The sequence below is a fragment of the Psychrobacter sp. PL15 genome, assembly GCF_035984995.1.
Classification (GTDB): Bacteria; Pseudomonadota; Gammaproteobacteria; order Pseudomonadales; family Moraxellaceae; genus Psychrobacter.
In genome coordinates this window covers 173014-366428 of sequence record NZ_JAXCIB010000003.1, presented here as the reverse complement: position 1 = coordinate 366428, position 193415 = coordinate 173014, and the positions used below count along the sequence as shown (strand labels likewise).

Below are 193415 nucleotides of genomic sequence, written 5' to 3'. Positions count from 1 at the left end.
ATAATGTTTTCTCTAATTAAGGTAAGCTATTTAGCTTATCTCGTTTAGCGAGCTGACTAGTATATCATGTTGAAATAACCTGTCAAGCCTTTGTTTTAATTCGTTTCAGTAGGTTAGCTTGGTAGTTATTAAGTAATGAATTACTCTTAAACTTGCTAGCTTCCCTTGCTGAGGGGCGTATTATAGACACTTTTAATGTGGTGTCAAGAAGTTATTTTAAATTATTTGTATTTAGTTGCTAATGACCTTATATAATGACCCTGCATAAGGTTACTTATAAAGCTTACACACACTTGTATATAGAGATGATAATATTAAATTATTTGCTAGCTTTAGTCAATCTAACAGCTTGCTTATGATTATACTCCACACCATAGTTTTTCACTAATTCGTCCAACTATCTATCTATCTATCTATCTATCTATCTATCTATCTATCTCTACATAATATACAAAATCTGGCTAATATAAAAGACATAGTATTATTTTTTCGCCTATACGACTACTACTCACCACACAGGCCTCTACAGGCCTTTATTAGGTAGCGGAATATAATGGCACGGTTAACTCAAGCGTTATTTAACTCACTTATTATATAATTAATGTCTTATCAACATTAACTCTCGCCTTCTCCTGTCCCAGTTCTCCACTTTGGATAAGGTCTCCCCTTACTATCTAGTGTTTGTAGACAGTATTTGCTATAATGTCTGCTTTTATAGCATGACTTACCGACGCTGTCAGTTAACTGTATTTAAAGGGCAAACTGTCGTGTCTGATACTATGATAATGGTTCATAGTTGAGACAAGTGATTAACGATATTAGTTAAGCAACCTTAATGCATGCTATTAAGTCACAACATGCCGCAATGAGTGGTTATAACTTATGTAGTCTTACGGTCATATGATTGATGGTTGCAATCATCACTGCCAACAGACTCAAAACAGGTGAACAGATTATGGTAGCGATTACTTTACCCGATGGTAGCGTAAAAAACTTTGAAGGCAACACCTCTGTTATGGAAGTGGCGCAAAGCATTGGGGCAGGTCTTGCTAAAGCGACGGTTGCTGGGCGTGTAAATGGTCAGCTGGTTGATGCTTATGATCCTATCATTGCCGATGCTAAGGTCGAAATCGTTACTGCAAAAGATGAGGATGGGGTCGATATTATTCGTCACTCCTGCGCGCATTTACTCGGTCATGCAGTCAAGCAGCTGTATCCTGATGTAAAAATGGTCATCGGGCCAGTGATTGATGATGGTTTTTACTATGATATCTTTAGTGAAACACCGTTTACACCTGAGCACATGGAAAAAATTGAAAAACGCATGATGGAACTGATTAAGCAGGACTATGATGTTATTAAGAAAATGACCCCACGCGATGAAGTGATTGAGATATTCAAAGCACGCGGCGAAGATTATAAGCTCAAACTTATTAATGATATGCCAGGCGAAGATGCTTTTGGCTTATATCATCATCAAGAATACGTTGATATGTGCCGTGGCCCGCACGTTCCTAACACTCGTTTTTTGAAAGTCTTTAAATTAACTAAAATGAGCGGTGCTTATTGGCGTGGCGATGCTAAAAATGAGCAGCTGCAACGTATTTACGGCACAGCTTGGGCAGATAAAAAACAGCTAAAGGCTTATATCCAACGTATTGAAGAAGCCGAAAAGCGTGATCACCGTAAAATCGGCAAAGCGTTAAACCTATTCCATATGCAAGAGCAGGCGCCAGGAATGGTGTTCTGGCATCCAAACGGCTGGACCATTTATCAAGTACTTGAGCAGTATATGCGTAAAGTACAAAATGATAATGGCTATGAAGAAATTAAAACGCCGCAAATTGTTGATCGTAGCTTGTGGGAACGTTCTGGTCACTGGGGTAACTATGCGACCAATATGTTCACCACTTCTAGCGAAAGCCGTGATTATGCGGTGAAGCCAATGAACTGCCCTTGTCACGTACAGGTATTTAACCAAGGTTTAAAATCTTATCGGGATCTGCCACTCCGCATGGCTGAATTTGGCTCATGTCATCGTAACGAACCGTCAGGCTCATTGCATGGCTTGATGCGGGTACGTGGTTTTACTCAAGATGATGCCCATATCTTTTGTACCCAAGCGCAAATTCAGCAGGAAGTGGCAGACTTTATTCAGCTGACGCTGGATGTCTATGATGATTTTGGTTTTAAAGACATCATTATGAAGCTATCTACTCGTCCAGAGAAGCGCGTTGGTAGTGAAGAAGCGTGGGATTTTGCCGAAAAAGCGTTGGCTGAGGCCCTTGATAATTCAGGTCTGGACTGGGAATATTTACCTGGCGAAGGTGCCTTTTATGGTCCTAAAATTGAATTCAGTCTAAAAGATTGCTTAGGCCGTGTTTGGCAGTGCGGTACTATTCAGGTCGATCCTAATATGCCTGAGCGCCTTGATGCCGAATTTGTCAACGAACATGGCGAGCGTGAAGTACCGATTATGTTACACCGCGCCATTCTAGGCTCATTTGAGCGCTTTATTGGTATGCTTATCGAACATTATGCAGGTTGGATGCCAGTTTGGTTGGCGCCGCAACAGGTAGTGGTGATGAATATCACTGATAAACAAGCCGAAAGCTGCGAAAATGTGGTTAAAGAGTTGAAAAATGCAGGTCTACGCGCCATTAGTGACTTGCGTAACGAAAAAATTGGATTTAAGATACGAGAGAAAACACTAGAACGTATTCCCTATATGCTAGTATTAGGGGATAAAGAAGTTGAATCAGGCACCGTCAACGTCCGAACCCGCGAAGGTGAAAACCTAGGCGTGATGAGTGCTGCTGAATTTATTACATTAGTACAGACAGCTGTCGCCGAAAAAGGCCGACAGAACCCAAAAACAGATCAGGAGTAATACCTATTAAACAGTCAAACCGTTTGAACATCAACGAAGATATCAACGTTAAAGAAGTCCGTCTAGTTAAAGAAGACGGCGAGCAGATGGGTGTGGTCGATATTGATACCGCGATGAAAACGGCACGTGAGGACAATCTAGATTTAGTTGAGCTAGTCCCTGATGCCAAGCCACCAGTATGTAAAATCATGGATTATAAACATTTCCTCTATGATCAAAAGCAAAAGGCTAAAGAAGCTAAGAAGAACCAAAAGCAAACTCAGCTCAAAGAGATGAAACTACGTCCTAGTACTGAAGAAGCCGATTATCAGGTTAAACTGAAGAAAATCGTTAGTTTCCTAGAAGACCAAGACAAGGTTAAAATCAGCATCCGTTTCCGTGGTCGCGAGATGGCACACCAAGATATCGGTCGTAAACAACTCGATCGTATTATCGAAGATACTGCTGATATCTCAAACGTCGAACAATACCCAAAAATGGAAGGTCGACAAATGGGTATGCTGTTAGGGCCTACGAAGAAAAAATAGGAAGATGCTCAGCTTTAGATGCCGGAATAACGTGTTTATATTTTTTAGCCATCAATATGCTGCGGGATATTGATGGTTTTTTGCTATTTGGCATGTACTTAGGGTTTTTGATCACTTTTTACCACTAAATAGCTTTGGTCTGGCACTACTTTACAAAACCAATCTTCATTCGCACTTAAGAACGCGGTAATCTTAACGCTTGGTTACGATGTATTAACTATAATAATTAAAATAAAACAGCTGTAGTGTATCTAAGCTATATATAACTATAGTTCAGGTCACCATATAAGGTTATCACTGGATAAGGTTAAGGCCGCTACCTAAAAACATATTTTCCCTGACCATCGTTAATTATAGGAAACTTTATGCAAGAGTTGACCCCACCAAATAACGCTAATGTCCCAGGCATTTCATTAACACCCCCTTCAGCAGTTAAAGAAGTACAAAAGAGTGAGGCGGATCAGATGGTCACGTTGGATGAAAGCCAAATTCCAGAGCTTGATGCCAAAGTCGATGCTTTCGTCGATCATGTGATTAGTAACTCTGTACACAGCCCTGAATTTAAACAGAACGTCGAATCTATTCATAACTTAGGTAATAAAGAAATTCGTGAATCTGCACAAGTTTCTAACCGGATGCTAGAGCTACCTGCAAAAAGCCTGAATGACAGCTTATTCGATAACTCACCCATTGCTAAGTCGTTAACAGAGCTGCGTGGCATTGTCGAAGATTTGGACCCCAGTAAAAAAGAGCTGACTAGCTCACGCAAACTGTTTGGTTTAATTCCTTTTGGCAATAAAGTACAAGATTATTTCCGCCAATACGAATCAGCACAATCACATATCAATGCAGTAGTAACCAGTCTATATAATGGTAAAGATGAGCTGCTCAAAGACAATGCGATGATTGAGCAAGAAAAAATAAACATGTGGGACTTGATGCAGTCTATTCGTCAATACGTTTATGTTGGCAAAAAAATCGATGAGCAGTTAGAGCAAAAAATCTACGCGATTGAAGCCACTGATCCGGAAAAAGCGCGTATTATTAAAGAAGAGATGCTGTTCTATGTACGCCAAAAAAACACTGATTTCTTGACTCAGTTGGCAGTGAATGTACAGGGTTATTTAGCACTTGATACCATTCGAAAAAATAACTTAGAGCTGATCAAGGGAGTAGATCGTGCCACTACTACTACGGTCTCAGCATTACGTACTGCGGTAATCGTTGCTCAAGCAATGACCAACCAAAAGCTAGTGCTTGACCAAATTACAGCGTTAAATAAAACCACCAGTAGTTTGATTGAGTCTACCTCTGCCATGCTTAAGCGCCAGTCAGGTGAGATTCATGAGCAAGCAACCAGTAGTACTATCGAGCTTGATAAATTACAAAACGCCTTTAATAATGTTTATGACACCATGGATATGATTAGTAATTATAAAGTTGAAGCACTAGAGAACATGAAACAAACGGTTAATACCTTAACCACAGAAGTAGATAAAGCGCAAAAATATTTAGACAAATCGAATCAGACTACCGTGCTTGAAGTGTCAAAAGAATTGGACAGTAAGAAGATAACAGATAACTCTGATTCTAGTAATGTTGATATTTAGAGTACCTTAACAGCAGTGACTGATTGAACAATAGTGCCAGATGCTAGCGGATACCTATGAGTCCATTGATGCAAGATATTGCTGCGGCATTGGTGTCAAGCCACGTTGTTCGTGTTAAGATAGTCCCCATTAATAATTTTAAAAAACAGATACGGTACTTTATGAGTTGGAATGATCCAAACGCCTCGGCTGAAGCCCAAAAATATGACAATCCTATCCCTAGTCGTGCGCTGATATTGAGCACGATTACCGAGCAAGGTGAACTCACGCATCAGCAGCTAGCAAAAGCTTTTAACATCGATGACCCTGATCAATTTGATGCTTTAGGCAATCGCCTTAAAGCCATGGTCCGTGACGGTCAGATCAACCGCGATGGGCGTCCTTATCGCTATCGCACAGTGACCCAGCACGATATCGTTAACGGTACCGTGTCCGCTCACCCTAAAGGTTTTGGCTTTGTATTGTTAAGTGATATGCCTGATTTATTCTTGCATGAGAAACAAATGCGCTGGGTATTTAATGGCGATAAAGTCGATGCTATTGGCACGTCTACCGACAACCGTGGACGTACTGAAGGGCGTATTGTCGATGTCACTGAGCGTCATCAGAACCATTTTATTGGCACGCTTGCTAAAGACGAAGACGGTTATTGTGTCGAGCTTAGTAGTCCGAACAATCATCAGCCGATTACGGTTACTGAGGACAATGTACAAGCCCTTGGTGCTAAGCAAGGCTCTCCTGTTAAAGTAGATGTGATTGACTGGCCAAATCAACACGAATTTGCCACTGGTAAAATCACTGAAGTACTCTCTGATGAAAACGATCGTGAGCTTATCATTGAGACTACTTTACTCAACTACGATATTCCTTCTGAGTTTAGCGCAGCCGCACTTAAACAAGCCAGTGACTATCGCGAGCCTAGCAAAAAAGACTTAAAAGGTCGTACCGATTTACGTGAGTTACCGCTAGTTACTATCGATGGTGCGGATGCACGTGACTTTGATGATGCGGTATTCGCCGAAAAGCGCAGTGGTGGCAACTATCGCGTATTGGTTGCTATTGCAGATGTTAGCTATTATGTCACACCGAACTCGCCACTTGATCTAGATGCTTATGAACGTGGTACGTCAGTATACTTCCCGCATCGCGTGATTCCAATGTTACCTGAAGTGCTGTCGAACGGTCTGTGTTCACTGAACCCAGAGGTTGACCGTCTATGTATGGTAGCGGATATCAAAGTATCGCGTGCAGGCAAGGTCACCGGTTATGAATTCTATCCAGGGGTTATGCATTCACAAGCGCGTCTGACCTATGATCAAGTGAATACTTATTTTGCTGATCCAGAAGATGACAGTATTCCTAAGTCGTTAACAGAAAATAAAGCGGTTAAGAAGTCTGTCGATACTTTGCATCAACTATATGACCTACTCCTCAAAAAGCGTGAAGAGCGTCATGCGATGGAGTTTGAGACCGTTGAGACTTATATCCAATTCAACGAAAAAGGTGGTATTGCGGCCATCTTACCGCGTACTCGTGGCGATGCGCATAAACTTATCGAAGAGTGTATGCTACTCGCCAATACCTGTGCGGCCAATTTTGCGCTAAAAAATGAACTGCCCGTGTTGTATCGTAACCATGATAAACCTGATGGCGAAAAGTCGATGCGTATTCATGAATATGCAAAAAACTTTGGCTTAAGCTTCCCAGAAGAAAACCCAACGCAAGCAGATTATCAGCGTATTATTGAAGCAACTAAAGACCGTCCTGATGCGATTAGCGTGCATAGTATGCTGCTACGCTCAATGATGCAGGCTAATTACGCGCCTGACAACATCGGTCACTTTGGCCTAGCCTATGACGAGTACAGTCACTTTACCTCGCCGATTCGCCGTTATCCTGACTTGATGTTACACCGTGCACTCAAAGCCAAGGTCACTAACAGCAAACAGCCAGAGATGGAGTTCTCTCTTGAAGGCGCTGGAACGCAAACGTCAGACACAGAGCGCCGCGCTGAAAAAGCCTCTCGTTTTGTAGAGTCTTGGCTCAAGTGTCATTACATGAAAGATCACGTCGGCGAAGAGTTCGATGGTGTGGTTACTTCTGTGACTAACTTTGGGCTGTTCGTGACCCTAAAAGACTTATATATTGATGGTCTGGTGCATATTTCTAACGTTGGTGATGATTTCTTTGTTTATGACGAAAAGCAGCAACAGCTTATTGGTAAAGACAAAGGCACATTGTTTGGGCTTGGTGATGCGGTACGAGTAAAAGTTGCTGGAGTCAATATGGACTTGCTACAGATCGACTTTGATTTGAAAGCTAAGCTACAAGCGAGCCAGATGAACCAAACCGAAGCGAGCCCAGCTAAGAAAAAACGGCGTCGTAGTAATAGCAACGGTAATAGCAAAAAAGACTAATGCCATTTGCATAATAGATACTTATAAAAAAGGCTAACGTTATCGTTAGCCTTTTTTATGCCTTTAACTTTATAATAGTCTGCACAATCATATTGTAAACAACGCGAGACTTCATCGTTCATAGACTCTCAAAGTTACCTGTTTGCCTTCTCTTTAACAAGGGGTATTCTCTAATAGGTAACTCTCTGTAATATAGTTAAAATACCTTAAAAACGCTAGGGTACTGCTGGTATAAGCTTTTTGCAGCCTCTGTCTGCGTAGGCACAGCAAGCAAGAAAAACTTATACCAGCAGTAGGTTATGTATCGATATTACTTTTCATTGACTATAGGTAACTCTCCATAATAGTTGATTCTCTCTAATATTTGAGACTATCACTTCCAAGATTACGCTTGGATACCAAGCTCTATGCTACATTTTTCGTGCCTACTTATATAAAAAAACTATTTTCATTCCATAAGACGGCTATTCTTGTGGGCTATTTTTATCTAATAAATCAGTCTCATCAGAACTTTCAGCAATTTCTTGTTCTACTTTTTCCATCAGTTTCTTATCAGGACGAGCGCTGAGCACATCATCAGCATCATGTCCTTGCAAGATATATTTAGCACGTGCTTTAGCCTGTTTTTTATCTCTATCATCAACTGTGTTCTCATTACCAGGTATATCATCTGTCTGTGCAGACGTGACGGTAATTTCAGGGTCAGCCTTACCCCTATTGTTAGCATTTTGCATGTGCTCAAGTGCTTCTTCTAATTTATGATTAAAACGTAGCCGATAAATGGGTTCAGGTAAGCTAAAACCTTCATTCTCTAGAGCATGCTTAGTTTCGCGGATAGCAATACTACGGGCTTTTAAAAAGTCGGTTGCTGATTGGTTGACCCATACTTGAAACTCAAGAAGAATATTAGAATCACCAACCTCGGTAATAATGGCAATGGCTTTAGGCTTAACCAATACAAAGTCTAAGGTACATATAGCATCAATCCCAACCTTAATGGCGGCAAGCGGATCATCGTTAGCATCAACGCCCAGCTCAAAGGTAAAACGGCGTTCAGGGTTTTTAGTATAGTTTAGGATGGTACTTTTAAAAACTTCAGCGTTAGGAATACGTAGCTGATTACCATCTAGAGTCATCAAGATGGTCGCCCGCGAAGTAAGGCGCACCACGATTCCTTCTTTACCATTAATGACTATTTGGTCACGAGCACGAAATGGCTGACGAATACTCAACATCAATGACGCAATGTAGTTTTCAATCGTGTCTTTTACCGCAAAACCGACGGCTATACCAATCACCCCTGCACCACCGAGCAGCGTTCCTAGTATGGTCTCTGCCCCCACTAGGCTTAAGGCTAATATCAAACCAAAGATAATAAAAATAACCTTGACGGTTTGCGATAACAGCTCAGCAACGAATGGATTAGGCGTCAGGCGTTGCCACATCTTTTGCCGATTGGACAGCCAGGTACCAAACCAAGTGATGATACCAAAAATCACAATGCCCACCACTAGCAATGGCAACGCTTTAATCAAGGTTTTACTTTGATTTTTGAGGCCTTGATATACGGTCGTGACGTTGTCTTGCACGTCTAGAGTGCGGTTGATTTTATCTTCTACCGTCACCACATCAGTTAGACGGTTAGTTAAATTAATAGCCTGCTGGGCTTTTTTTTCGTTAGGGGTTTCACCCGTTAAAGTAACAACACCTTGAGTGACGCTAACATTAACAGCTTGCAGACCTTCAATTTCAGAAAAAATACCACTGATACGTTGACGAATATCATTGTCTTTTAGCAGTTTAGGTGTGGTTTCAATTCGGGCATTATTGGTGCTCTCACCACCGATACTAGGTGGCGGCGCAATTGGCGCAGGGGTTGCTGGTAACGCACTGCTGTCTGAAACACTGTTAGTAGCAGAGTTGCTATTAGAATAGTCAGCAGTGGTATTTTCAGCAGAACTGTTAGCAGTGTTAGGCGGCGTGATGGACTCAGCCATTGCTTCAAGACTGCTAATATCTGAGACCCTAGTTTCGACTGCCTCGTTGTCATCAGCAGCATAGACAGGTAAAATGCACGTGATGCTTAATAGCAACAGCTGACCCCATACTAGCAGACTTCTGCGTATAGAGTAGCAATCAAGATAAGCGGCCATAAGTGTCCTTTATGGTGATCTATTCATACTATAAACGTAGAGAATGTTACCGATAGATTGTTTAAGGCTTTTTACTGTCCAAGTAGGTCTGCGCCTCGCCCAAGTCTAGTGTGCCTTCATAGATAGCACGACCAGTGATGATACCTTCGATACAGTCGCCATAAGGCTTAAGTAATTTAATATCTTGCATATCAGTTACACCACCAGAAGCAATAACCGGTAAACCACCTTCACGTGCCAAATTGACCGTTTGCTCAACATTAACACCTTGCATCATGCCATCACGAGCGATGTCAGTATAGACAATTGAAGATACACCCACATCGGCAAAGCGCTTGGCTAACTCTGTCGCTTTAGTATCGGTAACATTCGCCCAGCCGTGAGTAGCAACCATGCCATCTTTGGCATCAATGCCAACAATAATATGCCCAGCGAATTCGCGGCAAGCTTCAGCAACAAACTCAGGATCCTCGACCGCCTTGGTGCCGATGATAATATAAGTCAGACCAGCAGTGATATACTGCTCAATAGTATGCAAGTTACGAACGCCACCGCCAAGCTGAATGGGTAATTTAGGAAAGGCTTTAGCAATATCATGAACCACGCGCTTATGTACTGGTACGCCATCAAAAGCGCCATTTAAATCGACCAAGTGTAAGCGCCTTGCCCCTTCTTTTACCCAACGCGCCGCTATGGCTACTGGGTCATCAGAAAACACCGTGTCGTCTTCCATACGACCTTGTTTTAAGCGGACACATTTACCATCTTTTAGATCAATAGCAGGAATAATTACAGGCACAGCACACATATAGCGCTCCTTATAAAACGTGACATCAAAAATAACATCAAAAATAAAACAATAATTGAAAAACACCACTCAAAAAATGATTTAGAGAATAAAAGTAGATAAATAATAGATTTAAATATTACCTAGAATAAAATACTGACGATTGTAAAATAAGATACTCATGACTGTAAGTTTTGACATCGACAATCAGCGCTAATATTAAGCAATATTCAATTACTAACTGGCAATTTTAGGTTAATTTAGCGTATAATCCTAGGCAAATTTACATTTGTTTCTGTTTAAAAAAAGCCTGGCATCTACTCCTTGGTATCTACTCATAATATAAATGTTTTACATCGAGCAATAGATACTTTAGTGACGCGTACTACTTTGTGCGCAGCCAGAATAACGCAATAAAATGAGGCACAGTCAGTCATGATGTTACGTAATATTGGCGATATTGACAGTCACTTTAGTAAATGGCCCAATTAACGATTTCAATATGCAACGTTTAAAACGCTATCATAGGTTATTAAATGCAGGTTAGATACCTTTTCATAAGGTATCACCAAGTCGTCCACCCCTAGATAATTAACAGATTGGTTAGCAAGGTTTGCGTCAGTCACTTCACTAGGTTATCTTTTGACCAGTTTGTCATTGAATGATAAACCTTGGTCTTACAAGTTTTAAAATTTTAACAAACGTATATAAAACTGTCTATTACTTAATAGCAATCACTTTTAGCGACTAGCTTCAAGGGTTCTCTTAAGTTTGATAGATTTAATATACACCTTGGTAGCCAGTCGCCACTTTGGTCATTCGAATAAGACATTAACGTGTTGTTAAGGAGTCTAAGGTCAGCGTTAATACTCTTACTTGCAGTTATGATAAGCGTTATTTTTAAAGGTCTTTACCAGTTCCCTGTTATAAGGAATGGCTGGTTAAAGGTTCTTATAATGCCAATATCTATACTGCCGATGTGCCAAACAGGACGTCTGGTATCGTTTCAGACTATGGACTAAGTTTTCGCTTATGATTACCATCAAGAAAGGTTTGGATTTGCCCATCACTGGTGAACCCTCACGCGAGATATCTGAGCACAGACCTGCACGTGTGGCACTGGTTGCTTACGATTATGTAGGCATGAAGCCTACTATGAACGTCAAAGAAGGTGACATCGTAGCAAAGGGTCAGCCCGTTTTTGAAGATAAAAAACGAGCCGGAGTTATTTACACGGCTCCTGCTGCTGGCAAGGTCGTCGCTCTCAACCGCGGCGAACGTCGGGTGTTTGAAAGTCTTGTGATTCAGGTTGATCCCAACGGTGAAGAAATAGAATTTCAGAGCTATGACTCCCGGCAGCTTGCTGACTTAGATTCTAAAATCGTTGAAACCCAACTACTTGCCTCTGGCGAGTGGACGGCGTTTCGCACGCGTCCTTTTAGCCGCTCTCCTGATATCGGTGCCCGTCCGCATGCCATTTTTGTCACTGCTATGGATACCAACCCATTAGCATTTGACCCTATGCTGCTGATTACTGAACAGTTTCAAGCGTTCAATGACGGAATATCAGTATTGTCGACCCTCAGCCCAAAAACCTTTGTCTGCCATCATGGCGATGCTCAGCTGACGCCAGCGCCAAAAACGGCTGCTAATAACACTACTGAATATCATAGCTTTTCTGGTAAGCATCCAGCGGGCCTTGCTGGCACGCATATTCACTTTTTGCATCCTATTGCTCGCGGTGTGAGCGTCTGGACAATTGGCTATCAAGACGTGATTGCTATCGGCAAGCTATTTACCACCGGTCGTTTGTATACTCGTCGTTTGCTGAGCTTAGCAGGTCCTGCGGTCAAAGACCCACACCTTATCGCCACCGAACGCGGTGCTGATGTGACCGCTTTGACCAAAGGTCAGCTGGTCAATGGCGATAACCGTATTATCTCAGGCTCTGTGCTCTCTGGTCGTAAACTGTTTCCCAATATCTCATATCTTGGCCGCTTTCATGACCAGATCAGCGTATTAACTGAAGGTCATGAGCGTCCTGCATTCCATTTCTTACGCGCAGGCAAAAACCGTTTTTCTCAATTACCAATTTATATTTCGCATTTCTTTCGTAAGAAAAAATACGCTTTTACTACCACAACTAATGGCTCGCCGCGCGCGATGGTGCCGATTGGGGTTTATGAAAATATTATGCCGCAAGACTATCTGCCTACGCAATTACTACGCGCACTGATCATCGAAGACATTATCACTGCGGTTGATTTAGGGGTCCTTGAATTGGATGAAGAAGATTTAGCACTATGCACTTTCGTTTCTCCTGGCAAGTATGAATACAGTGATATTTTGCGTGATAACTTAACGCGCATTGAATTGGAGGGCTAACCACGATGAAATTTTTCCACAACATGTTCGATCGTATGGAGCCGTCCTTCACTAAGGGTGGCAAGCACGAAAAGTATTATGCTATCTTTGAGATGTTCGATACTTTTTTGCGTCAACCAAGCTCAACCACTTTTACTTCGTCACACGTACGCGATGGTATTGACCTTAAGCGTATTATGATTACCGTATGGATGTGCACTTTCCCAGCGATGTTCTGGGGCATGTACAACGTTGGTCATCAAGCACTGACAGCAGTGGAACGACTTGGGCTACAACCTGATAGCTGGCGTACTGTTATTACTAGCATGGTAGGCTATAACCCAGAAAATATCTGGGCCTGCTTTGTCTATGGCGCGATGCAATTTTTACCGATTTATATCGTCACCTTTGTGGTCGGTATCACTTGTGAGATTATATTTGCTGTGGTTCGTGGCCATGAGGTAAACGAAGGTTTCTTTGTCACTTCAGTACTCTATGCACTGATCATGCCACCAGATATTCCATTATGGCAAGTCGCCTTGGGTATTATCTTTGGGGTAGTCGTTGCTAAAGAAGTATTCGGCGGTACAGGCAAGAACTTCCTCAACCCTGCGCTATCGGGTCGTGCATTCTTATATTTTGCCTATCCAGCTTATATGTCAGGCGATTCAGTATGGACCGCAGTCGACGGCTTTTCAGGGGCCACACCTCTTGGCCTAGCAGCGATTGGGGTCACTCCAGAAAAATTCATAAATGTGTATGGTAACGCCATCACTTGGGGCGATGCTTTTTTAGGCAATATCCAAGGAAGTATTGGTGAAGTATCAACGCTGGCCATTCTACTTGGCGCTGTCGTTCTACTTTCAATGCGTATTGCCTCATGGCGAATCATATCAGGCTGCGTGATTGGTCTTATTGCCACCTCATCTATCTTTAATATGATTGGCTCTGAAACCAATTCAATGATGAATATGCCCTTCTACTGGCACTTAGTTATTGGTGGTTTTGCCTTCGGTGCCGTATTTATGGCAACCGACCCTGTGTCAGCCGCACATACCAATAAAGGCCGCTGGGCCTATGGTATTTTGATTGGCTTTATGACCGTATTGATTCGGGTAATCAACCCAGCATTTCCAGAAGGCATCATGCTCGCTATTCTTTTTGCCAACTTATTTGCCCCACTGTTTGACTACTTTGTGACCCAAGCAAATATCAAACGCCAAACTGCACGGAGGGTTCGTTATGTCGAAGCCCAAAAGTAATAACAAGAAAACTATCAGCGTGGCGTTAACGCTATGCTTGGTGTGTTCAGTATTGGTTTCAGCAGCAGCCGTCGGTCTAAAACCGTCGCAAGTCGAGAATGCTCGGTTGGATCGCAATAAGAATATCTTGGTCGCTGCTGGTATGTTTGACTCGGCTTCTGATACCAATGAAGATGTCGCTGAGCGTTTTAAAGACTTCGATATCAAAATTGTTAACTTAAACAAAGGCAATTACTTAGATGATGAGGCCTTGGAGGCTGTTGGTATTGCCGATCGTAATACTTATGACATCAGTCAAGCAACTAAAAATCAGGCCCTAAGCGAAGATTTAGGGGATAACGACCCTGCCAGTATTGGTCGCAAGCCTAAATACGCTAAAGTCTATGTAAAAAACGACGATGCCGGTAAACCTGAAATGGTGGTACTGCCAATCCAAGGTTACGGCCTGTGGGGTACTATCTATGGTTTCTTGACCCTTGAAGGCGATATGAACACCATCAAAGGTATTAGCTTTTATGAGCATAAAGAAACCCCAGGCTTAGGGGCTCGTATAGAAGAGCCTAAATGGCGTGCAATGTGGACGGGTATCCATTCTTATGATGAGAGTGGCGAGGTTGCCACAGGTGTGTCTACTTCAGGTTCAAAAGAAAACTGGGTCGATGGAATTAGTGGTGCAACGCTAACCAGCCGCGGTGTCAGCAACATGATTCAGTTTTGGTTAGGTGAGCAAGGTTACAAGCCTTATTTAGATCAAGTGCGTGAAGAAACCGGTCAGACCATTGACAATACTAACGCACGAGCAAAGCCAGTCTCTTACAAAAAGCTAGGTCAAAATCCAACTCCACACCTAGCTCAACAACAGACGCACCCCGTAACCGAGCTGGCATCAATAGCACCAGTAGTACACGGCAAGGAGGCTTAACGTGGCTGATACAAAAAGTATTTTAGTTTCCCCTATTTTTGATAACAACCCGATTGGCTTGCAAATATTAGGTATTTGTTCGGCACTGGCCGTGACTACTACCGTCGCTAATGCGATGGTTATGAGTGTGGCGTTGACCTTAGTAACCGCATTTTCAAGCTTCTTTATCTCGATTATCCGTAAACAAATTCCATCAAGCATCCGTATTATCGTACAGATGACTATTATTGCCTCCTTGGTTATCTTAGTCGATCAGGTATTAAAAGCCGTCGCTTATGATGTCAGTAAGGGACTGTCGGTATTCGTAGGCTTGATTATCACTAACTGTATCGTGATGGGTCGTGCAGAAGCGTTTGCGATGAGCAACCCACCGGTACCCAGCTTTTTAGATGGCATTGGTAACGGTTTAGGCTACTCTGCCGTATTATTATTTGTGGCCACTATTCGTGAAATATTAGGCTCAGGCAGCTGGTTTGGCTTTACATTATTACAAACGACTACTGATGGCGGCTGGTATGTACCCAATGGCTTATTATTATTGCCACCGTCAGCGTTCTTTATTATTTCCTTATTTATCGTCATTGTGCGTATTTGGAAGCCGGAACAGGTGGAAGATGCGGAGTTCGTAATGAAGCCGCAGTCTAGAGGCATGGCACAAGGAGGCGGTCACTAATGGGACATTATGTTAGTTTATTTATAACCTCGGTCTTTATCGAAAATATGGCATTGGCCTATTTCTTAGGCATGTGTACCTTTTTGGCGGTATCGAAAAAAGTTTCCACTGCTATCGGTCTTGGTGTGGCAGTCATTTTTGTTATGGCGCTCACCGTACCGCTGAACAACCTATTGTTTCAGTTCATCCTCAAGGATGGCGCATTAGCATGGGCAGGTTTCCCTGATATCAATTTGAGCTTTTTAGGCTTGCTCAGTTATATCGGTCTTATCGCTGCTGTAGTGCAGATTCTAGAGATGTTCCTCGACAAGTTTGTCCCAAGTCTGTACAACGCGCTTGGGGTATTCTTGCCACTGATTACGGTCAACTGTGCCATTTTAGGTGGTGTGCTATTTATGGTTGAGCGCGACTATAACTTTAGTGAATCCGTGGTGTATGGTGTTGGTGCTGGCTTTGGTTGGGCACTTGCCATTACCGTTTTAGCGGGTATTCGTGAAAAACTCAAGTACTCAGACATTCCAGCGCCGCTGCGAGGTCTTGGTATTACCTTTATTACGGTTGGTCTCATGTCACTGGGCTTTATGTCTTTCGGTGGCATGACAATTTAAGACATTGTGCTTAAAACCATACTTAGGTATTTGACCTATTTAATTCATTTATTAGGTAGCGGTTCGGGGACAAGCATTGTTGCCTATCCCCTCATCCCTACCCCATAGATTAAGGATACATATCATGGATTATGCTACGGCGATTGGTGGCGTTGCTATGTTTACCTTGATCATCATGGGCTTGGTTGCCATTATTTTGGCGGCGCGCTCAAGACTGGTCAGTTCAGGCGATGTTACCATTCATATCAATGAGAACCCCGACAATGACGTAGTGACGCCAGCAGGCGGTAAACTACTCCAAACTCTTGCTGGTGAAGGTATATTTTTATCTTCAGCCTGTGGTGGTGGTGGTACGTGTGCGCAATGTCGCTGCCGTGTCATAGAAGGTGGTGGGTCTATTTTACCCACAGAAGAAGGCTACTTTACTCAAGGTGAGATTCGCAATCATATGCGCCTCGCTTGTCAGGTCGCTGTTAAGCAAGACATGCAGATTGAGATTGATCCTGAATTCTTTGATGTACAAAAATGGGAATGTGAGGTTGTCTCTAACGATAACGTAGCGACCTTTATTAAAGAATTGATACTTAAGATTCCAGAAGGCGAAGAAGTGAAATTTCGCGCGGGTGGCTACGTACAGTTAGAAGCGCCACCGCATGAGGTACATTACAAAGACTTTGATATTGATGAAGAGTATAAAGAGGATTGGGAAAAATTCGGCATCTTTAATTACGTCTCAAAAGTTGATGAGCCGGTCATTCGTGCCTATTCAATGGCCAATTATCCAGACGAACGCGGCTTAATTAAGTTTAATATTCGTATTGCTAGTCCGCCACCACGTGGCCCTGATGGTATTCCACCAGGTAAAATGTCTTCGTGGACGTTTAGCTTAAAACCTGGTGATAAAGTGACGGTATCTGGTCCTTATGGTGAGTTCTTCGCTAAAGAGACTGAAGCTGAGATGATCTTTGTGGGTGGTGGTGCCGGTATGGCCCCCATGCGCTCGCACATTTTCGATCAACTTAAACGCTTAAACACAGATCGTAAAATTACTTTTTGGTACGGTGCACGTTCTATTCGCGAGATGTTCTACGTGGAAGATTATGACCAGCTGCAAGAAAAATTCTCTAACTTCAAATGGCATGTGGCCTTGTCTGATCCACTACCAGAAGACAACTGGGATGGCTATACTGGCTTTATCCATAATGTCTTGTTGGAAGAGTATCTAAAAGATCATCCAAATCCAGAAGACTGTGAATATTACATGTGTGGGCCGCCAATGATGAATGCGGCAGTAATCGACATGTTGCACAGCATGGGTGTGGAAGACGAGAATATCGCGCTAGATGACTTTGGTGGTTAGACAAACACCATATGCTTATGACACCATATGCTTATGACACCATACACTTATGACACCATACGCTTATGACACCATACGCTTATGAATAGTTATCCAATCAAGAGTCTCAATTGAGGCTCTTTTTTTGTGTCTCTGATTTAAATCTATAGTTAAAATACCTTAAAAACGCGACGGTACTGCTGGTATAAGATTTTTGTAGCCTCTGTCTGCGTAGGCACAGCAAGCAAGAAAAACGTATGCCAGCAGTAGGTTATATATCGATATTACTTTTCATTGACTATAGCTTTGAATTTTGATATTACAAATCTAAATAGTAAGTTGATTGCCCTCTCTTATACTATGAATGATCTATTACCTTAAGGAAGGACTCTTATGAAAGTAAAATATAAAAACTTGACCATTTGGATAACGGGTGCCTCAAGCGGTATTGGTGAAGCCCTAGCGGTGGAACTTGCCGGACGAGGTGCAAGAATTATTCTCAGCGGTCGTAACAGTGAAAAACTAGAAGCGGTCAAAAAACGCTGCAAACAGTCAAAAAAACATATCGTAATCCCTTTTGATATCAGTGACGTCGATCAAACAAAACAAGCCTATTACTCTGCAAAAGAACAAGCAACACATATTGATTGGCTGATTAATAATGCTGGCGTCAGTCAACGCTCGTTAATTATGGAAACAACCGAGGAAGTTGAGCGTCAATTAATGGAGATTGATTACTTTGCGCAAACTCGTCTGACAAGATTGGTGTTGCCAGATATGATTGCTCAAGGACAAGGCAAAGTGGTGATGGTATCCAGTATAGCCGGCCTGATCGGTACCCAATACCGCGGAGGATATGGGGCAGCCAAAGCCGCTATTCACATGTGGGCAGACAGTCTGCGGGCTGAATTGCACCATCAAGGGATAGAAGTGGCGAATATCTTCCCAGGGTTCATCCAAACCAATGTCTCTATCAATGCCTTAACTGGCGATGGTACAGCGCAAGGTACTATGGATGACGCTACCAATAAGGGCTTAACCGCCAAAGAATTTGCTAAGCAAGCCAGCAAAGCATTAATTAAAGGCGAGGAATATATTGTTATCGCGGGTCAAAAAGAAAAACTGGCAATGAGAGTCAATCGATTATCGCCACCCAAGCTTTATAAACTGATCCGTGAGTCTCAAGTTAAATAGCCAACTTAAATAACTACCTTGAACAACTGAGTTAAATAATTAAGCAAAATAATAGAAACACAAAATTTGCCTTTCGTTTATTGTGTTTAGTAGAGTTAAGGGGTGTAAAATGGATAGAATGCATTTGCAATCCCACTCATTCCTTACTCTTATTTGTGATACTTATGCCAAATTTAACGCAGTTCTCCCCCTCTCCTATACTCAATAGCGCCGTTAGTAATAAAACTATCTTTGGCGCGCTTGGTGTTGCCAGTCTTTTGAGCCTCAGCGCTTGTCAGCAGACGCCTGATTACAACTATCTGAGTGGCGAAACCATGGGTACTAGCTATCATATCAGTTATCAATTACCTGAAAATACAGATGAAGCAGACATTCAAACTGCCATTGATGAACGCCTACAACAAATCAATGACAGTATGTCTACCTATCAAGATGACTCGACCATCTCAAAATTCAATCAGTTAAAAAAAGAGACGCCGATAATCATTGATGCTGACTTTAGTCGTGTGCTTAAGGTCTCGCGTCAAGTCTACGAGCAGTCCGGAGGTGCCTTTGACCCCACAGTAATGCCACTTGTTGATACCTGGGGTTTTGGCAGCACTATGACCGTTGAGCGTTTGCAGAGCCCACCCAGCGCTAGTGAAATAGCGCAAGCGCTTGCCCTAGTAGATTTTGAAGGTGTGGTACAAAAAGATCAGAGTATTCATAAAACCAAAGACGGTATCGGTCTTGATTTTTCGGCAGTCGCTAAAGGCTATGGCGTCGATGTGATTGCTGATGTCCTCAAAGACCGCTATCAAATTCGCAACTATATGGTTGAGATTGGTGGAGAAGTTGCAACATCAGGAGTTAGCAGTCAGCAACAGCCATGGCAAATCGCTATTGATGCCCCTATTGAAGATAGTACTGTTAGCGCGCGCCAAACGATTGCTGCTATTCGTCAACCTATGAATAACGGCAATAAAATGCACTTGGCGACCTCTGGCAACTATCGCAACTCTATCGTGTTCGCAGGCAAGCATTATAGTCATACGATTGATCCCACTACTGGTGAGCCTATCGTTGGTGGTGTGCCCTCGGTAACGGTTGCTGCCGACTCAGTCGCACTCGCTGATGCTTGGGCCACTGCATTGACAGCCATGCCTTATGCTAAAGCCTTAGCGACCGCCAAAGAACAAGATATTGCGGCATTATTTGTAATACTGGCCGATGGGGTCCAAGCCGGGTCGACAGCTGACACTATTGATGATTGGCAAATAATCCAAACCCCAGCTATGCAACAACTACGCGCTGACAAAAAGCCCTAAGCGTTAACAATAAACTTTTGATCGCAAACAGGCAGGGCAAATTTTTGCTATACTGGTAGCAGTCATTGTTATAAATGACTGGTTCATTTTTTAAACACGAGGTTGCCCCATGCTTAGCCAATTACTTCCCATGCTAGCCATCACCTTTACCGTATTTGTACTGTTTTTTATCTTTATGGGTGTTGGTTATATGTTCAAAAAACAACCACTTAGAGGTTCTTGCGGTGGTGTTGCCAAATTAATGGGCAATGAAAAATGCTCGTATTGTGGTGATGATCCCAATAAATGCGACTCTATAAATGATAATCAGCAGATAGATTCTGTTAAAGCAGCTCAGTTGGGCAGTTCTGCACTATAACTTGTTTTATTATTCAACGTTTATCGACCTGCTAGACACAAGTAACCAGCGCTAAGTAACACGCTATGCTATCTTTTCATAATGTTGCTTAGCTCGCCACGACGGCCAATGGTTACCATACGCTAGTAGTCATTGTCTGCTACTGACCTCATAATAGTGTTAAATCTTATTCAAACTCTATTTAGACTAGATAATCTCAGTCGCTTTCTGCGATACTCATGCTTACTATATATTTTGATGCCTTATCTTTATTAGTTAACCTTGATAAACAGCTTTATTCAACTGCCTTGTTCAATATTTTATTATCTGCTTCCTACCAGTGATATGCGTTTTTTTCTAATTCTAATTTAATGTATCAAAATCACCGTCTTGGTGAAATTTTTTGGGTGTTATTTTATGAGTGGTGGTTCACCAGCGCTCTCTAATGATATGTATTTTTTCTCATTCTGATAGTCGTGCTGCTATGTCCACCCCTTCTGATTTACCGTCCAAGCCCAGCTCGGATTCGGCGCAACCGTTTAACCTTCCTTCTTCTAGATTTACTTTTTGGCTCGTATTATGTGCCATGATTTTACTAGGCACCAACATGCGTGCGCCCATTGTCGCGCTTGGCTCTATTGCACCCGTGGTGCAAGCAGCACTCAATATATCTGAGACCCAGATCGGTTGGCTGGGCGCGGTGCCAATGCTAACCTTTGCAGTTGGTGCACTTATTGCGCCAGCGATTGGCAAGCGTTTTGGTCTGGAAAACACCCTCATTGCAATGATTGTCTTTTTGACCATTGGTATGATTATTCGTACCATCATTCCGACCTGGATTGGGTTTTTGAGTGGCACACTGATTCTTACCTTAGCAATCGGGTTTGCCAATACTTTGGCAGCGCCAGTGATTAAACAGCGTACGCCCGACCATATCCCACTCGTGACGGGTTTATTCAGCCTGACCATGACCGTGACCGCAGGCATCGTTGCCGGAGTGGTACTACCATTGTCGGAGAGTATCGGCTGGCAATGGGCACTGGGTGGTTGGTCATTTTTAGGTCTCTTTGCGATTGTTATTTGGATATTTTTACGTTTGCGTTTGGGCTCATCTACCAATCAAGCCGTTGCTGTTGCGTCATCTGGATCGTCTAATATTTCTATGTGGCGAACGCCATTTGCTTGGCATATTGCGATCTTTATGGGTGTCCAGTCCTTGCTGTTTTATACAGTGGCTAGTTTTTTGCCCTCTATTTTGGTGAGCAAAGGCTTGTCAGCAGTGACAGCAGGACAGATGGGCTCGGTATTCCAGTTTATGGCGCCAGTATCCATTTTGAGTTTAACTTGGCTAATCAACCGCGGACGCCCGATTCAGGCCTTGGCAGTATTTGCAGCAGTATTGAACGTTATTGGTTTACTAGGCCTCAGTTATCTGTCTACTGACTTAGCTTGGTTGTGGTCAGGAATCATGGGGGTTGGTTGTTCGGCGATTTTCACCTTGAGTATGATGCTGTTTTCTCTGCGAACTTACACTGCCAATCAGGCCAGTGAGCTATCGGGTATGGCGCAAGCAGTCGGTTATATCATTGCATTTTTTGGTCCACTCGGTACTGGCTGGCTACACCAAGCGACTGGCACTTGGGACTTACCTTTATTAATCATGTTAATTTTAATGATTGGTAACGTTATCATTGCCTGGATGGTCAGTCGTCCAGTGATGGTTGACGGTAAACAAATATAAGGCATGTAGACTTGTGACAGATAGGCTTATATTGGTTGCAATAGACTAACTGTTTACCTGTACTATTGGGCATCAATATTCGCTAAGATTGCACTTTGATTGCACATTATATGTTACCCCAAAGTTTGTTAAATAAGGCGCGTTAAATATTCACAAATAGCCTTTGTTGAATGTTTAACGCGCCTTATTATTTGCTACACTGGACTGCTAGTATATAGGACAAGATAATCATGACGAGCTTCTCTTTTAGTTCAATTCTACGCTCGGCAACACAAGGCTCTTATCATTGTGTAGCAGCTGTGCTGCTACTGGTAACAATGGTACTAAGTGGTTGCCAAAAAGAGCCTGAATCAGCTGATACTCAAGCGACTAATACTCAAGTTGCGACCAATCAAACCACGACTGAGACCTCGACGCAGGCCGGCCAGCAACAAAATAGTGAATCACTGACGATATTGGCGCTAGGCGACTCACTTACTGAAGGTCTTGGGGTGGCAAGTGATGAAAATTATCCGGCTCAGTTGCAAGCACGCCTACAAGAACTGGGCTATAAGAATGCCAAGGTTATCAACTCCGGTTTGAGCGGTGAAACCAGTACTGGTTTGGTCAATCGCTTGGACTGGGTATTACAGACTAAACCTGACATTACTATTTTAACAGTTGGTGCCAATGATGCCATTCGCGGTATCGATGTGGCCACCGTTGACGCCAATATTCGCACAGCAGTTAAGCGCTTACAAGATAACGGCAGCCAGGTGATCCTAGGTGGTATGCAGATTTATGACAACCTAGGCTCTGATTATGTGCAGGCCTTTGCCGCCATGTATCCAAAAATAGCCGAAGATATGAACGTCACGCTTATCCCGTTTATATTAGAAGGGGTAGCCGCAGATCCAAAGCTTAATCAAGCTGACGCTATCCACCCTACTAGCGAGGGCTATACCATCATTGTTAATAATAATATCTTACCGATATTAAAACCTGAGCTTGAGCAGATAAAAGCGAATCAACAAGATTTATCAGGGCCAGCAAATACATCAGCAAATACAAAAATAGCCACGCCAACTGAGACTACGCAATGACCTTACTAGACTCACCCGCTTCATCAGAAGCAGCCTTAACGTCAGCATCTAGCAATGATGCATTACTTACTGCCGTACAATTAAACAAAACCGTCCATGTTGGTGAACAAACACTGTCCATCATTAAAGACGTAAACATTCATGTGAATGCTGGCGAGTTCGTAGTGATTATGGGTAAATCAGGCTCAGGAAAATCTACCTTGCTGGGATTGTTAGCGGCTTTAGATTATCCCGATAGCGGATCAGTGACCTTAGCCGATCAAGCATTGAATACCTTAGATGAGGATGCGCTAGCGGTTATCCGTCAGCGTGATATGGGCTTTGTGTTTCAGTCGTTTCACCTGCTACCAACCTTAACAGTCGCTGAAAATATCGCTTTCCCGCTCGATATTGCTCGTCGTCCTGATAAATTAAGAGTGACTGAACTGATTGAAGCAGTTGGACTGGGTGATAGGCGTAATAGCTTGCCCAGTCAACTATCAGGTGGTGAGCAGCAACGTACCGCCGTAGCGCGGGCGCTAGTATCACGTCCAAAAATTGTATTTGCCGATGAGCCTACTGGCAATTTGGATGAACAAAACGCGGCGCAAGTTATGCAGCTACTGTTAGATCTAAGGGAGCAAGTTGGCTCCGCATTAGTAGTAGTAACCCATGATGCGACCTTGGCCAAGATGGCCGATCGCGTTATAACTATGCATGATGGGCAGATTCTAGCCTAATGGATAATGAGTCAATGGATAAGCAACCTTCAAAGCTATTAACCAAGCAATCTCAAGGCATTATGAGTCAAATTTTTGGCCGTAACCTAGGCACCAAAGCGCTAAGTCGTAGTTGGTGGCGACGCTGGGTATATCCCGTATTGTTCTTACTGACTTTAACGTTATCGCTGGCCACTTATCTAACCCTCGACTCCATTCAACAGTCAGTGAATACCTATATCAACGACAATCAACGGGCACTAGTTGGTGGCGATTTGGTATTGACCAGTAATCAGGACTGGCCAGCAGAGGTTGTGAGCCAAGTTGAAACAATGACAGACTCGCAGTCGGTCTATGACTATCAGTTCAATGTAATGGTGGTCACAGATGAGCAGACTGTGCTGGCCCGGGTGAAGGCAATATCAGCTGCTTACCCCTTATACGGTGAGGTAGAGCTGGCGTCTGGACAACCATTAGCGCAACAGCTGACGCCTGACAGCGTCATAGTAGCCCCTGAGGTGCTGACCAGCTTAAACGTCCGCGTTGGGGACCGTATTACGATTGGTGAGGCTCAATTTACCATTGCAGATGAGCTGATTAAAGAGCCCGACCGTCCATTGACCGCGTTTGGTTTTGGTGGTCGGGTACTGATGCAACAAGACGCGCTGGCAGCAACCAATCTATTAGGGCAACGCAGCCGAGTGAGCTATCGTATTGAGCTGGCAGGTGACCCTGAGCTGATGGCGACTCAGCGCGAGCAATTGACCACAATAATTGCGAACTATCCCGATATTGAGCTGTCTGATGCCGAGTCAGCAGATACCTCGGTCTCGCAAATCTCCGACAATGTATTGATGTTTTTAAAGCTGCTGGTCATTGCAGTATTGCTGTTATCAGCCGTGGCGATGTATGGTGTTATTACCGCCTTTGTCACCAAGCAGCAGTCTAATAATGCCATTCGTTTGGCCGTAGGTGAGCCTATTGGATCACTTAAGCGTAGCTATTATCAACTGCTGATGGGAACGGCTATAATCGCTTGCATCGCGGCAGTATTGCTTAGCTTTGCGCTACTGAAGATTGGTCAACCCTATCTTGTTGCTATTTTACCAGCAGATATTGGCTTGATCATTAAACCTATCAGCGCGGTTAAAACCGTTGTGATTGCGTTAGTACTAACGGCATTAATTACACAGCGCGGCCTTAGTGCGCTCAACCATACCAAGCCTGCTACTTTACTCAACCAAGGGGCCAGTCAACAATCACAGCGCCTAACCTGGTATAAGCGCCTACCGATATTGTGGTATGGACTACTGCTGGCTGGACTGTATGGATTTTTTGCTTACGAAGTACAGTCATGGAAATTGAGCGCGCAGTTGCTTATCGGCTTAATAGTATTCATTGCCATATTTTGGGCATTGGCACGCGGTTGGTTGTGGTTACTCTCGCGCATTGCCATGCTCTCAAAAATAGGCTGGATGCCGCGTATTGCCATCCATAACCTTGCCCGCAAGGGCAATCAATCTGCATTATTCTTCGTTACCTTATCGCTTTCGGTAGCCGTACTGACCCTAATCACTACGCTAAATCATAGTATCAATGCACAGTTTGTGAATGCCTATCCTGAAGACGCGCCCAATATTTTTCTATTAGATATCCAAAGCGATCAACATGATGACATTGACTCCATGATTGAGGCACCGGTCAGTTATTATCCTGTCATTCGGGCACGCGTTGTGACCGCTAACGAGGTCCTAGCACAGGACATTGAGCCTGCCGATGGTTTTGATGACCCAACGCGGGTATTTAACTTAAGCTATGCAGATACGGTCATGAAGACTGAATTTATCACTTCTGCAGTACAAGATGGTGCCCTTTATGCGCCTATTACTAATCCGACTCTACAGAAAAATCAAAAGATAGAACAGCAATCAAGTCAACAACCCGCACAGCAAGTGCATCCGCTCTCTATCTTAGATACGGCAGCAGGTATGCTCAATGTTGAGATGGGCGATCAGATACGCTTTAATATTCAAGGCATCGAGATTATTGGCCAGATTACCAGTATTCGTTCGCGCTATGAGCGCGGCCCAAGTCCCTATTTTTACTTCTTATTTGAGTCATCAGTATTGTCTTCGGCCCCGCAAATTCAGTTTGCTACAGCTCACGTTATAGCCGATGAAATCCCAGAGCTACAAAGCAAAATTGTGCGGCGCTTTCCTGCGATTACCACTATTGATGGTACGGCGATTGCCCAACAAATACAAAGTCTAGTCATGCAGATGAGCCGTTTGGTGTATATCTTTACCCTACTTGCGCTGTTGACTGGGGTTATGGTATTAATCAGCTCATTACTATCTACCTCACAAGATCGCATGCAAGAAAGCGCCTCGTTCCGTCTGTTAGGGATGCAAAAGCGCGACTTGTATATGCTCAATATTTTAGAGCTTGGATTATTAGGTATTAGTGCTGCGGCATTTGCGGTGACTATCGCTAGTCTTGGTGCTTGGGCAGTTATTACTTACTGGTTTGATTTACAGTTTAGTATGCCGTGGGCCAGTATAGGTATTGGCAGCCTAGTATTAGTTGCCTTGTTATTTAGCATTTCGATTATCTACGTGCGCTTGGTTATTGGCCGCGGAATTATGGCACGGGTACGAGCGATGGTTTAGGGGTTATAGCGGAGACTTGAAAACCTATTATCTTTCAGTCTAAAAGAAAGGTATGCTGTTATTAGATTTTATATATTCTCATCTCATATAAGACTTATAAATAGCATTATCACTATTTTGTCCATTATAGGTTAAAGGATATTATATTAATAGATAATACATATTATAAATTAATACTAAATAAGATCAATATAATAAAGCAAACGTAAATAATTAATAATATCAACTACACTCAAAAGTGATCATAAAAATGGACATAAAGGATTTATGTAAGAAATCTGAATGCAGCAATATAGAGTATAAAAGCTCTTGGTACTGGGATTGTAATGATCCACAAACCAAAAGTATCGATAAAACGCGTTTATGGGGAGAGTTTATAAAAGATTTTCTTGCCCTAACCAATGCTAATTTAGATTGCTTTGATGAGATTCGTTACATGGTTATAGGTTTTAATGAAAGTACAAAATTATTTGAAGATTCGAATATAAGTGAGTACGATTTAAAATCTTTAAAAAAAGATATTAATGCAAAACTAACTAACGCCATAACAGATTTTTCAGAAATTAAATATAGTATAGAATTAGAAATCATTGAAAATAAGAATATATTAATATTTAAGATAGAACAACCCTATAGACTATACTATTTAAATACAGATATTCAAACTAATACAGTTAATTATAGAAAAAATACTGTTCTATATAGGGGTGATGATGGGAATTCTACTGGGTGTAATGAAAATGTAGGAGTTATGCCACAGCCACAAATAAAAGAACTAGAAAACAAAATACAGAAAAAATACGGTTCAAACTTTACTTCTATTGAAACACACAAGCCTACGACTATTTATAATACTGTATCGTCATACTTAGATAAAAACAAAACATTCACTATGAGTAAAGAATTTCCAATATTAAGTGATGATAGTAGAAAATATTTTGAATTATATGAACTAGAAAATTTCATGAATGGTGACAAAATATATATTGCGTTTATAGGCAATATTAATCTTAAAGGTTCTTTAGAAAATCTATATGCTACGTTTTTACAAAAAACCAAAGCTTCTACAAAACTACTATTACTCATAAATAAACCTTCTGACTCTTCACCCGAACGACGTATTGGTTATGTAAAAAGTACTTATAGAGGTATTTTTAAAAGTGATGGTAATATAGAATTTATTGACGACTTTGGAAAAAAATATTTGTATCAAGAATATCTACAACCAATGTTATTTAGTCAGTATTATCAAAATACAGAATTTTTTATTGAGAACTATTCTTCTAAAGTTGGTAGTAATGAAAAGCAAATTGTCGCTTCCAGACTTGTGAAAAGATGGTTTAATTCAGATAATAGTCCTTTAATAGTTCTAACTGGGCCTGGAGGAGTAGGGAAAACTACTATTGTAAGAAACTTTCTAAATACTAATTTAAAAATGAGTGAGGATCAATACGTATTATTTTTGGATTCTTCGGTACTTTTAGATCAGCTAAAAACAGATAGGGTTTCAACAATTTACGATCTTTATAAAGCTAGCATTTCAGATACGGGTTTGTTTACTGAAGAGTTATTTAAACTTTCCGTAGATAACGGTAGCTTTGTAATAATACTAGATGGTTTAGATGAAATAATTTCGGGTGTAAACATTGAATTTCAACTACAAAGTTTCTTAAAAAATATTTTCGATAGTTATTGTTTTAACCTTGTTAAAACAAAAATAATTATTACTTGTCGAGATTATATCTGGGAGGAAGCTTTCAATCAAATAAATGAAGAGTTTCGTATAGAAAATGTAGAAATACAGCCTTTTAATAAAAATCAAACTGAGCAGTTTTTTAAAAGTCGATTCAAGAACAATATAAGCTTACAAAAAAAATCAATGAGCCTTGTCCAGAAACTTATTGATCAGTCGAATGAAAATTATTATAGCCCTTTCATGTTAGATACTATAAGTAATTTAGTATCTAACGAAACTAAAAACGAAGATATAGAAAATATTTTTGATATTAAAAATGAGGAAGCGAAAGAATTAGGGCTAATAAAAAACAATATGTTAGATTATTTAATATATGCCGTATGTAAACGTGAAGTTAAAAAAATCGGTATCAGCTTTATTGAACAGATGAAAATACTTTGCAAACTGAGTACAATTAATAAAACAATAAATAAGACTGACTTTACTTTGATCGTCCAAGAGTTCATAACTGAAACTAACGATACTACTATTTCTCTCCTTCTGAACCATGCTTTTATCGATTACGCTACTGATAAATTGATTAATATTAGATATGACTTCTTAAAAGATTTTTTCCTGAAGATATCCATAGCACAGATGTTCTCTAATCAAACTATTGCCAATGTCCAGTTATTAGATTTGTTAGTATCTAGGGTTAGCTATTTAAATAACTTCTCCTTAGATATTGGTAAGCGACTTTATAAAACTGATATTGAAGATATAGTTGTCTCGACTTTACTTAATAGCGAAAATATTAACGATTTAATAAATATTAGTAATGAAGTTTCAGTAAGAAACAAATATTATGAATATACCTCTAATCTCTTTATACTATATTTAGGAATACTTAAATCTAAGAACAACTTAAATATACAAAAAGATCTTGATAAAGCTTTAGTAGATATTTTTTCAAATAATAAAGGGGGGATTGCTAAACTTTATCTATATAACATTAGGGAATTGAAAATAAACCCTAAACTAATATTTGATTTCAGCGATTTAACGATTAAGGATTGCTATATTTATGATTACTATGGGCTTGTAAACTGCATTTTTAACGAAGAAACCCTTTTTGAAAGTGGGGTTATTAAAATATCTCCCTCTAAGAAAACCAATTCTCAATTAAAAAAGACCCATCTTTCGAAAAAAATACTTTTACTAGATAATACCTCAGAAATCATAGACTCTATCGATAACCCTTCACATATAAGTGATGATATAAGTATGAAATCACTTAAGAGTCTTATTAAACTATTTCATAGCAATGGTAATTTTAAGCCCAGAAAGTCAGTAGAAATTAGAAAAAAGAAAGGGGGGTACTTAGTTGATCGTATGCTTAGTAGTGGTATTATTCAAACTAATAGAAACTCCAAGCTTAATCAGGAGGAGTTTGAAATAAACCCTGAGCTACAAGTCATATTGTTTCAGTTTTTAGATAGTGGTGTTACTACACCTGAAATTTATGAGATAATTAGAGACTTATAACTTACTATATTAACTTCATTAACAGGATTTTATGCTGCTATTGACCATCGTATTATAAGGATTTTTAGCCCTGATTACAGCGATAGCTTGGTAGAGTGTGGCGCTTACAGCACCTTGCACAGGAATAGTGTCGAGGTAACAGCAATGCTACTGTGCTTAGGTGCTGTAAGCGCCATAAGCTATCAACTACAAGCGTAACAAAAAATCCCCTTTAAGAAATTTTTACTTGCAAAGCTAAAATTACAGTGTAATTTCTTAACGCTTCTCAAGGATCAGCTACAAAACCTCAAGACCCCAAACATTCAAAGCGCCTTCTATTTATTTAGAGGGCGTTTTTTGATTCACTCGACATATAGGCGTATAGGCATATAAACAGATATCAGTAATGCGGTTTGCTCATTTCATAGCAACCATTTGCTATACTAACCTCTAAATGATTTATTTTATATCACTTTATAACCCTAGAGTAACCTTATGAATTTCTCAAAATTTGGTCAAAAATTTACCCAGCCAACCGGTATTTCTCAGTTAATGGATGATTTGGGCGATGCCTTAAAAAGCGATCAACCGGTTAATATGCTAGGTGGTGGTAATCCTGCCCGTATTGAAGCGGTCAATGAGATGTTTTTGCAAACCTATCAAGCGCTTGGTAATGATGGCAGCTTTGATAAGAAGGGTTCTGATAAAGAGGCCGCTGGTGGAATAGCAAGCACCGCCATCACTAGTATGAGTAACTACTCTAACCCACAAGGTGATGCCACCTTTATTGACGCCCTAGTAGCATTCTTTAATCGTCATTATGATTGGAACTTAAGCGCTGATAATATTGCCCTGACCAATGGCTCACAAAATGCCTTTTTTTACTTATTCAATCTGTTTGGTGGCGCGTTTACAGATGAGCAGAACCAATCGATAGATAAATCAATTCTGCTGCCATTAGCACCTGAATATATTGGCTACAGTGATGTGCATGTCGATGGTCAGCATTTTGCGGCGGTATTACCGCATATTGATGAGGTTACTCATGACGGTGAGGCAGGGTTCTTTAAATATCGAGTGGACTTTGAGGCACTTGAAAACCTGCCCGCCCTGGTTGAAGGTCGTATCGGCGCGATTTGCTGCTCACGCCCAACCAATCCAACAGGTAATGTGTTGACCGATGAAGAAATGAGCCGTTTAGCTGATATTGCCAAACGCTATGAGGTGCCGCTGATTATTGATAACGCCTATGGTATGCCGTTTCCTAATATTATTTATTCTGACGCGCACCTGAACTGGGATACCAATACCATTTTATGCTTTAGCTTGTCTAAAATCGGTTTGCCAGGCGTGCGTACTGGTATCATCGTGGCTGCTCCTGAAGTCATCTCTGCAGTAAGCTCAATGAATGCCGTAGTCAATCTGGCCCCTACCCGCTTTGGTGCCGCGCTTGCTACACCTCTAGTGAAAGATGATCGTATTAAGCAATTATCTGATGAGGCTATTAAGCCATTTTATCAGCAGCAAGCCAATACCGCGGTACGTTTATTAAAAGAAGCCTTAGGTGATTATCCCTTATCCATTCATAAGCCAGAAGGGGCGATATTCTTGTGGTTGTGGTTTAAAGACTTGCCTGTTACTACCCTTGAGCTATACGAGATTCTTAAGGAAAAAGGCACGTTGATTGTGCCGAGCCAATACTTCTTCCCCGGTATCGATGTCGATAACTATAAACATGCGCATGAATGTATTCGCATGAGTATTGCTGCTGATGAGCAGACCCTGATTGATGGTATTAAGGTGATTGGGGACGTGGTACGCGAGTTATATGATAAGTCATTGGTGAAGTGATACGTGAGTTGTATGATAAAAAGTAGGCTAGCACCAATTCGGGGCTACCCTACTTAAGCTCGTTTCAAAATAGACTAAGACTAACCCAGTCTAAGGTCGTTATTTTAACAATCTGGTTGGTTTGGTAACTGATTGAAAAACCTTTGTCCACATTGTGAGCGCATAGAGCACATAAGAGAGCAGACAAGTATTGATAAGATCATGGATGCTAGCCTTTAGCTCTACGCTTCGTATGCCAGAGATACCTAACTCTGTAATAGTATGGCGATTGTCTAAATACTCGCCTAGTATGGCAATACAGGTCACCATGATTAAAGCGATAAATGACCTGATACTATATTTTCTAAAAATTGGACGCAGCAGGATTAAACTCAATAGATAAACGCTGATGCCCACATACATGTGTAGGGCATCTTTTTCTAGTCCTGTGGCATTCATAATGCCGATCTTCAAGATATAAAAATCCACTGTTTTTTCCGCGTGTCAGAGAGTAGAAAATAACTAAAAATAAAAGAGAGTTTGCTTACCCTATTGCTGAAGTAAATAGTTAATCCACGTTTGTCTAAATATCCCACTCTACAAAGTTCTTTAATAGCTGCAAGCCTGCACTATGGCTTTTTTCTGGATGAAACTGAGTGGCAAATAAGTTATCTTGCAAGATACTGGCACAAAACGGCTGACCATAATCACAAACAGCAGCGACTTGCGTACTGTCTGCTGGTTCGCAATAATAGCTGTGCACAAAGTAAAAGTGCGAATTGTCAGCAATGCCATGCCATAGTGGGTGCTCAAAATCCATACTGTTTATAGTATTCCAGCCCATATGCGGCACTTTAATCAGCGCATCTTTTTCATCGGTCCATGCTGGATCAAAGGCTTTTACTTGTCCGTCTAAAATATCCAGACAAGGCGTACCATCATTTTCGGCAGACTCAGTAAATAATGCTTGCATACCCACACAGATAGCCATCACCGGCTTATTGAATACCGCATGGCGTATCACATCATCAATACCTGCCTCGTGCATGCCGGCAATACAAGCACGCATCGCACCAACACCCGGAAAGAAAATCTTATCGGCAGCAGCGACGACTTTGGGGTCATTGGTGATAGAAACTTCAGCGCCGACGGCTGACAGTGCTTTACTGGCTGAGTGTAAATTACCCATACCATAATCTAATAACGCAATCTTTGTCGCTCTGCCCATTTAGAACGCCTCTTTGGTTGATGGCAAGGTGTTTAGCGCGCGCTCATCATACTCGCAAGCCATACGTAGCGCACGGGCAAAGGCTTTAAAGGTACTCTCAATTTGGTGATGGCTATTTTTACCTTTTAGGTTGTCCAAATGCACAGTCATCCACGAATGATTGACAAATCCATAGAAAAACTCACTAAATAGGTCGACATCAAATCTACCCACATGCGAGCGAGTAAATGGAACATCCATATGTAGTCCTGGACGGCCAGAGAGATCGACGACCGCACGGCTTAAGGCTTCGTCTAATGGCGCATAAAAGTGTCCATAACGACGAATACCTTTCTTATCGCCTAGCGCTTTAGCAAAGGCTTGGCCAAGAGTAATACCCGTATCTTCAACACTATGGTGATCGTCAAGGAAAGTATCGCCAGTGCACTTAATCTCCAAATCGAAAAGACCGTGACGCTTAATTTGATCGATCATGTGGTCTAAGAATGGCACACCGGTGTCTACAGTACCTTGACCCGTACCATCAAGATTGACTGTACAGGTTACTTGGGTCTCAGCAGTAATACGCTCAACGGTTGCGATACGTGCGGCACGACCATGTAGGTTGTGGCCTGATGATGAAGCGGTGCTTTGATCTTGATCTTGAGCTTGTGAAGTAGAATTGGCTGTCATGGCTATCCTCTGTTAAGTATAAAAACATTCAATAGAGATGGGGCTAAAAAATTAACCCAACATGTCCTCAACATGAGAACACTAAAGTTTTAATAGGTATGAGTTGGCTAAAATCTATCCTAATTTATCTAGAAACACTAGAATTAAGACAGACCGAGCGTTATCTAACCTCATCATAGCAAACCCTAAGATTTACTGCCACGACCAAGCAGTAAACCACACGTAAATTCGCACAATTCTGCTAAAATAGTGGATTAAGTTTTATCAATCATTGCCGCACGCTTACCATTTGATGTTACGCTCTAGCAAGTTGATGATACGCCCTACTAGATAATAGGAACTAACGATGCCTTTAGAAGCCATTGCTATCAATAGCTTAGATGCGCCCCTTATTCAAAAGCCAGCTCGCGAACATGAGTTAGCCGAGCGCTTGCAGGCCCTGTATGATACTGATGATAAACATCCCAATGGCGCAGAAGTTTTGGGGATTGTAGAACAAGGGTTTAAACGTGGGCAGTATCTATATGTTGGCATGTTCAATGACAAACCTATCGCTGCGGTAGGCTGCTTTGATGATGGGCAGACTGATGCCAAACGCCTGCAATATTTAACAGTGCATCCAGAAAACCGTAATCGTGCGATTGATGCAAAGTTTATCAAGTTGGTCTATGATGCCGAAGTCAAAAAAGGTGTCCGCCAGTTCGTGCCCGTTGATAGCGATATCCACCACATCATGAGTGAATACGATCTGCTAAGTATCAAAAACTAAAAGCGATTATTTTGTAGAATAAGGTAAAATATTTTGAATTAGCAGGCTGTTTCTTATCTTTTATAGCAAATAAAGCAAAAACAGCTTGACAGTAACGCCTATATTTAGTTTAATAGCGCCTCAACGAAGACGGCTCGATAGCTCAGTCGGTAGAGCAACGGATTGAAAATCCGTGTGTCGGCAGTTCGAACCTGCCTCGAGCCACCATTCGTTACTAGATTCTAGAAAATATTAAATAAAAGACCCCTAAACGTTCACGTTTGGGGGTCTTTTTTATGCTTATAGATTATTGCTTAAAAACCTACGATACGCTTGTATAACACTATTGGGCTGTTGTTTGTATCTAGCCGCTGATGACTTTGTCGGTGCAGATATGGCACGTAAGTTCCTCCAAATAGGTTATACACGGGCGCGGCGTTATGCCAATCATAGAGGTGGCAAGAAGTATAAAGGCGCTATACCTGACGATAAAGAAGGGCCAAAGTGGCGCACATGGCCGTGAAGAGCTGCCATGCCAACCAGAAGATCCCATTAAGACTGAGTCCGCACGTATCTTTGAACAAAAATGGGATTGTTGCCGAAAAAACAAAGATTATCTTGCTATGAAAGCTGAGCATCGACAACGCTATCAAGAGGTTGAATAACGACGGCAAGTCACAAAATAAACTATAATAATTTTAGACTCAATAGCCCGCTGTGCTAAGGTAAGAACCAATACGCTTAGAACAACACGTTACGCCACCCTTTCATACTACAAGCTACAATGAGATTAAATAATGACTAAAAAACTTTTGATTTTTGATTTTGATGGCACCTTAATTGATAGCGTCCCTGACTTGGCTGATGCCACTAATATTATGCTCACACAATTGGGCAAACCGACTTATCCGATTGATACCATAAAAGAATGGGTAGGTAATGGTGCACGATCACTGGTTGAACGCGCTCTATCAGGTAGTATTGAAGTTGATATAAGCTTATCTGTAGCAGAAGTGGAAGCCGCTGAACGCTTATTCTTTGCGGCATATGGTGCCCATGACTCTAGCAAAACCACTGCTTATCCTAATGTTGACCAAGGTTTGAGACAATTAAAAGAGGCGGGCTTTACCTTAGCATTAGTCACTAATAAGCCCATTCGCTTTGTCCCTAAGATTTTGGAGGGCTTAGGCTGGACGCCACTATTTGATATAGTGTTAGGTGGTGATAGCTTACCGGTTAAAAAACCTGATCCTGCCCCGCTACTGCATGTCTGCGAGACCCTTAAATTTGACCCAAACCAAGCATTTATGATTGGTGATTCTATCAATGATATCTCAGCTGGCAAGAATGCAGGCATCGATACTATCGGATTGTCTTATGGTTATAATTACGGCAAAGATATCCGTGACAGTGAGCCAAATCAGGCATTTGATAATTTCGCAGATTTGCTTGCTTATCTTATAAACAAATAAACTTGTCGCGTCCTAGTTTTTAGTGTCTAGTTTTTAGTGTCTAGCTTTTGGTGCTCTAATTAAAAATATGAACGCCAAAAGTCTCGACGACATGCCCATATCATACCGCTCCCAAAGATTAACATAGCGAGTTTGCTGAGGTTGTTTTTTTGGGCCCAATATAAAATAGTATTAAAGTGATATAACTACTAAAGAGACCTTTAACATGACCGTACCTAGCGATATTGCCATCGCCCAGAGCGCAACTTTACAATCAATCAATAGCATTGCCGAAAAAATCGGCCTATCCACCAATAATATAGAACCTTACGGCCACTACAAGGCGAAGATAAACCCCAATGATGTATTTGCCAAACCTGCTAAAGCCAAACGCAGCAAATTAATATTAGTTACTGCCATTAATCCGACGCCTGCCGGTGAAGGTAAAACTACAGTAACGATTGGTCTAGCTGATGCTTTAAACCGCGTGCATCAACAGCAAAACTCTGCTGAGCTAACGATGGTTGCCTTACGTGAGCCTTCATTAGGCCCAGTGTTTGGTATGAAAGGTGGTGCGGCTGGTGGTGGTTATGCGCAAGTGTTACCAATGGAAGATATTAATCTACATTTTACCGGTGATTTTCATGCTGTTAGTGCGGCAAATAACTTACTGGCCGCAATGCTAGATAATCACATTTATCAAGGTAATGAGCTAGATATTGACCCCAAACAGGTATTTTGGCGGCGGGCAATGGATATGAACGACCGCCAGCTGCGCAATATTATTAGTGGTCTGGGCAAAACCACCGATGGCGTCATGCGTGAAGATGGCTTTGATATCACTGTTGCCTCTGAGGTCATGGCTATTTTTTGCTTAGCGACGGATTTGGCCGATTTAAAGCAGCGCTTGGGTAATATTTTAGTTGCGTACAACAAAGACAAACAGCCCGTTTATGCCAGAGACCTCAATGCCCATGGTGCTATGACCGCCTTACTAAAAGAGGCGCTCAAGCCCAACTTGGTGCAAACCATTGAGGGCACGCCAGCCATTGTTCATGGCGGTCCTTTTGCGAATATCGCTCATGGCTGTAATTCGGTGATTGCTACCCGCGTTGCCATGCATTTGGCAGATTACACTCTCACTGAAGCTGGCTTTGGCGCTGACCTTGGTGCGCAGAAGTTTTGTGATATTAAATGCAGACTATCAGGTCTCACGCCAGATGCTGCCGTTATCGTGGCCACCATTCGAGCACTAAAGTATAATGGTGGCGTTGCTAAAAATGAGCTGACCGCTGAAAACTTGCCAGCGCTTGCACAAGGTCTACCCAACTTATTCAAACACATCGAGAATATGCAAGAGGTATACGGCTTATCAGTAGTAGTCGCCATTAACCAGTTTGTCAGCGATACCGATGCCGAAATAGAAATGGTACGACAAGCGTGCCGGGAAAAAGGTGTGGAAGTTGCTTTAACTCAAGTGTGGGAAAAAGGCGGTGCTGGCGGGGAAGTGTTAGCGAATGCACTGCTTAAGCTACTCAAAGATAAAGAGAACCAACCCAGCCAATTCCGTTTGGCTTATGACAGTGACAATAGCATTGAGCATAAAATTCGTACGGTTGCGCAACGTATTTATGGCGCCAAGGATATTGATATCAGTAGACTTGCACAGTCTAAAATTCGCCAATTAGAAACGCTCAATCTAGATAAAATGCCTATCTGTATCGCCAAGACTCAATATTCACTAAGCGATGATGCCAAGCTACTCGGACGGCCTACTGGCTTTGATATCCATGTGCGTGACATTAACATCTCATCCGGTGCAGGATTTATTGTGGTTATCTGCGGGCCTATCATGAAAATGCCAGGTCTACCCAAACGTCCTTCAGCCGAACGCATTGATGTGGACGACGCTGGCAATATTACTGGACTGTTCTAGACGACACTGTCTGCAAAGAAAATCAATACTATTTACTCCGATAGCTAAGCGCTTCTGACACATGAGCGCTAGTAATATCTAAACTATCTGCCAGATCAGCAATCGTACGGGCTACTCGCAATACCCGGTGATAGCCACGGGCCGATAGATTAAGGCGCTGCTGTGCCATCTGTAATAATTGCTGCTCGCCCTCGCCTAGTGTTACGTGTTTATCAAGATCACTAGGACTTAGCTCATTATTGACCTTTTGTTGCCGCGCCAATTGACGCTTATGAGCAACTGAAACGCGAGCACGTACTTGCTCGGAGGTTTCACCAGCGCTACTATTTTGCAAATCAACAATCGGTAATGCAGGCACAGTAATGTGTAAATCGATCCGATCAAGTAGCGGTCCTGATAGCTTATCTTGATAGCGCTTAATCTGTTCAGGACGACAGCGACAACGCTCTGACGTATCGCCATGATAGCCACAGGGACAAGGATTCATCGCTGCGATCAACTGAAAGTTTGCCGGAAAAGTTATTTGCGAATTGGCACGGCTGATAGTAATTTGCTTGGCTTCTAACGGCTGACGCAGTACCTCCAACACACTGCGATCGAACTCAGGTAACTCGTCTAAGAACAATACACCTTTATTAGCTAAAGTAATCTCTCCAGGTTTTGGCTTTGAGCCACTGTCAGTTCTCACAATTAATGTCATAAACATAACGCATTCATAGGCTTTTCATGCCATAATTATCACAATAGATGTCATGGAATTGTCTAAATAGCTGTCATATTCTTATATTTTACCTAAATAGATGTCATATTATTTATGAAACAAGTCAGAAAAATAAAGCCGACCCGTAGAAGCATATCAGGCCACGTTGCCTTCAAAGGCGACTCAATTGCGTTTGAGTCTTCGTTAGAGCGTGACTTTATCATTTATCATTCTTTTAGAGATGATGTGATTGATATAGTCTCGCAACCTATAGCCATACCTTTTGTTAAAAACGGTAGAAACTACGAATATACGCCTGATTTCTTTGTTCAGATGAAACCTGATACCAGCAAGTCTCTTATAGTTGAAGTTAAGCCAAAAACAGAATGGCAAACAAACTGGCGAGATTGGTCAGACAAATGGAAGGCAACTATTAAGTTTTGCAGGGAGCGTGAGTTCAGGTTTGTCATTTACGATGAAGATAGAATCCATCATTTAGCACTAGAGAATATTAATTTTCTAATGCGCTATAAGAATACTACTGTTGTGTCAGAAGAGGTAAAGGCAGTACTTCGAGACATTGAATTAAGAGGCAATACGACAGTTGAGTACGTGTTAGAACGTTACTTTAAATCCCATCTTTATCATAACCAAGGCAAACATCTTTTGTGGTACTTGATGGCAAATAAAATGATCGGATTTAATATTTGGAGTGATATCCGAAGTGAGAAACTGGAGATATGGCATGAGTATTAACGACAATGATTATGAAGTGATCAATAAGAATATTGGCGTACAAGTCGATCATCACTATGACAATATTGAGCGGAATTATATTCAAATGTCGCTTGGCGGAGTGTATATAAGGAGGTCTAACAACGAAGAATATCAGTTGATAGAGTATCTTGAAGACATAAACCAAGCTGTATTTAAAAAACTATCTAGTTTGAGAAACGAAGTACTAAGTGTCCATGATTTTGAAAACATCACCAATAAGAATAATGTTTCGATACAGGTAGATTTGAACGAGATTAGCGATGATGACTGGCAGAAAGCACAGAAGAAGTATTTAGCTATTAAACCATTGATAAGTGGCGCTTATGATGAATACATCGGTGAGCGTGGTTATGAGAGACGTGCTGATGAAACAGAGGTGTCTGCAAGGACTTTAAAACGATGGGTTAAGTCCTATCAGTCAACAAACTCTGTCGCATCGTTACTTGACAAAAAACGTGGCTGGAAAAGTGGGAAAAACAGAATATCTAAAGACTTAGAAAAACTGATCGATGATGTCATAAATGAGCATTATCTATGTAAGCAACGCCCATCAGTTGAGGCCACTATTCGTGAGGTTTATAAGCGTTGTTATAGACTAGGCTATGTTAAGCCTAGTGAGAGCACAGTACGAAGGCGAATCAACAGTATTAGCGAGCGCGACTTCCTGCGGGGCCGTGGATATCGTGAGAAAGCCAAAGACAAATTCACACCAAAAGCAGGGTTCTTCCCTAACGCAGAATACCCGCTTAGCGTTATTCAAATCGATCACACCCCAGTAGACATTATCTTAGTTGATGATAAATACAGGAAGCCTATTGGAAGGCCGTTTCTTACTGTGGCTATTGATGTTTATAGCCGCATGATTACGGGGTATTACATATCACTCGATGCACCCTCAGTGACTTCGGTAGGTATGTGTATTTCACGAAGTGTTTTACCAAAGACAGACCTATTGTTAGAGTTTGGATTAGGTGATGCTACCTGGGATGTGTTTGGTATGCCAAGAAAAATCCATGTCGATAATGGATCGGATTTTAGGGCTATGAGCTTACAGAAATCTTGTGCTTTTCATGGCATAGACCTTGAGTTTAGACCTGTAGCCCGTCCTGAGTTTGGCGGTCATATTGAGCGTTTAATTGGCACTTTAATGAAGACAGTACATGAGCTTCCAGGCACTACTTTTTCAAATATTAAGCAAAAAGATAATTATGATTCTGAAAAGAGCGCTGCTCTAACGCTCGACGAGTTTGAAACGTGGTTTTTAACTTATATCACTAAGGTTTATCATAAGTCAGTTCATCGCTCTATTGGCAAAACACCAACAGAGCAATGGCAACTTGGGATATTTGGTGACAATTTCAATGAAGGTATTGGTATACCCGCTCTACCTTCTAGCCATAAAACATTATTGCTTGATTTTATGCCAGGTATTGAACGCACCATACAGCGTAATGGAGTAAATATTGGAGGTTTAAACTACTACGATCCTAGCTTAAACAATTTTATTAATCAGACCGATAAAGCCACTAAGAAAAAGGAGAAATTCATTTTTCGGCAAGACCCAAGAGATATTAGTATCATTTGGTTTTATGACCCTATTTTAAAGACTTACTTTGATATACCTTTAGCAAATCAAGCACTCCCAGCTATGAGCTTATGGGAATACAGACAAATCTACAAACAGGTCAAACAGCAGTCTGGAACAGTTAATGAAGCACTAATTTATCAAGCATGGGAAGACATGCAAGCATTAGTAGAGACATCAGAGGAAAGTACTCTGACGCTTCGTAGGGATGGGCAACGTAGAAAATTTCACGCTAAATCGCAAGAGATACATCAGCCTGTAAAAGATGAAATTAATAGCAGACAAACTACGGTAGCTGCTGATACTACATATTCAGAAAATGATGATGGTGATGATTTAGACTTCTTTGAGGACATCAGGTAATGACAAGCACAGATTACAGCCATGTTCATGAAAAATTCAGGCCTATTGTTTTGTTGCCAGACAACGAGCGGATTGAGTTTATTGACTCCCCAAGATGGATTGGCTACAGCCGAGCAAATGAAGTCTTAGATGTCATGCAAGGCTTAATGAATAAAGTAAAGCAGCACCGAATGCCTAACCTCTTACTAATTGGCGACTCAAATAATGGTAAAACAACCATTATTCAAGATTTTGCTAAAAGGTTTGGCCAGAGCTACGCTGATGAAGAGCTAATCGTACCTGTTTGCTTGATACAAGCGCCACCATCAGCGAATGAAAAAGACTTATACATTAGCTTAATTGATTATTTCGCACTGCCATATAAATCGAGTGATTCAGCAGGTGTGTTACGTGCTCAGGTCGTTCACATCCTACGCGAAACTCATGTAAAGATACTCATTATTGACGAAGTTCACTCAATGCTGACAGGAACAGCCAGGCAACAGCGATTAATAATGAATGCTATTAAGTACCTTTGTAATGCTCTGCAGTTGCCTATTGTGCTTAGCGGCACTAAAGATGCTGTTAGGATTTTACACACGGACCCGCAGCACGTTAGTCGATTTGACGTAGCTGAGCTACCTCTATGGCAAAACGATAGGGATTTCAAAAAACTTGTAGGAAGTTTCGAGCGAATATTACCCTTAAAGAAAGTATCAAACTTGACTGAAACCTCAATACTGAACCTAATTTACAGTATTAGTGGCGGCAATATTGGCAATGTAAAAAGACTGATAAATGAATGCGCTATTGAAGCGATTAAATCGGGTGACGAACAGATCACAAAGAAAATGATTGAGGATAAGTCATGGCTAAGACCGACAAAAGGGTTACGCAAAATTATCGGATAAAACCACTGACAATCGCGACTCCTTTACACAAAGATGAGAGCATAACATCATGGCTAGTAAGAGCCGCACTTAATCAGGGTTGCGATCCTCAAACGCTAACTTATTACTTTTGGCCAGGTTATCGCATCTGGACTTGCGATGTTGATAAGGGGTTTAAGCATATAAACCCTAATATTCATACAGATATGGCTGTATTAGCAAGAACGGTCATGGATGATTTTAATAGTCAGAATTTAATGTATTTCTCACAACCATTAAGCGACCATATAAGTAGCAGGACTCCTGTGCCTTGGACGCAACCTTTATCTAAAAGAAATCGCTACTCAAGAATTGGCTATCCTCACTGTCCTGATTGTATAAAAGACGGTAAAAGTGCTTATTTGAAGCTACAGTGGCGTTATACATGGTCGATTTGCTGCACCCAACATAAAAGGCTTTTGCAGACGGAATGCCCTTACTGTGACAACCCTTATTAGCCGCAATTAATCCATGCCGAACAGAGGTTTATAAACCATTGTCACTTTTGTCGCAGTGAGCTTGGGAAAGCAAATGAAAACTCAATACCGACGAAAGAAAACCACCAATTCCAATTGAAAATAGATAACGTTTTTCACGATAAGCAAGGTGCTGTTTTAGGTGAAATCGTCAGCATGAATGATTGGTTTGATTACTTAATATTCTCAATCAATATAGTAAGAATGGCACTAAGAAACCCTAATTATATGTTTGCAAAATTGCTTTTGGAATTTGGGGTTGATGTTAGTAGTTTATCAGTGCCTAGAACCGCTTTAAGGTTTGACTACCTTCCTATAGAGGAGAGAGCCTTACTACTTAAGTACGCTTTCTATGTCCTTGAAATGACTTATGAAGATTGGTTGCGATGTTGCCAAGAGTTAGACATTACTCAAAATAGCTTTCAATGGTCAAGGCGTACTGTGATACCCAAAGCATTCTATCGAGTCTATAACCAGCTGCCCAAAACTCCGACACGGAGATATGTGGCACAATCAGAAGAGCTGCAACCTGCTTCCCCAGAGGCAGTAAAGGCCTCTTGGAATAGATTAAAACGTAAAATGACTATGCTGAAATATTATGACAATCACCTCAAAAAAGACTAAAAGCAGATGTGATCAATGTGCCAATAAAAACGTTAAAATCCAAAGACGCTATAAGGATGAAACGTATTGTGCTAACTGCTATCGGATATGGTTTATCAAAAAACCTTGTGGCAGATGCGGCAATTTAAGTCGCTTACATAAAAAAGAAGAGTTTGGTGTCTGTACCGATTGCCGTATTAAAGAGCCTTGTATTCGTTGTGGTGATGACGCTATTAAAAACGGTGCTAATACGCAATATGGACGAGTATGTCAGATTTGCTATCAAGGCCACTTTAAGAGTAAGAAGGCTTGTTTTGAGTGCGGTGAGCTTAAGCGAAATATTAGTAGCTACTCTCAACTAGATCATGATTATGAGGTGTGCATCACTTGTTATCAAAGCCATGTAAGACAAACCTGCTCCTTATGTCGTCGTTATCGAGAGCTAGTAGAAACTGAACAAGGGATGATTTGCAAGAAATGTCATGAGTATGGAGAAATCCCTTGTCAGTCTTGCGACAAATTAATGCCTGCAGGTATGGGTAAAAATTGTGAGACGTGCTATTGGTCGCAAAGATTAGAGAAAGAGGCTAAGTTAAGCGCCTATCTATTAGCATCTCAAAGCATAAAAAAAGCCTACTCTGATTTTATCAGATGGTTTGAGGCTGAGAAAAGCAGTAAAACAGCAGCTTTGAAACACCATAACTTTATTAACTTTTTCACTCGTTGTGATGAAATTTGGGGTTGCATACCGAACTATGAGGGTTTGGTTCAAGAGTTTAAGCCAAACGGGTTGCGTGAGAATCTAACAGTGCTGCGATGGCTGATTATAACTGACCAGATAACTGTAGATGCAAGCTCAAAAGCTCTGATTGCTGAACAAGAGCGTATTGCTAATCTTTTAGCAAAATTTGAGGATCAAGTGCCTAAATGTATAAGCGATTACCATAAATATCTCAATCAGAGAATGCTTGAGCGTAAGACCTCTCTAAAATCACTCAGATTAGCTTTGCAGCCTGCTGTAGACCTTTGCATAGAATATGAAATTAAGAGGCTAAATAAGCCAACACAAGAGCATATAGATGGGTATCTACTATTGAAGCAAGGGCAGTACAGTTCGCTATATGGTTTCGTAACTTTCTTAAATAAGAGTTATGAGCTGGTTATGGTCTGCAACAAACCAAGCAAAGAAGATGTATGGAAACTTAAAAGCAAAGAGACTGAGCAAGAGATAATGAGGCTTTATAACAAGGCTAAACCTTTATCATCGAAAGATGGATTGATATGGCTACAACTAGCTATGGCTTACTTTCATCAGGTGAATGTTACATTGAGCACTCTAAAAACACTAAGTGTTCGACCAGGCAATGAAGATATGTCTATGATAGTTTTTAACGAAAAAGAGTATTGGCTGCCAAAAATCTGATAAAGCTAATAAGGTATTTTTTGATATAGATTTCTCTGCCTTCTACAAAAATTTAACCACAACATAAACCTTTAAAATATTGAGAGCATCATGGCCTTTAATCAAACACAGTTTTTTGAGAACCTAGAGAAACTAACCACCAAAGTAATCGATAAGAATAAAAAAGACGACTTTATATACGATTTTCTTAGCCTCTTAGATGTCTCAAAATCGACCATTACCTCTCTAAAAAAGAGTGACGGACGTTACAACGTAGCTGCAAACCCTGAGCTTGGTGAGGTAGCGAATAAGCATCGTATATACTTCAAGCCTGCAAGCCCCGATCAAGACCTCTCTAAAGTATTGAATGAGTTGAAAGACAGTCATATTATCACGCAACACAAAATACGCATGATTATGGTGACAGACTTTAATACTGTTCTAGTCAATGACACTAAATTCGATGAAACGCTTGATTGCGAATTTGCCGACCTTTATAAAAACTACCACTTCTTGCTACCACTTGCAGGGTTAGAGCGTGCTCGCGAATATTCCGAGCATCCTGCGGATGTGCAAGCCTCTGAAAAAATGGGCCGTTTGTTTGATCATATTCGTAAGCATAATGAGTTTGATAATGCTGACGACATACATGCACTAAACATATTCTTAACTCGACTTTTATTTTGCTTGTATGCCGAAGATACAGGTATATTCAAGCCTAATCAGTTCCACGATGTTATTGATGGCGCTACTAATATAGATGGCAGTGACGTTCATAGCGTATTATTTGACTTGTTTGATACTCTCGACCTTCCGATGTCTAGTGCCGAGCGCGGCAATCAGCCCACACACCTTGCGGCTTTCCCTTATGTAAACGGTAGTTTGTTCAAGTATCAGTTTGCCATCCCTGAGTTTAATGCCCGTACACGTCGTATTTTATTAGAGTGCGCTCGTTTGAATTGGGCTGAAATTAACCCTGACATCTTTGGATCAATGTTCCAAGCGGTAATTGATCCCGAACAACGTGGCAGCTTAGGACAACACTACACTAGTGTCAGCAACATCATGAAGGTCATACAACCTCTATTTTTAGACGAGCTACGCGAAGAGTTAGATACGGTAATGGCGCTTAGTAACGACAACCGCCATAAAAATAATAAGGAAGCGCGGCTTAACGCCCTACTTGAGCGAATATCTAATATTTCGGCGATTGATCCGACGTGCGGTAGCGGGAATTTTTTAATTATTGCTTATAAGGAATTACGCCGCTTAGAGATCGATATATTAAAAGCGCAGCGGGATTTAATAAAAGGCGCTAAAGACAATCTATTAGGACTGTCTTTTGACAGCATAGTCAGTCTAAATAGCTTTTATGGCATTGAATATGACGACTTCGCTAGTCAAATTGCGCGTTTATCATTATGGCTAGCCGAACATCAAATGAATGTAGCCTTTGAGAAGGAACTTGGGCATTCACAACCGATGCTGCCCTTAAAAGATGGTGGTCATATTATTCATGGCAATAGTCTGCGTATTGATTGGAATGATGTGTGTCCTAATAACGGTAGTGATGAGATTTATATAATTGGTAATCCGCCTTTTGGAGGCACCTTAAACCGTACTGGCGAGCAGTCCAAAGATATGGAGATTATATTTAAAGGGTTTAAAACATTTAAATCGCTTGATTATGTCACCTCATGGTTCTATAAGGGAGCGCAATACATTGCCAATAGCAATGCAAAACTTGCTTTGGTATCAACTAACTCTATAGTTCAAGGTACACAAGTTGCCCCACTGTTCCCTCCTATTTTTAAATTAGGTATTAATATTAATTTTGCTTATCAAAGCTTCCCTTGGAGCAATAACGCTAAACACAATGCTGGAGTGCATGTGGTGATTGTTGGCTTATCAGCGAAACCAAGTAAGAATAAAACCCTTTTCAAACGCATTAATAAAGAGTGGCATAGCGAGGATGTAGCTAACATAAGCCCTTATTTGGTAGCTGGAACAGACATAGTGATTGAAACGCGAAGCAAACCTATTCATAACGGTAGAAAAATGGTTAGAGGTAATATGCCAACAGACGCGGGTAACTTACTATTAACGGATGCTGAAAAAGAACACCTTGTCAGCCATGAACCGAAAGCAGAGCAGTACATCAGACAAGTTTTAGGGGCGCGGGAATTTTTACATCAGGAGAAAAGATGGTGTTTGTGGTTTGATGGTGCAGATTTAAGTGAGCTTTATCAATATCCTTTAATAAAACAAAGGCTTAGTGCAATTCAGGAATTTAGGCAGAATAGTAAGCTGAAATCAACAAGAGCTATGGCTAAGCACCCGCATTTATTTTGGTTTAATTCACAACCAAAAACAGGCAATTACATCTTAGTGCCAAGAGTATCATCAGAGCGTCGCCAATACATTCCTATCGGTTTTTTTAGCTCTGAAATTATCACCACGGATCGTAATTTCATAATCCCAAATGGAACGCTCTATGATTTTGCCATCCTAACATCCATTATTCACAACGATTGGATGCGCTTGACGGCAGGTCGATTAAAAAGTGATTACAGCTATACAAACACCGTCGTTTATAACACACTCCCATTTCCTGATGTTAACGATAAGCAAAAGCAGAATATCGAGAACCTTGCAGAAGAAATACTCCTTGTTCGCGCTGATAATGTCGGCATGACCATGGCTGAGCTTTATGATCCTGAAAAAATGCCAAAAGACTTAAGACTAGCTCACGAAAACCTTGATGATGCGGTGGACAAACTATATAGATCACAAGGCTTTAATACTACAGAAGAAAGATTAGCACACCTTCTGTCTCGCTATGAAAAAATTGTTGATGTTAAAAAGACAAGCAAGTCTAAAGAGAGAAACTAACGACAAAACAACCTTATGCACACTATATTTTAGAGCGAATATCTATATGTCTAAGCCCGTGAACATCTTAAACCAATCATACGCACAAACAGGTCAAAGCAAGCAAAATAACGCTATGGGTATGAGGGAAATGCAAGCCCGCGCATTTGAGAAGCGTAATAGCCAATACCTACTTATTAAGTCACCACCCGCGTCAGGTAAATCGCGGGCAATGATGTTTTTGGCCTTAGATAAGCTAAAAAATCAAGGCATTAGAAAAGTAATTATCACTGTGCCTGAGATGAGTATTGGTAAATCCTTTAAATCAACCAGGCTTAGCGATTTTGGTTTTTTTGCAGATTGGGAGGTAGCTGATCGATACAACCTATGCCTAATTCTTGCTCAGAGTGATGATCGTAAGACAGCCATTTTTTCTGAGTTTATGAACCAAGATAAAGAAGACGATGGCTTGCCTCAAATTCTAGTTTGTACTCACCATAGCTTTAGGTATGGCTTTGACGCAATCATAAAAGAAGGTGGCGGTGTTGAGATTTTCAATAATACACTTATCGGTATAGATGAATTTCATCATGTCTCAGCAGGCGAATCAAACCGCCTTGGTATGATATTAGATAGTATTATGACCCACACTACCGCTCATATCATCGCTATGACAGGATCATATTTTAGAGGTGATGCTGTCCCTATCTTGTCCGACAAAGACGAAGGTAGATTTGAAAAAGTTACCTATACCTATTACGAACAGCTAAATGGTTACGAGCACCTAAAATCACTAGGTTTAGGTTATCACTTTTACAAAAAGTCTTTTTTCGGTGCTTTGGCTGAATGCTTAGATACTACCAAAAAAACGATTATTCACATCCCTAACGTGAATAGTCAAACCGCAGAAACAGATAAATACGAGACAGTTGGTAGAATTATCGACGTTATCGGTGAGGTTAAGGGGCGTGATGAAGAAACAGGTGTCACCACAATTAGGACGCATGACGGCAGGCAGTTGTTACTAGCCGACCTAGTGACTGATGATGATACAAGAGCTAGAACACAAGCTTACCTAGCTACAATAACAGAACGCGATCAAATGGACATTATTATCGCTCTTGGTATGGCAAAAGAGGGTTTTGATTGGGAGTATTGCGAGCACGTATTAACTATTGGTTATCGCGGCTCTCTAACTGAGGTAGTGCAAATCATTGGTCGCGCTACAAGAGATAGTAAAGGCAAAAGTCACGCCCAATTTACCAACCTTATTGCAGAACCCGAAGCCGATAAGTTAAAAGTAGAGGATTCTGTAAACGACTTATTGAAAGCTATAACGTTGTCGCTACTTATGGAGCAAGTGCTTAAGCCCAAGATTAACTTTAGGCGACGTAGTGAGTTAGATTTATTAGGCAAGGGTGATTTGGAACAAGGCACAGTAGTCATTGATGATTCTGAAAACGCGCCTTCCGATAGGGTGATGGATATTCTAAATAAAGACAGGGATGAAATATTAGCTAGCCTTTGTCAAAACCCTAAAAACATCAAAAAATATATGGCTGCTGAAAACAATAACATCGAAGCACAGGCAGTTTCGGACACCGTTATTCCAAGCATTATCAGAAGCAAATACCCTAACTTAGAGCCTGATGAAGTACGTCAGATTCAAGAAGGAATCATGCGGCACTTAGCTCTAAATAGCCAAGGTGGTATTGTTAACGGCACCAACCTCCCTAAGGATGCTGTTATAGAAAATGAGCGGCGCTTTATCAAAAAAGGGAATGACTATTTAGATGTCAACACCTTAAGTGAAAAGGATAAGGTGCAGTTGAGCGATACTGATGTTATCAGAGAACGCGACTTACCAGCGGGCGCAAAAATATATAACCCTAAAACCAAATCCAGCAACGTTAACGAAAGCAATCCTAGTAATAGCTTTGTGAAAGTTGGGAGCAAGTTTATTAACGTCAACAACCTCCCAATCGATTTAGTGATGTCCGTTAATCCGTTTCACGACGCTTATGAGGTACTTTCTAAAACTGTGGATAAAGATGTATTAATGACCATTAATAACGTTGTTAACGCTAATCGCTCTAGTGTGACCGATGCAGAGGTTCTGCTAATGTGGCCAAAAGTGGTTAATTTTATTAAAACTAAAGGGCGTGAGCCTAGCTTAAACTCATCTGATGATATTGAGAAACGTATGGCAGAGATTATGGCCTACGCTAGAACTCAGAAAGCTAAAGAAAGCGTGGTGAGCAATGATTAAACTTGATGATATCTATGAAAGCCGTGAGTATAAGTCATTAAGCGATATTTTTGACAACGACGATTTAGGTATATTCGATAACGTCAAATCTAATACTAACAACAAGACTAGCAATAGTGTTTTAGAGCAGCAATTCTCTGATATTAATTCTTTTATAGATAATCATGGACGCCTACCAGCTAAGGATGCTGACACACTTAGCGAGAAAGTGTTATCAAGGCAATTAAACTCTATGAAATCTGATAGCTCAGCATCTGAGCAACTAAATCATTTGGATAGGCATGGTTTATTGGTTGATAAAAATACCGATGATGTAGCGCACTTAGAGGCTTTCAGAGCGATTAAAGAACATGAGGCTACAAACAGCACAACTCAACACGTAGATAGCCAAGAAACAGCCTCTACGGAACAATCAACTACATATAATAGCCTGCAAGACATTTTTAACAGTGACGACTTGGGTATATTTGATAATGTGAAAACAGATATTGTAGTCAGTGACAACCATTACAAGGAACGGTCTAAACAGGGCCAATATGACGATGAAGATATAGCGAGTCGTTTTGAGTGTAAAGACTTTTATAGGTTTGAACCAACCTTTGCTAGGATTCACAAAGCCATAGAGTCGGGCGATTTTACTAAGACAAATTTTTCTTCTACAAAAAATATCACTGTCGGTAGTGTCTTCGTTCTAAATGGGTTTGTTTGTTATGTTGCCGATATCTATAAGGCAGAGGCTAGAAAGAATACTCGTAGCCAAGAGCGTTTACGCTTAATCTTTGCTAATGGCACTGAATCGAATATGCTTACATACTCTTTAGCAACCGCGCAGTACAAGTACGAAAATAGTTATCAGCTTCAAATCACCGACCCTGAGTGGGTTAATGATGATCTAGCTAAGAACTTTGGAGATGATCGTCAGCCCACTGGTGTTATTTATATCGCCCAACTTATTGAGACACCTGATAACCTAGAACACTATAAAAATCTTTATAAAGTAGGATTCTCAAAGCTTACAGGTGATGTTCGCACAAAACACTCAATCAGAGACACCGCATTTTTACAACAACCTGTAAATATCATAGCTGAGTGGCAAGTTTATGATGCCGACCCTCGTAAAGTAGAGAGCGTATTACATGCCTTTTTTTATGAGCAAAGGGTAAAAATGTCATCAAAGGGTTCGGATGATAGGTTTTACAAGGCTACTGAATGGTTTGATATACCTCTCTCAGAGATAGACAAGGCCATTAATATCGTTATATCAGGTGATATAGAAAAGTATCGGATGGACCCATCAAATAGCAGGATTATAATAAAATAAACAACTAGAACATCTTTTATGTTGAGCACTTGAATGTTTAACTGTAGGTCAATGATATCAACCCTCTAACTAGCTGGAATATCTAAACATGTACCACGAAAAACTTATAGAAAATATTATTGTAAAAATTTCTGAGTGTAAAGAAAAAATCCAGGTTATTAACGAAAGTGAATTTGAAAAATTAAAAGAAGCATATAACAGCAATGATTATTGCTTTAGTTACTCTATTTTAGATATGCAATATCACTTTTCGCCAGAGGCTTTAGAAAAATGGGGAGCTTTAGTTCAACAAATATCAAACCAAGTTTTCAGGGATCAGTTTTCTTTAAGCTATATCAACAAAGAACTTAGAAAATACTTTCATGAAAATTATGAAGATTTTAATTCTAAAAACCTAAATAAATTTTTATCTGAATCAAAAGAAAACGCCTCCGACCTACTGTTCTACATTCCTCTATATGGAATACAACTAAATAATAAAGAACTAAATATTGGAAATTTCTCATTAAAGACTATTGAAACAGTTAAAGAAGAAATATCTGAACTAGTGCCCGAATTGAATCTAGCAGTGATGCTAGATACGACTATAAGCCCAAATCAAGTATTGTTAGTTAATAACTATCAGACAGATAGCGAAAAAGCATTAGATATCACTCTAACCCAAACTAACCGGTTTATTGATATATTAAACTGGAAGTTTTCACAACTTCCACAGCCTACCTCTGATATGAAATATATTATTTCTTTGCAGTCACCTAAAAATATTAATCTAACGTATTTTTCTTTGAGAAATAAAGAATCTATTACCACCAGTCATAAAAATATTTTTTCTGTAGTCCCATTAGACTTAAATATAGATGCAGTAGAAAAATATATTTGTGATGATGAGTCATTATGGTTAGTTGAACTAATATCACAAGAAAAAATCAATGATTATTACGATGCAATTCTAAAATCCATTCATTGGTTTTCACAATTTTGGGTTGAACAGCAGAATGATAATAAATTACTTTATTTAGCTATATCTTTAGAAGCCTTACTTTCAGAAAAAGTTGCTACAAGTTCATCTATCTCGGATAGAGTCGCTTTTATTTTAGGTGAGGATCAAGTAAGTCGTTTAAGATTAAGAGATTTGTCTAAAAAGCTTTATGACCTAAGAAGTGATATTGCTCATGGAAATAAGACAAATGTTGTAGAAGAACAAAGCTTACATGAATTGGAAATAATTACTAGAAAGGTTATTGAGTATGCGCTGAGTAATAGAGGTACGTTTGACTCACTAAAAAATTTTAAAAAATCAATAGACGAGAAGAAGTATCAATAGATAAATGGCTTCGCTAACGATAAAGATAAGGACTCAAGGTTTTATAACGCCACTCTAACGACCAAACTTTATGTTCGGTCCACAACAGATTTCCCAAAAGGGACGGTGAGGCGTGTTTTACTTGGTAGCCCATTCACTGTCGCTAATATCGATATAACCTGATCCATAACCATCATCGTGATCTTCTATGACATACGAGCAAGCCGATACAGAGAATAGGACTACAATAATGGCTAAAGAACGCATTAATATTATTCCTTAGCACTAGGATTATTAAGCTTTTGAAGAGCGGTTCTAACCCAATTACTACTCTCAGAATCTGTGTGATTAAACTTAACTATTGAGCCATAAAGCATCTCCAGTTCTTCTTGATCCGTGAGTCTGCCGTTATTAGTAAATAGCTGCTCTAGTACATCATCTATCCCACAATCTGTAAAATAATCGTCATCATTTACTTTGACACAAATACCACTAGTATTTATCCACGTCGTCATACCACAATCAAAAATATAATAAATATTGCGGCTGACTACTAGTTTCAACACATATACTCCTATAACGTACGTGGGTCCATGATATCGATTTAATTGCTCTGCACTCTCTCCATACAAACGACCATTGCTATAACAGTTAATAACCATGTTATTGTACTGCGGATATTCAGAATTAACCCTCAAAGACTGGGCGTATCCCAGAAGCTTTTTAAATAAGGGGTTTTTATAATCTACTACACCTGAACTTATAAAAATCTTTAATATACCAACGGTATTATTAGTGCCAGACTTCTCGCCTATCGCGTAGGTTGAGGGCACAGGTTCTGTTAAAGGAATAACCTGCCCACTTTGTCTTTGAATAAATTGCTGAATAGTAATATTTTCAGCCCTGACTAATTCACGAATCTCGCCTATAGTATAAATATGTTGTAACACAACAGCGGTAGTGCTATTGCCTGCATTACTTTCAGCTTCTATAACTAATTTATTGGCATCAATTTTGTTAAATAAAGCTCTATAAGAGCGTGTGGCTGATTCAGAATAGCTTAAACCACCTTGTTTCTTTTCGTACTCATTGAACGCATAAGAAATCGCATCACCTCTAGGCATGGACATACCTGTTATCTCTGTGCAGAGCATGACGCCATCTTCTATATTAATACCTCTAAAGCCTATCTCTATTTGCTGTTCGTGATAAGGAACTACTTTCAAAGGCGCAGAGGGAAGCCTAGATTTTCTTGAGCGGTCGTGATTATTCTGACTCTTAATAAAAGCATCTAGAACTCTTTTGTTCAGTTGTTTGGTTACGGTTTTAGTGTGCTTATCATGCTTAAGGTGATGCAAAAATACCGCATCAGCGATAACGCATTTATCGGGAATAATTACAGTATTAGATATTTCGGGGTCAGGATGATTAAGATTTAAACCCTCCTCAATATCTACCCACAAATCAGTTAGCAAAACACGATTAACTTCTTTTGAGACACCGTAATGGGCCATATAGAAAAGTAGAGGGTGGATAATTACCTTGTAAGAACCTTGATTTATTACCAATAATGTATTCGTATCAGATTCCAAACCGACAACGGGGTAGCTATTAAGGTCAAATTCGTACGTTCCACCTTCTTTGCTGATGCCAAAATGGTTAGAGTAAGTAAGGTTATCTGATTTTTCATTAATCACAGTAAACGCATCATCAAAATCGAATTTTTGATGCGTTACTCCGTTTACCCAAATAGACCCTATTGTTAACCTATGGGCTAGCTCAATAGGTATGTGGACTTCAACTGTGTAGCCGGTGCTAAGGTTGAGGAATCTTACTTCAATTAGATTAACTGCATTCTGTTTATTAGAGCCTCTGAATATTCGGCCAAACCAAATTACGACGTATTCGTAGTTATTGAAGAACTTATCGGTATATTTGTGGATATCGATTTTATTAGGGTTATCGATACGCGCAAACCCATCAAAAAAATCTGGAGTCATAAAGCTTCTCCAGAGGTATAAAGTGAAACCCTAGGAGATAAATTATGTACTATATGACATCTATTATGAAAATATGACAAGTATTGTGGAAACTGACAGCCACCGCCAACTAGTGCGACGGCAGATATCGTGTGATGGACTTGTCGAAAAGGGCGCGTACCATAATCGTAATCACTGTCTGCGACCGAATAGGTGCTAGCAACTTCTAACGCATCTTCTGGGCTCAAATCCGGCAAGATAGTCGGTAGCCGTGATGCCATTAGCGTCTTACCAGAACCGGGCGGTCCAGTGAATAATAACGAATGCCCACCTGCCGCCGCAATTTCTAACGCTCGCCGTGCATGGTGCTGGCCCTTAACATCTGCTAAGTCTACCTGGTAAACGGCATTGGCTTGGATGCGGCTGAGGGGTACGACAGCCAAACGTGCATCCGTCGCCTTAGGATCTGCTAACGACTTTAGATGATCGCAGACTGCTTTTAGACTTTTTGCTGCTAAAACAGTCACTCCTTCAACTCGACTGGCCTCAGCACCATTATCTGTTGGCACAATCAATTGTCGCTGCGCTTGCAACTCTCCTAATGTCAGCGACTCTGCTTTCATCGCCCGCGCTATGGCTAAACTACCCGTCACTTGTCTCAGTTCACCATTCAGCGCTAACTCCCCGATAAACTCAAACGCTGACAACGCTTCTGGATCAAGCTGATCACTGGCGGCCAAAATACCAATCGCAATAGGTAGATCTAACCGCGCGCCATCTTTTGGCAAGTCAGCAGGTGCTAAATTGATAGTGAGGCGTCGATTAGGAAACTGAAAGCCGGAATTTAGAATAGCGGAGCGTACTCGATCTTTGCTCTCACGAACTGACGCTGCTGGCAAACCCACGATAGTCAGGGCCGGCAAACCTGATGATAGGTGGACCTCAATAATAACTGGCGGCGCGTGCAAACCAACGACCGAACGAGTGGACACCTGAGCAAACGACATGAGAACGTCCTAATATAGGGAATTATTAATGATAGAGCATCAGCTATCTGCACGCAAATCTCGTATCTTACTATTGGCGAGTTTATTAAACAGAAAAACGAACGACATCACATGTAAAAAACCCTCCTAAAGCCCTACTAATAAAAAGGATTTGTTATAATAATCATTATTTATTTAACCATCACTATCACAATAAAAGTTATAGTAAATGCATGGCTTTAATTTACTTAGCTATCGCTAATAAAATCTATCATTAGTACCGTTTAGCCAGACTACGAACAATTTTTGAATAATGATGCACTAACAACATGAAAAACAGTAATAAATAGGATCAAAACGAGGAAAGTCGCATGTCAGAAGACTCAGAGTATCAAAACACCCAGCAGCCACCTAGCAATGCAAACACGCAGCCTCACGAGCAGGCCACTACTGTGCGCCCCGTTGTGCAGCAGACTAGCCCTTATGCCAGCCTTCGCGGTGCTCAGGCTAGCAAACAACTGCCAACGTTCGATGAAGTAATTATTAATAAATACAATCGTTCAGGGCCACGCTATACCTCCTACCCGACTGCTTTAGAGCTCTCGCCAATAGCAGACGGACTAGAAGCAAAAATTCTACAAAACCACGAGACTCATACACCGTTGTCTCTATATTTTCATATTCCATTTTGCCGTCATCTTTGCTATTACTGTGCCTGTAATAAAATTATCACCAAAAAAAATAGTGACTCAGGGGACTACCTGCAGTATCTTATCGCTGAAATTAAGCACAAGCGTAGCTTATTGCCCACATTAAAGAACAATGAAAAACCGCTGGTTAAGCAGCTACATTTAGGTGGCGGTACACCGACATTTTTGCGTGATGAAGAGTTGGTACAGCTTTGGCAATTCTTACAAACTCAATTTGAATTTTTGCCAGAAGATGAAGGTGATTACTCTATTGAGATTGACCCGCGCGAGCTTGGTGACTCAACCTTACAAACTCTACGTGACTTAGGCTTTAATCGGATTAGCTTAGGTGTGCAGGATTTAGAAGAAGCGGTACAAGTCGCCGTGAATCGGGTACATTCAGCAGAAATGATTGCCACTATTTTAAATGAAGCCCGCGATTTAGGGTTTCATTCTATCAATATCGACTTGATTTATGGTTTGCCACATCAGACTCCGGCAACCTTGGATAAGACCGTACGACGTATTATTGAAATGTCACCAGATCGTTTATCAGTGTTTAACTACGCGCATTTGCCTGAGCGCTTTAAAGCTCAGCGTCAGATAAAAGATGCAGACCTACCGGACCCAGCAGCCAAGCTCAGTATGCTCGGTAATACCATCAACACCTTGACCGAATCTGGTTATCAATATATTGGTATTGATCACTTTGCTAAGCCTGATGATGAGCTGGCGGTAGCACAGCGTGAAGGTCATCTCCATCGTAATTTTCAGGGTTATACCATCATGGGCGACTGTGATTTATTAGGTTTTGGGGTGTCAGCAATCAGCCAAATCATTAATGCTAATAGCAGTTATATTCTACAGAACCCTACTGATTTACAGGTGTATCAAGATAATATTAACGCAGCGCACAACAATCCTACTATCATGCCGGCGGTCAAGGTTATCAAAACCTCGATCAAGGATCGCTTACGTGAGTATGTAATCATGAATTTATTGTGTCATGACTATATCGACTTTAAAGACGTCAATCAAAATTTTGGTATCGATGCGGTTACTTACTTTATTGATGAAATTCAACAGCTCGGTGAGATGCAAAAAGACAAGCTTATCGATATGGATATAGCGGGCATTCGGATTTTACCCAAGGGTCGTTTGCTAGCTCGTAATGTAGCCATGGTATTTGATGAATATATTGAGAAAAATCATAGCAACCGTTTTTCTAAAGTTATTTAACTTGATGCTATGAGTAATAGAAAAGTCATCGTCATTAAAAAGTAATATAAATACCAGTTTGTTGTTAATTTATAGACAAAAAAATAGTCAGCGCATGAGATGCTAACTGACTATTTTAGAGATTAACGAGCTAGGATGTAGTTAAATTAACATTTTCTATGCTTTTAACTTATCACCTACCATACCTTTAACCGTACTTAAGATATCAGCAGGGATGACCACCATTTTCGAGTTATCAGACTCAGCCAAATCTTTAATCGCTTTGATATATTGCTCACCAAGCAAGTAAATAATCGGCATATCTTCCTCTCCCACCGCACCAGTAATGAGTCGAATAGACTCTTCAGAACCTTTAGCGAGTACGACTTGAGCTTCAGCATCACGTCTTGATGCTTCTAAACGACCATCAGCTTCTAAGATAGCAGCTTGCTTTTGACCATCGGCACGAGTAACCGTTGCACGGCGCTGACGTTCAGCGGCTGCTTGCTCTTCCATCGCCATTTGCATGGTCGGAGAAGGGTTAATGTCTTGAATTTCTACCGTTTTTAACGTAATACCCCAGTCAGAAATATCTTCCGAGATGGCGTGTTTTAGCTTGGCTTTAATTTCATCGCGGCTAGACAAGGCATTATCCAAATCCATCTCACCAATGATTGAACGCAAAGAGGTCTGTACTAGATTACGAATACCATATTCATAGTCTTCGATACCATAAACCGCTTTATCAGGGCGAACAATATTAATGTAAGCGACCGCATTAGCGATTATTACTACGTTATCACGAGTAATCACTTCCTGAGAAGGAATATCAAGTACGATATCTTTGGTAGTTACTTTATAGGCAACGTTATCAACGAAAGGAATGATCAAGTTTAAGCCTGGTTCAAGCGTTTCGTTGTACTTCCCTAATCGCTGCACGATCCATTTATAGCCTTGTGGGACAATACGTACCCCTTTAAAGACTGTCAAGGCAATTAGGGCTACTAGTATCAGTATAACGATATTAACGCTGTTCATGATACTTAGGATGCTGTTCATGATGTTCTCCTCAATCATTGCTGTCTATGTATGCTGCGGCAATGTTGTGTTTGTTGTATATCTATCATTCTGAAGTGCTGTAAGTCTTGGTTATGCTGAACGAGAGTATATTGGCTTAATTGTCGGTAAACTTTTTCTCGAGGCGAGCTCTATCAAGACCTCCTTTATTCAAACTCAGTTTATTGTGCTTAATTTCATGATGATCAATATCATTAATTTTAAGTTTATTAATAACTGGACCATTAGCAGTAACCGGCGCTGCAATCTGTTTAATAGGTGTCGTTCGTTGAGTCGGCGCAACGATAAGCTCATTACCGATAATATCCGTTACTACCACTCGGTCGCCTACTTCAACCTCTTCGTCATGCGTGCGGCAGAACCATTCATCCGCTCCTACAATCGGTACACTAAAACGCACCCGTCCGAGCTTATCTAAATGCGGTTTGACCACGATCATTCCGGTCTCACCGATAATGATACTGCCACCCAATCCTGCCTTGGTACGGTCCACTGATAATGGTTTGATATATTTGAACCAGGCAAACATAAATATGACGGATAAAACTAGCCAAATAAGTACTTGCCACAGTATAGGAATAGGCAATAGCCATGACAATGCTGCGACAATCACAGCAGCCACGCCAAACCAAAGGGTAGCAAAGGTCAGAATAAACATCTCAACAATTAATAATAAGAATCCTAGTATCAGCCAATGCCATGGCTCAATAATCCACATAGTATCAATCATTGTCGTCTCCTTTTTCTTCACAAACCCAAGCTTTAATGTAGCATAATTTCACAGCGAATATTGACTTTTAGGTCAATATTACTCGTGTATCGCCAGTTTAGTTTGACCTACTGCGTATTAAATAATTTTGTAAAGTGTTCATACTCAAAAATACACGCAAAAAAAAACGACCACCTAAAGTGATCGTTTTTTGGTTTCTAAAATCTTATTTATTAAGTAATATGATTGCCTATAAGATAATCTATGCTAATAAACTTAGAATTTTAGATGGGCACCAATAGTCATTAGATCTAAGTCGCTACCTAACATGTCATATTCAGCTTCGACACTAAGATCAGAGTTAACTGCATAACCAAGGCCTACACCACCAGCCAGACTGGTATCGCTGTCTTTGAAGTTATTAAGACCAAAGTTGGTACTTTGCGCTTCTACTTCAGTTCTGGCAATACCTAACTTACCTTTGGCATATAGTGCGGTATTTGGGAAGGCATAGCGATAAGTACCATATGCGCCATAAGCTTTAGCATCGATGTCACCACCTCTGTAATCAGCGTCATCGGAACCGACATACTCAACTTCCATACCGAAGTTAGGGTCGAAGTTGTAACCAGCATAGACACCATAAGCAGTTGGGTCATCTGCATTATTAACATCTAAATCGAACTGACCGACTTTTACGCCAACATACGGTTGACCCGTATAGCCATTACCATAAGAGACGGCCGCTTGTGCACTGACACTCAATAAAGAACCAGCTGCTAGGGCGAGTAAAGTTTTTTGTAGAGTTTTCATCGTCATCTCCTTAAAATCAATTTTGACAAACAAGTTATTTATTTATACAGGCTGTTATAGCCATATCGCCTTGTTTGCTAACGATGTATACATAGTAACAAAGTATTTCTTACTCTCTGTCAGTGTTTGATGGTATGACAGTTAATTTTTGCAAGTGTTTGTCAGCACTCAAGTTACAAAGGCCTAGATATGAAATCTTTTGTTACAACCGCTAGATTTATGTAATAAATCTCTGTCTATTCAACGATATTTTAATAGTCATAATGTGTGAAAATGGAGAAAATATCGAAGGGCAACAAAAAATGGCCAATCCAATCACGACTCGTTTACAAGAAGCGCTTGATTCTCTCAAGGTCTCTCAGCAATACCGCCAATTACCTAACCTTGAGCATCAAGGCCCCTATATTATTGATAAGGGCAAGAAGCTGCTTAATGTTGCCAGTAATGATTATCTGGGCTTAGGTGGCGATAGTGAGTTGCAGGTAGAATTTCTGACACAGATACAACAGCCATCACTGCGACCAATGCCTAAAATGAGTGCCACTTCTTCGCGGCTACTGACGGGTAACGATGAGCAATTACAAGCACTTGAAGTTGAGTTACAGCAGTGGTATCAGGTAGCAGCAGACCCGTTACAGGATAAGTCTCTTTCAAGACCTCCTTCAAGACCCCCTTCAAAATCTGCTCTGGTAATCAACAGTGGCTATCATGCCAATATTGGTATCCTGCCAGCACTGACCGCTTTGCCCGTCAAAACGCTCATCTTAGCTGACAAATTGGTACATGCCAGTATCATCGATGGAATACGCCTCAGCCAAAGCAAGTTGTGTGCCTATCGGCGTTATCGACATAATGATTATCAACAGTTAGCACTTATGATTGAACGAGCTGACGTTACCGTTGAACGGATCATTATCGTAACAGAAAGCATCTTTAGTATGGATGGCGACCGCGCCGACTTACACAAATTAGTACAATTAAAAGCTGTAGATAGCCGCATTGAACTGTATGTAGATGAGGCACATGCCACTGGAGTCCTAGGCAATCAAGGCTTAGGGTTGGCAGAAGAAACGCAGACCCTAATAGATATCGATTATTTAGTGGGTACTTTTGGTAAAGCTTTTGCCTCAGTGGGGGCTTATATTCTTTGTGATGACGTGGTTAGACAATGGCTGATTAACCATATGCGTCCGCTTATATTTAGTACCGCGCTACCACCCATCAACCATGCTTGGACGCGCTTTATTTTGGCAAAAATGCCGCAGTTAAATAATCAGCGCCAGCACTTGGCAAGGTTATCATTACAGCTCAGTCAACATGTCAGACAAGCGGTCAATCAGCAACACGACGACGCCTCATTCATTCAACAAATGAGTTATAACTCACCTATCGTGCCTTATATATTAGGGGATAACGCCAGCACTATAGCCAAGGCTCAACAGCTACAAGATGCTGGGTTTTATGCCTTGCCCATTAGACCGCCCACTGTTCCTGCAAATACTGCACGCATCCGATTGGTGATGAACGCGGCGCTGACTGACGAGGACTGCCAGCGGCTGATAAAGCATTTATAATTAGCTATTCTGTGATTAGGTATTCTACGATTGGGTGTTCTACGATTGGGTATTCTACGATTGGGTGTTCTACAATTGAAAGCCTCAGTGTTTAAACGCCTTAGCATTTACATGACTTATGTTATTGACCCAACAAATTTATTTGGATAAAACACACTCTATGTCATATAAAAGCGCACAGTGCGGTCTTAGTGTCAGAAAGCAAACTATCGCTCATCATTTTGCTCGTGCTAACGATTATGAGCGGCATGCCGATGTTCAGCAGAAGGTTTGTCAGCTTTTATTAGCCAATATTGCCCACCATAATCAAGAAAGCGTGCTAGAGATTGGCGCAGGTACAGGACAGATGACCCGCCTACTAGCGGCCCACCTAAAGAGCACGCAATGGACCATTAACGAGCTATCTGCTCAGCAAACAGCGACCCTACAGTTACTATTACCAACAGCCAAGATAGCGATTGGCGATGCTGAAACTATGAATTTAGGTGGTACGTTGAATGATATGCACAGCTTAATTATTAGTGCTAATGCCGTGCAGTGGTTCGATGACCCTTTGAGGGTTATACAGCAATCATTTAGTCGCCTACAGTCTGGTGGACAGTTGCTATTTAATACGTTTACCCCGAATAACTTTTTGCAAATAAAAGCGCTAACAGGTCAGGGATTAACATATCCCTCTAACGAGGCATGGCAACTGGCATTGGACAACGCTGGTTTTGAAAATAGCCAATTATCCATCCAACGCTTTGATTTACAATTTTCCCGCCCTTACGATGTGCTTAAACACATGAAGCTCACCGGCGTTTCGACCAATCGAACTCAAGTACAGACACTGACACCAATGCAAGTTCATTCACCAAGCAGTATTTCAGCAAACAATACCTCAGAAAATACCAAGCCGTTCAGATGGACAAGGGCACGACTACAACAGTTTGAAGTGGACTATTGGCAGCAGTTTTCGGGACAAGATGAGAGTGGTCAGCCTTGCGTCAATTTGACCTATGAAGTGCTAATAATTAATGCGATTAAGGCATAGCTGCCCCACTTTAAGAAAGAGTCAGTATGGCTGGGAGATATTTTTGCAGGCTCGAAAAATGACGCGGTCACACAGCAAACGAGAAAAATGTCACCTGCCATGCGTAACCATATATCTTACCATTTCACTTTTTAAAACAGCCATAAAAAAACGCACCTCGAGAAGTGCGTTTTTTTATTCTTAATGTATAACTATTAAATACTAACTTTTAGAAAACAAGCTTTTTTAAAAGACTACTTCTTCTTCTCTTCTTCGTCCACTTCAGTGAACTCAGCATCAACCACGTCATCATCAGCTTGATTGTCATCAGCTGTTGCATCTGCGCCGTCTTGGAATTGGCTTGGATCCATACCTTCAGCACCCGCGCTGGCATCACCATAAATCTTTTGGCTGACCGGCAAGAAGGCATTGTCCAATGCTTCGAGCTTGGCTTTGATATCATCATGATCGTCTTCTTTGGCAGCCATTTCAAGCTCAGAGATAGCCGTCTCTACTGCTGATTTCTCGTCTTCAGACACTTTGTCTTCCGCATCTTTTAGCGCTTTTTGTATCGCATGGATACGACCATCCGCTTCGTTACGAACTTGAGCTAGATTGGCGAATTTTTCATCTTCAGCCGCATTAGCTTCAGCGTCTTGTACCATTTGTTCGACTTCTTCGTCCGACAAGCCAGAATCCGCTTTAATCTGGATGCTTTGTGCTTTACCAGTACCTTTATCGGTCGCTGAAATATTCATGATGCCATCAGCGTTGATATCAAAAGTCACTTCGATTTGTGGCAGGCCACGTGGTGCTGGTGGAATATCAGTCAAGTCAAAACGGCCAAGCTGTTTATTCTGCTGAGCAATCTTGCGCTCACCTTGGAACACCTGAATAGTCACCGCTGGCTGGTTGTCTTCAGCCGTTGAGAATACCTGTGATTTCTTAGTCGGAATCATGGTGTTCTTCTCAATGATTGGCGTTAGCACCCCACCCATGGTTTCGATACCAAGGGTCAATGGCGTCACATCAAGCAATAGAACATCCGTTTTTTCACCAGATAATACGGCACCTTGAATCGCGGCACCAGCAGCGACTGCTTCGTCAGGGTTCACGTCTTTGCGTGGCTCTTGACCGAAGAATTCTTGTACTTTTTGCTGTACTAGTGGCATACGAGTCTGGCCACCCACTAAGATAACATCATCAATTTCACTGGTTTTTAGCCCAGCGTCATCAATAGCAATCTTACAAGGGCCCATGGTACGCTCAACGAGTGCTTCAGTTAAGCTTTCTAGTTTTGAGCGGCTGATCGTTACGACCAAATGCTTAGGACCATTGCTGTCAGCGGTAATATATGGCAGGTTAACTTCAGTGCTTTGGGCACTTGATAACTCAATTTTCGCTTTTTCTGCGGCTTCTTTGAGACGCTGCATCGCTAACGAGTCACCTTTTAGGTTCACGTCTTGATCTTTTTTGAATTCGCTTACTAAATAATCAATCAATGCTGAATCAAAGTCTTCGCCGCCAAGGAAGGTATCACCGTTAGTTGCCAGTACTTCAAACTGCTGCTCGCCATCAACGTCAGCGATTTCGATGATTGATACGTCAAAAGTACCACCACCTAAGTCATAGACAGCGATGGTGCGATCGCCTTCTTTTTTGTCCATACCGTAAGCAAGAGCAGCGGCAGTTGGTTCGTTGATAATACGTTTTACATCAAGACCGGCAATTTTACCCGCATCTTTAGTCGCTTGACGCTGTGAGTCATTAAAGTAAGCAGGAACGGTAACCACGGCTTCGGTAACGGCTTCGCCCAGATAGTCTTCAGCGGTCTTTTTCATTTTTTTCAAGATTTCAGCAGACACCTGTGGTGGCGCTAATTTTTTATCATTAATCTCGACCCAAGCATCACCATTGTCAGCTTTGACAATTTTATAAGGAACCATACCAATATCTTTTTGCACGACTTTGTCATCAAAACGACGACCAATCAGACGCTTAATCGCAAATAAGGTTTTGTTCGGGTTGGTTACTGCTTGGCGCTTGGCTGACTGACCGACCAAGATCTCATCGTCTTTATAAGCGACAATTGAGGGGGTAGTACGTGTGCCTTCAGCATTTTCAATGATTTTGACTTTATCGCCTTCCATCACTGCCACACATGAGTTAGTTGTACCTAAATCAATACCTATTACTTTACCCATAATTAATTACTCCAATTTGTTTTGATGGTTCAATGTTTATATGTATTGCCAGCCGTACTAAGGTATCTACGCCCCTTTAACTAAGCTTATTACCTATGCTTGTTAGAGCGTACTGCCTGCACTTGGCTTGGCATATCAGACCGTAACGGGTCACTTGCTGCTTTATATCGGTTTGCACGGTCGTTTTTTCAAGTCAATGACCCTACAAATATTTTCTTTTATGTGAAGTTTTGTCAATACCCTTACTTTTAATAGGGTTTGTTAGTTTTGTTGCTCTGAATGTGACGCTTATTGACCGACACGTACCATAGCCGGACGTAGTAGGCGGCCATTTAAGCTGTAGCCTTTTTGCAAAACCGTACCGACGGTGTCGGCTTCAGCGTCTGGATCAATGCCCACCGCTTCATGAAAATCAGCGTTGAACTTCTCGCCTTGTGGATCAACCACATCAACACCATTTTTATTGAGTACACTGAGCAGTGCTTTGTGAGTGAGTGTCACCCCTTCGGCGATGGGATCATTAGCATCCGCATTCTCAACCGCACGTTCTAGGTTATCGACTACTTCTAACAGCTCTCTGGCAAACTTCTGTAACGCGAATTTTTTACTTTTATCCGCTTCTTGTTCCATACGTTTTTGCGCATTATAAGCTTCGGCATTGGCACGCGCCGTGCCTTCTTTAGCTTGCTTCACTTCGCCTTCTAGCTCAGCGATACGAGCTGCAAAAGCCTGAAGATCAATGTCATTGTCGATAGTCACGCTCTCAGCTGAGTTGTTTTCAGGGTTAAACTCTTCTAAAGTTTCTGCTAACACGCTTTCTTCGCCATCAATGTTACTTTGTACCGTTTTTGGCTCTTGGGTGTCAAATTCTTGGTTTGGGGCTTGCTCGCTCATGATAACTCCTTATGTTTTATGATGATTATTATACTTACGTCTTCTAAAGAGGACTCAATAGCTGCTTGATAAAGGTGATGAGGATAAATTTCAAGCCTAAGGGTGATGAATTTTTTACTTTAGCTGAAATAGTTATTCTATTTAAAATATAAATAGCAACTGACGCAATTAATAACTAAGTAAGCACTCCCCTAGCATCGACAATAATACAATCAGTTCACAATAAAAAAGAGTCGTTTATGGCAACGTGCTACTGGTATCATCAAATAGTACTAAAACTGATTAAATATTGATTAAACAAGGAATGTTATGCCTATTCTACCGATATCATCACTCAATACCTTAGTGACAAAAACAGTTGAGACTGCCAAAACTAAGATACCTGCACGTACCTATCAACAGCATGCCATGCACTATATATTGAAAGGATTGGGTAAGCTACCGACACCCGCGCTTGAACGTCTTAACTACCATCTAAAAGCATCAGCTGCTGAGCAATATCCTCATGCTGATGCCCACCTACGCCTGATACTGGCTATTAGCAACAAGCTCAAGCGGCCATTAACGCTCGACAACTTGTCTAAGTTAAGAAGGAAATTTGGTGCTGACGCAGTCTCATTGCAAGCGCCTAACGTCTGGCAGCAAAAAAGTAATGGTAAAAATATTAGTAGTGTGAGCTGGCAAGACGAAACTATTGCTGATGCCGATGGCGGTGATATGACTGTTCGCTGTTATCAAGCTGGATCTGACACTATCCAAAAGCATAAACAGAACCTTGATGAAGTCGTTATGCTGTTTTTTCATGGTGGTGGATTTTGTATCGGAGATCTTGATACCCATCATGAGTTTTGCCATACCGTCTGTACCCAAACCGGCTGGGCGGTAGTCAGTGTTGATTATCGATTAGCACCTGAACACACCGCCCCAACAGCCCTCAAAGACTGTATCGCAGCTTATGCATGGCTTACTGAGCATTGCCATACGCTTGGTGCGTCGCCATCACGTATTGTATTATCAGGTGATAGCGCAGGTGGTTGCTTGGCCGCATTAGTCGCACAGCAAGTCATCAAGCCTATTGATGCACTGTGGCAAAATATTGATGAAGATCAGACGGTCGATGAGGCTTTTAGAGCCTTGGTTCAGAATTTACCAACACCACTAGCACAGTTGCCACTCTATCCTGTTACTGACTATGACGCCGAATATTCAAGCTGGGCGCTTTACGGCCAAGGATTGCTACTCGATCACGAAGATGCTGAAGTATTTAATACCGCTTACATTAAGCACAGTAACTTACCTCAATCGCATCCTCTGGTGTCAGTTATTCATGGTGACCACACACAAATGTGTCCAAGCTATATCGTTGCGGCTGAACTGGATATCTTGCGAGATGAAGCATTAGTTTATGCCCAGCAGCTACAAGATAAGGGCATTAACGTGCAAACTCATACTGTGCTTGGCGCGCCGCATGGCTTTATTCATTTAATGAGCGTTCATCAAGGTCTTAGATTCGAGACAAATTATATTATTGATGAGTTTGCCGACTTTGTGCATCAGCTTTGTACGGCAACCGACGGCGCGGTCTGAACAGTTAATAACCAAATCTCAGATCTTGATCCTAGGCGAAACGGTATGCCCCAAAAGCCGTAACCGGATGACACCACAAAGTGTCCTTGACCAATGGCTTCGTAGCCATAGCCCAAACGATTGATAGCTTTGACAATAAAGTTAGCAGGGAATACCTGCCCGTTATGAGTATGTCCTGAGACCTGCAAATCAATCGGTAGTTTACTATGCTCAGTAATATCGCTAGGTCTATGGTCTAACATTATTACTGGCTCAGTGATATTAACCTGTGCTAATAGCTCAGTGGTCGCCACCCGCTGGTGTTTGTGGTTGTCAAAGCGACCCACTAACCAAATCGCTTGGCCTTGATGCTCTATTCGCAGCACGTCATCATTTAATAACTGCACACCCGCGTCGCGTAGGGTGTTGCTAATGCTTTGTTCATGACCGTATAAGTCGTGATTGCCTAGCGTGGCATAAATACCATATGGCAGACCAGCACCCAAATTGACTAAATTTTCCGTCATATTATAAGCCATGAACGCCTGGGTATTGTCATCCATAATATCACCTGGCATCAAGAGCATATCAGCCTGATGACGGGTAACAAGATGCCGCAATCTATCAATAGCACCACTACCGAATAGGCGCCCTAGATGTAAGTCGCTTGCCACGGCGATACGTAGTTGCCCTTGCATGGGTTTATTGATATTGATAGTTCGATAGCGCACTACTGGGACATAAGCGCTATATAAGGCGTAAACGAACAGACCCACAAATACTATTAAAGCCAATACTCGTAGTCCAAAAGCAACGGTCTCAGAGTAGTTAGGAATATCACTCAGAAACATTATCAATAAATAGCTGCCATACAACAACCAGGTTGCTAGAGCAGCGAGCATCATAAAGTGCAATACTAGCAGCCAGCCACTTACCCAACGATAGCTATTAGCAAGTAGCTTACTGACGCTCAGTAGCAATAAGCCATTGGTGATGACAAATACTGTAATCCATACTATGGTTTGCAGTGTTGATGACATCCAAGGCTGCAGCCACCATTGTAAGCTTAGCGCCGCACCCAGACTAAACAGCTGTAGTAAGACAATAATGACTGTGAAAAATACGTAGCGCATACTCTGTCCTATCTATAATTATTCCATATTTATTATGACAACCACTCTATAGTTAAAATACCTTAAAAACGCTAGGGTACTGCTGCTATAAGCTTTTTGCAGCCTCTGTCTGCGTAGGCACAGCAAGCAAGAAAAACTTATGCCAGCAGTAGGTTATGTACCGATATTACTTTTCATTGACTATATATTCATTATCATAACGTTAACTTTTTAAAGGGGACGATATAGTTGACTGTAACGTAATTAGCCAAATTTCAGCGCGAGTACCCAGTCTAAAGGGTACAGCACCAAACCCATAACCTGAGGTTACTAAAAATTGCGTATCATCAATCGACTTGGCACCATAAACTAATGGCGTAAACATCTGAATCAGTTCCGTTAACGGAAACATTTGTCCACCATGAGTATGCCCCGACAGATGCAAGTCTATTGGTAAGGCACTTATCTCATTGATCGACCAAAGAGCATGTTCCAAAAATATCACCGGCTTATCGGTATCAATCGGTGTTAGCAGATCTGCCGCTAGTTTGCGGGGCCTGGGGTCGGTAGCATCGGAACGGCCAACCAACCATACGGCATCATCTAAATACACACTCTTATTATCAATCACCTTGATTCCAGCGCGCGTAATCGCTGTAGCAATTGCGACTTGATTACCTGAATAATCATGATTGCCCAATACCGCATAGACCCCCAGTGGCGCCTGTAGCTTTGATAAGTACGCGTGCATATCAGTCTTATCATAAGCAGCAGTACTGTCATTCATAATATCGCCTGCCAGCACCACCACATCAGGATTTTGTGCATCGATGAGACTGGCCAGTTGGTCCAACTGTCGATTGCCAAACCACCTACCCAAATGTGTATCAGAGACTAACGCCATAGTCATGGGTTTATCTAAAGGCTTATCCGTGGTCACAGTTAGACGATGAACCACTGGAGAGTACGCATTAAATACCGCTAAACCAACGATACCCATATAACTCAGGGCGGCAATAGCGCGTATAAGCTTGGGGCGAGAGGGTCGTTTGATAATCTGACTATAGAATAGGGCGACAGCAGCGGTTATCAAGGCGGCATACACCATAAAACCTTGCAATATACTGACCACTAAATAGACGTAGAAGCGCTCACGCCAAAACTCACTCAGCCCATAAATGAGAGCGAGGTTATTGATGATAAAAACGCTTAGGACAATAATAGTTTTACTGACGGGACGTTGTGGTTGGATCAACCACCATAGAATAACGCTGGTTGTTACAGCCAGTAGCTGGGTTAAGACAATAAAGAGCCACATAATAAATTCTGATTATATAAAGATAGCCTTATCTTATGATAGGTTGCCTCAAACCTCTACTACTCTGATGTTTCTGTTTAAAAATTCAGCATTTTTGCACTAAGATTATAGTCATCAACTGCTCGCATTACTGGTGCTCTTGGGGTTGCGTTTAGGTGTTATTAGGCTGTTTATTTCATCAGTATTAAAGGATGATAACCCGCAATGTTTCACATGAAACATTGCGGGTTTCAGTGCCTACTATTCCTGTTGTTCTAATGCTTGTTTGAGCGTCGGTTGCTTAAATTCATAACCAGCATTATCCAGTGCTTGTGGCAATACCTTCTGTCCATCAATCAGTAATGTCGACATCTCACCAAACATTAGCTTTAGCAAAGGACTCGGTAGGGTAAAAAAGGTTGGACGATGCAACCACGCGCCAACGTCTTTGGTGAAGGTATGATTGGTCACTGGATTGGGCGCCGTCAAGTTATATACCACTGCTGACGTAGAATTTTCTGAGCTTATAGTATTCTCAGCAGTGGTTATGCTATCGCTCTGCTGAGTGTCAGTTTTTTCTGTCAGATGTTGTTCAATAATAAAAATGGTCGCCCCTACCCAATCGTCACGGCTAACCCAGCTCATGATTTGCTTACCATCACTCAATTGTCCACCAAGTCCCAGTTTAAATGGTAATAGTAGCTTGCCAAGCATACCGCCTTTAGGGTGGATGACCACTCCTGTTCGTACGATAGCGACTGGTACGCCGTACTCGGTCGCTGTTAGAGCCAATTGCTCCCATTCATCACATAAGCGATGCGAAAAGTCGGTCTCAGAGGCACTGCTCTCAGTTAGTGGCTTGTCACCTTGCGTACCATACCAGCCAATCGCTGAACCACTAACCAATAATTTAGGCTTGGGGCTGGTACGCGCTATAAATGCTATTAACGACTCGGTAGGCTTGATACGACTGGCGAGCAGTTGCTCTTTGCGGCTATCACTCCAACGTGAGTCAGCAATACCAGCACCAGCGAGATTTAAGATGACATCAAAGCTTTTGTCCGTCTGCGCTAGCTCATCATAAGTCATCATATTAATCATACTGGGGTGTGCCTGACTGCTATCACGTGTTAACCAGGTGATGCCTAAATCTCTGTCAGTATCATTATGACGTTTCATGAGCTCATCACTAAACGCGCTGCCTAAAAACCCTGATCCACCACTGATTAAAATATTCATATTCGCTTCCTTATGGTTATTTATAGACATCCAAACTAATATAGCCCTTAATAAATATCGTGGCCTTTTTTAGATGGGTTGTCAAAATTGGTTTTACGTACTTTTGGTAAGGTAAATAAACCCTTTAACTGGGTACAAGACCGTAAGACTACACTCTGGGTCAATCTAAGCTATAGTCAATGAAAAGTAATATCGATACATAACCTACTGCTGGCATAAGTTTTTCTTGCTTGCTGTGCCTACGCAGACAGAGGCTATAAAAAGCTTATACCAGTAGTACCGTCGCGTTTTTAAGGTATTTTAACTATAACTGAATGATTGGCTTTCACTATTATTCTATTGCTATTAAAAACTAAATCATAAAGTATCAAGGAAAACTTGAAATATAAAATCATCATCATAGGTTTTACTATAATTTAACTCACTTAACTTAATAGCCACTGTCTTATCTATCCCAAGAAAACAGAGTAATTTGCCTTAACGAATAACCCGCCCAGTCAGTGCATCTCCGATTTGGCTAGGTAGCTGGTAGCCTAAGGTCTCCCCTTCTAAATAACCGACGTGAGTAGAAAAATCACTACTCATAAAATAAGCTTGGGCTTGGGCTAACGATAACGCTGGTGGCTGACCTGAAAGATTACAGCTGGTCGAGACGATAAAACCGTAAGGATTGGCTGCTGAAACTACTTGGGCGCACAGCTGTTGAATCAAAGGGTGACTAATAACACGTACCGCCACGCTATTATGAGCCCCGCTAATCCAAGCTGGAATAGGTACCGCAAGTGCATTACATAATGGTCGGGACGACGATTGAGATAATGATTGAGATAATGATTGAGGTAATGATTGAGATAATGACTGAGGCAAAGGTAATAACCAGGTATGCGCTTGCTGGGATACCATATTAGGCGCGATATCCCAGCTATCAACAACGGTTTGACGCTGTTCAGTGCTTAAGGCCTCTAATAAAGGTACGATACGGTCAACGCTATCAGTCACCACAATCATTCCTTTGTCTACTGGACGCTGCTTGATAGTGAGTAATTGCTGTACTGCCCGCTGATTAAAAGCGTCACAGCCAATACCCCAAACACTTTCGGTCGGATAAACGAGCAGCTGCCCTGCACTCAGCCATTGAGCGGCTTGGGTGGTAGATTTAGTCATTAACGGCGTGGAATAAGACTTGGATGATTTCATAATCTACGCTTGAAGCCTAAAAAAGTAGTCTTTAAAATTGTCCTCAAAAAAACTAAGGTCTGCACAATATTAAGAATGAATAATAACCATAAGCAATCAATACTAAGTAAGCAATTGTCGCTATTAAAACAAACAACTATACCCGTAAATAACGCCCACCTTGTTCACTGATAACCCCTAATAACTCAAGCTCCATCAGCTGCCCGATCAATTGTGGTGGTGATAATCCTGTGGACACCAATAAGGCATCTAGATCTTGTCCATGCCAGTCAAGTTGACCAAAAACAGCATCTAGATGCTTAGGTATAGTAACGTTAAGAGGCGATGTTTTTTGCCTAGCATTTGCAAGTTGCGCGGTATTGGCTAGGGCTAGCGAATAAACATTATCTTTAGATAGGTTCTTTTCAGAAGAGCTATGCGCATAGTTGCTAGGCTGACTGTGATTCGGTAAATTATGATTCGGTAGGCTGTGATTCGTTAGACTGTGATTCGGTAGTTGCGTACTGACGTCGTCCAGCACTTGATGAGGATGATATATCAACGTTGCGCCTTCACGGATCAGATGATGGCAGCCTTCAGCATTACTATTATCGATATGACTTGGAACGGCAAAAACTTGTTTGCCCTGATCAGAGGTGAGCCGCGCAGTAATCAGCGAGCCACTTTTAATGGTGGCCTCGGTGACAATGGTTGCCAAACTGAGTCCAGCAACCAAGCGATTACGCCGTGGAAAAGTATGCTTATGTGGCTGGGTATGTGGCAATAACTCACTGACAAGACAGCCACCCTGATCGATAATTTGATCAAACAATTTATCATGATGATTGGGGTAACAAACATTGATACCAGTACCCATCACACCAATCGTGCGACCCTGGTAGTCAGAATCAGTTTGTGCCAAAGCGCCTAAATGCGCCCGCTTGTCCACGCCAATTGCCAAACCGCTAGTGATAACATACCCCGCTTGCGCCAGATATTGTGCTATATCAAAGGTAATCTTTTGCGCATGGTTACTGGGTTTTCGGCTACCAACGATAGCGATTTGCGCTTGATGGAGCAACGCGCTATTACCACGATAAAATAAAAGTGGCGGTGGATAGTATATTTGCAGCAACTGTGCCGGATAGTCAGGCTGATCAGCAAAAAGTAACTGATAATTCCCAGCCTTTAGCGCTTGCTCAATAACTTCAATACTGGCTATGGTCTGATCTTGCTGCTCGTGGCGCTTAATATGAGTATGATGGATACCCAGTTGCCGCCAGCCTTCAGTCTTAGTGGTCCATGCTTGCTGCGCGCTACCAAAGGTACTGATAAGCTTATGATAAGCGGATAACGACGCATTGACCTCATACCATAATGCCAATACGGCGCGCTGATTGTCGGAGAAGAGAGATGAAGTTACCGGCATAATTGTCTGCTCGTATTGGCTAGCTCGTATTGAATAATTCGTATTAGTAGATTATAAACGCCTATAAGTAAGGTGGCGGTAGCAACTGATCACCGACATTAAGGGGTAACTCAGAGCTCAGCACATACGCATAACTGATATCATCAAAGGTATTAAATACCATCACCATACCAGTCGGTTCGCTTGGCAAACGTACTGGGGTGTCATTATCGATGGTATCGCGCACTAGCGGTCCTTTCTGGTAAACCGTCAATACATCACCTGGTTTGGCACCATGAATGCTACCCAAGTTAATAGCGACCACACTGCCACGCGCCGCTGAGCTAATGGAGTCCATCACGCGTACGATCATACCACCACGATTGACGGTAGCAGGCGTCGGATAAAACACCGGTGGAATAGCATTGTCTAACTCAACAAAAACGCGATCACCTTCACGTACTTCTTTGTCATAGCTGTCAGTAAGCTGCAAGCTAGTCACGCCGTTACTTGCCACGTTAATGGCCAAGCCAGTCGCCACTTGTGTCACTTCTAAGCCGATGATTTTTTGAGTCCTAGGATCGACGTACATCTCGCCTTCGCGGTAGACCCCATAGCGCTGACCAACGATAAGCGGTACACCCTTGGCATAAATTTTATCACCACTAGCTGTAATAAGGTTGCGTGTTTTAGACGCTAGCACATAGGGTGTGGTATTAAAATCTTTGGGATTAACAATGATGGTTTTATCAAGCCAATGTTGGATTGCCGTCATTGGAATCGCTGGAATACTATTGGCAGTCGAGGTAATCGTTACGCTGCTAGCGACCATATTACCAGTCAGTTGTTTTTCTACCCCTGCACAGCCTTCACCAGTGTCAACACCAATTAAGGTCTTGCCCTGAATTACGCATAAGATAAGAATATCGTTAGGATAAATAAGATTAGGATTCTTGATTTGTTTATTAGTCGCCCAAATTTCTTTCCAACGCCAGGGACTGTCTAAATAACGACCAGAGATATCCCATAAAGTATCGCCTTTTTTGACCGTATAGCGATTGGGCGCATCTGCCTTGATAGTTGGCAGTGGATTATTAGCATAGGCAGTAGGGATCAATATTACACTACTAAATATGGTGATCAGCAGCGCTTTTGCCATACCGTTTAGGCTTATTTTCATTATCATATCCATAATGGGTAAAATATAGCGTTGAGGCTGTTGTGGTTACCACTGATTAATTATCAACCATCATTAGCTATTAACACAAAGCACGCATTTATCTGAGCTTGTTTTTATAGATCTTGTTTCTATAGCAGTGTTCAAACCAATACTTAAAAGTAGTGCTTTTTGAGTTTACAATGATATGAACCATAGCACAATACCAAACGCTGTTTTGCAAAAGCTTAAGCTTGTTAAGGTTGTTGAGCTTATTCTCTAATATTAAATTGACTTAATTTTCTGCCATTAACAACAAGGGCTTTGTTTCATGTGAAACAAAGCCCTTGTTGTTAATGGCACTTTCTAAATTTATGCTGGGTTTGGTGTGACACGCTGACGTATTTGTTCAGCGACCAATTGCGCATCATTATCTAGAATCACCACATGCTGCGGTAAATCCTCTAAGCCTTCGGTATGGGCAGGACGTGCAATATCTATCTGGCCAATAGCTTCGATAATAGTCTCAGAAAATTTAACGGGTAATGCCGTCTCAGCACAAACTATAATCTCGCCCTCTTGCTGTAATTCTTTAGCGACTTTGATGCCATCTGCAGTATGTGGATCGACCAGTTCGCCATGTTGTTCATATAGCGCTTTTATAGTTTTTAGACGGTCGCTATGATTAGATTTACCGGCTGCAAAGCCGTAACGTGAATTTACTGCTTCCAGCAAATCTGATAAATCAAAACCTTGTCCTGATTTTACCCCTTCAAATAACTCATGAACACGCGCGCTGTCTCTATCTAGCAGCATGTAAACAAAGCGCTCAAAGTTAGAGGCTTTAGAGATATCCATTGATGGACTAGAAGTGATATAGGTTTTATCCGTCGGACGCGGCTGATAAGCCCCTTTATTAAAGAAGTCGTTGAGCACGTCATTTTCGTTAGTAGCAACTATTAAGCGCCCAATCGGCAAGCCCATTTCACGGGCAATATGACCAGCACAGATATTACCGAAGTTGCCTGATGGAATACTGAAGCTAACCTGCTGATCGTTACTGCTAGTCACGGCAAAATAAGCTTTAAAATAATAAACAATCTGCGCCAGTATCCGTCCCCAATTGATAGAATTAACCGTTCCTAAGTTATAGGCCGCTTTAAATTCAGCATCTTGTTGTAAGGCTTTAACGATATCTTGGCAATCATCAAACATACCATCGATAGCGATATTATGAATATTATCATCAGTCAGGCTGTACATCTGCGCACGCTGGAACTCACTCATCTTGCCATATGGCGATAACATAAAGACTTCGATATTGTCTTTACCACGGAGGGCGTATTCAGCGGCACTGCCAGTATCACCACTGGTCGCGCCAATAATAGTAATTCGGGCATCTTTTTGTTTGAGTACATATTCGAAAGTATTACCTAAAAATTGCATCGCTACATCTTTAAAGGCTAAGGTAGGCCCATTCGACAAGCCTAAAATATATAAGCTGTCTTCAAGCTTACGAACCGGAACAATCTCTGCGCTACCAAATACTTCAGCGGTATAGGTACGCTCAACGATGTCTTGCAGGTCAGCATAAGGAATATCAGTGGCAAAGCGCTGCATCACTGCTAGAGCAAGCTTGGGATAACTGAGCGTACGCCATTCATCAAGCGTGGCGTTGTCAATCAGCGGATAATGCTCAGGTAGCATTAAGCCACCATCAGGCGCGAGCCCCATTAACAGCACATCACTAAAATCTATCGGCGCTGTCTGACCACGGGTACTGATATACTTCATAGCATTTTCCTACCTGTAATGATTTTTTAATATTTTAGAAATAAGGCCGTTTATGGTCACATACGAGTGGGAGAAAACCTCTCAATTACTATGTAGCTGTGCCACTCTAGCAGCTACAAAGTTTTCTCCCAGTCACACTGTGTTTTTTAAATTAAACTGATTATGTAAATATATACCTATATAAATATGTACCTATTTATTAAGTTATTAAGCTGTCTTATGTAGCAATGCATAATAAAAGCCATCACCGCCTTCTCTATCAATAGGCAAACATTGGCGACCAATGTCTTGAGCGATACCCCAGCTGCAGGCTTCAGTAAATTCAATAGCCGCTGCATCCGTATGATGATTTAAAAAAGCTTGCATCTGTTCTACGTTTTCTTGCTTCAATATCGAACAAGTAATATATAACAAATAACCGCCAGCTTTTACTTGTGGCCATAGATTGTCTAAGATTTCTGCTTGTAATGCCGCCGTTTGCTCAACATCTTCTTCAGCGCGCAATAAGCTAATGTCAGGATGACGACGAATCACTCCAGTGGCAGTACAGGGTGAATCGAGTAGAATAGCGTCAAATACGGGTTCGTTTTTATCTGCTTTGTTGCTTATTCCTTGCCATCTGGTCGCATCAGCACAAACGATATTAAGTTCAACCTGCTCAGAATGCTCTAACTGTAGGCGCTCTAAATTCTCATGAATACGCCCAATACGTGGCGCTTCATTATCGATAGCCGTTAGCTTGATTGCATGACTGCCCACCGAAGCATCTTTATCATCGCTTTCATTATTGTTATTGCCATCATGTTTCACATGAAACAGTGGCGATTGCTTGTCTGCATTTAGCAACTCTAACCAATGGGCGAGCTTACCACCAGGTGCCGCACAGGCATCTAAAACCTGAATGTCAGTAGTGTTGCCATCTGAGCTTACTTTATTAATAAGTGCTTGATTGATCAGTGACGCGGCGAGCTGAGCATTCATGTCTTGAATACTGACCGCTCCTTCAGCAAATGACGGCAAACCACTAACGGCCATAGTTTGCCCTAGACGCAATGCTTGAGTGGTGATGCTAGTATTTTCGATGTCAGCTGACGTCGCTGAAGCTGGTAGTTTTAAATCGCTAACCAACTCAACGAGTTCAGCATCGATATCGGCGTACTCTAAAGCTGCTTGATAGGCATCAACAGTATTAATAGTCGTATTAACCCGTAAAAACATCGGTGCAGGCTGGCGTAATCCCTGAGTTAATGCTGGATACTCTTCACTCCAATCTTGCTTGAGCTGATAGGCAAGCCAATTAGGCAGACTATGATTTTTATCACATTTTTTACGGAATTTATTGGTATTTTTAACGACTTTTCGCAAAATCGCATTAACTAGACCAGAGGCATGGGCAAAATCAATCTCTTTGACCGCCTCAACTGTTTCATGAATCGCCGCATGATCAGCAACTTGCAAATATAACAGCTGGGTTAACCCCACTTGAATGGTCGTGCGGACTTCGATCTCATCGATATTATTATCCGCCAAGCTATCAAGCAAGCGTTCAAGAGCGTACCACTGACGCAATGTTGTCAATAACAGCGCATGAGCAAAGCCTTTATCGCCCTCGTGCAAACTGTTTAATAAGGGGTCAAGTACGCTGGATAGTGACTGACCATTTTGAATCGCAAGTAAAGTACGTATGACACGCACGCGCACGCTACCAGTCATTTTAAGGTTGCTTGATGGCTTGTTCTTATTGTTTCTAGGGCTATTAGATGCGGTTGCGGGTTGTCTCATATTACTTAATTTCCTATGCCTATTAGGGCATCTGCGTTAGCTGATTAATTTGAAGTATTAGTTTGATTCAGTGGTGAATCGGTCGCCATCATTCAGTTGATTGCCCTGACAAATTTGCTCGGCGTTGATGGGCTTGCTACCAGCAAACTGCAATGTGGTTATCGCTAAAGTACTGGTTTGCTGTGCTGTACTATTGGGTTGTTGACCTTCGCCTGCCTGCTCTATGTCATCTGCTTGCTGTTGGTCTTTGCCGCACGCCACCAAAATTGCCTTACGGCCAACACTGATAACCATACCAGCAGGCTGTTTGGTTTGCTGAGTATCATTAACGGGCAAGTTGGCTAAAATTTTGACGCGCTGATCGTTTAAAAAAGTATAAGCACCTGGCCACGGCGTTAAGCCACGAATCTTTCGTTCGATAATAGTAGCAGATTGCGTCCAGTCGATAGCGCCTTCTGTTTTGATAAGTTTTTCGGCATAGTTAGCCTCATTATCATTTTGCGGGATAGCCTGCGCTTGATAGTTGAGCAAATCCTGGAGCACCGTACTGATGGCATTTGCACCCAATTCTGAGAGCTTATCATGTAGGCTAGCGGCGCTATCATTTGGCTCAATAGCGCAGCTAACTTTATGCAACATATCACCAGTATCCAAGCCTTTATCCATTTGCATAATAGTAATGCCAGTCTCGACGTCACCTGCTAGTAGTGCTCGATGAATAGGTGCTGCACCGCGCCAGCGCGGCAGTAATGAGCCATGAATATTTAAGCAACCATAAGTCGGAATAGTCAAAACCCCAATAGGCAAAATAAGCCCATAGGCAGCGACTACCATTACAGCAGGCTGATAGGTTCGCAAGGTTTCTCTAGCAGCAAGACCTTCAGTGCTTGATTTTTTAAAGGTAGCAGGTTGCTCAACCGGAATATCATGCGATAATGCGACTTGTTTGACGGCAGAGGCAGCTAGCTTTTGTCCACGACCTGCCTTGCGATCCGGCTGGCTGTACACTGCCACAATGTCTATATTGAGTGCATCTTGCTGGCTAATTAGAGCTTCAAGGCTTATAGCAGCAAACTCAGGCGTCCCTGCAAATACTACTCGCAATCGACCAATAGCTGGCTGGTGTTGAGTTGTGGTAGCAATAGATATATCGGAAGAAGAAACAAGTGTAGTCATAGCAGCGTATTACATATAATTGATGGGCCTATTATAGGCGAGTTTTCTGCGTTTCGCCATGATTGTGATAGCGCTTAACCCGACTTACAGATAGCGCCATTTAACCTTATAATGGCGCTGCGTATATTTATGATAAAACGGATATTACCAACGAGGCTTTTATTATAAGGTCTTCGACACACGATTTGTTACAATGACTGCTACGGTAATTTCGTTATCGTAAAAATGATATATCATCACAATGCCTTTTATCAAAACACTCTTATTAGGATTCTCTTTGCTAAAGTACTTTATTAAAATACTATCCATAGAAGTACTTTTAACCACACTATCTGTATTATTACGATATGTCCGTATAACAAATCGCGCCATACTACGGCTCCGCTACTATAGTGAATCTCAAACATAAGGCTGGATACCAATTGAAAACTACGGCTAATTGATCAACGCAAGTATATTGAATAGTACCTACCACCGTAATAGGCTTATCGTTGGTTCACTTTGTTTTGTCGTGCCGGTATAGGATCATGCTTCTATGGAACAGTTTCAGTCTTTAAAACGCCTGCTTTTATTTTATACCTTCACGCTGCTGATTATGCTGATCTTATATTATGTCATGTTGCTTTTGGCACTTGAAAGCCAAAGTCAGCAGCACAGCAAAGTTGTTTTTAATGCGCTAAAACATGAATTGATTGAGCATTCCGTACCAACAAATATTGAAATTGAAACAATACTCACTAAGTCATTTTTTCAAGATATCAGTTATCAGCTGATTTTTACCCTACCTTCTGGACAGACCTACGTATATCGCTATAAACGGCCTTATAGGTATAAATTTACTAATATCACCTTGCCCACCCTGGCATCACCATTCGCAAATATCAATGATGCCTATACTCTCACTAATAATACGTTAACAAGCACGATTAAACTTGAAAGCGGCCATCAGGTGTACATTGTACTGCGTCACCAACCAGCTAAAATAGACTGGCTATCGTATCAACTTTGGTTGCCGTTAATGGCTGCTATTATGCTATTTATACTAGCGCTAATTTATATGCTCAAACGCCATACCAATTGGGTACAGCTACTACAATATACCGAAGCGTTAACGACCACTGCGAAAGACGCTTATGCCCCACCGCCATTTATTGAGACCACAGCTACCTCTGAGTTCTCTCGTTTAGGTCACGCCCTGAGCCGTGTCAATTATCAGCTACATAACAATCATCGTCGTATTAAAAATCTCAGCCATCGCTTAGAGCGCTTAGTCGATCAAGCACCACTGCCGATGCTGATGATTATGCGTCACGGTCAGATTAGTTTTTTTAATCAACGTTTTGAGCAAATATTTTCCACCTCATTCCAGAGTGATGCCAATTATCAACTGACTGACTTTGTCAACGGTAAAGATGAATCGACTCAACTATTACTACAAAAACTAATAACCCAGCGCGTTACCCGTACGTTGTTGGTCTACGGTATAGAGAACAAGCAAGCTTACCAACTACATATTACCCCATGGTTCGGTGAACACGGACAGGTCCATGGTTTTACCGTGCTTCTTAATAGTGTTAATGAGCTCGTCAGCCATGCTGATCAATTACAACAACAAAATCAGCAGCTACAACAAAAGCTTACTGAGTCTAATCAGCTTAAATCCGTTATTGGTCATAAACTGCGTGCACCGCTAGATGCCATTATTGTGATACTTGAACAAATAAACCCTAATACTTTATCGGCTAAGCAGCGTGAAGTACTGTCCATGTTAACGCAGTCAAGCCACTCTATGCTCGCAATGCTTAATGATATGTTAGATATGGTGAATACAGAAACAGGGAAAAAACCTATTACTAATGAGCCTGTAGATATCTTTAAGCTTGGACAAGATATTAGCGATTTAATGACAGATAGCACTCGCCGACAAGGGCTTGAGCTACTGTATACTTTTGATCCTTACAGTCCACGCTATATCGATACCGATGGCGACCGTTTGCGCCAAATTTTACTCAACTTATTAGATAACGCCATCAAATTTACCACCTCGGGTTATGTCGCGCTGATCATCGAACCTATTACTACTGAACATTGGTCTCAAACCCAAAAATTAGAGCAAGGACTAACGGTCACTACCCCTGACATTGTGGACAGTAGCGTGCCTCACTGGATTCGGTTTAGCGTACAAGATACCGGAATGGGTATAATCCCTGCTAGACAGCAGCTGCTGTCTACTTACTTTAGTCAAGCTAAAATCCAAGTTAGCCAACCTTTTGATGATATAGGATCGGGTCTGGCTACTTCTAATAGTTTTGCTCATTTATTAGGAGGCTTTATTGAGCTTGACAGTACCTATCTTGACAGTATTTATATTAATAGTACTTATATTAATAGTACCTACATTAATAACACCTATAATGAAGTTAATATTTTTACGCTATATCTGCCTTGTCGCCGTCCAAATTATCAGCCGGTATATCATTTTAATACTAATTTGACTCACATTCACTTGTTCGCTATCGTCAGCCATAAGCTTTACGCTACGAGTCTGCAACGGCTGTGTCAATATTTATCAATGCCTGTTAGTATTTATACCTCAGTAGACAAGGCGACCCTACAGCAGCTAACCGAACAGCTGGCGCAAAATAAAAAAATGCTGTCACCTATATTGCTATTAGATTATGAAACCAGTGTTATGGAGTTATCTAACCTATCAGAAGACAGTAATAAAACAGCGATTGACATTGATAGCCAAAAAGCATTAGACAGCCTACTCGCTGTCACATCGCTGCCTAAGATATTACTCAGCATGAAGCCTGAGCGTCGTATATCTTCTACCCTTTTGGATAAATTTAATGGGTTTTTAAGCAAGCCTTTAGATAGCACCTTGTTACTATCTGAGCTAATGCGGTTAACCCAGCCAGTAATGCGGCCAATAGCACACAAACAAAATTTTAAGAATAATAACAGTGAACTATCTACAAGGTTAAATAACCCTGTAGATGATCTTTTATTACCGTTAATTTTAGTAGTAGAAGATAGTTTGACCAACCAAAAAATTATTTGTAAATTATTAAGTAAGTTTGGCTATCGTACTGTGGTAGCAGAAGACGGTCAACAAGCTTTAGATCAGCTACAGGTTCAGCGCCAAGATATTGCACTGATCTTAATGGACTGCCGTATGCCGGTTATGGACGGTTTGCAGGCCACCCAAGCTATTCGCGCGCAAGGTGATGATATTCCTATCGTGGCGCTCACTGCCAACAATACTACAGAGGATCGCGATGCTTGTATTGCCGTAGGAATGGACGAATTTCTATCTAAACCAATAGATAAATTGAAGCTACAAGCTATCTTGCAAGACCTAATTAAAGTTTGATAAATAAGCCTTACGACAGCAAGCTACTGTTGTTGATAGGATACGTCATATAGTGAATCCAATTTAAAAACGATACAGTGCTGCTGTTATGAATTTTTCGCGGCCTCTGTCACGCATTCGAACAGTAAGCAAGAAAAATTTATACCAGTAGTCCACTGACACAAATGTATCTGCTTTATTTTGAACTGGCTATACTGACCATACTGTTTGTTACTTCATAAAGCCGTTATCCGCTAAAAAAGCATCAGTAATAGGGTTTTGCGGACTCGTTACAGTATCCGCATTCATTGTTCCCGTTTGCGACTTATTTAACAGGCGTTCTAGGTAGCGTGCCACAATATCTACCTCAATATTAACCTTGTCGCCTAACAACCAATGCTTAGAAATATTAGTTATCTGAGCAGTGTGTGGGATGATATTTAAACAGACAATATTGTCACGTACTAAATTGGTTGTCAGACTAATGCCGTCGAGCGTAATAGATCCTTTGGTGGCGGTATAATGTGCCAACTCTTGCGGTAATTCGATTTCTATATAAATAGAACGCGCATCTTTTTCAAGCTTACTGACAGTACCAACGCCATCAACGTGACCGGCAACGATATGACCACCAAAACGTGTGGTTGGCAGCATGGCTTTTTCTAAATTCACCACATGACCTGGTTTTAAATCTTTTAGCGCAGTGCAAGCAATAGTTTCACGTGAAACATCAACAGCATAATAGTTACTACCCAAATCTACTACCGTGAGACAGATACCATTAGAAGCAATAGAATCACCTAATGACACATCACTAAAGTCCAAGTCGTCAGATTCAATCATTAAGCGAATATCACCACCAACGGGATCCATAGCTTTAATTTTACCCACACTTTCAATAATTCCTGTAAACATATAAACCTCTTTTTATTGGTTGTTGATATAGTTAATTCAATTTAAAAGGGACACAGTCCTGCTGGTACGGATTTTTTGTAGGCTCTGTCACGCCTGCGAACAGCAAGCGAAAAAAACGTATACCAGCAGCACATTGCTATAAACGACTGTCTTTTATTTTGAACCGACTATAACAACTCATTTTTAATAGCTGATAATTTATGATAACTACTCATTAGCATAGCACTACACTCGTACATTAATAACAAAATCTACCAATTATCAATATTGGTTATTCTAATAATCTACTATAGTCAATGGAAAGTAATATCGATACATAACCTACTGCTGGCATAAATTTTTCTTGCTTGCTGTGCCTACGCAGATAGAGGCTGCAAAAGGCTTATACCAGCAGTACCGTCGCGTTTTTAAGGTATTTTAACTATACCACTGATTGAGCAGCCATATAGTCGATCCAATTTAAAAAAGGATACAAGGTTATTGCTATGAACGACTGTCTTTTATGTTGAACAGACTATAGCTAAATATTATTGCTTATAATCATTAATACCCGTCATTAAGGACAGTTATTACTAAATCAGCGGCTATGTTTGATTCACTTGGCTCTGTCGGCTAATGTTTTCAATTTAAAACTAAGTATATTTAACACTTAACGAAGCAGCGGGCAGGAATGGACTGTGGATAAGTACTTACTGTGTGTGCTGTTTTAATTTAAAACCATTATTATCATATAGTTATCCACAAGCTATCCACTTGTTAATATATAGAGTGACGGCTGTACAGGTTATTAGATAAACCATTGATTAATAGAAGGTTATTTTATGAATTAGCGGTTTATTAGTCATTTAAAAGTTTCATGTGAAACATAACTATATAAAGTTATACACAGTTCCATGTGAAACTTAACTTAAAGTAGTGGAGTTATCCACATTTATAGCACAACTTGATAATATTGTGGATAACCAAGCACTTATGCACAGCTGATTTAGATATATTAGCTATTTAGAGGGGCAGTAAGGTAAGTTTAATATCAGTACCGACTGGCTCATGGCTGTGATAATCAAAACGCAGTTGCTGCGCTAAAGATAGGGGGTTGAATTCAACCATTGCTCGAGCTTGCGCGCCTAATAAGCAAGGCGCTTGATAAACAATCAACTCATCTACTAGCTGCTGACTCAAAAAGCTTCCTGCGACACTAGCACCCGCCTCTACTAATACCTCATAGCACTGGTGCTCACTGACTAACGTTTGTAGTAGCTGGTGCAGATTGTCTTCACGCCAGTATAAAGTCTTTGGTTGGCGGCATAACCGATAAGAAGATTGCGCATCGTGTATTAAACGCTTGCGTCGATCAAGTACCACAATTAGCGGTACAGGCACTTGCTCAGGAGCTACCCCTAACTGGGTAGAGCGTACATTTAACTGTGGATCATCCGCGATGACAGTCGAGCTTCCGGTAATGATAGCGCCACTTTGCGCACGCAGTTTCTGCACATCTTCTCGTGCGGCTGCTGAAGTAATCCATTTTGACTCGCCTGTCGCCATCGCGGTACGACCATCAAGACTGGTCGCAATCTTGAGTCGCACATAAGGCATTTGCGTACGCATGGCCTTTAAAAACCCTTTATTTAACGCTTCTGCCTGAGCATTTAATGTCCCAACTATAACCTCAATGCCAGCCTGTTTTAACAGAGCTACTCCACGACCAGCCACCTGTGGATTGGGGTCAAGACCAGCGATCACTACCCGCTCAATACCTGCATCAATAAGGGCTCGGGCGCAAGGTGGTGTGCGTCCAGTATGGCTGCAGGGTTCCAGAGTCACATAAGCCGTCGCACCTACTGCTTGCGTTCTTGCCTGTTTAAGCGCGAACACTTCGGCATGCGGTTGCCCCGCTTGTGGATGAAACCCTTGTCCAACCACTTGTTCTGCTTTTACGATTACGCAGCCTACGGCAGGATTAGGCCTAGTAGTGTATAGGCCAAACTTCGCCTGCTCTATAGCGAGCATCATAAAATAGCGGTCCTGAGCATCTTGCGCGTGGTTTAATGTTGGCATAAAGAGATTACACTTAATAAAAAAGGAGCTGATGGTTGCTATACATAGTTAATTGTCATTTTTCTCTATAGGGCGAATATTAGCAATTTCCTGATGAAAAGCATCAATATCTTGAAAGTCGCGGTAGACACTAGCGAAGCGCACATAAGCAACGTCGTCAAGCGTTTTTAGCTCGCTCATAATGATCTCTCCTAACACTTTGCTGCTAATCTCACGCTCGCCCATTTGCCGTACCCGCTTCTCAATACGACTGATCATGGCTTCTTGTTCATCGATAGTAATCGGTCGTTTTTGTAGCGGTAGCAGGATAGAGCGACGTAGTTTTTCATTGTCATAGGGCTCTATTTTGCCACTTGATTTAATAATCCGTGGCATAACCACTTCTACCATCTCAAAAGTGGTAAAACGCTCTTGGCAGCTACTGCAAAGCCGACGCCGACGGACTTGCGCACCTTCAGCAGCCAAACGTGAGTCAATAACTTTAGTCTCTGACGCATTACAATAAGGACAATGCATACCATTTTCCTTGTGTTCGTACTGAAAACTAGGTTGATATAGTTAATATAAAATAAACTAGCTACGCCGTTAATATTGAACTATGACCTGCAGCTAGTGAAAGTTTTCTTGCTTACTGGGCGGCTATGCCACACTAGAGGCTGCAAAAGGCTGCAAAAGGCTGCAAAAAATTTTCAGCCTCGCTTTATTCGTTTTAGAATGACCTAACTATAACAGGCGGAGTCATTCCTTAGAGACTTTATTTTAAACGACGCATTAATAGACTTAGTGCATCATTTGCCAATACAAAAACTGCCAAAAATTTTGCCTAATAAGTCATCAGCACTAAACTCTCCAGTGATTTCGCCTAAGCTAATCTGTGCTTGACGTAAGCTTTCGGCGACCAACTCACCGGCGCTGAACACCGTCAACTGTTCGTGGGCTTCTATTAGGTGATTGGCCGTTCGTCTTAAGGCATCTAAGTGGCGAGTACGGGCAATTAGGCTATTTTCGGGGGGATGAAACCCTACTTTGGCACATAAGACTTCAACTAACTCTTCGATACCGGCACCTGTTTCACATGAAACGTGCACCTGTTCATAACCTCGATTATTGATTTGGGCTTGAGAAATAGCAGTGACGTTATCGTTTACCTTAGTGCTTAAAGAATCACTTAATAAATCGCTTTTATTGGCAATAATGAGTAGGCGCTCAGCATCTGGTAACTCGCCGAACAACTGCTCTGCTAATTGTAGCGGTGTGCCATTATCCTCGATATCACGCGTAACGTCATAAACCATTAATAATATATCTGCCTGTTTGATAGCAGTGCGTGCACGTGCAATGCCGATGCGTTCTACCGTATCTTCGGTATCACGCAAGCCTGCAGTATCAGTCAAATGTAGCGTTAAACCATTCAGTACGACCGTTTCTTGTAAGGTATCACGAGTAGTACCCGCCACTTCGGTGACGATAGCGCGCTCTTGACCTGCCAGACGATTAAGCAAGCTAGATTTACCCGCATTTGGCCTACCTGCTAATACCACGTGAATACCATCACGTAATAACTGACCTTGTTTGGCGGTTTCCAATACTTGCTGGATCTGTGCTTGGGTTTGCTCAAGCTTATTCTGAATCACCCCATCAGATAAGAAATCAACGTCTTCTTCATCAGGAAAATCAATGGCTGCTTCGACATGTAAACGCAAGTGAATAAGTTGTTCTAGTAGCTGGTTAATTTTTTGTGAAAACTCGCCACTCAATGATCGAATCGCACTACTGGCAGCAGCAGCACTGGTCGCATCGATGGCATCAGCAATAGCTTCTGCCTGTACCAAATCTAGTTTGTCATTATCAAAAGCACGATAAGAAAATTCACCAGCACCAGCTTGCTTCGCACCCAATTCAAAGGTCCGCGCTAACAGCTGGCTCTGTAATATCATACCGCCATGACCTTGCAGCTCAATCACGTCTTCACCCGTGAAGGAATGGGGTGCTTTAAAATACAGCACTAGCCCTTCATCAATAGTCGTACCATCCGCTTGGTAAAAACGGCAAAAGCTTGCTAATCTTGGGGTAAAAGCAGACTTACCGGTCAGTTGACAAGCGATAGCATACGCCTTAGCTCCTGACAAACGGATAACTCCTACTCCGCCTCGTCCAAGAGGGGTAGCAATGGCGGCAATCGTGGCCAATCCAGATACAGTAGACGGATCTGGTAGATCAGTTGGCGGTGACAAGGTTGCGTCAGTATCCACACTTACTCTCAATAGCTAAAAACCCCATTATAGACGGCTCGGCCTAGACTGACAAAGCAAACTTTATATAACAGTGTTTGGTGTTTTTTATTTAGTTTTGCTCAGCACAGAACGATGAAATATTGCATAAAAAAACCACCGCTAGAGCGATGGTTTTTTAGTTATTAACCTAACTAGTTATGGACCAACTCATTAATCAAGCACTTTAACAGTACGCAGTTTTTGCTCTTCTTGAACTTTTTTATTGACGATATATTGATGCGTCATACTAAATAAGTTGTTAACTGTCCAGTACAATACTAGACCTGCAGGGAAGAACAGCATGAAAGCAGTAAAGATAATTGGTAAAAACTTCATTACTTTCGCTTGCATGGGATCAGTTGGCTGCGGGTTAAGCTGCTGCTGTACAAACATAGAAGCACCCATCAGCAGTGGTAAAATAAACCATGGATCCATCGCTGATAGATCCTGAATCCATAAGATCCAAGGGGCATGACGTAGCTCAACACTCTCGACCAGCACCCAATACAAGGCTAAGAAGATAGGCATCTGCATTAATATAGGCAGACAACCGGCCATTGGATTGACCTTTTCTTCCTTATAAATTCCCATCATCTCTTGCGACATTTTCATCCGGTCGCTGCCGTGCTCTTCTTTAAGCGCTGCTAGACGCGGTGCAATAGCACGCATCTTCGCCATTGAGTAATAGCTCTTGTTAGAGAACCACATCAAGGCAAACTTAACTAAAACCGTCAAACCAATGATTGACCAACCCCAGTTACCAAGGATGTTATGAATACCATCAAGTATCGCAAATAATATTTTTGAGATTGGCCATAACAGACCATAATCGACCGTCTGATTCAGACCAACAGCAACATCTTTAAGCTCAGACTGTACTTTTGGCCCTGCGTATAGCGTTGCACTTAACGTTGCTTGCTTATTCATTGCGACATTAATAGGCTGGCTATTAAAACCTATAAAGTATTCATCGCCAGTTTCACGACTGAAGAATTGACCGGTGAAGTTGTTAGGCGTCCATGCTGATACAAAATAATGCTGCACGATACCAACCCAACCTTTATCACTGGTCGTAGTCAATTCACCATCACTAAAGTCATCAAACTTCAGCTTGTTGTAAGGGTCATCAGGTGTACCCCAAGCGCCACCTAAATAGGTCGCCATGCTCAGCGCGCCTTTATCAGACATACCAGGATCTTTACTATCATCACGCTTTAGTTGCGCAAATAACTGTCCTTGCCATGGCTGCGTAGACGCGTTCTGAATCTGGTAGCTAACATCAATAGGGTATTCATCATGGGTAAAGGTAAAAGTCTTGGTAATCGTAACGCCATCTTTTTTGTACGTGAGCGGTACTGATAACGTTTGTTGTCCCTCTTTCATGACATAACTGTTGGTTGTATGACTGTAAGTAGCACGACCTGCCGCAGTATCAATACCATCTTTACCAATAAGACCAGACTGAGCCACATAAACACGATTGCTATCATTCTCTAGCAATACAAAAGGCTTTTCACCATCGAGCGTCGCATCATACTGCTTGAGGGCAGCATAGACGATATCGCCGCCTTCTGGACTGATTTTGATATCATAGCGGTTAGTCGTTACCGTGATGAGACCAGCATCTTTAGTCGATGCAGTCGGCACGGTTGCCGCCACACTAACATCAGTAGGTAACGTCTGTACCGGGATGTCACCTGCTGCACCAGTGGTAGATGGAATATCAGCACCTACTGAGGTTGCAGTTATTGGCTCTGCATCTACAGCGGGCGCATCAGCATTATCATCTCGCCATGCCAAAATCAGCAGATAAGCGGTGATCAACATCGCAATGATGATCATCACCCGAAATATCTTTTGCATAAACCTATCCTAGAGTGAAAAATTTGGGCGTGTGCCATGACCAAGATTTAGCCGCAGCTTTTGTGTAGAGCCACGACGCCAGTTGTCATTGGCATAAAATGCTCATCATTTTACTAAAAAACCACCTTAAATGATACCAACAGTATAGATAAGCTGGTAGGTGACTCAAAGCACTTATAAAGTGTTGAAATTATTACGGTTTCAGAAGGTGATTTAAACGAGCGCCATAGCTAACGTTATCACGATAAACGTGATTATCTCTATCTGTTGCAACAGTAGATGTATTCGCATTAGAACCAGAGACAGTGACAGTGACAGTGATAGGTAAATAATGATAAATATAAGACGCTAAAGGTAGCGGTACAAAATCAATGCCATGTCCACCCCAAGGCTGACAGCGACCAATACGTTTTAATAGTAACCAGCTACCTGCCCAAACACCATGCCATGCTAACGCCTGTTTACCGTAGTTTGAGCATGTTGGGTAGTACCGACAACGAGCAGGTGTTATAGGACTAATTATTTTTTGATAAATAAATATAAGGCTAGAAAATAATTTATAGAAAAAAATATTTATATTTTTTATTAAATTATTCATTTTACTTTTTTTCTATTTTTTTAAATATATTATTTATTTGATTCTCTAATTCTTTTTTATCAATATCTTTTAAAGACTTTTTAACAATGAAAACAATATCCTTGTTTTCTAAACTATAGGCTTGCCTACGAAACTGCTCTCTTATTTTTCTCTTAATTAAATTACGGATGACAGCAGTAGGTACCTTACGTTTGGTAATTGCCATACCTATACGCGGCTGAGCGTGGATATTAGAGCTCACAAAAGCCATCAGATGACTTTGATGTAGTTTACGCTCAGGTGCATCAAACACCTCACGAAAGGCAGCTGGTGTCAGCAGGCGCTGCTCTTTGGTGAAACAGGCAGTGGGTGTAGCTGGGATGATGTCGGGCATAGTACAACCTAAAATGAGAGCTAATAGCAGTATCGAAATAAGCATGACGAAATGTAGCGACAAAAAAAGCGCCGATGTGGGCGCTTTTAATATATAGCTATGTGAAGGTTGTGGTCAATATTGATAATTAAATATGGTCTATAAATAATAGACGCACAACGCGCATCATGAGCCATGAAGGTCGTATGTTACCGATTGATTGGACTATACGGTAAGACGATGACGACCTTTAGCGCGGCGACGTGCTAGGACCTGACGGCCTTTTTTAGTTGCCATACGAGCACGGAAACCGTGAGTACGCTTGCGTTTGATGACGCTTGGTTGGAATGTACGTTTCATAACTCACCTATCAAAATAATGGACTAAATCCGTAATAACGAAGGATTATATCATTCCATCATATCTGGGTCAATCAACTAATCCTCTTTGCTCGTTATTTTTTACTAATGGTTGTGAATAAGCAATGCAATTGATTCAAATATTAATGGGTTACTGATAAATTATTGTCAACTGTGAAAGTGAAAACTAGCTCAAATTTTCAGTACAGTTTACAAAGTTATCCACAGAAATGTCGCTATTCCATAATAACTATTAATTAATATATATAAGTATTGTTGTTATTGGGAGGTATAATATCTGTGGTTAAGTCACTTTTCCTCTTTAATATCAAAAGACTAGGCTATGGGTAAACCTGTGGACAACCTGTGGGTGGAATATGGATAACTCAACATCAAGACTTATCCACAAAACTATCCACAGCTTTATCCACAAAAAATTAGATGTTATCCACAGGCTGTTTATGTTAAATTAGCATCCCGCACAAACGACCATTTTGTGCCACTAGTTTTAGTGCCGCTCGCAGAGTTTATACTCGTTACTAGGTGTTTAATAACGAACGCCTAGAGAGTCGAATTACTTTAAGTTATGAGGCTAATATTTTTCATGATAGATACTGCTACAATTTGGGATAGATGCTTAGATGATTTGCGCTATCACGTTAAAGATAACGTATTTACTATGTGGTTGAGACCCTTGTCAGCACATCAAGAAGCACAGACGCTTATCATTCGGGCTCCCAATGATTACTTTGTTTCTTACATCAAAAAGAACCACCTACATGATATTCAGAAATTGGTTACTAAGCACAGTCAGGGTAGCATTGAAGAAGTCATCGTCCGTGTTGATCACGCTAACAACAGCGAACAACCCAATTACGAGCCGGCAGATAGTGAACCTCAAACGTCAGGCTCTTTATTTGAGGAGAATAACCCATCCCCTCCCCTAGCGCTTCAGGTTACAAAAACCAGTAGCAGGCAGGCAGATAATGACGGTGCTATGCAGCACGCTGCGCTCGTTGACTCTGCTGATACCAAATCGCTAAGTTATCTCAATCCTGACTTTACCTTTGAAACTTTTGTTACAGGTAAATCTAATAATCTTGCCTATAAAGCTTGTTATGAGCTAAGTAAGCGTCAATCAAAAAATCGTCATAACCCTTTGTTCATATACGGACCTTCTGGTTTGGGAAAAACGCATTTAATGCATTCGGTTGCACATCGCTATTTAAAAAATAATAGAAGTTTTTATTACTTTACTTCTGAAAAATTTATTAACCAACTGGTTTATTCATTAAGAAATAATAAAATAGAAGACTTTAAAAAGAAAATAAAAAAAGTAGATTTATTAATTGTTGATGATATTCATGTGCTAGCTGGAAAAACCAAAAGTAGTAATGAGTTTCTAACATTATTCGCTGATTTTACTAGTGGTGACAAACAACTTATTTTGGCTTCTGACCGTCATCCTTCACAAATGACTGAATTCGATGAACGTTTTCGCTCACGATTTTCTTGGGGTTTGACAGTCGCCGTTGATCCGCCTGAGATTGATACGCGCGTGCAAATATTACAGAAAAAGGCCGCCTGGTATGGAATGACCTTACCCAAAGATTGTGCGTTATTTATTGCTCAAAATGTGGTCTCTAATGTTAGACGTTTAGAGGGCGCATTGAATCAAGTATTTGCCAATGCTAATTTAACTGGGGCGCCGATTACACTTGAAATGGTGCAGTACGCACTAAAAGATATCGTGGCTATGCGCGTACAAGCCGTTAATATGGACAATATCCGTAAAGTAGTCGCAGAGTATTACGATGTGACGATAAAAGATTTAATGGGTCGTAAGCGTACGCGTAGTATCGCCCGCCCACGCCAAATTGCTATGGCATTATCGCGCGAGCTTACAGGCGACAGCTTTCCTGAGATTGGCCAGTTCTTTGGAGGTCGTGATCACACAACGGTGATGCATGGCTGTGATAAAGTAGCGGAACTACGGGCGGCAGATCCTGCATTTGACAAGGATTACAAGTCGCTGGCGATGATGCTACAAGCTTAATAGAGGATGTCGTTACTATTGTGTTTTAGCCAGTAGATATGGTTTATAATGGTTAAAAATAAAAGGTGCTTATTTATTGAGCATTGCGTTACAAGTCAGTCAGTAATAGCTATTAACCGTTTATAAATGACTGATGAATACTATTTTTTCAATAAATACGATATCTGTACACTTTATATCTCTATATTCATATATCTGTATTGGTGTAAGTCAGCATGGCTAACATAGTCTCAAGGCACTGAAAATCAACGCTAGTAGAATAAAAGAGTTTGAAAAAAATAACATTCAAAGAAAAACTAGCAACATAACAGCCATTCAAATAAGAGTAACCCAGCATGCAATTATCGATTAATCGAGAGTCGTTACTAAAAGCCATAAATTTGATCGCCAAGGCTGCCGATAAACGCCACAATATGGTTATCTTGGGCAATATTAAGCTGCAGTTGTCCGAATCTGAGCTGATCTTAACGGCTTCTGATTTAGAGGTAGAGCTGACTTCAACTCTCAAATTACCGGCAGGTGCCTGTACTGAACCAGGTATGACTACCTTACCAGCGATGAAGCTAAAAGATATTTGTAAGTCATTACCTGCCCAAGCACAGGTTAATCTTGCGACCCAAGGAAATGAGCGCTGTTTACTCACCAGTGGTAAGAGCCGATTTACTCTGGGAACACTACCGGCTGAAGATTATCCAAGCTTAGGTAATCCTGAAAATATCACGCCACTTACGATCAGCCGTAGCCGTCTGACTGACTTAATACATAAGACTCAGTTTGCGATGGCGATTCAAGATGTACGCTATTATCTTACTGGTATGCTATTTGATGTCTCGCAGCAGCAACTAACGACTGTGGCTACTGATGGCCATAGACTGGCATTGGCTCGCAGCGTCATTGACGTTAGCGCAGATTTAAATATGCAGGCTATCTTACCGCGTAAAGCAGTCATTGAGCTTGAACGTTTGACCACTGAGTTAGGAAAAATGCTCAGTGACCAAGATAGCGTGGTGACATTAAGTTTCGGTCGTGAGTTTTTGCAAGTCAGCCTACCGTTTGGCGATGTTGATAGCACAGGACAAGTCAGTCAAAATTTAATGGTTACCTTTACCGCGCGTCTTATTGATGGTAAATTTCCTGACTATCGTCGTGTTATGCCTAGCAATACTGATAAATTAGCGCTATTTAATCAAGAGAAAATGGCTGATGTACTGCGTCGTGTCGCTATCTTGAGTAATGAGAAGTCTCGCGGTGTGGTGTTTAATTTCGCCAGCGACGGCATGGTAGAAGTACGCGCTAACAATGCTGAACAAGACGAAGCAGTTGAAATGATACAAGCTAAGTATGAAGGTGAGCCGATGGAGCTGTCCTTTAATGCCGCTTATCTACAAGATGTACTTGGTGTTATTCAAGGTGACTTGCAGATGCACATGAGTCAATCAAATGCCTCGGTACTGGTCAATCAGCTTAATGATGACTTGCATCAGTATGTGATTATGCCGATGCGTATCTAGTTGGTTTTTTCATCATTTAGGCAGGCAACAATAGACAATATCTAACAGGCTTTTTTGATTATTATGATTGAACGTCTACAAGTCTCACATCTGCGCAATCTTAGTCAGGTTAATCTACAGACGGCAGCATGTAATGTCATCATTGGCGCCAACGGCAGTGGTAAAACCTCACTGCTGGAAGCTATATTTTTATTGTCACGCGGCAAAAGTTTCCGTCATCATCAGCCCAAACGTTATATCCAGCATCATCAAAATGCGGCAACTGTACACGCCAAACTGTCTGATGGTGGTACATTGGCGATTCAAAAACAAGCTGATGCCACTACAGTTTTACGGCTAAATCAAACCACCGTTTACAATCAAAGTATTTTAACGGAACAATTGCCAACCTTGTTAATAGATCCATCGACGATGGATATGCTAGAGCAGGGCAGTGCCAGTCGGCGCCAACTATTAGATTGGTTAGTGTTTCACATGAAACAGGGCTTTCATCCACAATGGGTGGCATACCAGCGTTTATTAAAACAGCGCAATAGCTTACTCAAACAAACCAAGCATCTATCACAGAGCCAGCATGCTGAGCTAAAAGCCTGGGATCAAGGGCTAGCGAGTCATGCTGCTTTGATTCATCATTATCGTGCGCGGATATTCGAAGCCTGGCAGCCTTATTTTGAAGACAGTATTCAGCGTCTATTGCCATCTTATGCCCAGCAACTGAGCCTCAGTTATAACCCCGGCTATGATGCTAGTATTGCTCTTGATGTGCAGCTAACAGAACGCTTAACGCAAGATTTACAGCTGGGTTATACCCGTACAGGCAGCCACCGTGCTGATCTTCATGTGCATTGGCGCTCTAACAATAGCCGTTTATCGGCAACTTCTACAGTAGTGGACGAAACGATAGATAAAGTGATAGATGAAGAGCCGGCATCTGGTATTGCCGCAAAGCTACCTATAATAAAAGAACAAGCGGCAAATATACTGTCTCGCGGTGAAAAAAAGCTGTTGATTACTGCGCTGCGTCTGTCGCAACTGCCTTTGCTTCTTAATAATACCGAGCTACTCAACAATACAGAAACAGCTGACACCTCACAACACTCTAATCACACAAATGCTACCCCAGTGGTTTTACTTGATGATATTACCGCAGAGCTAGATGATAGGGCATTAGATATTTTGCTATCAACCTTGTCTCAGCTGCCTTGTCAGGTTTTCATAACCAGTCTGACCGCTGATATTTTGCCTCTTATTAATAAATACTGGTCAAACCCAAGTATGTTTCACATGAAACAAGGCGTGCTGTCTTCTTATTAATAACTGTCTATCTATTAGGGTTTTTATCCTAATTCCTTAAGCCATTAATTTCTTAATTTCATTGTTTTTAGCTAAGCTTATCCTAGCCTAGTCTCTTTCCGTATCTGCTTCATTTGCTGTTATTCACTTTTATATTGGCTGCTATTTTATATAGATTCCCGCAATCATAACCTACTGTAGCAGTGGGTATAAAACTGCCAGTAAACAGTGACTTAGAGGCAAAAAAATGCTAAAATGAGGCTTTGTTTTTGTCCTATTTTCAGCAAGTTATCTCATAACTTTATAAATTTCGTATTTGGTATGTATAAAGCGCTAAGTGGTTGATAAGTTTGGGTTTTATTTAATAGCCTCGTCTTCTATAATGTTTAGAACAAAATGAAGCCTGTGGTTAGACTAATAATTCAAGGTTTTCTATATTTTATATGCCGCCTATAGGTTTTTATTGAAATATTCTAACTAAATCCTTTTAACTAAAGGTTTTCAATTAAAGCGCTTAATATTAATACGTTAAGTCTGAGATAACGTCATGATGAGGCACCGTAGTGGTGTGATCGTGATAAATAGCTGATTATGGCTTGATTAAGGAATGTACATGAGTGAGTCATTACCTACTGATAATGAACAGATGACGTCAGATACCACTGTTCAAACCATCGCCCCCGACGCTGTTACTGAAAGCAACCCGTCCGATTATAGCTCCAAAGATATTCGCGTATTGCGTGGGCTAGAAGCGGTGCGCGTGCGTCCTGGGATGTATATTGGTGACACCGATGATGGTACTGGTTTACATCATATGGTTTTTGAGGTGGTAGATAACTCCATCGATGAGGCGCTTGCTGGTCATTGTGACCGAATCGACATCATTATCCATGAAGATGAGTCGGTGAGTGTCAGTGATAATGGTCGCGGCGTGCCTGTAGATATCCATCCAGAAGAAGGTGTATCAGCCGCGCAGGTTATTATGACCGTACTACATGCTGGTGGTAAGTTTGATGACAACAGTTATAAAGTCTCAGGCGGCTTGCATGGTGTGGGGGTCTCTGTAGTCAATGCCCTGTCTAAAAAGCTTGAAATGAACATTTGGCGTGAAGGGCATCACTATCAGCAAACCTACACTGATGGCGTACCAGATGGCGACATCCAGCAAATGGAAGCTACCGACAAGACAGGTACCCAAATCCGTTTTTATCCCAGCACAGACGTATTCACGGGTACGGTTTTTGAATATGATATTTTGGCCAAACGTTTACGTGAGTTATCGTTTTTAAACTCAGGTGTACGTATTATCTTGACTGATGAGCGTATTGATAAACGTCATGAGTTTGAGCATAAAGGTGGTTTGTCTGAATTTGTCAGCTACATTAATGCTGGCAAAGATGGCGTCAATGATGTGTTCCACTTCATCAGTAACCAAGATGAGGGTATCAGTGTCGAAGTAGCATTACAGTGGACGGACACTTATAACGAAAAAGTACTGTGCTTCACCAACAACATTCCACAGCGCGATGGTGGCGCTCATTTATCCGGCTTTCGCTCAGCATTGACGCGTTGTCTAAATACTTATATGGACCGCGAAAACTTATTTAAAAAAGAAAAAGTTGTCGCCACCGGTGATGATGCGCGGGAAGGTTTAACAGCGATTGTTTCGGTTAAAGTCCCTGATCCAAAGTTCTCTAGCCAAACTAAAGACAAGCTAGTATCAAGTGAAGTAAAACCAGCTGTTGAATCAGCAATGCACAATAAATTTAATGACTATCTACAAGAAAATCCAAGTGCAGGCAAAGCTATCGCGGCCAAGATTATTGATGCTGCTCGTGCCCGTGATGCGGCTCGTAAAGCACGTGAAATGACCCGTCGCAAAACCACTTTAGATATCGCAGGTCTGCCAGGTAAGCTTGCAGATTGCCAAGAAAAAGATCCGGCATTATCAGAGCTTTACATCGTGGAAGGAGACTCTGCTGGTGGTTCAGCCAAGCAAGGTCGCAGTCGTAAGACTCAAGCAATTTTACCATTGAAAGGGAAGATTCTAAACGTTGAGCGCGCCCGCTTCGACAAGATGTTATCTTCTGCAGAAGTTGGTAACCTAATCACTGCATTAGGCTGCGGTATTGGTCCTGACGAATATAACCCTGATAAAGTACGCTATCATAAAATCATCATTATGACCGATGCGGACGTTGATGGGTCGCACATTAGAACCCTACTATTAACCTTCTTTTTCCGTCAAACGCCCGAACTGATTGAGCGTGGTTATATTTATATTGCTCAGCCGCCACTATATAAAGTGAAAAAAGGTCGTCAAGAGCTATATCTAAAAGACGATGAAGCACTGAAAGCTTATTTGTTATCGTCAACTATTGATAATACTAAGTTACATATCAATGATGAGGCGCCGGCGATTACGGGTCAAGCACTGGAGAATCTGCTGAACGACTATAACCAAACTCAGCTGATCAAAGCGCGTTTGCAAATTCGTTATCCAGCGGTTTTGTTAGATGCCTTAACTCATACGCCAAAGCTTACAACAGATATGACTTATGATTTGTCTGCGATGCAAGCATGGCAAGACACGCTACAGGTCCAGCTTAATCACTTTGGTAGTGAGCTGAATCCCGAGATTAAATTAGTTAATATCCACGCGCCGCAACCTAAGGTAATGGATGCCGTAACTGCAGATCTGCTCGGTATGAAGCCGCAACCAGTAGAAGCTGAACTTAATACTGATGCCGATATTAATACTGAAACCGGTACTGAAAACGAAATTAAAGTGGCAGAAAATAGCGAAATGCTATCGACTAAAGCACAGTGGTTGCCACGCATAACCGTTTATGTGCATCAGTTGGCGCATCATTATCTGCTTGATGCCAGCTTTATCAACTCGGGTGAATATTCGCGTCTATTGCGCCTATCAAGCGAGTGGAATACCTTGTTAGAAGAAGGTGCCTTTATCCGCCGTGAAGCTACGTCAGGAACTAGTAAAGACATTCCAGTACGTGATTTTGATTACCTGTGGCAACAAATGATGCTAGAGGCGCGTCGCGGTTTATCTGTTCAGCGCTATAAAGGGCTGGGTGAGATGAACGCCGATCAGCTTTGGGATACCACTATGGATCCTGAGAATCGCCGGATGTTACGCGTCACAATCGAAGATGCTATCGCCGCCGACCATATGTTTACCTGTCTAATGGGTGATCATGTTGAACCGCGTCGCATCTTTATTGAAGAAAATGCACTGACAGTGTCTAACTTAGATATCTAACTGGGATATCTAGGTTTAAAAGGCAGTCCTTGCTCAAAAACATAAAAATACCGCTTTGGCATCCAAGGCGGTATTTTTGTTTCACGTGAAACTCAGTTACACAATCCATTATAATAAGTGAAAAGATAAATGAATGTATGTATGTATAGTTAGCATGCCTAGGCTGTGTTGAACATTCGACCATGGCACTGACAGAGACTGTTTTTTAGAGTTAACACTCCCCATATCGTTTAATAATAATTACGACATTAGTGAGACTTGCCTATGTTGGCTATCGCATTAGACCCTGTAGCGCTGATCACTACTTTTGATCCGCGCTCTTTGATATATTTGTTTGATATGATCGGCATTGTGGCTTGCAGTATTTCGGGCACAATACTGGCCAAACATAAAAACTTTGATGTATTTGGCTGCTTGCTGGTATCTATAGTCACTGCTATTGGTGGCGGCACGGTACGTGATGTGATTTTAGATCGTCATCCGTTATTCTGGATGGAGGATATGAGCTACCTTACGGTCATCACAATATCTTCATTGTTGATGCAAATATTTTTTCACCCTAATTCAAGACGAGTCGATAAGTTCCTCAAACTTTCCGATACTATCGGTCTGTCAGCATTTACTTTAATCGGGGTCAAGGTTGCCGATAACATGGGCGAAAATATGCCAGTGGCATTACTGTTAGGTGTGATTACTATTGTGGTTGGCGGCATCATTCGCGATATGATCTGTAACGAGATTCCGCTAGTGCTTCAGCAAGAGATTTATATCTCCGCCGCTTTAACGGGCGGTGTTCTCTACTTTGCACTGCAGAATTTGGGCGTGACCGATTGGGTTGCTGACATCTCAGCTATGGGTACGATTTTTACCTTACGCATGCTGGCTATTCGCTACGATTGGCAATTTCCAACCATCGAATGGAAGTATTAAAGACAGCGAACTCTAAATGAAGGGAAGAGGTGTTCTTTAGTCAACTAAGCACAAGTTTTATCACCATAATTAAAAACACCGCTTTGGTAACCAAAGCGGTGTTTTTGTTTCACGTGAAACTTTTATTATTAATAACTACATTTACTATTCTTCGTCAGTATCAAAACGCCATGCCAATATACGGGTATTTTTCTGTCCCTGACTCATCTCAATGATGCGCATTTGTGCGACATCAAGTTGTTTTAATAATAGCTGTAACGGTTTAATGTTTTCAGATTTTGATACCAAAGTGGTAAACCAACCGACATGCTCTGCGAAGTTTTGACTCTCTTTAGCGAACTTAGTCAAAAAGGTGATTTCGCCACCTTCACTCCACAATTCCTTATGCTGACCACCAAAATTTAAATTTTGCACGGCGTCGCCAGATTTAGACGAGCTTTGATTCACCTTGTCATTTTTAGCACGGTGCTTTTGTAGATTGTTTTGCTTACGGCTATTAGATTCCATAGCTTCTTCAAGAGAGGCGTGAAATGGCGGGTTGCAAATAACTACATCAAAGTAATCCTGGCGACCGATAATATTAGCAAAAATGCGCTTAGGCTCAGGCTGTAGTTTTACTTTAACCGCGCCTTTTAGTTTGGGGTTGGCCTCACAAATAAGCGCTGCTGTATTAACAGATACTGGGTCAATATCAGTGGCAGTAAAGCGCCAGCCATAACTTTGGCTACCAACAATAGGGTATATGGCACTGGCACCAGTACCAATATCGAGAGCATGAATTTGCTTACCTGTAGGCGGGGTATTGTCTTCATTAATATGGGTCGTTTGCGCAAGTAGATCAGCAATATAATGAATATAGTCTGCACGTCCTGGAATTGGTGGACACAGATAGCCTGCCGGAATGTCCCAAAACTTAACACCATAATAATGAGCCAACAGTGCCTGATTGAGTACACGTACAGCCTGATGGTCAGAGAAGTTAATGGTCGGTTCGCCATTCGGATTGGTAATGGTATGGTCGGCAAGCTCAGGCAATGCGCGAGTCAATACAGCAAAGTCATAACGACCTTGGTGCGGATTGCGCGGATGCAGCTTGCCTAGTTTTTGAATTGAAGCTGGGGATCTGTTTCTATGATTACTGTTGATGGGTCTACTGGTCATGGGCTTACTTGTCATAGTATCGGGCTTACGATGTGTGGATATAATCAGTCAGTTTAGCAGATTTTGTGGCTAACTAATGTCTTATCGGCTACGTAAAATTAGGTTTAATCCCAATATTATCATCGCTGTGCCCAATACGCGGTCTATCCAATGCTCAAAGCGTTGAAAGCGGCGATGAATCGCAGGGATAGATAGTAACATCACTACCGTGCTAAACCAGGCCATCTGCAAGACCATCATCCATACGCCATAGATTGCCAGCTGCCAAAGGGGTATATCTGGTGATAATACGAGAGTAAATATCGCCACAAAATATACCGGCGCTTTCGGATTAAACACATTACAAAAAAAGCCACGGCGCAGAATGGCGACTGTAGAGTCTGTATTGCTAGACGATTCTTTAATAGACACTTCTTTGGTAGAAAGCTCTTTAGGAGAGGGCTCTTTAGCAAAAGGTTTTTTTGAAGACATATTTTCATTAGAAAGTGGCTGACCTTGCTCAGTAGGCGTGGCTTGTGAAATGTTAACGACCGAATTTGTTGAGTCTGCTGAATTTTCTGAGTCTAATGGCTTTTTAGGTTTGGCTTGAATACCTTGCCAACCCAAATAAATAAGATAACTACCGCCTAACCATTTGATAGCGGTCAATAATGGCTGCGAATGGGCGATTACCGTCGCTAGTCCTAATACCGAATAGATAATGTGAACAGCTAGACCCAAGGTAATACCGAAGCTACAGATCAAACCCGTGCGTCGACCTTTTGCTAAAGTCTGCTGCGAGACTAATACAAAATCAGGACCAGGTGAGGCGGCAGCGAGTAGATGGACGCTGGTGATAAGTAAAAAACCGTGCCAAAATTCCATAAAGTGCTCTGAGTAATGCTGTCATTTGTATAATAGTTTCACTTATCACAAACGAGGTCAACTGATATTAATGCCCGCTTTTACTGATGGTGACTTTTATGAATCAGCGCCTTGTGGCTTGCGTTATGGCAGATGGGTGTCTATATTAAAAGTAAGCTTATAACGACTGACTATACAACAGCTATAATTTCAATAAGGACGAAATCATGACTACGGAAAGTACTAACAGCACAGACAACCGCATCACTTATGACATCCAAGATTATATTTGCCTGATTGGGTTTAATCGTGCGGACAAACGCAATGCCTTTGACAGCCATATGATAGCGCAGTTGTCAGAGGCGCTGACTCGTTATGACAATGACGACAATCTACGCTGTGCATTAATATTTGCGCATGGTGAGCATTTTACCGCTGGGTTGGACTTGATGGAGCTACAGGATAAATGGGACAAAGGCGCGTTTGAATTTGATAATAGTCAAATCGATCCGTGGGGTATTAGTGGCAAATTACGCACCAAACCTATCGTGGTCGCGGTACAAGGCACCTGCTTTACCGCTGGGATTGAGCTGATGTTAAATAGCGATGTGGTCATCGCTAGTGACAACTGCAACTTTGCACAAATGGAAGTCCAGCGCGGTATCATGCCATTTGGCGGGGCGACCGTACGCTTCGTACAAGCGGCTGGCTGGCAAAAAGCCATGCCATATCTATTAACGGGCAAACCATTCGATGCACAAACTGCGGATAAGCTAAACTTGGTCAGTGAAGTTGTCGCTAACGGCACAGAATATGAGCGCGCGCTTACTCTCGCAAAAGAAATTTGCCAGTCGGCACCGCTTGGTGTGCAAGCGTTACTGTCATCAGCGCAAGATGCCAGTCGTAATGGCGCAAGCGCGGCATTGGCTAATATTCATAGCTATCTACCGCATTTATTTCATTCAGAAGATGCGAAAGAGGGCGTAATGGCGATGGTTGAGAGAAGGGCGGCTGAGTTTAGAGGGTGTTAGTTTTTTTGAATTATAATCCAAAAGATATTATTAAGCTCAATGACTTGATAACCCACTCTACGCGCTCTGCAAAAGATTCCGATTTCGATAGGCCTGCGTGGCTTAGGTGTCGCCTCGCGCCGATCAGAAAGCCCCACGCGATCGTCAGCCCGCCAGATCAACACCCTTAGGGAGTTCGAACATGATCCTGAAACTTAACGTCAAGCTCCATTATCGGCTCCCCGCGCCGATAGACCTTTTGCTCCAGATCGAAGCCGCCGATCTTGCGGATCAGCGGGTGCGTTCGGCCGAGATTTGGACATCAGACGTTGCGCATTTTTCACGGGTTGCCGCCGATGATGGCATAGGAGAGCGGATTTGGATCCGCGCCGAAGGGGATTTTAGCTGCACTTACATCGCAGAAATTGCCGTTGACCGTCCTGCCTTGGACATATCGGCACTGCCCCAAGTGCCTCCCCATCTTTTGCCTGGAGAGACGATCAAGCATTTGATGCCGTCTCGCTATTGCCCGTCAGACCAGTTCCAAGCCTTCGTGGACGCCGAGTTTGGCGATCTCACTGGCGGCGCACGGATTGCCGCGATGCGCGATTGGATCCAGTCGGCGTTTAGCTATGTGCCTGGATCGAGCCACGCACAAACCACCGCGCTCGACAGCTTTGTTCAACGTCAGGGCGTATGCCGCGACTTCGCACATGTTCTCGTGACACTAGCGCGCGCATCGTCGATACCGGCCAGGTTCGCGAGCGTTTATGCGCCCGAGGTGACGCCACAAGACTTTCATGCCGTGGCCGAGGTCTATCTCGGGGGGAGCTGGCACCTCATTGATCCGACCGGCATGGCAGATGCCGGCACGATGGCCCGCATCGGTGTTGGATCCGACGCGTCCAGCGTCGCGTTCTTAGCCGCGTTTGGATCCATGGAATTGGTCAACCAATCGGTATCCGTAACCAGACAAGCTTAGGGTCCTGACCCTAGGCATGCGGGCCAGTGTTTAAGATAATGACCGCCGCCATAATAGGAGGCGGCAGTGGTCTCGCCTAATCGCTTGCGCGCTCTTCACCCTGCGGATCAAGGTCTTCGTTCAACGGATTAAGGGCACGGTAGGCATGCCATGTTGCGTGTCCAAGAATAAGCAAGACCAAGATCTGCTACAAACGATTAACGGCGTTGGTCCTGTCGTCTCAAGACAGATGCTGTCCCTAATGCACAATAAAGACTTTACTAAAGCGTCTCAGGCTGCTGCCTTCTTAGGACTGATCCCTAAGCAAGTACAATCAGGTACGCTTAAGGGTAGAACCCGCTTAGCTAAGAATGGCTCTAGTGCTATTAGAGCAAAGCTTTACATGGCAGCGGTGGTATCAACGAGACATAATCCTGATATTAAGGCTCAATATGAGCGACTGCTAGCTAATGGTAAGTGTAAGATGCAAGCTATCTATGCGGCTATGTGTAAACTGGTTGATATTCACTCCGCTTGTGCTACGCCTTGCGAAACTAAAACAGTCCACTAGACTGTTTCTTAACGTTTCTCATTTGGGGTGCTAAAACATCAATCACCTTATGAGTCTCAAATAGCCAAAATTGCTGCTTGATTGTACTTTGGTAAGATGGTGTCTACGGCCCTTAGCTAAATTTCGCTTTGGTTCATAAGAGCTACCCTAAAAAGCGTTTTAGCCCTGACAGTAGCGGTTATCCTGCTAATGATAATGGCGATGTGGACTGTGGCTGGGAGAGGTGTCGAGGTAGCAGCAACGCTACCAGCTACTTTAGTCCGCACGCCATTAGACCTCTTGCATAAGTCATCGCTAAGCGTTGAAGCTTCGTTAATACAGCTCAATAGATTGGTACTTTCGCAAGAGGTCTATTGACTAGGCAGATAATAGCGGATGGCAGGATTGGCTACTCACACACTCAACTCTATTCAAACCGTTAAATCTCCTTTCTATTATTTCACAGCATCAATCTTCTAGCGTTACTCTCATCGCGCATCTATGCAAACGCCATAAAGCGATTGGCGATGATGCTATTCATGTTGTACCCTAAACCATTATTTTTTCTGATTCTGGAGAATACAGTGTTGTACAACTTTGATGAAATAATCGACAGACATCATACCGGGTCGCTTAAATGGCATTATACCGATGATACTATTGCACTTTGGGTGGCGGATATGGATTTTAGAGCGGCACAGCCTATCCTAAAAACCATTGAACGAGTAGTGCATCATGGCATATTGGGCTATACCAAACCCACTGAAGCTTTATATCAAGCGATTATCAACTGGCATGGCAGTCGTTATGGTTTAGCACTGGATAAACAACACATCCTGTTTTCCCACGGCGTGATACCAAGTTTGGCGCTGATGATGAGGATATTTACTGAGGCGGGTGACGCAGTACTAGTCAACGATCCCATCTATATGCCTTTTATGAATAAGGTTCGGGATAATGGTCGACGGCTTATCCTCTCGCCATTAACAGAAGCTGAAGGACGCTATCAGCTAGATTTGGCCGATATCGAAGCCAAGATTATCGAACATGAGGTGAAGCTTTATTTGTTGTGTAATCCGCATAATCCGGGCGGACGGGTGTGGACGGTAGATGAGCTTGAGGCCTTGCTTGTGATTTGTAAAAAGCACGATGTAGCGATTGTGAGTGATGAGATTCATCAAGATTTAACCTTGAGCGGTCACAAGTTTATGCCTTTTTTACGCGTAGCAAAAGGCTATGAGCACAAAGTGGTGAGTATTACTTCAATGACCAAAACCTTCAATGTAGCGGGCATTAAAAGCTCGATGATCTTTGCTAAAGATGAGGCATTGATTAAAAAAATTAGCCAGCAGCAGCGCTTAAGTGACGAGCATGATCTTAACTTATTTGCTTATGAAGTGATGGCTAGTGCTTATGAGCAAGGCGGTGAGTGGTTGGCGCAGGTGTTAACTTACATTGAAGCCAATATTGAATTGGTCTGTCGCTTTTTAGAGCAGCATCTTCCCAATGTTAAAGTAATGCGCCCAGAGGCGTCGTATTTAATATGGCTTGATTGCTCAGCCTATGGTCAAGACGATCAAACCCTTTATGACCAGCTTAGAGACGCTAAAGTTGAGTTAAGTGCGGGTATTCAATACGGTGATGAAGGACATCTTAGAATGCGCCTAAACGTAGCGTGTCCTAAAGCGCTGCTAATTGAAGGGTTAAATCGTATATACCTAGCCTTTAGTGATATCAAATCCTTATCAGGTAGATAAGCCGCTCGCCCTTGTTAGTCGTTGCTTAACAATTATTATTCAGCATATCTGAACTATAGTCAAAATACCTCAAAACGCTACGGTACTACTGGTATAAGTTTTTTGCAGCCTCTGTCTGCGTAGGTACAGCAAGCAAGAAAAACTTATGCCAGCAGTAGGTTGTGTGTCGATATTACTTTTCATTGACTATACTCATTTAAAACTCACACAAAAAAAGGCTGAGTTAGCAAACGCAACCCAGCCTATTAACTCTCTAAAAAATCTTAATTACTTCTCATTTTCAGCATTGTCATTCTCTGCATTCTCAGTATCTTCTCGCATTTGCTCCCATTCCTCGTTTTGTTGTAATACGGACCCTTCTAGTGATTCAGAAGTCCTACCTTCTTCCCACGGTGCAGTATTAGGTAACTCTTCGATGTGAATGGTTTTTAGACCATAATCAGGTTGATAATACAGATCATAGCGAGCCGCTTTAATTACGGATACCATCATCATAGATAAGATGATAATCAAAGGCGCACCGGCGATAATTGAGGCGGTCTGTAAGGTTTGTAGATCCCCTAAGAACATCAAAATGGCAGGCAATAAACACAAAGTGAATGCCCAAAATAGCCGATTCCAACGATGGGGCTCATCATCTACTTCTACTTGCACAACGGAGGCTAAGATGTAAGAGATAGAGTCAAATGTGGTTGCGGTAAAGATGAGCGCTAAAAAGGTAAATACAGCAACGACTAAATAAGACATCGGTAGGCTATTTAAGATCGCAAAGATTGCTGCAGTGGGTGATTCATTGTTTAATATAGCAACCACATCCACAGTGCCAGTCAATTGTAGGTATAAACCATAATTGCCTAAGATGATCATAAACATTGCACAGCCAAGCGAGCCATAGAACATGGAGCCTACAACCATATTACGAATAGTACGTCCTCTAGATATTTTGGCAATAAACAGTCCGATAGTTGGCGCAAATACCAACCACCAAGCCCAATAAAAAACCGTCCAATCTTGAGGAAATGTCGTATGTGCAAAGCCGAAGCTCTCGAAGTCTTTAAAGGGTTCAATATAAGTCATCATACGCGGCATTTCTGTAATAGAACGCCCAAGAGCCTCTAAACCAGTATTTAAAATAAATACAGTGGGGCCGACAATTAAAATAAATAATAGGAATACGATGGCCAAGTAAAAGTTGATATTTGAGAGTTTTTGAATACCTCCTTTTAGCCCCTGATACGCACTATAAGCAAAAATCATCGTGGTAATCAGTAAGACCACAATCTGCATGGTGATATTACGAGGTAAACCAAAGAGGTTATATAATCCCTCATTGATAAGCGGGGAAGCGAGCCCTAACGTCGTGGCGCCGCCGCCGACCATACCAAAGATAAATAGCACATCTAGCATTTTGGCCCAGTTACTGCCAGCAAGCTTTTCTCCCAATAATGGCATTAAGGTTTGGCTAACTTTGAGTACCGGCGTCTGACGCACATAATAAAAGTAAGCCATAGGGACAGCGGGTACTAAATAGATGGCCCAAGCCACAGGCCCCCAGTGAAACATACCGTAGGTCGTAGCCCAGCGGATGGCATCGGGTGATCCGCCTGATAGGTTAAAAGGTGGGCTTTGATAATAATACGCCCACTCAAACGCTCTATCTGAATGCGAGTCTTAAGCCGACCCCTGTATCTCCAAGAATTAAGTTAGCCGGTAGCGACCTAAGCGCAATGCTTATGGTGGTCGCAGAAGGTCTAGGTCAGACGCTTTGTTTATTTATAGCTCAGGGTAACCCGTAATGTCTTGAATGCTGTGATACAAGGGTTGCAAGCGGTCATACATTTTGAGATAGACTTCATTATACAAGCGCTTGTACAGCTGAACATTGGCGTCAATGGGCAAAAACTCATCACCCAAACAAGTCATCGCTTCAGTAGCTGTTAAGTGGTCAGGATAGATGCCAAGACCAACCGCGCAGTTAATGGCGGCGCCTAGCCCAGTGGCCTCAAAGGTGTGTGGGCGGTAAGCGGGCATGCCAAAGATATCTGCCGTGAGCTGCATGGCCGAGTCACTTTGTGAGCCGCCACCAGAGACGCGCAAGTGTTTAATGGGTTTGCGAGTGCGCTTCTCAATGGTATCAAAGCCAAGCTTTAGCTCGTAGGCGAGCCCCTCTAAGATAGCGCGGTAGACGTGTGCCCGAGTGTGCACATCGCCAAAGCCAATGAATGCGCCTTTGCCCTCAATACCAGGATGACGTACGCCTGGCGACCAATACGGCTGCATCATTAGACCCATGCATCCTGCTGGAATGTCTTTGATCGCTTGATCCAGTAGCTTTTCAGTATCGATACCCTGAGTTTTAGCCAACTGCTGCTCAAATTGAGCAAACTGTTCTTTGAACCAACTGACCATCCAAAATCCACGATATATCATATACTCATGATTGTAGTAATTCGGCGCGGCTGCCGTATATGAGGGCATGTGCTTGAGTATCTCGACGTAACCCGTTGAGGTCGTGTTGATGGTGGCAGTGGTACCAAAGCTTAAACAAGCGGTGTCGGCCGCGAGACCGGCTGATCCCAAGGCTTCACAAGCCTTATCGCTGGCGGCCGCTATCATTGGTGTGCCTTCCAGAATACCAGTAGCTGCTGCGGCCTTAGCGGTAATGTACCCGAGCTGCTGCCCCGGTGAAATGAGCGTGGGCATCTGTTCTAGTCGGCAACTGAACAATCGCCATTTGAGATTGCTAGGCTTAAACCAGGCTTGCGCCTTGTAGTCATAAGGCAGATAGCCTAGGGCATGACCGCTGGAGTCGGCCAATTGACCGGTGAGCTGATAGGTCAGGTATGCTGACAAATTAACATAATGTGCTGTTTTTGCCCAAATCTCTGGCTCATGATGGGCAAGCCAGTTGCAGCGCGCTTTTTGTTGGGCTTCTTCTACCAGTTCGCCCATGCCGATCAATTTAGTAAGCGGGCTGAGAAAGCCTAAATCATTGGGCTCACCTTGGCGAAAATCCATCCAAACAATGGCTGGGCGTAGTGGCTGTTTATCCTTATCCAGACATATCATAGTGTAGCGCTGGGTCGCGAGACTGACCCCTACAATTTGCGCTGGGGTAATGTCGCAGGTTTGCCACAACTGCTGGCAGGCCTCGCTTAACTTTTGCCAATAATAGTCGGCATGCTGCTCAGCAAAGCTGGCTTGAGTTGAAAAATAGGGCTCAATAGGGACGCGGGCTTTGGCAATCTCTGTGCCAAATTGGTCAAAAATAAGCGCTCTAACGCTTTGAGTACCATTGTCGATGGCTAAAAAATAAATAGGGGCATCAAGGTTATTGGTCATAGTAGTCCTTTACTATGTGGAAATAGATATATAGCTCACTAAAAATACTATGATTATAGCGTGCTACTGGTATAAGTGTTCCTTGCTTGCTGTGCCTACGCAGACAGAGGCTGCGGAACACTTATACCAGTAGCACTTGTCTATTAATATCATATAAAAAAGTGCTAGGCCGCAGGCAGATGATAGTAGCGCTGCCATATGTCTTTGTAGCGCAGAACTTCTTGCTGCCACTTTTGCTCATCCCAGCCCAGCTCCTGCTGACATATTTGCTTAAATCTGTCACTAACTGACGGAATCATCGCCCCATTGGTTAAGATAAGACCTAAGCGAGTGCGCCGCAGTAATAAATCATCTAAATGAATGACCTGCTCATGACGGGCGGCAAAGCGGATTTCTGCCCAAATAGTATTGCTGTCGGTAACATAAGCTAAATCATCTTCATGCGCCAGCTCAAGTAAGGTGTCGAGCTGTCGACCATAAAACCCTGGCAAGCGCTCTTGCAGCGATTGGGGCAACGTCGCAAACTTGGCACTGGTCGGGGCTTGCTTGCTAAAGACTTTGTCGTTAACAACTTTGTCATTATTAACTTTGTCATTATTAACTTTGCCATCTTCAACAGCAGCTTGATCAAGAGCTATAACTTTTTGGCAAACCTTCAACACATCAAGTGCAATAAGGCGAAAGGTCGTGAGCTTGCCGCCACTCACGGTTACTAAGTTATTATCTAGCCACACGCTATGGTCGCGCTTTTCTTTACTGGGGCTGACTCGCTTGTCATCGCCGCCTTCTGAAATAAGTGGACGTACCCCTGCCCAAGTGCTGATCACATCCTCTTTAGTCAGGTGGGCACTATCAAAAAGGTCGTTTGCCCCAGTCAATAAATAATCTAGCTCTGCGCTAGTGATACCGACCTCTTCGTCCCCTAATGCTGGATGGTCCAAGTCAGTAGTACCAATGACCGATCGGGTCTCCCATGGAAAGACAAAAAATGCCCTTTTATCGACAGGGTGCAATAATGTATAGGCTTGCTTGATAGGAAGGCGCTCTTGACTGACCACCAAATGACTGCCCCGAGAGGGACGAATTTGCTTATGAAATGTTTGCTCAGTCTGGTTGGTGGCTTGCATCCGTAGATTGTCTGCCCAAGCGCCAGTAGCGCTGACCACCACTTTGGCATGGACTTCGTAAGTATGACTGTTATTTTGAGAAGAGGTGTCTGCTAGGTTAGCGCCCACCACCAAGCCTTGATCATCCGTAATTAGCGATTCCGCTTTAAGGTAGTTAATAGCGCAAGCGCCTTCATGGATAGCTTCTTCTAGTACGCGCATTACTAGGCGCGAATCATCGGTTACCGCGTCACTAAACTGACTGGCACCCAAAAAGTTATCTTGCTTGATACCAGGATCAAAACTTGAAAAAGCGTCTTTTTTAAAATACTTAAAATAGCGCTGGCCAGCCAGCTTATCGTATATCCTAAGTAGGCTATTGAATATCCACGGTGGTGGAAACTTGCCTTTATAATGTGGCATAACGTAGTGCATCTCGTTGACCAAGCCACCGGCCTCGTTGAGCATTCGTTCACGCTCACGTACGCTGAGCAAGGTAGTCTTGAAATCACCTGAGGCAATGTAGCGTAGCCCGCCATGTACCATCTTGCTAGAGCGGCTAGAGGTGCCCCAAGCAAAGTCTTTTTGCTCAATTAATAAAACGGCTAAGCCTCGGCGTACCGCTTCTCGAGCAATTCCAGCGCCAGTAATACCACCACCGATGATTAACATATCCCACGGTTCAGAGCGTGATAGGGGAGCCAGTGCCTGCTGCCGCTGTTGGTATTGTTTGGTTTGGTTCATAAATGACTCATCTTAAGACACCTAATGGTAATGCGCTAACGATCAAATGGTAGTACGCTAACAATCAAAGGGTGATATAGCTTTGGCTTAGCTTAACTTGGATTAGCTTGGTCAATTTTGTCAACCCAGCCAATTTAGCAGAGCAGCTTTAACCAAATAGCCGTGCTAGTCTTCGAGCAACGCGCCCGGATTCATACGCTTTTCGGGATCTAAGCTTTTGAGCATATCTTTAGTCACCTGGATACCCAGCTCGCCCTTTTCAGCAGCAAGGTAAGGGGCATGATCACGGCCAACGCCATGTTGATGCGATATCGTGGCGGTGCCATTGGCCAAACTTAAACTGGCGGCATGTTTGATTTTTTGCCAGCGGGCGAGCGTACTGGTGTGGTCTTTACCGGCTCTAAAAAAGTAGGTGGTATAAAGACTAGCACCTTGTTTATAGACATGCGAAATATGCGTGAATGCCATCACCTCTTCGCCTTCATCTGACAGAGAGGTTTGCACCGCTTCTTGCATTTGCTGCATTTGCTCGTCAATATTATTCCAGTTGGTCGCGGTCTCAAAGGTATCGACCATGATGCCTTTTTCCCACAAGGTACCGCGTAGATAAGGGAATTTAAAACGTCCATGCGCCCATATTTTGCCCATCAGATCTGTTAACTTGCCACTCACGCCACCATATTGTTTTAATAGCTGTTTGAACTGATTGAGTGCCAGTTTATTCTGCGCTTTATCGCCTGTTACGCCATAAGTAAGCATGACTTTTTGCGAGTCTAGTCCACGCGCTTTCAGATAAGTACTAATGGCCAAAAACTGACTGGGACTGGTGCCCAAATGCAGATGAGCATTGGTCTCGACCGCATTACTTAAACGTAGCATAGAGAGGCGGATGTTCTTTTGTACCGCTTGTCTTAACACAGCCTTACCCGCTTCCCAGTTAGGCAAAAATACAACTTTGAATAGCTCTTCTTCAGGCTGAGGCTGAACGCGAATTTTGACTTCAGTAAAAATACCAGCGCGACCTTCAGTGCCCATCATCATTTCACGCAGATCAGGGCCTGCTGATGACGCTGGAATATCAGCGATATTGAGCACCCCTTGCGGCGTTACTAAGGTCCCACCAGCAAACATTTGCTCGATACGTCCATAGCCTAATGATTGCTGACCACTAGAGCGGGCAGCAATCCAGCCGCCAAGTGTCGATAGCTCCCAAGACTGCGGATAATGCCCTAGCCGGTAGCCGTGCTCGCCCAGTTGCGCCTCAACGGTTGGTCCCTGCGAGCCTGCGCCAAAGGTGGCAATTTGGCTTTCAGTATCCAAGTCGATGAGCTGATCCATCTTACTCATTGCCACGGTCAATACAGGACGCACGTCCTTTGGTGGGTTGATGTGCCCGACCACTGACGTGCCGCCACCATAAGGGATAACGATAAGGTCATGTTCGCGCGCCAATTGTAGCAATATCTCGACATCGCTGGTGCTTTGCGGCATCGCTACCCCATCAGGGAATACCTCAAAGTCGCCGCCGTGCATGGCTATCCAATCAGGAAAGCTTTGTCCACGGGCATGCCTGAGTCTGTCTTCATTATCGATAGAAACCATGTCGAGGTTAATGATGGCAGCAGGCAAGCGTGATTTTGGTACTTTCTTGAGTACTTCTTGTAGGCTAACCGACGATAGTTTTTTGGTTTTGCCGATGTGTGATTTAATTAATTTCGCACCGTGTGACGATACTTTTTTATTGATATTCACATTGCCCCAGCCATTCCAGCGGATCTGCTCTATGGGTGTATTGATGGGTGAATTGACGGGCATATTACTTTTTGAGGCGGTATCTAACCTGGTATGGTCAGTATTTTTAGTAGTCGATGTCACTGCAGTAGAAGCAGGCTTGGTGGTTTTACGAATAAGAGATTTAATGTTGCTCATAGGGGCTATAACCTATTGATTCATTATAACTATTTACCATAGTTATTCATTATAATTGGGATTTGAACAATGTAGGGGATAATTTTCTTGCTGGCAAACCTGCTGACAGCTGGATGGTGAATGCAATTCGTAAATAGTCTCTATTAGAGCCATATAGTCAGTTCTACATAAGAGAAAGTTGTCTATATCAAGGTGCTACTGATATAAATTTTGCTTACTATTCGCACGCATGACAGAGGCTGTAAAAAATTCATGCCAACAACACGGCATCGTTTTTAAATTAGACCAATTATACTAATATAGTGCAGCTCTAGTTCTAAACAGGCTTTGATAGTCTAATATTAATATTTTAATACTAGCGCTTCTAATGAGTGCTTTTAACCCTTTATAGGTGTGAATTGCTATGAAAAAGATACAGGCCTAACTATAAAAACAGGCAGTTCTAAAATATAATATTGATTTTTTAGCATATCACAATATAAGCCACTATTTTATATAGACTAGACATTAGTAAGATAAAATAAAAATAGTCCTAAATAATCGACATTCTAACCGCCATTATCCCGCTTAAACTTGTTAAAATAGCTCACCAATTTTATCTATTGATGGACACCTATTCATGACAACCGCCACTACGCCCAATGCTGCCACCCCTACTATCAAAGAAGACCGCATCTTAATTCTTGATTTTGGCTCGCAGTACAGCCAACTTATCGCCCGCCGTGTACGTGATTCTGGTGTATTTTGCGAGATGTTTCCCTACGATATCGACACCCAGCGCATCATTGATTTTGGCGCAAAAGGCATCATCCTATCGGGTGGCCCTGAGAGCGTACATGCTGAGAACAGCCCGCGCATTAATGATGCCGTATTTGACTTAGGCGTACCAGTATTAGGTATTTGCTACGGTATGCAAGCGATGGCAGAGCGCTTCGGTGGCAAAGTTCACGCCAGTGACATCCATGAGTTTGGCGCATCGATTATTAATATTGATAGCAAATCTGAGCTGTTAGACGGCATTGAAGACGCCGCTGGTAAGCTGAATGTTTGGATGAGTCATGGCGATAAAGTCATTGATTTGCCACAAGGCTTCGATATCGTCGCCAGTACCCCAAGTTGTCCAGTTGCGATTATGGCCGATGAGTCGCGCCATTATTATGGTCTACAGTTCCACCCTGAAGTGACTCATACCGAGCAAGGTCAGGCGTTACTGGGTCGTTTCGTCCATGATATTGCTGGCTGCGCTGGTAGCTGGACGTCCGACAATATTATTGATATGCGTATTGAACAATTACAGAAGCAAATCGGTGACAAGCAAGTACTGCTAGGTTTGTCAGGCGGTGTAGACAGTTCAGTCGTGGCGGCATTATTGCATAAAGCCATCGGCGATCAGCTGACTTGTGTGTTTGTCGATACTGGCCTGCTGCGTCTGCACGAAGGCGATCAAGTCATGCAGATATTCGCGGAGAATATGGGCGTTAAAGTCATTCGTGTTGATGCAGAAGAGTTGTTCTTAACCGCCTTGGCTGGCGAGTCTGACCCTGAAGCCAAGCGTAAAATCATCGGTAAGACCTTTATTGATGTCTTCGCTGAAAGTGCTCGTCAAGTCAGCGAGCAAGGCGATGGTAAAGTCGTTGAATTCTTAGCGCAAGGGACGATTTATCCCGACGTGATTGAATCAGCTAAGTCGCATCAAGGTAAAGCGCACGTCATTAAGAGCCATCATAATGTGGGTGGTTTGCCGGATGATTTGGCCTTTGAGTTGGTTGAGCCATTACGTGATTTGTTTAAAGATGAAGTCCGTAAACTCGGTCTTACCCTTGGTTTACCGGCGAAGATGATCAATCGTCATCCGTTCCCAGGACCCGGTCTAGGTGTGCGTATCTTAGGCGAAGTCAACAAAGAATTTGCTGATATCTTACGTGCCGCTGATGCGATATTTATGGAAGAGTTAGAAAAATCAGGCTGGTATGAGAAGACTGCGCAAGCGTTTGCGGTATTCCAACCGATTAAATCTGTCGGCGTGGTTGGTGATGGTCGCCGCTATGCGTGGGTGATTGCGCTACGTGCCGTTGAGACTGTGGACTTTATGACTGCACGCTTTGCTCATCTGCCGTATGATTTGATTGAGACGGTATCGAATCGCATTATGAATGAGATTGCCGAGGTGTCACGGGTGACTTATGACGTGTCGAGTAAGCCACCAGCTACTATTGAGTGGGAGTAAAACCTTACTTAATACTTAGTTTCAAAATGATATATGTTAGAACAATATATTTTAGAGTGGTATAAACAAGGAGCAATAAGCTATGAAATTAATTCATGTCGGTCAAGATGAATGGATGTTTGAAGATTCGGTTATTGATTTTCCTAACAAAAAATCAGCGAGTAATAAGTCAGGTGCTGACAGTGCTGGTAGTGCTCTTAATATAAGAGTCAAAGCCTTTGTTGAGACAGAGGTAAAAAAGGGTCGTGATATTAATGACATCATGAATGAGGTCATGACCAAGTTTCAAAATGAAATCATGCAAGAGGTCGGTGAACAGCCGCCTACCTCGTTTCAAGTAATTCGGATGACTTTGGAGAAAAATGGTTATGAAGCCGCTCGTGACGTGGCAGAGTTTTTGGTATTAGAAAATATAGATGACCCTGATGCTTATTTTAACTTAGCGTTTTTATGCGAGGAGCATGGCGATAGCTTTTTGGCCTTGCTGAGTAGCCGCGAATGTATGCGTCTGTATTTACGATATTTTCCGCAAAAGTTCAATTGGCAACAAAGCAAACTGCCTTGGGGCATCATGGAAAACCGTGCCTTTTTGCGCGCTTTGTTTCAATTAACCAATGTATATGCAGACAACGGTAATTTTGAGCTGGCATGCACGGAAGGTGAAAAGCTATTGCAAGTATGTCCTAACGACAATCTAGGCATACGCGAACGCTTGGTAGAGCTATATATGCTGACCGAGCAATACCAAAAAATCATTCAACTCTGTGACAGCTATCCTGAGGATATGCTCGCCAATATTGCTTTTGGTAAAGTACTGGCTTATTGCTATCAAGATAAGCTAGACAAAGCAGAAAAAGCCTGGGATATAGCACAGAAAAACTTGCCTAATATCGCTCATGAAATCCTTAAAAAACGTCATACTAGACCTCGCGGTCTGCATAGTTCTAATCAAGGTATAGAAATTGGTGGTAAAGAGCAGGCTTATCTTTACTGGGAGGACATGGGTGAATGGTGGGAGGATAACGCTACCGCGCAAGCCTTAATTGAGAAAAAACGTGCCGAGAAAAAGAAGAAAAAGTGAGTTAACAGTGGAGTGCTATGAATTATTAGAGCGCGCTACGTGCCGTTGAGACTGTGGACTTTATGACTGCGCGCTTTGCGCATCTGCCGTATGATTTGATTGAGACCGTGTCTAATCGCATTATGAATGAGATTGCCGAGGTGTCGCGCGTGACTTATGATGTATCGAGTAAGCCACCAGCTACTATTGAGTGGGAATAAGTTACCTAGCTGATAGGCTAATAATATTGTACCGTCATTTTTCTTATTGAAAAGGTCAACTATGGAAAGTCAAGCAGTTGAATATAAGTCTGATATTCCCATTAAAAGTAATCCTTTTAAAGCGGAAATTGTTGCTTTCCTTAATACAAATGATGGGACGATATTTCTTGGTTTTGACGATGATGGTACTTTTATTCCCGAAAAAGTTGATCAGTATAAGCAATGGGAGTCGTGGATTAGTGATTGGATTCATAGCGCTTTTAGTGTACCAGTGCAAAAATTTGTGACCCTTGAAGTATCAGCTCAAAACTTTGCTATTCATATCAAGCAAGGTGATAAACCACCTTATTATTATAAGGATGGTGAGGGTTTTAATAGCAGAGGAATTTACATCCGTAATGGTAGTAGTAAGCGACGTGCGACTGATGATGAGGTTAGGCGAATGTTAAAAGCCCAAGTTGCTAATGAGTTCGAAAGTGAGCCATCTAGCATTCAGAAAAGCTTAACCTTCCATTATCTCCAAGATAAGTTATTGGACAGCAACATAGTGTTTGATCCTAAAGGACTAAGACTTCAAAATACCGACAATCAATATAATAATGGCGCATTACTATTAAGTGAACAAAACTCTCGGGTTACTAAAATTGCAGTCATTGATGGATTAGATATGTCAGTAGACTTTTTAGCGAAGAAGAAGTTTAATGGGTCATTGATTAAACAAATTGATATGACACTTGAGTATATTTCTCTGTTGAATGATACGAAAGTATCTTTCACTGGTGCGGCTGCGCGTATAGAACATGAGAGCTATCCATCTAAAGCTATTAGAGAAGCAGTCATAAATGCTTATGCTCATCGCGATTATTCGTTATCAGCCGATATAAAGGTTGAAGTTTATGACGATAGAATGGAAATATTCTCTGCAGGTGGTTTACCTGATGGCTTAAGTATTGCAGATATCAAAGAAGGTATAAGTGCTCAACGTAACCCTAATATTGTTCATGTTCTAGATAAAATTAACTATATCGAAAATTTTGCAACAGGTATTAGGCGGATTTTAGCGAGCTACAAGGATTTTGATAAAGAACCAAGGTTCATTGTCACTCCTAATCAATTTAAGGTTGTTTTATATAATAGACACTACGCTTTGGTTGATGATGAGAAGCAGGGCTGGGTTAATAATAATTTGAAGAAAAATTTAAGTGAAGCTGAACAGCTTGAATTAGGTTTTACTTCTCCGGATAACCTATTAGAGAGCGATACAGTTATTGCTGATGTTAAACAGTACATTGACGCTAATGATGAAAAAATCATTAAAATTCTAACACTAAATGGTGATAAATCGCGTCAAGAAATTCAGGATTACTTACAAGAAAGTAAGACAAAGATTTATCAAAGATTGACAAAATTAATAGAATTAAAACTTATTGATAAACGTGGACAGAGTCGTGCTATCGTTTATTTTGTGAACGCAAATGAACGCAAATGAACGTAAATGAACGCAAATGAACGCAAATGAACGCAAATGAACGCAAATGAACGCAAATGAACGCAAATGAACGCAAATGAACGCAAATGAACGCAAATGAACGCAAATTGTAGCTATCTTCCCAAAACAAAAAAAGCAATGGCAGCGCCCATGTATAAAGAACGCTGCCATTGCCAACAAAGGATTAAGTAGGTAAATAACTACCTACTAAACAAAAAAACCTAACCCCGCACATTCACCACATAACGACCCACAACTTTACTGGAAATAAAGCGTTCTAAATAGTCAGGCGTTTGTTCTAAGGTAATCTCTTCACAATACTGCTCAAGATTAGGAAGTTTCATATCAGTGGCGACCCGTGTCCAAATCTCTTGCTTGTCAGCAAGTGGAATAAATACTGAATCGATGCCTAATAAAGAGATGCCTCTAGTAATAAAAGGCAGCACAGTCATTGCAAATTCAACTGATGATGCTAGGCCGCAAGCAGATACTGCACCGCCAGCCTTGGTTTGTTTGAGTAAGTTTGCTAGATAGTCACCGCCCAAAGTATCGATAGCATTTGCCCATAATTCGCGGCCAACAGGTCTTTTGCCTACCTCATTAATAGTGTCGCGATGACGTACCTCGCTGGCTCCTAAGGTTTTTAGATGTTCGCTTTGTTCAGGTTTACCTGAGAAGGCAATAACTTCATAGCCCAACTGCTTCAAAATTGCGATACTGATGCTGCCTACGCCGCCAGTTGCCCCTGTTACCGCTACTGGCCCGTCGGCGGGTTTTGCGCCCATTTTTTCTAATTTTTGAATACATAAAGCCGCGGTCAAACCGCCAGTGCCGTAAGTCATTGCTTCTTTTAAGGTCAAAGAAGTGGGGCAAGCCAATGCCCAATCTGCTGGGATAGAGATCATTTGACCCAGACCACCCGGCGTATCCATGCCTAAATCATAGCCGAATACGAGCACTTCTTGGCCAGCCGTAAAAGTACCTGACTTATCGCTAATCACTATGCCGGCGGCATCAATACCTGGGGTGTGCGGGTAATGCTTAGTAATCATCTTATTACCAGTGGCCGACATCGCGTCTTTATAGTTCAACGATGAATAATGAACCTCAATCAAGAGCTCATTTTGGGGAAGGTCGTCTACGCTGCGTTCGCGAATACTGTTGCTAAAGGTGCCATCAGCATGTTCTTCAACTACCAGTGCCTTAAAAGTTGTATGGTTAGACATAATTATATTCCTCGTTAGGTTTGTTTTTTTATCTGCGGTCAGTAACAGCTTACTCGTGTTATCAAAATAAAAAAAGCCCATGAAACCATGAACGTTTTTATTCGCTTGCAAAAACTTAAGGCTTCAACAACACCTTACCATTTTTTTCTCCCTGCAATTTTCCAGAGACCGCCGCTACGATATCAGCGAGATCAAAAGTCGCTTCTGTAGGTAGTTTTAATTGTCCGCTCACCGCTCTATCAATCAGCTCTTCAACCAAGCGCTGTTTATTTTTGACACTCATTTCTTGGCTGAGTTTACTGCCCCAGAAACCTTTTAGAACGGCTTGCTTAAAGATCATATCAGTAGGATTGAGCATCATTGGCTTGCCTGACATCGCACCAAATACGGCAAAGGTGCCGCCATGGCCGAGTAGCGATAGTAAATCGCCACTGGCTTCGCCGCCAACAGAGTCAACGGCAGCACTGATTTTGTCATCGCCAATGATACGGTGTACTTGATCTTTCCAGTCGTCTTGTGAGGTATCAATATTATTTTTAATATTCAGTGTTTCTAAATCGTCTAGCGCATCACTACTGCGTACTAGATTAATGGTTTTCACGCCACGCGCAGCCGCTAACATAGCGAGCGACTTACCGACCGCACCATTGGCCGCGTTATGAATAACCCATTGGCCACTTTGCATCTCTAGAAATTCAAGCAGCATTAAAGCACTTAGCGGCATCGCAATCAATTGTGCGGCCATTTCATCGTCTAAGCTGTCTGGCATGGGAAATACCATATCAGCTGAGGCAGTGAAGAGCTCTGCCCAAGTCGCTTGCACACTAGCTGCCGCAACGCGTTGACCGACCTTTAAGTCTTTGACTTCATCGCCCACCGCATCGATGATACCTACGGCTTCGCTACCACCGATAGCGGGCAGTTCCGGCTTAAAGCCATATTTGCCGCGAATGGTTAATAAATCGTGGTTATGAATAGAGGCTAAGATGGTTTTGACCCGCACTTCATTGGCTTTGGGCTTTGGAATAGGGCTGTCACCGAGGCTCAAGACTTCAGTAGGTTTGCCAAAATGGTCATAAGTGGCGCTACGCATGAGAAATTCCTTTATTTGTTTTTAAGTTGTGAGCAACAATAACAAGTCGCACGCCGGTAGCGCAATATCAATTTAGTTAAGGAAGGTTGTTGGCTATCAATATTAACTATTGATAATGATAAACATAATATGTGTAGTCGTGACCTGCTAATTTGACGTTTCATCATCTTGATTGCTCTTGCCTATGATCATTTCAAACAGCCCATTAACCATTTCCCTCATGTTGAGCCAATTATAGGCAATGAAAAAAACCAGTGATAAGGCAATGCCACCACGCCAATAATGAGTGACGCCTTGTCAAAAAAGGCCAGCCATGAAGGTTTAGACGGGCATACTTCTAGATGAGTCGCTGCCGCATTGGCATGCTCTAAGGGCAAAACACCTTGATCGAGTAATTTTTCGATAGTACGTCGTGGTAGGCTCATAGCGCTCTCTAAATAAAAAGATTATGTAGCTTAGCTTGTTTTTTTTGAGATGATTGCACACTAAAGCGTATACAGCGCTGACTAATATTGAATGAATATTTGAGGATGATAACTAAAGTTTATGGTTTAAATCTAGCGTCGATAATTAAACTACAGGCCAGTCACAGATATCAGTAAGTGTGACCTCCTCATACCAAGATCTGTCTTAATAAAACTCGATTCTAGTCAACACGTGCTCTTGTATCATATAGGCACAGATATAAGCGCTCGGCCAGGCAAAAACAAATGCCAAGCCCCATGAATGCAAAAGTTCCATAAAAAAACCATCAATAAATCCTATTTTTACTAATATCAGCGCGGTTGAGATAATGAGTGACATCATCATCGCCATTAAACCAGTAAAAATAAGCCGGTAGTATTTTCTACGGGTACGTATTCTAAGAGTAGGTGTTTCTGCCATGGTTTGACTTAGTCCTGCATAATTATGGTTACACTTATCGTCAATCATAATATAGAGTGATAACGGATTGGTAAAATGGTTATTATTAATTATAAGGCTCGTAATATTATAATCAATAAATAAGAAGATAGTATGTCAGTTTATCGGTAGAAAGCGTTAGGCATCATTGGCGGTATGAGTTGGGAGAGTACCCAAAGCTATTATTGATTGATTAACGAAGGCGTAAAACAACAGTTAGGCGGCCTACATTCAGTGGACTTACTAATTCATAGTGTAGATTTTGCGCCGATTGGTGCGCTACAAGCAGACAGCCCGATTCCGGTATTTGATACCACCGCGATTCATGCAGCCGCAGCGGTGGAGTTTTTATTAGGTAATACAAAGTTTGAAGGTTCTGCGAGTATACTCCCAGCCTAGCAAGTGACTTTATATAGCAGCATATAGCGGTTTTTTGACACGCCAAAGTCTTGTTTACTCTAAAACTGGGTTTAGTATGTGCGGTAGTAGGCAAGTATTATGAACCATTTACTCGCCAAACTGATAAGCGAAAGTTGCCCGACTAGACGCGTATATATGAACAATGTTTATGAATAAGGTTATCGAGGCTATTATCGTTTATTCTTTTTTATCATATGACGTCTATGTAGTCTTTTATGAAGTCGTCGGTGCAATCTTGTGATGCGGCGCAAAGGCAGTCGCTTCCATACCGTCGTTGGTATAATATCACGAAGCGACGCACTGGTGCCTGTATGCGCGCGATAGCCCTCGGTTCTTTGCGCAGCTTCCTCCGCGGGCAAGATTTTTCCCTTACGCCATCCGCCATGCAGATACAACCCTGCCCCCATCACAGCGGTTGCCACCATGCCTGCTGGAAACGACAGCCAAAGCGCATCTTCTCCAAGTAGTGGATAAAGCCCAAAAGCAAACCCAAGACGCACTGGGTACATCGAAACCGCCATGACGACCAGTGGCCAAATCACATAGCCGTTCGCACGCATGGTGCCGAACAGCACTTGTGCTATGCCAAAAAATATAAAGCCCCATGTCGCCATTAACTGAATATGGCGCCCGATCGGCACCGCTTGGCTGTCACTGCCAAGAAAAAAGCCTAAAATAGTTTGATCAAAAATTGTCAGCACCCCAATGAGTGTACCTGTTAATATCAGGTTAAAAGTGAGTCCCCATCTTGTGATCCCTGCAATCCTGTGCCATTGATTGGCACCGATGTTCTGTGCAACCATTGCACTGGCCGCGGCACTTAGTGCCATTGCAGGCATCTGCACGTATGTCCAAAGCTGCTGGGTCGCGCTGTAAGCTGCTGTCGTCTGTACACCCTCGCGGTTTATCAGCGACAGCATCGTCAATGCCGCCGAAGAGATGACGATCATCTGCAGGCCCATCGGCAAGCCCTTTGAGAACATCGACTTCAGGATTTCTCGATCTGCGCGCAGAAAGCGAAGCTCTGGCATGCTGAGTGTTAGCACAGAACCACGCAGGTACATGGTGACGACCATGCCAATAAGCGCTAGCGTGTTGGCGACGGCTGTTGCGAAGGCCGAGCCAAATATACCCCATTCGGGAAAGGGTCCTAGACCCAAAATGAGCGTCGGTGTCAAAATCAGGTCAATAATGACTGATATCAGTATAAACCAAAGCGGCGTTGTAGAATCCCCCGTTCCGCGTAGTGCCATCATTATCAGCGTAAACGTTAGAGTGACGGGCATCGCAATAAAAATCATCCGCAGATAGGTCAGGGCAAGGCTTGCAGCACTTGGCGGCGTACCTAGCAGATCAAGTAGGGTCGGCGCAAATATCCACCCTACAGCCGACACCAATATACTTATCGGAATAATGCTACCCAGCGCCGTTCCCACAGTTTTCTTGACCATGGCGTCGTCGCGGCGGCCCATTGCCTGACCAATCAAAATAGTAGATGCCATACCGAAACCAAAAACGAAGGAGATCAGTATAAACATCAAGATGTTGCCGTTCGCCGTCGCTGCCAACGCCTCTTCACCTAGGGACCGACCCACCCAGACGGCATTGATCGATCCGTTTAATGACTGTAGTGCCGACGATCCAAGTGTTGGCAATGCAAACAGGAGCATGGTTTTGGCAATTGATCCTTCGGTGAGGTCACGCGGTTTACCCGTGGAGGTAGCTGTGTTACTCAATTTCTTTCCTTTTGCATCATCCAAGTTGGCTTTAGTTGGTTGGCTTTAGTTGGTTGGCTTTGGTTGATGGTAAAAAAACGTCCTACGAAAGATGCCAAATAGTTAATTTAGGATTAATTAAATAGTTGATGAAATAAAGACACTTATTATAAATGAGAATGCTTGTGCCATCTTTATTAGAACGGTAATCAGATCAGCGGTAACGAACCCTTCGCAATCGTTAGTAATTCAACCACATCAAATGCAACGCCTTATCCCACCCATAGTGGCAGATGCTCTACATCGCCACTTTTCCCAGTATTCGCACACATTGTGGTGGTCATGGCTTAAGCTTAAAATGAGTCTGTGCTAGGATTATGCTTTTTAATTCACTCTGCCAGATTTTAACAAGGATATTTCAATGCTATTAAAACGCCTAAGCCTTGCCACTCTACTAAGTCTGTCAGTCGTTGGCTGTACCACCGCGCCCAATACCTTAGCCGTCAATACCACCCAAAAGATTATTCAGTATGAACGCTCAAAATCTGACTTAGCCGTAAAAGCGCTGACGCTGAACTCTGGTGACAAAATGGTCTATGCCGAAAACGGCAATGTAGCGGGCGAGCCTTTACTACTGATTCATGGCTTTGGCGGTAATAAAGACAACTTTACCCGTATTGCTCAGCAATTAGAGAACTACAATCTGATCATTCCTGATTTACTTGGCTTTGGTGAGTCTAGCAAACCTATGGCAGCAGACTATCGCGCAGACGCGCAAGCAATGCGCTTACACGAGCTTATGCAAGCCAAAGGTGTGGCATCTAACATTCATGTCGGTGGTAATTCGATGGGCGGCGCTATCAGTGTGGCTTATGCAGCAAAGTATCCTAAAGAGGTCAAAAGCCTGTGGCTGATAGATAGTGCCGGCTTTTGGTCAGCGGGCGTGCCGAAGTCTTTGGAGGATGCAACCCTTGAGAATAATCCATTATTGATCAATAAGACGGAAGACTTTTACAATATGTATGACTTTGTCATGTCTAAGCCGCCTTATATCCCTAAATCTGTAAAAGCTGTATTCGCGCAAGAACGTATCGCTAATAAAGCGCTAGAATCCAAAATACTAGCGCAAATAATTGAAGATAATGTCGAGGAGCGCGCTAAGATTATCGCTGAATATAATATTCCAACGCTAGTGGTTTGGGGTGAGGAGGATAAGGTAATCAAGCCTGAAACAGTTACGCTGATAAAAGAAATCATCCCACAATCGCAGATTATTACGATGCCAGAAATTGGTCATGTACCGATGATAGAGGCGGTAAAACAGACGGCGAATGATTACAAAGCGTTTCGTGAAGGGCTAAAGGCAGTTGAGCTAAAGGCAGAGTAATATCTGTTAGCCAAAAATATTAGCTTTCAAAATATGGGTTTTTAGAATATTAAATGCCAAAAAAAGAAACATCAGGATATCTGGTGTTTCTTTTTTATTTTGTAGACTTTGACTCTGAAGTTGTAGTTAAAATAGTTGACTACGGTTTTGTAGTTAATTTGGGTAGAGTAGGTTGGTCTTTTAAGCCTGACTAAAGCGCAGATAAAATATAACTCACCTACGTCTACTTAATTATTAGTTCAACTGCAACGAGCCTTTGGCACTCATAAGCAGCTCAACCACATCATCGCCACTGATAACAGTGAAGCGCTTATCGATAGCTGATTCTTCTACGCCGTTATGTACCATGCATGCTTTGCAGACCAATACTTGCCCACCTTTTTCAATAAAGGCTTCTAGCAATCTTCCAGCGGGTTCGAACGGCGCGCCAACATCGACGTTATCCAAAGCGTTTGGCAACGCCAAATGTATCGCATCTACCATCAATATAACTGATGCAGAGTGCCCTTTTTTAAGTGCCACACCTGCCATCGTAAAGGCTAGGGTGATTTTTCTTGAATTTGATTCGCTGTTATCAAATAACGTACTGACATAATCTGTAGTGGTAAGCATATTGTTATCCTTATAGGTTTGTATTTAATTAAATCATACCTTGAGGGATATCCTAGCACTTAATATATGTATTGGTATAATGTATTGTTATAAAATAGTAGCTTTAAGGTTAGTTGATTGTGACAATATCTTTAAGGCGTGATTGAAGTAAACGCAACGCAACCCGCTGCTGTCAAATACCAGTATGTATATTCTAACCAGGTTCAGCAAAAAATAGCAGCCGATAGAATAGCCAGTAAAATAGCTCAGTTTAGGGCTATAACGCCTTTACCAATCGCTCTAATAACTCAACCGCACGCTCTTGTCTTACTAGCGTTACACCTTGTCCCGCCCACAATGACAGATGTTCTGGATCAGCATTTTTACCTGCATTGGCACGCATAAATGCGGTCATGGCGTTTAATTGTGGGTACGGTGGTAATTCATCTTCCTTATCAAAATTAGCAAAGTCGTGCAGATAATTATTAACCAAGCCACGAGCCTGCTTGCCTGAGAATAATCGAGTTAAGCGGGTTTCAGAACTGCGCGTACCATCACTGGCATCTAGTAGCGCTTGCTTATAAGTCGCACTAATACCAGATTCATCTGTGGTTAAAAATGCCGTGCCCAGCTGCGCTAATTGTGCGCCTGCGCTTTGTACTGCCTTGATATCTTGTCCAGTCATAAGGCCACCAGCGGCTATCAGAGGAATCTCCGTACTAGCCCGCGTCTGGCTAATCAGAGTCAGTAGACCTAGCGGATCTGCTGAACTCTGTGGTAACCAACCTCCACGATGTCCACCGGCCTCCATTCCCTGTACACATACCGCATCTGCGCCAACTGCTGCCCACTGTTGCGCTTCTAGCGGATGGTTGACTGTGCCAATGACGCGAGTGCCTAACTGTTGCAAGCGCGCAACTTGCTCGGCGCTAATAATCCCAAAAGTAAAACTAGCAACGGGGACTGGATTATCATAAAGCACTTGCAGCTGCTCAGGGAAGCTATGTGCTGGGCGTTCAGGCAACGTCGCTGCGATCTTTTGTTCTTGATAATACTGGATCAGCCAATCCGGAATTGAGGTGTCAAAAGTACTGGCATCGTGCTCGGATAGCACCATTAAATTGACCATAAACGGTCGATCAGTGAGTGCTTTGATACGGTTAATTTGGCTGTTTAGAGCGTGCGGTGCGGTTGCGCCTCCTCCTAATGAGCCCAGGCCACCAAAGTTACTAACAGCAGCGATTAACTCAGGCGTGGTCGCACCGCCGGCCATTGGGGCTTGTATGATGGGGTAGGTCATACCGAGTTTGGTTAGAAGTTGGCTTGATAGGGTCATAGTGTTATTTCCTTTTTATTTGAATTTGTGTATCTGTGACTTATTCTACCTAAGATATTTTATACAAGCACCTTGTTAGTCACTGTATTTGAGCATTGGCGGCAGAGCAATTGCTATTATTACTCATGCTTAATAATATTTTAGCTAGACAGCTTAACCTTATAAACTAAGGCACACTATAGTAGTGTTTATGCTTAATGGTGACTTATGTAGGAGCACTGGGTCAGGAGGTTATTATGAAGCCTAACCAGTACAAAGTATGGCTATGATCAAGCGTTTTGTAGCAAATCAGTCTGTGCTAAGATTATGGTATTAGCCAACTTTTTTTCAGTATTAACAAGGATGTTTAATGAAATTAATGCGTACGAGTCTGGCAGCCTTGCTGACTCTTTTTATAGTTGGCTGTACGACACCCAACACTTTCACAGTCGCCACGACCCAAAAGCTCGTACAGTTTGAACGGGTTAGATCAGACCTTGAGACCAAAGATTTTACCCTGATGTCTGGTGATAAAATGGTTTATCTAGAAGGCGGTAACTTAGTGGGTGAGCCCTTACTATTAGTCCATGGCTTTGGGGGCAATAAGGATAACTTTACGCGTATCGCTAATAAGTTAGCAGGTTATCATCTGATTATCCCAGACTTATTAGGCTTTGGTAACTCTAGTAAACCGCCACAGGAAGACTATCGCGCAGACGCCCAGGCGCAGCGCTTGCATGAGCTGTTGCAAGCCAAGGGTGTGGCCTCAGCGATTCATGTTGGCGGTAACTCTATGGGTGGCAGTATCAGTGTCGCCTACGCAGCAATGTATCCTGATAGCGTCAAAAGCCTGTGGCTACTGGACAGTGGTGGCTTTTGGTCAGCAGGCTTGCGAGAAGAGTTTCTAGATTTAGACCCCGATGATAACCCCCTGTTGGTTAACAATACTGAAGATTATTTTGAACTGTATCAGTTGGTAATGTACAAGCCGCCTTATATTCCTAAAACAGTACAGGCGGTCTTTGCACAGGAAAATATAGTCAATCGTGATTTGCAAGCCAAAATCATCGATCAGGTGCTTGAAGATAACGTGGAAGCGCGTGCCAAAATTGTCGCAAAATACAATATTCCCACGCTGATCGTTTGGGGTAAAGAAGACAAGGTGTTAAAGCCTGAGACTGCCACATTAATGGCTGAGTTGATGCCGCAAGCACAAGTTATTATGATGGATGACGTCGGTCATGTACCGATGGTAGAAGCAGTGAAAGATACCGTGAATGATTATAGAGCCTTCCGTGCTGGGTTGAAGGCAGTTGAGTTGCCGTCAGAGTAATATCTGTTAGCCGAAAATATTAGCTCTTTAAACTTGTGTTCTCAAATAAGAAAAAGAAACATTAGGATATCTGATGTCTCTTTTTTTGTTTGAGCCGGTTTTATTGACTACGACACTGTCGTTAAGTTAGGCGTCACAAGGTAACTATCATAAAGACGTTTATTTTTTGGGTTTCACTTACACCATAACCTATTGATCTAAATCTTTACCCGACCGGCGGCCAAGGACGGTGAGTATCACTCGCAATCCATTCTTTTACATAGCCGGTCGGTGGTATATCCCACTCTGATTTACCCATTGCTTTGAGTACGCGTTGAGTATCAATCACTCGGCCTTTTTCTGTAAAGCCAGTCCGTAGTAATATCGAAGAGCAAGGTTTACCCTTGACCCACATAGAATGCTCAAGGTATAGCCACCGCTCATCTATAGCGACGATATGGGTCTTAATCGTGATCTTGTCTAAAAAGCGAATACGTTTGCGGTACTGGATAGTGCTGCCCGCGACCACCATTGCCCAACGTTTTTTGAGTAACATACGTCCAAGGCCCGTACGGATGAGATAATCAGTGCGTCCTATATCGTATATGGTCAATACCCGACCATTATTCATCTCTAACATAGGATCAAGATCGGTTAGGCTACAGCGAATACTTACTTCACTGGTCTGGGTAATATTTAGAGACCGGCCTTTTTTGTTAGCGATAACAGCATCAACGATAGACTTAGTATAGCGGATGTAGGGGTACATAAAGCGGTCTCAAAAGTGTAGTCAAAAGTCTAAAAAGTAGGGCTATGGTCTGCCAGATTACACACCAATGGAATGAAAAAAAGCACTGACAGTTTCGGGTATCCAATTAATATCAAATTTTGATGTTTTTGCTTTTTTACCATTAGTTAGAGACGGATTGGCATCTGACTGAGTAGCGTTGGTTTTTTTATTAGAGTGCTTTTTGTCTGAACGATAACGGAGATAGCCGATATGACCACCGTGATCCGTCTCCAGAATAGTAACGCTATCAGAAACATCGTTGGTGGTAGCGGTAAAGCCAATAAAAGGATCGTCTTTGGCGCTAATGAGCAGTAGCGGATGAGTCACACCTAATAAATGGGGTAGAGCAGAAGAGGAATGATAATAGTCGTTCTTAGAGCGATAGCCGTGACGCGGGGCCGTAAAAATATTATCGAAGTCGCTAATGCGATTGACAGCCTTAATAGAGGCAATTTCTTCTTTGGTTATATCATTGGCCAGTGCTTTTTTGATAATGGGATTAAGTAAATACGGCGTATAGATACGATGACTCAAAAAACTATGCATAGTAATGGCCGCCGATGACATATCAACGGGTGCGGAGATGACCACTGCGCCATCACACAACGCTTTATCACCATACTCACCCATATATTTTGCCAGCGCATTACCGCCCAATGAGACCCCAACGGCATAAATATGCGCATATTTTTGGCGTAAGTTTTCTAGCGCGTGATGTACTTCACCCGTGTCACCCGCATTATAAAACACGCGTCCGCTAGCAGGAATACCACCGCAACTGCGAAAATGCGCTACGACAAAGTGCCAACCTTGAGCATGCATCTCATAAGCCAACACGCGCGCATAATGGCTGTCGCTACTGCCTTCCATACCATGAAATAGCACAATTAACGGTGTCTTTTCTAGCGCATCATCGTTATCTGTGTCTGCGTTCAGCTCATGAGCATCATAAAAGTCATAAGCAATATCGCTTTCATCTAAAGAGTCTTTTTCGACCACCCTTCTGTAAGTGGGTGCTTTTGGGGCAAAAAACTTAGGCAAGATACTTTGTAGGTGCGGATTGGTGAGCCAAAATGGTGGCTTAAATTTGTTATAGGTAAAATTAGTCATAGAGTCGTATCAGGTTTGATTAAGAAAAAAGGGTAATAGTACATTTTTTATTTAATAGAATTGCTGTATTTTCAAACATTAAGTTTCACGTGAAATAAATAATATATTTTAACTAAAGTATTAAAAGTAACTATCATACTCAGCTATGAGCAGGGTTCCAATATTTTTTAGTGAACCGTTCAGTGAACAGATATATACTCAGAAGATGAGTTATTATTAACAATTTGATTAGCCGTCGTCATGTAGAACCTTACCTGCCATCGCCAACGCTGTCTTTAATGTCTCAATCTCCCGCTCAGCGATAGTAATGTTTAATAGTACCTGCTTACTATAAGCAACGTCATCAATACTGCCGTGCAAACTGTCAACCACATAGCGGCACTGCGCTTCAGTAGCAAACTCAGCTTGTATCTGTACTTGAGCCATTGCCACATAAGGACTTAATATCATCTCATTGACAGCTGCTTGCGCAGAGCCTGCATAGGCCCGCGTCAGACCACCTGCTCCCAGTTTAATTCCGCCAAAATAACGCACCACTATAATGATGATATTGCCAATCGACTTATGCTGTAGGACATTCAATATCGGTCGTCCTGCCGTACCACTCGGTTCACCATCATCATCGAAGCCAGCACTAGTAGTATTATTGGGGTCGCCAATAATATAAGCCCAGCAATAATGGCGGGCATCGGCATATTGCTCGCGCAGTTGTTCCACGTGAAACATAGCTTGCTCACGTGAAGTCACTGGATAGGCATAAGCAATGAATTCAGACTTTTTAATTTCAAGACGGGCGTTCACCGTACGTTGTAACGTTTGATAGCTCATATTTAATTTAGGGTCTAGGTTGGATATGCTAAACTTGCACTATTATCACTGCTGTCCATATTTGATGCAGTGTTCATTTCATTTTCCACTATAGACTAAACCAAATAGTTTCGATACCAGCAAGCCAAGTGTAGATAGTAGTTGGCTTATTAAAGCAGCTACATCAAGCAAGGATCACGCCGTAGCGGATTTATATGGGTTTAACTATATAGCAACTGATGGTAGCAAATAGCATGCGTTTAGATAAATTTATTAGTAAAGCCACCGAGCTGTCACGTAAAGAATCCAAAAAAATTCTGCACGCCGGTGAAGTCACGGTCAATGATAAGATGACTAAAGATGTTGGCTTGCACGTTGATATCGTCAATGATGACATTCTTTGGGCAGGCGAGCCATTATCGGTTGCTGCCGGCAATCGTTATATCTTATTGCATAAACCTGAAGGTTTTGAATGCACGCTTAAAGTTAAAGAGCATCCTATCGTGACTGAGCTCATTGCAGTACCAGAGATTGGCAGCTTACGTATTGCCGGACGGCTCGATGTCGATACCACGGGCGCACTGCTTATTAGTGATGACGGTAAATGGTTGCACCGCGTTACCAGTCCTAAGCGTGAGCATGCCAAAGTTTATGAGCTGACACTAGCCGAACCCATGGACAGCGTTGCCCAAGAAAATGCAGTAGAAGAAGTTGCTTACGGTATTTTATTAGATGGTGATTATGAAGATACCAAACCCGCCACTCTTGAATTCATTGATGAGACTCATGCTCGCTTGACCTTAGAGCAAGGCAAATACCATCAAGTCAAACGCATGATGGGCTATTTTGGCAATAGAGTGACTGAGCTACATCGTGCCAGTGTCGGCCATATTAATTTAGAAGGTCTGGAAAAAGGCGACAGTCGCTTTTTGACCGACGAAGAAGTCGCCCAGTTTTAAGATTGGATAAGGGTTAAGCGTCATCACAAAACCTTCTATCATAAAACCTTTTATCACAAAATCTATAACTACAAAAAAGCCATCGGTAGCAGCGACTTAATAAAGTCAGCTGTCTACCGATGTTGCCTGTTTCTGTTGCCCGTCTCTTAAAGCTAGGTAGCAATTTTGCAAAATTAGCCGCCAAGTCCTTATCATGCTCTTATAAAAACCTGCCAATGTGCTACAGTCAGTCGATCTTTTTTAATCTACTTCTTTATATAATATAATTTAAGTTTATTAAATACTACTATGAAGTTATATGTCAGCTTTAAATTAGATTAATGGTATCAGCCTAGTATTTTTAAAATTAGATTAGTCGATAACCTTGTATAGACCTGATAGGACAACCTCTGTGAAATTACCTATATTAAAACCTGCTAGTCTTATCGCTGCTATGCTATTGGCAACTACTGCTTGCGCCCAGCCATTAGCTACCAAGACTGCTAGCAGTAGTGATGCTAGCAAAACTAACATTAGACCAAGTGCTCAACCAGCTGGCAAGGTAAGCGCGGCTATTGATAGCCGGCTACGCCAAGTATTAAAGCAAGCAGGGATTAAAACTCAGATAAGGTCTATCGTGCCATCGAACTTGCCTAATATGTATCAAATCAACATCGCCGAACAGCCACCATTACATATGACGGCTGATGGTAAATATGTCATTCAAGGCGAACTGCAAAAGAATCCGAGTAAGCGTCTAGTGACCGAGATCCCAGTGCGTAGCAGTAGTGCGCAAGTAGGGACTCTTGTTAATCCCACAACTAAAGCTAGTATGCTGGCCAATATGGGTGCACTCAAAAATATGAGTACCAAGACGCCATTCTTTTATACCGCAGTGCCAGGGGTAATCTGGGGCGCAACGCTTGAAGGGGTACCGTTCTTAGTGTCTGATGATGCCCAGTACATAACTGATGGCGAAATTTCGGTAATTGAAAACGGTCAGTTTACGGGACTTGATGAGAATTTTGAAAAGCGTAAAAACCAATCGGTATTTAGTACACTCGATCAGGCACAACTGATTACTTATAAAGCGACTAGCCCTGAAAAAGCAGTCATCTACGTGGCAACCGATGTCAATTGCCCTTATTGTCGTATGCTGCATAAAAAACTAGAGCTACTGAACAAAAAAGGGGTAACCGTCAAGACCATTGGTTATCCTATTTATGAGCAATCATTTGAGCAGATGCGTGGTATCTGGTGTCAAGCTGATGATGCCAGTCGCCGGAGCGCTTTGGATAAAGCGATGTTGACCGGTAAGATGACCCCAGCGCTGGCAAGTTGTCGCGCTGACTATCTGGCGGCTAACCGCGAAAAAGCAGCTGGGCTTGCTATATTTGCGACCCCTGCGATTTATCGTGAGGATGGGGTTTTGTTCCAAGCAAGCTTTGAGAGTGCAGAATTCTTAGAATTTTTGGGAGTAGAATAAACCACTACCTAAATAAAGTGCTAAAGTCACAAACTCAAAAAGACCTCATTGCTTATCAGCCATGTGCTGCGAGAGTCGTTCAATATGCTCGACACCAATACCACAGCAACCACCAATGATATTTGCACCAGAGGCTTGCCAGAGTGTTGCCCAGGTCAAGTAATGCTCAGGAGTAGTGTCTTTACGTATGTGGCGCAGTTGTGCATTGGCTTGTTTGTGGATTTGTTTTGGGACAAAAGCATTGGCATAGACGCCCAGCTGCATAGGATGTGACGCTTGGTTAATAATCGCCTTCGCAACTTGCAATGCCGAATTCATGACCTCAGGTTGACTACAGTTAAATAATACGGCATCGACATTCAATGCCATCATAGCCTGTACTGCCTCGGCTACTGATTCACCAGAGCGTAGCATAGGTGGGCTCGTGGCTTGATCGGTTCTGTCAATGCCATCAATGCCATCAATGCCGTCAATGCCATCAGTGGTGCTATCTAGTTGACTGTCGTCTAGCGTAAACGCGATCCAAATGGGTTTCTGTGGGGTTTGTTTTTGAGTAGCTGTGAACTCAGTAATTAATTTATGCCAGGTTAACGCCTCAACGATGCTGCTCTGAGTCTCCACCAGCCATATATCCACATAGTCTACCTGTGCTGATAATAACGGACGCGCGATAGCAGGGGCTTGCTTGGCATCGAACAAGTCGGGTCGGTAAGAACCAAACAGTGGGGGCAAACAGCCGGCGATTTGTACGGCTACTGGATTATTAGGCTTTTTGCTTGCTTGCTTCTTGCTTACTTGTACGGCTTCGAATGCGAGCTTCGCTGCCGTTTCTATGAGCCGTTCACCTTCAGCAAAAAATCTATCTCCTAGATGATAAGGGGTTACCGCATAGCTATTGACGGTGATAACCGTGGCACCAGATTTTATGTAGTCTAGGTGGATATCACGAACACTAGCTGGTGCTAGACTCAATGACAGTGCTGACCATTCAGGTTGGCGAAAGGGGGCACCGCGTCGCTCAAGCTCACGTCCCATCCCACCATCTAATATAGTCGTTGGCGCTGGCGCATCAGACTGAGCGCTCATCACCTTAGGCGTTGTTTGAGTGTGCATCATAAGCTCACTTATAAAATAGACCAAAAGATACGCCCTACATTAAGGCAGAATAATATCAACGATTTTCCAATCAATTAATCCATCACGTGCCATCATCACAGTGAGCGGATAACCTTTGACCTGACCACTAATGGTAAAGCAATTAATACCGCAGTAGCTTAATGTTGGCCGGTCACTATCTGTCCCTCGTGCGACTTGCTGCGCCAACTCGGTAGACTGCTTTTTCATGATTTGTTGCATTTGGTTGTTAACCACTGCATTGACATCACCGCGCTGGACAATTAGATCTTGAATAAGGTTCTTGAGATCGACCTGATTGCTGGCAATAGCCCAGGCTGCGGCCAGCTCTTTGGTAGCGCTATTGGCTTGACCCTGAGTCGTGATTAATTTTTCTATATTTTGCGGCGTGATAGTACCATTTACTGCCTGTGTAATAAAGTTATTTGCTGCTTGCTTAAGTGGCTGACCGCCAAGCTCAGCAACCAGTGGGTATAACGTCAGGGTATTGGCGAACTTACTGGTCAGTTGAGTTTGTACGCTAGGTCGCACTTGTTCATAGTCAATTGCAGCAGCGATGGTAGCACCGTCTTTGGCATCGTAGGCATTTTTAAGCTGGTAAGCACTATAATAAGGTGAGCCGGCATATATCGTTATTGCGATAACCACCAACAATATGAGCAATGCTTTTAGATTTTTCATAGCTATCGATACCTTTACTGTGTTTGTCCAGCGTGATTATTGCGATCATTGAATTAGATTTAGGGCGACAAATATTAGCATGAGTCAGCAGTATAAAGGTATGAAAATATATAGGTTTGTGATGGTTGTTCAAGCTTACTGACGCTATAACTAGTCTGGTATTTATTATGAATAGTTGATAATTATATTAAGCGACTTTATGTATTTTTAATCATAAATTTTAGCAGTGATGTCAGCGTAAGTAGAGGCGTTATTAATTTCCCTTCTTGATGGCTTGATAAATCAGCCTATCATCTCCATTAATAGCGCAAACTTTTAATAATTGATTTGGTTAAACAGCATTCCGCCGTATTCGCTAGTAACGTCCAGTCACTTTGTATCTCTTTACGCTATTATCGCTGTGTTTCATGTGAAACAGTCGTAAGCGATTATTTATAAAAAGATCAATAGGATAGTTGACGACAGGATCGATAGACTTAGCAGCCGGCGGCACTGTGATGACGAGAGGAGAGCCCATGAGTAAGCGTGATTTTTATGAGATATTAGGGGTCAGCAAAGCAGCAGATAGTAAAGAGATCAAGCGATCTTATCGTAAGCTGGCGATGAAATACCATCCAGATCGTAATTCTGATGATCCTGATGCCGAAGATAAATTTAAAGAAGCCTCCATGGCTTATGAAGTGCTCAGTGATACTGATAAGCGCTCAGCCTATGATCGTATGGGCCATGCTGCCTTTGAAAATAATATGGGTGGTGGCGGCGGCGGTGCTGGCGGCGGTAACTTCCAAGATATATTTGGTGATATATTTGGCAACTTCGGCGATGTCTTTGGTCAATCACGTGGCGGTGGTGGTGGCGGACGTTCACGTCGTGGCTCTGACTTACGCTATGTCATTGAGCTCACTCTTGAAGAAGCCGTTCGTGGCTGTAAAAAAGAAATCAGCTTCACCGCGCCAGCACCTTGTGGCACCTGTGATGGTAAAGGGGCAAAAAATGCCTCGGATGTGGTCACTTGCCAGATGTGTCGTGGTCAAGGCCAAGTTCGTATACAACAAGGTTTTTTCCAAGTACAGCAAGCATGTCCTCAGTGCGGCGGTTCTGGTAAGCAAATCAAAAACCCTTGCCCAGACTGTCACGGTAATGGCGTCAAAGATAAGTCTCGTAACTTAGAAGTCGCTATTCCATCCGGCGTCGACGATGGCGATCGTGTGCGCTTATCAGGCGAAGGCGAGGCCGGTGGGGCAGGAATCCAAAACGGCGACTTATATGTCGAAGTACGAGTCAAGCCGCATAATGTCTTTACTCGTCAAGGTGCCGATCTTTATATGGACGTGCCCGTAAGTATCACTGATGCGGCACTCGGTAAAGAAGTCGAAATCCCGACCTTGGATGGCAAAGTAAAAATAAAAGTTGCAGAAGGCACTCAAAGTGGTAAGTTGCTACGTGTCCGCAGTAAAGGTGTGACTCCGGTACGCACCACCATGAAAGGCGATATGATCTGCCGAGTGGTGATCGAGACTCCAGTGAACCTTAACCGTGAGCAAAAAGACTTATTGCGTCAGTTCCAAGATACCCTAGATGATGACAGCCATCATCAGCAGTCGCCCCATAAAAAGTCATTCTTTAAAAAGTTTGGTGAATTGTTCGATTAATAGCGTTGGTTAATAGCATTTGATTATTAGCAGTAAGCTTTATTAAGTAAATCATTATTTTAAGCCCATAAGTTTCACGTGAAACTTAAGGGCTTTTTTATGGCTGTCCACAAGGCACCAAAATCAATTCATGCTATGATATTCAGAGCATTTATCAACCGCTGTAGTTAATACCAAATAAAATATATATGCTAATAATCATATGCGGCTGACATTTTTTTCTTACTTACAGTAAGGCTTTGCCACTCCAGAGGCTGTAATAATTTTTCTCAACCTCACTATATCTGTTTCAAAGTAAGCCGGCCATACCTCCTGACAAAATCAGATTACTAATAATAAAGGTTTTAGGATAACAACATGACTCAACAAGTAGATAATAAAATTGCTAAGCAAAATATAAATATTGGTATTATCGGTGCCGGCGGACGTATGGGGCGCATGCTGATTGAAGCAGTACAGGACAGTCCGCAGACCACATTAAGCGCCGCTATTGAGCGTCAAGGTTCAAGCCTTGTTGGAGCCGACGCTGGTGAAGTTGCTGCCATAGGGCTTTTAAACGTAAAAATAGTCGATGATTTAGCCGCAGTGATTAATGACATCGATGTGCTGGTTGATTTTAGCTTGCCTGCTGCCACTGAGCAAAACATGAAAATCTGTGCTGACCATAAGGTGGCCATGGTCATCGGTACTACTGGCTTTAATGAGCAGCAAGAACGAGTCTTAGCCGCAGTAAGCAAGCAAATTGCCATCGTTTATGCGGGCAACTACTCTACTGGCGTCAACTTATCTTTAAAGCTGTTAGAGATGGCTGCCAAAGCTTTTGGTACTGACGCTGATGTTGAAATTATTGAAGCCCATCATAAGCATAAAATTGACGCGCCATCTGGCACTGCCTATATGATGGCCGAAGCTGTGGCACAGGCGCGTGGTCAGAATCTAAAAGATGTGGTGGTATATGGCCGCGAAGGGCAGACGGGCGAACGCGAAACAGGTACCATTGGCATTCACGCGATTCGTGGCGGCGAGATTATCGGTGATCATACGGTAATGTTCATTGCTGATGGAGAGGTGGTAGAAATTACCCATCGAGCACGGGCGCGTATGACCTTTGCCGCTGGTGCCATACGCGCCACTACATGGGTAGTCCAGCAAGCAGTTGGACAGTATAATATGCAAGATGTACTAGGGTTGAATGAATAATGCTCAAGCGAGAATAGGTTTGGGGTATGAATAACAAGGAGCTGCGCATGGACACAAGTAAGAATAAAGTGATGTTTCTTGTTAGTGACGTTGCTTACTACGTGCGGCAGGTGATACTTGCTCTAAGCCTAGTAGGGTTACCCTTGACAGTTCAAGCAGTTAGTTCTAATTACCAAACTTACGTCATCCATACTTATGGTGGTGACGCGCTACTACCCGCCGTCCGCCAACAGCTTGGCTCCAGTCGTGATGGCGGCACGGTTACAACCTATCAAGATAAATTGGTGCTAAACACTACCGCCACTAATTATCGAGCGGTACAACAATTACTCACGCAAATTGACGGTCAACCGCAAGCGCTAATTGTGTCCATAAAAGTAGGTAATAGCAGCAGCTCCCAAGATAATATTCAGCAAGGTCGCGTGATTATCAGTAACCAAGGTATTCAAGGCACCGGGATTATTAATCAAAGTAATAGCCAACAGCAAAATAATAGCTTATATCAAGTGCAGACCTTGTCCGGAAGTGCGGCAAGTATCAGTACTGGGACGCTATGGTCATTAACTCAAAACTATAGTACTAACTATTATTCATCATCTAATCGCCCGTCAGGACAAATTGTTATTCAGCAGCAAGTATTATTGCCAACCACGCAAGGCATTCAAGTCAAACCACGATTACTACTTAATGGACAAGTTGAAGTCAGCTTATCGCAAGTCGAAGAAGCGCTAGTAACATCTAATTCGTCTTATAATCGAAACCACTACAATAATAATAGTTATCCTAATAACGGTTATTCTAATAGTGCCATTAAAGGCCAAAGCTTAAGCAGTACCATTATTGTGCCGCGCGGACAGTGGGTTAGTATTGGACAGATATCGCAGAGCATACAAAATAAAAGCTCAAATTATAGTGTTGATAGTACTAGAGTCAGTAATAATAGCTCGCCGATTTGGCTTTTAGTACAGTAGCTCATTTTAATACAAAATGTTCGAGACATAAAAAACGCGGTACTGTTGATAGCAGTACCGCGTTTTTTGTTCATTGTGATTTATCAAAGGTTAATCAACATAAACCACTTCTAACGGCGGAAAGCCATTAAACTCGACGGAAGAATAAGAGTTGGTATAGGCACCAGTAGTGAGCCAATATATTTTATCACCAATCTCTAGCTCTTCGGGCAGTTGATAACCCGCTTCCTCATACATAATATCAGCCGAGTCACAGGTCGGGCCTGCCAGCACTACCGTTCCTTTATTGGTTGAGGTTTCCATCTTTGGTGTATAGATTGGGTATTTGATCGCCTCACCTAAGGTTTCAATCAACCCTTGGAATAGCCCTACATCGGTGTAGACCCAGCGGATCAAATCCGTATTCGACTTACGTGAGATCAACACCACATCACTGACTAATACGCCTGAACCGCCAACCAATGAACGCCCGGGCTCAAGAATAATCTCTGGCATATTATCGTCGTCATAGTCTTCAGTTAAGTAACGTTTTATTTCTTCTGCATAGACCTGCACTGGATTGACTTCACTGATATAGTTGGCTGGAAAACCACCACCTAGGTTAATCATTTTTAGCTTGATGTCTTCTTCATGAATCATCCAATCAAACATATATTTGACCTTAGCCAACGCATCATCCCACGCAGCCACATCTCTTTGCTGACTGCCAACATGGAAGGAGATGCCATAAGGCACTAAGCCCAAATCGCGTGCTTGAACCAGCAAGTCAATCGCCATATTAGGGTGACAACCAAACTTGCGCGATAGTGGCCACTCTGCAGTATCTGAACCCTCTACTAAAATACGGACAAATATGTTGGAGCCTGGCGCATATTTAGCGATATTTTTCAAATCAGCTTCTGAGTCAGTGGCATACAGACGCACACCTTTTTCGTAAGCATATTCAACATCTTTGGCTTTTTTAATAGTATTGCCATAAGAAATACGTGAGGCATCAACGCCGCAATCGAGTACTCGATCTAGCTCGTAAACGGACGCACAGTCAAAGCTTGACCCTAGCTCAGCGAGTACGTTAATCACCTCAACCGCAGGACTGGCTTTCATCGCATAATGAATCTTAGCATCAGGAAAAAACCCTACCATTTCATGATATTTGGTCGCGATACGGCTGAGGTCAACGACCAAAAAAGGCGTGTTACGACCTTCGGAAGCTTGAGTAAATTTCTGCCAGCCGGCAGGGTCAAAATATTGGTCAATTTTGATCATGGTCATGGTAAAAAACCTTTAATAAAGACAATAAAGTATTTGAACAATAAAAAATATCCAAGCAGTGAGCCGAGATAATAAAGTGAATAACAGCAACTACAGGTAGCTCTGATGGCAGGTAACGCTTATTGGCTAGTCTTAAAATTCAACCATAACGCTAGAAATAACAAGGTTAAACGCTAGTAGTTTGTGACTCTTGAGCCGCTTGTTTTTCGTCCTGCTCCTGCTTTGCACGTATTTTAAGTACTTTACGAACTTTATCACGGGCTCGAGTTTGTTTGAGATGTGAGAGGTAATCTACAAAAATAACCCCATTCAAGTGATCCATCTCATGTTGAATACATACGGCTAGTAGCCCTTCTACTTCTTTATCAATACTTTGACCCTCTTGGTCTAAAGCTTCGATACGCACTTTAGTGGGGCGTTGAACTTTATCGTAGACATCAGGCACGGACAAACATCCCTCTTCATAAGGCTGTTTCTCTTCTACCAATGGCGTAATTTTTGGGTTGATAAATACCATCGGCTCATCTTTGTCTTCAGATAAATCCATAACAATAAGCTGAATATGTCGATCAACTTGGCTGGCAGCAAGCCCAATACCTTGCGCATCGTACATAGTCTCAATCATATTAGTGATTAAGGTTTTAATTTCCGCAGTAATCTCTTTTACGGGCGTGGCAATCGTACGCAGGCGCGGATCAGGGTAATTCAAAATAGGGAGTAATGCCATACGGCTCACCTTAATAATACGGATCAAATAGGTCTGTTATTATAGGATAAATGGGGGCAAAAGTAACATTTATCAATACACATCAAGAATATTCACGGCGAAATCAGACCTAGCAAGATAATTAGTCGTAAATTAAATAACAATAGATCACATTAACCCTAAATAATTTAAGCAAAAAATTACTCATACATAGTCAATGAAAAGTAATATCAATACATAACCTACTGCTGGCATAAGTTTTTCTTGCTTGCTATGTCTACGCAGACAGAGGCTGCAAAAAGCCTATACCAGCAGGACCCTAGCGTTTTTAAGGTATTTTAACTGTATCTGTCGATAAATTAAAAAGACAATAAAAAAAGACCTTACTTAAGGTCTTTTCGCTACTAGATCTGTGATTGGTGTTTTATAAAGCTCAGTTATACGCGGCGCTTGCTCATTATCATTTCGTATAGGAACAGTAAAATGATTGCGCCAATGACTGAGAAGATCAGACTGGTAAAGCCACCATCGGCATTGATACCAATAAGCCCAGCAATAAAGCCACCTAGCATTGCGCCTACAATACCCAGTACAATAGTCATAATCCAGCCCATTGGGTCAGACCCGGGTTTGATAGCTCGTGCTAATAGGCCGGCAACCAAACCTACGATAATCATCCAAATAAAGCCCATTATTTCTCTCCTAATTTATAGTAATTAATTTTATTGTAGTTAATAGGGTCTTGCTAATGTTGATGACTTAATGTTGATGACTACAGTGTAATCACTTGTTGCACTTAAAAGTAAGCGCAAAATGTTACCAGTGTAGGGGCTATGTGAGAAAATCTGCTTATTTGCTATTGTTAAGTCAGGTTAGGTAAATGGAAAGTTAAAAGATTACCCTAGGCGCCGTCGCATGTTGCACCTATAACAGTAGATGACCAAGCACTGGACATAAAAATAGCGTAGCTTGTACACGGCGTATGATTAGACTACTGGTATTGTTAATATTATTGGGTAATTAGAGCTGGCGCAAGGCTGTTAATAAGCGCTCATGGATTCCCTCAAAGTCACCATTGGACATAATGATGATCGCATCGCCCGCTTGAGCATGCGTGATGACGTGCTCAATAATCGCGTCGACGCTACGAATCACTTGCTGAGTGCCATGGTGCTCATCGTCCATGTGGGCACGATCAATGATGTCTTTTAGACCCCATTTTAGGTCAGCAGGTTCATACCATAGCGTATGGTCTGCTAATGTTGCCGATTGCGCCAAACTGTCCTGATGAATACCCATCTTCATCGTGTTGCTACGGGGCTCAATAATGGCCCAAATTCTTCTGCCAGACAGTTTCTTTTTAGCACCATCTAAAGTGGTAGTAATAGCCGTGGGGTGATGAGCAAAGTCATCAAAAACTAAAATGTCATTAATATTACCGATCAATTCCATCCGGCGCTTGATGCCAGCAAATGCTGACAAGGCTGCGCAGGCAGTAGTGACATTTACGCCAATATCATAAGCAGCAGCGACCGCCACTAAGGCATTATTGACGTTATGAATACCACTCATCGACCAGTTTATAATAGCGGTCGTTTCGGTATCGGCTGTCATACCTTCCGCAAAGCTTACTTTAAATTGGCTACCATCTTGGTTAATAAGTTCGGCCTGCCAGTTGCTGTTGATTGCGGCACTATCTTCTTGCTGGTCATGCAGCTGATTATCAAGCGACTGATCATTAACTTTTTGTTCACTATCGGACTGCTTATCAATGATGGCAGTACGCCAAATCGGCGTCCAAACGCCCTTAGCTAGCGTCTCTTCTAGACTAATAGTCGCTGCAGGCATGATGATTTTGCCCGTACTTGGAATCATGCGCACCATATGGTGAAACTGAGTTTGAATGGCATTTAGGTCCGCAAAGATATCAGCATGATCAAATTCAAGGTTGTTTAGAATCGCAGTACGTGGCCGATAATGAACGAACTTTGAACGCTTATCAAAAAAAGCAGAGTCGTACTCATCGGCTTCGATGACAAAATAGCCAGGTTTCGGCTGTGCTGTGGTCTCGTTCTCGCTATTGTTTGTCCTACTGGTACTATCGTCTGCGCCCAAATAACTGCTATGAGCAAATACCTGTTGCAAGTGTTCATCAGGGGTGTTCACTAACGGCACGCCGCCAATCAAAAACCCAGCATCGATACCTGCATAATGAAGTATCCAGGCGAGCATAGTGGTGGTGGTGGTTTTACCATGAGTACCCGCAACCGCTAACACATGACGGGACTGCAAGACTTGTTCAGATAAAAATTGTGGTCCTGAGGTGTAGCGAAGACCCGTGTCTAGCATGTATTCAACCACTTCCATGCCACGTTTCATAGCATTACCGACCACTACCAAATCCGGCGCTGGCTGCAGATGCTGTACCAGGTAGCCTTCTGCAATAGTAATTCCAGCATGCTCAAGTTGGGTGGACATCGGCGGATAGATGTTGGTGTCTGAGCCGGTCACCGTATGGCCAAGTGTTCTCGCTAGCAAGGCTAATGAGCCCATAAAAGTACCACAAATACCAAGAATATGAATATGCATAGACGTTCCGTGCCAGCTTAAATAAAAAAATGTAGAGTCATACCATCAAAAGGGTGCGGTATCAAAGCCCCACTCAGCCTTTGCATACCGTCCTAAAAACAGCAGCTAGTAGACGGTACATCATTGACGATAAACGAATGCTTATTGTAAAGTAAACCCCATTAGATGACCAATAAAAAACGCCTAACAAGTAGGCGTCATTCAGCTCGTAAACTCTAATTATCCAATCACGTTATTACAACAGACTATGATTTTTACGAGTATTAGGTGTCATCTTTCATAGAGATCGTCTATCTGAAGGATACTGATAACAGGTGATTGATAACAAGCGACTTATAACAAGCGACTTATAACAGGAAAAATTCATTGACACAAAAGGCTATTTACGCGACAGAGTATAGTCCGCATTGGGTTGTTGGTCTTGATCCAGCATTACTAAATGATTCTCTTGAATACGATAAGTCTCGATAACCTTGGTTTCATAGATAATGGTAATCGTATCGTCATCTTGGCGATAAATACCGGACTCAATTAAGGGCACTTTAGGGGGTGTTGGATTGTTGTAGATAGTGGTCTTTAACACTGAGCTATCAGCAAATAAATTTAGGGTGATATCAATATTATCACAAAAGGAGCAAGGCAACATACCGCCATAATCTCCCATCAAGGTTGCCTGTAGAGCGCTGTTATTACGCGTTCCTGAGAACATTGGTGGCCCACTATCATCTGACCTAGTAGCTGCAATGAGCGATTGACTGTCATTTATGTCATTTATGTCGTTTATTGCATTGTTTGAATTAGCCTTGCTACTATCAGTATCTTGCGAGGTTTCTGCTGAATTCTGACGGTCAGTATTCTGCGCACTCTTGATAGGTGAAGCTTGCGAGTTACTGCTGTTAGCAGCAGGCCTAGTAGATGATGGACTGTCACAGCCAATCAGCAGCATGGAAATAGGCAGCACTAAAAATAACCGTCTAAAGCGTTTTATGACAACAGTAGTAGTAGAGAACCTAAGCGAAGAACATATCATGATCATACCAATAACAAACCAACATTCTTTAAGTAATAGCTATAAAAATTATAGCAGTCATTTATTATTCACAACTCAACCTATTAATAGCGTTTAGAGTATTAAATGCATGAGATAAGTCTAAACACGGATAAGTCCTATAAACTGTCCTAAGATAACAAAGGTTGTAGATGCTTATGTGGACTTTTTGTTGTGGATGTAATTAGGAGTAATTCAAAATAAGGCCTGTGGTAATTATGAAATAGATATAAATATGATAATGGTAAGACTCATCAGTCTGAATGGTTAGGGAGGCTTAGCAATAGGGTTTAACAAGAGGCGTGTGATGGCAAGACAGTGTGATAGATAGTGTGATAAATAGTGTGATAAAGAGTGTAATAAATAGTGTGATAATAAATAGTGTGATAAATAGTGTGATAAATAGTGTGGTAAATAGTGTGATAAGATAAATAGTGTGATAAATAGTGTGATAAATAGTGTGATAAATAGTGTGATAATAAATAGTGTGACGGGACCCTTACACACTATTTTTAATGACTGGTTTTAATGACTGGCCCTTACTCAATGACTTCCATTAAGTGATCTGGGAATAAGAAAGGGCAGGATAGGTATTAAAGGACAATAGTGACATATAGGAATAGCCATCAACTAAGCGTGATGCCTAGGTAGGGCGAGTCGATATGGCAGGTCGAAAGATACGCCATAATACCAGGATCTGAATAACTAATAAAAAACTAAAAAAGATTAATGACTGTTCAGGGATACTCAATCCCAAAAATCGCCAATCAACTGACGCACACTCGCCAGAGCCAGCTAATACCTCGTTCAGTACTTGCTGCATCGGTAGGGTATCTAGCCAATAATCTAGACCGGGTCCACACGACGGCACTTGATCAGCCGGTAAATGTTGTAGCCAGACATGGCGTGCCGCCACCGCAGTAGCCCAAGCAATACCTGCTAGACTTCCTAGCCATAATAACAGCTTAATAATCATCGATTTTGGGTTAAGTAGAGCCGCGAATAAGGCAAAGCCACCCATTATCATCAGCCCGATCCGCTGAAAAATACACAGTGGGCAAGGTGAAAAGCCCATATAACGTTGCAAAAGAAATACAGCAAAGCTCATGCCTATCACGGTCATCAATACCAAAAACACTTGTAAATTACGATAAGTGGTCAGTTGTAGCATGGAGTAAGCACTCTTATTAGGTGTCAATTCGGACATCGTATTTGGTTGGTTTGGCGACAAACTAAGGTGTTAAAAGCTCAGAACCTGTGCGTTCTGAACGTTTATATTCTCTATACAAGGGCTTACTTTTAATATTTTCCATTAATATTGACTAACGATATTGCTGTATGTACTCCATAAAGTCTTCAGTTTCGGCTTCTTCAATTTCAGCTTGCTGTAATATCGATTTTTCGGCTAGGACTTCATATTTAGCTTGGGTATTTGGACTTAGGGTCTGCTGCAGTAAAGACTCACGATGCTGATGCGCTAGGGTAAAGCCCAGTTTCCACAAGCTACCCAAACGCTCACTATCAGCATTCACTTGTGCTGATATGGTTGACTCAGAATGGCCGGCTTTGCCTTGCATTAGCGTTACAGCGGCACGGTAGTCGTTGCCACCATAGTGCGCATCAAGTAGTGCGGCTAATGGACGCATGTTACTCAAGTGCTTTAGCATCCAACTCTCTAGTGATTGCTCGGTGCCATTATTAACGATGTGTAAACCATTGCGGCGACCTTCATTGACCACACGCTCAAGGTTAATCGCTAGCTCTTCCTCTTCCTCAGGCATGAGCTCAGGTGAGTCATTTAGTAGACAATACAAAGCCATCACCTCTAAGAAACAGGCGCTGGAGAGACGAATACCAATATCACTATAAGGATCTAAGTCAATAGCTCGGAACTCAACATAGGCGATACCACGGCGTTCGAGCGCCTCGGTTGGAGTCTCGCCACGTGCGGCAATTTGTTTGGGGCGAATAGGACTATAGTATTCGTTTTCTATTTGTAGAACATGATTATTAATTTGAATAGGATTGCCATCTGCATCATTTAAGCCAAGTTTTTCAAAGCCTTCATGGGGCGTTTGGATAGCGCGGCGCAGACCATCGACATACTCTGGCAGGTTGTTATAGCGGATATCGAGATGCTCTTGTACACTATTGGTGTAGCCAAGTTTGCCCATACGTAGGCTAGTCGCGGTAGGCTTATAATAAGTGGATTCATTGAGCCGTTCTAAGTCATGCTCGCGTCCTGCCAAAAAGCAAGGACAAACGCTTGGGCTGGCACCCAGTAAATACAGTATCAAGCTGGTCAGACGTTTAAAGTTACGAATTAAACCTAAGTATTTATCGTTTTTAAATTCTGTTAGCGACTGCAACTTGGTATTAGGATCAATAACCCCTGCTTGGGCTTGCCACTCAGTAAATAGAGTGTCCCCAAATGATAAGTTATAATGCAGACCGGCGATCGTCTGCATGCGGCGACCATAACGTATGCCAAGACCGCTACGATAAAGGGTTTTTAGTTTGCCAGTATTCGATCTGCCATAATCTGCTAGCGGAATATCGGCATCATCAGCTGAGAGCATGCATGGCATTGACAGTGGCCACATCAGCTCGTCTTCAGGTAATGCCCGATAAACCAAAACATGGAGTTGACGTAGCATAACTAGGGTTTCTTTAGGCGTGCTTCTAGGATCAGTAATCAACTCAAGCAAGCTTTCTGAATAGTCAGTAGTAATAAACGGATGGGTCAATTTTGACCCAAGCTTTGCAGGATGCGGGGTCTGGGTCAAATAACCATCAGATTTGACACGCAGACCTTCTTTTTCGATGCCGCGTAGCATTCCTTCTAGATGTTGACTGTCAAACCAGCTGGGGATTTCAAAATTGGCAAAGGTAGGGGCAAAATTACTCATAATACTCATCTATTGTTATTCATTATGGCAGAGCGAGAACCGGCTGGTATTTGCTCAAAATTTGAGAGGTCTAATCACGTCAGTTTAGACCAAAGTTGGTTTAAAAACTACGTGTAATTACAAAACCAGTAAGCTTTGCTTGTAGCGACTTTGTGGTATTTGCCTCATTAGCTGGCGCTATATTATCACGAAGACTATATAGTCAATGAAAAGTAATATCGATACATAACCTACTGCTGGCATACGTTTTTCTTGCTTGCTGTGCCTACGCAGACAGAGGCTGCAAAAAGCGTATACCAGCAGTACCGTCGCGTTTTTAAGGTATTTTAACTATAGCGGTAATTTTATGGTCACAGTATTATTATTTGTGGCACCTTTCTAGTGCTCATACCGAGCTACTAATATTAACAAAAGTTATCAAGCTACAAAACAAGAAAAGCATCAACCCATGAGGGCGATGCTTTAGAGGTTTGCAATCAAGCTATACTGACACCATTATTGATATCACGATATGTATGACGACTGGTATTAATAGATCATGCATCTATAAGTCGCCTCTGACAAGCCTGCTTATGAGAAATCAAGTTCAGTCTCAAAGCCTTTCAATTGATAACGGGCCATTGCTAGTGATAACGGACCATTGCTAGATTGGATTTTTGGCGATCAAGCACTAGATATAAAAACAAGTTAGCATTACGCGCCAATGGCCGTAGCAGGTGATATTGACTGTTTAGAGTGATTAAAATGTCTTCGATGTTTTCATCAACACCCAATACATTAGCCACTTTACGCTTGGCGTGGATAACGTCAGTGTTACTGGAAGCCGCGAGCTCAAGGTCAATATCGGTACCTAATATTGCAAGGGTTAAACCGGTTTCACTATCAACTAATGCCGCTGCAATAAAGCCGTCTATATCGTTTAATGCCTCTAATGGCAATTTAGCCATATTACCTTAACTATGAATAGATCAAGAAACATAAATATTAAAGATAAAATCCAGCTTAGATAGAGAACGACGAACCACAACCACAGGTAGTGGTGGCATTGGGGTTGGTCACCACAAATCGTGCCCCTTCTAACCCTTCGGTGTAATCAACGGTAGAGCCTTGTAGATATTGATAGCTTAAAGAGTCAATCACTAAGGTGACGTCACCATTATCAAAATTGGCATCGTCTTCATTCAGATCATTGGCAAAGTTAAAACCATAAGAGAAGCCTGAACAGCCGCCACCGGTGACATAAACGCGCAGCATAAGGTTACTATCACCTTCTTCTTCACGCAACCGACGTACTTTTTGAGCGGCACTATCGGTGAGGCTTAAGATGGTGGGATCCACAGGCTGGTTGGTAGTTGGACTATACTGGTTGGTTGCTGCGTTCATATTTACCTCAGTTGCTAAAATCAAATAATGTCGTTGTCCTTATTTATTAATAGGCATAGGCGTTGCTTAGCAATACTTGCTTATTAATAATAGGACGTAGCACCGTTGTTTTGATTGGGTTGATCATGGTGGCAAAGTAATTAGGCCAAAGCGAAGGCTGCTGGCGCTTAACTGCCTGATGTCAATAGTGTTATAACAGTATACCATAATTGGGGTCGCGATAAGTTTGTCAAGAGTGATAGCAGCGGTTGTCAAAAGAAAAGCTTAGTTTATTAAAAAAGCGCTGTTTGCTGCTCATAAAAGCTTAGTTTATCGATATTAAACGCTTAAAGATGAAATACTTATTTAATTGTTTGCCTATCTAGTAGGCGTTTGAAATAATAGCCGCCAGTTGGTACACCATTAGTGTGCTGTGCCTATGAACTTGTTGTTGTTAAATATACATTTTACAAAATATTTTACTTTCTACAAAACTTTTGAGATGAAAAAACCCTATGATCGAATTTAAAGACGTTGGTGTTCGCCGTGATGGTCGTGAATTATTTTCCGGTGCTGGCTTTCAGCTGCATCCGGGCCACAAAGTGGGCTTAACGGGCAATAACGGCACTGGCAAATCTACCCTATTTGCGCTATTACTAACCCGCATGGGCACTGGTGATACTGAGGTGACGCTCGATCGCGGTGAAGTGTCTATCCCGGATGGTTGGCAGGTGGCGCACATGGCGCAGGAAGTGGGCGCTAGTGCGCAAACGGCGATTAACTATGTACTCAGCGGTGATGAGCAGTGGTATAAAATTAATGAGGCTTTGAGTGATTTGAGTACGGTCAGTGATGATCAAATTGGGGTGTTACATCAGCAGTTTGATGAAATTGACGGCTATCGCACTCCCACTAAAGCGGCCCAAATCATGGCGGGCTTGGGTTTTAGCACCACGCAACACGAGCTGCCCGTAGACAGTTTTTCGGGTGGTTGGCGTATGCGTTTAAATCTAGCTAAGACCTTGATGAGTCGTGCCGATTTAATGTTACTTGATGAGCCCACCAACCATTTGGACTTGGATGCCATTTTGTGGTTAGAGACCTGGATTAATGCCTTTACCGGTCTGGTTATTGTCATCTCCCATGACCAAACGTTCTTGGACAATACCGTTGGTCATATTTTGCACGTTGAGCAAAAGAAAGTCACCTTATATACCGGTAACTACCAGCAGTTTATCCGTACTCGTCATGAGCGTATGGCGCAGCAGCAGCAAGCGTTTGAGAAGCAAGAAGCGACTAAGGCACATTTAGACGATTTTATTCGTCGTTTCCGCGCCCAAGCCAGTAAGGCCAAGCAAGCGCAAAGCCGTATCAAACAGCTGGAGCGTATGAGTGAGCTGTCACCGATGATGGCGGATAATCCGTTCACTTTCCGTTTCTATAAACCGGCCAATATGAGCTCGCCCTTGATTGAGCTGACCAATGCTGATATTGGTTATACCGACACCCCGCTACTCCATAACGCCAATGTGCAAGTGACCCCTGATACGCGTATTGGTCTACTTGGGATGAATGGTGCGGGTAAATCGACCTTGATTAAAGCACTGGTCGGTGAGCTTGGCGTATTATCTGGTACTTATAGTGTGTCAGATACGCTCAAATTAGGCTACTTTAACCAGCATCAAATGGATGCTTTAGACGCTGTCGCCACCCCGCTAGAGATGATGCGCCGCTTGGCTGGTAAGACATCTGATGCTGAATTGCGTTCATTTTTGGGTGGTTTCGACTTCCGAGGCGACCGTATTGATACCCCGAGCGAATTATTCTCAGGGGGTGAGCGTGCGCGTTTGACTTTGGCTTTGATTGTTTGGCAACGTCCAAACGTTTTAGTGCTTGATGAGCCTACCAACCATTTAGACTTACAAATGCGCCAAGCATTGACTATGGCATTACAAGGTTTTGAAGGCGCAGTGGTGCTGGTTTCGCATGATCGTGAATTGATTGCCAACGTCTGTGATGAGCTGTACCTGGTACATGACGGTATCATCGAAGAGTTTGACGGCGACATCAACGACTATGGTAAATGGTTGTCGGATAAACGTAAGGAAGCCAATAGTCCAGATAAAGGTGCTGACAAAAAAGGCAAGAGCAAAAAGGCCAAGAAAAAATTCGTTAATAAAGACGACGTTTCACATGGAACAAATGCCAATACTAGCGGTGCTCAGCTTGATAACTCAAAGCAGGCTAAAAAAAAACTAGCAAATCCTAGTTCAAGTGTAAGCACGACTGCATCGTCATCGCTCACCAAAGAAGAGCAGCGCAAACTGGCCGCTGAGCAGCGCAAGCTTACTGCGCCTGTTCGCCGCGAGATTGAAGATACAGAAAAAGCGTTGGCGAAAATTGACGATAAGCTGGCAAGTCTAGAGGTTAAGCTTGGCGATACCGATCTTTATGAAGACAGCCGTAAGTCGGATCTACTAAAATTACTCAATGAGCAAGCAGCGTTACAGCAGCAGCACAGTGACAATGAAGAGAGCTTACTGCTGGCGATGACGACTTTAGAAGAAATGGAAGCTGAATTTAGCTAAGCAAAAATAGCCATAAATGAGTAAATGAGACATAAAAAGGGGAGAGCGCTAGCTCTCCCCTTTTTATTACATTATGACTCTACTGAGTTATTGTCTACGGTATTTACCATCACCGTAAGATAATATCTTCATACTAGTCGTACAAAGTTGGCAGTTTATTTTACCAGCAGCGGCTTTAGATAAATCAAGAATTCGGCCCCTGATAAAAGGTCCTCTATCCGTAATTTTCACTATCACGCTCTGCTTTGTCTTTTTGTTAGTTACCCGTACCTTCGTACCAAACGGCAGCGTTTTATGCGCGGCGGTCAGAGAATGCATATTGAAGATACTACCACTGGCTGTACGTTTACCATGAAATTTATTGCCATAGTAACTGGTGTTACCAGCAAAAACGGAGGTGCTTAACAGTATTGATAACGTAATAACTAAAGACTTGATTAAATAAGACATTTAATACCTTTTCGTGATTTATAAGATAGACAGATACTCTTGCCTATGTTATCCATACTCCCTATGAGTTTGAATAATATAGTTATTTTACAATAAAAAGCTTGTCATATTCTTACAGTCTTGTAAAAAATACTCAAGGTCAAAGGCTTCTCTAGTGTACACATGCTTGTTTGTATGGGTAGTCTATGAATAATTCTATTCATAATATTTACGTTATTGGTAATTTGCGTTGTCGGTAATACGTATAGTTCTTGTGGCCAAGCTGCTGAGTTGTCTTATACTACTAGTAAGCGTGAAGGTCGCCCAACACTCTCTCAAACTGAACTGACATTGCGACAACAGCTGTCAAAAAATAATGATGCTAGAATTATTGTCAGTCATTATAATAATAGGGCAGTGAATAATGCAGATAGTGTTACAGCTACTGCTGTTGCTTGGTATTATTATTAGTAAGGCACTGCTATAGTCAATGAAAAGTAATATCGATACATAGCCTACTGCTGGCATAAGTTTTTCTTGCTTGCTGTGCCTACGCAGACAGAGGCTGCAAAAAGTTTATACCAGCAGTACCGTCGCGTTTTTAAGGTATTTTAACTATAGCTATCGTTTCAAGCCTCAAATTGAGAACTGTGGTTTAACAGTCAGATAGAACTTAAAAATAGAATTAAAAAAACCTTGTCCAATACTCTGTATTTTAAAATTTGTACGCCACTATAATTAAAAAGCTTCTATTTTGAGGAACCATAACATGGCCGAGAAAAACTATTACGAAATCTTAGGGGTCAAAAAAGACGCCTCAGATGCGGATATCAAAAAAAAATACCGTAAGCTCGTTCGCCAGTACCACCCTGATGTCAGCGATGATCCGGACGCCGACAATAAGATTGCCGAGATTAATAATGCTTACGAGACTATAAGAGACCAAGACAAGCGCGCTGAATATGATGCCATGCTCAACAATCCATTTGCTGGTCAGGGTGGCAGCTTCGGTGGCAGCTCTAATGGGCAGGCGGGCAGTGGTGGTCAACGCTGGGAAGATATGAAAGGTCAGTTTGGTGAGGGCGAAGCCTTTGGTGATGGCAGTTTTCGCTTCGACGATATCTTTTCAGCATTTGGTCGCGGGGCACGCGGGCAAAGTGGTGGACAATCGCAGCATGGTGGCTTTGATCAATTCGGTGGTGGGTTCGGCAGTCAAGATAGTAAAGGTCAGGATCAACATGCGGAGATTAATGTCGATCTGGCGTCAGTCTATAATGGCGACGATTATAGTATTAAGTTAAATGTTCCTGTTCGCCAAGCTAATGGCAAGGTCAGCTACGACAATAAAACCCTCAAAATAAAAATTCCCAAAGGCATTACTGAGGGCAAACAAATCCGTTTAACCGGGCAAGGCGCGGCTGGCAGTGGTAGTGGCAAAAATGGTGATTTATTCTTAAAGGTCAAGATTACCTATGCTGACAATATCCGTCTAGAAGGGGCCAATGTTTATCAAACGGTCAATATCACCCCATGGGAAGCGGCGCTTGGTGAGAAAATTAATGTCAGTACCCCAGCGGGTACCCTAGGCGTTAGCATTCCTAAGAACAGCAAATCAGGGAGTAATTTACGCTTAAAAGGCAAAGGTATTCCTGCTAAAGAAGCGGGTGATTTATATTTAACCTTAAATATTGTCAATCCTGAGGTCAATACCGATGCAGCAACTGAGGCTTATGAGCAGTTAAAACAAGCCTTTACTGATAGCAGTATTAGCCGCTAATCAATAGTGTGAGTCAATAGTGTGAGTCAATAGTAGCTGTACTACATAATAGCATTATGAATAGCATTTGCTAAAAAGTGCTGAACGATTTTAACCGCTTATGAACTATGATAGCTGGCGACTAATGAAATCAGTCTTTTAAAAATAGCGATAAGTTTTTAGAACTGGCTATAAAGCACAGAAGCGCAAAGGTTACTTATGCTGGTATTCCACTATCGCAGTGTTAACGACAACAGCCGTAAAAATGATGACTATATGGTACCGATGACATACAGAGCAAACGAGGATAATAATTATGAAACACTCGCCTGAATTAACCGACATTATCATGAACTTAGACGAACTGGTGTCTGCTTGTGGGCAGGATCGTCAATGGGTCATTGCTTTGATTGAAGAGAGCGTCATTGAATATGACGTGCCTGACAGCGAACAGTTTAGCGGCTATCAACTGACCACCGTTCGCCGCGCTTCTCGTTTGAGTCGCGACTTTGAAGCCAGCGTGCCAGCGATTGGTTTGATTATTGAGCTATTAGATGAGCTTGAGCAACTGCGTCAGTTCAAACGCCAATGGGACGCTGAGTCATCAATGATTGAAGTGGAAATTAGCAATTTAAAGTGATATATCAGCTTAAATCAGTTTAGTCGCTTAAAGCACTCTAATGACATGGATAAACTCGTTTCCGATGATATTGAATAAAAAATGAGATATAACTTCACGCGACCGCTAAAAAAGTTGCTTGCTGTGAACTTGATATATGCTAGAGGCTTCATAGGTTTTTTCTAGCCATACTGTATTCTCTGCAAAATAGACCAGCTAAAGTGGGCAAATAATCGGGCAGTTATTAAAAGTTAAATATAAATTGCAGACAACAAAAAAGGGCTGTTATAGCCCTTTTTTATGGTTATAGATAACCGCCTTGTCTGTCATAGATAAACACTTAAGCTAGTATTTCTCCCGTTAGATTATAGTGTCTAGATTGTTATTTAGCGCGGAAACCATTTATTCTAGCAGTCCATACGATCGATAAACCTATTAGTGCTAGCGCGAGTACTGCCCATGGGAATGACACTGCCCCAAGGTGCTGTAATAGTAGTGCACCCGCTACCCCGCCGCTAGCGACTGCCAAATTAAATACGGTCACAAACATTGATTGTGCCACATCGGCATTCTTACCCGCTGCACCCGCTAGCGCAGTTTGTAGCATTATTGGTGCGCCACCAAAGGTGATACCCCATAGGGCTATGCCCACTAGCACGAGTGCCGTTGAGCCACCAGAGAAGCCCAATATTAATGCAGCTACCGCAAATCCACTCAGACCTATCAGAGCCATAGCCCGTAGCCAGTGATCGACTAACAGCCCAGTCAGCCAGATTCCAACCATGGCAGCCATGCCGAATAGCAATAGGACAGCGTCGACCCGCTCTGCCAACCCAACCGAGGCTAAGAACGGTTCGATATAGGTATAGAGTAGATTGTGCGCGGTTATCCAGACGAACACTGTGAGCAGTACGGGACGGATACCTGGCATCAAGAAAATGCGCTTAATAGGCAAGCGCTGTTTAACCGACTGTCCCGCAAAGTCTGGTATCGCTAGTCGTACCCAGATTAACAATAATAAGGTTAGCGCTGACATGATCCAGAACACTCCACGCCAGTCAAACAGCATTCCTAACCAAGTTCCTAATGGAATTCCAAGAGCTAGTGCAATGGGTTGACCCACACCCGTTATGGCCAATGCACGACCTCGCATATTGTCGGCCACCATTCGTAACACATAGCCGGGTAACAATCCCCATATTACCCCAGCTGCCATCCCTGCAGCAAAGCGTGCCACTATAATGATGGCATAGCTGCTGGACAAGGTTGTGACAATGTTAAACACTAACAAGGCACCGACTGCCAACATGAACAGTCGCCTGCGGTTCCAACTGCGGGTAGCGGCGATAACTGGGATAGCGGCTAGCACTGAGCCTAGCGCATAGAAGGTTATCAGTTGACCGGCCAGCGCTTTAGAGACACCTAACGACTCACTTATTTGCGGTAGTAGACCTGCTGGCATGGTTTCAGTCATGATGGCGAGGAAACCTGCCAAGGTGAATGCTAGCAGCTTCCAAATAGGTAAACTGGGAGCAACAGGGGCAGATACTTGATGATCGTCGATACTCATATAGTGATTGCTCCTGTTGCTATAGAGGCTATATTAGTCATAGCCATACGGGTTATATAGGCCATGTAGGTTGTACGAGTAATGCAGAATATATTGAAAGTGAAGCTGGCAATGTTCATTTTTTCATTAATGTTCATGTTAACTTCTTTTAATAATAGATAAAAAACCCTTTCCATGAATGGTTAGGGTGGCAAGACATGATGGTCTTTTATAAATAGAGGTTATTAAGCGCCAAAGTTGCTGGTGACGAGGCTATAAAGTTAACTACTAGATAGACTGGGTGTTGTAACTAGAGTCTGAACGGGGCGTGCAGTATAGCTGCGTTTCCACAGTATGCGTATGCCGGTATGTACCGTTTTGTTAAGCACGAAACCCTTACTACGTATGATGATTTTATTGTTTGGAATCATAGTTTTGGACTATATAAAGGTTAATATGAACCTTTCACTATTAAGACTAGATTATAAAGTGAGGGCTTTATCATATGCTTATAAAAGTGTATAAGCTAGCAGTCATTGCATGCCAAAGGTAGGGAGAGTTCGACAAATTTTAGCCAAAAAAAAAGGACATTAATAGGCCCTTTTTTTTATGAAATAATCGTATCGCAAAGTACTATTTTTTAAAAAATAGTACTTTAAAAAATAGTATTTTAAACCGTCGCATTATAGATGACTCATATATCCGCAATTAACGGGCATATTTAGGGTCAGCGGCTGCTGTGAATAGCACATCAGTTGATGAGTTCAGCGCAGTTTCTGCTGAATCTTGCACCACCCCAATAATAAAGCCGATGGCCACCACTTGCATGGCCACGTCGTTAGGGATGCTAAATAAGCTACTTGCTAGTGGAATAAGTAGTAAGGAGCCACCCGCCACACCGGACGCACCGCAAGCACTAATGGTAGCGACTAAGCTTAATAGTAGGGCGGAGGCAAAGCTCACTTCGATTCCCAAAGTATGAGCAGCGGCCAGCGTTAAGACGTTAATAGTAATCGCCGCGCCAGCCATATTGATAGTGGCGCCCAGTGGAATAGTCACTGAATAAGTATCTTCATGCAGACCCAGTTTACGCGCAAGATTCATGTTGACTGGAATGTTTGCTGCAGAACTACGAGTGAAAAATGCTGTAATCCCTGACTCACGTAGGCAGGTAAAGACTAGTGGATAAGGATTCTTCCCAGTTTTTACCAGCACGATTAGGGGGTTGGCAATCAAAGCAATAAATAGCATACAACCGACTAGTACTAATAAAATACGTGCATAGCCTGCCAGCGCGGCAAAGCCGGTTTCAGCGACCGTATTGGCAACCAAGCCTAAGATACCAATAGGGGCCAGCGCAATAACCCATTTTACCACTTGCGAGATAGCATCAGCAAAGTCCACTACCACGGTGCGCGCGGTTTCACTGACTTGACGAAGGGCAAAGCCAATAATGATTGCCCAAGCTAAGATGCCAATATAATTGGCTTCAGCGATCGCATTGACCGGGTTTGCGACCAGGTTGAGTAGCAGATTGGTAAGAACTTCTTTTAGGTCAGCTGGTGGTACTTGCTCAATAGTGGCATTAACTAAAACCAACTCGGTTGGAAACAAAAAGCTGGCCCCGACCGCGATAAGTGCTGCAAAAAAAGTGCCGAAGATATACATAATCAGCACGGGTTTGACATAAACCTCACTACTACTACGGTGTTGGCAAATGGCCGACATCACCAAAATAAACACCAGTACTGGAGCAACTGCCTTTAGCGCGCCGACAAACAGTGTGCCCAGTAGTCCTAATGCAATACCGATACTGGGAGCCAGCCAGCCGACTAATACCCCTAATATTAAGCCAATAATAATCAGCGGTACCAGACCTATACGTTGGTACATCATAAATAATGAACGCATCACACCACCTTTATCCGAGTTAATAAAAATTTAATAATGAAAAATTAATCATATCAATAATATAATAATCAGGCGATGGTAGCATTTTTTTACATATTCGCCTACTGCAATACAGCGACGGTATGGATTTACGGCTTAGAGTCAGAGTAAGTAGACTACATAAAAGCAGATAGGTTTAATGGTAGCTGGTTCACTATAAATCAGTATTTAAGTCACTTTTGAAAATTAAAGATAAAGAAGAATAGGAGTGTATATATGACACTAATAGGTCTAGGAAGCCTGACGATGTGAGCTTATTTTTTGGGATTGGGATTGGGATTGGGATTATGAATAGGGCTGAGAGTAGTACTACACTTTAAAATGAGTCAGCTTATAATCTAATTGTTGATAACGCTTATATTTAATACGTCCCTCTTGCACACTGGCGGCGTCCGGTTTGATGATTTCAAGGATACGGGTTGGCTGCGCATTACTGGTTGCAGTCATAAAGTCGTTGATGGGATGGGAGGTGGTATTGATAATAATACCATTGAACTCTGCTGGTAAATAAGTACCCAGTAAGACGGGTGCTAACATTTTATTTGTCGCTAAGGAACTATTTGCAGAGACAATAGTCGTATCAGACGCCAAACGTTGGTGCGGAATAAAGCTACTGGCATCATGGGCCCATAGCGCTTGATCAAAATCGTCAAGTAACGCGTCATCCTCAGTAAGGATTAATAGCGACTGATTGCTTTTGTTTAACGCTGTTTGGGTCAATTGACAAACAAAGCCCAAGAAATCTTGGGCCTTATTCTCACTTAACACATAAAAACTAATTTGCATGGTGCAAACCCTCTACATTAATAGTAGTCATCAATTAATAATGGCCATGAAGGTCTGTACCAGTCATAAAAGCTTATGCCATGCCTGCACAGTTCTTTAGATACTGCATGAATAATGGCACAGGACGACCGGTTGCTGCTTTTTCACTACCTGAGTTCCATGCGGTACCGGCAATATCTAAATGCGCCCATGCTTGACCGTCTTCAACGAAGCGCGATAAGAAGCATGCTGCAGTTACTGCCCCTGCACCTTTACCACCAATGTTTTGCATATCAGCGATAGGCGAGTTGATGAGTGATTGGTATTCGTCGTCCATTGGCATATGCCAAATTAAATCACCTGATTGGGTGCTGGCGTTTTCGAGTGCAAACAGTACATCTTCATCATTACTAAATACTGCTGAACGCACATGGCCTAAGGCAACCACACAAGCACCAGTTAAGGTAGCAACATCGATGATAGCTTTTGGCTGATAGTAGCGCTGTACGTAGCATAAGGTATCTGCCAACACTAAACGGCCTTCAGCATCGGTGTTTAATATTTCGACCGACTTACCGTTCATAGCTTTTACGATATCACCAGGACGAGTAGCGTCACCTGATGGCATATTTTCTGCGCAGGCTAGAGCACCAACAACGTTGATTGGTAGACGGGCCTCGCATAGGGCTTTCATCGTGCCCAATACAGCGGCTGAACCACCCATGTCGAATTTCATCTCATCCATAGCAGCGGCAGGCTTGATTGAAATACCACCTGAATCAAAGGTGACACCTTTACCGACTAGTACGATAGGCGCATCATCGTTTGAGATTTGGGCATTATCAGCATTGTTTTTGTCGGCCTTTTTACTGGCTTTTTTCATTGGTAGTTTATCGGTAAGAATTTTTAGACCGCCACTAACCTTTGCGCTGTTGTTGGCAGTGTTAGCACTGAATTTTGATTTGCCTTGATATTCTAAAAGTACCAACTGGCCTTCTTTAGTTGACCCTTGAGATACCGCTAAGAAACAGCCCATGCCCAATGCTGACATGTCGTCTTCGCCCAGTACGGTCACTTTTAATAAGTCAGGATAGGCGTTGGCTAATTCTTGTGCTTGCTCTGCCATGAAGACTGGGAAGCAGATATTACCTGGCTCATTAGCCACATCGCGAGTCAGGCTTTGACCGATAAATACAGACTGTGCAAAGTCTAATGCGGGCTGTAGAGCGTCATCAGCGAGCAAGTAGATATCAGTTAATATCGGTGTTGTTTGTTCAGACTTATACTTATCAAAACGATAGCTTGCAGCCAACAGATTGAGAGCAAATTGTCCAAACTGCTCTTCTTCTAAGGCATCACCTAAGGCGACGGTAATAGACGCAACACGTTTCTGTGTGCTCTTGTAGATGGTATTAGCAATTTTTTGCAGCACGGTGTTATTGAGCTTATCGCAGCAACCAACACCAACTAATAATAGCTGGACAGGGTTTTGCTTGGTGGTCTTTTTATCACCTGCCAATGCGTAATCAGCAACAGTTTCACAAGCTTTGCCATTAAAGTGTGAGACTTCAATCAGTTGCTCAATACGGGTTTGGTAATCGCTTAAAGCGGACTCAGCTAATATATTTTTTTTATCATCGACTAAGACCACCAGACAGGCGGCGTCTTTGTCTATCGCTTCTTTTTTGAGAATTTTTTGGTTATGAGTTTTTGGTAACTGCTCAGTTAGTTTAATATTCATATATTTTTATCCTTGTGTAGTGCAAAGAAAGTTTTAGTGCAAAAAAGTATCAATGTCAGTTAGAGTGCGAGGCGCATTAGATTGTGAGTTATATTTGTTGGCCTAACAAGCTAGTTTTACAGTGTACCATATCAAGAGCTAAGTGCGTGTTTAGCAAGGGTTAGGTAATATCTTTGAACACATTTGCCGTACTATCTGGTCGCCTGCAAACGCAGCGACCCGCCATAATATTGATAGTACGATTAACCAATAATACTGTGATTAACTATTAAATAATACTGTGATCAACTATTAATAGTATGATTAATTAATAGCCTGGCGGGTTTTACTGGTCGAGGTACCGGCCAATAATCAATGACTGCTATTAACCGTTGACCAGCTGATCAGTCGATACTAGGGCTGCAAATCTATCCTGTAGAGCCGCCATCGCCGTATCATGTACAACTTCAGCGCTGATAGCTTGTCCTGCAGCACTTGGTAAGGCACGAGTGGCACAGGCATCATGGCAAACATAACTCTGAAAGCCAAGGTCAAAGGCTGCTCTCACGCTCGAACTGACACACATGTGACTCATAAAGCCAGCAAAAATAATCTGCTGCTTATTGGCGGCGGCTATAAGCTCCTGCAGCGGCGTGTCATAAAATGAGTTGGGGTGCTTCTTAGTGATGGTTTTTTCATTGTCGCTGGGCTTTAACACCTCAACGATGTCTACTTTAGAGGTCAATGGATCAAAAACCTTGTCATTGTCTTCGCCATGATGCGCCATATGAAAAACAGGAATGTTTTCCTTTCTGGCTTTATCGAGTAGTAGGCGTGCGTTTGCAGTTGCTTTGACACCTAGTTCACCCAAAGGCATGGCACCGTCAACATATTCATTCTGATAATCAATGAAGACGATAGCACAATTTGACCAATCAATCGGCTCAAATTGTCCGCCAGCTAGATTAAGTAGTGTAGAGGGAACAGACATTTTATTCTCCGTTGTATAATTAAACCTATATAAATCCAATACCGTAGCCAACTAGCCTGCCGTACCTACCTTGATAAGTAGCGACAGTCAGTGCTTGGCTGTTATCGATTGATGTGCTTTTATCACAACTATCAAAAGAAAGTATTAAAATTATTCGGTTTCGACTTTAAGGTATGAGTTAAAAAGGTATGACAGCAAATTCTAACAACTAATCTCGACAATAATTAGAGCTAGATACCAACAACACACAAACCCGTTTAAATAAAGTGAAGAAAAGGGCTGGTTTTTATGCTGTTAAGCCAGAAACTAACAGCAGGATATCTAAAAACATAAGTGGGTAGTCAGTAAGGGTTAGGTAATATTTTCGAACACATTTCACCGCTATTTTTTACAAAAATATGCTAGCATTAGCAGCTATATCGGTCTGTGTCATGATTTCTCTTGCGCTAACAAATACAAGTGTGACCTTAAGCGTGGCTTAACTATAGCATTATACAGTTAGCCCTGGCTTATTCTTAACACGACAACCGCCAAATATTATTTATAAACCTACTAATAAATACGCGAGAAATCGCGAGAACGCCACCTGCTAAGAGTACCTATTGTGATATTAAGCCGCTACATGACCCGTCAGGTTGCCTCGACCACTGCTTTGGTATTGGGTTTTTTGATGGTGTTCATGCTTGGTGGTCGCCTAATACGCTACTTCGGTATTGCTGCTGAAGGTCGCTTAGATATCAGCTTGTTATTTAGTATTATTGGCTATAACTTGCCGTACTTTTTAGAGCTGATTTTACCGTTAGCTTTTTTTATTGCATTAATGTTGGTATTTGGGCGCTTGTATGTCGACCAAGAAATGGCGGTGATTAACGGTAGTGGTATTTCTCGCGGTAAGCTTGCACGAATGATGACCCCATTAATTTTGATATTATTCGTAGGCGAGGCGGCGTTATCTGTGATTGCTAAACCCTGGGGCGTACGCTCTTCAGAGACCATTTGGCAGCAGCAGGCACTGACCAGCGCTTTTGATTTAATACGGCCCAATGAGTTTATCAGTACTGGCAATTATCATCTGTATGTGGGCAGTCTGAGCGACGATAAAAAACAACTGCAAGATGTAGTATTGATTCAATCTGAACCCACAGAAAAAGGCTCGAGCGCTAAAAGTACAACCGCTGAGCTGACTGAACAGCGTAGCATTCCAGAGCTACCTAGTGATTTGCCTAAAGCGCTGGTTGACCAAGCTGACAGTAGCGATCTGGCCATTAGCAAAGACACCATTACTTTAGCTAAGCGGGCACAGCAAGTGGATACTGGCGGTGACGGCGTGACCCAATTGGATTTATTCCAAGGGCGGCGTTATGAAGTGGGAGCCGGAAGTCTGAGGTATAATCAGGTCAGTTTTGACAGATATCGCATCACCTTGTCTGAACCGTCCAAGGAAGTAATGACCGAAGACAACATCGAAACCCAAGCTATTACGCCATTATGGCAAGCCGCGACTGGTACTGCACAAGTGGGCAGCGTCAATGCTATGCGTGCTGCCCAAGCTGAACTGGGCTATCGGTTGGCGCTACCATGGCTGATGATCATTGCCCCTATGCTAGCGGTACCGCTGGCGCAAGTGCGTCCTCGCCAAGGGCGCTGGCTGCGACTATTTCCATCGATTTTATTATTTGTCAGCTGTGCGTTAGGTATTATCTCGCTCAAGAATGCCGTGAGTAAAGGTGGTATTAGCGTATGGTCGTATGCGTGGCTGATTTTAGGATTTATGGCATTAGCGCTTTATCTGAACTGGGGTACCCGAATTCAACACCGTCTGCGCTTCCGTGTGAAAGGCAATACGCTGGTCTCTGCTGAGACTCAAAGCAATGGCTCACATGGAGGGCCATCATAATGCGCGCATCACTACTTACCAAGCTCTCTAAAAAACCATCTCAAAATCAGACTGCTAATGCTCAACATGCCAGCCTAAAAGTACTTGGACGCTATGTCAAAACCAATGCCTTACTGGCAATTATTGCCGCAGTATTAGGCTTGTGGGCTTTACAACTTTTGTTTTCTTATTTGTCTGAACTTGATGCACTCACCGACAGCTATACGATGTCTGATGTGCTTAAATACATTCTTTATCGCTCACCCTATTTTTTAGAACAATTTATGCCGACAGGTGCCCTATTGGGTGCGGTAATTGGTTTGGGACTGCTGGCGAATAAAAGTGAGCTGGTGGTCATGCGTGCCTCAGGGGTCAGCCTTTATCGTATCGTCGGTTGGGTGTTGCAGCCAGCCCTAGTTTTTGCACTATTGGCATTGGCCATTAATCAGTTTGTACTTCCGCACACTAATCAGTTAGCGAATGATATTAATAGCGAAGATAGCGGCGCATCAATCACTTCAGTGCGTGGTTATTGGACCATGCAGCCGCGCTTTAAAGCTGCTGCCGACAGTAGTGATTCTAGTAAGAACTCAGGTACGGCAGAAGTACAGCCAGATGGCAGCGATATTCTCTATATTGATTACGCTGATGTACAAGGCAATATCGGTACGGTCAAGCGTTGGCACTTAGATAACAATGGCAACTTACAAACTGCTATTCATGCTAAAGGGGGGCAGTATACGGGTCGTATAGCTATTGACACCCCAAATGCTAAGCCTCGCGAGCAATATCGCTACGAGTGGCAGTTAAATAATATGACTAAGCTGACGATCAATAAAGGTTTTGATAGCATGCAAGCAAAGTCAGAAACAGATACTTTAAGCCTGCCTTTTGCGCCGGAGTCTGTCTACCTACTCACACGTCAAGCTGAAGACTTATCGCTCACTCAGCTTTATCAACATCGACAATTCATGCGTCAGCAAGATAAACGCTCGTTAAGTCACGAACTGGCATTTTGGCAAAAACTCCTGTCACCCTTATCTATTTTATCGCTGGTTATAGTCGCCTGCTCCTTCGTCTTTGGTTCCTTGCGTACGCATAGCTTGGGTCTGCGTATCGTAGTAGCATTATTATTCGGTTTACTGTTTAGTTATATTCAGGATTTGGTCGGCTTTATCTCGCTGGCAACTGGATTTTCGCCCCTATTGATGGTGTTATTACCTATTATTGCTAGTGCTTTATTGGGTGGCTATCTACTAAAACGGCAGATGTAGACTGATACGCTTTGATACAGATAGACTTAAAAAAGCACGCTAAACCATGACAGATTTAGCGTGCTTTTTATTACTTAAACTTTCTTACCTGGTTTTAGCGTTTAATCTTTGGTCGCCATAGTAATAGTATAAGTTTTACCTTGTTTTACTTTCTCACTATTCCCAAACACTTCGGTAAATGAGCGCTTCATAAATTGACGCAAGCCATTAATCGTTACCACATAAAAGCGGCCACCTTTACGCATACGCGCATGCGCATCGAGGAAATAGAGATAATGCTGCTCTTTACCTACCTTCGCTGGCAAGTTTGACATCACCAAGCTAAAATCCTTGGCTTTATCCACATGATTAAAGCCGTTAGATAAATGCACATCGACATTATTCAAACCGTTCTTCTCGCAATTAAGGCGTGCATATTCCACTGCCATAAAGTCCTTATCAATCAAGGTATGCTGACCATCTGGACATTCACGCGCTGCTGCCATTCCCAGCACGCCATAGCCACAGCCTAAATCTATTGAGTCATCATCCTGCTCAAAATCAATATAATCAAGGAGCATCAAGCTACCGTCATCGAGCTTTTGCGGAGAAAAAATTCCCCACGTGGTCGCAAAATCAAAAGGCTTGCCCAGCACATCTTGACGAAAATTAATATCTTCGCGCCAGTGTTTGGCTTTTTCTAATAGGTCGGTAGGAGGTCTATGGCTCATGAGATTCTCGAATAATGGATAAGTAAAAGGTGAGTGCGTGCGATTTATGACAATTAATAAGTCAAAATAAGCGAACGCCTTATAGTGCACATTGTAACGAGAAAAGGGCAGGTTTGCAGCTATGGATTGGTAGAATTGTACTGATAGAATTGAGAGTTGGGGTTGAAGTAGGTACAAGGGTAGGTTAGTTTAATATTTACAGCTCGACCTATCAGGAGTATCTGCTTGAAATCTAGTACACACCTTAAAGAATATAAAGATAACTTACCTCTCGCAGTATTAGTAATTATCATAGCGGTATTAGCGCTTTCACTAGGTGATGCACTAATCAAGTTCACCAGCGCAGAGTTTGTTATTTGGCAAATATTTGTTCTGCGCTCGCTCCTAGTGATGCCTATTCTTCTGCTTTACCTTTGGATTAAAGTGCCAAGTGCTTTATCTGTTCCACCAGCGCTAGGCTGGACAATGCTTCGCAGCGTCATGCTAGTTGGCATGTGGCTCGCTTACTACCTGGCTTTACCAAATCTAGACTTGTCGATTGCTGCCGCGACCTACTATACACTCCCTATTTTTATCACTCTTTTTTCAGCCGTATTCATTGGTGACAAAATCAGTCGCCTCGGATGGATGGCGGTAATCGTCGGATTTTTAGGGGTCTTATTAATACTGCGTCCAAAAGCTGGAGATTTTAACCTTTTTGCTATTTTGCCGTTAATTTCCGCTGTGCTTTATGCCTTGTCAATGATTTTAACTCGTACCAAGTGCCGAGACGTTAATCCAGTCATGCTATCGCTCGTACTGAACTTGACTTTCATTATCGTAGGTACACTGGCTGCATTTTTTATTTCGTCAATCGTTTCTGAACCACGTAAAGGTTTCTTATTGGCTTCATGGACAAACATGGGGTTCGTAGAATGGGCGTTAATGGCACTGTTGGCAGTTGCAATTCTGATAGGTAGTGTAGGAGCAGCAATCGCTTATCAAAAGGCACCGCCCGCAGTCATTGGTACATTTGACTTTGCGTATGTTGGATTTGCTATATTATGGGGGCTAGTATTTTTTGCCGAAGTTCCAGACATGCTATCTCTAATTGGAATCTTCTTGATTGTCGTAGCAGGATTTATGTCCTTGCGGCAATAATTGCTTCGTTTGTCCATAAACAGTTTTGTAGGATTCTCCCAGCGCACCGAACAGCTCGCAAAAATTAATTTTCTACACGAAGTAGTATTGTGTGAAACGCTTGGTTCAACTAGAAATAAGCTCGTCCCAAATTAGGATCATAAGCTATATCATGGATGAAATACTATGAACAATCTAAAAAATTAATCAGGTATTCTATGACATCATTTAGCGTTGCACTTGGTGTGTTAATTTAAGCTTATAAAAAGGTTGTAAGCTTCTGTGTAAAGCTGACTATAGCCAAAATATAAACTAAATGATCACTTTTAGTTTATGAATCATCCCCTAGGGTGATGCTCAGCATGCAACTTCTGCAATCTAGCCGTCGCCACATGAGTATATATCTGGGTAGTCGATAAATCACTATGACCTAATAATAGCTGCACGCTACGCAAATCCGCACCATGATTCAGTAGATGAGTAGCAAATGCATGGCGTAGGGTATGCGGTGATAAGTCTTTATCAATACTAGCCACTTTGGCGTATTTTTTTAGCAGATACCAAAAGTTTTGCCGGGTCATATAACCGCCTTGCGCAGTTAAAAATACCGCTTGGCAATTCCCTGCTTTCAGATGAGCGATTAAATCACCGCGTCCATGCGCTAAATAATCTTCAAGCGCATCCGCTGCATATTCCCCTAATGGCACTAATCGGGTTTTATTGCCTTTACCGGTAATTTGTAGCCAGCCAGCATTGAGATTAACTTGTTCTATTGATAAATTTACTAGCTCACTTACCCGCAGACCACAGGCATACAATACCTCTAGCATGGCTTTGTCACGTAGACCAAGCGCAGTACTGCTATCGGGCGCAGCCAGTAGATTATCAACATCAGCTTCTGCTAAGTCTTTCGGGAGTGGGCGACCAATCTTTGGAGTTTTAATACGCTCGCAAGGATTGTCTTCACGTAGATTACTGGCAATCATCCATAGATAAAACTGGCGTAGGCTGGAGAGCATCCGTGCTTGGGTACGTGGGGTTTTGCCGTCTTGAGTAAGAATAGATAGGCAATGCAATACTTCATCGAGTTGCCAAAGTGTCAGTGCGGTATGACTGGTCAGCTCACAAGAGCGCAGATCGCGGACATAAGCGTTACGAGTGCGGGTCGCCAAACCACGAGCGAGCATCGCCTGACGAAACTCGGTTATATAAGTCGGCTCGTCATCAACGGCTAGCGCTTTTGGTTGACGCTGCTGTACGGCACGGTCGCGGCTCATAAGACAATACTCGGTGGTTGTACAGAACAGGTTGATTGGTGTAGACATTTACCACCTAACCTAATACAGAATAGAGTCAATCCAACTTAGGAACGGTACTGCTGGTATAAGCTTTTTGCAGCCTCTGTCTGCGTAGGCACAGCAAGCAAGAAAAATTTATACCAGTAGCACGTTGATAGGAATGACTCCCTCTTATTTTGAACTGGCCATAATGTTAATAAAATTTTTGTTAGGCAATTTTTATGCATTAGCTACTATTCAGCTATTACTTTAATTATCAACAGGCACTAAACACCATAACGAGGTGATTTCCGCACTGCGCGCAGCGAACAGTGGGTCAGTAGTGTCTTGACTACGACTGTGTTTAGGCTGGGTATCGAGACGGTATTTAACCTCTAAACCAGCATCGACAAACCAGCCTAATAACTCATCACGGCTGCGCAACTGCAAATGTTCAGCCAAATCTGACAGAATCAACCAGACTTCTCCCTGCTCGGCCAAATGCTGTTTTGCGCCCTGCAAAAACCCACGCAACATCGCGCTATTGGCATCATAGACAGCGTATTCTAATGGCGAGGTTGGCTTAGCTGGTAACCAAGGTGGATTACAAACAATCAGATTAGCCAGTGGTGTATTAGTCGGAAACAAATCTGCTTGCTGTAACTGAACGGCTGACTCCAAACGCGCAAAGTTCTCGCTGGCGCAGGCCAAAGCACGCGGATTTAAGTCGGTCGCAATCACCTGGTGCACACCGCGCTGCGCTAAGATAATGGCTAGCAAACCGGTGCCAGTACCAATATCAAAGGCCACATCAAAAACATTCGGTAGTGGTGCATCAAGCAATAGCTGCACATACTCATGACGGGTTGGCGCAAACACACCATAATGCGGGAAAATCGATAGACCTAAACTTTCAATCGGCACCCCTTTTGCACGCCATCCCGCCGCGCCTAAGGCACCTTGCAGGTCACGAAACGAGAGTAAGCACGACTCATCCATTCTCTCATCTAACTGGCCAAAAGCCGCAGTACAAGCCGCACTGATATCGGGGGCGCGATGTAACTGACTGACATAACCGGCATCAAGCCTTAATAGCAAACGGCTTAATACGCGTGAACGCTGGGCTTGAGCTTGGCGCTGTTGATGAAACAAGTTCGGTATCTGTTTAGAAACTACTAAGGGCTCAGCCGTGGTTTTAGTCGACTTATTTTTATTAGCTGCCTTGCTAATTTTGCGCTGCTCACTGCGCTCAATACGTCGATTGATGGCTTGTAGTAGTTGCCGTGCATTCTGAAAGTCGCCGTGCCACAGCATTGAAGTGCCCGCGCAAGCCAAGCGATAGGCTTCATCTGCTGTCGTTTTGTCGTCGATCAAAACAATACGTACAGGTGGCACTTGGTTGCTTTGGGACAACCAGCGGGCATTATGTAAGGTTTCGTTTTCGTGCCACTGCACATACTGCTTTTCTGTTGGTAACACGCTGCCTACCTTTAACCTGTGAATGATATATTTTCTACAATGCAAAGATATAATCGATTTAATTTAAAAACGATACAGTGCTAAGTAGCTGTGAGTAAACCTGAATGCATACAAGTTGGCAACCGATGATTAGTAACTACTAAGCACTCTTTTTCTTTACTAAATAGCGATACGTTGGCGCCTCATTTAGCGTTTCTTGATGGACAAGCGTGTGCCCCAGATGGCGACAAAAATTAGGAATATCGCGCGTAGTAGCGGGATCAGTGGCTAATATCTCGATAACATCACCGCCATCCGCTTTACGAATGGTCTTATGGAGCATCATTACTGGCTCAGGACAAATCAGCCCTTGGGTGTCCAAATGATGATTAATAGTAGTGTCTGGCGTCGAAGTTGTCATAGTCGCAGCTTTAAAAGGTAAGTTAATAAATTGAAATAGTGGTGGCGATTCGGTTGTTTTATAGCTCTTTTATAGTGAAGAGTCATCCGACTCAATAACATTACCTACTTTCGAGTCTTCAATAATTTCAGGTTCTTCTTCTACTTCTAAAAAGTCAAAAAAGCGTTTAAAACTAACTTTAAATAAAAATGCCACACCAAGCCATGAAGCCAATCCCAGCCAAGCGGTATCAGCAAACAGCAACCCGCCGACAAGAATAATGCTCGAGACCCCGACAGTCATAATAACCATCGATGCTTGATTGAGCCGATAGCGATAAATAATAAAGGCATCATAAAGGGTAATAGGAATGGTCAGGGCAATCAATACATAGGGTAGATTAAAAAACAATCGATACAGCAGTTGGTTGTCATGAAACATCTTTATGCTGGCTATCGTCCCAAAGACCGTAAAGGCAAAGATGGCAGCATAAATCAGGTATACCGCAATTTGGTTCGCTCGCTGTGCCCCTTTAATGCGAGTAACCGCAAGCGGAGTAAAGCCGTACTGTGTGGATTGGTCTGGGGCATGAGTCATAACAATCAGCCATCCTTTAGGTAAATATTATTAACAGAGGTATAAATATACTGATAATTGTTGGTCTAACAACTGATCGCCCAACAATAGTTTTAATCAGCTTGTACAGCATCAATGGCGATACTGCTACTAGGCTCAGCGAAGTAAGTAGACATTAAGATACAAGCAGAGACATCATCAATTGGGTCACGTTCATTCTTGATCCAGCCGTGTTCCCACGCCAGCTCACGGGCTTCTACTGAGGTCAAGCGCTCATCACAAAGTATCACGGTCGCCGGTGAGTGCTGCTCTAGTAAGCGATGCGCCAGCCTGCGGGCGAACTTATGAGCGCGCTTCGATAGCATAGAGCTGCTGCCATCCATATTTAGCGGTAGCCCGACCACTACTTGGGCGATCCCCCAAACCTCGATGATCCCGAGTAAGTTATCCCAGTCAGGTTGCCCATTATTCATCGCTAAAATATCGAACGCGCGCGCAGTCTCAGTAATGGTATTACCTAGCGCCATACCCATTTTTTTGACCCCATAATCTAGTGCTAATATGAGATGGGGTTTGGTGGCGGGCTCAGCAATACTAGGATCATCGACTTCAACGGTGGTATGACTATCTACCATAATAAGGGGTACTTCCTTTTCCATTAAGATTTTTTATTAAAGCTTCTTTATAAATTTTATTTTTTATCAAGATGATTTTTATCAAGATAATTTTATGTAGCTTTGCTTATTTTATATTGTGTATTTCTTATTCAACATATACAAGCTAAAATTTTGAGAAAATAAATGGAAGATCTCAACAATCTTACAGCTGATAGTGCGAAAGTTTTTGATTGTATTATGAGGAAATAAACTTGGGGGAAAATAGTTTTGAGCGTATTAGTTCTGACGAAATTGGCGATATCATGCTGATAGGGTATAGCGATCAGCTTAATTATTAAGCATGACCGATGTCGCTACTTAGATAATCAAAATTTATCCCAATCTTTTCTGCAGCGAGCTGCCAACGTTCTTCAAACGGTGTGTCAAATAATAACGTTAAATCAGCAGGACACACTAACCAATCACCGCTATCAAGTTCGCGTTCAAGTTGTTTTTTGCCCCAACTGGCATGACCTAAGCACAATTGATAATGGCCAATCCCTTCACCAGCAGCAATCCGCTGAAGAATATCTTGACTGGTCGTGATGCAAACGTTCTCCGAGATGGCAAATGATGACGCCCATTCTGGTTGACCGGTATGCAGCACAAACCCTACTTCAGGATACATAGGTCCCCCTTCTAAAGCCAAGTCTTCCATCACTTGCGGCTCAGTAACCTCAATATTTAAATCTTCTAATAGCTTACCTACACGCGATCGTTCTAGTGGACGGTTGACCATCAGACCCAGTGCGCCCTGTTTATCATGGCGACAGATATAGATTAGCGCCTGTTCAAACCGAGGGTCCGACAGTTCTGGCGCTGCAATTAAGAAATGATGGGTCAAGTTAGCTCTAGGCATAGGGGCATGTACAATATAAATGAGTTGGGATATTACTATATGGTGTTATTGAGTAAGAAATCAACTGAAGCTAAAAATCAACAGACTGTAGGTATGAAGATACCTGACGGATACTAACTAAAGGACGATGGTCACTCAAAAGTAATCTGAACCACCACACATCAATAGTGAGTGAACTGCAGCGATTGTCATTTAACATCAGTCAATAAACTGCGAGCATGCTCACGGGTAACTTCAGTGATCGTCACGCCACCGGACATTCGTGCCAGCTCATCTACTTTTTCACTGTCAGTCAAGATTAACAGTTCGCTTTGGGTTTGTTCATGATGATGCTTTTGTACCAAGATATGCTGATGTGCTTGCGCAGCGACTTGTGCCTGATGGGTGATAGCTAATAGCTGTTGAGTCTGGCCAAGGGTGCGCAGTAGCTCGCCAACCACTTGTGCAGTACCGCCACTGATACCAACGTCGACCTCATCGAATACCAACATTGGCTTGGCAGCATTATTATCGGCATTGGTCGCTTGCAGTACCTGCATGACTAATGCCATGCGTGAGAGTTCGCCACCTGAAGCAATCTTATGCAGCGGCTGCATCGGCATACCAACGTTAGCGCTAAACAATAAGTCAATATCAAAGCAGCCTTGCGCATTATAACGAGCGGGGTCGGATTTTTTGGTAAAGACGAACTCACAGCGCGCATTAGGTAGCGCCAGTGGTTGCAACTGGGCAACCAGCTGGGTACAGATAGTGGGTGCTGCTTGTGACCGTTGATCATTCAGCTGGGTCGCTAACTGTAGATAATCTTGCCATGCTTGCTCGATTTGCGCAGCAAGGGCGTCACTGCTAGGTTCATTTTCTAGCTGCTCTAATTGCTCTTGCCACGCTCGTGCTTCGGCAATCAAATCACTCGCTGGCAAGCCATGCTTGCGTGATAACCGATGCCCCAAGCTTATTAAGCTATCTAATGCTTGTAGACGTTCAGGGTCAGGTAATTGTTGCTCAGCATAATCTGAAAGTAGGGCCGTCACTTCGGTGATTTGTTGTTGGGCTAAATGTAGTTGTTCAGAGGCTTGCACAAAGGTTTGACTGACACCCACTTGATTGTCACATAATTTGATAGCCCGTCCGAGCAAGATCATGACATCTGGCTCATCAGTATCATTATCCAGTAGATGCAAGCCATGACTGGCTTCTTGCATTAAGGCTTCAATATTCGATAATTCTTCATGCTCAGCTTCAACCTCTTGATAATCAACGCTCAGGAGCGGTGCGATATCGGTCAGCTGACTTTGCAATAGTTGAATTTTATCTTGCCGCTGAGCCTCGCGGCTAGCAATGTCATCAGCACGGCGTTGTAGTTGTTGGTACTGCTGATAATGGCTCGCCGTTTGCGCCGCTAATGCTGATATTTGCGCCATCTCGTCAAGCCACTGCACGACAAACTGTGGTTTCAGCAATGCTTGCTGGGCGTGCTGGCTATGAATATTAACCAATAAGCTACCCAGGTTTTTCAGCTCAGCCAAACTTACAGGCGTGCCGTTCAGCCAAGCTTTTGAGCGTCCATTACTACTCAATTGCCGGCGAATCAATATTTCCGGCTCATCCAATAGTCGGTCGTGCTCAACGAACCAATCAGCGATGACACCATTACCTTGCACATCAAATTGGGCATAAATATCAGCATGAGCCGCGCCATGTCTGACCATTGCACTATCTGCTCGTTCACCAACACATAATGATAGCGCATCAAGTAACAGCGATTTACCAGCTCCTGTTTCACCAGTGATGACATTAAAGCCCTCAGCGACGTTCAGCTCATGCTTGGCTATTAATGCAAACTGATATAAAGATAATGATAATAGCATCAACGCTTCTCATGGCAGACAATTAACATCAAGTAAAATCTCAGGTAAGTTATAGCGACAATAGGTTGGTAAGGTCAATTGACGGTTATTAATAAATAGGAATCACCGGTAAATAGTATGGTGTCAAAACGCTTTAAATACAAATGTTAGGAACGACGAATCACATAAAACCATATAGCATGACCTGCATTAAGTACTGTAAAAAAGTCGTTAACAAACATCATTAGAGTAGTTAGCCTAACCATAAGTTTTCTTAAAAGCAATAGCATGGCATGCAACCACGTTTAGCATTTTGTCTTAATATTCTTTTATAATGACGGTGGCGCTGTAACAAATTTGGTAGACATAATGTGGTAGCATTATCTCACATAATGATAAACTCTTGCTACAATGCATCACATACATCAAGTTACATTATAGGAGGTCAACGCGTTGTAGAACAAAATACGGTGAGTAGAGTGGTTCAGTAACTCAGCACCTTAAGGCGTTTATTTTAAAGTCTCTACACACATTTAGACTCTATATCTATATCTATGTTTAGAAATAACCATTTCCACCGTGATTCAATCAGTCGCTTATTTTTTAGTTTAGCAATAATTATTTGATAAGGAAGCCACTATGACAGCGGCACAATTTACTAATGTGACAGTCAATGCTCAGGCCACAATATCCTATGATGGGCGTTGCTCAAGCCACACCATCATGTTCGAAGACGGCCGCCATAAAACATTAGGCGTCATTCTACCGTGCGATAATATGGTCGAACAATATCACTTTAGCACCAATACTTCCGAACGTATTGAGATCATCAGTGGCGAGTGTGAAGTCAAAATTAATGGTGATGAAGGATTTAGCTACTACCGTGCTGGCCAGTCATTCGTGGTCGAAGGTAATAGCGGTTTTAACTTACGTACTGAAGAAATCGTCCAGTATGTCTGTCATTTAGAAGGTTAGTGTTATAATGATTCAACTATCAGTCTGTCACGCGTGTCAGACTTGATTAATACCGCTAATTTGATAGGCTCCCTATAGTTTTTACCCGGTAAGCAGCTAAGTATTTTATGTTCGTTTCACTATAAATGCTCGACAGATCAAAAGTTACTGCTTAAAACTATCACTCAAGATTATCGCTTAAAATGATAGCCAAAAACTGTAGATCGTCAAATTAGAGGTCGTAGCATTACCAATTGAAAATAAACGAATAAGATCATTCTGATTTTGTTTGTTTCTTTTCATTGACATAATTTATAGCCGTAACTCACTTTCTATCGCATCTAGCGATACCCATCTTTTAATCAGCAGGTCTATTATGGCAAAACCCAGCTATTTTTATGGTATTCATGCCATTGATGCCTTACTCGAATATCGTCCCATTGATGCACTCAGTCTATTTGTGCAGCAAGGCCGCGAAAATGATAGCCATGTACAAGCTATTATCGTGCAAGCAGAAGCCAATGGTGTGAGTATCCAACCTACCCAAAAAGATAACCTGACCCAGCTGTGTGGCAGTCCGCAGCATCAAGGAGTGGTGCTGCACGCCCGTCCGTTAAGTTTTGCGGATGAGGGTTTATTGGACAAGGTCATCGGCCGCGATCAGTGTTTGATATTAGTACTGGATCAGATCACGGATGCGCATAACTTCGGTGCCTGCTTGCGAACCGCTGTGGCGATGGGTGTCGATGTGGTTGTTTGTCCAAAACATCATGCTGCCAGTCTAACGCCAACAGTTGCCAAAGTATCAGTCGGTGCAGCGGAGATGATGCCTATTATTAGTGTGACCAATCTAGCGCGTACGCTGTCGCAGATCAAAAGTGCCGGCGTATTTGTATTCGGTACAGCACTTAACGCCGATGCCAAACCCATACATGCCGCAGATTTGACTGGCAAAACTGCGCTTATTATGGGTTCTGAAGGTGACGGTATGCGCCGTCTGACTACTGAGAGCTGTGATGAATTAGTTTATATTCCCATGTCAGGTAATGAGCATGGCAATTTACAAAGCCTCAACGTCAGTGTCGCTACAGGCATGGCACTTTACGAGATCAATCGACAGCGTACTTTAGCTGCTGAGCAAGAGTGAGGTAGGTTTGATGTAGCGGCTGCAATTGCAAGCGTAATGCAGCCAAGTCGTCTTCATTAGTAATCACATCATCGGCATGGCGATTGCGTTCTTCGCGGCTAAGTTGATTGACCATAATGGCTCTAATCTTTGCCGTGCTCTGCTCATCACGCAGACCTGCGCGCATAAGCTGTGTATCTTCATGCACATCAATCACTAGGATACGCTGGCATAAATTGGCCAGACCGGCCTCTGACGCTTCAATAAGCAAAGGAGCAGATAGCACCACATAAGCTGATGTGCTGGCTGCTAGCTGTACTTTTGCCGCTTCACGTATTGCTGGATGAGTAATCGCTTCCAGCTCAATGAGCGCTTCAGGATGGGTAAATACATGTGCACGTACCGCGGCACGATCCATTTCTCCTCTAGCGTTAATCACCCAATCACCAAATTTTTTCTGGATTTTACGTAGGGTAATACTGCCTTTATCGACCACTTTATGAGCAATCACATCCGCATCAATAATATCAATTCCTTGCTCAGCGAACCAGTCGCTGGCAGCAGTTTTGCCACTACCGATACCCCCAGTCAGACCTACGACCAAGGTTTTGTTTTTAGTTTGCTGGCGCATTAAGTTATTATTAGCACTAGTATGATTAGACGGTAAATTAAAGTTTGTTGACATAGGAATGACTTATTTGGCTGATAGAATAAAGAATAAAAACAATCAATAAATAAATATAATAACCAATAAACATAATAACACAGGCCGAGTCGGGCGATATAGCGACCTTAAGCATCGTACTTAAGCATCGTACTTAAGAGTAGTACTTAAGAATAGCCTTTAGACATACATGCCTAAGTACCAGTTGATGATATCTGAGCCATAAAGTAAAGCGATGATTCCAGCGATAGCGATATAAGGACCAAAGGCAAAAGGTTTACTTTCGCCTTGTTTCTTCATGAGAATAATCCCAACGATCGAACCAAGTAGGGACGACAGTAGAATAATCAATGGCAACATCAGTGGCCCAAGCCAGGCGCCCATTACTGCGAGTAGCTTAAAATCACCTTGGCCCATACCCTGTTTTTTAGTGATCAGATAAAATACCTTGACCACTATCCACAGTGATAAAAATCCTAATAATAAGCCCCAAATTGATTGGGTTGGTGACACAAACCAGCCTTGCGAGTTGACTGCCAAACCCAATCCTGCCAAAGGAAAAGTGAGACGATCGGGTAGCAGTTGGGTATCAAAATCAATACCTGTCAAGGCAATCAGGGTCCATACCAATACCAATGCTGATAGACCCGTCGCACTAACGCCGAACTGATAAATGATCAACACTGATAACAGCGCAGTGATCAACTCAACGATAGGATAACGCAGACCAATAGCCACCTTACAATCTGAGCAGCGTCCGCGCAAAACCATCCAACTTATCAAAGGAATGTTTTCATACCACTTAATTTTGTGGGCACAGTGGGGACAGCGCGAGGCAGGTGTGCTTAAAGTAAGCGGCAGATCGTTGGCAACCATGTGCGTTAAACCCGCGGCGTGCTCAGGGTTTATATCTACTTGCTGAGATAAGAACTGGCTACACTCTTGCCGCCAGCCATAAACCATCATCAATGGAATACGGTGAATGACTACGTTTAAAAAACTGCCCACGCAAAGACCCAATACCGCAAATACGATTAAAGCCAAGGTAAGGTTTTCTTGTAATAACTGTACGAATTGCATTAAGTCGCTGTCCTTTAATTGGCCTTTAGCCTACCACTGAGCCCATTTGGAAGATTGGTAAATACATGGCAATCACTAAGCCACCGACTAACACCCCCAGTACTGCCATAATCAGTGGTTCCATTAGACTGGTCAAACCATCGACGGCATTATCGACTTCGTTCTCATAATATACAGCCACTTTATCAAGCATTTCTTCCAAGCTACCGGACTCTTCACCGATACCTACCATTTGAATGGCCAAGCTTGGAAATAAATTGGTAGTGCGCATCGAAAACTGTAACTGTTGTCCTGTAGAGACGTCATTTTTTATTTGCTGAGTGGCATTATAAAACACTACATTGTTGGTCGCACCGGCGGTAGATTCTAGAGCATCCAGTAACGGCACGCCAGCGGCAAAGGTGGTGGATAGTGTACGAGAAAAACGCGCAATAACCGCCTGATAAGCAATTTTACCAAATATCGGCGTCTTTAATGTGGCGCGGTCTAAAAAGTCACGAAACTTCTTAGACCGTTTTTTGCCTTCAGAAAAGCCAATAATCGCGGCACCAATCATGATAATCAAAATAAACCAATAAGACTGCATCCATTCTGACATGTGTACAACCATTTTGGTAAAAGCGGGTAATTCTGCACCAAAAGATTCAAACAGTCCGGAGAATACCGGGACGACCTTGACCAGCAAGATAATAGTCACGATAACCGCGACCACCACGACCGCTATTGGGTATTTCAAGGCTTTTTTAATCTTGGCTTTTAGCAGCTCACTCTTTTCTTTATAAGTGGCTACCCGTTCTAGCATAATTTCTAGCGCCCCTGACTGCTCACCAGAATCGACCAGTGAGCAAAACAAATCGTCAAAGTAGCGCGGATGCTTACGTAGTGCAGAAGTAAAAGTGCCTCCCGCCTCAATATCAGCTTTTATTTGCAATACTAGGTCTTTCATACTGGGATTATCAAGCGAGTCAGCGACGATCTCAAAAGACTGGGTTAATGGGACGCCCGCTTTCATCATCGTTGCCAGTTGCCGCGAAAAAATGGCAATATCAATAGGCTTAATGGCTTTTTTGAAGGTAAATATGGGCTTGGGCTTTTTCTTAATGCCTTTGACGGTGATGCCTTGTTTGTGTAAGGTCGCTTTGGCCAGCTCTAAACTACGACTGGTAGTCTCACCTTTGACTTTTTGTCCGCGGCGATTAACCCCTTCATAGACAAAGTCTAGTAGCATATCAGTCTTAGCTTTTGCCATGTTTTTACCCTCGAGTATTATCTAATGTGGACGATTTAAAAACATAAAAAGATGCCCGAATTTCTTAACCACAGTATTAAACTTATGTGTCTTATATTGGCGTAAAAAATGAGTAACTATCAGTGATTAGACCTTTTTAGGGTTTTGATATCCGGTGCTATTAAGTACTGAAGGTTGCTTATGGAAATTTAATTCCAGCTATATTTTGGCAGTTGCTTAGTTGCTCAGTTGCTCAGTTGCTCAGTTGCTTATCGCTATTATTCAGAGGTGACCCGCATCATCTCCTGAACACTAGTAACCCCTTGCAATACCTTTAGCACACCAGAGCGGCGCAAATCTCGAAAACCATTTCTGAGCGCTGCGTCCTTAATGTCTATCGCATTACCATTTTCCATAATAATTCGCGAAATATCTGGGCTAACTTTCATAACTTCATAAATACCCACGCGACCCTTATAACCATCGCGGCATTCACCACAGCCTACAGGCTCATAAATCGTGTTTTCTGAATTATAGAAATCAGCATCCGCAAAGCCAATTTCAAGTAAGCTTTGGCGTGGAATAATGACGGGTTTTTTACAGTTTTTACATAAGCGCCTTGCTAGCCTTTGCGCGATAACTAGGTTTACTGAAGTGGCGATGTTAAATGAGGCTACTCCCATATTACGTAAACGCGTTAAAGTTTCTGGAGCAGAGTTAGTATGAAGGGTCGAAAGTACCATGTGACCAGTTTGCGCGGCTTTAATAGCAATCTCAGCAGTCTCAAGGTCACGAATCTCACCCACCATAATAATATCAGGGTCTTGGCGTAAGAATGATTTGAGGGCATTAGAAAAAGTCAAACCTACCTTAGTGTTGACGTTGACCTGATTGATCCCTTCCAAGTTAATCTCAACTGGGTCTTCAGCGGTCGAAATGTTGGTCTCGCCCGTATTGAGGATATTAATACCAGTATAAAGTGAGACTGTTTTACCGGAGCCGGTAGGGCCGGTAATCAGTAGCATGCCTTGAGGCCTATGTAGCGCTTCTAAAAACATTTTCTTTTGATCAGGTTCATAGCCTAAAGCCTCGATACCGAGCATTGCTGAAGAGGGGTCTAGGATACGCAGAACGATTTTTTCACCGAATAGGGTCGGTAAGGAGTTTACCCGAAAGTCGATGGCTTTATCTTTAGATAGTTTCAGCTTGATACGGCCATCTTGCGGTACACGCCGCTCCGAGATGTCCATTTGTGACATAACTTTTAAGCGTGAAGCAATTTTGCTGGCAAGCTGTACTGGTGGGCTAGCCATCTTTTGCATCACCCCATCCACGCGAAAGCGTACCCGAAATGTCTTTTCATAGGGCTCAAAATGTAGATCTGAGGCGCCCATACGAATAGCATCCACCAACATTTTATTTATAAACTTTACTACCGGTGCTTCATCGACCCCATCGGAAAGTTTGGTCTCTCCATCCTCTTTTTTGATATCTTCAAAATCGACTTTCAGGTCGTTATCCGCAAAGCCTCCAAAACTGTGCATGGTATCTGCATAGAGGCTATCAATACGTTTTTTAAGCTTGTTTTCTTCGACCACCACCGTCTCGACGGACAACCGCGAGTTAAAGGCAATCGCAGCAATCGCGTCTACACGGGTCGGATCACTCAATGCCACAAACAGTCGTTGCCCGCGCTTGAAGATGGGCAGCGCGTTAAACTTGCGGACAATTTTTTCATCAACCAAGTCTTTTGGAATGACCTCGTCACTAAGTGCATTAAGGTCAAATAAAGGGTCGCCTAACGCTTGTGATAGTATTTGCGCTAGCTGATAGGCATTGGCTATTTTATTATCTACCAGATAAGAGACCAGTCCCATTTGCTGCTGCAGCGATTCAGTCTGCGCCGCTTTCATGTGCGCTTCACTGACAATGCCTTCACTAATCAGCTGTTGCGCTAGACCACCAAACTTGCTGGTTGTGGTGGACATCATTAACTCTCCTTGGTAACGAATGTGCCATAAACTTGCTCAAGACCAAAACACTATTCAGGGTTCTATTGTTTAGGGTTCTATTATTCAGGGTTCTATGGCAATCGTGACTATCATAAGGGTCTTAATAAACCAACCTCAGTCTCATCAGCACTATACTATAACTATAGCACTTGTGAAATATTTGTTATACTGGCGCGCATGTTAGCCGCACTGGCAATGATAAACGATACAAGGTAGATGTGTGATGCAAGCTTGGGTAATTGGAAATTGGAAGCAGAATCCAGCAACGAGCCATAGTGTTAATACACTTATAAACGATCTATTAACTGCCATTAGTGCTCAAGAATCGACTGCAACAGACTCAGCGACTCACTGTCAGTTGATGGTAGCGCCAAGTTGCATTCATATGGCAGCTGTCAGCTCGCGTCTGCAAGGATCTTCAGTCATGTGTGCTGCTCAAGATATTAGCGCTCATAGCAATAGTACCGGCGCCTATACGGGTGATTGCTCAGCACAGCAAGTGGCAGATGCGGGTGCAACGTGGACGATACTTGGTCACTCTGAGCGTCGACAATACCACCAGGAGTGTCATGATATCCTGGTACAAAAGCTCACTCATGCGTTGGCGCAAAACTTAGGTATTGTACTGTGCGTGGGCGAAACTCAAGCGCAATATGATGCTAAGCAAACCCTAGAGGTGCTTAATACACAACTAACAGTCATAAAAGATGTGCTCGATCAGCAAGCAGGTGAGCAACCTGGCTTTGTGGAAGTTCTAGCTGAACGTCTAATTATTGCCTACGAACCAGTTTGGGCAATTGGCACTGGTAAAGTACCAACCGTGTCTGAAGTGAGCGCCACTCATCACTATATTAAACAAACGATAAGCAGTTTTTCGCCAGAGTTAGCTGCTGTTAGTGTGTTGTATGGTGGTAGCGTCAACGCGGGTAATGCCGATAGTTTTGCAGCAGACTCTATGATAGATGGCGCATTGGTTGGTGGCGCGTCCCTAAAGGCAGCAGACTTTTTAGCCATTGCTAACGCCTTCACTTGTGCCAAAGGGTAACCTTTATCACCAAAGTTAGCGTACTTAGCGTCGACTCAGCACCTAAAGTGCCTTGGTAAGTTGATAAAAGTTGGTTTAACAGTACCCTTGCAATCGTGTACAATGCGCCTTATTTAACGTCATTGTACTTTTATAATCAGTGTACTTCTATCTATAGATAGTATTAGATCCTAAGATTTTACTCCCGTTATCAGTCGTCATTAAGCGGCAAAAGAGGCCACCATGTTTACGTTTATATTAGCCCTGCACATTATCGTGGCCATTGCCATGATCGGCTTGATTTTGATCCAACATGGTAAAGGGGCAGACGCTGGAGCTTCTTTTGGGGCTGGCTCGTCTGGTACCGTGTTTGGTGCGGCGGGGACAGCGAACTTCTTGACTCGTGCCACGGCAGCATTAACAGTCGTATTTTTTATAACCAGCATGACCCTTGCGGTAAATGCACGTAAGCAAGCTGAAGATCAGTTTCGCCTAGACGCGCCAGTGTCAGCACCGCAAACGCCGCGTCCTTTGACACAAAACCCTCAGTAGCTATATTTGATCCAGCAGGCTCTAGCTATTATAGTGTCTGCGTTATTTTAATAGCAGCCCTTGCTATTCTAGTGTGTTAGTTTTACAATGCTTTCCTGTTTTAGCAGTCTGTACTTATCGTAAGTATCATCCTCATGGTACGCAGTAATAGAATAAGAGCAGCGAGCTAAAACAGGTTAGTAAAAAAAGTTAAAGTAACAAATAGACATAAGCGATTGTGGTGGAATGGTAGACACGCCATCTTGAGGGGGTGGTGGCGAAAGCTGTGGGGGTTCAAGTCCCCCCAATCGCACCAACTTTTTTTATATAGAACAATATTAGGTTAGTAGTTATAGCAACGATATTTTTAGTTTAAAGTTTATTTGAAATAAAGATTGACAGTTATATAAAACCTCCCTATAATATGCGTTCTAGATTGATGCGGGGTGGAGCAGTCTGGTAGCTCGTCGGGCTCATAACCCGAAGGTCGTTGGTTCAAATCCAGCCCCCGCTACCATTTTCTATACTGATATTTTGTATACTAAATCTGTCAGTGACAATCAACCCACCATTATGTTTGTGGGTTTTTTTGTATCTGATGGTTAGGGTTATCGCGGTATCAATCCTACCTATGCTAAGCTCTATATCCATAGAGTACGATAATACTACGCCATTTGAGCGATTACTCGTAAGCGACATTGTCTTTTGTTTTATACTCTTTTACTGATACCTCCGCTTGATTAATAATAAGAGCATTGATAAGCCGAGTTTGAAGTTCAAGTGTTTCATCTTTACAGAGATGTATAACAAATGCGACGTCGAGCTAGAGATGTCATAACGGCAGTAGAATAGACAACCGTTACCAACAAAACGATTACCGTGATCTGTACAAACAATAATAAGTAGTATGGTTCATTGAGTACGATAGACCAGCAAATAGGATACTATAAATAGACTATGAAACTTTCGACCAAGGTTGCAGAATTAACTAATATCATTGCTCCTGCAGTAGCAGCTTGTGATGTAGCGTTGTGGGGTGTAGAGTTTGGCCCACAAGGCAATCGTTCTTTGCTACGTATTTATATTGAGTCATTACCTGAAGAACAAGCTCAAGATAAGCAGGTGACGATCGAGAATTGCGCTGCGGTTAACCATCAAGTGAGTGGGATTCTAGAAGTACATGACCCCATTGCTGGTGAGTTTATATTAGAAGTTTCTTCACCTGGCTTTGATCGTGCGTTCTTCTCAGATGAGCAAATGTATGATTATGTGGGCCAAACAGTTAGCTTGCGCTTAATACAGGCTATTGGAGAAGGCGATAAAAAACGCCGCAAAGTAACAGGCAGATTGGACAGTATAGATACAACCTTCCTAAAGCTGACTGCCACTGATAGTGAGCAGTTTGAGATTGCTTTGAGTAACATCGATAAAGCCAATTTAATTTATGAAGACGCTTAATTATTGTGCCAGACATGCAATATAAGTGACAGTAGATAGGTGCCAGTAAAATAAGTAAGTGACCAAAAATAACTAACTATTAGATAAATGAAAAATGACTGACTATGAAATAGTGGTTAAAAGTATTTTATAAGGTCGTTAGGTGCACAAGCAACTAAATGTACTGGTCAGCCATAATACGTAAATTACTTAATTCTTAAATAGCGTATGGCCTACAGCGATAACGTAATGTTAACGCACAAATCACAAAATTAAAGCCAATTATAAAATGATAGGACAGGTATAGCATGAGTCGTGAAATTTTAACGGTAGTAGAAACTGTCAGTAATGAAAAAGGCTTGAACCCTGAAGATATCTTTGAAGCAATTGAAGAAGCTTTGGTGGTTTCGACCAAGAAAAAAGTATATACCGAACAGCCAGAAGTGGCAGTGCGGGTAGCCATCGATCGTACGACTGGTGATTATGATACTTATCGTTACTGGACAGTGGTTGCAGACGAAGACCATGAGATGCCTGCCTGTCAGCTTGCCATCACCGACCTTGATCAAGAACAATGGTCAATTGGCGATGTCAAAGAAGAGCAGATTGAATCTATTGAGTTTGGTCGCATTGCAGCCACTCAAGCTAAGCAGGTCATCATCCAAAAGATTCGCGAAGCTGAGCGTGCCCTAGTGGCAGACGCTTTTGAGCCACGAGTTGGCGAAATGATGTATGGCGAAGTAAAAAAACAAACTCGCGATGGCTATATTATTGACCTTGGTGATAATGCTGAAGGTTATCTGTCACGCGATCAGATGTTGCCACGTGAGCAGCTGCGGGCAAAGTCGCGCATCAATGCTATTTTATATCATGTCAACCGCGACAATCGTGGCGCGCAGCTACTGTTATCGCGTACCCATCCTGAAATGCTCTCAGCTTTGATGCAAAAAGAAGTACCTGAGATTGCCGAGCAAATTATTGAGATTCGTAACGTTGCTCGTTTGCCTGGTACTCGTGCTAAAATATCCGTGAAAACCAACGATCATCGTATTGATCCAGTTGGTGCTTGTATTGGCATGCGTGGCACGCGAATTCAAGCCGTTCAGCAAGAGCTTGACGGCGAACGTATTGATGTCGTGGTATGGTCAGATGACCCCGCCCAGTTCATCATCAGTGCACTTGAGCCGGCGGATGTCAGCAGCATTATCTTAGATGAAGATGCGCAAACGGCTGATATTATCTTTAGTACTAACGACCAACTTGCACGTGCTATTGGCTCACAAGGCCAAAACGTACGTCTGGCTTCTGAATTGACGGGTTATAAGCTTAATATGATGCTTGAAGAAGAGTATCAACAGCGTCAAGCAGACGAGTCAAAAGCCTTTATCGACTTATTCTATGAACGTCTAGAAGTTGATAAAGATTTAGCACACGCGCTCGTTGATATTGGTTTTACCAGCATCGAAGAAGTGGCTTACGTGCCAGTTGAGACTTTTTATGATATCGAAGGCTTAGATGACGAAGCGATTGATATGATTCAAGAGCGTGCTAAAGAAGTGGTAATCGCTGATGAGCTAGTAAAACAACAGAACATGAAAGAGCCAAGTCAAGAGCTACAAGATCTTGAAGGTATGACCGTCAGTTGGGCTTATAGAATGGCTGAAAAAGACATCATTACCGTTGATGATCTAGCTGAACAAGCTGTATTTGATTTAGAAGATATTGAAGACTTAGACACTGAAACCGCAGGAAAACTCATCATGAAAGCTCGGGAATCTTGGTTCAATGAATAGGCTCTAACTGCATATCGCTGTCTTTTGGTGATATGCTATTTATAATAGAGCGCTGGTATTAATATAAAACTAGTATCAGCCTTAACGCAATCATTTGTAGCCAACAACTGAATTGAACATATAGCAAATAATAGACAGTAGGTGATAATCAATGGCAGATAAGACCGTCAAAGAACTGGCAGATATGGTAGGCAAAGTCGCTAGCGCTGTAAAGCAGCAACTAGTGGATGCTGGGCTACCTGCTCGTGGGGAGGATGACCTAGTCACCGAACTTGAGCAAGAGAAGTTGGTGACGTATTTAAAGCAAAGTCATGGTCAGCAAGACAAGCGCCGTATTAGTCTTAAATCTAAGACAACGAGTACTGCGCGCGTGACCGGCTCTTCAGGTAAATCTAAGAGCGTCAATGTTGAAGTACGTAAAAAGAAAGTATTCGAGAAGCCTGATCCAGAAAAAATGGCTGAAGAGTTGGCTGCACGCGAACAGGCACTGATTGAATCACAAGCCCGCGCTGCTAAAGAAGCTGAAGAGCGTTCTGCGACTAAGAAAAAATCTGAAGAGCGCCAAGCGGCTACCTTAGCGGCTATGCGTGCAAGTTTAGGGTCTAACAAAAGCTCAGCAGGCAAAAGTGATGAAGCTTCTACTTCTTCAGTTGTGGTCAAAAAGGGCAGCAAAACTGCTATTGAGATCAAAACTAAAGAAAAGAAAAAAGTCGCTGCTACTAAGCCAAAAGTTGAAACCGCAGCTGAACGAAAAACTCGTGAGGCACGTGAAGTAGAAGAAGAACGTCTACGTCAAATCGAATCAAAAACCCGCCGAGCCCAAGCTGAAGAGACGCAAAAACGTACTCTTGAGCAGATGCGAAAAATGGCAGGTCAGTATACAGATCGCGAACCTGTTGCTGAAGTTCGTAAAGATGAACCTCTAGCCGAAGGCTTGGTTGGCGACGCTTTAGAAGAATCGTTTGAAAAAGAACGTCGCGAAATTAAGCGCGGTGCAAGTAGTACTGGTACCCGTGGTCGTCGCCGTAAGAACCAGGATGAGCGTGAGATAAAAAACCGTAAAAATGGTTTACGTTCAACCCAAGCTGGTCAGCATAAGTTTGAAAAACCTGTTGAAAAAATTGTTTATGATGTCGAAATTAGCGAGCACATTGCAGTAGCTGATCTGGCGCAACGCATGGCGGTCAAAGCACGCGAAGTCACTAAGTTACTTATGAAAATGGGTGAATTGGCTAGTGAGACAGATACCATTGATCAAGCGACAGCAAGTCTGATCGTTGAAGAAATGGGTCATAATCCAGTACCAGTGAGCGATACTAAGGTTGAAGATGACCTTCATAGCGCTGTCGATGAGCGTAGCAGTAACGTACAAGCGCGCCCACCAGTGGTTACTATTATGGGTCACGTTGACCATGGTAAAACGTCATTGCTTGATAAAATTCGCGAAACCAAAGTCGCCACTGGCGAGGCTGGTGGTATCACTCAGCATATCGGTGCCTATCACGTTAAAACCGCACGCGGGGTTATTACTTTCCTTGATACCCCAGGTCACGCGGCCTTTAGTGCCATGCGTTCACGCGGCGCACAAGCGACTGATATTGTAGTACTAGTAGTTGCTGCTGATGACGGTATGATGCCGCAAACTGAAGAAGCGATTGATCATGCTCGTGCTGCAGGCACACCAATTATTGTCGCCATTAACAAAATGGATAAGCCAAGTGCTGATCCTGATCGTGTTTTAAATGAGTTAACCGCTAAGCAAGTGGTATCAGAAGCATGGGGTGGCGATACCCCAATGGCACGTATCTCAGCCAAAACTGGCGAAGGTATTGATGAGCTTTTAGAATACATTAGCATACAAGCTGAGCTGATGGAGTTAGAAGCGCCGCTAGATGGGGCTGCTCAAGGTATCGTTATTGAGTCAAGACTTGAAAAAGGTCGTGGCCCTGTCGCTAGTGTATTGGTCAAAAAAGGTACATTGAAGCAAGGCGATTTAGTCCTAGCAGGTGAGTACTATGGTCGAGTTCGTGCCATTGTGGACGAGCATGGTCAGCGTATTCAGTCAGCTGGTCCTTCTATCCCAGTTGAGATTTTAGGTTTGCCTGAAACGCCAGCTGCGGGTAGCGAGTTCTTAGTGGTTACTGACGAGAAGAAAGCGCGCGAAGTTGCTGACTTCAGAGTTAACCGTGAGCGCGAGCGTCAACTTGAACGCCAGAATAAAATGCGCCTAGAAAGTATGTTTGAGCAGATGGAACAAGGCGATGTGTCGTTCTTGAATATCGTGCTAAAAACTGATGTTCGTGGTTCGCTTGAGGCTTTACTTGCCGCATTAGATGAATTATCAACTGATGAAGTAAAAGTAAGAGTTATCAGCTCAGGTGTCGGTCCGATTTCAGAGTCTGATGTGACACTGGCAGAGTCTAGCGAAGCCGTACTATTAGGTTTCAACGTCCGAGCAGATGCTACCGCGCGTCGCAAAGCGAATGCCGCTAATATGGATATCCGTTATTACAGTGTCATCTATGGTCTAATCGATGATGTGAAAGCAGCAATGAGTGGTATGCTTGCGCCAGAACATCGTGAGAAAATCCTAGGTGTTGCTGACGTACGTGAAGTGTTCCGCTCTAGTAAATTTGGTGCAGCGGCTGGTTGTATGGTCGTTGAAGGCACTATTTATCGCAACAAGCCAATTCGTGTACTGCGTAATGACCAGGTTATCTTTACCGGTCAACTGCAGTCATTACGTCGCTATAAAGAAGACGTTAATGAAGTGCGCACTGGTATTGAATGTGGTCTAGCGGTTCGTGGTTATGATGTCGAAGCGGGCGATAAAATCGAAGTCTTTGAAATTCAAGAGTTCGAACGCACTATCTAAATCTGTTATTTAAGCATGCTATAAGCTTAATCAGCTGGATATACATCGCATTGCTTACTGATATTACGATGTATTTAGGCCTAACAGGTTCATCCTGCTAGGCCTTTTTTATCGTATATTATATATTTTTAACATTGCCAAATTAATAGTATTAAAAACAGGATAATAATATGAACCAACGCCTACAACGCTTATCCGATCAAATTCAGCGCGAGCTTGCTGTTCTTATTCGTGATGAAGTCAACGATCCACGTCTGACAGGTTTCGTAACTATATCGAGTGTCAAAGTTAGCCCTGACCTTGGCTATGCAGATATCTACGTGACTATCATGGAATCGGAACTCAACGGTGGCATGAACAAGACTGATCATGAACCGAGTGTGCAAGTGCTTAATAAAGCTGCTGGATTTTTGCGTACTGAGCTGAGCCATAGCTTAAAAACACGTACCACACCACGCCTGCGCTTTCATTACGATGAAGTCACTGCTCGCGGTAACTATATGATGGACTTGATCAGTCAGGCAGTCACCAAAACTGAGCAAAATGAAGCTGATGAGCAAGCAGTAGATCAGAAACAAACTGACCAATAAGTAAATATTATGTCCATAGCGAAGCAAGCAGCCAATCAAGCCAGTAAGCAGAAAGTATCTGGGGTCATTCTAGTGGATAAGCCGATTGGTATGACCTCACAACAGGTGGTATCGAAAGTTAAGTATCTGTTTAAGTCGCCTATACATGACAGCAAAAAAGCGGGTCATACTGGAACGCTTGATCCAATGGCCACAGGCCTACTGCCCATTTGCCTAGGTGAGGCGACTAAGTTTAGTCATTACCAACTTGATGCTGATAAATCTTATCAGGCGACGATATTACTGGGTATTCAGACTGATACCGGCGACGCTGATGGTAAAGTGATTGCACAGGCTACTATACCTAAGTTTGATCAGGCACAGCTAAGAGATATCGCTCAGCAGTTTTTGGGTGCTCAGCAGCAAATACCACCGATGTATTCCGCCTTAAAGAAAGATGGCAAAAAGCTATACGAATATGCGCGCGCTGGCATAGAAGTTGAACGTGCGCCAAGAGATCTGTTTATTAAAGCCATTAGTCTAGTGGAGATCAACCAAGAGCAGATCCAGTTGACGGTCACCTGTTCTAAGGGCACGTATGTACGCGTTTTAGCTGAGGATATCGCCAAAGTATTGGGTACACTAGGTCATCTGATAGCCTTGCGTCGCCTGCAGGTTGGCGACTTCAAGGTTGATCAGGCCATTACCTTAGTGCAATTAGAGCAACAAACTTTAGACAGTCGATTCGCTCAATTGTTATCGGTAGATGCCTGTGTCAATATTGCGCTTGAACTCATACTGACACCGGTGCAAGTTGAACGTGTACATATGGGTCAGCGTTTAAACGTACTCGATCAGCTTACTGAAGATTTGCAAGATTATATTTTAAATACTGTTAGTCAGCATGCACCTAGTAGTAAAGATGATGCAAATTATCAAAATGATAGTGATAAGACCGGCAGTCATAACAGTAGTAATCTTGATGGTCAGCAGAGCGAAGCTCAACCATTACTCTATGAAATACCCGTAGATATTCGTTTAATAGACCAGCAAGGGCAGTTCATTGGTTTGGGCGCAGTGAGTTTGAATGGTCGGTTGCAACCTAAAAAACTAGTCAACTTGTAGCTTGTTAACATATAGTTAAAATACCTTAAAAACGCTACGATACTGCTGGTATAAGCTTTTTGCAGCCTCTGTCTGCGTAGGCACAGCAAGCAAGAAAAACTTATGCCAGCAGTAGGTTATGTATCGACATCACTTTTCATTGACTATAGTTAGTACATTTAGGGTGGATCAGAATAAATGATCCTCAATTCTATAAAACTTACTAACACCTTACACTAATCACATACTGTCACATTTTATTGCAGGTTCCACCTATAGTGGAACCTGCTTTTTTTATATACTCATTAAGTAGTCCAAACATATCTATGACGCACAGTTGTATTAATGATAAAAATTAATGATAAAAATCTAGATTAAATTAAGACTAAAAATTAGAAAGTCTGAATGAGAGAGTCTAATAGAAAACGTAATCATAAAAATAATAATACAAAAAATATGAATGTACTAAGCTCTAATTGTATATTTAACAGAAATTTTGACTTAACCATATCCATTCATAACACAAAAAAGGAAATCACTATGTCACAGCCTAACCCCAACCATACTAAGCTTGAGCAAGAACGTTCTGAAGCAGCTACTGCCTCATTAAAGAACCAAACTGAAAGCAACTATACAAAAGATACGGAAGAAGCAGCGGATCGTATCGCCGACAATGCAGAAAATGCTAAGAAAGAAAAATAAGCTTTTTGTTTTAGCTTAGGTTTTGAGTATCTAATTGAAAATGCTAACTGTTTAAATGGTTGGCATTTTTAACATTAGATTATTTTAAAATTATATTATTGATAATAAAATAAACTAGGAGAGTTATTATGAACAAGCCCACAGAAGATATGGACAAGCAAGAAAAAAACATACAACGGCTAGCAGATGATATTAATCCAAGTAAAGACCCTATTCCTGATAGCTTAGCTGAGGCGACTACTGCGCCCTTGTCAGATGAGGAACTGGGTAGCAATGCTACCCAAGATGACCTCAAAAATAGCAAAGATAAGTAAGCTGTAGAATCCTATTTATTATCATAATTATTTTTCAAAACTGCTGAAACTACTGCCGAAAGTTGCTGTTTGTTCAGCAGTTTTTTGTTATAATCGCCCCCAAGTCAATACATCGTGCTTGCTGACCACTAGGTCAACTCTAGTAATGCAGGGTTGTCCCGAATGGCAGGTAAGCTATTTTATTTATACTATTCTATCGTTTCATAGGCGTTCAAATTTATTGAATGTCACTTGTAACCTTTAGCATTGCCGGAGAAATCTATGTTAACTAATACTGATCGCGAACAAATCATTGCTCAATACCAACGTGGCGAAAACGACACGGGCTCACCTGAAGTTCAAGTCGCTCTATTAAGCGCACGCATTAATGATTTGCAGAACCATTTTAAAGCTCACAAAGCTGATCATCATAGCCGTCGTGGTCTTATCCGTATGGTTAATACTCGTCGTAAACTGCTTGATTACTTAAAAGGCAAAGATCTTGGTCGTTATACGACGGTTATCAGCCAGCTTGGTCTACGTCGTTAATTTAGCAACAGCCTCATAGGTGCCGTTAAGTTAGAACGTGCGACATGTTTTGGCATAATTCTATACTTTGTGATCGCTCTATGAGTATTTGTTTGTTGTTATCGACATAATAGTTGAGTAGTAAAAAACGGTGTGGAATAGTTTCACGCCGTTTTTTTATGGCTATTGTGTTTAGAGGCTTTACGTCAAATTTAGAAGATAAAGCTAGGCGATAATAGCCTGCTTAATAGCCGTGGAACAGTAAGTAAAGCTATAGGTTTAAGCAGGAATAACTTATGGTAAAAGTAGCAAAAAATACTAGCATTCGCTCAGTTTTGTAATTAATTGGTCAATGGCTATAAATCCCTGTAAAATAGTGCACTGTGAGTTTTTATAGCCATGCTTACATATAGAAGATGTAGGTATTAAAAAAGTTAATAGCCCATATATAATGTGGCCTTTATAACGTCAAAGCTTCATTGGTACTGATAGAAAAGATACTTATGAACAATCGAATTTGAACGACTAAAAGATGTAGCAGTATAGATAAATCCGTAAGATAAATGCATAACAGTGACCGTACTTACGAGCAGAACTCGCAAGTACAATGCTCTTCAGTTAGCGGTTATAGCCAGAAAAATTTTAACGACTGATATCAGGCTCCTTACAGCGCTGATATTATTTTCGTCATCCAACATTAGGAAAATTATATGACAAATCCGACAATGTTCAACACCATTAAACGTGAATTCCAATATGGCAACCAGCAAGTTATCATTGAGACTGGTCGTATTGCTCGCCAAGCCAACTCTATTTTAGTTCACATGGGTGGCGTTACTGTATTAGTAGCAGCAGTCGTCAAGTCTGAAGCAAAAGCTGGGCAAAACTTTTTTCCATTGACGGTTAACTATCAAGAAAAAATGTATGCTGCTGGTAAGATCCCAGGAGCTTACGGCAAACGTGAAGGCCGTGCTAGCGAGTTTGAAACCCTAACCTCGCGTCTCATTGACCGTCCAATTCGTCCGTTATTTCCTGAAGGCTATTTGAACGAAGTTCAGATCACAGCTACGGTAGTGTCATCAGATAAAACTCAATCTGCAGATATCGCCGCATTGATTGGCGCTTCAGCAGCGTTATCTATCTCTGACGCGCCTTTTAACGGCCCTGTTGCCGGTGCACGTGTTGGCTTTATTAACGGTGAATACGTTCTAAACCCAACGCTTGAGCAACTTAAAGAGAGTGATCTGGACTTAATCGTCGCTGGTACAAAATCGGCAGTATTGATGGTAGAGTCTGAAGCCAAAGAGCTATCAGAAGACCAAATGCTAGGCGCTGTACTATATGGCCATGAGCAACAGCAAATTGTTATTGATAATATTGCCTCATTAGCAGCAGAAGTAGGTACTGCTAAGCAACAGTTTACTGCTCCTAAGCACGACCAAGCGCTTGAAAGTGCTATGAAAGAGCAGTTCGGTGTACAAGTTGCTGACGCTTATACCATTACTGACAAGCAAGAACGTTACACTAAGTTGGATGATATTAAGCAAGCGGCTATCGGAACACTAGCAGGTGATTCAGAGTCAGAAGCTTATAGCAACAATGTATCTGAGCTAAAAGAAATCTATAACGAGCTAAAATATCGTACGGTTCGTGACAGCATCTTGTCTGGCAAACCACGTATTGATGGTCGTGACCTTGATACGGTACGTGCCCTTGATGTACAAGTAGGCGTGTTACCATTTACCCATGGTTCAGCGTTATTTACTCGTGGTGAAACCCAAGCATTAGTGACCACTACCCTTGGCAACAGCCGTGATGTCAATATGATTGACTCGCTAGGTGGTACTATTCGTGACCATTTCATGTTGCATTACAACTTCCCGCATTTCTCAGTCGGCGAAACCGGCCGTGAAGGTATTCCTAAACGTCGCGAAATCGGTCATGGTCGCTTAGCGCGCCGCGGTGTACAAGCGATGCTTCCTGATAGCGAACGCTTCCCGTATGTTATCCGTGTGGTATCAGAGATCACTGAGTCAAATGGTTCATCTTCTATGGCCTCTGTTTGTGGTGCCAGCTTGGCATTGATGGACGCTGGTGTACCAATGAAAGCACCCGTTGCTGGTATCGCGA

The 193415-nt window shown here is 42.4% G+C and carries 148 protein-coding genes, 3 tRNA genes and 6 pseudogenes (1 of these 157 running past the window's edge); 81 read left to right on the top strand and 76 right to left on the bottom strand.

The window, feature by feature from the left end:
• Window positions 1-955 precede the first annotated feature (955 nt).
• The 4 genes from thrS to rnr all read left to right on the top strand — a co-directional run bounded on the left by thrS (window position 956) and on the right by rnr (window position 7444).
• Window positions 956-2890, top strand: coding sequence for a threonine--tRNA ligase (gene thrS / locus RCH20_RS04540; protein ID WP_327192766.1), 1935 nt, complete (start codon window positions 956-958; stop codon window positions 2888-2890).
• A 23-nt stretch (window positions 2891-2913) separates the two neighbouring features.
• The gene (gene infC / locus RCH20_RS04535; RefSeq protein ID WP_209956133.1) at window positions 2914-3417 is read left to right on the top strand and encodes a translation initiation factor IF-3; all 504 of its coding nucleotides are present in this window, start codon (window positions 2914-2916) and stop codon (window positions 3415-3417) included.
• Between the two features lie 365 nt (window positions 3418-3782).
• Complete coding sequence (locus tag RCH20_RS04530; protein ID WP_209956132.1) at window positions 3783-5027, top strand: toxic anion resistance protein; 1245 nt, start codon at window positions 3783-3785, stop codon at window positions 5025-5027.
• Window positions 5028-5188: 161 nt separating this feature from the next.
• Window positions 5189-7444, top strand: coding sequence for a ribonuclease R (rnr, locus tag RCH20_RS04525; protein ID WP_209956131.1), 2256 nt, complete (start codon window positions 5189-5191; stop codon window positions 7442-7444).
• Window positions 7445-7908: 464 nt separating this feature from the next.
• On the opposite strand, the gene RCH20_RS04520 is transcribed toward rnr, so the two are convergent.
• Both RCH20_RS04520 and hisA read right to left on the bottom strand, forming a co-directional pair.
• Window positions 7909-9597, bottom strand: a complete 1689-nt coding sequence (locus RCH20_RS04520; protein ID WP_327192748.1) for a mechanosensitive ion channel domain-containing protein — start codon at window positions 9595-9597, stop codon at window positions 7909-7911.
• Between the two features lie 61 nt (window positions 9598-9658).
• On the bottom strand, window positions 9659-10405 hold the full coding sequence (gene hisA / locus RCH20_RS04515; RefSeq protein WP_209956129.1) for a 1-(5-phosphoribosyl)-5-[(5-phosphoribosylamino)methylideneamino]imidazole-4-carboxamide isomerase: 747 nt from the start codon (window positions 10403-10405) through the stop codon (window positions 9659-9661).
• A 1011-nt stretch (window positions 10406-11416) separates the two neighbouring features.
• Here hisA and RCH20_RS04510 point away from each other — a divergent pair.
• The 15 genes from RCH20_RS04510 to RCH20_RS04440 all read left to right on the top strand — a co-directional run bounded on the left by RCH20_RS04510 (window position 11417) and on the right by RCH20_RS04440 (window position 31630).
• On the top strand, window positions 11417-12769 hold the full coding sequence (locus tag RCH20_RS04510; RefSeq protein WP_327192747.1) for a Na(+)-translocating NADH-quinone reductase subunit A: 1353 nt from the start codon (window positions 11417-11419) through the stop codon (window positions 12767-12769).
• A gap of 5 nt (window positions 12770-12774) precedes the next feature.
• Entirely contained in the window at window positions 12775-14010 is a 1236-nt protein-coding gene (locus RCH20_RS04505; RefSeq protein ID WP_327192746.1) for an NADH:ubiquinone reductase (Na(+)-transporting) subunit B, read from the top strand.
• The gene (locus tag RCH20_RS04500; RefSeq protein ID WP_327192745.1) at window positions 13991-14932 is read left to right on the top strand and encodes a Na(+)-translocating NADH-quinone reductase subunit C; all 942 of its coding nucleotides are present in this window, start codon (window positions 13991-13993) and stop codon (window positions 14930-14932) included. Before RCH20_RS04505 ends, RCH20_RS04500 begins: the two co-directional genes overlap by 20 nt.
• A gap of 1 nt (window position 14933) precedes the next feature.
• On the top strand, window positions 14934-15605 hold the full coding sequence (locus RCH20_RS04495) for an NADH:ubiquinone reductase (Na(+)-transporting) subunit D (protein WP_327192744.1): 672 nt from the start codon (window positions 14934-14936) through the stop codon (window positions 15603-15605).
• Window positions 15605-16213 carry an NADH:ubiquinone reductase (Na(+)-transporting) subunit E gene (gene nqrE / locus RCH20_RS04490; protein WP_209956124.1) on the top strand — a complete coding sequence of 203 codons (609 nt, stop codon included), beginning with the start codon at window positions 15605-15607 and terminating at the stop codon, window positions 16211-16213. Before RCH20_RS04495 ends, nqrE begins: the two co-directional genes overlap by 1 nt.
• 124 nt (window positions 16214-16337) lie before the next feature.
• The gene (gene nqrF, locus RCH20_RS04485; protein WP_209956123.1) at window positions 16338-17573 is read left to right on the top strand and encodes an NADH:ubiquinone reductase (Na(+)-transporting) subunit F; all 1236 of its coding nucleotides are present in this window, start codon (window positions 16338-16340) and stop codon (window positions 17571-17573) included.
• Window positions 17574-17945: 372 nt separating this feature from the next.
• Window positions 17946-18746 carry an SDR family NAD(P)-dependent oxidoreductase gene (locus RCH20_RS04480; RefSeq protein ID WP_327192743.1) on the top strand — a complete coding sequence of 267 codons (801 nt, stop codon included), beginning with the start codon at window positions 17946-17948 and terminating at the stop codon, window positions 18744-18746.
• 164 nt (window positions 18747-18910) lie between these two features.
• Window positions 18911-20053, top strand: coding sequence for an FAD:protein FMN transferase (locus tag RCH20_RS04475; protein WP_327192742.1), 1143 nt, complete (start codon window positions 18911-18913; stop codon window positions 20051-20053).
• Window positions 20054-20162: 109 nt separating this feature from the next.
• Complete coding sequence (gene nqrM, locus RCH20_RS04470) at window positions 20163-20411, top strand: (Na+)-NQR maturation NqrM (RefSeq protein ID WP_327192741.1); 249 nt, start codon at window positions 20163-20165, stop codon at window positions 20409-20411.
• Window positions 20412-20835: 424 nt separating this feature from the next.
• Window positions 20836-22131, top strand: a complete 1296-nt coding sequence (locus RCH20_RS04465; RefSeq protein WP_442793093.1) for an MFS transporter — start codon at window positions 20836-20838, stop codon at window positions 22129-22131.
• A gap of 230 nt (window positions 22132-22361) precedes the next feature.
• Entirely contained in the window at window positions 22362-23213 is an 852-nt protein-coding gene (locus RCH20_RS04460) for an arylesterase (protein ID WP_442793092.1), read from the top strand.
• Window positions 23210-23932, top strand: a complete 723-nt coding sequence (locus RCH20_RS04455) for an ABC transporter ATP-binding protein (RefSeq protein ID WP_209956117.1) — start codon at window positions 23210-23212, stop codon at window positions 23930-23932. Before RCH20_RS04460 ends, RCH20_RS04455 begins: the two co-directional genes overlap by 4 nt.
• 14 nt (window positions 23933-23946) lie before the next feature.
• Window positions 23947-26580, top strand: a complete 2634-nt coding sequence (locus tag RCH20_RS04450) for an ABC transporter permease (protein ID WP_442793091.1) — start codon at window positions 23947-23949, stop codon at window positions 26578-26580.
• A gap of 250 nt (window positions 26581-26830) precedes the next feature.
• Entirely contained in the window at window positions 26831-29800 is a 2970-nt protein-coding gene (locus RCH20_RS04445) for an ATP-binding protein (RefSeq protein ID WP_327192739.1), read from the top strand.
• 474 nt (window positions 29801-30274) lie between these two features.
• Window positions 30275-31630, top strand: a complete 1356-nt coding sequence (locus RCH20_RS04440) for a valine--pyruvate transaminase (RefSeq protein WP_327192738.1) — start codon at window positions 30275-30277, stop codon at window positions 31628-31630.
• 99 nt (window positions 31631-31729) lie between these two features.
• Here RCH20_RS04440 and RCH20_RS04435 read toward each other — a convergent pair whose 3' ends face one another.
• The 3 genes from RCH20_RS04435 to hisB form a co-directional block, all read right to left on the bottom strand.
• Entirely contained in the window at window positions 31730-32068 is a 339-nt protein-coding gene (locus RCH20_RS04435) for a hypothetical protein (RefSeq protein WP_327192737.1), read from the bottom strand.
• Between the two features lie 124 nt (window positions 32069-32192).
• A complete protein-coding gene (gene hisH, locus RCH20_RS04430; protein WP_327192736.1) occupies window positions 32193-32837 on the bottom strand; it encodes an imidazole glycerol phosphate synthase subunit HisH in 645 nt (214 codons plus the stop codon).
• Complete coding sequence (gene hisB, locus RCH20_RS04425) at window positions 32838-33509, bottom strand: imidazoleglycerol-phosphate dehydratase HisB (protein ID WP_327192735.1); 672 nt, start codon at window positions 33507-33509, stop codon at window positions 32838-32840. It abuts the gene before it with no gap.
• Between the two features lie 346 nt (window positions 33510-33855).
• Here hisB and RCH20_RS04420 point away from each other — a divergent pair, with 346 nt between their 5' ends.
• From RCH20_RS04420 to RCH20_RS04400, 5 genes and pseudogenes are all read left to right on the top strand, one after another.
• The gene (locus tag RCH20_RS04420) at window positions 33856-34278 is read left to right on the top strand and encodes a hypothetical protein (RefSeq protein WP_327192734.1); all 423 of its coding nucleotides are present in this window, start codon (window positions 33856-33858) and stop codon (window positions 34276-34278) included.
• Between the two features lie 131 nt (window positions 34279-34409).
• Window positions 34410-34485 (top strand) — tRNA-Phe (locus RCH20_RS04415).
• Window positions 34486-34618: 133 nt separating this feature from the next.
• Window positions 34619-34922: pseudogene (locus RCH20_RS04410) on the top strand (DUF4385 family protein); the annotation flags it as partial.
• Window positions 34923-35054: 132 nt separating this feature from the next.
• Complete coding sequence (locus tag RCH20_RS04405; protein ID WP_209956112.1) at window positions 35055-35729, top strand: phosphoglycolate phosphatase; 675 nt, start codon at window positions 35055-35057, stop codon at window positions 35727-35729.
• A 205-nt stretch (window positions 35730-35934) separates the two neighbouring features.
• Complete coding sequence (locus RCH20_RS04400; protein WP_327192733.1) at window positions 35935-37644, top strand: formate--tetrahydrofolate ligase; 1710 nt, start codon at window positions 35935-35937, stop codon at window positions 37642-37644.
• A 28-nt stretch (window positions 37645-37672) separates the two neighbouring features.
• On the opposite strand, the pseudogene RCH20_RS04395 reads toward RCH20_RS04400, so the two are convergent.
• Window positions 37673-38317 (bottom strand): annotated as a pseudogene (locus RCH20_RS04395) (ATP-binding protein); the annotation flags it as partial.
• Between the two features lie 141 nt (window positions 38318-38458).
• Here RCH20_RS04395 and RCH20_RS04390 point away from each other — a divergent pair.
• The 10 genes from RCH20_RS04390 to RCH20_RS04345 all read left to right on the top strand — a co-directional run bounded on the left by RCH20_RS04390 (window position 38459) and on the right by RCH20_RS04345 (window position 52243).
• The gene (locus RCH20_RS04390; protein ID WP_327192732.1) at window positions 38459-39100 is read left to right on the top strand and encodes a TnsA endonuclease N-terminal domain-containing protein; all 642 of its coding nucleotides are present in this window, start codon (window positions 38459-38461) and stop codon (window positions 39098-39100) included.
• A complete protein-coding gene (locus tag RCH20_RS04385; protein WP_327192731.1) occupies window positions 39090-41069 on the top strand; it encodes a Mu transposase C-terminal domain-containing protein in 1980 nt (659 codons plus the stop codon). The genes RCH20_RS04390 and RCH20_RS04385 overlap by 11 nt, the downstream gene beginning before the upstream one ends.
• A complete protein-coding gene (locus RCH20_RS04380; protein WP_327192730.1) occupies window positions 41069-41959 on the top strand; it encodes a TniB family NTP-binding protein in 891 nt (296 codons plus the stop codon). Before RCH20_RS04385 ends, RCH20_RS04380 begins: the two co-directional genes overlap by 1 nt.
• Entirely contained in the window at window positions 41917-42435 is a 519-nt protein-coding gene (locus RCH20_RS04375) for a TniQ family protein (protein WP_327192729.1), read from the top strand. The genes RCH20_RS04380 and RCH20_RS04375 overlap by 43 nt, the downstream gene beginning before the upstream one ends.
• Window positions 42436-42609: 174 nt before the next feature.
• A complete protein-coding gene (locus RCH20_RS04370) occupies window positions 42610-43077 on the top strand; it encodes a hypothetical protein (RefSeq protein ID WP_327192728.1) in 468 nt (155 codons plus the stop codon).
• Window positions 43052-44479 carry a hypothetical protein gene (locus RCH20_RS04365; RefSeq protein ID WP_327192727.1) on the top strand — a complete coding sequence of 476 codons (1428 nt, stop codon included), beginning with the start codon at window positions 43052-43054 and terminating at the stop codon, window positions 44477-44479. The genes RCH20_RS04370 and RCH20_RS04365 overlap by 26 nt, the downstream gene beginning before the upstream one ends.
• A 90-nt stretch (window positions 44480-44569) precedes the next feature.
• The gene (locus RCH20_RS04360) at window positions 44570-47350 is read left to right on the top strand and encodes a class I SAM-dependent DNA methyltransferase (protein WP_327192726.1); all 2781 of its coding nucleotides are present in this window, start codon (window positions 44570-44572) and stop codon (window positions 47348-47350) included.
• A complete protein-coding gene (locus RCH20_RS04355; RefSeq protein WP_327192725.1) occupies window positions 47298-49598 on the top strand; it encodes a DEAD/DEAH box helicase in 2301 nt (766 codons plus the stop codon). The genes RCH20_RS04360 and RCH20_RS04355 overlap by 53 nt, the downstream gene beginning before the upstream one ends.
• The gene (locus RCH20_RS04350; RefSeq protein ID WP_327192724.1) at window positions 49591-50919 is read left to right on the top strand and encodes a GIY-YIG nuclease family protein; all 1329 of its coding nucleotides are present in this window, start codon (window positions 49591-49593) and stop codon (window positions 50917-50919) included. The genes RCH20_RS04355 and RCH20_RS04350 overlap by 8 nt, the downstream gene beginning before the upstream one ends.
• 88 nt (window positions 50920-51007) lie before the next feature.
• Window positions 51008-52243 (top strand): hypothetical protein, encoded by a 1236-nt coding sequence (locus RCH20_RS04345; protein ID WP_327192723.1) that lies wholly within the window; start codon window positions 51008-51010, stop codon window positions 52241-52243.
• 117 nt (window positions 52244-52360) lie between these two features.
• Here the strand turns inward: RCH20_RS04345 and RCH20_RS04340 are convergent, their stop codons facing one another.
• From RCH20_RS04340 to RCH20_RS04330, 3 genes are read right to left on the bottom strand one after another with little or no spacing between them, the layout of a single operon-like run.
• Window positions 52361-52489 carry a hypothetical protein gene (locus RCH20_RS04340; RefSeq protein WP_327192722.1) on the bottom strand — a complete coding sequence of 43 codons (129 nt, stop codon included), beginning with the start codon at window positions 52487-52489 and terminating at the stop codon, window positions 52361-52363.
• Between the two features lie 5 nt (window positions 52490-52494).
• A complete protein-coding gene (locus RCH20_RS04335) occupies window positions 52495-54222 on the bottom strand; it encodes a hypothetical protein (RefSeq protein ID WP_327192721.1) in 1728 nt (575 codons plus the stop codon).
• Window positions 54219-55208 (bottom strand): YifB family Mg chelatase-like AAA ATPase, encoded by a 990-nt coding sequence (locus tag RCH20_RS04330; protein WP_327192720.1) that lies wholly within the window; start codon window positions 55206-55208, stop codon window positions 54219-54221. The genes RCH20_RS04335 and RCH20_RS04330 overlap by 4 nt, the downstream gene beginning before the upstream one ends.
• A 443-nt stretch (window positions 55209-55651) precedes the next feature.
• Here RCH20_RS04330 and hemN point away from each other — a divergent pair, with 443 nt between their 5' ends.
• Window positions 55652-57115, top strand: a complete 1464-nt coding sequence (gene hemN / locus RCH20_RS04325) for an oxygen-independent coproporphyrinogen III oxidase (RefSeq protein ID WP_442793098.1) — start codon at window positions 55652-55654, stop codon at window positions 57113-57115.
• Between the two features lie 156 nt (window positions 57116-57271).
• On the opposite strand, the gene RCH20_RS04320 is transcribed toward hemN, so the two are convergent.
• The 3 genes and pseudogenes from RCH20_RS04320 to RCH20_RS04310 all read right to left on the bottom strand — a co-directional run bounded on the left by RCH20_RS04320 (window position 57272) and on the right by RCH20_RS04310 (window position 59693).
• Window positions 57272-58132, bottom strand: a complete 861-nt coding sequence (locus RCH20_RS04320) for an SPFH domain-containing protein (protein ID WP_209958846.1) — start codon at window positions 58130-58132, stop codon at window positions 57272-57274.
• 313 nt (window positions 58133-58445) lie between these two features.
• Window positions 58446-58901 (bottom strand): annotated as a pseudogene (locus RCH20_RS04315) (NfeD family protein); the annotation flags it as partial.
• 255 nt (window positions 58902-59156) lie between these two features.
• Window positions 59157-59693 (bottom strand): porin family protein, encoded by a 537-nt coding sequence (locus tag RCH20_RS04310; protein ID WP_327192719.1) that lies wholly within the window; start codon window positions 59691-59693, stop codon window positions 59157-59159.
• Between the two features lie 302 nt (window positions 59694-59995).
• Here RCH20_RS04310 and RCH20_RS04305 point away from each other — a divergent pair, with 302 nt between their 5' ends.
• Complete coding sequence (locus RCH20_RS04305) at window positions 59996-61267, top strand: 8-amino-7-oxononanoate synthase (RefSeq protein ID WP_442793097.1); 1272 nt, start codon at window positions 59996-59998, stop codon at window positions 61265-61267.
• 160 nt (window positions 61268-61427) lie between these two features.
• The gene (locus RCH20_RS04300; RefSeq protein ID WP_209956106.1) at window positions 61428-62303 is read left to right on the top strand and encodes a methyltransferase domain-containing protein; all 876 of its coding nucleotides are present in this window, start codon (window positions 61428-61430) and stop codon (window positions 62301-62303) included.
• A 233-nt stretch (window positions 62304-62536) separates the two neighbouring features.
• Here the strand turns inward: RCH20_RS04300 and dnaK are convergent, their stop codons facing one another.
• Entirely contained in the window at window positions 62537-64486 is a 1950-nt protein-coding gene (gene dnaK / locus RCH20_RS04295) for a molecular chaperone DnaK (protein ID WP_209956105.1), read from the bottom strand.
• A gap of 288 nt (window positions 64487-64774) precedes the next feature.
• Window positions 64775-65380, bottom strand: a complete 606-nt coding sequence (grpE, locus tag RCH20_RS04290) for a nucleotide exchange factor GrpE (protein ID WP_327192717.1) — start codon at window positions 65378-65380, stop codon at window positions 64775-64777.
• A 309-nt stretch (window positions 65381-65689) separates the two neighbouring features.
• Here grpE and RCH20_RS04285 point away from each other — a divergent pair, with 309 nt between their 5' ends.
• A complete protein-coding gene (locus tag RCH20_RS04285; protein ID WP_327192716.1) occupies window positions 65690-66967 on the top strand; it encodes an alpha/beta hydrolase in 1278 nt (425 codons plus the stop codon).
• Here RCH20_RS04285 and RCH20_RS04280 read toward each other — a convergent pair.
• The 9 genes from RCH20_RS04280 to fmt form a co-directional block, all read right to left on the bottom strand.
• Window positions 66934-68079, bottom strand: a complete 1146-nt coding sequence (locus RCH20_RS04280; RefSeq protein WP_327192715.1) for a metallophosphoesterase — start codon at window positions 68077-68079, stop codon at window positions 66934-66936. The two genes, RCH20_RS04285 and RCH20_RS04280, sit on opposite strands and share 34 nt — an antisense overlap.
• 202 nt (window positions 68080-68281) lie before the next feature.
• On the bottom strand, window positions 68282-69376 hold the full coding sequence (locus tag RCH20_RS04275) for a metallophosphoesterase (protein ID WP_327192714.1): 1095 nt from the start codon (window positions 69374-69376) through the stop codon (window positions 68282-68284).
• 240 nt (window positions 69377-69616) lie between these two features.
• Window positions 69617-70594, bottom strand: coding sequence for an epimerase (locus tag RCH20_RS04270; RefSeq protein ID WP_327192713.1), 978 nt, complete (start codon window positions 70592-70594; stop codon window positions 69617-69619).
• 477 nt (window positions 70595-71071) lie between these two features.
• Window positions 71072-71791, bottom strand: a complete 720-nt coding sequence (locus tag RCH20_RS04265) for an L-threonylcarbamoyladenylate synthase (protein ID WP_327192712.1) — start codon at window positions 71789-71791, stop codon at window positions 71072-71074.
• 136 nt (window positions 71792-71927) lie between these two features.
• Entirely contained in the window at window positions 71928-73199 is a 1272-nt protein-coding gene (gene dprA, locus RCH20_RS04260) for a DNA-processing protein DprA (protein ID WP_327192711.1), read from the bottom strand.
• Window positions 73200-73260: 61 nt separating this feature from the next.
• Window positions 73261-74358: a LysM peptidoglycan-binding domain-containing protein gene (locus RCH20_RS04255; protein ID WP_327192710.1), complete on the bottom strand. Its 1098-nt coding sequence runs from the start codon at window positions 74356-74358 to the stop codon at window positions 73261-73263.
• Window positions 74359-74706: 348 nt separating this feature from the next.
• On the bottom strand, window positions 74707-76128 hold the full coding sequence (thrC, locus tag RCH20_RS04250; RefSeq protein ID WP_327192709.1) for a threonine synthase: 1422 nt from the start codon (window positions 76126-76128) through the stop codon (window positions 74707-74709).
• Window positions 76129-76335: 207 nt separating this feature from the next.
• A complete protein-coding gene (locus RCH20_RS04245) occupies window positions 76336-77910 on the bottom strand; it encodes a transcription antitermination factor NusB (protein ID WP_327192708.1) in 1575 nt (524 codons plus the stop codon).
• Window positions 77911-77967: 57 nt separating this feature from the next.
• On the bottom strand, window positions 77968-79086 hold the full coding sequence (gene fmt / locus RCH20_RS04240; RefSeq protein ID WP_327192707.1) for a methionyl-tRNA formyltransferase: 1119 nt from the start codon (window positions 79084-79086) through the stop codon (window positions 77968-77970).
• Between the two features lie 535 nt (window positions 79087-79621).
• Here fmt and RCH20_RS04235 point away from each other — a divergent pair.
• Complete coding sequence (locus tag RCH20_RS04235; RefSeq protein ID WP_327192706.1) at window positions 79622-82462, top strand: response regulator; 2841 nt, start codon at window positions 79622-79624, stop codon at window positions 82460-82462.
• A gap of 210 nt (window positions 82463-82672) precedes the next feature.
• Here the strand turns inward: RCH20_RS04235 and RCH20_RS04230 are convergent, their stop codons facing one another.
• The 8 genes from RCH20_RS04230 to rpmH form a co-directional block, all read right to left on the bottom strand.
• Window positions 82673-83356: a riboflavin synthase gene (locus RCH20_RS04230; protein WP_209956092.1), complete on the bottom strand. Its 684-nt coding sequence runs from the start codon at window positions 83354-83356 to the stop codon at window positions 82673-82675.
• Window positions 83357-84358: 1002 nt separating this feature from the next.
• Window positions 84359-85414, bottom strand: a complete 1056-nt coding sequence (gene ribD, locus RCH20_RS04225; RefSeq protein WP_327192705.1) for a bifunctional diaminohydroxyphosphoribosylaminopyrimidine deaminase/5-amino-6-(5-phosphoribosylamino)uracil reductase RibD — start codon at window positions 85412-85414, stop codon at window positions 84359-84361.
• A 48-nt stretch (window positions 85415-85462) separates the two neighbouring features.
• Window positions 85463-85930, bottom strand: coding sequence for a transcriptional regulator NrdR (gene nrdR, locus RCH20_RS04220; RefSeq protein WP_209956089.1), 468 nt, complete (start codon window positions 85928-85930; stop codon window positions 85463-85465).
• Window positions 85931-86202: 272 nt separating this feature from the next.
• Entirely contained in the window at window positions 86203-87648 is a 1446-nt protein-coding gene (mnmE, locus tag RCH20_RS04215) for a tRNA uridine-5-carboxymethylaminomethyl(34) synthesis GTPase MnmE (protein ID WP_327192763.1), read from the bottom strand.
• A gap of 210 nt (window positions 87649-87858) precedes the next feature.
• Window positions 87859-89550, bottom strand: a complete 1692-nt coding sequence (gene yidC, locus RCH20_RS04210) for a membrane protein insertase YidC (RefSeq protein WP_327192704.1) — start codon at window positions 89548-89550, stop codon at window positions 87859-87861.
• 193 nt (window positions 89551-89743) lie between these two features.
• Window positions 89744-90148 carry a membrane protein insertion efficiency factor YidD gene (gene yidD / locus RCH20_RS04205; RefSeq protein ID WP_327192703.1) on the bottom strand — a complete coding sequence of 135 codons (405 nt, stop codon included), beginning with the start codon at window positions 90146-90148 and terminating at the stop codon, window positions 89744-89746.
• 1 nt (window position 90149) lies between these two features.
• On the bottom strand, window positions 90150-90521 hold the full coding sequence (gene rnpA / locus RCH20_RS04200) for a ribonuclease P protein component (protein ID WP_209956082.1): 372 nt from the start codon (window positions 90519-90521) through the stop codon (window positions 90150-90152).
• Between the two features lie 204 nt (window positions 90522-90725).
• A complete protein-coding gene (gene rpmH, locus RCH20_RS04195) occupies window positions 90726-90860 on the bottom strand; it encodes a 50S ribosomal protein L34 (protein ID WP_007394757.1) in 135 nt (44 codons plus the stop codon).
• A 603-nt stretch (window positions 90861-91463) separates the two neighbouring features.
• Here rpmH and dnaA point away from each other — a divergent pair.
• The 5 genes from dnaA to RCH20_RS04170 all read left to right on the top strand — a co-directional run bounded on the left by dnaA (window position 91464) and on the right by RCH20_RS04170 (window position 99929).
• Window positions 91464-92915 carry a chromosomal replication initiator protein DnaA gene (gene dnaA / locus RCH20_RS04190; RefSeq protein ID WP_209956081.1) on the top strand — a complete coding sequence of 484 codons (1452 nt, stop codon included), beginning with the start codon at window positions 91464-91466 and terminating at the stop codon, window positions 92913-92915.
• 335 nt (window positions 92916-93250) lie between these two features.
• Window positions 93251-94426: a DNA polymerase III subunit beta gene (gene dnaN / locus RCH20_RS04185; RefSeq protein ID WP_327192702.1), complete on the top strand. Its 1176-nt coding sequence runs from the start codon at window positions 93251-93253 to the stop codon at window positions 94424-94426.
• 63 nt (window positions 94427-94489) lie between these two features.
• Window positions 94490-95740, top strand: a complete 1251-nt coding sequence (gene recF / locus RCH20_RS04180) for a DNA replication/repair protein RecF (RefSeq protein ID WP_327192701.1) — start codon at window positions 94490-94492, stop codon at window positions 95738-95740.
• 592 nt (window positions 95741-96332) lie between these two features.
• Complete coding sequence (gyrB, locus tag RCH20_RS04175; protein WP_327192700.1) at window positions 96333-98999, top strand: DNA topoisomerase (ATP-hydrolyzing) subunit B; 2667 nt, start codon at window positions 96333-96335, stop codon at window positions 98997-98999.
• A gap of 264 nt (window positions 99000-99263) precedes the next feature.
• Window positions 99264-99929 carry a trimeric intracellular cation channel family protein gene (locus RCH20_RS04170; RefSeq protein ID WP_209956075.1) on the top strand — a complete coding sequence of 222 codons (666 nt, stop codon included), beginning with the start codon at window positions 99264-99266 and terminating at the stop codon, window positions 99927-99929.
• A 144-nt stretch (window positions 99930-100073) separates the two neighbouring features.
• On the opposite strand, the gene rlmF is transcribed toward RCH20_RS04170, so the two are convergent.
• Both rlmF and RCH20_RS04160 read right to left on the bottom strand, forming a co-directional pair.
• Window positions 100074-101105, bottom strand: coding sequence for a 23S rRNA (adenine(1618)-N(6))-methyltransferase RlmF (gene rlmF, locus RCH20_RS04165; RefSeq protein WP_327192699.1), 1032 nt, complete (start codon window positions 101103-101105; stop codon window positions 100074-100076).
• A 66-nt stretch (window positions 101106-101171) separates the two neighbouring features.
• A complete protein-coding gene (locus tag RCH20_RS04160) occupies window positions 101172-101954 on the bottom strand; it encodes a LysE family translocator (protein WP_327192698.1) in 783 nt (260 codons plus the stop codon).
• A gap of 206 nt (window positions 101955-102160) precedes the next feature.
• Here RCH20_RS04160 and RCH20_RS04155 point away from each other — a divergent pair, with 206 nt between their 5' ends.
• From RCH20_RS04155 to RCH20_RS04140, 4 genes are all read left to right on the top strand, one after another.
• Window positions 102161-102964, top strand: coding sequence for a crotonase/enoyl-CoA hydratase family protein (locus tag RCH20_RS04155; protein WP_327192697.1), 804 nt, complete (start codon window positions 102161-102163; stop codon window positions 102962-102964).
• 181 nt (window positions 102965-103145) lie between these two features.
• The gene (locus RCH20_RS04150) at window positions 103146-103925 is read left to right on the top strand and encodes a transglutaminase-like domain-containing protein (protein ID WP_327192696.1); all 780 of its coding nucleotides are present in this window, start codon (window positions 103146-103148) and stop codon (window positions 103923-103925) included.
• Window positions 103926-104082: 157 nt separating this feature from the next.
• Window positions 104083-104475: an IS110 family transposase gene (locus RCH20_RS04145; protein ID WP_327192695.1), complete on the top strand. Its 393-nt coding sequence runs from the start codon at window positions 104083-104085 to the stop codon at window positions 104473-104475.
• 518 nt (window positions 104476-104993) lie between these two features.
• Window positions 104994-106211 (top strand): MalY/PatB family protein, encoded by a 1218-nt coding sequence (locus RCH20_RS04140; RefSeq protein WP_327192694.1) that lies wholly within the window; start codon window positions 104994-104996, stop codon window positions 106209-106211.
• 267 nt (window positions 106212-106478) lie between these two features.
• On the opposite strand, the pseudogene RCH20_RS04135 reads toward RCH20_RS04140, so the two are convergent.
• The 4 genes and pseudogenes from RCH20_RS04135 to RCH20_RS04120 form a co-directional block, all read right to left on the bottom strand.
• Window positions 106479-107849: pseudogene (locus tag RCH20_RS04135) on the bottom strand (BCCT family transporter); the annotation flags it as partial.
• A gap of 135 nt (window positions 107850-107984) precedes the next feature.
• On the bottom strand, window positions 107985-109553 hold the full coding sequence (locus RCH20_RS04130; RefSeq protein ID WP_327192693.1) for an FGGY-family carbohydrate kinase: 1569 nt from the start codon (window positions 109551-109553) through the stop codon (window positions 107985-107987).
• Between the two features lie 164 nt (window positions 109554-109717).
• On the bottom strand, window positions 109718-111403 hold the full coding sequence (locus tag RCH20_RS04125; protein ID WP_327192692.1) for a glycerol-3-phosphate dehydrogenase/oxidase: 1686 nt from the start codon (window positions 111401-111403) through the stop codon (window positions 109718-109720).
• Between the two features lie 165 nt (window positions 111404-111568).
• On the bottom strand, window positions 111569-113332 hold the full coding sequence (locus RCH20_RS04120) for an FAD-binding oxidoreductase (protein WP_327192691.1): 1764 nt from the start codon (window positions 113330-113332) through the stop codon (window positions 111569-111571).
• A gap of 619 nt (window positions 113333-113951) precedes the next feature.
• Here RCH20_RS04120 and guaA point away from each other — a divergent pair.
• The 4 genes and pseudogenes from guaA (at window position 113952) to RCH20_RS04100 (ending at window position 118329) form a co-directional block, all read left to right on the top strand.
• Complete coding sequence (gene guaA, locus RCH20_RS04115) at window positions 113952-115559, top strand: glutamine-hydrolyzing GMP synthase (RefSeq protein ID WP_327192690.1); 1608 nt, start codon at window positions 113952-113954, stop codon at window positions 115557-115559.
• Window positions 115560-115641: 82 nt separating this feature from the next.
• Entirely contained in the window at window positions 115642-116640 is a 999-nt protein-coding gene (locus RCH20_RS04110) for a tetratricopeptide repeat protein (protein WP_327192689.1), read from the top strand.
• A 32-nt stretch (window positions 116641-116672) separates the two neighbouring features.
• Window positions 116673-116840 (top strand): annotated as a pseudogene (locus tag RCH20_RS04105) (GMP synthase (glutamine-hydrolyzing)); the annotation flags it as partial.
• 61 nt (window positions 116841-116901) lie between these two features.
• Window positions 116902-118329 (top strand): ATP-binding protein, encoded by a 1428-nt coding sequence (locus tag RCH20_RS04100; RefSeq protein ID WP_327192688.1) that lies wholly within the window; start codon window positions 116902-116904, stop codon window positions 118327-118329.
• Window positions 118330-118550: 221 nt separating this feature from the next.
• Here the strand turns inward: RCH20_RS04100 and RCH20_RS04095 are convergent, their stop codons facing one another.
• From RCH20_RS04095 to RCH20_RS04080, 4 genes are all read right to left on the bottom strand, one after another.
• Window positions 118551-119555, bottom strand: a complete 1005-nt coding sequence (locus RCH20_RS04095; RefSeq protein ID WP_327192687.1) for an oxidoreductase — start codon at window positions 119553-119555, stop codon at window positions 118551-118553.
• Window positions 119556-119670: 115 nt separating this feature from the next.
• Window positions 119671-120648 (bottom strand): zinc-binding dehydrogenase, encoded by a 978-nt coding sequence (locus RCH20_RS04090; protein ID WP_327192686.1) that lies wholly within the window; start codon window positions 120646-120648, stop codon window positions 119671-119673.
• 218 nt (window positions 120649-120866) lie between these two features.
• A complete protein-coding gene (locus tag RCH20_RS04085; RefSeq protein WP_209956038.1) occupies window positions 120867-121073 on the bottom strand; it encodes a hypothetical protein in 207 nt (68 codons plus the stop codon).
• 205 nt (window positions 121074-121278) lie between these two features.
• Window positions 121279-121533 carry a DUF2798 domain-containing protein gene (locus tag RCH20_RS04080; protein ID WP_209956036.1) on the bottom strand — a complete coding sequence of 85 codons (255 nt, stop codon included), beginning with the start codon at window positions 121531-121533 and terminating at the stop codon, window positions 121279-121281.
• Window positions 121534-121740: 207 nt separating this feature from the next.
• Here RCH20_RS04080 and RCH20_RS04075 point away from each other — a divergent pair, with 207 nt between their 5' ends.
• Window positions 121741-121950, top strand: a complete 210-nt coding sequence (locus RCH20_RS04075) for a hypothetical protein (protein ID WP_327192685.1) — start codon at window positions 121741-121743, stop codon at window positions 121948-121950.
• 191 nt (window positions 121951-122141) lie between these two features.
• Here the strand turns inward: RCH20_RS04075 and RCH20_RS04070 are convergent, their stop codons facing one another.
• Complete coding sequence (locus RCH20_RS04070; RefSeq protein ID WP_327192684.1) at window positions 122142-123707, bottom strand: MATE family efflux transporter; 1566 nt, start codon at window positions 123705-123707, stop codon at window positions 122142-122144.
• Between the two features lie 400 nt (window positions 123708-124107).
• Here RCH20_RS04070 and RCH20_RS04065 point away from each other — a divergent pair, with 400 nt between their 5' ends.
• Complete coding sequence (locus tag RCH20_RS04065; protein WP_327192683.1) at window positions 124108-125073, top strand: alpha/beta fold hydrolase; 966 nt, start codon at window positions 124108-124110, stop codon at window positions 125071-125073.
• 234 nt (window positions 125074-125307) lie between these two features.
• On the opposite strand, the gene RCH20_RS04060 is transcribed toward RCH20_RS04065, so the two are convergent.
• Together RCH20_RS04060 and RCH20_RS04055 are read right to left on the bottom strand one after the other, a co-directional pair.
• Window positions 125308-125685: a DsrE family protein gene (locus RCH20_RS04060; RefSeq protein ID WP_327192682.1), complete on the bottom strand. Its 378-nt coding sequence runs from the start codon at window positions 125683-125685 to the stop codon at window positions 125308-125310.
• Window positions 125686-125941: 256 nt separating this feature from the next.
• Window positions 125942-127000: an NAD(P)H-dependent flavin oxidoreductase gene (locus RCH20_RS04055; protein ID WP_327192681.1), complete on the bottom strand. Its 1059-nt coding sequence runs from the start codon at window positions 126998-127000 to the stop codon at window positions 125942-125944.
• A gap of 349 nt (window positions 127001-127349) precedes the next feature.
• Between RCH20_RS04055 and RCH20_RS04050 the strand changes: the two genes are divergently transcribed.
• Entirely contained in the window at window positions 127350-128312 is a 963-nt protein-coding gene (locus RCH20_RS04050) for an alpha/beta fold hydrolase (protein ID WP_327192680.1), read from the top strand.
• A gap of 205 nt (window positions 128313-128517) precedes the next feature.
• Here RCH20_RS04050 and RCH20_RS04045 read toward each other — a convergent pair whose 3' ends face one another.
• From RCH20_RS04045 to RCH20_RS04035, 3 genes are all read right to left on the bottom strand, one after another.
• Entirely contained in the window at window positions 128518-129060 is a 543-nt protein-coding gene (locus RCH20_RS04045; RefSeq protein ID WP_327192679.1) for an acyl-CoA thioesterase, read from the bottom strand.
• 57 nt (window positions 129061-129117) lie between these two features.
• Window positions 129118-130191 carry a YheT family hydrolase gene (locus RCH20_RS04040; RefSeq protein ID WP_327192678.1) on the bottom strand — a complete coding sequence of 358 codons (1074 nt, stop codon included), beginning with the start codon at window positions 130189-130191 and terminating at the stop codon, window positions 129118-129120.
• A gap of 228 nt (window positions 130192-130419) precedes the next feature.
• Entirely contained in the window at window positions 130420-131019 is a 600-nt protein-coding gene (locus tag RCH20_RS04035) for a YigZ family protein (protein ID WP_327192677.1), read from the bottom strand.
• Between the two features lie 233 nt (window positions 131020-131252).
• Between RCH20_RS04035 and RCH20_RS04030 the strand changes: the two genes are divergently transcribed.
• Both RCH20_RS04030 and RCH20_RS04025 read left to right on the top strand, forming a co-directional pair.
• Complete coding sequence (locus RCH20_RS04030; RefSeq protein ID WP_327192676.1) at window positions 131253-131957, top strand: pseudouridine synthase; 705 nt, start codon at window positions 131253-131255, stop codon at window positions 131955-131957.
• A 391-nt stretch (window positions 131958-132348) separates the two neighbouring features.
• On the top strand, window positions 132349-133422 hold the full coding sequence (locus RCH20_RS04025; protein ID WP_327192675.1) for a disulfide isomerase DsbC N-terminal domain-containing protein: 1074 nt from the start codon (window positions 132349-132351) through the stop codon (window positions 133420-133422).
• A gap of 45 nt (window positions 133423-133467) precedes the next feature.
• Here the strand turns inward: RCH20_RS04025 and RCH20_RS04020 are convergent, their stop codons facing one another.
• On the bottom strand, window positions 133468-134538 hold the full coding sequence (locus RCH20_RS04020; protein ID WP_442793090.1) for a homocysteine S-methyltransferase family protein: 1071 nt from the start codon (window positions 134536-134538) through the stop codon (window positions 133468-133470).
• Between the two features lie 39 nt (window positions 134539-134577).
• Window positions 134578-135237, bottom strand: coding sequence for a DUF2939 domain-containing protein (locus RCH20_RS04015; protein WP_327192674.1), 660 nt, complete (start codon window positions 135235-135237; stop codon window positions 134578-134580).
• 515 nt (window positions 135238-135752) lie between these two features.
• Between RCH20_RS04015 and dnaJ the strand changes: the two genes are divergently transcribed.
• The 3 genes from dnaJ (at window position 135753) to RCH20_RS04000 (ending at window position 139060) form a co-directional block, all read left to right on the top strand.
• Window positions 135753-136889: a molecular chaperone DnaJ gene (dnaJ, locus tag RCH20_RS04010; RefSeq protein WP_327192673.1), complete on the top strand. Its 1137-nt coding sequence runs from the start codon at window positions 135753-135755 to the stop codon at window positions 136887-136889.
• A 357-nt stretch (window positions 136890-137246) separates the two neighbouring features.
• A complete protein-coding gene (dapB, locus tag RCH20_RS04005) occupies window positions 137247-138089 on the top strand; it encodes a 4-hydroxy-tetrahydrodipicolinate reductase (RefSeq protein ID WP_327192672.1) in 843 nt (280 codons plus the stop codon).
• A 47-nt stretch (window positions 138090-138136) separates the two neighbouring features.
• On the top strand, window positions 138137-139060 hold the full coding sequence (locus RCH20_RS04000; RefSeq protein WP_327192671.1) for a hypothetical protein: 924 nt from the start codon (window positions 138137-138139) through the stop codon (window positions 139058-139060).
• A gap of 90 nt (window positions 139061-139150) precedes the next feature.
• On the opposite strand, the gene RCH20_RS03995 is transcribed toward RCH20_RS04000, so the two are convergent.
• The 9 genes and pseudogenes from RCH20_RS03995 to erpA all read right to left on the bottom strand — a co-directional run bounded on the left by RCH20_RS03995 (window position 139151) and on the right by erpA (window position 148967).
• Window positions 139151-140326: a type III PLP-dependent enzyme gene (locus RCH20_RS03995; protein WP_327192761.1), complete on the bottom strand. Its 1176-nt coding sequence runs from the start codon at window positions 140324-140326 to the stop codon at window positions 139151-139153.
• Between the two features lie 172 nt (window positions 140327-140498).
• Complete coding sequence (gene def, locus RCH20_RS03990; protein WP_327192669.1) at window positions 140499-141059, bottom strand: peptide deformylase; 561 nt, start codon at window positions 141057-141059, stop codon at window positions 140499-140501.
• A gap of 416 nt (window positions 141060-141475) precedes the next feature.
• Window positions 141476-141730, bottom strand: a complete 255-nt coding sequence (locus RCH20_RS03985) for a GlsB/YeaQ/YmgE family stress response membrane protein (protein ID WP_327192668.1) — start codon at window positions 141728-141730, stop codon at window positions 141476-141478.
• A 328-nt stretch (window positions 141731-142058) separates the two neighbouring features.
• A complete protein-coding gene (locus RCH20_RS03980; RefSeq protein ID WP_327192667.1) occupies window positions 142059-143627 on the bottom strand; it encodes a Mur ligase domain-containing protein in 1569 nt (522 codons plus the stop codon).
• A gap of 379 nt (window positions 143628-144006) precedes the next feature.
• The gene (locus RCH20_RS03975; RefSeq protein WP_327192666.1) at window positions 144007-144588 is read right to left on the bottom strand and encodes a copper resistance protein NlpE N-terminal domain-containing protein; all 582 of its coding nucleotides are present in this window, start codon (window positions 144586-144588) and stop codon (window positions 144007-144009) included.
• Window positions 144589-145318: 730 nt separating this feature from the next.
• Entirely contained in the window at window positions 145319-145846 is a 528-nt protein-coding gene (locus RCH20_RS03970) for a disulfide bond formation protein B (RefSeq protein ID WP_209958834.1), read from the bottom strand.
• A 151-nt stretch (window positions 145847-145997) separates the two neighbouring features.
• A complete protein-coding gene (gene gshA, locus RCH20_RS03965) occupies window positions 145998-147584 on the bottom strand; it encodes a glutamate--cysteine ligase (protein WP_327192665.1) in 1587 nt (528 codons plus the stop codon).
• 570 nt (window positions 147585-148154) lie between these two features.
• Window positions 148155-148531: pseudogene (locus tag RCH20_RS03960) on the bottom strand (roadblock/LC7 domain-containing protein).
• A 55-nt stretch (window positions 148532-148586) separates the two neighbouring features.
• Window positions 148587-148967, bottom strand: coding sequence for an iron-sulfur cluster insertion protein ErpA (gene erpA / locus RCH20_RS03955; RefSeq protein WP_327192664.1), 381 nt, complete (start codon window positions 148965-148967; stop codon window positions 148587-148589).
• 494 nt (window positions 148968-149461) lie between these two features.
• Here erpA and RCH20_RS03950 point away from each other — a divergent pair, with 494 nt between their 5' ends.
• The gene (locus tag RCH20_RS03950) at window positions 149462-151534 is read left to right on the top strand and encodes an ABC-F family ATP-binding cassette domain-containing protein (protein ID WP_327192663.1); all 2073 of its coding nucleotides are present in this window, start codon (window positions 149462-149464) and stop codon (window positions 151532-151534) included.
• Window positions 151535-151621: 87 nt separating this feature from the next.
• On the opposite strand, the gene RCH20_RS03945 is transcribed toward RCH20_RS03950, so the two are convergent.
• A complete protein-coding gene (locus tag RCH20_RS03945; protein ID WP_209955994.1) occupies window positions 151622-151984 on the bottom strand; it encodes a septal ring lytic transglycosylase RlpA family protein in 363 nt (120 codons plus the stop codon).
• Window positions 151985-152732: 748 nt separating this feature from the next.
• Between RCH20_RS03945 and RCH20_RS03940 the strand changes: the two genes are divergently transcribed.
• Window positions 152733-153740 carry a DnaJ C-terminal domain-containing protein gene (locus RCH20_RS03940; protein ID WP_209955991.1) on the top strand — a complete coding sequence of 336 codons (1008 nt, stop codon included), beginning with the start codon at window positions 152733-152735 and terminating at the stop codon, window positions 153738-153740.
• 295 nt (window positions 153741-154035) lie between these two features.
• Window positions 154036-154359 (top strand): chaperone modulator CbpM, encoded by a 324-nt coding sequence (locus tag RCH20_RS03935; RefSeq protein WP_209955989.1) that lies wholly within the window; start codon window positions 154036-154038, stop codon window positions 154357-154359.
• A 361-nt stretch (window positions 154360-154720) separates the two neighbouring features.
• Here RCH20_RS03935 and RCH20_RS03930 read toward each other — a convergent pair whose 3' ends face one another.
• The 5 genes from RCH20_RS03930 to RCH20_RS03910 form a co-directional block, all read right to left on the bottom strand.
• Entirely contained in the window at window positions 154721-155908 is a 1188-nt protein-coding gene (locus tag RCH20_RS03930) for an MFS transporter (protein WP_209955987.1), read from the bottom strand.
• Between the two features lie 687 nt (window positions 155909-156595).
• Window positions 156596-157798: a serine/threonine transporter SstT gene (gene sstT, locus RCH20_RS03925; RefSeq protein ID WP_327192662.1), complete on the bottom strand. Its 1203-nt coding sequence runs from the start codon at window positions 157796-157798 to the stop codon at window positions 156596-156598.
• A 348-nt stretch (window positions 157799-158146) separates the two neighbouring features.
• A complete protein-coding gene (locus RCH20_RS03920) occupies window positions 158147-158623 on the bottom strand; it encodes a DNA polymerase III subunit chi (protein WP_209955983.1) in 477 nt (158 codons plus the stop codon).
• Between the two features lie 73 nt (window positions 158624-158696).
• Window positions 158697-160343 carry a leucyl aminopeptidase gene (locus RCH20_RS03915; protein WP_327192661.1) on the bottom strand — a complete coding sequence of 549 codons (1647 nt, stop codon included), beginning with the start codon at window positions 160341-160343 and terminating at the stop codon, window positions 158697-158699.
• 364 nt (window positions 160344-160707) lie between these two features.
• Window positions 160708-161313: a cysteine hydrolase family protein gene (locus RCH20_RS03910; RefSeq protein WP_209955978.1), complete on the bottom strand. Its 606-nt coding sequence runs from the start codon at window positions 161311-161313 to the stop codon at window positions 160708-160710.
• A gap of 622 nt (window positions 161314-161935) precedes the next feature.
• On the opposite strand from RCH20_RS03910, the gene RCH20_RS03905 reads away from it, so the two are divergent.
• Both RCH20_RS03905 and lptG read left to right on the top strand, forming a co-directional pair.
• A complete protein-coding gene (locus RCH20_RS03905) occupies window positions 161936-163210 on the top strand; it encodes an LPS export ABC transporter permease LptF (protein ID WP_327192660.1) in 1275 nt (424 codons plus the stop codon).
• Window positions 163210-164463, top strand: coding sequence for an LPS export ABC transporter permease LptG (gene lptG, locus RCH20_RS03900; protein WP_327192659.1), 1254 nt, complete (start codon window positions 163210-163212; stop codon window positions 164461-164463). The genes RCH20_RS03905 and lptG overlap by 1 nt, the downstream gene beginning before the upstream one ends.
• A gap of 101 nt (window positions 164464-164564) precedes the next feature.
• Here the strand turns inward: lptG and RCH20_RS03895 are convergent, their stop codons facing one another.
• Entirely contained in the window at window positions 164565-165173 is a 609-nt protein-coding gene (locus RCH20_RS03895) for a class I SAM-dependent methyltransferase (RefSeq protein WP_327192658.1), read from the bottom strand.
• A 225-nt stretch (window positions 165174-165398) separates the two neighbouring features.
• Between RCH20_RS03895 and RCH20_RS03890 the strand changes: the two genes are divergently transcribed.
• Window positions 165399-166313 carry a DMT family transporter gene (locus RCH20_RS03890; protein WP_327192657.1) on the top strand — a complete coding sequence of 305 codons (915 nt, stop codon included), beginning with the start codon at window positions 165399-165401 and terminating at the stop codon, window positions 166311-166313.
• Window positions 166314-166630: 317 nt separating this feature from the next.
• Here RCH20_RS03890 and xerD read toward each other — a convergent pair whose 3' ends face one another.
• The 7 genes from xerD to recN all read right to left on the bottom strand — a co-directional run bounded on the left by xerD (window position 166631) and on the right by recN (window position 173386).
• Complete coding sequence (xerD, locus tag RCH20_RS03885; RefSeq protein ID WP_327192760.1) at window positions 166631-167569, bottom strand: site-specific tyrosine recombinase XerD; 939 nt, start codon at window positions 167567-167569, stop codon at window positions 166631-166633.
• 270 nt (window positions 167570-167839) lie between these two features.
• Window positions 167840-169048 carry a class I SAM-dependent methyltransferase gene (locus tag RCH20_RS03880; protein WP_327192656.1) on the bottom strand — a complete coding sequence of 403 codons (1209 nt, stop codon included), beginning with the start codon at window positions 169046-169048 and terminating at the stop codon, window positions 167840-167842.
• 139 nt (window positions 169049-169187) lie between these two features.
• The gene (gene tusA / locus RCH20_RS03875; protein WP_209955967.1) at window positions 169188-169448 is read right to left on the bottom strand and encodes a sulfurtransferase TusA; all 261 of its coding nucleotides are present in this window, start codon (window positions 169446-169448) and stop codon (window positions 169188-169190) included.
• 69 nt (window positions 169449-169517) lie between these two features.
• Window positions 169518-170024, bottom strand: a complete 507-nt coding sequence (locus RCH20_RS03870; protein WP_327192655.1) for a hypothetical protein — start codon at window positions 170022-170024, stop codon at window positions 169518-169520.
• A gap of 92 nt (window positions 170025-170116) precedes the next feature.
• Window positions 170117-170638 carry a Holliday junction resolvase RuvX gene (gene ruvX / locus RCH20_RS03865; protein ID WP_209955963.1) on the bottom strand — a complete coding sequence of 174 codons (522 nt, stop codon included), beginning with the start codon at window positions 170636-170638 and terminating at the stop codon, window positions 170117-170119.
• Window positions 170639-170954: 316 nt separating this feature from the next.
• Window positions 170955-171518 carry a YqgE/AlgH family protein gene (locus RCH20_RS03860; protein WP_209955962.1) on the bottom strand — a complete coding sequence of 188 codons (564 nt, stop codon included), beginning with the start codon at window positions 171516-171518 and terminating at the stop codon, window positions 170955-170957.
• Between the two features lie 188 nt (window positions 171519-171706).
• Entirely contained in the window at window positions 171707-173386 is a 1680-nt protein-coding gene (gene recN / locus RCH20_RS03855) for a DNA repair protein RecN (RefSeq protein ID WP_327192654.1), read from the bottom strand.
• Window positions 173387-174004: 618 nt separating this feature from the next.
• Here recN and ppnP point away from each other — a divergent pair.
• Both ppnP and rlmB read left to right on the top strand, forming a co-directional pair.
• Entirely contained in the window at window positions 174005-174340 is a 336-nt protein-coding gene (ppnP, locus tag RCH20_RS03850; protein WP_209955958.1) for a pyrimidine/purine nucleoside phosphorylase, read from the top strand.
• Between the two features lie 355 nt (window positions 174341-174695).
• The gene (rlmB, locus tag RCH20_RS03845) at window positions 174696-175466 is read left to right on the top strand and encodes a 23S rRNA (guanosine(2251)-2'-O)-methyltransferase RlmB (protein WP_209955956.1); all 771 of its coding nucleotides are present in this window, start codon (window positions 174696-174698) and stop codon (window positions 175464-175466) included.
• Here rlmB and coaE read toward each other — a convergent pair.
• The 4 genes from coaE to pilB all read right to left on the bottom strand — a co-directional run bounded on the left by coaE (window position 175429) and on the right by pilB (window position 180405).
• Complete coding sequence (gene coaE, locus RCH20_RS03840; RefSeq protein WP_327192759.1) at window positions 175429-176076, bottom strand: dephospho-CoA kinase; 648 nt, start codon at window positions 176074-176076, stop codon at window positions 175429-175431. The genes rlmB and coaE overlap by 38 nt on opposite strands.
• A gap of 213 nt (window positions 176077-176289) precedes the next feature.
• Window positions 176290-177189: a prepilin peptidase gene (locus RCH20_RS03835; protein WP_327192653.1), complete on the bottom strand. Its 900-nt coding sequence runs from the start codon at window positions 177187-177189 to the stop codon at window positions 176290-176292.
• A gap of 25 nt (window positions 177190-177214) precedes the next feature.
• Entirely contained in the window at window positions 177215-178438 is a 1224-nt protein-coding gene (locus RCH20_RS03830) for a type II secretion system F family protein (RefSeq protein ID WP_327192652.1), read from the bottom strand.
• Window positions 178439-178695: 257 nt separating this feature from the next.
• Window positions 178696-180405: a type IV-A pilus assembly ATPase PilB gene (gene pilB / locus RCH20_RS03825; RefSeq protein ID WP_327192758.1), complete on the bottom strand. Its 1710-nt coding sequence runs from the start codon at window positions 180403-180405 to the stop codon at window positions 178696-178698.
• A 247-nt stretch (window positions 180406-180652) separates the two neighbouring features.
• Between pilB and tpiA the strand changes: the two genes are divergently transcribed.
• The 13 genes from tpiA to pnp form a co-directional block, all read left to right on the top strand.
• Window positions 180653-181474 carry a triose-phosphate isomerase gene (tpiA, locus tag RCH20_RS03820; RefSeq protein ID WP_327192651.1) on the top strand — a complete coding sequence of 274 codons (822 nt, stop codon included), beginning with the start codon at window positions 180653-180655 and terminating at the stop codon, window positions 181472-181474.
• Window positions 181475-181696: 222 nt separating this feature from the next.
• The gene (gene secG, locus RCH20_RS03815) at window positions 181697-182005 is read left to right on the top strand and encodes a preprotein translocase subunit SecG (protein ID WP_209955944.1); all 309 of its coding nucleotides are present in this window, start codon (window positions 181697-181699) and stop codon (window positions 182003-182005) included.
• Window positions 182006-182216: 211 nt separating this feature from the next.
• Window positions 182217-182300 (top strand) — tRNA-Leu (locus RCH20_RS03810).
• 124 nt (window positions 182301-182424) lie between these two features.
• Window positions 182425-182501, top strand: a tRNA-Met gene (locus RCH20_RS03805).
• Between the two features lie 440 nt (window positions 182502-182941).
• The gene (gene rimP / locus RCH20_RS03800) at window positions 182942-183442 is read left to right on the top strand and encodes a ribosome maturation factor RimP (RefSeq protein ID WP_327192650.1); all 501 of its coding nucleotides are present in this window, start codon (window positions 182942-182944) and stop codon (window positions 183440-183442) included.
• A 287-nt stretch (window positions 183443-183729) separates the two neighbouring features.
• Window positions 183730-185214 (top strand): transcription termination factor NusA, encoded by a 1485-nt coding sequence (gene nusA / locus RCH20_RS03795; protein ID WP_327192649.1) that lies wholly within the window; start codon window positions 183730-183732, stop codon window positions 185212-185214.
• Window positions 185215-185365: 151 nt separating this feature from the next.
• Entirely contained in the window at window positions 185366-188089 is a 2724-nt protein-coding gene (gene infB / locus RCH20_RS03790; protein ID WP_209955939.1) for a translation initiation factor IF-2, read from the top strand.
• 170 nt (window positions 188090-188259) lie between these two features.
• A complete protein-coding gene (locus RCH20_RS03785) occupies window positions 188260-188679 on the top strand; it encodes a ribosome-binding factor A (RefSeq protein ID WP_209955937.1) in 420 nt (139 codons plus the stop codon).
• A 9-nt stretch (window positions 188680-188688) separates the two neighbouring features.
• Window positions 188689-189783: a tRNA pseudouridine(55) synthase TruB gene (truB, locus tag RCH20_RS03780; protein ID WP_327192648.1), complete on the top strand. Its 1095-nt coding sequence runs from the start codon at window positions 188689-188691 to the stop codon at window positions 189781-189783.
• A gap of 519 nt (window positions 189784-190302) precedes the next feature.
• Window positions 190303-190464 carry a hypothetical protein gene (locus RCH20_RS03775; RefSeq protein WP_327192647.1) on the top strand — a complete coding sequence of 54 codons (162 nt, stop codon included), beginning with the start codon at window positions 190303-190305 and terminating at the stop codon, window positions 190462-190464.
• Window positions 190465-190592: 128 nt separating this feature from the next.
• Window positions 190593-190778 (top strand): hypothetical protein, encoded by a 186-nt coding sequence (locus RCH20_RS03770; RefSeq protein WP_327192646.1) that lies wholly within the window; start codon window positions 190593-190595, stop codon window positions 190776-190778.
• A gap of 261 nt (window positions 190779-191039) precedes the next feature.
• On the top strand, window positions 191040-191306 hold the full coding sequence (rpsO, locus tag RCH20_RS03765; RefSeq protein WP_209955930.1) for a 30S ribosomal protein S15: 267 nt from the start codon (window positions 191040-191042) through the stop codon (window positions 191304-191306).
• A gap of 704 nt (window positions 191307-192010) precedes the next feature.
• On the top strand, window positions 192011-193415 hold the 5' portion of the coding sequence (pnp, locus tag RCH20_RS03760) for a polyribonucleotide nucleotidyltransferase (protein ID WP_327192757.1). 692 nt of this gene lie beyond the right edge of the window; only the first 1405 of its 2097 coding nucleotides appear in the window; it begins with the start codon at window positions 192011-192013; its stop codon lies off the right edge, out of view.

Excerpts from the sequence above, each read along its gene's own strand:
- thrS (WP_327192766.1), top strand. The coding sequence starts at position 956 with ATGGTAGCGATTACTTTACCCGATGGTAGCGTAAAAAACTTTGAAGGC.
- RCH20_RS04530 (WP_209956132.1), top strand. The coding sequence starts at position 3,783 with ATGCAAGAGTTGACCCCACCAAATAACGCTAATGTCCCAGGCATTTCA.
- rnr (WP_209956131.1), top strand. The coding sequence starts at position 5,189 with ATGAGTTGGAATGATCCAAACGCCTCGGCTGAAGCCCAAAAATATGAC.
- RCH20_RS04520 (WP_327192748.1), bottom strand. The coding sequence starts at position 9,597 with ATGGCCGCTTATCTTGATTGCTACTCTATACGCAGAAGTCTGCTAGTA.
- hisA (WP_209956129.1), bottom strand. The coding sequence starts at position 10,405 with ATGTGTGCTGTGCCTGTAATTATTCCTGCTATTGATCTAAAAGATGGT.
- RCH20_RS04510 (WP_327192747.1), top strand. The coding sequence starts at position 11,417 with ATGATTACCATCAAGAAAGGTTTGGATTTGCCCATCACTGGTGAACCC.
- RCH20_RS04505 (WP_327192746.1), top strand. The coding sequence starts at position 12,775 with ATGAAATTTTTCCACAACATGTTCGATCGTATGGAGCCGTCCTTCACT.
- RCH20_RS04500 (WP_327192745.1), top strand. The coding sequence starts at position 13,991 with ATGTCGAAGCCCAAAAGTAATAACAAGAAAACTATCAGCGTGGCGTTA.
- nqrE (WP_209956124.1), top strand. The coding sequence starts at position 15,605 with ATGGGACATTATGTTAGTTTATTTATAACCTCGGTCTTTATCGAAAAT.
- nqrF (WP_209956123.1), top strand. The coding sequence starts at position 16,338 with ATGGATTATGCTACGGCGATTGGTGGCGTTGCTATGTTTACCTTGATC.
- RCH20_RS04480 (WP_327192743.1), top strand. The coding sequence starts at position 17,946 with ATGAAAGTAAAATATAAAAACTTGACCATTTGGATAACGGGTGCCTCA.
- RCH20_RS04475 (WP_327192742.1), top strand. The coding sequence starts at position 18,911 with ATGCCAAATTTAACGCAGTTCTCCCCCTCTCCTATACTCAATAGCGCC.
- nqrM (WP_327192741.1), top strand. The coding sequence starts at position 20,163 with ATGCTTAGCCAATTACTTCCCATGCTAGCCATCACCTTTACCGTATTT.
- RCH20_RS04465 (WP_442793093.1), top strand. The coding sequence starts at position 20,836 with ATGATATGTATTTTTTCTCATTCTGATAGTCGTGCTGCTATGTCCACC.
- RCH20_RS04460 (WP_442793092.1), top strand. The coding sequence starts at position 22,362 with ATGACGAGCTTCTCTTTTAGTTCAATTCTACGCTCGGCAACACAAGGC.
- RCH20_RS04455 (WP_209956117.1), top strand. The coding sequence starts at position 23,210 with ATGACCTTACTAGACTCACCCGCTTCATCAGAAGCAGCCTTAACGTCA.
- RCH20_RS04450 (WP_442793091.1), top strand. The coding sequence starts at position 23,947 with ATGGATAAGCAACCTTCAAAGCTATTAACCAAGCAATCTCAAGGCATT.
- RCH20_RS04445 (WP_327192739.1), top strand. The coding sequence starts at position 26,831 with ATGGACATAAAGGATTTATGTAAGAAATCTGAATGCAGCAATATAGAG.
- RCH20_RS04440 (WP_327192738.1), top strand. The coding sequence starts at position 30,275 with ATGAATTTCTCAAAATTTGGTCAAAAATTTACCCAGCCAACCGGTATT.
- RCH20_RS04435 (WP_327192737.1), bottom strand. The coding sequence starts at position 32,068 with ATGAATGCCACAGGACTAGAAAAAGATGCCCTACACATGTATGTGGGC.
- hisH (WP_327192736.1), bottom strand. The coding sequence starts at position 32,837 with ATGGGCAGAGCGACAAAGATTGCGTTATTAGATTATGGTATGGGTAAT.
- hisB (WP_327192735.1), bottom strand. The coding sequence starts at position 33,509 with ATGACAGCCAATTCTACTTCACAAGCTCAAGATCAAGATCAAAGCACC.
- RCH20_RS04420 (WP_327192734.1), top strand. The coding sequence starts at position 33,856 with ATGCCTTTAGAAGCCATTGCTATCAATAGCTTAGATGCGCCCCTTATT.
- RCH20_RS04405 (WP_209956112.1), top strand. The coding sequence starts at position 35,055 with ATGACTAAAAAACTTTTGATTTTTGATTTTGATGGCACCTTAATTGAT.
- RCH20_RS04400 (WP_327192733.1), top strand. The coding sequence starts at position 35,935 with ATGACCGTACCTAGCGATATTGCCATCGCCCAGAGCGCAACTTTACAA.
- RCH20_RS04390 (WP_327192732.1), top strand. The coding sequence starts at position 38,459 with ATGAAACAAGTCAGAAAAATAAAGCCGACCCGTAGAAGCATATCAGGC.
- RCH20_RS04385 (WP_327192731.1), top strand. The coding sequence starts at position 39,090 with ATGAGTATTAACGACAATGATTATGAAGTGATCAATAAGAATATTGGC.
- RCH20_RS04380 (WP_327192730.1), top strand. The coding sequence starts at position 41,069 with ATGACAAGCACAGATTACAGCCATGTTCATGAAAAATTCAGGCCTATT.
- RCH20_RS04375 (WP_327192729.1), top strand. The coding sequence starts at position 41,917 with ATGGCTAAGACCGACAAAAGGGTTACGCAAAATTATCGGATAAAACCA.
- RCH20_RS04370 (WP_327192728.1), top strand. The coding sequence starts at position 42,610 with ATGAATGATTGGTTTGATTACTTAATATTCTCAATCAATATAGTAAGA.
- RCH20_RS04365 (WP_327192727.1), top strand. The coding sequence starts at position 43,052 with ATGACAATCACCTCAAAAAAGACTAAAAGCAGATGTGATCAATGTGCC.
- RCH20_RS04360 (WP_327192726.1), top strand. The coding sequence starts at position 44,570 with ATGGCCTTTAATCAAACACAGTTTTTTGAGAACCTAGAGAAACTAACC.
- RCH20_RS04355 (WP_327192725.1), top strand. The coding sequence starts at position 47,298 with ATGAAAAAATTGTTGATGTTAAAAAGACAAGCAAGTCTAAAGAGAGAA.
- RCH20_RS04350 (WP_327192724.1), top strand. The coding sequence starts at position 49,591 with ATGATTAAACTTGATGATATCTATGAAAGCCGTGAGTATAAGTCATTA.
- RCH20_RS04345 (WP_327192723.1), top strand. The coding sequence starts at position 51,008 with ATGTACCACGAAAAACTTATAGAAAATATTATTGTAAAAATTTCTGAG.
- RCH20_RS04340 (WP_327192722.1), bottom strand. The coding sequence starts at position 52,489 with ATGCGTTCTTTAGCCATTATTGTAGTCCTATTCTCTGTATCGGCTTGC.
- RCH20_RS04335 (WP_327192721.1), bottom strand. The coding sequence starts at position 54,222 with ATGACTCCAGATTTTTTTGATGGGTTTGCGCGTATCGATAACCCTAAT.
- RCH20_RS04330 (WP_327192720.1), bottom strand. The coding sequence starts at position 55,208 with ATGTCGTTTGCTCAGGTGTCCACTCGTTCGGTCGTTGGTTTGCACGCG.
- RCH20_RS04320 (WP_209958846.1), bottom strand. The coding sequence starts at position 58,132 with ATGAACAGCGTTAATATCGTTATACTGATACTAGTAGCCCTAATTGCC.
- RCH20_RS04310 (WP_327192719.1), bottom strand. The coding sequence starts at position 59,693 with ATGAAAACTCTACAAAAAACTTTACTCGCCCTAGCAGCTGGTTCTTTA.
- RCH20_RS04305 (WP_442793097.1), top strand. The coding sequence starts at position 59,996 with ATGGCCAATCCAATCACGACTCGTTTACAAGAAGCGCTTGATTCTCTC.
- RCH20_RS04300 (WP_209956106.1), top strand. The coding sequence starts at position 61,428 with ATGTCATATAAAAGCGCACAGTGCGGTCTTAGTGTCAGAAAGCAAACT.
- dnaK (WP_209956105.1), bottom strand. The coding sequence starts at position 64,486 with ATGGGTAAAGTAATAGGTATTGATTTAGGTACAACTAACTCATGTGTG.
- grpE (WP_327192717.1), bottom strand. The coding sequence starts at position 65,380 with ATGAGCGAGCAAGCCCCAAACCAAGAATTTGACACCCAAGAGCCAAAA.
- RCH20_RS04285 (WP_327192716.1), top strand. The coding sequence starts at position 65,690 with ATGCCTATTCTACCGATATCATCACTCAATACCTTAGTGACAAAAACA.
- RCH20_RS04280 (WP_327192715.1), bottom strand. The coding sequence starts at position 68,079 with ATGCGCTACGTATTTTTCACAGTCATTATTGTCTTACTACAGCTGTTT.
- RCH20_RS04275 (WP_327192714.1), bottom strand. The coding sequence starts at position 69,376 with ATGTGGCTCTTTATTGTCTTAACCCAGCTACTGGCTGTAACAACCAGC.
- RCH20_RS04270 (WP_327192713.1), bottom strand. The coding sequence starts at position 70,594 with ATGAATATTTTAATCAGTGGTGGATCAGGGTTTTTAGGCAGCGCGTTT.
- RCH20_RS04265 (WP_327192712.1), bottom strand. The coding sequence starts at position 71,791 with ATGAAATCATCCAAGTCTTATTCCACGCCGTTAATGACTAAATCTACC.
- dprA (WP_327192711.1), bottom strand. The coding sequence starts at position 73,199 with ATGCCGGTAACTTCATCTCTCTTCTCCGACAATCAGCGCGCCGTATTG.
- RCH20_RS04255 (WP_327192710.1), bottom strand. The coding sequence starts at position 74,358 with ATGAAAATAAGCCTAAACGGTATGGCAAAAGCGCTGCTGATCACCATA.
- thrC (WP_327192709.1), bottom strand. The coding sequence starts at position 76,128 with ATGAAGTATATCAGTACCCGTGGTCAGACAGCGCCGATAGATTTTAGT.
- RCH20_RS04245 (WP_327192708.1), bottom strand. The coding sequence starts at position 77,910 with ATGAGACAACCCGCAACCGCATCTAATAGCCCTAGAAACAATAAGAAC.
- fmt (WP_327192707.1), bottom strand. The coding sequence starts at position 79,086 with ATGACTACACTTGTTTCTTCTTCCGATATATCTATTGCTACCACAACT.
- RCH20_RS04235 (WP_327192706.1), top strand. The coding sequence starts at position 79,622 with ATGGAACAGTTTCAGTCTTTAAAACGCCTGCTTTTATTTTATACCTTC.
- RCH20_RS04230 (WP_209956092.1), bottom strand. The coding sequence starts at position 83,356 with ATGTTTACAGGAATTATTGAAAGTGTGGGTAAAATTAAAGCTATGGAT.
- ribD (WP_327192705.1), bottom strand. The coding sequence starts at position 85,414 with ATGCCAACATTAAACCACGCGCAAGATGCTCAGGACCGCTATTTTATG.
- nrdR (WP_209956089.1), bottom strand. The coding sequence starts at position 85,930 with ATGCATTGTCCTTATTGTAATGCGTCAGAGACTAAAGTTATTGACTCA.
- yidC (WP_327192704.1), bottom strand. The coding sequence starts at position 89,550 with ATGCAAAAGATATTTCGGGTGATGATCATCATTGCGATGTTGATCACC.
- yidD (WP_327192703.1), bottom strand. The coding sequence starts at position 90,148 with ATGAATAATTTAATAAAAAATATAAATATTTTTTTCTATAAATTATTT.
- rnpA (WP_209956082.1), bottom strand. The coding sequence starts at position 90,521 with ATGCCCGACATCATCCCAGCTACACCCACTGCCTGTTTCACCAAAGAG.
- rpmH (WP_007394757.1), bottom strand. The coding sequence starts at position 90,860 with ATGAAACGTACATTCCAACCAAGCGTCATCAAACGCAAGCGTACTCAC.
- dnaA (WP_209956081.1), top strand. The coding sequence starts at position 91,464 with ATGATAGATACTGCTACAATTTGGGATAGATGCTTAGATGATTTGCGC.
- dnaN (WP_327192702.1), top strand. The coding sequence starts at position 93,251 with ATGCAATTATCGATTAATCGAGAGTCGTTACTAAAAGCCATAAATTTG.
- recF (WP_327192701.1), top strand. The coding sequence starts at position 94,490 with ATGATTGAACGTCTACAAGTCTCACATCTGCGCAATCTTAGTCAGGTT.
- gyrB (WP_327192700.1), top strand. The coding sequence starts at position 96,333 with ATGAGTGAGTCATTACCTACTGATAATGAACAGATGACGTCAGATACC.
- RCH20_RS04170 (WP_209956075.1), top strand. The coding sequence starts at position 99,264 with ATGTTGGCTATCGCATTAGACCCTGTAGCGCTGATCACTACTTTTGAT.
- rlmF (WP_327192699.1), bottom strand. The coding sequence starts at position 101,105 with ATGACAAGTAAGCCCATGACCAGTAGACCCATCAACAGTAATCATAGA.
- RCH20_RS04160 (WP_327192698.1), bottom strand. The coding sequence starts at position 101,954 with ATGGAATTTTGGCACGGTTTTTTACTTATCACCAGCGTCCATCTACTC.
- RCH20_RS04155 (WP_327192697.1), top strand. The coding sequence starts at position 102,161 with ATGACTACGGAAAGTACTAACAGCACAGACAACCGCATCACTTATGAC.
- RCH20_RS04150 (WP_327192696.1), top strand. The coding sequence starts at position 103,146 with ATGATCCTGAAACTTAACGTCAAGCTCCATTATCGGCTCCCCGCGCCG.
- RCH20_RS04140 (WP_327192694.1), top strand. The coding sequence starts at position 104,994 with ATGTTGTACCCTAAACCATTATTTTTTCTGATTCTGGAGAATACAGTG.
- RCH20_RS04130 (WP_327192693.1), bottom strand. The coding sequence starts at position 109,553 with ATGACCAATAACCTTGATGCCCCTATTTATTTTTTAGCCATCGACAAT.
- RCH20_RS04125 (WP_327192692.1), bottom strand. The coding sequence starts at position 111,403 with ATGAACCAAACCAAACAATACCAACAGCGGCAGCAGGCACTGGCTCCC.
- RCH20_RS04120 (WP_327192691.1), bottom strand. The coding sequence starts at position 113,332 with ATGAGCAACATTAAATCTCTTATTCGTAAAACCACCAAGCCTGCTTCT.
- guaA (WP_327192690.1), top strand. The coding sequence starts at position 113,952 with ATGACAACCGCCACTACGCCCAATGCTGCCACCCCTACTATCAAAGAA.
- RCH20_RS04110 (WP_327192689.1), top strand. The coding sequence starts at position 115,642 with ATGAAATTAATTCATGTCGGTCAAGATGAATGGATGTTTGAAGATTCG.
- RCH20_RS04100 (WP_327192688.1), top strand. The coding sequence starts at position 116,902 with ATGGAAAGTCAAGCAGTTGAATATAAGTCTGATATTCCCATTAAAAGT.
- RCH20_RS04095 (WP_327192687.1), bottom strand. The coding sequence starts at position 119,555 with ATGTCTAACCATACAACTTTTAAGGCACTGGTAGTTGAAGAACATGCT.
- RCH20_RS04090 (WP_327192686.1), bottom strand. The coding sequence starts at position 120,648 with ATGCGTAGCGCCACTTATGACCATTTTGGCAAACCTACTGAAGTCTTG.
- RCH20_RS04085 (WP_209956038.1), bottom strand. The coding sequence starts at position 121,073 with ATGAGCCTACCACGACGTACTATCGAAAAATTACTCGATCAAGGTGTT.
- RCH20_RS04080 (WP_209956036.1), bottom strand. The coding sequence starts at position 121,533 with ATGGCAGAAACACCTACTCTTAGAATACGTACCCGTAGAAAATACTAC.
- RCH20_RS04065 (WP_327192683.1), top strand. The coding sequence starts at position 124,108 with ATGCTATTAAAACGCCTAAGCCTTGCCACTCTACTAAGTCTGTCAGTC.
- RCH20_RS04060 (WP_327192682.1), bottom strand. The coding sequence starts at position 125,685 with ATGCTTACCACTACAGATTATGTCAGTACGTTATTTGATAACAGCGAA.
- RCH20_RS04055 (WP_327192681.1), bottom strand. The coding sequence starts at position 127,000 with ATGACCCTATCAAGCCAACTTCTAACCAAACTCGGTATGACCTACCCC.
- RCH20_RS04050 (WP_327192680.1), top strand. The coding sequence starts at position 127,350 with ATGAAATTAATGCGTACGAGTCTGGCAGCCTTGCTGACTCTTTTTATA.
- RCH20_RS04045 (WP_327192679.1), bottom strand. The coding sequence starts at position 129,060 with ATGTACCCCTACATCCGCTATACTAAGTCTATCGTTGATGCTGTTATC.
- RCH20_RS04040 (WP_327192678.1), bottom strand. The coding sequence starts at position 130,191 with ATGACTAATTTTACCTATAACAAATTTAAGCCACCATTTTGGCTCACC.
- RCH20_RS04035 (WP_327192677.1), bottom strand. The coding sequence starts at position 131,019 with ATGAGCTATCAAACGTTACAACGTACGGTGAACGCCCGTCTTGAAATT.
- RCH20_RS04030 (WP_327192676.1), top strand. The coding sequence starts at position 131,253 with ATGCGTTTAGATAAATTTATTAGTAAAGCCACCGAGCTGTCACGTAAA.
- RCH20_RS04020 (WP_442793090.1), bottom strand. The coding sequence starts at position 134,538 with ATGATGCACACTCAAACAACGCCTAAGGTGATGAGCGCTCAGTCTGAT.
- RCH20_RS04015 (WP_327192674.1), bottom strand. The coding sequence starts at position 135,237 with ATGAAAAATCTAAAAGCATTGCTCATATTGTTGGTGGTTATCGCAATA.
- dnaJ (WP_327192673.1), top strand. The coding sequence starts at position 135,753 with ATGAGTAAGCGTGATTTTTATGAGATATTAGGGGTCAGCAAAGCAGCA.
- dapB (WP_327192672.1), top strand. The coding sequence starts at position 137,247 with ATGACTCAACAAGTAGATAATAAAATTGCTAAGCAAAATATAAATATT.
- RCH20_RS04000 (WP_327192671.1), top strand. The coding sequence starts at position 138,137 with ATGGACACAAGTAAGAATAAAGTGATGTTTCTTGTTAGTGACGTTGCT.
- RCH20_RS03995 (WP_327192761.1), bottom strand. The coding sequence starts at position 140,326 with ATGATCAAAATTGACCAATATTTTGACCCTGCCGGCTGGCAGAAATTT.
- def (WP_327192669.1), bottom strand. The coding sequence starts at position 141,059 with ATGGCATTACTCCCTATTTTGAATTACCCTGATCCGCGCCTGCGTACG.
- RCH20_RS03985 (WP_327192668.1), bottom strand. The coding sequence starts at position 141,730 with ATGGGCTTTATTTGGATGATTATCGTAGGTTTGGTTGCCGGCCTATTA.
- RCH20_RS03980 (WP_327192667.1), bottom strand. The coding sequence starts at position 143,627 with ATGCATATTCATATTCTTGGTATTTGTGGTACTTTTATGGGCTCATTA.
- RCH20_RS03970 (WP_209958834.1), bottom strand. The coding sequence starts at position 145,846 with ATGCTACAACTGACCACTTATCGTAATTTACAAGTGTTTTTGGTATTG.
- gshA (WP_327192665.1), bottom strand. The coding sequence starts at position 147,584 with ATGAGTAATTTTGCCCCTACCTTTGCCAATTTTGAAATCCCCAGCTGG.
- erpA (WP_327192664.1), bottom strand. The coding sequence starts at position 148,967 with ATGAACGCAGCAACCAACCAGTATAGTCCAACTACCAACCAGCCTGTG.
- RCH20_RS03950 (WP_327192663.1), top strand. The coding sequence starts at position 149,462 with ATGATCGAATTTAAAGACGTTGGTGTTCGCCGTGATGGTCGTGAATTA.
- RCH20_RS03945 (WP_209955994.1), bottom strand. The coding sequence starts at position 151,984 with ATGTCTTATTTAATCAAGTCTTTAGTTATTACGTTATCAATACTGTTA.
- RCH20_RS03940 (WP_209955991.1), top strand. The coding sequence starts at position 152,733 with ATGGCCGAGAAAAACTATTACGAAATCTTAGGGGTCAAAAAAGACGCC.
- RCH20_RS03935 (WP_209955989.1), top strand. The coding sequence starts at position 154,036 with ATGAAACACTCGCCTGAATTAACCGACATTATCATGAACTTAGACGAA.
- RCH20_RS03930 (WP_209955987.1), bottom strand. The coding sequence starts at position 155,908 with ATGAGTATCGACGATCATCAAGTATCTGCCCCTGTTGCTCCCAGTTTA.
- sstT (WP_327192662.1), bottom strand. The coding sequence starts at position 157,798 with ATGCGTTCATTATTTATGATGTACCAACGTATAGGTCTGGTACCGCTG.
- RCH20_RS03920 (WP_209955983.1), bottom strand. The coding sequence starts at position 158,623 with ATGCAAATTAGTTTTTATGTGTTAAGTGAGAATAAGGCCCAAGATTTC.
- RCH20_RS03915 (WP_327192661.1), bottom strand. The coding sequence starts at position 160,343 with ATGAATATTAAACTAACTGAGCAGTTACCAAAAACTCATAACCAAAAA.
- RCH20_RS03910 (WP_209955978.1), bottom strand. The coding sequence starts at position 161,313 with ATGTCTGTTCCCTCTACACTACTTAATCTAGCTGGCGGACAATTTGAG.
- RCH20_RS03905 (WP_327192660.1), top strand. The coding sequence starts at position 161,936 with ATGACCCGTCAGGTTGCCTCGACCACTGCTTTGGTATTGGGTTTTTTG.
- lptG (WP_327192659.1), top strand. The coding sequence starts at position 163,210 with ATGCGCGCATCACTACTTACCAAGCTCTCTAAAAAACCATCTCAAAAT.
- RCH20_RS03895 (WP_327192658.1), bottom strand. The coding sequence starts at position 165,173 with ATGAGCCATAGACCTCCTACCGACCTATTAGAAAAAGCCAAACACTGG.
- xerD (WP_327192760.1), bottom strand. The coding sequence starts at position 167,569 with ATGAGCCGCGACCGTGCCGTACAGCAGCGTCAACCAAAAGCGCTAGCC.
- tusA (WP_209955967.1), bottom strand. The coding sequence starts at position 169,448 with ATGACAACTTCGACGCCAGACACTACTATTAATCATCATTTGGACACC.
- RCH20_RS03870 (WP_327192655.1), bottom strand. The coding sequence starts at position 170,024 with ATGACTCATGCCCCAGACCAATCCACACAGTACGGCTTTACTCCGCTT.
- ruvX (WP_209955963.1), bottom strand. The coding sequence starts at position 170,638 with ATGGTAGATAGTCATACCACCGTTGAAGTCGATGATCCTAGTATTGCT.
- RCH20_RS03860 (WP_209955962.1), bottom strand. The coding sequence starts at position 171,518 with ATGCCTAGAGCTAACTTGACCCATCATTTCTTAATTGCAGCGCCAGAA.
- recN (WP_327192654.1), bottom strand. The coding sequence starts at position 173,386 with ATGCTATTATCATTATCTTTATATCAGTTTGCATTAATAGCCAAGCAT.
- ppnP (WP_209955958.1), top strand. The coding sequence starts at position 174,005 with ATGACAGCGGCACAATTTACTAATGTGACAGTCAATGCTCAGGCCACA.
- rlmB (WP_209955956.1), top strand. The coding sequence starts at position 174,696 with ATGGCAAAACCCAGCTATTTTTATGGTATTCATGCCATTGATGCCTTA.
- coaE (WP_327192759.1), bottom strand. The coding sequence starts at position 176,076 with ATGCGCCAGCAAACTAAAAACAAAACCTTGGTCGTAGGTCTGACTGGG.
- RCH20_RS03835 (WP_327192653.1), bottom strand. The coding sequence starts at position 177,189 with ATGCAATTCGTACAGTTATTACAAGAAAACCTTACCTTGGCTTTAATC.
- RCH20_RS03830 (WP_327192652.1), bottom strand. The coding sequence starts at position 178,438 with ATGGCAAAAGCTAAGACTGATATGCTACTAGACTTTGTCTATGAAGGG.
- pilB (WP_327192758.1), bottom strand. The coding sequence starts at position 180,405 with ATGTCCACCACAACCAGCAAGTTTGGTGGTCTAGCGCAACAGCTGATT.
- tpiA (WP_327192651.1), top strand. The coding sequence starts at position 180,653 with ATGCAAGCTTGGGTAATTGGAAATTGGAAGCAGAATCCAGCAACGAGC.
- secG (WP_209955944.1), top strand. The coding sequence starts at position 181,697 with ATGTTTACGTTTATATTAGCCCTGCACATTATCGTGGCCATTGCCATG.
- rimP (WP_327192650.1), top strand. The coding sequence starts at position 182,942 with ATGAAACTTTCGACCAAGGTTGCAGAATTAACTAATATCATTGCTCCT.
- nusA (WP_327192649.1), top strand. The coding sequence starts at position 183,730 with ATGAGTCGTGAAATTTTAACGGTAGTAGAAACTGTCAGTAATGAAAAA.
- infB (WP_209955939.1), top strand. The coding sequence starts at position 185,366 with ATGGCAGATAAGACCGTCAAAGAACTGGCAGATATGGTAGGCAAAGTC.
- RCH20_RS03785 (WP_209955937.1), top strand. The coding sequence starts at position 188,260 with ATGAACCAACGCCTACAACGCTTATCCGATCAAATTCAGCGCGAGCTT.
- truB (WP_327192648.1), top strand. The coding sequence starts at position 188,689 with ATGTCCATAGCGAAGCAAGCAGCCAATCAAGCCAGTAAGCAGAAAGTA.
- RCH20_RS03775 (WP_327192647.1), top strand. The coding sequence starts at position 190,303 with ATGTCACAGCCTAACCCCAACCATACTAAGCTTGAGCAAGAACGTTCT.
- RCH20_RS03770 (WP_327192646.1), top strand. The coding sequence starts at position 190,593 with ATGAACAAGCCCACAGAAGATATGGACAAGCAAGAAAAAAACATACAA.
- rpsO (WP_209955930.1), top strand. The coding sequence starts at position 191,040 with ATGTTAACTAATACTGATCGCGAACAAATCATTGCTCAATACCAACGT.